The organism is Acinetobacter sp. GG23 (assembly GCF_057766365.1).
This window is the reverse complement of the sequence record NZ_JBYMDJ010000005.1, coordinates 1-226,322: the sequence shown is the minus strand read 5'-3', so window position 1 is coordinate 226,322 and position 226,322 is coordinate 1. Positions and strand designations below refer to the sequence as shown.

184 protein-coding genes and 13 pseudogenes are annotated in these 226,322 nt (G+C 40.6%); 57 read left to right on the top strand and 140 right to left on the bottom strand.

Annotated features, from left to right (window positions below; all coding sequences use genetic code 11):
- Positions 1-403, top strand: a pseudogene (locus AC3CAU_RS10600) (KGG domain-containing protein); the annotation flags it as partial.
- Between the two features lie 311 nt (positions 404-714).
- Positions 715-954 carry a DUF2171 domain-containing protein gene (locus AC3CAU_RS10595; protein WP_425918736.1) on the top strand — a complete coding sequence of 80 codons (240 nt, stop codon included), beginning with the start codon at positions 715-717 and terminating at the stop codon, positions 952-954.
- Positions 955-1,195: 241 nt separating this feature from the next.
- Here the strand turns inward: AC3CAU_RS10595 and AC3CAU_RS10590 are convergent, their stop codons facing one another.
- The 14 genes from AC3CAU_RS10590 to AC3CAU_RS10525 form a co-directional block, all read right to left on the bottom strand.
- Positions 1,196-1,459 carry a hypothetical protein gene (locus AC3CAU_RS10590; RefSeq protein WP_447054402.1) on the bottom strand — a complete coding sequence of 88 codons (264 nt, stop codon included), beginning with the start codon at positions 1,457-1,459 and terminating at the stop codon, positions 1,196-1,198.
- A 570-nt stretch (positions 1,460-2,029) separates the two neighbouring features.
- A complete protein-coding gene (locus AC3CAU_RS10585; protein ID WP_447054401.1) occupies positions 2,030-4,453 on the bottom strand; it encodes a glucose/quinate/shikimate family membrane-bound PQQ-dependent dehydrogenase in 2,424 nt (807 codons plus the stop codon).
- Between the two features lie 179 nt (positions 4,454-4,632).
- Entirely contained in the window at positions 4,633-5,970 is a 1,338-nt protein-coding gene (locus AC3CAU_RS10580) for a carbohydrate porin (protein ID WP_447054400.1), read from the bottom strand.
- Positions 5,971-6,029: 59 nt separating this feature from the next.
- The gene (locus AC3CAU_RS10575) at positions 6,030-7,490 is read right to left on the bottom strand and encodes a NosD domain-containing protein (RefSeq protein WP_447054399.1); all 1,461 of its coding nucleotides are present in this window, start codon (positions 7,488-7,490) and stop codon (positions 6,030-6,032) included.
- A 44-nt stretch (positions 7,491-7,534) separates the two neighbouring features.
- Complete coding sequence (gene aroD, locus AC3CAU_RS10570; protein WP_447054398.1) at positions 7,535-8,392, bottom strand: type I 3-dehydroquinate dehydratase; 858 nt, start codon at positions 8,390-8,392, stop codon at positions 7,535-7,537.
- A gap of 157 nt (positions 8,393-8,549) precedes the next feature.
- Positions 8,550-9,179 carry a protocatechuate 3,4-dioxygenase subunit alpha gene (gene pcaG, locus AC3CAU_RS10565; RefSeq protein ID WP_447054397.1) on the bottom strand — a complete coding sequence of 210 codons (630 nt, stop codon included), beginning with the start codon at positions 9,177-9,179 and terminating at the stop codon, positions 8,550-8,552.
- 15 nt (positions 9,180-9,194) lie between these two features.
- A complete protein-coding gene (pcaH, locus tag AC3CAU_RS10560; protein WP_447054396.1) occupies positions 9,195-9,920 on the bottom strand; it encodes a protocatechuate 3,4-dioxygenase subunit beta in 726 nt (241 codons plus the stop codon).
- Between the two features lie 26 nt (positions 9,921-9,946).
- Positions 9,947-10,381: a 4-carboxymuconolactone decarboxylase gene (gene pcaC, locus AC3CAU_RS10555; RefSeq protein WP_131217875.1), complete on the bottom strand. Its 435-nt coding sequence runs from the start codon at positions 10,379-10,381 to the stop codon at positions 9,947-9,949.
- A 14-nt stretch (positions 10,382-10,395) separates the two neighbouring features.
- A complete protein-coding gene (pcaK, locus tag AC3CAU_RS10550) occupies positions 10,396-11,751 on the bottom strand; it encodes a 4-hydroxybenzoate transporter PcaK (RefSeq protein ID WP_447054395.1) in 1,356 nt (451 codons plus the stop codon).
- Between the two features lie 37 nt (positions 11,752-11,788).
- Positions 11,789-12,580 carry a 3-oxoadipate enol-lactonase gene (gene pcaD / locus AC3CAU_RS10545; protein ID WP_447054394.1) on the bottom strand — a complete coding sequence of 264 codons (792 nt, stop codon included), beginning with the start codon at positions 12,578-12,580 and terminating at the stop codon, positions 11,789-11,791.
- Complete coding sequence (pcaB, locus tag AC3CAU_RS10540) at positions 12,577-13,932, bottom strand: 3-carboxy-cis,cis-muconate cycloisomerase (protein ID WP_447054393.1); 1,356 nt, start codon at positions 13,930-13,932, stop codon at positions 12,577-12,579. The genes pcaD (AC3CAU_RS10545) and pcaB overlap by 4 nt, the downstream gene beginning before the upstream one ends.
- A 22-nt stretch (positions 13,933-13,954) precedes the next feature.
- A complete protein-coding gene (gene pcaF, locus AC3CAU_RS10535; RefSeq protein ID WP_447054392.1) occupies positions 13,955-15,160 on the bottom strand; it encodes a 3-oxoadipyl-CoA thiolase in 1,206 nt (401 codons plus the stop codon).
- Between the two features lie 64 nt (positions 15,161-15,224).
- Positions 15,225-15,878, bottom strand: coding sequence for a 3-oxoacid CoA-transferase subunit B (locus AC3CAU_RS10530; protein ID WP_447054391.1), 654 nt, complete (start codon positions 15,876-15,878; stop codon positions 15,225-15,227).
- Positions 15,879-15,891: 13 nt separating this feature from the next.
- Entirely contained in the window at positions 15,892-16,572 is a 681-nt protein-coding gene (locus AC3CAU_RS10525; protein WP_447054390.1) for a 3-oxoacid CoA-transferase subunit A, read from the bottom strand.
- 276 nt (positions 16,573-16,848) lie between these two features.
- On the opposite strand from AC3CAU_RS10525, the gene pcaU reads away from it, so the two are divergent.
- On the top strand, positions 16,849-17,673 hold the full coding sequence (pcaU, locus tag AC3CAU_RS10520; RefSeq protein ID WP_131217882.1) for an IclR family transcriptional regulator PcaU: 825 nt from the start codon (positions 16,849-16,851) through the stop codon (positions 17,671-17,673).
- A 32-nt stretch (positions 17,674-17,705) separates the two neighbouring features.
- Here the strand turns inward: pcaU and AC3CAU_RS10515 are convergent, their stop codons facing one another.
- Positions 17,706-18,638, bottom strand: a complete 933-nt coding sequence (locus AC3CAU_RS10515) for a LysR family transcriptional regulator (protein WP_447054389.1) — start codon at positions 18,636-18,638, stop codon at positions 17,706-17,708.
- 134 nt (positions 18,639-18,772) lie between these two features.
- On the opposite strand from AC3CAU_RS10515, the gene AC3CAU_RS10510 reads away from it, so the two are divergent.
- The 4 genes from AC3CAU_RS10510 to AC3CAU_RS10495 all read left to right on the top strand — a co-directional run bounded on the left by AC3CAU_RS10510 (position 18,773) and on the right by AC3CAU_RS10495 (position 20,431).
- Positions 18,773-19,201, top strand: a complete 429-nt coding sequence (locus tag AC3CAU_RS10510) for a DMT family transporter (RefSeq protein WP_131217884.1) — start codon at positions 18,773-18,775, stop codon at positions 19,199-19,201.
- A gap of 24 nt (positions 19,202-19,225) precedes the next feature.
- Positions 19,226-19,681: a DMT family transporter gene (locus AC3CAU_RS10505; protein WP_447054388.1), complete on the top strand. Its 456-nt coding sequence runs from the start codon at positions 19,226-19,228 to the stop codon at positions 19,679-19,681.
- Positions 19,682-19,842: 161 nt separating this feature from the next.
- Positions 19,843-20,139: a type II toxin-antitoxin system RelE/ParE family toxin gene (locus AC3CAU_RS10500; RefSeq protein WP_447054387.1), complete on the top strand. Its 297-nt coding sequence runs from the start codon at positions 19,843-19,845 to the stop codon at positions 20,137-20,139.
- Position 20,140: 1 nt separating this feature from the next.
- Positions 20,141-20,431, top strand: a complete 291-nt coding sequence (locus AC3CAU_RS10495; protein WP_131217887.1) for an addiction module antidote protein — start codon at positions 20,141-20,143, stop codon at positions 20,429-20,431.
- A gap of 94 nt (positions 20,432-20,525) precedes the next feature.
- Here AC3CAU_RS10495 and AC3CAU_RS10490 read toward each other — a convergent pair whose 3' ends face one another.
- Together AC3CAU_RS10490 and AC3CAU_RS10485 are read right to left on the bottom strand one after the other, a co-directional pair.
- Entirely contained in the window at positions 20,526-20,903 is a 378-nt protein-coding gene (locus AC3CAU_RS10490; RefSeq protein WP_447054480.1) for a tetratricopeptide repeat protein, read from the bottom strand.
- A gap of 137 nt (positions 20,904-21,040) precedes the next feature.
- Positions 21,041-22,191, bottom strand: a protein-coding gene (locus AC3CAU_RS10485) for an IS3 family transposase (protein WP_447052843.1) whose coding sequence is annotated in 2 segments (ribosomal slippage) — positions 21,041-21,951 and positions 21,951-22,191 — 1,152 coding nt in all. Because the reading frame shifts where the segments join, the coding sequence is not laid out codon by codon here.
- Positions 22,192-22,819: 628 nt separating this feature from the next.
- Between AC3CAU_RS10485 and AC3CAU_RS10480 the strand changes: the two genes are divergently transcribed.
- The gene (locus AC3CAU_RS10480) at positions 22,820-25,372 is read left to right on the top strand and encodes a bifunctional diguanylate cyclase/phosphodiesterase (RefSeq protein WP_447054386.1); all 2,553 of its coding nucleotides are present in this window, start codon (positions 22,820-22,822) and stop codon (positions 25,370-25,372) included.
- 36 nt (positions 25,373-25,408) lie between these two features.
- Here AC3CAU_RS10480 and AC3CAU_RS10475 read toward each other — a convergent pair whose 3' ends face one another.
- From AC3CAU_RS10475 to AC3CAU_RS10460, 4 genes are all read right to left on the bottom strand, one after another.
- Positions 25,409-26,974 (bottom strand): sensor domain-containing diguanylate cyclase, encoded by a 1,566-nt coding sequence (locus AC3CAU_RS10475; protein WP_131218358.1) that lies wholly within the window; start codon positions 26,972-26,974, stop codon positions 25,409-25,411.
- Positions 26,975-27,327: 353 nt separating this feature from the next.
- Positions 27,328-29,028, bottom strand: coding sequence for an NAD-dependent malic enzyme (locus AC3CAU_RS10470; protein ID WP_447054385.1), 1,701 nt, complete (start codon positions 29,026-29,028; stop codon positions 27,328-27,330).
- Positions 29,029-29,352: 324 nt separating this feature from the next.
- Complete coding sequence (locus AC3CAU_RS10465) at positions 29,353-29,853, bottom strand: Dps family protein (RefSeq protein WP_131218354.1); 501 nt, start codon at positions 29,851-29,853, stop codon at positions 29,353-29,355.
- A gap of 1,278 nt (positions 29,854-31,131) precedes the next feature.
- Positions 31,132-32,301, bottom strand: coding sequence for a replication initiation protein (locus tag AC3CAU_RS10460; RefSeq protein ID WP_131218352.1), 1,170 nt, complete (start codon positions 32,299-32,301; stop codon positions 31,132-31,134).
- Between the two features lie 903 nt (positions 32,302-33,204).
- Between AC3CAU_RS10460 and AC3CAU_RS10455 the strand changes: the two genes are divergently transcribed.
- From AC3CAU_RS10455 to AC3CAU_RS10445, 3 genes are all read left to right on the top strand, one after another.
- On the top strand, positions 33,205-33,990 hold the full coding sequence (locus AC3CAU_RS10455; protein WP_131218350.1) for a ParA family protein: 786 nt from the start codon (positions 33,205-33,207) through the stop codon (positions 33,988-33,990).
- 18 nt (positions 33,991-34,008) lie between these two features.
- Positions 34,009-34,923: a ParB/RepB/Spo0J family partition protein gene (locus tag AC3CAU_RS10450; RefSeq protein WP_447054384.1), complete on the top strand. Its 915-nt coding sequence runs from the start codon at positions 34,009-34,011 to the stop codon at positions 34,921-34,923.
- A gap of 1,741 nt (positions 34,924-36,664) precedes the next feature.
- On the top strand, positions 36,665-36,928 hold the full coding sequence (locus AC3CAU_RS10445) for a hypothetical protein (protein WP_447054383.1): 264 nt from the start codon (positions 36,665-36,667) through the stop codon (positions 36,926-36,928).
- Positions 36,929-37,277: 349 nt separating this feature from the next.
- On the opposite strand, the gene AC3CAU_RS10440 is transcribed toward AC3CAU_RS10445, so the two are convergent.
- Together AC3CAU_RS10440 and pdxR are read right to left on the bottom strand one after the other, a co-directional pair.
- Positions 37,278-38,732: an amino acid permease gene (locus tag AC3CAU_RS10440; RefSeq protein WP_131218347.1), complete on the bottom strand. Its 1,455-nt coding sequence runs from the start codon at positions 38,730-38,732 to the stop codon at positions 37,278-37,280.
- Positions 38,733-39,149: 417 nt separating this feature from the next.
- Positions 39,150-40,652, bottom strand: a complete 1,503-nt coding sequence (gene pdxR / locus AC3CAU_RS10435) for a MocR-like pyridoxine biosynthesis transcription factor PdxR (protein ID WP_131218345.1) — start codon at positions 40,650-40,652, stop codon at positions 39,150-39,152.
- 641 nt (positions 40,653-41,293) lie between these two features.
- Between pdxR and gabT the strand changes: the two genes are divergently transcribed.
- Positions 41,294-42,556: a 4-aminobutyrate--2-oxoglutarate transaminase gene (gene gabT, locus AC3CAU_RS10430; protein ID WP_131218344.1), complete on the top strand. Its 1,263-nt coding sequence runs from the start codon at positions 41,294-41,296 to the stop codon at positions 42,554-42,556.
- 16 nt (positions 42,557-42,572) lie between these two features.
- Positions 42,573-44,021 (top strand): NAD-dependent succinate-semialdehyde dehydrogenase, encoded by a 1,449-nt coding sequence (locus AC3CAU_RS10425; RefSeq protein ID WP_131218342.1) that lies wholly within the window; start codon positions 42,573-42,575, stop codon positions 44,019-44,021.
- Positions 44,022-44,076: 55 nt separating this feature from the next.
- Here AC3CAU_RS10425 and AC3CAU_RS10420 read toward each other — a convergent pair.
- The 3 genes and pseudogenes from AC3CAU_RS10420 to ribA form a co-directional block, all read right to left on the bottom strand.
- Positions 44,077-44,493 (bottom strand): annotated as a pseudogene (locus AC3CAU_RS10420) (transposase); the annotation flags it as partial.
- Positions 44,494-44,669: 176 nt separating this feature from the next.
- Complete coding sequence (locus AC3CAU_RS10415; protein WP_131218340.1) at positions 44,670-45,455, bottom strand: MipA/OmpV family protein; 786 nt, start codon at positions 45,453-45,455, stop codon at positions 44,670-44,672.
- A gap of 44 nt (positions 45,456-45,499) precedes the next feature.
- Positions 45,500-46,101: pseudogene (ribA, locus tag AC3CAU_RS10410) on the bottom strand (GTP cyclohydrolase II).
- 599 nt (positions 46,102-46,700) lie between these two features.
- On the opposite strand from ribA, the gene AC3CAU_RS10405 reads away from it, so the two are divergent.
- The 4 genes from AC3CAU_RS10405 (at position 46,701) to AC3CAU_RS10390 (ending at position 48,813) form a co-directional block, all read left to right on the top strand.
- Complete coding sequence (locus tag AC3CAU_RS10405; protein WP_447054382.1) at positions 46,701-46,970, top strand: hypothetical protein; 270 nt, start codon at positions 46,701-46,703, stop codon at positions 46,968-46,970.
- 360 nt (positions 46,971-47,330) lie between these two features.
- Positions 47,331-47,639, top strand: coding sequence for a monooxygenase (locus tag AC3CAU_RS10400; protein ID WP_131218336.1), 309 nt, complete (start codon positions 47,331-47,333; stop codon positions 47,637-47,639).
- 224 nt (positions 47,640-47,863) lie between these two features.
- The gene (locus tag AC3CAU_RS10395; protein WP_165494068.1) at positions 47,864-48,013 is read left to right on the top strand and encodes a hypothetical protein; all 150 of its coding nucleotides are present in this window, start codon (positions 47,864-47,866) and stop codon (positions 48,011-48,013) included.
- A gap of 536 nt (positions 48,014-48,549) precedes the next feature.
- On the top strand, positions 48,550-48,813 hold the full coding sequence (locus tag AC3CAU_RS10390) for a TIGR03643 family protein (RefSeq protein WP_131218335.1): 264 nt from the start codon (positions 48,550-48,552) through the stop codon (positions 48,811-48,813).
- A 10-nt stretch (positions 48,814-48,823) separates the two neighbouring features.
- Here the strand turns inward: AC3CAU_RS10390 and AC3CAU_RS10385 are convergent, their stop codons facing one another.
- Together AC3CAU_RS10385 and AC3CAU_RS10380 are read right to left on the bottom strand one after the other, a co-directional pair.
- Positions 48,824-48,967: a DUF2256 domain-containing protein gene (locus AC3CAU_RS10385; RefSeq protein ID WP_131218362.1), complete on the bottom strand. Its 144-nt coding sequence runs from the start codon at positions 48,965-48,967 to the stop codon at positions 48,824-48,826.
- 34 nt (positions 48,968-49,001) lie between these two features.
- A pseudogene (locus AC3CAU_RS10380) lies at positions 49,002-50,491 on the bottom strand (cryptochrome/photolyase family protein).
- Positions 50,492-50,821: 330 nt separating this feature from the next.
- On the opposite strand from AC3CAU_RS10380, the pseudogene nudC reads away from it, so the two are divergent.
- Positions 50,822-51,594 (top strand): annotated as a pseudogene (gene nudC / locus AC3CAU_RS10375) (NAD(+) diphosphatase).
- 271 nt (positions 51,595-51,865) lie between these two features.
- On the opposite strand, the gene AC3CAU_RS10370 reads toward nudC, so the two are convergent.
- The 7 genes from AC3CAU_RS10370 to AC3CAU_RS10340 form a co-directional block, all read right to left on the bottom strand.
- Positions 51,866-52,063 carry a hypothetical protein gene (locus AC3CAU_RS10370; protein WP_131218334.1) on the bottom strand — a complete coding sequence of 66 codons (198 nt, stop codon included), beginning with the start codon at positions 52,061-52,063 and terminating at the stop codon, positions 51,866-51,868.
- Between the two features lie 180 nt (positions 52,064-52,243).
- Positions 52,244-52,459 carry a cold-shock protein gene (locus AC3CAU_RS10365; RefSeq protein WP_004637138.1) on the bottom strand — a complete coding sequence of 72 codons (216 nt, stop codon included), beginning with the start codon at positions 52,457-52,459 and terminating at the stop codon, positions 52,244-52,246.
- A 1,563-nt stretch (positions 52,460-54,022) separates the two neighbouring features.
- Positions 54,023-55,342 (bottom strand): DcaP family trimeric outer membrane transporter, encoded by a 1,320-nt coding sequence (locus tag AC3CAU_RS10360; protein ID WP_447054381.1) that lies wholly within the window; start codon positions 55,340-55,342, stop codon positions 54,023-54,025.
- A 144-nt stretch (positions 55,343-55,486) separates the two neighbouring features.
- Positions 55,487-57,136, bottom strand: coding sequence for a cyclohexanecarboxylate-CoA ligase (aliA, locus tag AC3CAU_RS10355; RefSeq protein WP_424619740.1), 1,650 nt, complete (start codon positions 57,134-57,136; stop codon positions 55,487-55,489).
- Between the two features lie 147 nt (positions 57,137-57,283).
- Positions 57,284-58,441 (bottom strand): cyclohexanecarboxyl-CoA dehydrogenase, encoded by a 1,158-nt coding sequence (gene aliB / locus AC3CAU_RS10350; protein WP_447054380.1) that lies wholly within the window; start codon positions 58,439-58,441, stop codon positions 57,284-57,286.
- Between the two features lie 11 nt (positions 58,442-58,452).
- A complete protein-coding gene (gene badI / locus AC3CAU_RS10345) occupies positions 58,453-59,235 on the bottom strand; it encodes a 2-ketocyclohexanecarboxyl-CoA hydrolase (protein ID WP_447054379.1) in 783 nt (260 codons plus the stop codon).
- Positions 59,236-59,296: 61 nt separating this feature from the next.
- Complete coding sequence (locus AC3CAU_RS10340) at positions 59,297-60,064, bottom strand: glucose 1-dehydrogenase (protein WP_424621859.1); 768 nt, start codon at positions 60,062-60,064, stop codon at positions 59,297-59,299.
- A 391-nt stretch (positions 60,065-60,455) separates the two neighbouring features.
- On the opposite strand from AC3CAU_RS10340, the gene AC3CAU_RS10335 reads away from it, so the two are divergent.
- A complete protein-coding gene (locus AC3CAU_RS10335; protein ID WP_131218484.1) occupies positions 60,456-60,947 on the top strand; it encodes a MarR family winged helix-turn-helix transcriptional regulator in 492 nt (163 codons plus the stop codon).
- A 172-nt stretch (positions 60,948-61,119) separates the two neighbouring features.
- Here AC3CAU_RS10335 and AC3CAU_RS10330 read toward each other — a convergent pair whose 3' ends face one another.
- From AC3CAU_RS10330 to AC3CAU_RS10300, 7 genes are all read right to left on the bottom strand, one after another.
- Positions 61,120-61,440, bottom strand: a complete 321-nt coding sequence (locus AC3CAU_RS10330) for a hypothetical protein (RefSeq protein ID WP_424621856.1) — start codon at positions 61,438-61,440, stop codon at positions 61,120-61,122.
- On the bottom strand, positions 61,440-61,721 hold the full coding sequence (locus AC3CAU_RS10325; RefSeq protein WP_180181714.1) for a type II toxin-antitoxin system RelB/DinJ family antitoxin: 282 nt from the start codon (positions 61,719-61,721) through the stop codon (positions 61,440-61,442). Before AC3CAU_RS10325 ends, AC3CAU_RS10330 begins: the two co-directional genes overlap by 1 nt.
- A gap of 554 nt (positions 61,722-62,275) precedes the next feature.
- Entirely contained in the window at positions 62,276-63,475 is a 1,200-nt protein-coding gene (locus tag AC3CAU_RS10320; RefSeq protein ID WP_447054378.1) for an acyl-CoA dehydrogenase, read from the bottom strand.
- 31 nt (positions 63,476-63,506) lie between these two features.
- Positions 63,507-64,661: an acyl-CoA dehydrogenase family protein gene (locus AC3CAU_RS10315; protein ID WP_447053068.1), complete on the bottom strand. Its 1,155-nt coding sequence runs from the start codon at positions 64,659-64,661 to the stop codon at positions 63,507-63,509.
- Between the two features lie 124 nt (positions 64,662-64,785).
- Positions 64,786-65,718 carry an FAD-binding protein gene (locus AC3CAU_RS10310; protein WP_447054377.1) on the bottom strand — a complete coding sequence of 311 codons (933 nt, stop codon included), beginning with the start codon at positions 65,716-65,718 and terminating at the stop codon, positions 64,786-64,788.
- 17 nt (positions 65,719-65,735) lie between these two features.
- Positions 65,736-66,485, bottom strand: coding sequence for an electron transfer flavoprotein subunit beta/FixA family protein (locus tag AC3CAU_RS10305; RefSeq protein WP_488368482.1), 750 nt, complete (start codon positions 66,483-66,485; stop codon positions 65,736-65,738).
- Position 66,486: 1 nt separating this feature from the next.
- On the bottom strand, positions 66,487-67,842 hold the full coding sequence (locus AC3CAU_RS10300; protein WP_131218364.1) for an MFS transporter: 1,356 nt from the start codon (positions 67,840-67,842) through the stop codon (positions 66,487-66,489).
- Positions 67,843-68,156: 314 nt separating this feature from the next.
- On the opposite strand from AC3CAU_RS10300, the gene AC3CAU_RS10295 reads away from it, so the two are divergent.
- From AC3CAU_RS10295 to AC3CAU_RS10275, 5 genes are all read left to right on the top strand, one after another.
- Positions 68,157-68,927: an enoyl-CoA hydratase/isomerase family protein gene (locus AC3CAU_RS10295; protein ID WP_447054479.1), complete on the top strand. Its 771-nt coding sequence runs from the start codon at positions 68,157-68,159 to the stop codon at positions 68,925-68,927.
- 115 nt (positions 68,928-69,042) lie between these two features.
- Positions 69,043-69,747: a nitroreductase gene (locus tag AC3CAU_RS10290; RefSeq protein WP_447054478.1), complete on the top strand. Its 705-nt coding sequence runs from the start codon at positions 69,043-69,045 to the stop codon at positions 69,745-69,747.
- Between the two features lie 242 nt (positions 69,748-69,989).
- On the top strand, positions 69,990-70,568 hold the full coding sequence (locus AC3CAU_RS10285; protein WP_424619435.1) for a nuclear transport factor 2 family protein: 579 nt from the start codon (positions 69,990-69,992) through the stop codon (positions 70,566-70,568).
- On the top strand, positions 70,538-71,038 hold the full coding sequence (locus AC3CAU_RS10280; RefSeq protein ID WP_447054477.1) for a chalcone isomerase family protein: 501 nt from the start codon (positions 70,538-70,540) through the stop codon (positions 71,036-71,038). Before AC3CAU_RS10285 ends, AC3CAU_RS10280 begins: the two co-directional genes overlap by 31 nt.
- A gap of 17 nt (positions 71,039-71,055) precedes the next feature.
- Positions 71,056-71,742, top strand: coding sequence for a response regulator transcription factor (locus AC3CAU_RS10275; protein ID WP_425919359.1), 687 nt, complete (start codon positions 71,056-71,058; stop codon positions 71,740-71,742).
- 5 nt (positions 71,743-71,747) lie between these two features.
- Here the strand turns inward: AC3CAU_RS10275 and AC3CAU_RS10270 are convergent, their stop codons facing one another.
- From AC3CAU_RS10270 to AC3CAU_RS10220, 11 genes and pseudogenes are all read right to left on the bottom strand, one after another.
- Positions 71,748-73,070 carry a sensor histidine kinase gene (locus AC3CAU_RS10270; RefSeq protein ID WP_447054476.1) on the bottom strand — a complete coding sequence of 441 codons (1,323 nt, stop codon included), beginning with the start codon at positions 73,068-73,070 and terminating at the stop codon, positions 71,748-71,750.
- 45 nt (positions 73,071-73,115) lie between these two features.
- The gene (locus AC3CAU_RS10265) at positions 73,116-74,165 is read right to left on the bottom strand and encodes an SAM-dependent methyltransferase (protein ID WP_447054484.1); all 1,050 of its coding nucleotides are present in this window, start codon (positions 74,163-74,165) and stop codon (positions 73,116-73,118) included.
- Positions 74,166-74,173: 8 nt separating this feature from the next.
- Positions 74,174-74,953, bottom strand: coding sequence for a DUF1295 domain-containing protein (locus AC3CAU_RS10260; RefSeq protein ID WP_447054475.1), 780 nt, complete (start codon positions 74,951-74,953; stop codon positions 74,174-74,176).
- A gap of 27 nt (positions 74,954-74,980) precedes the next feature.
- Positions 74,981-76,177, bottom strand: coding sequence for an SAM-dependent methyltransferase (locus tag AC3CAU_RS10255; protein WP_131218380.1), 1,197 nt, complete (start codon positions 76,175-76,177; stop codon positions 74,981-74,983).
- A complete protein-coding gene (locus tag AC3CAU_RS10250; RefSeq protein WP_447054474.1) occupies positions 76,174-76,968 on the bottom strand; it encodes a DUF1365 domain-containing protein in 795 nt (264 codons plus the stop codon). Before AC3CAU_RS10250 ends, AC3CAU_RS10255 begins: the two co-directional genes overlap by 4 nt.
- Positions 76,969-76,977: 9 nt before the next feature.
- Complete coding sequence (locus AC3CAU_RS10245) at positions 76,978-78,264, bottom strand: NAD(P)/FAD-dependent oxidoreductase (RefSeq protein ID WP_447054473.1); 1,287 nt, start codon at positions 78,262-78,264, stop codon at positions 76,978-76,980.
- A complete protein-coding gene (locus AC3CAU_RS10240) occupies positions 78,264-79,247 on the bottom strand; it encodes an acyl-CoA desaturase (protein ID WP_131218386.1) in 984 nt (327 codons plus the stop codon). Before AC3CAU_RS10240 ends, AC3CAU_RS10245 begins: the two co-directional genes overlap by 1 nt.
- A 136-nt stretch (positions 79,248-79,383) precedes the next feature.
- Positions 79,384-79,935 carry a lipocalin family protein gene (locus AC3CAU_RS10235; RefSeq protein ID WP_447054471.1) on the bottom strand — a complete coding sequence of 184 codons (552 nt, stop codon included), beginning with the start codon at positions 79,933-79,935 and terminating at the stop codon, positions 79,384-79,386.
- 102 nt (positions 79,936-80,037) lie between these two features.
- Positions 80,038-80,357 (bottom strand): annotated as a pseudogene (locus tag AC3CAU_RS10230) (NUDIX domain-containing protein); the annotation flags it as partial.
- A gap of 129 nt (positions 80,358-80,486) precedes the next feature.
- On the bottom strand, positions 80,487-80,885 hold the full coding sequence (gene uraH, locus AC3CAU_RS10225) for a hydroxyisourate hydrolase (protein ID WP_131218390.1): 399 nt from the start codon (positions 80,883-80,885) through the stop codon (positions 80,487-80,489).
- A gap of 33 nt (positions 80,886-80,918) precedes the next feature.
- Entirely contained in the window at positions 80,919-81,320 is a 402-nt protein-coding gene (locus tag AC3CAU_RS10220; protein WP_447054482.1) for a GlcG/HbpS family heme-binding protein, read from the bottom strand.
- 217 nt (positions 81,321-81,537) lie between these two features.
- On the opposite strand from AC3CAU_RS10220, the gene AC3CAU_RS10215 reads away from it, so the two are divergent.
- Entirely contained in the window at positions 81,538-82,209 is a 672-nt protein-coding gene (locus AC3CAU_RS10215; protein WP_447054470.1) for a heavy metal response regulator transcription factor, read from the top strand.
- Positions 82,206-83,603 carry a heavy metal sensor histidine kinase gene (locus AC3CAU_RS10210; protein WP_447054469.1) on the top strand — a complete coding sequence of 466 codons (1,398 nt, stop codon included), beginning with the start codon at positions 82,206-82,208 and terminating at the stop codon, positions 83,601-83,603. The genes AC3CAU_RS10215 and AC3CAU_RS10210 overlap by 4 nt, the downstream gene beginning before the upstream one ends.
- A 349-nt stretch (positions 83,604-83,952) precedes the next feature.
- Here the strand turns inward: AC3CAU_RS10210 and AC3CAU_RS10205 are convergent, their stop codons facing one another.
- The 5 genes from AC3CAU_RS10205 to moaCB are packed head-to-tail and all read right to left on the bottom strand — an operon-like array spanning position 83,953 to position 88,244.
- Positions 83,953-84,588, bottom strand: a complete 636-nt coding sequence (locus AC3CAU_RS10205; protein ID WP_131218398.1) for an ATP-binding cassette domain-containing protein — start codon at positions 84,586-84,588, stop codon at positions 83,953-83,955.
- Position 84,589: 1 nt separating this feature from the next.
- The gene (gene modB / locus AC3CAU_RS10200) at positions 84,590-85,273 is read right to left on the bottom strand and encodes a molybdate ABC transporter permease subunit (RefSeq protein WP_131218400.1); all 684 of its coding nucleotides are present in this window, start codon (positions 85,271-85,273) and stop codon (positions 84,590-84,592) included.
- Positions 85,274-85,300: 27 nt separating this feature from the next.
- Complete coding sequence (modA, locus tag AC3CAU_RS10195; RefSeq protein WP_447054468.1) at positions 85,301-86,062, bottom strand: molybdate ABC transporter substrate-binding protein; 762 nt, start codon at positions 86,060-86,062, stop codon at positions 85,301-85,303.
- Positions 86,063-86,091: 29 nt separating this feature from the next.
- Positions 86,092-87,321: a molybdopterin molybdotransferase MoeA gene (locus AC3CAU_RS10190; protein ID WP_447052830.1), complete on the bottom strand. Its 1,230-nt coding sequence runs from the start codon at positions 87,319-87,321 to the stop codon at positions 86,092-86,094.
- Entirely contained in the window at positions 87,321-88,244 is a 924-nt protein-coding gene (gene moaCB / locus AC3CAU_RS10185; protein WP_424621221.1) for a bifunctional molybdenum cofactor biosynthesis protein MoaC/MoaB, read from the bottom strand. Before moaCB ends, AC3CAU_RS10190 begins: the two co-directional genes overlap by 1 nt.
- Positions 88,245-89,096: 852 nt before the next feature.
- Here moaCB and AC3CAU_RS10180 point away from each other — a divergent pair.
- Both AC3CAU_RS10180 and AC3CAU_RS10175 read left to right on the top strand, forming a co-directional pair.
- Positions 89,097-90,146, top strand: a complete 1,050-nt coding sequence (locus AC3CAU_RS10180) for an aromatic ring-hydroxylating dioxygenase subunit alpha (RefSeq protein WP_131218410.1) — start codon at positions 89,097-89,099, stop codon at positions 90,144-90,146.
- A gap of 27 nt (positions 90,147-90,173) precedes the next feature.
- Positions 90,174-91,220 (top strand): xylose isomerase, encoded by a 1,047-nt coding sequence (locus AC3CAU_RS10175; protein WP_131218412.1) that lies wholly within the window; start codon positions 90,174-90,176, stop codon positions 91,218-91,220.
- 32 nt (positions 91,221-91,252) lie between these two features.
- Here AC3CAU_RS10175 and AC3CAU_RS10170 read toward each other — a convergent pair whose 3' ends face one another.
- The 19 genes and pseudogenes from AC3CAU_RS10170 to AC3CAU_RS10080 form a co-directional block, all read right to left on the bottom strand.
- The gene (locus AC3CAU_RS10170) at positions 91,253-91,834 is read right to left on the bottom strand and encodes a TetR/AcrR family transcriptional regulator (protein WP_131218414.1); all 582 of its coding nucleotides are present in this window, start codon (positions 91,832-91,834) and stop codon (positions 91,253-91,255) included.
- Positions 91,835-92,045: 211 nt separating this feature from the next.
- Entirely contained in the window at positions 92,046-92,489 is a 444-nt protein-coding gene (locus tag AC3CAU_RS10165; RefSeq protein WP_131218415.1) for a molybdenum cofactor biosynthesis protein MoaE, read from the bottom strand.
- Positions 92,490-92,491: 2 nt separating this feature from the next.
- Complete coding sequence (locus AC3CAU_RS10160) at positions 92,492-92,746, bottom strand: MoaD/ThiS family protein (protein ID WP_131218417.1); 255 nt, start codon at positions 92,744-92,746, stop codon at positions 92,492-92,494.
- Position 92,747: 1 nt separating this feature from the next.
- Entirely contained in the window at positions 92,748-93,764 is a 1,017-nt protein-coding gene (moaA, locus tag AC3CAU_RS10155; RefSeq protein ID WP_250697892.1) for a GTP 3',8-cyclase MoaA, read from the bottom strand.
- A gap of 76 nt (positions 93,765-93,840) precedes the next feature.
- A complete protein-coding gene (mobA, locus tag AC3CAU_RS10150; protein WP_131218444.1) occupies positions 93,841-94,440 on the bottom strand; it encodes a molybdenum cofactor guanylyltransferase in 600 nt (199 codons plus the stop codon).
- A gap of 10 nt (positions 94,441-94,450) precedes the next feature.
- Positions 94,451-95,254: a formate dehydrogenase accessory sulfurtransferase FdhD gene (gene fdhD / locus AC3CAU_RS10145; protein WP_447054481.1), complete on the bottom strand. Its 804-nt coding sequence runs from the start codon at positions 95,252-95,254 to the stop codon at positions 94,451-94,453.
- 117 nt (positions 95,255-95,371) lie between these two features.
- A pseudogene (locus AC3CAU_RS10140) lies at positions 95,372-97,717 on the bottom strand (FdhF/YdeP family oxidoreductase); the annotation flags it as partial.
- Between the two features lie 161 nt (positions 97,718-97,878).
- Positions 97,879-99,072 carry a formaldehyde dehydrogenase, glutathione-independent gene (fdhA, locus tag AC3CAU_RS10135; RefSeq protein WP_131218421.1) on the bottom strand — a complete coding sequence of 398 codons (1,194 nt, stop codon included), beginning with the start codon at positions 99,070-99,072 and terminating at the stop codon, positions 97,879-97,881.
- Positions 99,073-99,206: 134 nt separating this feature from the next.
- Positions 99,207-100,151, bottom strand: a complete 945-nt coding sequence (locus AC3CAU_RS10130; RefSeq protein WP_131218423.1) for a PDR/VanB family oxidoreductase — start codon at positions 100,149-100,151, stop codon at positions 99,207-99,209.
- Between the two features lie 135 nt (positions 100,152-100,286).
- Complete coding sequence (locus AC3CAU_RS10125) at positions 100,287-101,330, bottom strand: 2,5-dihydroxypyridine 5,6-dioxygenase (protein ID WP_131218425.1); 1,044 nt, start codon at positions 101,328-101,330, stop codon at positions 100,287-100,289.
- Between the two features lie 464 nt (positions 101,331-101,794).
- A complete protein-coding gene (locus AC3CAU_RS10120; RefSeq protein WP_205755869.1) occupies positions 101,795-102,493 on the bottom strand; it encodes a nitroreductase in 699 nt (232 codons plus the stop codon).
- An 83-nt stretch (positions 102,494-102,576) separates the two neighbouring features.
- Positions 102,577-103,212 carry an N-carbamoylsarcosine amidohydrolase gene (locus AC3CAU_RS10115; RefSeq protein ID WP_131218428.1) on the bottom strand — a complete coding sequence of 212 codons (636 nt, stop codon included), beginning with the start codon at positions 103,210-103,212 and terminating at the stop codon, positions 102,577-102,579.
- A 22-nt stretch (positions 103,213-103,234) separates the two neighbouring features.
- Positions 103,235-103,987 carry a maleate cis-trans isomerase family protein gene (locus tag AC3CAU_RS10110; protein ID WP_131218430.1) on the bottom strand — a complete coding sequence of 251 codons (753 nt, stop codon included), beginning with the start codon at positions 103,985-103,987 and terminating at the stop codon, positions 103,235-103,237.
- A gap of 11 nt (positions 103,988-103,998) precedes the next feature.
- Positions 103,999-104,808: an alpha/beta fold hydrolase gene (locus tag AC3CAU_RS10105; protein WP_131218432.1), complete on the bottom strand. Its 810-nt coding sequence runs from the start codon at positions 104,806-104,808 to the stop codon at positions 103,999-104,001.
- Positions 104,805-105,953: an FAD-dependent oxidoreductase gene (locus AC3CAU_RS10100; protein ID WP_131218434.1), complete on the bottom strand. Its 1,149-nt coding sequence runs from the start codon at positions 105,951-105,953 to the stop codon at positions 104,805-104,807. Before AC3CAU_RS10100 ends, AC3CAU_RS10105 begins: the two co-directional genes overlap by 4 nt.
- A gap of 635 nt (positions 105,954-106,588) precedes the next feature.
- The gene (locus AC3CAU_RS10095; RefSeq protein WP_131218436.1) at positions 106,589-107,278 is read right to left on the bottom strand and encodes a cysteine hydrolase family protein; all 690 of its coding nucleotides are present in this window, start codon (positions 107,276-107,278) and stop codon (positions 106,589-106,591) included.
- Between the two features lie 16 nt (positions 107,279-107,294).
- Positions 107,295-108,755, bottom strand: coding sequence for a purine-cytosine permease family protein (locus tag AC3CAU_RS10090; RefSeq protein ID WP_131218438.1), 1,461 nt, complete (start codon positions 108,753-108,755; stop codon positions 107,295-107,297).
- 17 nt (positions 108,756-108,772) lie between these two features.
- Complete coding sequence (locus AC3CAU_RS10085; protein ID WP_131218440.1) at positions 108,773-109,585, bottom strand: hypothetical protein; 813 nt, start codon at positions 109,583-109,585, stop codon at positions 108,773-108,775.
- A 1,113-nt stretch (positions 109,586-110,698) separates the two neighbouring features.
- Complete coding sequence (locus tag AC3CAU_RS10080) at positions 110,699-111,121, bottom strand: MarR family winged helix-turn-helix transcriptional regulator (RefSeq protein ID WP_131218594.1); 423 nt, start codon at positions 111,119-111,121, stop codon at positions 110,699-110,701.
- A 167-nt stretch (positions 111,122-111,288) separates the two neighbouring features.
- Here AC3CAU_RS10080 and AC3CAU_RS10075 point away from each other — a divergent pair.
- Positions 111,289-111,993 (top strand): annotated as a pseudogene (locus tag AC3CAU_RS10075) (IS6 family transposase).
- A 397-nt stretch (positions 111,994-112,390) separates the two neighbouring features.
- On the opposite strand, the gene AC3CAU_RS10070 reads toward AC3CAU_RS10075, so the two are convergent.
- The 3 genes from AC3CAU_RS10070 to AC3CAU_RS10060 all read right to left on the bottom strand — a co-directional run bounded on the left by AC3CAU_RS10070 (position 112,391) and on the right by AC3CAU_RS10060 (position 114,233).
- Entirely contained in the window at positions 112,391-112,648 is a 258-nt protein-coding gene (locus AC3CAU_RS10070) for a hypothetical protein (protein ID WP_424621583.1), read from the bottom strand.
- A gap of 376 nt (positions 112,649-113,024) precedes the next feature.
- The gene (locus AC3CAU_RS10065) at positions 113,025-113,624 is read right to left on the bottom strand and encodes a hypothetical protein (RefSeq protein ID WP_447054467.1); all 600 of its coding nucleotides are present in this window, start codon (positions 113,622-113,624) and stop codon (positions 113,025-113,027) included.
- 144 nt (positions 113,625-113,768) lie between these two features.
- Positions 113,769-114,233 carry a MarR family winged helix-turn-helix transcriptional regulator gene (locus AC3CAU_RS10060; protein ID WP_447054466.1) on the bottom strand — a complete coding sequence of 155 codons (465 nt, stop codon included), beginning with the start codon at positions 114,231-114,233 and terminating at the stop codon, positions 113,769-113,771.
- A gap of 739 nt (positions 114,234-114,972) precedes the next feature.
- Here AC3CAU_RS10060 and AC3CAU_RS10055 point away from each other — a divergent pair.
- A pseudogene (locus AC3CAU_RS10055) lies at positions 114,973-115,427 on the top strand (type 2 periplasmic-binding domain-containing protein); the annotation flags it as partial.
- Between the two features lie 207 nt (positions 115,428-115,634).
- Here the strand turns inward: AC3CAU_RS10055 and AC3CAU_RS10050 are convergent.
- The 7 genes from AC3CAU_RS10050 to AC3CAU_RS10020 form a co-directional block, all read right to left on the bottom strand.
- A complete protein-coding gene (locus AC3CAU_RS10050; RefSeq protein ID WP_131217978.1) occupies positions 115,635-116,987 on the bottom strand; it encodes an MFS transporter in 1,353 nt (450 codons plus the stop codon).
- A 66-nt stretch (positions 116,988-117,053) separates the two neighbouring features.
- Complete coding sequence (locus AC3CAU_RS10045) at positions 117,054-118,121, bottom strand: enoyl-CoA hydratase/isomerase family protein (protein WP_447054465.1); 1,068 nt, start codon at positions 118,119-118,121, stop codon at positions 117,054-117,056.
- 28 nt (positions 118,122-118,149) lie between these two features.
- On the bottom strand, positions 118,150-118,920 hold the full coding sequence (locus tag AC3CAU_RS10040) for an enoyl-CoA hydratase (RefSeq protein ID WP_131217976.1): 771 nt from the start codon (positions 118,918-118,920) through the stop codon (positions 118,150-118,152).
- 19 nt (positions 118,921-118,939) lie between these two features.
- Complete coding sequence (locus AC3CAU_RS10035) at positions 118,940-120,067, bottom strand: acyl-CoA dehydrogenase family protein (RefSeq protein ID WP_131217975.1); 1,128 nt, start codon at positions 120,065-120,067, stop codon at positions 118,940-118,942.
- A 59-nt stretch (positions 120,068-120,126) separates the two neighbouring features.
- Positions 120,127-121,776 (bottom strand): AMP-binding protein, encoded by a 1,650-nt coding sequence (locus AC3CAU_RS10030; protein ID WP_447054464.1) that lies wholly within the window; start codon positions 121,774-121,776, stop codon positions 120,127-120,129.
- Between the two features lie 86 nt (positions 121,777-121,862).
- Entirely contained in the window at positions 121,863-122,753 is an 891-nt protein-coding gene (gene mmsB, locus AC3CAU_RS10025) for a 3-hydroxyisobutyrate dehydrogenase (RefSeq protein WP_131217973.1), read from the bottom strand.
- Between the two features lie 11 nt (positions 122,754-122,764).
- Positions 122,765-124,294 (bottom strand): CoA-acylating methylmalonate-semialdehyde dehydrogenase, encoded by a 1,530-nt coding sequence (locus tag AC3CAU_RS10020; protein ID WP_131217972.1) that lies wholly within the window; start codon positions 124,292-124,294, stop codon positions 122,765-122,767.
- A 176-nt stretch (positions 124,295-124,470) separates the two neighbouring features.
- Here AC3CAU_RS10020 and AC3CAU_RS10015 point away from each other — a divergent pair, with 176 nt between their 5' ends.
- The gene (locus tag AC3CAU_RS10015) at positions 124,471-125,355 is read left to right on the top strand and encodes a LysR family transcriptional regulator (RefSeq protein WP_131217971.1); all 885 of its coding nucleotides are present in this window, start codon (positions 124,471-124,473) and stop codon (positions 125,353-125,355) included.
- A 187-nt stretch (positions 125,356-125,542) separates the two neighbouring features.
- Positions 125,543-126,220 carry a type 1 glutamine amidotransferase domain-containing protein gene (locus tag AC3CAU_RS10010; protein WP_131217970.1) on the top strand — a complete coding sequence of 226 codons (678 nt, stop codon included), beginning with the start codon at positions 125,543-125,545 and terminating at the stop codon, positions 126,218-126,220.
- A 760-nt stretch (positions 126,221-126,980) separates the two neighbouring features.
- Here the strand turns inward: AC3CAU_RS10010 and AC3CAU_RS10005 are convergent.
- Both AC3CAU_RS10005 and AC3CAU_RS10000 read right to left on the bottom strand, forming a co-directional pair.
- Positions 126,981-128,246 carry an OprD family outer membrane porin gene (locus AC3CAU_RS10005; RefSeq protein WP_131217969.1) on the bottom strand — a complete coding sequence of 422 codons (1,266 nt, stop codon included), beginning with the start codon at positions 128,244-128,246 and terminating at the stop codon, positions 126,981-126,983.
- A 287-nt stretch (positions 128,247-128,533) separates the two neighbouring features.
- A complete protein-coding gene (locus AC3CAU_RS10000; RefSeq protein ID WP_131217968.1) occupies positions 128,534-129,451 on the bottom strand; it encodes a LysR family transcriptional regulator in 918 nt (305 codons plus the stop codon).
- Between the two features lie 106 nt (positions 129,452-129,557).
- Here AC3CAU_RS10000 and AC3CAU_RS09995 point away from each other — a divergent pair, with 106 nt between their 5' ends.
- From AC3CAU_RS09995 to pcaD (AC3CAU_RS09965), 7 genes and pseudogenes are all read left to right on the top strand, one after another.
- Entirely contained in the window at positions 129,558-130,667 is a 1,110-nt protein-coding gene (locus AC3CAU_RS09995) for a muconate/chloromuconate family cycloisomerase (protein ID WP_131217967.1), read from the top strand.
- Positions 130,668-130,682: 15 nt separating this feature from the next.
- On the top strand, positions 130,683-130,973 hold the full coding sequence (catC, locus tag AC3CAU_RS09990) for a muconolactone Delta-isomerase (RefSeq protein WP_131217966.1): 291 nt from the start codon (positions 130,683-130,685) through the stop codon (positions 130,971-130,973).
- A 124-nt stretch (positions 130,974-131,097) separates the two neighbouring features.
- On the top strand, positions 131,098-132,018 hold the full coding sequence (catA, locus tag AC3CAU_RS09985) for a catechol 1,2-dioxygenase (protein WP_447054461.1): 921 nt from the start codon (positions 131,098-131,100) through the stop codon (positions 132,016-132,018).
- 119 nt (positions 132,019-132,137) lie between these two features.
- Positions 132,138-132,824, top strand: a complete 687-nt coding sequence (locus tag AC3CAU_RS09980; RefSeq protein WP_488368480.1) for a 3-oxoacid CoA-transferase subunit A — start codon at positions 132,138-132,140, stop codon at positions 132,822-132,824.
- A gap of 18 nt (positions 132,825-132,842) precedes the next feature.
- The gene (locus AC3CAU_RS09975) at positions 132,843-133,496 is read left to right on the top strand and encodes a 3-oxoacid CoA-transferase subunit B (RefSeq protein WP_447054459.1); all 654 of its coding nucleotides are present in this window, start codon (positions 132,843-132,845) and stop codon (positions 133,494-133,496) included.
- A gap of 170 nt (positions 133,497-133,666) precedes the next feature.
- Positions 133,667-134,871: pseudogene (pcaF, locus tag AC3CAU_RS09970) on the top strand (3-oxoadipyl-CoA thiolase).
- 100 nt (positions 134,872-134,971) lie between these two features.
- Positions 134,972-135,748: a 3-oxoadipate enol-lactonase gene (pcaD, locus tag AC3CAU_RS09965; protein ID WP_131217961.1), complete on the top strand. Its 777-nt coding sequence runs from the start codon at positions 134,972-134,974 to the stop codon at positions 135,746-135,748.
- A 284-nt stretch (positions 135,749-136,032) separates the two neighbouring features.
- Here the strand turns inward: pcaD (AC3CAU_RS09965) and AC3CAU_RS09960 are convergent, their stop codons facing one another.
- From AC3CAU_RS09960 to AC3CAU_RS09935, 6 genes are all read right to left on the bottom strand, one after another.
- Positions 136,033-136,779, bottom strand: a complete 747-nt coding sequence (locus AC3CAU_RS09960; RefSeq protein WP_131217960.1) for a class II aldolase/adducin family protein — start codon at positions 136,777-136,779, stop codon at positions 136,033-136,035.
- Positions 136,780-136,791: 12 nt separating this feature from the next.
- Positions 136,792-137,784 (bottom strand): ketopantoate reductase family protein, encoded by a 993-nt coding sequence (locus AC3CAU_RS09955; protein ID WP_447054457.1) that lies wholly within the window; start codon positions 137,782-137,784, stop codon positions 136,792-136,794.
- A 25-nt stretch (positions 137,785-137,809) separates the two neighbouring features.
- Positions 137,810-138,583 (bottom strand): ABC transporter ATP-binding protein, encoded by a 774-nt coding sequence (locus AC3CAU_RS09950; RefSeq protein WP_131217958.1) that lies wholly within the window; start codon positions 138,581-138,583, stop codon positions 137,810-137,812.
- Positions 138,580-140,382, bottom strand: coding sequence for a branched-chain amino acid ABC transporter ATP-binding protein/permease (locus tag AC3CAU_RS09945; RefSeq protein ID WP_447054456.1), 1,803 nt, complete (start codon positions 140,380-140,382; stop codon positions 138,580-138,582). The genes AC3CAU_RS09950 and AC3CAU_RS09945 overlap by 4 nt, the downstream gene beginning before the upstream one ends.
- Positions 140,379-141,416 carry a branched-chain amino acid ABC transporter permease gene (locus tag AC3CAU_RS09940; protein ID WP_131217956.1) on the bottom strand — a complete coding sequence of 346 codons (1,038 nt, stop codon included), beginning with the start codon at positions 141,414-141,416 and terminating at the stop codon, positions 140,379-140,381. Before AC3CAU_RS09940 ends, AC3CAU_RS09945 begins: the two co-directional genes overlap by 4 nt.
- A 94-nt stretch (positions 141,417-141,510) precedes the next feature.
- Positions 141,511-142,653, bottom strand: a complete 1,143-nt coding sequence (locus AC3CAU_RS09935; RefSeq protein ID WP_447054454.1) for an ABC transporter substrate-binding protein — start codon at positions 142,651-142,653, stop codon at positions 141,511-141,513.
- 484 nt (positions 142,654-143,137) lie between these two features.
- Between AC3CAU_RS09935 and AC3CAU_RS09930 the strand changes: the two genes are divergently transcribed.
- Positions 143,138-145,603, top strand: a complete 2,466-nt coding sequence (locus AC3CAU_RS09930; RefSeq protein WP_447054453.1) for a penicillin acylase family protein — start codon at positions 143,138-143,140, stop codon at positions 145,601-145,603.
- Positions 145,604-146,081: 478 nt separating this feature from the next.
- Here the strand turns inward: AC3CAU_RS09930 and AC3CAU_RS09925 are convergent, their stop codons facing one another.
- The 8 genes from AC3CAU_RS09925 to AC3CAU_RS09890 all read right to left on the bottom strand — a co-directional run bounded on the left by AC3CAU_RS09925 (position 146,082) and on the right by AC3CAU_RS09890 (position 153,506).
- The gene (locus AC3CAU_RS09925) at positions 146,082-147,038 is read right to left on the bottom strand and encodes a p-hydroxyphenylacetate 3-hydroxylase reductase component (protein WP_131217953.1); all 957 of its coding nucleotides are present in this window, start codon (positions 147,036-147,038) and stop codon (positions 146,082-146,084) included.
- Positions 147,039-147,111: 73 nt separating this feature from the next.
- Positions 147,112-148,065 (bottom strand): PDR/VanB family oxidoreductase, encoded by a 954-nt coding sequence (locus tag AC3CAU_RS09920; RefSeq protein ID WP_447054452.1) that lies wholly within the window; start codon positions 148,063-148,065, stop codon positions 147,112-147,114.
- Between the two features lie 34 nt (positions 148,066-148,099).
- Complete coding sequence (locus AC3CAU_RS09915; RefSeq protein ID WP_131217951.1) at positions 148,100-148,837, bottom strand: SDR family NAD(P)-dependent oxidoreductase; 738 nt, start codon at positions 148,835-148,837, stop codon at positions 148,100-148,102.
- 9 nt (positions 148,838-148,846) lie between these two features.
- The gene (locus AC3CAU_RS09910; protein ID WP_131217950.1) at positions 148,847-149,332 is read right to left on the bottom strand and encodes an aromatic-ring-hydroxylating dioxygenase subunit beta; all 486 of its coding nucleotides are present in this window, start codon (positions 149,330-149,332) and stop codon (positions 148,847-148,849) included.
- Positions 149,333-149,342: 10 nt separating this feature from the next.
- Positions 149,343-150,620: an aromatic ring-hydroxylating oxygenase subunit alpha gene (locus AC3CAU_RS09905; RefSeq protein WP_131217949.1), complete on the bottom strand. Its 1,278-nt coding sequence runs from the start codon at positions 150,618-150,620 to the stop codon at positions 149,343-149,345.
- Positions 150,621-150,650: 30 nt separating this feature from the next.
- Positions 150,651-151,178 carry a nuclear transport factor 2 family protein gene (locus tag AC3CAU_RS09900; RefSeq protein ID WP_131217948.1) on the bottom strand — a complete coding sequence of 176 codons (528 nt, stop codon included), beginning with the start codon at positions 151,176-151,178 and terminating at the stop codon, positions 150,651-150,653.
- Positions 151,179-151,208: 30 nt separating this feature from the next.
- Positions 151,209-152,375, bottom strand: coding sequence for an acyl-CoA dehydrogenase family protein (locus tag AC3CAU_RS09895; protein WP_131217947.1), 1,167 nt, complete (start codon positions 152,373-152,375; stop codon positions 151,209-151,211).
- An 18-nt stretch (positions 152,376-152,393) separates the two neighbouring features.
- Positions 152,394-153,506: an amidase gene (locus AC3CAU_RS09890; protein ID WP_447054450.1), complete on the bottom strand. Its 1,113-nt coding sequence runs from the start codon at positions 153,504-153,506 to the stop codon at positions 152,394-152,396.
- A 145-nt stretch (positions 153,507-153,651) separates the two neighbouring features.
- Between AC3CAU_RS09890 and AC3CAU_RS09885 the strand changes: the two genes are divergently transcribed.
- Entirely contained in the window at positions 153,652-154,119 is a 468-nt protein-coding gene (locus AC3CAU_RS09885; protein ID WP_067665639.1) for a MarR family winged helix-turn-helix transcriptional regulator, read from the top strand.
- A 65-nt stretch (positions 154,120-154,184) separates the two neighbouring features.
- Here the strand turns inward: AC3CAU_RS09885 and AC3CAU_RS09880 are convergent, their stop codons facing one another.
- The 11 genes from AC3CAU_RS09880 to AC3CAU_RS09830 form a co-directional block, all read right to left on the bottom strand.
- Positions 154,185-155,180, bottom strand: a complete 996-nt coding sequence (locus AC3CAU_RS09880; protein ID WP_131217945.1) for a 3-hydroxybutyryl-CoA dehydrogenase — start codon at positions 155,178-155,180, stop codon at positions 154,185-154,187.
- Between the two features lies 1 nt (position 155,181).
- Complete coding sequence (locus AC3CAU_RS09875) at positions 155,182-156,288, bottom strand: NAD/NADP octopine/nopaline dehydrogenase family protein (protein ID WP_447054449.1); 1,107 nt, start codon at positions 156,286-156,288, stop codon at positions 155,182-155,184.
- A 101-nt stretch (positions 156,289-156,389) separates the two neighbouring features.
- Positions 156,390-157,379, bottom strand: a complete 990-nt coding sequence (locus AC3CAU_RS09870) for an AraC family transcriptional regulator (RefSeq protein ID WP_447054448.1) — start codon at positions 157,377-157,379, stop codon at positions 156,390-156,392.
- A gap of 101 nt (positions 157,380-157,480) precedes the next feature.
- On the bottom strand, positions 157,481-158,833 hold the full coding sequence (locus AC3CAU_RS09865; RefSeq protein ID WP_447054447.1) for a spinster family MFS transporter: 1,353 nt from the start codon (positions 158,831-158,833) through the stop codon (positions 157,481-157,483).
- A gap of 505 nt (positions 158,834-159,338) precedes the next feature.
- Positions 159,339-159,731 carry a DUF4440 domain-containing protein gene (locus tag AC3CAU_RS09860; RefSeq protein ID WP_447054446.1) on the bottom strand — a complete coding sequence of 131 codons (393 nt, stop codon included), beginning with the start codon at positions 159,729-159,731 and terminating at the stop codon, positions 159,339-159,341.
- A gap of 887 nt (positions 159,732-160,618) precedes the next feature.
- Entirely contained in the window at positions 160,619-161,839 is a 1,221-nt protein-coding gene (locus AC3CAU_RS09855) for a tyrosine-type recombinase/integrase (RefSeq protein ID WP_447054445.1), read from the bottom strand.
- Between the two features lie 532 nt (positions 161,840-162,371).
- A complete protein-coding gene (locus AC3CAU_RS09850) occupies positions 162,372-165,287 on the bottom strand; it encodes a hypothetical protein (protein ID WP_447054444.1) in 2,916 nt (971 codons plus the stop codon).
- A gap of 4 nt (positions 165,288-165,291) precedes the next feature.
- Complete coding sequence (locus tag AC3CAU_RS09845) at positions 165,292-166,365, bottom strand: OmpA family protein (protein WP_447054443.1); 1,074 nt, start codon at positions 166,363-166,365, stop codon at positions 165,292-165,294.
- A gap of 3 nt (positions 166,366-166,368) precedes the next feature.
- Entirely contained in the window at positions 166,369-172,371 is a 6,003-nt protein-coding gene (locus AC3CAU_RS09840) for an SdrD B-like domain-containing protein (protein WP_447054442.1), read from the bottom strand.
- A 112-nt stretch (positions 172,372-172,483) separates the two neighbouring features.
- Positions 172,484-175,195, bottom strand: a complete 2,712-nt coding sequence (locus AC3CAU_RS09835; RefSeq protein ID WP_447054441.1) for a DUF7619 domain-containing protein — start codon at positions 175,193-175,195, stop codon at positions 172,484-172,486.
- 42 nt (positions 175,196-175,237) lie between these two features.
- Positions 175,238-175,747: a hypothetical protein gene (locus AC3CAU_RS09830; protein WP_447054440.1), complete on the bottom strand. Its 510-nt coding sequence runs from the start codon at positions 175,745-175,747 to the stop codon at positions 175,238-175,240.
- 251 nt (positions 175,748-175,998) lie between these two features.
- On the opposite strand from AC3CAU_RS09830, the pseudogene AC3CAU_RS09825 reads away from it, so the two are divergent.
- The 7 genes and pseudogenes from AC3CAU_RS09825 to AC3CAU_RS09795 form a co-directional block, all read left to right on the top strand.
- A pseudogene (locus AC3CAU_RS09825) lies at positions 175,999-176,559 on the top strand (IclR family transcriptional regulator domain-containing protein); the annotation flags it as partial.
- Between the two features lie 1,275 nt (positions 176,560-177,834).
- Positions 177,835-179,250, top strand: a complete 1,416-nt coding sequence (antA, locus tag AC3CAU_RS09820; RefSeq protein WP_447054439.1) for an anthranilate 1,2-dioxygenase large subunit — start codon at positions 177,835-177,837, stop codon at positions 179,248-179,250.
- A gap of 2 nt (positions 179,251-179,252) precedes the next feature.
- Positions 179,253-179,744 (top strand): anthranilate 1,2-dioxygenase small subunit, encoded by a 492-nt coding sequence (antB, locus tag AC3CAU_RS09815; RefSeq protein ID WP_447054438.1) that lies wholly within the window; start codon positions 179,253-179,255, stop codon positions 179,742-179,744.
- A gap of 11 nt (positions 179,745-179,755) precedes the next feature.
- Entirely contained in the window at positions 179,756-180,787 is a 1,032-nt protein-coding gene (gene antC, locus AC3CAU_RS09810; protein ID WP_447054437.1) for an anthranilate 1,2-dioxygenase electron transfer component AntC, read from the top strand.
- Between the two features lie 106 nt (positions 180,788-180,893).
- Positions 180,894-181,814, top strand: a complete 921-nt coding sequence (catA, locus tag AC3CAU_RS09805) for a catechol 1,2-dioxygenase (RefSeq protein WP_447054436.1) — start codon at positions 180,894-180,896, stop codon at positions 181,812-181,814.
- Positions 181,815-182,288: 474 nt separating this feature from the next.
- Positions 182,289-183,545 (top strand): OprD family outer membrane porin, encoded by a 1,257-nt coding sequence (locus AC3CAU_RS09800; protein ID WP_447054434.1) that lies wholly within the window; start codon positions 182,289-182,291, stop codon positions 183,543-183,545.
- A 19-nt stretch (positions 183,546-183,564) separates the two neighbouring features.
- Entirely contained in the window at positions 183,565-184,908 is a 1,344-nt protein-coding gene (locus AC3CAU_RS09795; protein WP_447054433.1) for an MFS transporter, read from the top strand.
- A gap of 60 nt (positions 184,909-184,968) precedes the next feature.
- Here AC3CAU_RS09795 and AC3CAU_RS09790 read toward each other — a convergent pair whose 3' ends face one another.
- A complete protein-coding gene (locus tag AC3CAU_RS09790; RefSeq protein ID WP_447054432.1) occupies positions 184,969-185,967 on the bottom strand; it encodes an AraC family transcriptional regulator in 999 nt (332 codons plus the stop codon).
- Positions 185,968-186,464: 497 nt separating this feature from the next.
- Here AC3CAU_RS09790 and AC3CAU_RS09785 point away from each other — a divergent pair, with 497 nt between their 5' ends.
- Positions 186,465-187,448: an AraC family transcriptional regulator gene (locus tag AC3CAU_RS09785; protein ID WP_447054431.1), complete on the top strand. Its 984-nt coding sequence runs from the start codon at positions 186,465-186,467 to the stop codon at positions 187,446-187,448.
- Positions 187,449-187,689: 241 nt separating this feature from the next.
- Here AC3CAU_RS09785 and AC3CAU_RS09780 read toward each other — a convergent pair whose 3' ends face one another.
- From AC3CAU_RS09780 to AC3CAU_RS09770, 3 genes are all read right to left on the bottom strand, one after another.
- On the bottom strand, positions 187,690-189,126 hold the full coding sequence (locus tag AC3CAU_RS09780; protein ID WP_447054430.1) for an MFS transporter: 1,437 nt from the start codon (positions 189,124-189,126) through the stop codon (positions 187,690-187,692).
- The gene (locus tag AC3CAU_RS09775) at positions 189,123-190,199 is read right to left on the bottom strand and encodes an MBL fold metallo-hydrolase (RefSeq protein ID WP_131218579.1); all 1,077 of its coding nucleotides are present in this window, start codon (positions 190,197-190,199) and stop codon (positions 189,123-189,125) included. The genes AC3CAU_RS09780 and AC3CAU_RS09775 overlap by 4 nt, the downstream gene beginning before the upstream one ends.
- Positions 190,200-190,448: 249 nt before the next feature.
- Positions 190,449-190,940: a cupin domain-containing protein gene (locus AC3CAU_RS09770; protein WP_447054429.1), complete on the bottom strand. Its 492-nt coding sequence runs from the start codon at positions 190,938-190,940 to the stop codon at positions 190,449-190,451.
- A 171-nt stretch (positions 190,941-191,111) separates the two neighbouring features.
- Between AC3CAU_RS09770 and AC3CAU_RS09765 the strand changes: the two genes are divergently transcribed.
- A complete protein-coding gene (locus tag AC3CAU_RS09765; RefSeq protein ID WP_447054428.1) occupies positions 191,112-191,468 on the top strand; it encodes a YidH family protein in 357 nt (118 codons plus the stop codon).
- Between the two features lie 5 nt (positions 191,469-191,473).
- The gene (locus tag AC3CAU_RS09760; protein ID WP_447054427.1) at positions 191,474-191,785 is read left to right on the top strand and encodes a DUF202 domain-containing protein; all 312 of its coding nucleotides are present in this window, start codon (positions 191,474-191,476) and stop codon (positions 191,783-191,785) included.
- A 41-nt stretch (positions 191,786-191,826) separates the two neighbouring features.
- On the opposite strand, the gene AC3CAU_RS09755 is transcribed toward AC3CAU_RS09760, so the two are convergent.
- Positions 191,827-192,669 (bottom strand): alpha/beta hydrolase, encoded by an 843-nt coding sequence (locus tag AC3CAU_RS09755; protein ID WP_447054426.1) that lies wholly within the window; start codon positions 192,667-192,669, stop codon positions 191,827-191,829.
- 537 nt (positions 192,670-193,206) lie between these two features.
- Here AC3CAU_RS09755 and AC3CAU_RS09750 point away from each other — a divergent pair.
- Positions 193,207-193,538, top strand: a pseudogene (locus tag AC3CAU_RS09750) (epoxyqueuosine reductase QueH); the annotation flags it as partial.
- Positions 193,539-194,002: 464 nt separating this feature from the next.
- Positions 194,003-195,301, top strand: a complete 1,299-nt coding sequence (locus AC3CAU_RS09745; RefSeq protein WP_131218587.1) for a dicarboxylate/amino acid:cation symporter — start codon at positions 194,003-194,005, stop codon at positions 195,299-195,301.
- A gap of 299 nt (positions 195,302-195,600) precedes the next feature.
- On the opposite strand, the gene AC3CAU_RS09740 is transcribed toward AC3CAU_RS09745, so the two are convergent.
- Positions 195,601-196,497 carry a LysR substrate-binding domain-containing protein gene (locus AC3CAU_RS09740; protein WP_447054424.1) on the bottom strand — a complete coding sequence of 299 codons (897 nt, stop codon included), beginning with the start codon at positions 196,495-196,497 and terminating at the stop codon, positions 195,601-195,603.
- A gap of 134 nt (positions 196,498-196,631) precedes the next feature.
- Here AC3CAU_RS09740 and AC3CAU_RS09735 point away from each other — a divergent pair, with 134 nt between their 5' ends.
- On the top strand, positions 196,632-198,047 hold the full coding sequence (locus AC3CAU_RS09735; RefSeq protein WP_447054422.1) for an aspartate ammonia-lyase: 1,416 nt from the start codon (positions 196,632-196,634) through the stop codon (positions 198,045-198,047).
- 585 nt (positions 198,048-198,632) lie between these two features.
- On the opposite strand, the gene AC3CAU_RS09730 is transcribed toward AC3CAU_RS09735, so the two are convergent.
- The 19 genes and pseudogenes from AC3CAU_RS09730 to paaA form a co-directional block, all read right to left on the bottom strand.
- Positions 198,633-199,340, bottom strand: coding sequence for an ABC transporter ATP-binding protein (locus tag AC3CAU_RS09730; protein WP_447054421.1), 708 nt, complete (start codon positions 199,338-199,340; stop codon positions 198,633-198,635).
- A complete protein-coding gene (locus AC3CAU_RS09725) occupies positions 199,333-200,556 on the bottom strand; it encodes an ABC transporter permease (RefSeq protein ID WP_447054420.1) in 1,224 nt (407 codons plus the stop codon). Before AC3CAU_RS09725 ends, AC3CAU_RS09730 begins: the two co-directional genes overlap by 8 nt.
- Positions 200,553-201,776, bottom strand: a complete 1,224-nt coding sequence (locus AC3CAU_RS09720) for an efflux RND transporter periplasmic adaptor subunit (protein WP_447054419.1) — start codon at positions 201,774-201,776, stop codon at positions 200,553-200,555. The genes AC3CAU_RS09725 and AC3CAU_RS09720 overlap by 4 nt, the downstream gene beginning before the upstream one ends.
- A gap of 655 nt (positions 201,777-202,431) precedes the next feature.
- Positions 202,432-202,714, bottom strand: a pseudogene (locus tag AC3CAU_RS09715) (sulfite exporter TauE/SafE family protein); the annotation flags it as partial.
- A 195-nt stretch (positions 202,715-202,909) separates the two neighbouring features.
- Positions 202,910-203,401, bottom strand: coding sequence for a flavin reductase (locus AC3CAU_RS09710; protein ID WP_447054417.1), 492 nt, complete (start codon positions 203,399-203,401; stop codon positions 202,910-202,912).
- Positions 203,402-203,526: 125 nt separating this feature from the next.
- Complete coding sequence (locus AC3CAU_RS09705; protein ID WP_447054416.1) at positions 203,527-204,555, bottom strand: methionine synthase; 1,029 nt, start codon at positions 204,553-204,555, stop codon at positions 203,527-203,529.
- A 60-nt stretch (positions 204,556-204,615) separates the two neighbouring features.
- Entirely contained in the window at positions 204,616-205,629 is a 1,014-nt protein-coding gene (locus tag AC3CAU_RS09700; protein WP_447054415.1) for a DUF1852 domain-containing protein, read from the bottom strand.
- A gap of 736 nt (positions 205,630-206,365) precedes the next feature.
- Complete coding sequence (locus AC3CAU_RS09695; RefSeq protein ID WP_447054414.1) at positions 206,366-206,965, bottom strand: gamma carbonic anhydrase family protein; 600 nt, start codon at positions 206,963-206,965, stop codon at positions 206,366-206,368.
- A 44-nt stretch (positions 206,966-207,009) separates the two neighbouring features.
- Complete coding sequence (paaX, locus tag AC3CAU_RS09690; protein WP_447054413.1) at positions 207,010-207,951, bottom strand: phenylacetic acid degradation operon negative regulatory protein PaaX; 942 nt, start codon at positions 207,949-207,951, stop codon at positions 207,010-207,012.
- A 63-nt stretch (positions 207,952-208,014) separates the two neighbouring features.
- The gene (gene paaK, locus AC3CAU_RS09685) at positions 208,015-209,304 is read right to left on the bottom strand and encodes a phenylacetate--CoA ligase PaaK (protein WP_447054412.1); all 1,290 of its coding nucleotides are present in this window, start codon (positions 209,302-209,304) and stop codon (positions 208,015-208,017) included.
- A 60-nt stretch (positions 209,305-209,364) separates the two neighbouring features.
- Entirely contained in the window at positions 209,365-210,576 is a 1,212-nt protein-coding gene (gene pcaF / locus AC3CAU_RS09680) for a 3-oxoadipyl-CoA thiolase (protein WP_447054411.1), read from the bottom strand.
- An 11-nt stretch (positions 210,577-210,587) separates the two neighbouring features.
- Positions 210,588-212,141 carry a 3-hydroxyacyl-CoA dehydrogenase gene (locus tag AC3CAU_RS09675; protein WP_447054410.1) on the bottom strand — a complete coding sequence of 518 codons (1,554 nt, stop codon included), beginning with the start codon at positions 212,139-212,141 and terminating at the stop codon, positions 210,588-210,590.
- Between the two features lie 3 nt (positions 212,142-212,144).
- Positions 212,145-212,936: a 2-(1,2-epoxy-1,2-dihydrophenyl)acetyl-CoA isomerase PaaG gene (paaG, locus tag AC3CAU_RS09670; protein ID WP_447054409.1), complete on the bottom strand. Its 792-nt coding sequence runs from the start codon at positions 212,934-212,936 to the stop codon at positions 212,145-212,147.
- The gene (locus AC3CAU_RS09665; protein ID WP_447054408.1) at positions 212,936-213,706 is read right to left on the bottom strand and encodes an enoyl-CoA hydratase-related protein; all 771 of its coding nucleotides are present in this window, start codon (positions 213,704-213,706) and stop codon (positions 212,936-212,938) included. The genes paaG and AC3CAU_RS09665 overlap by 1 nt, the downstream gene beginning before the upstream one ends.
- 38 nt (positions 213,707-213,744) lie before the next feature.
- Positions 213,745-214,803 (bottom strand): 1,2-phenylacetyl-CoA epoxidase subunit PaaE, encoded by a 1,059-nt coding sequence (gene paaE, locus AC3CAU_RS09660; protein WP_447054407.1) that lies wholly within the window; start codon positions 214,801-214,803, stop codon positions 213,745-213,747.
- A 75-nt stretch (positions 214,804-214,878) separates the two neighbouring features.
- Positions 214,879-215,379, bottom strand: a complete 501-nt coding sequence (gene paaD, locus AC3CAU_RS09655; RefSeq protein WP_131269247.1) for a 1,2-phenylacetyl-CoA epoxidase subunit PaaD — start codon at positions 215,377-215,379, stop codon at positions 214,879-214,881.
- Between the two features lie 28 nt (positions 215,380-215,407).
- Entirely contained in the window at positions 215,408-216,163 is a 756-nt protein-coding gene (gene paaC, locus AC3CAU_RS09650; RefSeq protein WP_131217837.1) for a 1,2-phenylacetyl-CoA epoxidase subunit PaaC, read from the bottom strand.
- A 17-nt stretch (positions 216,164-216,180) separates the two neighbouring features.
- A complete protein-coding gene (gene paaB, locus AC3CAU_RS09645) occupies positions 216,181-216,471 on the bottom strand; it encodes a 1,2-phenylacetyl-CoA epoxidase subunit PaaB (protein ID WP_131217838.1) in 291 nt (96 codons plus the stop codon).
- A gap of 31 nt (positions 216,472-216,502) precedes the next feature.
- The gene (gene paaA / locus AC3CAU_RS09640; protein ID WP_447054406.1) at positions 216,503-217,447 is read right to left on the bottom strand and encodes a 1,2-phenylacetyl-CoA epoxidase subunit PaaA; all 945 of its coding nucleotides are present in this window, start codon (positions 217,445-217,447) and stop codon (positions 216,503-216,505) included.
- A 261-nt stretch (positions 217,448-217,708) separates the two neighbouring features.
- On the opposite strand from paaA, the gene paaZ reads away from it, so the two are divergent.
- Both paaZ and AC3CAU_RS09630 read left to right on the top strand, forming a co-directional pair.
- Entirely contained in the window at positions 217,709-219,823 is a 2,115-nt protein-coding gene (gene paaZ, locus AC3CAU_RS09635; RefSeq protein WP_447054405.1) for a phenylacetic acid degradation bifunctional protein PaaZ, read from the top strand.
- 187 nt (positions 219,824-220,010) lie between these two features.
- Positions 220,011-221,450, top strand: a complete 1,440-nt coding sequence (locus AC3CAU_RS09630; RefSeq protein WP_447054404.1) for a spinster family MFS transporter — start codon at positions 220,011-220,013, stop codon at positions 221,448-221,450.
- An 849-nt stretch (positions 221,451-222,299) separates the two neighbouring features.
- On the opposite strand, the gene AC3CAU_RS09625 is transcribed toward AC3CAU_RS09630, so the two are convergent.
- Entirely contained in the window at positions 222,300-222,764 is a 465-nt protein-coding gene (locus AC3CAU_RS09625) for a MarR family winged helix-turn-helix transcriptional regulator (RefSeq protein WP_131217842.1), read from the bottom strand.
- 2,856 nt (positions 222,765-225,620) lie between these two features.
- On the opposite strand from AC3CAU_RS09625, the gene AC3CAU_RS09620 reads away from it, so the two are divergent.
- A partial coding sequence (locus tag AC3CAU_RS09620; protein WP_488368479.1) for a KGG domain-containing protein occupies positions 225,621-226,322 on the top strand: 702 nt, incomplete at its 3' end.

Sequence of the window (226,322 nt, the reverse complement as noted above, 5' to 3'; positions counted from 1 at the left end):
TCGTGGCAGCCGTTCCGGTGGCCGGGGTCGCAGCCGTGATGACGATGATGATGATCGTGGCAGCCGTTCCGGCGGTCGAGGTCGTAGCCGTGATGACGATGATGATGATCGTGGCAGCCGTTCCGGTGGCCGGGGTCGCAGCCGTGATGACGACAATGATGATCGCGGCAGCCGTTCCGGTGGTCGAGGTCGCAGCCGTGATGACGACAATGATGATCGCGGCAGCCGTTCCGGTGGTCGAGGTCGCAGCCGTGATGACGATGATGATGATCGTGGCAGCCGTTCCGGTGGCCGGGGTCGTAGCCGTGATGATGACGATGATGATCGTGGCAGCCGTTCCGGTGGCCGGGGATCAGGTAGAACTCCAGCACGTGATGAACAGGGACGATTTACGTCTCGATAATTAGAAAATTTTTTATAATTTTTTGAATGATTAGAAAAGCGTAGATTTAATATCTGCGCTTTTTTTATTCTTCCTAACTAGAAGTATTCTATTTTAATTTCTGTAAATTATCTAAAATTTTAAATACTCGATTACTCAGAAATTTAGGTCTCTGGCCTCCCAAAGAAATTTTCAATTTTTATTGATTCTACATGTCTTTTTCACACTTACATTATTAACTTAGAAAAACTCAAACTCTGATAACCCTTACACATAGCCGATTTTTTATTGCGTAGACTGTATATCTCGGCTCCTATAGACAGGTAATTATAATGAATAATTTTAATCCAAATGAGATCAAAGAACATGCTTCAGTCATCGCTTCATGTGGTACTCAAATAGGCAAAGTAGATCATTTAGAAGGTCAAGACTCGATTAAATTGACAAGAAGTGATGATGAAAATAACGAGCACCATATTATTCCCTTAAGCTGGGTAAGTGAAATCAAGGATGAAAATGTGATTTTGAACAGAAATGCAGAAGATGCAAGAAGAGAATGGAAGACCTTATAATAAGGTAATGTTTTTAAGTAAATAGATTCTATTCTTTGAATTTTAGAATGCCAGTCCAATCGACTGGCATTTTATTGTCACCTATAAATTTAAAACCGTCACTAAAATAATGTTTTACAGCTTCTAAAAAGATTTATTGTAAGTTCAGATTTTGGCTGCCATAACCTTATTTTAGGCTGTACTCCAAGTTTACATAATGTCTCTTATGCGAAATTCGATCGAATGGGAGTAAAAGCCTGCCTCAATTCGAATTAATTTTACGTTTTTTAATTTTAAAAGTTCGGCGGGCCGCCAAGCGTTGAGCAAGGTCAGGATTCCGGCCTTCCAAACGTTTAATCACGATTGATACGCCATTTGGCGTTTTACTCACTAGGTTATCATTTTCTACATACAGTACTGTTCCACTTTGCGCTGCGGCAATAAAGCAATCTCGAAGTACACTTGCAGCTCTGGCAGCAATATCTGATTCATTGTCATCTTCATCAATTAGATCTACTGTTGACATAGTGCCTCACTCCCAACTAAAGCTGATATATGAATCATATTCCAAGTCAGATATACAGGATAGAAAACTAGAGGTTTTTGCATATAAAGCCCTGCTCAACACACACAATAGTTTCTTTTGTGCCTCAAGGGAGCTATGATATGTTTTCTAAATTTTATATTTAATTTCAATAGCTTACTAATTTTATATCTTAAACTTCAGTCATGCTAAATAAATAAAATAATATTTAAAATCAAATATTTATCATGTTTAAAAAAATCAAATATTAGCATCACACATAATACCTACCTAATTTAGCTTCAGCAGGTAGGTATTATGTGTGATCATATTAACTTTATTGTTTAATTTCAGTATTTTACTAAAATTTAACTTTATATAATTTCAATAAATTTTAATGGCTATTCAAACCATACCCTTATCAATTAAAGATAGGATATCTTTAATTAAAAAATTTACTAGATAACCTTTAGTATAATTTCCTCTGACTACCGTATTTTTACATATGTATGATCCTAGCCAAAAAAATGGGAAACCTATCCTCTCGACAGGTTCCCCATACGATAAAATGTTTTAATCGGCTAAACTATATGCAATCACATAATCTCCATGATCAGGCGACTGACGTGCCCCACCTGCGGAAACAACCACATATTGCTTGCCTGTTTTTGGAGAAATATAGCTGATTGGCGTACCTTGGCTACCAACAGGTAAACGGGCTTTCCATAATTCTTCACCATTTGAAGAGTTAAATGCACGTAAGTAATAATCCTGCGTTGCTGCAAAGAACACTAAACCACCCTGTGTTGCCATTGGGCCACCAATAGTTGGCATACCAATCGGTGCTTTTAAGCCCATCTTAATGCCCATTGGACCCGTATCTTCGACTGTACCCAACGGAACCTGCCATGCAATTTGACGAGTTTTCATATCAATTGCGGTCATGGTGCCAAAAGGTGGTTTTTGACAAGGAATACTTAACGCTGACCAGAACCGGTTTTTGTTTACTTTGTATGGTGTATCTTTCATTGGCACAGCACCCATACCTGTATTCACTTTCTCACCGCCATTGGCTTGAATGGCCAAATCTTCAGGCGTTTGCTTAATTAACTGAATCCAAAGTCCTAGACGCATGTCATTCACAAACATATAACGATGAGTTGGGTCAAATGCAATTGAACCCCAGTTCATACCGCCCAGTGAACCTGGGAAGCTCAATGAAACATCAGTCCCTGGTGCAGTAAAGATGCCTTCATAACGCATCGATTTAAAATTAATACGACACATCAACTGATCAAATGGTGTTGCGCCCCACATGTCCGATTCGGTCAAAGTTTGATTACCAATCTGCGGCATTTCAACTGAACGTGGCTGAGTTGCACTGTATTGCTCATCAGGAATATCAGCAGCTTTTACAGGTTGCTCAATCACTTTAGTTAAAGGTTTACCAGTAAGACGGTCTAATACAAAGAACTGACCTGACTTGGTGCCAATTACAACGGCGGGCTTAGTCGAACCATCTTTCAGTGGGAAATCCACCAAACTTGGTTGCATTGGCAAGTCAAAGTCCCATAAATCATTATGTACTGTTTGATAGACCCACTTTTCTTTACCTGTAGTCGCATCTAGTGCCAATACCGAAGTATTGTATTTATGATCCAATGGCTGACGGTTTGCTCCCCAAAGGTCGACCGAAGAACTTCCCATCGGTAAGAACACGGTATTCATTTGTGGTTCATAAGACATTGCAGCCCATGAATTGGCTGAACTACGCTTATAGGTTTCACCCGGTTTAAGTACATAGTTCGGATCTGGATTACGTGGATCGAAGGCCCAACGCAACTGACCTGTAATAACATCATATGCACGAATTACACCACCCGGCATGTCTGCACCAACATTATCGGCAATACGGCTGCCAATGACGATTGACGTACCTGCAATAGTCGGTGCTGAAGTGACTTCAAAACGCGGTGCTTTGGTGCCGTCACCTAAGCCTTCAAGCAAATTCACCGTCCCATCGACACCGAAGTCTTTACAACGCTCCCCTGTATCGGCATTCACTGCAATTAAACGACCATCAGGTGTGTTGGTATAAACACGACGTGGACATGCGGTATTGGTTGCCACAGCAGTGACTGCGTTTGCACCGGCCAATGTTGGCTGTACCAAGGCTTGCGTCGAATCGAAATAAGCAACGCCACGGCATCGCTCCCAAGCATCGGCTTTAGAGTTGACTTCGGCTTTCCATATTTGTTTACCTGAGTCTGCATCCAGAGCAATCATGTTGTTATGCGGGGTACATAAAAATACTTTATTGCCGACCTGCAATGGCGTCATTTGATCTTCTGCACCATTACCCGAACCTGTGGTCATATCTCCCGTCCGGAAACGCCAAGCTTCCTTGAGTTTAGATACGTTATTACGGTTAATTTGATCAAGTGCGGCAAAACGGCTACCACCTGTATCACCACCATAGTGATCCCAATTGACCTGTTGTTTATTTGGCGCCACTGGTACAAGCGGTAATTCCTGACCAGAAGCTTCCACTGTTGGATGTGGAATAAACATACCGTACATACCACCCAACATGCCTAGAACAGTCAGTCCACCTACAACATAAGCAGGTGCAGACATTGCAATTTGTTGCTGATATTTACGAATAGATGGCAAGCTGAATAACATGGCAGCAAATAAACCTGCTGGAAACATTAAACGTGAATGCAGTGGCCAAAATTCCAGGCCAGTATCAATCAATGCCCAAATGACGGTGCCTACAAAGACTAAACTGAATAATCCAACCCCAAGGGCTTTTTTTCTAAAAATGAAAATCGATGAAACGATGATCACTAAGCCTGCAATAAAGAAGTACCAAGAGCCGCCTAAACTGATGAGCTTCACGCCACCAATTAAATAAAATAGGCCGGTTAGTAATAAAGCCAAACCTAATATAAAACACCATATTTTAAATATGGGTTGAGATTGCGCTTCGGACATATTTTTTACTCCAAATGCTGTGTTTTAAATGATCACTTCTGCTTCATTCTGAGGATCATTCACATCACATCTAAACTTTTGAGCCTTCACAATTGAATTGTTTCAGCAACGAAAAAGAGTGTTTAAATCTGGCGACCGTATTGCCTAAAATTTAAACACTCTTTTCACTTTATATACGATTAAAAATTCACCTTTACGCTAAGTCCAGCCACCCAAGCATCATCAACCTCCTTCACGCCAGAAGGTTGGTAGATATATTGCAGGTTAGGTCTGAGCATCACCGCAGGCGACCATTGGTAGGTGTAATTGAGTTCTACATTGAGTTCATCACGTTGAATCGGGACATAGTCACTCGCAACAGCATCGTAACTGTAATAACCACGCCCTTCGTTGGTGGCGATTTGCTTGTCTGTCGCACGATCATTCACCACATAGTTAGCTAAACCCAAGCCAATCGAATCATTGGGGCGACTGTCAAAAGGGCCTTTATACCAAAGTGCCAGCTGTTGTGTACTTTCTACAGCGGTCGTGTCTCGGTCATTGATGACCCCATTAAAACTAATATATAGGCCGCGTTTAGGATCAGACCCGCGTTGGGTCAGTTGTTGTTGAGCATTCAACCAGAAACTATATTTGCCATCATGGATTTCTCCTGATGTACCCACATCATTAGCTTCTGCTGTGGAATACAATGCACCTACTTTATATTCGCCCGGTAAAGCGTTAAATGTGGCAAGTTTAGGCTTCCATGCCAGTTCAACCGGAATCGTGGCTCCTTCAACATTGTCCATATCGAGGTTAAAACCATCACGATCCGAGTCTGTTTTGACATTGTCTGGATTGACTTCATAGACCCCTACACCTAGCGACCAATCCGGTGCAAATTGATATTTGAGGTTTGTTCCCCATAAGCCGACAGGCCAGTTATACCAAATCGAACCGATGGATTTTCCAAGCTGTCCACCACACAAAAGTAAATTCTGAAATTCACATTGTGAGCTGTTAAAGTCATCGGACATGCCCATCCGACCAATCTTGAACTGGACACGGTTGTCATCAAATCCTGTTTTGATCCATGCTTGGGTTAAGCGCCAGATTTTGCCACGACCATAAATTTCCTGGCTGTTACCCAAAGTGCTGGCACGTGGATCTTTAATGCGTTCAAGCGTTAAGGCGTTACCATCTCGCTTGGTAATCATTAAGCCTGCTGTGGTATTTTCCCAACCTGCAATTTTGTTTAAATCAAAATTGGCACCTAAGGTCAACTGTGCAGCATTGTCAAAACTTTTGTCTTCGTTATAACCGCCAGCCAGATTAGTGGCTGACTGGCTCATAATCGAAGCAGTAAATTTATAACCTTGATCTTCCAGTTGCTTCCGTTCACCGTTCCAATCACCGAATAACCATTGACGATCTGCCGAATAAAATTCATTGGCTGAAGCCAATTGGCAACCTAATAATGCCAATGACAATGTGACAAGTTTTAAAATAGGTGGTTTTAATAACTGTTCTTGCATAACCAAACATCCTTTTTTGTGAGGAAAGCTCTAAATGTGAGCTTCCCATGCAGTTTTTATCACTTCACTCGAACGGCTGAACTCAATTCAGAGGTCGCGCCCAAATGGTCTGTGACAGTGGCAGTCACATTGGCAATACCACTGGCTGCCTTCAGAATCGCCTGAGCTTTACCTTGTGCATTGGTCGTTACAACTTGCGTACCTAAATACTGCTCAGCTTCTTGACCATTCGCCTGATGGTTGGCAAAGAACTCAACCTGATAACGCTGGTTTGGTTGTGCCTGGACTTGAGCCATGACTTGGCCTTTGCTATAGCTTAAACGTGGCGCTTGGATGTTTTGGTTTGGCATGGCATTACAGCCTTGCTGGTTTGGTTGAGTGCAGGTTTTTTGCAATTTGGCATTTTCAATCACTACACCACCACCACGAGAACCGACAAAATCTGCATGTTCTAAAGCTGGCACAGCAAAAACAATGGCACCTAAACGCTGATTGGGTATACATGAACCGCCCGCTTCACAGCGTTTAATATCTTTAGCGTTATTCCAAATTAAATTTTTAGTCAAAGTCGTACGTGCATTGGCATCTTTTTCTGAACGAATGGCTATTCCTAAACGGTTACCATGAACTTTGTTGCTGTCAAAAATGTTGCCATCACCCGTAAGGTTAAAACCAATCGAGTTATTGGTCAGTTCGTTATAGGCGATGTAATTGCGCTTGCCCCAATTGATTTGTAAACCATCAGAGTAGTTTTCAAATTTGTTTCCTACTACAGCATTGTCATTGCCCCACAAGATTTCGATACCCTGCGACGGTTCTGGATTGGCTTTAGTTGAAGTAAACAGGTTGTTGGCCACAAGGTTAAATGCTGCACCACGGGTGAGCTCAAGACCATCACCGTTATCCACAAACAGATTGTTCAGAACTTTATTATTATTGGTGGTGGTTGAGGTCGGATTGCCCTTGCCATCATCACCGGTCAGCATTACGCCCGAACCACCATAGTTATTACTAATACGGTTATGTTGAATCAAGTTATTGCTTGAACGGTTCACCAAAACGCCAATACAGAAACGACGAATATCGAGTCCTTTTAAAGTCACACCATTCACATCTTGCAAAACGAGACCAGGCAAAGTCATGGTACGGACATTGGTGCCATACTGTTCAGGGTTTGCCCCCGGACATGCTTTAGCCCCCTCGCCTTTAATATAGTTTGAACCATCAATCGCAATAAACTCGCCCGTTTTGTCCCATTGCGCCCCAATGATCTTCACTGAGGATTTAATCGGCGGTAAAGGTTGATTCAGTTTAATCGCATAGGGTGCTTTACCCACAGCTTGGATTTGAATTTCATTTTCTTGCATCGCATTGCTATTCGATTGTTCAATCGCCCAACGCAGTGAACCCTTTGCACTATCGTCTTGATAGCGATCCACAATATATGTTTCTGCACTGGCAAAACCTGATGTCGCTAAACTCAAAACCAATGTGGTTAAACGTAAGGTTGATGGTTTCATATTTAAAATCCTTTTCTATACTTGAAGATCAATAACACAGTGCATTAAGGGGTCGGTTGTACTGTTTTCAGCAACTGTTTGAGTTGAGTCACATCAATTTGACCCGGCGCAGATGCTTCACCAATCATGCCGAAACTCAAACTGCCGCCCATATTGGCAGTCGCGACACGCGAAATTGTACCCAACTGTCCCATCGACATAGTCAGCAGTGGTTTTTGACTTTTTTGACTGACGGCCAGCGTGGCATTCATGAGGGTAAAGACATCTTGTTTTGACTTGGGCATCACCGCAATTTTAAGAATATCTGCGCCCATCTTATCTTGTTTCAGTAGGCGGTTTTCTATGTCCTGTTGCTCAGGTGTTTTGGCAAAATCATGATTCGACATGATCACCAACACTTTCTTGTCATGCGCCAACTTGGTTAATTTCGCTACACTTCCAGCATTGCGGAACATTTCGATATCCAGCAATTGCATAAATGGCTTTTTCAAATATTCATGATAAATCTTTTCATAGTCTTGGTCGGACACCGTCATTTTTCCACCTTCGTTATGGGTACGAATGGTGGCAATCAACGGTTTGTCTTTTAAAATTTGATTCAGCTGCTGACCCAGTGCAATCACTTTTTTACTGTCGGCAGAAAACTCCAGTAAGTCGATGCGAAACTCAGCCACATCTGCATTTGGATTACTGGCAATCACTTGCGCTTGGGCAATCGCCTGCTCTGCTGTTTTTGCGGTAATCGGTACAATGGTTTTGACAGGTAAGTCACCAATATTGAGATTTTTCACCACATAATGTCGCGCACTTGATTGAACCGCTTCTGCTGCAAATGCTGGCATTGCCGCTAAAACAGCACTGCTTAAGCAAAGTTGCATCGCAATTTTTTTAATCTTCATCATTACATTTCCTTGTATTTATAAACTTATTGTCTGACTTCTATCGTCAGCAGCAAATATACGTAGGATGGATGAAATGGGTCATGCCATCACCACGCCTAAACTTGAATCATTTCAACAAGAGCAATAATGAACTAGCTGCTCTTGCCAATTCCGACAATTAGATGTCTAAGAAAACTGTTTCGTCTTCGCCTTGCACACGAATATCAAAGCGATACACCACTTCACCATCACGCACTTCACGTTTTGCAATGAGCGTCTGACGACGAGGTGCCCATTCAATGCCTTTGAGTACAGGATCTTGTGTATTGGCTTCAGCTTCATCTTCAAAATACACCCGGGTATTCAAGCCAATGTTAATCCCGCGAGCAAAGATGATCAGTGCAATATGTGGGGCTTGAGTTGTCCCTTTACGTCCCGGAACAGCACCCGGTTTAATGGTATTGAAACTCCAAAAACCAGTTTCAAAGTCAGCCCCTGTACGTCCCCAGCCGAGGAAATTGGGATCGACTGCTTTGCCCTGAATATCGGCCGCACTTGGATAAACACCATTGGCATCGGCCTGCCAGATTTCAATTAACACATCACGTAGCGGTAAACCCAGACCGTCAAACACTTGACCTTCTAAGCGAATACGTTCGCCTAAAGTTGTTTCTTGAACTAACTGATTATTAAAATTGTTTTCAAACACTTCGATGTTGGCTTGTTGTGGCAACAAACCAATGTGTACATAAGGTCCACCTGTTTGAGATGGCGTTTCATGCAATTCCTGAAAATTCCAATGGTTCATGTTGTTCTCCCTAAATTAAGTCAAATCATTTTCGAAATAAGTCGCACGACGACCACGTAAAGTGATGTCAAAGCGGTAACAACGGCTGTCTGCTTCAATGAAGTTGCTCTTGTCTTCAAGGGCAATCAGCGCGCGACGTTGTTGTTCCGAAGGAATGGTTTTAATAATCGGACACGAATCAATCAGCGTATCGCCTTCAAAATAGAACTGTGAAATAAGACGCTGCGCCCAACCATCGGCAAGTAAAGAAAAATGGATATGCGCAGGACGCCATTCATTAATGCGGTTACGCCAAGGGTATGGACCCGGCTTAATGGTACGGAACACAAAATAGCCGTTGGCATCGGTCATCATGCGGCCACAGCCACCAAAGTTCGGGTCCATTGCACCAATAAACTGGTCATTTGGATGGCGGTAACGACCTGAAGCATTGGCTTGCCACACTTCGAGCAAGGCATTTTTGACTGGATGACCAAACTGGTCACGCACATAACCATGCACAATAATGCGCTCGCCGACCGGTAAACCTTCTTTGGCATAGTTCAAAATCAAATCATTATCTTTAGGCCCCAACTGCTCCGCACTAAACTGCGGTGAAGTCACTTCTGTTAAAGTTTCTGCAATTGAGATCAAGGCATTTTTTGGCGAGCGTAATACACTGGTTTTATAGCCGGGTGCATATGCTGGCGGATGATCTTCGGTATTGCGTTGTGCATAAGCACCTAAAATAAGTTGTGACATGTGATGTCCCTCTTAATCTTGTTCCATTACTCTTGATTCGTTTGTTCTTGGCTGAGCTGCTGTTCACTCAGTTTTTGCGGGACAATGCCCAAATCTGCAAAAACCTCTTCTGCCATGTGCATAGCTGCATTAGCTGCAGGCAAACCGGCATACAGCGAACAATGCAAAATCAATTCTTTTAAATCGTCTTTGGTCACGCCATTATTAAAGCAAGCACGTAAATGCATCCGCAGTTCGTCTTCACGGCCCAATGCCAATAACACGGCAATGGTGACTAAGCTACGGGTGTGGCGTGGCATGCCTGGTCTAGACCAGACTTCGCCCCACGCAAAACGGCTAATAAAGTTTTGAAAGTCGGCATTAAAATCATTCAAGTTCTCAATTGAACGACCGACATGCTTTTCACCCAGTACTTCGGTGCGTACGGCGATTCCTTGTTTATAACGTTGTTCATCATTCATGGGAGAAATCTCAATTAAGTCGCATCGGTATGGGCAACCAGTGATTTAACAAAAATAGCGACTGCTGCTGCCGTTGCAGGAATTAACAGTAGGCTTAAAATGGCAGTAAATGACCAGTCATTCCCCAGTAAAACTGCGCCAATCCAAGCCCCAAATACCGCACCAAAACGGCCAATCCCGGACATCCACGCCACGCCTGTAGCACGACATTGGGTTGGATAAAAACGAGCACTCAACGCTGGCATAGCCGACTGTGCACCATTTATGGCAACACCTGCGCAAAGCACTAAAATGGCAAGTAATGTCGGGTTAGCTAGGCTCTGCCCTACGGCAAAAGCAAAGATCCCAGCGACAAAGTAGAAGCCTGCAATAATGCGGTTCGGGTTGAAACGGTCCATTACCCAGCCAATAAATAAAGCACTGAGTACACCACCAAACTGGAACAAACCACCGATAAATGCAGCACGTTCCATGCTTGCGCCAGTTTCACGCATTAAGGTTGGTAACCAACTGGTGAGCAGATAAATCATCACCAAACCCATGAAATAGGTCAGCCACAATAAAACCGTACCTTTGACATATTTCTGAGAGAACAGCATGCCAAACACGCCTTTCTTCTCTGCACCTTCCGTTTTTTCTTCGGGTACATGAAACTCAGTGACACCTTGTATTTTTTCAGGTGCAATACGAGTCAGAATTTTGCGGACTTTTTCGCTGTCACGACCTTTCACAATCAAGAAACGATATGATTCTGGCAGGAAGAAAATAACCAAAATCATCAAGATCAGTGGTAACCAACCGCCCAATAAAAACAAGCTGTGCCAACCAAAAGTTGGGATCAACCAACTGCTGATGAAACCGCCTGTTGCCATACCCAAGTTGTATCCACAGAACATACAAGTCACGAGTAACGAGCGAGAGCGCTGTGGGCAATATTCAGAAAATAGCGTAGTCGCATTTGGCATCGCTGCACCCAAACCAATACCGGTTAAAAAGCGCAGTACCACCAGGGTATTCAGGTCAGTTGCATAGGCGGATGCAAGAGTAAAACCACCGAATATCAGCATCGAAATACTTAAAACAATCTTTCGTCCAAAGCGGTCAGCCGTTGGGCCAGATACCAAGGCACCAATAATCATACCGCCTAGGGCTGCACTCATGACTGGACCCAATTGTGAGCGGTCTATGCCCCAGTCTTGTGCCAAGGCTGGAGCAATAAAACCCATTGCTGCAGTATCAATACCGTCAACAAAAACAATGAGAAAACATACAATTGCAATCAACCACTGATATTTGCTAATCGGTGCATCATTAATCAGTGCTTGTGCGTCTATACTCGTTTTTTGAGTAGCGTATTCCTGAGACGCCATACCTGCCTCCTTGGGCTGAAAGTCCTTTTAAAAATCTCTAAACTATTGAATTGATCCAAAACTGACTGAGAGTTTGAGTAAAATGCTCGGGTTGCTCAATACTGGAAAGATGCGATGCATCTATCACCGCCAATTCACTGTTTTGAATCTGCTGTTGCATATAGATGCCATCTGCCACTGTGGTGACAGGGTCAAACGTGCCTGCAATCACTAACGTTGGAATCTTAATCTTCTGAATATCTGCGCTCAAATCTGCCTTAGCCAAGGCTCGACAAGATTCTGCATAGCCCAGTGTTGGTGTGGTTGCTAAAGACTGAATGGTACGCTGTGCCAAAGTATCATGTTGATAGTCAAACTGTTCACTAAACCAGCGTGCATGTGTAGTCGCGACCAAATCTGCTAAGCCATTGGCAGTTACGGCATCGGCACGGGCATTCCACCCTTCCACAGTCCAAATTTTGGCTGCTGAATTGGCCACAGTTATGCTATGAAAACGATCTGCATGGTGAATACCGAGCCATAAAGCGGTCATGCCACCCATTGAAATCCCACAGAAATGCGCTTTTTCAATGTTTAAACCGTTCAGAATATCGATCACATCTTCTGCGAGATTTTGTACAGTGGTCTGCTCAATGACATCGCTTTGACCATGACCACGCGTGTCATAAGTCACCACTTTGAACTGCTGTTCAAAAGCGATAATTTGTGGCTGCCACATGCCTCTATCTGTACCCAATGAGTTTGAAAATACAATCACAGGTGCATTGTCTTGCCCATTGATTGCAACAGATAAAGACTTGCCTTGACGATTGGTCATCGTGATATTCACTTTGCCTCTCCTTTTGCTTCCTGCAAAACCGCATCAATCTGGTCCTGAATATTGCCGAGATATGATGCTGGTTTAAAAATTTCTGAAATCTGAGCTGCACTAAAATAGGCTTTGACTTGATCGAGTTCACACATAACCACTTTTAAGTGAACGCCTTTTTCCACGGCTGTTTTGCATGCGTCCTCTACCAGATGATGGGCTTGTAAACGCCCCACATGCGGTGCCAAAGCCATCATGACGGCTTCCGCCATGATCAAGCCTTGGGTACATTCCAAGTTGCGTTGCATATTTTCCGCATTAACTTGCATGCCTTGTAAAACGTCCAAAGTTCGCTCCAAAGCGCCTGCGCAAAGCTGGAAAATTTCAGGCAATGCCAGCCATTCTGCATGCCATCCACCTAGACTACGTTCATGTTCCTGAACCATGCTTTGGTACAAACTCGACATCAATACAGGCATACGGTTGGCTGCTGCCAAAACGGATGCCGCAGCAACTGGATTACGCTTATGTGGCATGGTCGATGACCCCCCACGCCCTTGTGCGGCTGGCTCAAACACTTCTGCAATTTCAGTTTGCATCATCAGAGACCAGTCACGCGCCATTTTGCCCAAACTGCCCGTCACCATCGCTAAGACACTCGCGATTTCAACAATACGGTCGCGCTCACCATGCCAAGTACAATTTGGGACTGAAAGCTGTAACTGTCCTGAAAATGCTTGCACAACTGCTGTGCCTTGATTCTGCAAAGATGCCAATGAACCAACCGCACCGCCTAATTGCGCAGTGAAAACACGTGCTTTCATGGCTTCAATACGGGTCAAATCACGATGAAATGCCGAAGCCCAACGCGCGAATTTATGTCCCAAAGTAATCGGTAAACCTTGCTGCAACCACGTGCGTCCAATCATCACTTGCGAGCGATACTGTTCAGCTTGGGTCAATGCAGTTCGGTAACATTGATGAATTAAAGATTCAACCTGTTGCAGCGCAGCACGACATTGCAAAATACAAGCAGTATCTAAAATGTCTTGACTGGTTGAACCCCAATGCACATAACGTGCAGCATCTTCATCGCTTTGTTTCACAATCGCAGTTAATTGCTTCACAAAAGGAATCGCAATATTGCCCGCCAAGCTTGTTGCAACGGCTAAAGTATCAAAATCAATCTGATCAATCGCAGTCTGCGCAATTTGAGAAATTGCGATTGCTGCAGATGCTGGAATGACACCAACCTGAGCCTGCGCTTGTGCCAAGGCTACTTCAGCCTCAATCATGTAAGACACCAACGCGCGATCACTGAAAATTTCAGTTACCTCGTTTTGGTAAAATAAGCTGGCATATAACTGGCTCATGATCGCTATCCTTAAATCTGCTTTAAACGCGCTGAATAATCATTGCAATGCCTTGACCGACACCAATACACATCGAACACAGAGCATACTTACCACTGGTTTGTTCTAATTGGTTTAAAGCCGTTGTCACCAATCGTGCCCCCGATGCGCCTAGTGGATGACCGATCGCAATCGCACCGCCATTTGGATTCACTTGGGTTGTGTCATCCGCTAGTCCAAGGTCACGCGTTACCGCCAGTGCTTGTGCCGCAAAAGCTTCATTCAGTTCAATCACATCCATCTGCTCGATGCTGAGATTGGCTTGTTTGAGTAGCTTTTTGATAGCAGGTGCAGGCGCAAAACCCATGATGCGCGGTTCTACACCCACTGCTGTTGAAGCAATGATTTTGGCACGTGGTTTGAGTTGATACTGTTCAACGGCTTGTTCTGAGGCAATCAGCACAGCAGCAGCACCGTCATTGATACCTGATGCATTCCCCGCAGTAACGGTGCCTCCTGCTGTCACCACGGGCTTGAGTTTTGCCAAACCTTGTAATGTTGTAGAGGCACGCGGATGTTCATCAGTATCCACCACAATTGGATCACCTTTACGCTGTGGAATATTCACGGAGATGATTTCATGTTTAAAGAAGCCTTTTGCCTGAGCGACTGCTGTACGCTGTTGACTTGTCAAGGCAAAATGGTCTTGATCTGCACGATCAATATTAAATTGTTGTGCCACGTTTTCAGCAGTTTGCGGCATAGTGTCCACACCATACATCGCTTTCAGCTTTGGATTAATAAAACGCCAGCCCATGGTGGTGTCTTCAATCTTTTGGTTACGTGCATAAGCAGTTTCTGATTTGCCCATCACAAAAGGTGCACGGGACATACTCTCCACACCACCGGCAATGATCAGATTGGCCTCACCCGCTTTAATTGCACGGGCTGCCGTGGCAATTGCATCTAGGGATGAACCACATAAACGGTTCACAGTCGTGGCAGGAACTTCAACCGGTAAACCTGCAAGCAATGCTGACATACGGCCAACATTACGGTTATCCTCACCCGCTTGGTTGGCGCAGCCATAGATCACATCATCGACTTGCGTCCAATCCAAGCTTGGATTGCGTTGCATCAGGGCTTGAATCGGCACTGCACCCAAGTCATCTGCACGTACTGGTGCGAGTCCACCTGCATAACGACCAAATGGAGTACGAATGGCATCGACGATATAAGCGTTTTTCATATTTCATTTCCCTTTGAATCTCCCTAACCCTTTCCTTTTAGGAGAGGGTTAGGGAGAGGTTCATTTATCCCTGCGTCGCATCCACCAGAGTGGCACCCGTCATCGCCTGCAATTCTGCAAAGCTCAAACCATCTACTTTCTCGATGACTTTAAGACCGTCTGCGGTCACATCAATCACACACAGGTCGGTGTAGATGCGGTCTACACATTTCAAACCTGTCGCTGGGTAGCTCAATTCAGCTACGATCTTCGGTTCACCTTGTTTGGTGACATGGTCGGTGGTGATAAAGACTTTCTTAGCACCAACGGCTAAGTCCATCGCACCGCCCACTGCAGGAATCGCAGCTGGTGCACCGGTATGCCAATTGGCTAAGTTACCATTCGCTGCCACTTGAAAGGCACCAAGGACTGCAATATCTAAGTGACCACCACGCATCATGGCAAAAGAGTCACCGTGATGGAAAAAGCTGCCACCTCGCAGCATGGTCACATATTCTTTACCTGCGTTGATCAGTTCAGGATCTTCTTGACCTTTTTCAGGTGGTGGACCAAAAGCCAACAATCCATTTTCAGAATGTAAGAACACATCTTTGTCTGAAGGGAGATAGCTGGCAATCTTGGTCGGCAAGCCAATGCCTAGATTGACATAAGCCCCATCAGGAATATCTTGTGCCACACGTTCAGCGATTTGGTTACGGCTGAGTTTTTGATAGCTCATGATGTTCTCCCGATTACACAGCAACAGGTTCAGGCTGAACCTGCACCACGTGTTGCACAAAAATCCCAGGGGTAATAATATGCTCTGAGTTTAAAGCCCCTAGCTCCACCACTTCAGTAACTTGAGCAATGGTCACGTCTGCTGCCATCGCCATAATCGGGCCGAAGTTCCGTGCAGATTTACGGTAAATCAAATTACCCCAACGATCGCCTTGCTGTGCTTTAATCAAAGCAAAGTCTGCTTTAATTGGATATTCCAAAACATAATCTTTACCGTCGATGTGACGGGTTTCTTTGCCTTCAGCCAATAAAGTGCCATAGCCGGTTGGAGTGAACACTGCACCTAGGCCCATACCAGCCGCTTGAATACGACAAGCCAAGTTGCCTTGTGGGACCAGTTCTAACTCAATTTTGCCTGCACGATAGAGTTCATCGAAAACCCAAGAGTCTGACTGACGCGGGAACGAACAGATAACTTTTTTAACAGCACCAGCTTTGAGTAATTTTGCCAGACCATAGTCACCATTGCCTGCATTGTTGCTGACAATCGTCAGATCTTTAATACCGAGTTGAATTAAGCCATCGATCAGTTCAACGGGCTGGCCTGCTGTTCCAAAACCACCGATCATGATGGTTGAGCCGTCGGTGATTTGGGAGAGCGCTTCCGTTAAGGTCGCTGCACTTTTATCTATCATTAGATAACTCCATTGTGCATCATGCAAATTTAAAAAGGCGACAAAACCTAACTTATACTTGAGAATGATTCAGCTAAAACAACATTCCCTAGCTTTTTAGTTCGATTTCCTTATCTGTACATTTTTTATAATTTCTCTGCTTTGAGCTAGATAGTAATTACACATTTTGTTCGTTCATCGAACAATCTATCTGAATATCGAACAAAACTTGATTAAAATAGTCTGATTTCACGCTATAGTAAAAATATGCAGGTATAAAATGGAGAAAGAGGCGATATGAGTAAAGCAATACAGCACACCGAAAAGCAGCTGTACAATAAGGATAATAAAAAACTCATTCGGCACGAAGACTTTGTCGCTGGCATCAGTAAGGGCATGGCCATTCTGGACAGCTTTGGTACTGACCGACATCGTTTAAATATTTCTATGGCTGCAGAACGCACCGGCATGACACGGGCTGCTGCACGACGCCATTTACTCACCCTTGAATATTTAGGTTATTTAGAATCCGATGGTCACTATTTTTATTTAACCCCTAAAATTTTAAAGTTTTCAGGTGCTTATTTGGGTGGTGCACAGCTTCCCAAAGTTTCACAGTCTTTGCTGAATCTTCTGACCAATCAGACGTCCCTGATTTTTTCCGTCATGGTTTTGGATGGTTATGAGGCGATTACGATCGCTCGCAGTGCCGCACACCAACAAACGGATCGTGTTAATCCTTATGGCCTGCATCTAGGTAATCGCTTACCCGCGCATGCAACATCGGCAGGAAAAATTTTACTGGCTTATATAGATGACCAGGAGCAATATGAATGGCTAAATCAATATCCTTTACAGCGTCTAACCAAATATACACATACTAATAATGAATTTTTTCTAGAATTATTGCATGACATTAGAGAACAAGGTTGGTGCTATTCCTGTGAAGAACATGAACTTGGCGTACATGCACTCGCTGTGCCTATTTATGATCACAAGTCTAAAATAATTGCAGCATTAAATATTGTTTCACCAACTATACGAACAACAAAAGAATACTTAATCCAGAATATTCTACCCTTACTTCAGGAAACAGCTCGAGAACTGCGTAATATTTTATAATTTAGTGGGATTTCAAATGCTAATCTAAGATTTCAAAAAGTAAGAATATTATCCCAATAAGGAGGGCTTCCAATTTCCTTTAATATAAAATCTAAAACGGTTCTCACCTTTTTTGAACGAATTCTGTTTTCAGGAGAAACTAAATGGATCCCAACAGCATAAGGTTCTACTGTGCAAAGCCATTGAGGGAGTAATTTAACCAATTTCTTGTTTTTAAAATAGTCTTCTTCAAAGATCCATGTAGGGAATAATATAATCCCCCTACTTTCCAATGCAGCTGAAACCAAAACTTCAGCATTGTTACTCTTTAAAGAACCTTGGGGTTCTATTTCAATAGGCTTGTCGAGTTCATCTTGGCGAAAGTACCATCTTTGACTCCCCGAAACGCCTTTATAAACAAGGCATTGATGTTTCTGAATATCTTGAGGTGTTTCAGGTGTCCCGTAGCGCTCAAGGTACTCAGGACTCGCACACAATACGTAAGTCTGATCACATACTTTTCTTGCGATCAGTGCTGAATCTTGCAGTGATCCAATCCGAATCGCAATATCGACACCTTCTTGCACAGGATCAATAAATATATCTGTCAGGATTAGTTCCACTGAAAGGTCGGGATATACATCATGTAATTTATTAACGATACGAGATATATGTAATCTTCCTAGTGCCACTGCTGTATTAATACGGACTAAACCCCTTACATTTGAATTTTTCCCTGTGGCTTCTTCATTAGCAAAGTCTAGAGTATCAAGTACATCCTTTATTTGAATGAAGTATTTTTCCCCTATTTCAGTAAGCCGAACAGATCGTGTATTACGATAAAAAAGCTGCTGTCCAATTTCTTGTTCAAGTTTAGATATAAATCTGGATACAGAAGAAGAGGGAACTTGAAAATGTTGTGCTGTCGCAGAAAAGCTACCTGTAGTCGCTACCATCACAAAGTAACGGAGTGCTTTTAACTGCATTTTTACTGTTCCTAGAAATAGATTTAAGAATTTAATTATTGTGATTATAGCAATTATGTTTTGAAAATATGATCCATTGTAGCTTTTTTATAACTAAATATAATTCACTTTTTCTCTTCCTTTGGAAGTAATGTATGAAACAGTTATGGATTTTCCCATTAGTCTTTCTTGCTGGCATGGGGCTATCTATTGAAGCTGGTTTGCTAGGTCCACTTGGCGAAAAAATTGGTCATATCTGGGCCACATTAGGAATTTTTGCGTTAGGTTCCATTCTATTAACATTTGGTCTTATTTTTAGTCGCCCACAGCTTAGTCTTATGTTCAAAAAACCACGCTGGTTACTTGCAGGGGGAGTGTTAGGTCCAATATATGTAGTCTCTTTAACTGTAGCGACACCTCACATTGGCGTTGGTTTGACTATGGTAGGTATTTTATTTGGTCAAGTGGCGACTAGTCTTGTTATTGATCATTGGGGCTTATTAGGCAGTAATAAGCGAGCTGTAGACAAGTATCGTATCGGGGCACTCTTTGCCATTTTAGCTGCGTTGTGGCTTATTCAATAAGGAAGCTTCACCATGATTTATATAATGTTATTAGTTGTTATTTTTGGTGGAGCAGTATTATGTGCCCAATCATCAATTAATGGTCGTCTTGGCTCAGAAGTGGGGGTGTTAGAGAGTTCTTGGTTAACATTTGTGATGGGCACACTTGTTAGCTTCTTAATAGCATTCTTCTTTGAACCACATTATTCTTTGAATTTATTTACCGCTCCAAGATGGCAGCTAACAGGCGCATTTTTTGGTGTTGCCTATATGCTAATAGTTGTGTTTGCCATGCCTAGACTTGGTGCAGCTGCAACAACTGTTGCTGTAATAAGTGGACAGTTAGTAATGAGTTTATTAATTGATAATTTTGGCTGGTTTAATAATGCTGTTATCACTATGGATAGATCAAGAGTTGCGGCTCTTTTACTATTAACTATTGCACTATTTTGTATTTATAAAAGCAGTGCTATTGCTTTAGTTCAATCCAAGACAAATTAAAACTAAGAAAGGATTTTATTTTCACATCCATTTAACTTATGTTCACCTAAAGTCTACTTCATACTTTTTTTGAATAAATTTTGAAGAAAAATCGAGGCATAAAAATATTTACTTTATTGTATTCGATCGAATACAATAAAGTAAGAATAAAAGGAATCCTCATGATTGAAATTAAACGTCTACCTGAATTTGATGAATGGTTAGATGGCATTAAAGACAATATGACCCGTATTCGCTTGAATCGCAGATTAGATAAGGTTCAACGTGGAAATTGGGGAGACATTAAATCTCTCCAAGAAGGTGTTTGGGAGATGAGAGAGTTCTTTGGTTCTGGTTGGCGGATGTACTATATCCAACATGGTGACGTTGTGATTGTAATGCTTGGCGGTGGAGATAAATCTACACAGCAGCAAGATATTGATCGAGCACTCAAACTTTCAAAAACATTGGAGGATTAAAATGGTTAAAGTCGCTGATTTACCAAGTTTTGATATGGCGGAGTCACTCAAAACTGAAGAAGATATTGTGATGTATCTCAATATGGTTATTGAGGAAAATGATCCTGCCGAGTTAGCCCATGCACTTGGTGTAATTGCTAAAGCAAGAGGGATGACCCAAATTGCCAAAGAGGCAGGTATTGGACGTGAAGCTCTTTATAAAGCACTTCGCCAAGACTCTACACCTCGTTTCGATACTATTAATCGTGTAGTGAATGCTTTAGGTTTAAAACTTACAGTGCAACATGCTTAGAATTTAAAAAATTAGCAAAAATGGGAGTTTTAAGCCCCCATTTTTGACTTCGCATAACGTGTATTATGTTAATTTCAAAAATACTTAATAATCACTAAAATCCAGCAAGCATTAACTTAGCTTCGATATGTCCATTATCTGATGCCTTTTTTAGCCAATTCAGTGCCTGTCCTCGCTTCTTTTGTAATCCATTATCACTATTTAAATATTTTTTCCCAATATTGAATTGTGCCATTGCATTGCCATTATTAGCCGCCTTTAAATACCATGTATTTGATAATGCTGTACTTTGTGCTATTCCGTGACCATTGGTATACATTGATCCAAGATCATATTGCGCGCCTGCATGCCCTTGAACCGCCGCTTTGCTATACCATTCAAAAGCCTTCACATAACTTTGGGCTACTTTTTCACCGTAATAATATGCATCTCCTAGCTTATCTTGAGCAGGGACATCCCCTTGCTGGGCTATTTTTGAAGCTTTCGAAAATTATCTGTATTAGCAAATGCAGGATTCATAAATAGAGATAAAGTGAGGGGTAATAATATTTTTTTAGTGAATTCCATTATCAAATTTCTATTTTATTAAAGTGAATAGCCACTAAAATTCTAGACACACGTAACCATCTTTTGATGGGCCTTTTTATAATCTAATGGAGAACGCTGACCATTGGAACCATGTCGTCGTTTCGAGTTGTAAAACATTTCAATATATTCAAATATGTCTGCTCTAGCATCTGATCTCGATACGTAAATTTTCTTCTTAATACGCTCTCGCTTTAGCAACTGAAAGAAACTCTCAGCAACAGCATTGTCATGGCAATTTCCTCTCCTGCTCATACTACTTTCCAGATTATGATGTTTGAGGAAATCTTGCCATTCATGACTTGTATATTGGCTACCTTGATCTGAGTGGATGAGTACTTTGTTCTTCGGTTTCCTTCGCCATAGAGCCATCAATAAGGCATCTAAAACCAGATCTGTCGTCATTCTCGATTTCATAGACCAACCAACAACAAGACGTGAAAATAAGTCAATCACCACAGCAAGGTATAGCCATCCTTCATGTGTACGAATATAAGTAATGTCAGTCACCCACAGTTGTTTGGGATGAGTTGGATTAAACTGCCGATCTAAAGTATTTTCAGCCACAACCGCTGAAGTCCCAGTATGTACTCTAGGTTTACGATAGCCACGTTGTGATTTAAGACCACCCACTTTCATCAACCGATGGACTCGATTGATTCCACAACTTTCACCTATGTCTTTTAAGTCACAGTAAATCTTACGATAGCCGTAAACTCCACCAGATTCGAGCCAGAGTTGTTTAATCAATCCTGAAAGCTCTTGCTGTTTCTGAGCAGTCTTACTGATGGGTTGCTTTAACCATGCGTAATAGCCACTGTGATGAACATCTAAAGTTGAACACAAACGACGGATCGGCCAGATACGCTGGTTGTCCTGAATAAAGGCATACCTCACCTGGACTGGCTTGCGAAGTACACCGCGGCTTTTTTTAATATGTCTCTTTCTTCTGTGACTCTTTGAAGTTCTTTTTTTAGCTTTGCCAATTCCGCAAGTGGATCACCAGATTCTGTGATTTTAGGCTGTTGAGGATCATAACGTTTAATCCAGGCATAAAGACTATGCGTGGTTATACCTAAACGTGCGGCAACTTCAGCCACGCTATGACCTTTTTCAGTCACTTGCTTTACTGCTTCAATTTTGAATTCTTCAGGATATCGTTTGCTACTGCTCATAAACACCTCGTTAATTAGCCATTTTATCTAACTAAAGAGTGTCTACAAAATCGGTGGCTATTCAAAGTGACAAAATTTTAGTATAGCTTTAAATCTTTTCTAGAATGACATTACTAAATTAATCAAATCTCTATTCATTTAACATAATGGCGCTTATACGAGTTGAAAAAACTAGTCCAATATAACTGGCATTTTAGTGTCACATATAAATTTAAAACCGTTCCTAAAATAATGTTTTACAGCTTCTAAAATATTCATTGTAGGTTCAGATTGTGGCTGCCATAACCTGATTTTGGGCTGTAGTCTATTTTGACAAATTGTTATTAAATTTCTTGAATCTAGAAAAGAAGAAACTAAGTTGTCAAAATCTCTTAATTGATTTCATTTAATATAATTAACAAATGCCTAAAAAATTGTCGCTATTCACCAAGGTATATGTCTGGCCTATGATGGTTTGTATCACTTGTATTAGTCTCTATATAAACATACAGATATTGTATATGAGGTTCATCACAATTTTGTTATATTATTTAAGTGAGATTGGTACTCAATATTTGGATCTAATTTAAAGAATTTCAGTTGAGAATCTATCAAATATGAGTCATACCACTCAAGGATGGGATACTAGATGAGTCAGACAGCGAATTATTTGGATACTCAATCTATTTTTAATTTAATCGGGCAGCATGCCGACTTAACAGTCATCTTTGATACGGTCAGTCAATGGTTAGAAGCACGGATACCAGAGTCAATGGTATCCATTATGTTGTACTCAGAAGCTGAACAAACTTTAAATCTGATCAGTGGTAAACAACATTTTTCTGATCGTTATAAAGAAGCGATGAAGGATTTAAAAATAGGACCCGATGTGGGTGCATGTGGTGCCGCAGCTTTTTATCGAAAATTAATTATTTGTGAAAATTTAGCTACCCACCCAAACTGGTCTTCTTTTTTGCAGTTTATGCAGCAAGATCAACTCAATGCCTGTTGGTCGACACCTATTATTAATGCAAACGGAAAACTATATGGTACTTTTGGAACTTATTATCCCTCCTCTAAAATTCCGACCAAGATTGAAATTAAATTACTTCGTCATGCTGCATCACTCATTGCCTTAAGCATAGATTTAAATCAAGAACGTCAACATACTCTCGCATTAAATGATAAATATCGTTCTTTCTTTACTTATCATCCGGATACCATTTTTGAACATGATTTAAATGGGATTATTGTTGATAGCAATTTAGCCTCTAAAGAGTTGACCAAATTTAGTCTAGAACAAAGTAAAGGTTTACATTTTTCCCAGTTGGTTTGTCCTGAATATCTGGCGATAACACAAAGTGCTTTTCGGCAAGCTGTACAAGGTGCAGGACAACATCTTGAAATACAGGCGGTGAATAGTTTAGGAGAGAACTACTGGGTAGATCTGACTTATTTACCGATTAAACAGGCTCAACAGGTGGTTGGCATATTTAGTATCGCACGTAATATTACCGATCGGCGGGTAAGCGAAGAGTTGCTACATCTTCTTAAGCGCAGCGTGGATGCTAATCCTCATGGAATAATATTAACCGGAGCATCCGATGATCAGGCTATTGAGTATGTTAATCCTGCTTTCGAAAGTCTAACGGGTTATACAAAAGAAGAAATTTTGGGGAAAAATTGTCGTTTTTTACAAGGCGCCGATACCGATCCTGAAACGCTAAATAAAATCCGGGATGCGATTCAGCATCAGCAAGAAATTCAGGTCACCATCAAAAATTACCGCAAAAATGGCAGTTGGTTCTGGAATCAGCTGGTACTGGCTCCTGTGTTTGATGAGCAACAACGCTGTAAGCATTTTATTGGAATTCAGCAAGATATTACCCAGCAACGAGCAAATATAGAATATATAGCGCATCAACAAAATCACGATAGTTTAACCGGCTTAATGAATCATCATGCTTTTGAAAAAGTACTTGATGTGGCTTTTTCCATACAACATGATCGTCCTCAATCTTTAATTATTATGTATGTCGACCTAGATGATTTCCAACCTTTAAATCAAAGCTTGGGACATGTAGTAGGTGATGAACTGCTTATTGCTGTAGCCAATCGTTTACGGCATATTATTCCAGAGGAAGATTTAGTCGCTCATTTTTCAGGAGATGAATTTGCTATCCTGCTGAATAGATGTAAGGACCTAAAACAAGTTATCATGATGGCCGAAAAAATATTAAAAGGCTTATCTGTGCCTTTTGATATTCAAGGCAACAAAGTCCATATTAGTGCCAGTATTGGCATTGCAGACGATGATCCTCAGGTAGAAAAATCTAAACAATTGCTCCATCATGCTATTCATGCCATGAGCGAAGCAAAAAAAGAAGGGGGAAATACTTGGCATTGGTATGCTTTTAACTCTACCCTTACCCCTAAAATTGATTATGTGCTAATGCGCCATGAATTAATGGTCGCGTTAGAGGAAAAACAGTTCAGACTGGTTTATCAGCCGATTGTTAATGCCAGTACCGGACAGCTTAAAAGTGTAGAAGCACTCATCCGTTGGCAGCATCCTGAGAAAGGGATTATTTCTCCCGCAGACTTTATTCCTTTTGCCGAAAGAACTGGCCAAATTGTAGTGATTGGTCAATGGGTTTTACAACAAGCATGCCTGGATATGGTCGATTGGAATAACAAGCATGGGACTCATCTCAGTGTAGCAGTCAATCTTTCTCCCTTGCAATTTAGACGTAGTGGTTTTTTGCAAGAACTCCAGCAAACACTAGCAGAAACCCAGCTACCGCCTCGGTTGTTAAAAGTTGAGGTCACTGAAAGCATGTTAATTGCGGGTGCGGACCGCTCATTGGAAATTTTAAAAACAGTCCGAAAACTGGGTGTAAGAGTTTCAGTGGATGATTTTGGAACTGGATATTCCAGTCTGAGTTATCTACGAACTTTACCTATTGACGAGATAAAACTTGATCGTAGTTTTATTGAATATTTACCTGAAAATGAAAAAGATGGCGCTATTGTTGCGGCAATTATTGTTATGGCGCATAAACTGGGATTACAAGTGATTGCTGAAGGCATAGAAACTCAAGCTCAAGCTCAGTTTCTAAGAGAACATGAATGTGACCATTTTCAAGGCTACTATTTTGCTAAACCTGCTCCCCTTACCGAGCTCAAGCTGAGTTATGAGTAACTTAAATTATTATAAAAATGCATACCGTTCTATTCTCTAATAACAAATACAGTTACGGCCACTATTTTTAGCTTGGTAAAGCTTATTATCTGCCATTTTAAAAACTTCGGTTACATCGTGTGAGTGTTTAGGCCAAAATGCGATTCCAATCGAGATTGTAATCGGACCGATAGAATTAATGTTGCTTGATTCGATTGTTTTTCTTAAACGTTCCGCAGCATTGTAAGCTACCTTAGGATCTGAAGTGGTCATTAACACAATAAACTCCTCTCCTCCTACCCGACAACAAATGTCTTCGTCCCTAAAATTATTTTTCATAAAACTGGCCAGGGTTTTTAAAACAACATCCCCCTGATTATGACCATAGCTATCATTAATATTCTTAAAAAAATCAATATCAATTGCAAGAACAGCAAAATCTCTTCTTAAACTCACCACTTCTTTTAAGAAGAGTTGCATACCGCGTCGATTATACAAACCCGTCAACGGATCAGTATTTACATGTTGACGCAATTCGGTAATCTTTTCACTGAACACTTGTGAACTGAGGAGCAAAGACGTTCTAAATTTTAATACTTCAAAATACCAGGGATCCACTTGTCTGATTTTGTCTTGAATGTCTGGCTGATTAAGCATGCTGGCCATTTTAGCCAAACTATTTAAAGGTGAAGAAATAAAGCGTGACAAGCGCCAGACAATAAAAAATATAAAAAAATAAAAAATAAAAATGCCGACTGAAACTTTCAAAAGAATAGTATTGGCCTGTTTTAACAACTCTTCGGTCGGCTGCTGGGAAACTACAATCCAGTTCACACTCGGAATATATGCAAAACCTGCCAGATTTTCGACCCCACGACTATTGATTAAGCGGATATTCCCCATCCGGGTACGCACCATATAGTCTAGACCATTATTATTAATAATTTTTTCCCCAATTCTTGTCCGATCAGGGTGAAAAATAATTCGATTATCCTGATCAATCACATACATATAACTTTTTTTAAAGTCATACTCAGTGGAAAGCATGTGCTGAATCAGATTATTCTTTTGTAAATAAATCGTACCGCCAATCATGCCCTGGTAATTTTTATTTTGGTCATAAATAGGTTGAGAGAGGAGTACCACGAGATTATGTTTAACTGACCAATAAGGCGGAGAAATATAAGTTGTTTTATGCTTTAAGGATTCAGTAATTCCCACTGTCTTATATAAAATCTGGGTACTTAGATTCAAACTTTGTGGTGCAAAAGAGACGATTCTTCTTTGCTTATCAACAATTAATAGACTATTAAATTTGTGGGATTGATTTTTAAGCCGCTTTGCTTCTTCTTGGGTTAATTGGCGATTAGAAAAACTCTGTCCTAACAGGTCAGCACTATACTTTAACTCTTGGAGCATATCATCGAAATGCTGATCTGCGCTGGTGGCAACCTTTGAGGCATACTTTTCATTGACTGAAAGCGAGTTCTGAATGAGTTGATCTTTAATCACATAATTGAGAATACATATAGAAACAATAAACAAGCACGAAACACTGACAATAGTCGAAATCAGGATCAGCTTACGCAGATTTAATTTAAGGGCCAGGAGAATCTGTTTCAAAAACGCAGTCTCGTATTATTGTGTCCATGTTTACACTTTATAACATATTTGCAAAATGAGTTAATAAATTCATTTGTAATAAACTTAATTATTTATGTTTTTAATCACAAAAATATGAAAGTATTCATTACAATACTTAAAGAGAGGCTGATTCATCTGCTTTAGATTTTTAAACCTTAACCCTTTATTTCAATGCAATTTATATAACGATTCTAGACCACCATCTTATTTCATGTTCACTCAGCAGCTAAAATGAATGATGCTTTATTAAAAAAACCGAGCTATTTGTATAACTCGGTTTAATCTTAAAAAACAATCTATCTATAGTAACTTAAAGCGGTATTTACATCGAATCAGAATGTCACCCGCTTATAAGCACGGTAGGTTGGCTTCCAGAAATTTGCCTCGATTGCTTGAGTTAACAACTCATCAGAAATTACCGGTGCAACACCAGCCTCCATCGCTGCTTTAGCCACTTTGAAGGCAATAATTTTAGAAACCTGTTGTATTTCATTCAAATCAGGCAATAAATCCGCTTCTGGATTTTGTAACATGGGTGAACATGCGGCCAAGGTATTACTCGATGCTATTAGCATACTGTCGGTTACTCGAGTTGCACCTGAAGCAATTACCCCCAAACCAATACCAGGAAAAATATAAGAGTTATTACATTGCGAAATGTTGTAAATCTTGCCCTGATAATTTACAGGCGCAAATGGACTGCCGGTCGCAATGAGGGCTCTGCCTTCGGTCCATTGCAAAATATCTGCTGGCACAGCTTCAACTTGTGAAGTCGGATTGGATAGTGGCAAGACAATCGGACGTTCACAATTGGCAGCGAGCGTCTTAATGATCTCTTCAGTGAATAAACCGGATTGACCAGATACACCGATCAACACCGTTGGTTTGGCATTGTGTACCACATCCAATAAAGAGATGATTTCCTCTGCATTGCCCCAATGTGCCACATTTTCAGGTTTTTGCGCAAGCCTGCGTTGGAAGTCAAGCAAATTTGGCTGATTTTCAGTGATCAATCCAAAACGGTCAACCATATAAACCCGAGCACGCGCTTGGGCATCGGTTAGACCTTCAGTCACCATTTGCGCCACGATTTGTTCCGCGATTCCACAACCCGCTGACCCTGCCCCCAAGAAAGCAATCGTCTGATCTTTTAGTTGTTTCCCTGCGGCATGCGAGGCTGCAATCAAACTGCCTACAGACACAGCAGCCGTACCTTGAATATCATCATTAAAACAACAGATTTGATCACGATATTTACTTAACAAAGGCATCGCATTTTTTTGGGCAAAATCTTCAAACTGAATCAGGGCTTTTGGCCAGCGGCGCTGAATGGCTGCAATCACATGGTCAACAAATTCATAATATTCATCGCCACTGATACGCGGTTGATTCCAACCCATATAAATAGGATCATTCAGTAACTGCTGATTATTGGTTCCGACATCTAAAGTAATCGGCAAGGTATAAGCCGGGCTTATTCCTCCACAGGCGGTATATAAAGACAGTTTTCCTATCGGAATGCCCATCCCGCCAATTCCTTGATCCCCCAAACCTAAAATACGTTCACCGTCAGTAATCACAATGACTTTGACATTCTTTTTATTCACGTTCTGTAAAATGTCATCAATATGTGCTCGGTCGGGATAAGAAATAAAAATCCCGCGATGCCGACGATAAATATCGGAAAAACGCTGACACGCTTCTCCTACTGTAGGTGTATAAATAATCGGCATCATTTCACTTAAATGATGTTCAATTAAATGATAAAACAGGGTTTCATTGGTGTCTTGAATATTACGCAGATAAATGTGCTTATTAATATCATCATTAAAAGCACAATACTGTTGATAGGAACGCTGGCTCTGCTCCTCAATGCTTTCAATTACATGAGGAATGAGGCCATATAAATTAAATTGACTACGTTCTTGTTCAGTAAATGCAGAGCCTTTGTTTAACAAGGGCAGTTCTAAAAGGGTATTACCCGCATAAGGAATATATAAAGGGTGCTTTTGAGCCAAATTCTCAGTTGTCATTTCCAATCTCATTTTCACGTATTGTCGATGGGATGCAAATAACAAATCCCATCTGACTAAAGTCTAGCTTAGCTCTATTTGCTAATGATTTGATATTTATAAGCGTGATAGCAATTTACAATTGATTTTATCAGTGAATAAAAAATAGGGCGTGAATAGACTTAAGTTGATAAACCCACTCACTTTATCCTATGCCTGATCCTAAACTGCGCTCTTCCTGTCAATCTCGGCGATGAGATATCAACAAAAGTTAAACATTCTCTTAAAGTAAACATAAGCTGTCTGCTCATGTTTATAAATAATGGGCAGCCTAACGCTAATTTTCTACTCTTCTAAAAGACTTCTTAACATCCAAGCTGTCTTTTCATGCACATCAAGTCGCTGTGTTAACATATCTGCAGTGGGTTGATCATTTGCTTTTTCCACAATTGAAAAAATCCCTCTGGCGGTGCGTGCGACAGTTTCATGCGCATTGACTAGAAGCTTGACCATTTCTTGGGCTTTGGGTACACCCTCGACCTCTTTAATTGCGGTTAAAGACGCAAATTCTTTATAGGTTCCTGGAGCAGGAAATCCTAATGCACGAATTCTCTCTGCAATAACATCTAATGCATTCCATTGTTCAGTATATTGCGTCATAAACATAATGTGTAGACTGTTAAACTGAGGACCTGTCACATTCCAATGAAAATTATGTGTCATTAGATATAAGGTATAACTATCTGCGAGTAAGCGTGAAAGATCTTTGACAATTTGAGCACGATTCTCTTTAGAAATTCCAATATCTATCTCGCTTAGATTCACTTCTTGCTTAATCTTTCCCATTTTATAACTCCTGATAAATTTTTAATTTACATTTTTCCAGACCTGGGACAGCGATTCTTACTACTTGACGCGTCTGCCCTAGCAACAGCATGCACCTAAAAAAATTTAATTCCTTCGATAAAGTCTAGCCACTGCCTCTATATCCATCCTCTTATAGATAAATCGACTCTACTTTTAAAATCCGTAAAAAATTTGGTTGGTATCCCTACCATACCCTGTGCGTTCTCGCTTTTATAGGTGAGCATTGTTTTTAATACTGACCAATCATCCCTCATATGGCTTTGGTTGTTTTGCTTTTAAATAATGTTTTAGGAATTTAATTTATTAAGGTTCAATATTTTCTCCAGTCGGTTAACTATAAAAAAGCTGCTCTTTTCACTTAGTCTATAAATTTTTTTAGAAAAAATATGCTTCTTTATTTGGAGATTTAGCAAAAGATAAAGATTGAATTGTTTTGATTAAACCAGGTAGTAAATAATGATAAGTTTTTTAGTCACGGGTTTAGTAATACCTAGGACACCACAGTGAACGTGAATGAAATAATGGTTTTTCTGGTTGAAAATATTCTTAAGGGAAATGGGATAACTCTTCCAAAGAGGATTATTGGCAAATGCACGTTGAAAGGGATAGATTGCCCGCGACTGAGCAAAATCCACTTTTTTTTGAAGAAATAGTCCTATTACTTTAAGTTATTTATAATAATGATTCTCTATGGCTTTACCTACCATTCCGCATATGCCCCGTCCTTGGGATTAATAAATTTATAGCTTACTTAAAAAATAATGCCATTTTCGAACTCTTTTTATTCTCCACCATATTTTTAAGCCGAGCTGATAAAGTAAAAATTAAAATATACTTAGGCTATTTAATAACTAAAAACAGCATGCCTTTTAATTTATTCACTATAAGGCATAGGCCCATTATCTTTCACTCAACTCACGAAAAATGACTTCTTCCCGCACTCTCAATTCTTTGGAAAAATTAACAAATTTTCACAGCACCTAAACTCCGAATATAATCTCAAAATTCACGTTCTTCTCATTATATGGTTTAAAGTATGGACAATAGTCTAAAGTGATTTATGTAGCTGTGGTAATGCTCTCTTGGTCGTTTAAACCACCTACACTTATTTTATAATACTGAAGTAATTTAGTTTAGCTCTTAATAGCCTCTTTCAGCAGCTGGTCTAATGGGTCGTTTCAATTCCGGTGATTGGATATCTAGCCTAACTTGAGTGGGATCGATTGCTAAAAAATGTGTAGTAAGTTGCTACACATTTTAAATAATCTCTTTTCCAAAAATTTCATTCAGACGTCCGCGATTTCCTTGAACAAAGTGAGGATCATTTTTTAGCTTATATTTCATCTCTTTTTTAAAATCATTCATGGATACGCCGGCCACAGCAAAATCCATTTGGAATATAATATCGTTCACAATGACGTTAGCTTGAGAATCGGTTAAACAGCCTTCAGTTTTGAACCACTTGCTGAACTGTTTATAATTCGGATCATTGGCATGAATATACCAAGATCTAACCGTCATATCGAATTTTGCCCCCAACTCTTTCACGATGGCATTATCGTCAAAATCTACATCCAGATAGATTTGAGTCTTTTCATTGCTCTGAGAACTAATAACCTCAGTATGTCTACTGGTAATTTTAAATCGGACCCCTACAATAGGTCGTCCTTTCTTGATGGTGTCATATTCTAGCTTTAGACTGGTTCTTTCATTAATTTCTTCAACAATTTTATCTAATACATAACGTCTGAAATCCACCCAACGATCATATTTCTTCTCCCCAATATCGGTTAATGCTTTGATATTTTCCAGTGACAGCTCAACTTCATATGAGTCCTGATGAGCGTACTTAAACTCATTTTTAATAAAATAGGAATATAGACTCATACTGGTCACTGAGTCTAAAGCAAATAAATCCTTCAGTTGATAGGTGGTGAAGTTACCGCTCGCCAAGCGGGTAAAATAAGGCAGCACTTCACTGGTAAAGCGAATTTGTAAGGCATTTTTGGCGTCATCTTCCCAACGCAACTCTCGGATAATCGGGACGACAGAGTGAACTTTTTTTACTTTTCGTTTGCTATCATCCAAAGGCTCTTCAATGACAAAATGGGCAACACGCGATGACAACTCTTTATAGATCCGGTCAATTGCAACATTAATCGAATTTTTTTTATCTAAACCCAGCAATTCGCCTAGGTCATCTTTATGCAAATAGATATAAGTTTGCTCGGTAATTTCTCGATCTTGATTATTTTTCTCACCGTAATTTGCAACCGCCATTGCATAAAGCAGTGCCTTATACTCATTGGATGAAAGTTCAATCGGTCGAATTAAGCGATTGCTGGTACTGACCACGCCATTATGTCGAATATTCCCAATACAATAAGGTAAATATTCTGTTTCTTGTTTTTCATTCAGCTTGTTCATAAGTGGAAAATAAAAGTACTTTTCTACATGTTATACACAAAAGTGGAATCCGATGCAAATTATCCACCCTTTTAACTAGATGCTATACAGAAATGAATAACAAACAATCAAAGCGAAAGCTAAGAGTGGAAGGCATGTCACTTTGTTTTGCTATTTGAAACACTTTTTAAACTTAAAGTGGAAAGATAAATAAATATTACACTTTTTAGTGACAAAGCTTCCACTTTTAGTATTTGTTAATCATTTTTAATGCGTTTGAAAAGCAAAAGAATACGCCGAATAAGCATTTAAAGTGGAAAGGATAAATTAAAATGCACCTTAAACGTGACAAACCTTCCACTTTTAGCTGATCTATAAATAAAAAAAGACAATATCCTTGATGAAATTACGAACAAACAAGTTATCCACAGTTTAAAAATATTAAAATGACAAGTCTTCCACCTTTAAAGCGAAATTAACTCACTTATCAACAGATTAACAGACTGTTTTTAAATAATTTTATAGTTTAAATTCAAACTTTATTTAAACTCGATGACAAGTCTTCCACTCTAGTGACAAGCCTTCCACCTTTCAGTGACATACCTTCCACCTTTCAGTGACAGACCTTCCACCTTTCAGTGACAGACCTTCCACCTTTCAGTGACAGACCTTCCACTTTTCAGTGACAAACCTTCCACTTTTAAAAATATAAGATATTGATTTTAAATAATAAAAAAGTGTTCTAATTATAATTAACTAATTATATAAATTAATACTAATTATAATTAGCTAGCTATATTGAATAAAAAAAGAATGTGTTTGTTTTTTATTCAAGTTCAGACTATAACTTCAACGTAGCATAAAGAAGCTGTAGCAAGTTGCTACAAAGTTCTTTATATTACAATAACTCAAATGAGGTTTATTATGACAAGTAAGTCGACTAAAATCATTGCTGTGGCAAATCATAAAGGTGGTTGCGGAAAGACAACTACCGTAGTTCATCTGGCATCAGAATTGGCAGACTTGGGCAACAAAGTACTGGTGATTGATTTAGATCCCCAAGCTAATGCAAGTCTACATATCGGCTCCAGACATCCAAGTGAAGTTGAAACCACTTCAGCTGAATTGCTGGTAGGTGATTTAAGTTTGTTATCTGAAGCTTTAGAAGAAGAAACCAATTTCAAAAATGTTTCTTTAATTTATGGTTCACTCACTTTAGGTAAAACTGAAGACCAACTCAAAGATGATTCTCCAAGACCATCTGAAGAACTGGCTACTAAATTGGAACTGTTAAAAGGATTATATGATTTCATCCTAATTGACTGTCCTCCTAGCTTAAAACTTCTTACCAGTAATGCTTTAGCGGCATCAACACATGTCATGGTACCCATTGAATCAGGTTCACAATATGGCTTATACGGTGTGACTGACTTAATTAACCATTTAAGTAAAATAAGACGTGTTAATCCTGAATTAAAACTTTTAGGTGCTTTATTGATTAAACATGATGAACGTCAAAATGTATGTAAACTGATTAGAGAGGAAGCCTTAAGTCAGGTCGGTGAATTACTAAAAACCACAATTCCGATGAGTACCAAAGTGAATCAAGCCGCAATTTTGCAACAACCCTTATTGGCAGTAGATAAAAATGCTAAGGTTCGTAAAGCTTTTCAAGAATTAGCGAAAGAAATTATCAATCGTGTTGAATAAAAGCACTCTGAGAATATTATGGTAAGTACAAAAGAACTGTTAGCACAACGTCTTCAACAAAATACTCAAAAACATCAGCAAGCTCAGAAAGAGCATGTCAATGATGTGAAAGAATTACGTCGTAATGTACAAATTACAGATATTCAGCCTAGTCCCAATCAACCACGAAAGTTTTTTAATCAACAAGATATTGAAGACTTGGCAGCATCAATCGACGAAATTGGATTACTACAACCGATAGCAGTTCGACGTGTGCAAGATAAATATGAATTAATCGCCGGTGAACGACGGTTGAAAGCTCATCAAGTTCTGAATAAAAATACCATCGAAGTGATCGTCATAGATGCATCGGATGAAGAAGTGGCACTGTTAACTTTAGCGGAAAACTTAAAACGAGAAGACTTAACCGACTATGAAATCTATGTCGGCTTGAGTTCTCTGAATGAGAAACTAAAAAAGAACAAGCAAAAACTCGCAAAGTCCTTAGGTATGAACCGTGAAGATATGTATAAATATCTATCTTTCGAAAAATTACCTCAAGAACTGATTGCAGATTTAGAGCAACAACCGACTTTATTGGCACGTACGGCAGCTACCGCAGTAAAAAAGTTTCTCTCGGATTATGAAGCCAATTACAACAATGCTAAAAAAGCACTCTTAGAAGCTTGGGCGAAACTACTGAAAAAAGAAGTAGAACAAACCAAACTTGCATTATTGGCTGAAAGGATACTCAAGTCGACGGAAACAAAAGAGCCGATCAAAACCTCAATCGTGCACAAAATTGAATATGATGGAAAGGTCGCAGGAAATATCAAATTTGATCATAACACCTTAAAAGTGTCATTAAAGATGAGTGAATTTAATAATTACAACTTAAAAGAACTGGAAAGTTTGCTGAAAAAAATGCTGATCCAATCAAAAAAACAAGTGTAGCAACTTGCTACACTTGTTTTGAGCTAAAACCAACAGAGTAAGGTCGGGGATAGGGATTGAGATATACAAAATTCAAAAAATATCATCTCTAGAAAAAATCACTGGTTTCATAATTTTTAATCTACTTTGATCATATAGGTATGCCACCAAATTTAAATTTTTCTTATTATTCAAGAAAGATAGGAAGTTGAGTAAAAATAAAAAGTTGTGTAGAACTGTGCTGCATATGCTTCTGTTATCTCCTGAGAGGCTGATTTTAATAACTTACCCAGAGAACTCGAAATATAAAATAGTACGTTCTAAGCGTAAATAAAGGGAAAGTACTGGGCTGGTAAATATCAGGTTATTCTTGTGCAGAGGAATAAATAAACAGACGCTAAAATATCTGCAAATAAAAAAGTAAGAATGAAAAACAAAAGTTGATTACTTAGAAGAGTTTTTAAGTGTTTTCTAGTTTAGGTTCAAGTTTAATACTGCATTCCCTAAAGCTATTTCAGTTTAAGAGTGCCCTTTTAAACAAATAGCATTATAAAATGGAAAATTGACTGGTTTAGCTTTGAGGCATTTTAAAACTCTTAAGTTATCTAACTACAATCATCGAGACACATTTATTTCATCCTAAAGTTTTAGCTTTTGCACTTTATTCATTAAATTCATTAGCTTCTTAAACCACCTCGTAATTTAAGATTGAAACCCAACCTTGTACATCCTATGAGTTTCCTCTGGAGTAGATAGGTTGAAAGTGTAAGGAGGGGGGAATTGATTTTAAAAATATCTTTAGCGGTTCATCCCTTGGATACATTTAGAGATGTCTAGATCAGTAAAAGCTTTATACAGCTCTCCTCAATGATCATAGGGAAAAAATAATCCACAAATTTTGATTGGTTTATTTCTGTCAAATGTTTCAATTTTAATATTATAAAAAAGAATAGAAATGAACTAGAAGTTCCAATAAATAATGCCAAAAAAATCAGCAATAATAAATCCATTTATATCATCTGCATTTACTAAATCTGTTAATACTCAATGTAGAAGCTTTAGCAAGGAATGGGTTAAACTTCCAAGCCAGATTTAATCGTGCTTAAAATAATGTCATAACAGCTTCAGCTCTTCAGTTCATATTAAATAGCCTAAGTATTAATCAATTTTATTTAAACGAACTACAAATTGCGTTTCATAGATAAAATTAAGCCAAAAACATGGAAAAACTTTAGACAGAGAGCAGGATAGGGTGTCTATCTTACTGTTCTGATTTCTGTAAAATTTAAGTAGAGCTTGGTAATCTTTACCATCGATTACAAACTTAGACCTAATTCGCTACGCAAAAACTTGGCTATCTGATAGATTTTTCACTCAGAATTTCGCTCAATAACCTCCAATACCTGTTGGCATGTTTGGCTTGATTCAACTGAGCTTAAAGCCTTAAATCGTTTATTTAGCTTAGAGCTTGTTTAATTGCTGAAAAAATTTACTAATGCTTACCGTACTATTTCTAATTTCTGAAGCCATAAAAAGGGAGAACATATACAAAGCAAGATTTACTCCAGGAGGATTTGTTGCTTGAGTACTTGACGTAAAATCAAATACTGGAGTCAATTGCACAGAACCCATTTCCGTTCTTCAAATAGTCTTATCGCGTGTAGGCTTATTTTTATTGCCTAAAACAACATTAACGCTTTGTCTCAATATCACAGAAACACTTAAAACCGCATCTGGCTTAATCGATGATGTTTTTTAAAGCATGGCGTATATCTCAGATGCTCCTAGTATGGTTCAAGAATTAGAAAGTAGGGACTGTGGTTCGATTATATTTTTGGGTAGTTTAATTGGCGCGGAGTTAGGGATTTTGAACTCTCAGATGCTTTCAATTATTAAAGAAAGTGCCAAAGTTCAGCTATTGGTTGATAAGGGAGGAGATAATCCCAGAGATGCTGCTATCGCCATGGAGCGCGGTTGTGATGGGGTACGGATAATTAACCCGAGTGCATCAGCAAAAAATCCTTAACCCCCTATATGAATGACCTCTGCGCTGAAAAAACACTTCAAGCTGGAAAAGGTTTTTCTGGCTGAATATATGCCAAGAGCGAGTTCAGCTGAGACCGGCTATTTTTCTTTAATAAAATTTGAACAAATTTTAGGGGACAAATTTTTAGCCCTTTATTACTTAATTTTTAAGCATTAATTTATTATAAGTTAAATCTATTCTTAAGCATAAAATGGAATAGTTGAATAAATATAGAACTGACTATTTGACTTGTATGGAGGGGGGGAATATACGGAGGGTTGATTAGCTCTCCATATATTACCTCAAAAGCTATCCTTATTTTTAAAGAATTATCCTCTTAGTACACCTATTAAATATTGTCACTTAGATTTATCCTGTTTTCCGTGGTACTTTCCTTTTTGGCCGAGATTTTGCCCCAATTAAACTTTTGTGCACAAATTCCTAAGCCCACAATTAATAAAGCAAGAATACTGGTGTATACCACTTCCTTAAAGTAAGTTCCTTCAATCACCATCGTAATTAAAGCCCCAATAATAAAAAGGATAACCAGATAAGTCAGCCAAGGAAATAACCACATTTTAAATGGAATATCCTGTCCTTCTGCTTCCAGTTTTTTACGCAGCTTAAGCTGGGAAATCGCGATGGCAAGATAGACGTATAAAGATACGGTACCTGTAGCTAACATCAATACATCATAAATATTCATACTTTCGGTGGCGGTTAGATAAATCGCCACAAAAGAAAACAGGCTTGAAAAGATTACTCCCACCCATGGGCTGTTATTGCGGTTGGTTAAACCAAAACTCTTTGGTGCATCGCCACGTTTCGAGAGAGAATAGACCATGCGTGAACAGGTATAAAGTGCGGAGTTAAAGCAGCTACATACCGAGGTGAGGACTACAAAATTAACAATATGGCGCGCTTCCGGAATACCGAGTGCGCTAAGTGCCACGCTATAAGTTCCCCAAGTAGGATCTTTCAATAAAGGATTATTGTGCGGAATCAAGCAAACGGTAATCAGCATTGAGCCGACATAGAACAAAATGATCCGCCAGACAATAGAATTAGCGGCCTTACGGATTTCTTTGGCGGGATCTTTGGTTTCAGCTGCTGCAACGGTTACAATTTCTGCACCCATATAAGCAAACATTACTCCCAATAATGCTGTAATCACGGATGAAAAACCATTTGGCATAAATCCTTCAGCTGTTAGATGCGTCACACCGCCTAGCATAGATGCAGTACCCCAAGGCCAAAGGTGCATAATGGCCAAGCTACCAAACACTAGAAAGAGTACGATTGCAATGACTTTGATCAAGGCGAACCAGAATTCAAATTCACCAAAGTTTTTTACATCACGAAGGTTGACCCATACTAAAGCTACCGTAACCAAGAGCATATAGCCCCAGATCGGTATAAATGGGAACCAGCTATTTAAAATTTTACCTGCAACAAAGGCTTCCCAGCCCATGAGTAAGGTCCAGAAAGACCAGTATAGCCATCCGATTGAAAACCCAGCCCAACGACCAATACCACGATCTGCATAAGTTGAAAATGAACCGCTGTCGGGATTCAGTACCGCCATTTCCCCGAGCATGCGCATAATTAATAGAACCAGTAACCCGCCTAATGTATATGCAATCAGTGCAGCTGGCCCTGCAGAATAGATGACATTTCCAGAGCCGACAAAGAGTGCACCACCAATTACACCAGCAATTGAAATCATGGTGAGATGGCGTGACTTAAGTCCATTTTTTAAGCCGTTTGATGATTCGGACTTGGAGAAATGTTGATGTTCTGCCATATTATTTCCCTTAATATCAATAGCGTAGCGGCAATAAAATTCCTTATTTAGCGTACGCTATTCTATCCTTTGAAACTGTAACCGAATTCATAGCGACTTTACCGATATTAAGCTAATCTTAATAAAAAGATCCTCCTTAAAAACACAGGCAAGATCATGCTTTGATAAAAAAACGGTTACATGCTGTTCATGTATGCAGTTAATTTCTCTTTTTTGTTGTTGAGTGACGAGAGCCATTTTTGAGCTATTCAAAGGAGCCAATTGTCTTGAGAGAATAAAAAATTAGGGAAGAAATATTTACAGAAAAATAAAGAATACTTAAAATAGATGGATTAGAGAGGTATTTAATTTCATGCTGAAGTGAGCATAAAAACTTATAATTTTAAAAATAAAATTTTAATTAATCACCCATTTTTATTAAGTTAAGGTACAGATACCATGCTCACGCAAGCATTTTAACAATATGCCAAAAGCCACCAGAATTTCCTGTTCACGCACACAGGCAAAACCAAGTAATAATCCTTTCTGCCGCGTAGAGTAGTGCTTGGTATAGTACTGGGATAAAGCTCTGACTTTGATTCCCTGATCCAACGCTTTTGAGGCAATCAATACATCATCACTGCTGCTGGGTAATTTTAAGATCAGATGTAAACCTGCTGCTGTATTATATGCATGCAGGAAATCTTCACCTAAATGACGGCGGATCAAGTCAATTAAAAAAGCATGACGTTTGCCATACAGTAAACGCATACGTCGAATATGCGCCTCATAATGGCCTTGTCGAATAAATTCAGCCAAGGTCTGTTGATCGATTAAGTGACCACCACGATACAATTCTGATGCCACAATCCGTAGTGAAGAAAATAATTGTTTTGGTACCACTAAATAGCCAATACGCAAGGCAGGATAAATTGTCTTGCTGAAGGTGCCCATATAAATGACTGGAGAATCTGGCTCTAAACCTTGTAAAGAGGGATAGGGCTGGCCAGAAAATCTGAATTCGCTGTCATAATCATCTTCAACAATCCAACTGTTATGTTGGCGTGCGAGTGCAATTAATTGTTGGCGACGTTCAAGACTCAAATGCGAGCCTAAAGGATACTGATGAGACGGAGTAACAAAAATCAGTTTAGGGGGTTTTTGGGGATGAAGATCCGGAATGATGCCTTCCTGATCAACCGGTAATGAACGCAGATTGACCCCATTAATCCGTAAAATATTACGGGCGCCCCAATAGGCCGGGTCCTCGATCCAGACCTCATCGCCTATGTCGCTTAAAGTCCGGGAGACCAAGTCAATCGCTTGATGGGTCCCTTCGGTAATAATGATCTGATCAGCATCACACTGGACCGAACGTGCAATTTTAAGATATTCAGCCAGCTCCTGACGCAGTTCCAAGCATCCACCCGCATTGCTGTAAATCAGGTGATTGACTTGAGGTTCACGACTCAAACGCATCTGAATTTTGCTGAAAATCTGATGAGGGAATTCTGTAACATCCGGTGCACCGGGTACAAAGGCTCCCCATTGATAAGGTGAGGCCGCTGAATAGCCAAGCAGATAAGAACCGCGTTGCGACAGATTGTAATTTTGTTGAGCCTTTTTTTCCTGAAGTTGAGTAGAGGTATTTTCTGCTTTAACCAAAAAGGATTCGGGTAATTTCTCCACGACCCAGGTGCCTTGTCCTGTACGGGCATTGACATAGCCTTGGGCTTGTAATTGTTCATAGGCATTTAAGACCGTATTGCGGGACACCTTAATCTCTTTAGCCAGATCACGGGATGCAGGCAAACGGGTTTTGGGAGCCAATACGCTATCAATAATGGCGTTACGCAGGCAGCGGAATAATCGTGTTTGCAATGTTCCAGCCGCGTCTTGCTGTAATCGCTGCAGTAAATAATCTCCAAGCAAGCTACGCAATTGGCTCTCTCCTACAAATTTAAATGGCTCTCATGAGAGTTACACCGCTAGCTGCAAAATAATCTGATTAAGCCGTCATTGTAAAGTATCTTACTTCGTTCTTACTCTTACATCACTGGCTTAGATGCGAGCAGGTAAGTGGCAGGCAATATACACATTTACAGATTAAAACTAAAGTGAAAAATCTAGGCATTGATTTTGTTGAGGTAAAGCTGCACCAAGACTTGGATCAAGCCATGATAAATGAATAGAGATGTTTTGCAGCCGTGAGGAAATGTGACGGTATATAAAAAAGGATGATGCAATCAACACGATGATGAAAGGGTGGAGCTATACCGAGCAAGGGATAACTACCTGAAAAGATTATCTTAAACAGTTGGCTAAAGTGGAACTTCTATTAAAAAGGAGCCAATTTTTTATGAAAATTAATTATTTGATTTTTAATAAAATAGTATAAATTTTCCGATGTTGTATTCATTTGAGCAAGCCAAATTGGCTCTCTCTGTCTACTTCAAAGTGGCTCTCGTCTCATACCAATAAAAGCGCAAAATGAGGATGATCAGCCAATCATGTGCAAATCTCCATTGCATGGTCGGGATAGCAAAATTCTACAATGTATGAATCAAGAATGAGGATATAAAATGGACAGTAAACACTCTGCATTGAATGCACGTAAACAGCAAGCGACGCCTCGTGGTGTTGGGGTCATGTGTCAATGGTACGCGGAGAAAGCAGAGAACTCGACAATTTGGGATGCAGAAGGCAATCAATATATCGATTTCTCAGGCGGAATTGCGGTACTGAATACTGGTCATCGCCATCCTAAAATTATTGCTGCCGTTACTGAACAATTAACCAAATTTACTCATACAGCGTACCAGGTTGTACCTTATGAGAGTTATGTTTCTCTTGCCGAACGTATTAATGAACGTGCACCCATTGATGGTGCTGCAAAAACTTCATTCTTTTCTACGGGTGCTGAAGCAGTCGAAAATGCAGTAAAAATTGCCCGTGCCTATACTGGCCGTCACGGTATTGTAACTTTTGGTAACGGTTTTCATGGCCGCTCGTTTATGACGATGGCAATGACAGGTAAAACTGCGCCTTATAAACGTGATTTTGGTGTGATGCCGAGCGGTGTCTTCCATGCACGTTATCCGGTAGAAGCTAAAGGGATTAGCGTAGATGATGCCATTCAGAGCATCGAAGATATTTTTGCAGAAGATATTGCAGCACACGATGTTGCAGCGATCGTACTTGAACCTGTACAAGGTGAAGGCGGTTTTAATGTGGTACCTGCAGAGTTTTTAAAACGTTTGCGTGTGCTCTGTGACCAAAATGGGATTTTACTGGTTGCAGATGAAGTACAGTCCGGCTTTGCCCGTACAGGCAAGCTGTTTGCCATGGATTATTATGATACCAAAGCAGATTTGATCACCATGGCCAAAAGCTTGGGCGGTGGTTTCCCGATTTCAGGTGTGGTTGGCCGCGCTGAAGTGATGGATGCACCAAATCCAGGTGGTTTGGGCGGAACTTATGCCGGTAATCCGGTTGCTGTTGCTGCTGCTCACGCAGTATTGGATGTAATTGAAGAAGAAGGTCTTTGTGAACGGGCCAATAAATTAGGGGCAGAGCTGGTAGATGTATTACATGAACTGAAAATGTCTTCTGCGATGGTCAAAGATATTCGTGCATTAGGCTCGATGGTTGCAGTTGAACTAGAAACTGCCGAACAGGCAAAAGCTGTACAAAACCATGCCATGCAAAATGGCCTGTTAATTTTAACTTGTGGTCGTTATGGTAATGTAATTCGTTTCTTATATCCGTTAACAATTCCTGCAGAACAATTCCGTGCCGGCTTGACCATTTTGAAACAAGGTTTTGCACTGTCTGTCGCAGCATAATTAAAGAGTAACAATCATGCTTCAAGCGCAATACAGAAATTTATTACAGCATCCTGACATCAGTTTTGATCAGCCTGCAACTGGTGCTTATATTGAAGTCAGAGATGCAGCTACACACGATACTTTGGCATGGGTAAAATCCTATGACCGAGCTGCTGTAGAACAGATGATTGCTCGTTCTCAGCAAGCCCAGACTTCATGGAAAGCAAAGACCGCGCTGGAACGTGCAGATGTACTTTGGGCCTGGTTTAATCTGATACAGGAAAATAAAGAGTCATTGGCTCAGATTTTAACTGCTGAACAAGGTAAGCCTTTGGTTGAAGCCCGGGGTGAAATTGGTTATGCAGCTTCATTCATTCGTTGGTTTGCCGAGCAGGCTCGCCGCACTGATGGTGAGATTTTGACTCCAACTGTTGCCAATCAACGTTTATTGGTGATTAAGCAAGCCATTGGCGTAACTGCTGCAATTACGCCTTGGAATTTTCCTGCGGCAATGATTACACGTAAAGCAGCTCCTGCCATTGCTGCGGGTTGTACAATGCTGGTTAAACCAGCTGAACAAACCCCTTTAACAGCGTATGCTCTGGAAGTGTTGGCATTGCGTGCAGGTCTGCCGCAAGATGTCCTGCTGCATATCAGTGGTAATGCGATTGAAGTGGGTAAAGCCCTGTGTGAAAGTGATACCGTAAAAAAGTTAAGCTTTACAGGTTCTACTCAAGTCGGTCGTATCTTGATGCAGCAATGTGCGCCAAGCATTAAAAAACTGTCTTTGGAACTCGGGGGCAATGCACCTGTTCTAGTGTTTGATGATGCAAACCTTGAACAAGCGGTACAGGGCATCATGGCAAGTAAATTCCGCAATAGTGGACAGACCTGTGTTTGTGCCAATCGAATTTATGTACAAGATGGCATTTATGATGCACTGGTTGAAAAGCTGGCGACAGCGGTTGCCAACTTGAAAGTAGGGGATGGGCGTAATGAATCCTCTACCCAGGGTCCGCTGATTGATGAAGCTGCGATTGAAAAAGTGCAGTCACATATTGCTGATGCTGTCAGCAAAGGTGCACAAGTGAAAATTGGTGGGCAGCGTTCCAGTCTTGGCGGTACATTCTTCGAACCCACACTTTTAACTGAAGTCACCCAACAGATGCGGATAGCGAAAGAAGAAACATTTGGTCCGCTTGCGCCACTTTTCCGCTTTGAAACGGAGCAAGAGGCAATTCAAATGGCGAACGATACAGAGTTCGGCTTGGCAACTTATGTATTCACCCAAAGTACAGCACGTCAGTGGCGAGTAGGTGAAGCATTGGAATATGGAATGGTCGGGATTAATACCGGTGCTATTTCAAATGAAGTTGCTCCATTTGGGGGAGTAAAGCAATCTGGATTAGGTCGTGAAGGTTCTAAATTTGGTATGGATGAGTATCTTGAAATGAAGTATCTATGTATGGATGTATCCTCATAATTATTTCTATCCCATTGAGTGGAAAATTAGCAAAAAATCGGGATCTGTTGACATTTCACAATGGGAACCAGACCAATATGCAGGCTAGGCAACTGAATTTTCGTAGTTTCGCTTTAGCTTGTCATATTGGCTGGTAATACCTCTAAACTGTTTGAATCTTGCAAATGTGTTTTCAACTCAGTGGCTGATTTTATATAAATACCCGTCCATAGGTTTATTGTTGTTTTTTGAGTGGCTTCTTCTAGGAATATTTGCTTGAGTTTCAGTACTATTGATCTTTGCTCTGGGGGATTCTGAATCATGGCCTTTGTCAACGCACAGGATTTCTGTATCTTTTAAATCTAAACGATCAATTAAATCTGGGGGCAATTTTAACATCCGGTGTTGTGCCCTCATCAAGAATAAACTCAATGGGATTGCCATTTGCATATACAGCTAAATGAATTGTAGAACTGTTGCCGCTGATACTTTTGCAAGACTGATAATCGTTTAAGTTTTTTATTCGAAATAGAGCTCAACATATTAAACCGCCCGCTAATAAAATCTCTAATTGAGTATTCTAAAAGCGGACATTTTTTCTTTCGAGAAACCGGACATTTCTATTTTGGGCTTACATTTTGACTTGGTATCAGCTGTATTACGTTAAGCTTAGAATTTATAGGTAATTCCCATAAAGAAGTTGGTCATTGAATCTTTATCAATTAAGGGACTATCTACTATTTTATCGGGTAAAAATTTATGGGTTACGGCCGAAGTTACTCTTATTTTTGGATTCAATGAGTAACTTGCCGCTAAGGAAAGATATGGAATAATGAGGTTATTAGGTCTATATTTTTCTACCCCCTTAGCAACTTCGCTATCTAGTGTGCCGTAATAATAATTGGCTCGGCTATCCGACAACCATTCCACTCCCACATTTGGCATAAGAGTCCATTGATTATTTAAGCGCCAAAAATACTGATAATTAGCTTTTACTTCTGCCGCATCACTGGCGTTGCCAATATCATTGACTGCTTGCATAGAAATAATGCCATAGGGTACTTTCACTATTGCTTCTAAACCAACATCAGCACTGATATTACGATCTTCTAATTGCCCTTTACTTAAATTTTTTTGAGCCAACTTCGATTCATTTAAATCATCAACATCAAGTTTATTCATATTGACGTTCACGATGCCATTCAAGGTGATTAACTCATTTTTATAGAGTTTCATGCCTCCATAGAGCCCACGTAAAAAGAAGCGATTTCCTTCATAAGATAATAAGGGGACTGGGATAAGGTTTGTATCTTCACCAATATATAGCCCCGTGCTTCCGACAATCCCTAAGCCTGTGCTAAAGCCTGTTGATCTTTTGCTGGCAGGTTGATTTTCATCTGCAATTGCGTTTAATGGAATAAGACAAAATGATATTAATAAAATTTTATTGAGCATTTTCAATCCAGCATATTAATTTAAGAAATTTAAATCCGCGTCTACTAAAAATCACATTTATCATACATATGTGACATGCGCTCTTGTTTTGTTTGCAAATAATTCTCATTAAATTTATTTAAACCTACCGTTATAGGCACACGCTCTACTACATTTATACCTAAATCTTTTAAAGCATTAATTTTAAGAGGGTTATTAGTAATTAAACTAACTTCTTTAAGTTTAAATAACCTAGCATAACAGTACACATATCATAGTGACGTGCATCTGCGGGTAAGTTTAAAATCAGATTTGCATCAACGGTATCATGTCCTTGATCTTGAAGTGCATAGGCCCGAATTTTATTCGTCAACCCTATACCTCGACCTTCTTGGCGTAAATATAAAATAACCCCCTGACCGTCATCACTGATCATTTTCATTGTGGAATGTAATTGTGGACCACAATCACATTTTAATGAGCCAAAAGCATCTCCGGTTAGACATTCAGAATGAATTCTGACTAAGACGGGTTGCGCTGAAATGGCATCCAATCCCTGAGAAAGAGCAATGTGTTCTTCGCCTGTATCCGGGTCTTGTAATACAATAATGTCAAAATCACCAAAAGCGGTCGGTAATTTAGATTTAGCCACAAATCTTATAGCCACGGATTCATCCATTTATATTTAAAAAGTCAGTAAAATCATAATATTTTCTATTTATTAAAATATAATAAATAGAAAATAGTTAAGTACCAAATCTACAGAGAATAAAAAATTCAGAAATCAAAATACTTATTTTTTAATCTAAAAAATAAAAAATTAATCTGACCTATATTTACCTTACAATTATTAAAAATAGATCAAATAAAATGCTTACTACATGTAAATATAGTAAGCATTGCCGTAATTAATCCGGCTAAGTGTGACTTGAAAATATCTTTGATCACTTAAATTTCAATTATAATAATAAGTATGTCAGGGTGAATTTTTTGTGAAGCTCTATAACCCTAATAAAAATACTTAAAGATATTTACAGCAGTAGGACAATAGATCTATTTCCGATGCTGTAGAAGACTTGTCCAATGCTCTCGAAAAACAGTTAAATCTAAATATGCCGTTTTACCTTGCTCGGCGAACTACATCAAAAAATTTCTAGCAAATGGGTAAAGGCTTTATCACCGTGGTCATGCTAGATAGCTAAGCTGAAGCAAGTTATGAGACTTTTAATTACCCATAACGAGCTTTTGGGGAGCAAAGGGCAGATCATGCCTAAAGTTGTAATCAATAGAAAAACGCCGAAAATCGCATGTCCGGGGGATTTATTGCTGATTTATCGCGTTGAATCTATTTCTAAGTTTGATTGGGTTGTTTTTGATCGGGTAGAAGATTGTCTAAGTGAAAAGTACACATCGCACCCCAGCATTCTTATATTAAGATTCAAAACAGCAAATAGCACACATACTTTAGCTAATCCAGATCGAATCTTTATGGGTCACTGGAGCAGCCAAAACCTACTCTCGTTTAGGATGTTGTAATAATAATCAAAGAATAGATACCCGCCCTAAAAAATCACAAAAAAATTATCTAAGCTATAAACGTTTGTTAAGTCTAGACTATACAATTGAAGTTAATAGCTATCCTTTTTCCTTTAGCAATTTATTAGTAATAGGGGTGTGTAGAGATTGATAACAATTTAGTTTTTAGTATTCAGATATAGTCCCAGATTTGTGAAAACATAAAAATCTCAAGCACTGAAATTTTCTGCTGGCCTAAAAACTGGAATATTTCATTTTTATAAGAGTAAAGCCTACCTCAAAGATTTTTTTATTACTTGCACAAAAATTTATAAAATGTTCAAGTATTAATATCGGTATTTGATTATAAAGGATAAAACAATGGCCGTTATTCTTCAGGTAGATTTCCCATCTCAAGGTCCATTTGGTGAAGCGATGAGCCAAGCCTATCAAACTCTTGCTGAAAGTATTAATCTAGAAACAGGCATGATCTGGAAAATCTGGACAGAAAATAGTGATACTCAGGAAGCAGGTGGTATATACCTGTTTGATTATCAAGAAAATGCGGAAAATTATTTAAAAATGCACACTGCGCGTCTGACGAGTTTTGGGGTAAAAAGTATTCGTGGAAAAATATTTCAGATCAATTCAGTATTATCTGATATTAATCAAGCAAACTTCTTAAAATAACTGAATTGCACATGTGAATTAAAAAATACCTGATCTTGAGTAAAAAAATCAGGTGTTTTTAAAGCTCTCTTGCTCCAGCTTTACTCCTGATTGGGTTGCCACTATGAATCTTAAGTGAATCCTATATTTTATAAAATTCAATAATTATATTTATATGAATTAGATGTTTATAAAATAAAATACTGTCATTAAATTTGGTTTAAGAACTTGAGGGAAATAGGAAAATGATGAGTTTATTAAAAAAATTACAAGGTTTATTGGCATATGAACAGTCACACTTAACTACACAAGCGATTTCTAAGATGGATTTGACCATTCGTCGCCAATGCCACGCCCAACAGATCCCTCTATTACGTACAGATTATCTAGAATAAATGTTAAACAGCATATATTTTTTGAATAGGAGCTATAAATAGCTTCTTTTTTTATAAAAAATTAATGAGTATTTTTGAAGATAATAGATCTTTCATAAATCACTTTTGCTCAGTTCTATATTATAAATCTCCGCAATTAAATTGAATCTCATCCCCAAATTTTACTTTTGTTTCGAAAACATTTTGCAAGTATCTTTGAATATCCACTAATTTTGTAGATACCTGTTAGTTCGATAAAATAGATAATTAATCAGGTGCTTATAAACCATAAATGTAACTCAAAGTATTTAAAATTGATGATCCGCTTATAGAAAACACTTAAAAGGATCTGCAAAGTGTTATGTTGGCTACACGTGAATAGTATTGAATAATAAAAATACAGAGCAGCCTAAAAAATCACGAATTCTTCATGTTCCTTTTCATAAAATGACATCCGTCAGTTTGACCTGATCAGGAGCTATAGATAGATATTCGTTTGAACTTAATCAATCAACTTTCTATATTTTTAAACAAATTAAAGGAATAAGGGGGATGTTGTGCATCATGTAACTGAATATGTAGGAGCAGATCTATCACGGATTATTGAAATGGCTTGGGAGGATAGAATACCTTTTGAAGCCATTCAGCGTGAGTTCGGTTTGAATGAGTCTGCAGTGATTCGCTTAATGCGTCAAAATATGAAACCAGGTAGTTTTAAACTCTGGCGTGAACGAGTGACAGGACGTAAAACTAAACATTTGCAACTGCGTTCACCGGATGTGATTCGGGCCTATTGTTCGCGGCAGTACAAACGTTTCTAGCAGCGCGATTTCATGATAGGCGCTGTTTAGACTGGCGTTTGCATCTTTCAGAACAATATCTGACCTCATCCCAGCAGCGTTGCCATTTTTTGCGCCAGGTAAAGGGATGTAGGCAGTGAGCACAGGTTTTTTCCGGTAAATGCTGCTTTTTCATGCTGTTATAACTCATTAACCTGACTTAGTAACTGTTAGGCATATGCAATGATTTCATCTTTGTCCTGCAGTTTATCCAGCTGTCGATAAATCATGCCCATCCGAGGATTGGAGCGGAAGAGTCCCTCATACCTGATCATAAAATACCAATACAGGCTGTTAAAAGAACAACTATCGGCTTCCGTCCTTGTTTTAATATTGTAAGGACAGTGCTTACAGTAATTGGACATTTTTTGAATGTAATTTCCGGAAGCCGCATAGGGCTTGCTTGCCAGTAAACCGCCATCAGCATGCATCACCATACCCAAGGTGTTCGGAAGTTCTACCCATTCATAAGTATCGGCATAGACCGCCAGGTACCATTCACTGATCTGCTGAGGATCCACACCGCTTAACAGAGCAAAGTTACCGGTAATCATCAGACGCTGAATATGATGGGCATAGGCATGTTCAAAGGTATTGCGAAAGCATTCTGCCATGCAGGTCATTTTGGTTCGACCCGTCCAGTAAAATTGTGGCAGGGCAGCAGAATAATTCAATACATTACTGCTGGCGTATTCGGGCATCCGCAGCCAGTAAATGCCACGGACATATTCCCGCCAGCCGAGAATTTGCCGAATAAAGCCTTCCACCGCATTCAGTGGAGCATGACCGCTGTACTAGGCAGCTTCTGCTGCATCACAGACCTCTTTTGCCACAAGCAAACCGCAATTCAAGTACGGCGACAGCAGGCTGTGAAACAGGGTATCTTCGCCATACACCATGGCATCTTGGTAATCACCAAAATGAGGCAAATTGTTGGCAATAAAATGCTGCAGCGCCAGCAGGGCATTGCTGCGAGTAGTTGCCCAGTGGAAATTTGCAATATGCCCGATGTGTTGGGGAAACTCGCGTCTGACCAGTTCAATCACATCCAAATCAATCTGATCAAGCTCAAATCGTAGCGGAGCAGGCAAGGCTGGCCTGACCAAGTCTTGCGGTTGGCACTATCATAATTCCACTGTTTCCCCAGCGGCTGCTGTTGCTGCATTAAATAACCTGTTTGCTTGCGCATTTCACGGTAGAAATATTCCATGCGCAAGCTGTGGTACTGGCTGGCCCATTGCCGGAACTGGGCAGGACTGCAAAAAAAGCGATCGTCATTCAGGCAGTGCAGCGGCAGTTGCAGCTGGCTGCTCCAGTGATTTTCAATTTCATGCTGCAGACGGTATTCACCACAATGGGTAATGACCAGTGCGGTTGCTGGCAACACTTGCTGCTGTGCATCAACAAAATCAATCAGTTTACGGAGCCTGCTGTCACGTTGAAAGGGATGGTAGCGGACACGCCACCCCTGAGCTTTGAGTTCCTTGGCAAAGTGGCACATAGCGCTGAAAATCAGGGCTATTTTTTGTGGATGATGCGAGACATACGTACTTTCCTCCATTACTTCCGCCATCAAGATGACGTCCTGTGTACGGTTCAGGAATTTGAGTGTCGACAGCTGATGATGAAGTTGATCACCGAGGATTAAACCAAAACGCATAAAAGGGATTCAGCAGGTGGAGGAAACAGCAGTGTAAATGCCATGAGTTCAATTTTTTGTGAAAATACTCTGCGCAGCAAGCCGGGTCAACAGGGACATGGCTTTTAACAATGAATGGCTCAAGCATACTTGCTGTCTGGAATTTTCCCAGGTCACTTGTGGCATAACAAGCGTGAAAATTATGTGATTTTAATCAAAAGGATACAAATTATTGTGATTGTAATTCAATCAGGTTGCGCCTAGTATTTGCCATGAAGTTACTTCATGGAAGCTTCCTTAGTTTTGTCCCATACGCCCCCTGTATGGGATTTTTTTAATCCAGGGATCTGAATCAGCATGCACTCAAAAGCTTATATTTTTAGACAGCAGCAACTGCTGGTTGACGAGTATTTTCAATTACCTCAGGTGGAAAGACTGCAGCATGACTTGAACTTGTCTGGAGATGGTGAAGTCATTTCACGAGATCTGGAGGAGAATGAGGCTGTACCCGAAGGCTATCAGCTTATTCCGATCCGGCAGCTAGTACAGGTATGGAGTAGACAGCAGTTCGAACAGGCAAGCCGTGCGGTTCAGTTACTAGAATGGCGTCGTAATCATCAGTTTTGCAGTCATTGTGGCCATCAGACGCAGCAGCATGTTAGTCAGTATGCAATGGTCTGTCCTGCCTGTGGCTATAATCAGTACCCAAGAGTCAATCCATGTGTCATTACCATCATTACCCGCGGGACAAATGAAATTTTACTGGCGAAAAATGCCCGCAATAAAACCCAGATGTACAGTTTAATTGCCGGGTTTGTGGAGGTCGGGGAAACGCTTGAGGAAGCTGTGCGTCGTGAAACTCTGAAAGAAGTGGGGCTTCAGGTCACAAAATTCAATATCTGGCAAGTCAGCCATGGCCTTTTCCAAGCAACTTGATGATGGCTTTTAAGGCAGAATATCATGCCGGCGACATTCAAATACAGGAGAATGAACTGAGTGATGCGCAGTTTTTCAAGTTTGATCAGTTACCAGAAATTCCATTTCAGGGCAGCATCGCTCACGCCATGATCATGCATATGACGAATGGAGCGCCTGTGGCAGATGATACCAAAGAATGGCTTTAAAGTAGAGGTAGTCACATTCCTCTTGCTTTATAAAGAAGAAAGATATGGAATTTATGTCGCCTAGAAAGGTAAATTTTTATTTTTAAAATTTGCCTAAGAATTAGCCCGTTTCCGCCATCTATCGTGAAATAAGAACTTGATAACTATCGGGCTAAACAGGTTTGACAGCTTTCAGATGGGAGCAATTGAATAACAATTTATATAAAATCCTCAAAGATCTGCACGTCATATCAGCCATATGAAGATAGATAGCCCTGAGCCGGATTCAAATCTATATAATCTTGAAAATTTTTCCACTTAAGGTACTTTGGAAAAACATTTCAAAACTAGGACGAATATCCTCACCATCTACCGTAATATGTTTTATATTCGAAAATGATTGGGTATTTGCAAAATGATTGTCAACTGTTGCCTGAATAAAGTGTTTAACACCAAATTGATCTTTTACACTGATACTTTGTTTAAACATTAATATACCTTGATAAAATTATGGGAGATAAATGACTAAATCAGCTATTCGATATTTATAATTTTCTTCTACGACTTTATGATTTAATTTAAATAATTAAGGTAAAGAAATATAAAAATTACGACCATTTAAATTAAAAAAAGCACTAATGAGTGCTTTTTTATTACTGTTTATTATTGCTTAGATAGCAACAATATTTACAGCATTCGGTCCTTTTTGACCTTGAGCTACGCTGAATTCAACTTGCTGGCCTTCCATTAAGGTTTTGAAACCTGAACTAGCAATTTCGCTGAAATGAGCAAAAACATCTGGACCTGATTCTTGTTGAATGAAACCGAAACCTTTAGTTTCGTTGAACCACTTAACAGTACCTTTAACAACATTCGAGTTTGACATAATAAATCCTACTGATTTTTAATAATTTTTAGCCATTTTATTGGCTGAGTATAACTATGAAATAATAAAGAATGAGACTTAAAATCTGAAAAACGAAGGATTATGACTAAAACTGCGATACTTAAAGAAGATTTACCGAAACAAGACTTTTTTCTAGTTAAGTTAACTATACACTAATAATAAAAATAATCAAGTTTTCTTATATATATATTTATATTATTTATAAAAAAGATAGGTTTAATAAAAAAGTGAATTATTTCAACGAGATTAATCTTTTACTATGATTGTAAAAAAATAAAATTCATCTGCTAGCCTAGTAGGTGGGACCAATTAAATAAATGCGCTTATATAGTTCTGCAATAATAATTGACATTCCTAATTTCGGAAATGACAGTTTTCCCCCTATGCAAAGCATATATCACTCATTAAATTTGAAAGTATTATTTACTAAATAATGCAATATAAGAACAACCGCCAGTTAGGCAGTTGTTATATCTCCTATACTGACGAAATAAAAACAATATATCTCGAATCTGAAAAAGAGCGGAGCTAGTGCCACGCTTCATGTGATTTATACAATGGAAAGTGTAATGAATTGGATAAAATAAGTGTAATGCTCTAATCCTTTATTCTAAGCAGCCAGTTTTTATGCCCAAAGCAATGATTTAAATACGTGGTTAAATTCTGGCTACTTTAAGTGAAAAACTGCCGAATAGATTTTATATCAAACTGATTAAACCTTGATAATAATGATTATCTGTATGATTTATAAGCAATATAAGATTGTTTTTTTGGTGAGAGTATAGGGGCTGTAAAGTCGACCGCCATTAAAGCGCTCTCCGACATTGCGGTCATAGAAACGGAAGCCATGAATACTGACATAAATAGGCTTAGCAAATATTCCATGGAGTTATGCGTTGATCGCAGATTTCCTGCAAGACTGGCAATCGTTTAAGTTCTTTATCCGACATAGACACCAACATATCAAACCGTCCCCTAATGAAATTGCAAAAGTGCATATTCTAAAAGTGGACATTTTTACTTTGGAGAAACCGGACATTTCTATTTTGGGCTTACAAACTGATTTCGTATAATATAGATTATGTTAAATCAGATATACCTAACCATAACTTCATATCCTTCTTTCTTAAACTAAAATTCAATAACTTAAGGGGTTTCTATTTTACTTATAAAATATGATATGTTGACCTTAAGAATAGTTTTTTTGGATTTTCTGGACAGTAAATAGTTTGATGTACATCATTAGCATATTGACATATATCAGCAGTTGGATTATCAGCATTATAATTTTTCCAAGCTGTATTTTTACATAGAATTTGATTTTTCACTGAATTCATATAATTTTCTCTGATAATTTTTTTAAAATTAGAGTTATCTTAGTCCAATAGATCCTATCTGATTTAGATAAAAGGGTAGCTAATTAGAAGACCTATCCGCGTTCCGAATACGACCAAAACAGCTTCCCTCCTTACTTTGTAACCCGATCATCTAAAGAGACTTAATTTTATAAAAATATAAAATCCCTACTAAATTAAATCTTTTTTAAAAATCATAAATTGCTGTGAAATTCACACGGTTATCTATGCCCTTTTGATCGTCAAAAGTTTTTCGTTCACCATACATATATTCAACACCCAAATTAATAGGTTTAACCGGGTTATAGAACATATTAATCCAACCTTCTTTTAACTCTTTATTTTGAGTTAAATCATTACGCACTAAATCGGCAAAATGATTATCCGTATTTGCTCGCATATAACCAAACCCTAAAGTAGAACGGATTTTAGGGGTGATTTTCTGTGTTAAACCCAAAGTGACCACATCAAATTCATTAGGTTTCATCTCACCATTAACATCAAAAACATAGGCATAATTAGACCAAAGTACATTCTTGGTGTCGCCTTTAATGTGATTATAATCAAATCGAAGTAGCGTATTTTCTGCCACTTGATATTTGCCGCCCAATGCTGCGCCCCATGCCAAGAAATCATCATTTCCTTCATGATTGGTTGATTTTTGGGTTAAAAACAGACGCCCTGAAAGTGCAGAACCATTATCAAACTTATAGTTCAGCCGGCCGACCGCAGAAGGAAGTTTCAGTTTCGCCCGAGCATCCGTGGTAAACCCTTGGGTACCTGTAGTGGTTACCGTTTCAGCTTTAGAATCCTCTAAGCTAAAGGCAAGATTCATATTTTTATCTACTGGATAGCTGAATTTCACTTGTGGAACACGGGTTAAAGAACCACCCACAGAAAGCGAGGCATCGACCGTTTCAGGGAAATATTCAATTGCGTTGAAGTTTGACCAGGTTTGACCAATGAGCCACTGATCATAAGTTAAATAGGCATGACGGATACGGAAGGAATCCCGTCCAGCTCCTCCAAAAAAATCCATTTCCACTTTACCGCCAACGCTGTGCTCACCTATTTTAGGGGTTTTAAAATTGAAGCCGAATCGCGTTGCATTTAAGGTACTTTGAAATTTATCCGAATTATTGCCCTCATTGACACTGCCTTCCAAGGGAACAGCGCTAATATAGTTATACATGGTGCTTGGTCCTTTGGCCTGATAACTCGCATCCGCACGAACGTTCCCATACAATTCAAATTCAGCACCGCCTTTTGTCACCATCTGCTTGAGATCAGTTTTTAGAGCTGATTTTTCTTGCAATATTGGCAGCTCGGCAGAAATTTTTTCACTGGCCTGTTTTTGCTGCTGCATTAAAGTCTGCAATTCCTGAACTTGCTTTTGCAAATGGGCCACCTGTTGTTCCAGTGTCATTGCCGCATGGTTTGAAGTCGTAATCATTAAAATTGCTAGACCAAGCGCAGGTTGAGCCATATTACCTAAATATTTTTTCATTCTTAAATTCCATTTTTATTCTAGATTTATCAAATTTTCCTTATTGAAAATCTATTTTTGAAGATGCAGTACTTCCTTGATAAATATCAGCAGAGATATTTATCAAGGATAAGTTTTTTATTTTTTTCTTAAATCAAACGCTTTTTATACTTTTGCACTTTGCTGCAACAAGTCACGGAGTTTAAATTTTTGAATCTTGCCTGAAGGCGTCATGGGGATGTCTTCCCATACTTCTAAACGCTCTGGTAAATATTGATTGGCCAGATTATGCATTTTCAAGAAATCGACTAGATCTTTTAATACAATTTGCTCAGCCCCTTCTTTTAGCTTCACAATTGCACAGGCTTTTTCACCCATTCTGTCGTCTGGATAAGGGACTAAAGCGACTGTAGCAATATCGGGATGTAAATAAATTAATGATTCCACTTCGGCAACTGGAATATTTTCACCGCCCCGAATAATGACATCCTTTTTACGACCCGCAATACGGATATAGCCCTGCTCGTCCTGATAGGCAATATCGCCTGTATCAAACCAACCGTCTTCACTGGTTTCATTTAAATGCGGCCGTTTCATATATCCACCAAAATTCGAACAACTACGAATCATCAGCGTACCCGATTGATGCGGTGGTAATATCTCACCGTGATCATCCACAATTTTAACTTCAACACCAGGAAGTGGTAGTCCATCGGTATTAAATGAACGCTCATCATCATCTTCAGGGCGAGTGGTCGTTACAGCGCCACACTCAGTCATGCCCCAAGCTGAAATGACTTTAACACCCAAATTTTGACGTGCTTTTTGAACCAGCGTGCTTGGAATTGGCGCACCCGCACATAAGAATAACTTCAAGCTATCTAACGATTGGTGGGTATCCAATACCGCTTCAGATAAATCATTTAAAAATGGAGTAGAGGCCATGGTAAAGGTAACTTGATGCTTATGAATCAAATCAATCGCAGTATTTACATCCCACACATCCTGTAACACCGCTTTAGCTTTTAACAAGACCGGCATAATTAAGCCGTACATAAAGCCTGTTTGGTGGGCCATTGGCGAACCCATAAAAATCACGTCGTCTTTGCTTAAATGTAAACGCTTGGCATACGGTACAATATTGGAAAATAAGGTATTTGCTGAATGCATCACACCTTTAGGTTCGCCTGTAGTACCTGAGGTAAATACCAGCTGAGCAATATCGTCAGCTGTAATCGTGACATCATTGAGGGTATTTAAGATTTGCGGGTCATTATCCAGACCGTGATTTAATAATAATTTTTCGAAACTATTCTCGCCCTCTCCGCCTACTACTACGACGTGCTCTAGGGTTTCAGTATTTCTCTGTAATTGATAGGCCAGTTTTTCATGATCAAACTTACGAAAGACTTTAGGTACAATGAACACTTTACTTTCAGTATGTTTCAACATAAATGAAAGTTCGCGCTCTCTGAAAATTGGCATCAGCGGATTAAGGATTGCGCCTATACGACGACAAGCGATATACAATAAAGTGAACTCCCACCAGTTGGGTAACTGGCAAGAGACAATATCTTGCTTTTGAACACCTAAACGCTTCAGTCCCAAGGAAATCTTATTGGCAGTATGCAGCATTTCCCGATAGGTAAAGCTTTTTTCAGATTGATCTTCAGTTTTATAACTGACCAATGCCACTTTGTCAGGATATTGCTGTACCGCTTCATTCAATGACTGAAGAATGGTTTTATTTAACCAATAGCCTTGTTGCAACATTTCTTCCCGACGTGGGGGTAAAAGAACCGCATCGAAATCCATTCCATAACTCCAATTTTATAATTATCCAATTGTTCTCTTTGTTAAATCACACAATAGACGTCAGCCATCAAATTGCAGATCCAAATTCTCCAGATTGCTCAAATCGCTATTTGAACAATCTGAAATAATGATTACGATGCGTTCATCTTAGGCCGGTACCGCTTTGCGTCCTGCTTTTTTACGCGCAATAATGGTTTTCATGATTTGTGCTGTACCATCCCCAATCTGGAAGCCCAGTACATCACGCATACGTTGTTCCATCACACCACGGTCATAACCGGCATGACCAAAGGTGAGCAAACATTGATGAATCACGTCATAAGCCAGTTTCGGTCCCCACCACTTACACATCCCGGCTTCTGAAGTGTGTGGTAAGTCATGATCTTTTAGCCATAAGGTTTGCAAGCAGAGTAAACGTGCCGCTTCTACCTGAGTTTCATACTCGGCCAATGGATGCGATACCCCTTGGAAAGCCGTGAGGGGCTGGCCAAACGCTTCACGTTGAGAAGCATATTCCCACGCTTCATCCAGGCTGACGCGGGCAACGGCCAACACCTGTAAACCAATCAAGGCACGTGAAAAGTCAAAACCTTGCATGACTTGGACAAAACCTTTGTTTTCATCACCTAAACGATGATTGACTGGTACACGCACATTATCAAAGAAGATTGAACCGCGACCAATGGCACGCTGGCCATGACAATCAAAACGTGTGGTGCTAATTCCCGGCAAATCCATCGGAACCAGTAATGCTGTTACGCCATGTGCGCCATCTTCATTGGCACCAGTACGGCCAAACACCACTGATGCATCGGCCTGATCGGCAGCAGAAATCGAGGTTTTTTCACCATTAATCACATAATCATCGCCATCACGTTCGATTCTTAAACGCAGGTTAGCAGCATCTGAACCACCACGCGGTTCGGTCAGGGCAATTGAAAAAATCGCTTCACCCGCGGTAAGTTTTTTCAGCCAAGGCTCTACCACTTCAGGTTGTCCGTGTTCAGCCAGAATCTGGCCATTTAGCGAAGCGAGCAGATTAATATAGGAAAAACTTAAATCTGCCTTGGCCACTGCCTCATGGATAATCCCTGCAGCCAGACGGCCCATTCCTTGACCGCCATACTGTTCAGGCAATTCTGGTGCAATAAAACCCATTTCACCCATTTTTTTGACCAGCTCACGATCAAAAATTCGACTTTGATCGCGCTCTAAAAAACCCGGTGCAATAAATTTTTGTGCAAACTTTTCAGCCGTTTCTGCTAAAAATTCTAATTCTTCTGTAATATAAGGATTTTTAGTCATGCTTTTTTTCCTTATTTATAGAACTTACGAAATTCAGGCTGGCGTTTTTCCTTAAGTGCATTAACACCTTCACGTGACTCTTCTGTGTCGTAATACAATTTCAGTGCGTACATGCCCATCCCGGCAATTCCCGCCTGATGTGCGGTATCCATATTGAAGCTACGTTTGGCAATTGCAATCGCGGTCGGACTACGCTGACAGATTTCTTCTGCCCATGCCTGGACTTCGGCATCCAATTGATCTGCTGGAACACACTTGTTGGCTAAGCCAATTTCAACAGCTTCCTGACCTGAATAACGACGGCACATATACCAAATTTCACGCGCTTTTTTCTCACCCACGACTCGAGCAAGGAAAGCTGTACCATAGCCTGGATCCACTGATCCCATTTTCGGGCCAACCTGACCAAAAATCGCTTTCTCGGAACAAATGGTTAAATCGCAAATGGTTGCCAATACATTACCGCCCCCAATCGCATAACCTTGTACCCGTGCAATCACCGGTTTAGGCACATCACGAATTGCGGTATGCATTTCTTCCATCGGTAAGCCAATGGTGCCACGACCGTCATAATTGCCATTATGTGCGGATTGATCTCCACCCGTACAGAATGCCTTTTCACCTGCACCTGTGAGGACAATTGCCCCCACGTCACGGTCATAACCCGCCTTATTAAGTGCGCGGATAATTTCATCGCAGGTTTGACCACGGAAGGCATTCATTTTTTCAGGGCGGTTTATCGTAATCCAAGCAACGCCATTTTTTACTTCGTATAAAATATCTTCAAAATTCATTTTATTGCTTCCTGTATTGCTTATCTGACTTTTATTCTTAATCACGAGTTACGCGCTCTGCTTAGCCATTCATGGTTAAACCGCCAGAAACACTGAGTACTTGTCCGGTAATAAAACTGGCATCATCACTTAAGAAGAAGGCGATCGAAGACGCCAAATCTTCGGGCTGACCCAGACGGCCGAGTGGAATTGCACGAACAAAAGCTTCACGGAGTTTTTCCGGATTAGACGCACCTTCAGTGACACCTGCAAGTAAAGCGGTATCGGTCGGTCCCGGACAAATCACATTGATTTTGATGTTGTTACGAGAATGTTCACGGGCCAGTGTTTTAGAAAATGAAAGCAGTCCCCCTTTACATGCAGCATACACAGCCTCACCCGAAGAACCGACACGTGCGGCATCAGAAGCAATATTGACAATGCTTCCAGAGTTGCGTTCAACCATACCTTTGAGTACTGCAAAGTGCATGTTCAGCATACCGACCAGATTGATCTGAATCAGTTTGTCCCATTCTTGCGGATTGCTTTTGACAAAGGGTTTGAAAATATCCCAGCCTGCGTTATTGACCAACCCATCAATTGGTCCAAGTTTTGCTTCTATATGCTGAACTGCCTGTTCAACGACATCGCTTTGGGTAATATCACACTGAACTGCTAGAGCTTGACCATGCTGGTTGTTAATTTCATTAGCCAGTTTTTCTGCCGCTTCAAGATTCATATCAAAGATCGCCACTTTGGCACCTTCTTCAGCCAAACGTCGGCAGGTTGCTGAACCAATTCCACCTGCACCACCGGTCACGACTACAACCTTATTCTTCAATCCTTTCATATGTCTCTTCCTGCTGTATTTTTATCAAATTTGCCTGGCTATTTTTTAATTTAGCGTCTGTTTTAAATACAATAGAATCAGAATGGTTTTATGTCAATATATTTACATAAATTAAGTTTAGATATTTATTTTATTCCTTATTATTAGTGATTTAATTGCATTATCAATTAAATACATTGACATATAGCATGATTTACTTTTAGATTTCACTCTAGTGACACAGGTATCACAGGAAAAAGAAGGTTGTATGACAGCACGCTTTTAAAGACGAATGACCTACTAATCCTATAACGCCTTTAATGCTTCTCAGCATCAGGAATTTTATTTATGCAAGATACCTATAAGGTATACTCTTTTTTATTTAAACGCTTTGATGTGGGTGGTCTTTAGAATGAGTGATGCTTTACAGAAAAATTATGATCAATCTTTATATGCTGCCCACAATAGACTTTTTTTTAGATTGTTTCAGGTGGGTAATACGCTAGACCGAAAGTGCTCGAATGAACTGGGTATTTCTCCTGTGCATTGGGCAGTGCTGGGTGCACTGTCCCGGCCGCACGTGACCTCAGGCATGTCCTTTTCAGACTTGACTGAGTATCTGGGGGTTAGTCGTCAAAATCTGGATGCTGTTTTAAAGCGACTGGAACGTGATGGCTTGGTACAGCGTATTATTGATGAACATGACAGACGTGCAAAAAATGTCGCCATGACCAGTGACGGTTTTCAAGCCTGGGATAAATTACAGGATAATTTTTTTAATTTTTATGGTCAGGCTTTAAACAAAATTTCTTTTGATGATGTGGTGACTTTGATTCATCTTTTAAATAAAGTTAATGACGGGCTAAAAAACATTCAACTTGAGAATGCATCATCAGATCATTAAGGTAATGAAATTTTAGCTATAAATAAACTTAAGCCAAATTATACAATAAGCCCCTAATAGTTATTTTTAGTGACTAAAAGTATATAGAAACAAAAAATCCTCCCAGCAATAGGAGGATTTTTTTATTGTGTGTGTCGATTAATTCTAGTTGAAATTATACAAATTCAGTTTATTACTTAACTTCAAGATGTTTGATTAAGCGTTCCAGATCATCAGCAGAAAGTTGTCCAATGTACGTTAGTTGGGTTTTATGGATAGGTAACTGATATGTTTGTACTGTATCAATCCAGGATAGCTTTTTTAAGCCTGCCTGTTGCCAGTTTTTAATTTCCACATATTTACTCTTGATAAAAGCAGACTTATTTTCATACTGACTGCTTAAACGGAATACTACATAGTCGGTATCCGTTTGGCGAATATACAAAACAGGTCTGGTCTTGCCATCGGTAATATCTGTAAAGCCAACATAAGCCCAATATAGTTGTTGGACCATTAGTAACCGCCATCATCTTCTAAAAAAGCAGCAGCATCAGCATCGTTAGATACTTTTACGCTTGGAATATTATGGCTGACGGCAATTAATCTTGCTGTATTAAAATCCTCGTCACCCACCTGAGTAGTGACTGGTATTTTGCCAGTACGTGCAATTTCTGCGTAAACCATGCTAAGTACGGTGGCAGGGGTCAGACCAACTTTCGCCATAATATATTCTGCTGATTCCATAATTGCCTGATCAACCGTGTATTGAACTCGTTTTTTTACAAGTGTAGTCATAATATACTCCGTACCCACCACTAAATGCCATTTTATGCCTTAAAATGGCATGGGTCAAACTTGTTCTTACTGTGCATTTTCATTTAAAACAGAAAAAGCCGATTTAATTTAATCAGCTTTTTGTATACAAATTTATACCTGTATAAAAACCATCCTATCAAGGAAAGCTCTTATACAACTGGTTAGATAGATGTTCGGATAGTTTTTATATGAAACTCACTAGAAAGAGTCGATATGGGTTTATTTATACATGTTTATAACTTTTGCAGTTATAAGCAACACTGATCCTAAAAATTCTCCGATCAAAAAATTTTTACAAAATATTCAGCATTTATAATCAAAAAATCTAAACTTAGAACATAGGGAATACTTTAAAAAATCACAGAAAATCTTATTTAATCGAATACTTAAAAAATAATCTATCAATCTTGAAAAACAAAATATCCCAACTTCAAAGAAAAGCTGGGTTAGCATAGCTAAACCAGCCTAGATAGCTGCTAGAAACTTTAAGCCCATGAAGAATACCAATCCAAACATGGCCTATTTTGAGCGAATTAATTACCGAACGCAGCAATACCGGTTTGTGCACGACCCAGAATCAGGGCATGCACGTCATGGGTGCCTTCATAGGTATTGACTACTTCCAGATTGACCAGATGACGGGCCACCCCAAACTCATCACTGATGCCGTTGCCCCCGAGCATGTCACGCGCCAGTCGGGCAATATCCAGCGCCTTGCCGCAGTTGTTGCGTTTGATCAGTGAAGTCCCTTCAACCGATGCAATGCCTTCATCTTTCATCCGGCCAAAACGTAAGGCAACCTGTAAACCCAGTGCAATTTCAGTTTGCATATCCGCCAGTTTCTTCTGGATCAGCTGGTTGGCCGCCAGTGGACGGCCAAACTGTTTACGGTCCATGGTGTATTGATGGGCAGTATGCCAGCAGAATTCAGCCGCCCCCATCGCGCCCCAGGCAATGCCGTATCGGGCACTGTTCAGGCAGGTAAACGGACCACGCAGGCCGCGAATTTCCGGGAAGGCATTTTCTTCAGGTACAAACACGTTATCCATCACGATTTCACCAGTAATCGAGGCACGCAAGCCGACCTTGCCGTGAATCGCCGGTGCAGACAGCCCTTCCCAGCCTTTTTCCAGAATAAAGCCGCGGATCTCGCCGACATTACCTTCTTTTGAAACCTCTTTGGCCCAGACCACAAACACATCGGCAATCGGACTGTTGGTGATCCACATTTTTGCACCAGTTAAACGGTAACCGCCCTCGACCTTTTTGGCCCGGCTAATCATGCTGCCCGGGTCAGAACCATGATCCGGCTCGGTCAAGCCGAAACAGCCGATATATTCCCCAGTGGCCAGTTTGGGTAAATACTTCTGTTTCTGTTCTTCCGAGCCAAATTCATTAATTGGCACCATCACCAGCGAGCTTTGTACACTGGCCATGGAACGGTAACCCGAATCGACATATTCAATTTCACGTGCCACCAGGCCATAACTGACATAGTTCAGCCCTGCACCGCCATACTGTTCCGGAATGGTGGGACCCAACAGGCCCAGCTCACCCATCTCACGGAAAATGGAAGCATCGGTTTGTTCATGGCGGAACTGTTCCAGGACACGCGGCAACAATTTACCCTGGCAATAGGCCTGGGCAGAATCACGAATCATGCGCTCCTCTTCTGTGAGTTGCTGCTCGATTAAAAATGGATCTTGCCAGTTGAATCTGGTTTTTGAAGTCATGTTGTCTAGTCCAAAAATATAGTTGTTCTATTTAAGCGGTGGCTTGTTTAATCATTTCACGGGCAATAATAATCTGCTGAATTTGAGTGGTGCCTTCATATAAGCGGAACAGACGTACATCGCGGTAAAAACGTTCAATTGAATATTCACTGATATAGCCCGCACCGCCATGAATTTGTAAGCAGCGATCTGCGACACGGCCACACATTTCCGTTGCAAACATTTTCGCGCACGAGGCTTCGACAGTCACATTCTGGCCGGCATCGCGCAGTCGAGCCGCATCCAGCACCATACATTTTGCCGCGTAGATTTCAGCCTTGGAATCGGCCAGCATGCCCTGGATCAGCTGGAAGTTGGCAATCGGCTGACCAAACTGTTTCCGTTCTACCGCATAATGCAGCGCATCTTCCAGCATGCGTTCTGCCATGCCAACACTGTAGCCGGCAATATGCAAACGGCCTTTATCCAGTACGCGCATCGCAGTTTTAAAGCCAATGCCTTCCTGCCCGCCAATCAGCTGATCCTGATGCACGCGGCAATGATCAAAAATCACGTCACAGGTATACGAGCCATGCTGGCCCATTTTTTTGTCAATCTTGCCCAAAGACAGCCCCGGGGTGCCGGCTTCAACCAGAAATGCAGAAATGCCGCCCGCGCCTTTAATCTCGGGATTGGTACGTGCCATCACGGTAAAGGTGGTCGCACGCGGGGCATTGGTAATAAAGCGCTTGGTGCCGTTTAAAATATAATAGTCACCGTCTTTAACCGCTGAGGTTTTTAACGCGGCCGCATCTGAACCTGAATCCGGTTCAGTTAAACAGAAGGACCCGATATATTCCCCGCTGGCATAACGCGGCAGATATTTCTGCTTTTGCGCGTCTGTGCCATCGATCAGGATCCCGCTGGAGCCAATGCCGTTATTGGTACCAATCAGGGAACGGAAAGCGGCCGAGGTCTGGCCCAGTTCCAGCGCCACCAGAATTTCTTCTTCCATGGTGATGCCGAGGCCGCCATATTCCTCCGGAATGGTCAGGCCAAACAGACCCAGCGCTTTCATCTGGCTGACGATATGTTCAGGAATGGCGTTGCTTTCCTCCACCTCGTGTTCTAAAGGCACCAGTTCATTTTTAACAAAATTTCGGATGGTGTCTAAAAGCTGTTCCAGCATTTCCGGATCACGGATCATGGTCCACTCCCTTTGTTGATTTTTAAGGTAAATTCCTTTACCGGTTATTTATTTCGTAGCACGGAATAAATGCTTTTATGAAAAAGTATTTATTCCATTTAATTATTTAATACAGTTACTTAGCTTATATGTTTGAAACCAATTCAGGAATTACCGCGTTCAAGTCACCGACTAACCAGTAATCCGCAACAGCATTAATTGGCGCTTCTTCATCTTTGTTGATCGCAACGATCACTTTAGAGTCTTTCATCCCTGCCAAATGCTGGATTGCACCCGAGATACCAACCGCGATGTACAGGTCAGGTGCAACGATTTTACCGGTTTGACCGACTTGCATGTCGTTAGGTACAAAACCTGCATCCACTGCGGCACGTGATGCCCCTTGAGCAGCACCGAGCTTGTCCGCCAGTGGATCAAGGATCTTGTGATAGTTTTCACCTGAACCCACACCACGACCACCCGACACCACAATACGCGCAGCGGTGAGTTCTGGGCGTTCAGATTTGACAATCTCTTCAGAAATAAACGTAGAGATGCCCGCATCCTGAACGTCAGCAACCGCTTCGACTGCTGCAGAACCGCCTGTGGTCGCAACAGGATCAAATGCAGTCCCACGAACCGTGGCAACCACAACAGATTCCGAAGATTCAACCGTTGCAATGGCGTTACCGGCATAGATTGGACGTTTGAAAGTCGTTGGGCTTTCAACAGCAATGATATCCGTGATCATGCTGACATCAAGAAGTGCAGCCGCACGTGGCAGTACGTTTTTACCATTTGAGGTAGATGCAGCCAGGATATGGGAATAACCTTTGCCTAACTCGGCAACAAGTTTCGCTACGTTTTCAGCCAACTGGTGTGCATAAGCCGCGTTGTCAGCAAGCAATACCTTGCTTACGCCTGCAACTTGAGCCGCCTGATCCGCAACGGCCTGAGCGCCAGAACCCGCAACCAATACAGTGATATCACCACCGATTTTTTGAGCTGCAGCAACAACGTTTAAAGTTGCACCGTTTAGTGCTTTATTGTCGTGCTCAGCGATAACTAAAATACTCATGATATTATCCTTCTGTATTAGATCACTTTCGCTTCGTTTTTAAGTTTTTCAACAAGCTCGTCCACAGATTTCACTTGTACGCCAGCTTTACGTTCTGCTGGTGGTTCAACTTTTACTGTTTTAAGTTTGGTGGTCGCTGAAACGCCATAATCCGCAGGAGACTTCACATCAAGCGGTTTTTTACGCGCTTTCATGATGTTTGGAAGTGCCGCATAACGTGGCTCGTTCAAACGCAAGTCCGTGGTAATAATGGCAGGCAGGTTCAGTTCAACCGTTTGTAAACCACCGTCCACTTCACGGGTAACCTGAACTTTATCGCCAGCAACATTCACGACAGAAGCAAATGTACCTTGACCCGCGCCCAGTAAAGCACCCAGCATCTGACCGACCTGATTCGAGTCGTCATCAATGGCTTGTTTACCCAGAAGGATCAGTTCCGGTTTTTCTTGTTCTACAATGCCTTTCAGGATTTTAGCCACTTCAAGTGCACCAATCTCATCAGCAGTTTCTACCAGGATACCGCGATCCGCACCCAGCGCCATGGCAGAACGGATTTGTTCTTGCGCTTCTTTAGGACCAATAGAAACCACAACGATTTCTGAAACTGTTCCTTTTTCTTTTAAACGAACCGCTTCTTCCACTGCGATTTCACAGAATGGGTTGATCGACATTTTAACGTTAGTCAGGTCTACCCCACTATTGTCCGGTTTAACGCGAACTTTAACGTTGGCATCAACCACACGTTTTACAGCAACCACTGCTTTCATTTTATGCTTCCTCAACTTTTAAATTAATATTGGTTTCACTCTGTACGTGTGCCATATCTGCACGTCTATGATTAATCAGAGATAAAGCCACAGCACCAATTAAACCTGCTAAAGCAATTACCATAAAATTTTGTTGAATAGGTAAATTTAGCGACACAATCAAACCAATTAATAACGGTGCTCCGATTGCTCCCAAACGTCCCACACCCGAGGCCATGCCAATTCCTGTTGAACGAATAATGCTTGGATAAAATTGTCCACAATAGGAATAGGCAACAATTTGTGCACCTGTGGTACATGCCCCTACAATAGCAATGGTGAAATACAGCATATTGACCGACATTGGCAACGTCATTAAATACAGAAATACGCTTCCTAAGCTATACATGATGACCAGAACCCACTTAATGTGAAAACGGTCTGCCAGCCACCCGCCACCTATCGCTCCAACAATTGCACCCACATTCAAAGCGATCACAAAAGTAAGAGCTGAACCAAGGGAGTAACCGGACATTGCCATCAATTTGGTTAACCAGGTACTTAAGGCGTAGACCATGAATAAACAGGTAAAAAATGCGACCCAAAACATCAGCGTACTAAAGGCACGTCCATCACTAAATAACAGTCCAATAGAGGGCTTAGCACTGTTTATATTGGCCTCATTCACAAATTTTGCGTCACTATCGATTTGAAGATCAGGCGCGATCTGTGTTACCACACGTCTCAATTCGCTTTCTTTATTCTTTTTAGTTAGATAGCTGAGTGACTCTGGCATTGACTTCCAGATAAAGGGAATTAAAACGACTGGAATAGCCGCAGCATAAAAGACAATTTGCCAACCAAACTCGACAATAAACTGTTTACCTAAAACTGCTGCTAAAATACCCCCGACCGCATAACCTGAAAACATTAATGAAGTCATTACGGTGCGTATTTTTTTAGGGGAATACTCGGTCATTTGTGCAACGACATTTGGCATTACCCCGCCAATTCCTAAACCTGCAATAAAACGGATAATACTAAAAGTCACAGGGTCTTCAGCTAAACCCGCGACCGCAGTGAAAACACTAAATAAAAAAACACAGATTACAATGGTTAAGCGACGACCAATTTTATCCGCCAAACCACCAAAAAACATTGCACCGAACATCATTCCAAATAGTGCAGAACTCATCATAAACCCAGCAGTTGAAGCACTTACTCCCATTTGTTCCATAATTGAAGGTAAGGCTGCGCCAGAAACTGCAATGTCATAACCATCTAAAATAATAATCACTAAACACCAGATCAGTACTTTGGCATGGAAACGGTTAAACTTTGCTTCACTTGCTATTTTTTGCATATCAATATGCTGCATAACTCTACTCCTTGTCCATTTTAATTCTTCTGATTCAACAAATTTCAAATTCGCTTTTCATTGTTTTAAATCGCGATATGATCTTTCGTTTGATGAGCTAAATCTAAAGTTCTTAGCACTCTTTTTTTTGCTTTTCACAAGCTTTTAACAGATTAATTTAATGCTCATTTTATGTCAATATATTTACATATATATTTATTTAAATAATATAACCACATGTGTTTAAGTGTATTTTTTTTTAAAATAAATATATGTATTGACATAATTTAAATAGAATTTATTCTTTAAAATCCATTGAAGCAAGGAAGTGGCGCATGAGTGCAGAATTAAAATACCAAGACAATATCGCGATCATTACATTAAAGCGGCAGGAAGCAAGAAATGCATTGAATGCAGACATGATTGCCAAACTGCAAGAATTTATCGCCGAAATTTCTTCTCTTAACTTACGCGCTGCGATTTTTACAGGTGATGGTCATAAAGCATTTTGCGCAGGTGCCGATATTACCGAACTGCAAAATAAAACTCCGGCAGCGCATTTAAAGACCATACAAATCGGCCAAAACTTATTTGAGCAAATTAATCAATTAAAATTTCCTACGCTTGCCTGTATCAATGGTGCGGTTTTAGGCGGAGGGTTAGAATTGGCTATGGCATGTACCTTCCGAATTTGCAGCCCAAATGCACGCCTGGGATTACCTGAAATTAAGCTTGGCCTGATTCCCGGATATGGCGGTACCCAGCGCTTGCCTCGCCTAGTGGGGCAGACCAAGGCACTGGAGTTAATTATCAGTGGAAAAATTATTACGGCAGAAGAAGCCCTTCATATTGGACTGATTAACCGCATTCTAGACTTAAGTGACCCCATTCAAACCGGTCGTCAATATTTGGATGAATTCGGGTTGCAATTTCCTGCTGCGATTCAACATGCAATGCAAGCTGTTCAAGCAGCATCTGAACTGGATATTCAGGCGGGTTTGGCTTTAGAAGCCGAATTATTTGTCAATGTCAGCCAGACACTCGATGCAGCAGAAGGCATACAGGCTTTTCTAGAAAAACGTCCTGCACACTTTATTCAAAAATAATGCCGATGGTTGGAAGCGAGAATGGAATCTGTCATTGATTAAATCCAATACTTTTGTTCCAGAATGATCTATGAATTTAAACATACTCAATCTCAACCCTAAAAAGGAATTCAAAATGCATCAAGAACAAAAAAACCTAGTTGATCAAGCTATTACCTCAAGGCATTCTGTACGTGCTTTTAAAAATACCCCACTTGATACACAGACTATCAAAGATATTTTAAACGTCGCCTGCCGTGCACCGTCAGGTAACAATATTCAACCTTGGAAAGTTTATGTGGTGATGGGGAAAAAACGTGATGAACTGATTGAGCAGGTCTGTACAGCGCAAAGTCAGATTTTTGAGAAGCCGGAAATTGCGCTTCTTCATCAAGAAACGTTTAAATATTATCCTGAACAATGGACATCGCCATTTATTGAACGTCGCCGTGAAAATGGGTGGGGGCTCTACGGTTTGCTGAATATTAAAAAAGGTGAACAGCAGAAAATGCAGCAGCAGCATTTACGTAATTATCAGTTATTTGATGCACCGGTAGGAATATTTTTTACCTTAAGTACAACCTTGGAAACTGGCTCAAAAATGGATATTGCGATGATGATCCAAAATGTCATGATAGCGGCCAAGGCACGTGGAATTGATAGCTGTCCACAAGCAGCATGGAACCCATTTCATCAAACTGTTGCCAATGTGCTTGGTATTCCTGAAAATGAAGAATTGGTTTGCGCTATTGCACTGGGTTATGCGGACCAAACTCAAGTGGTTAATCAATTACATACACCACGTGTTACTGTTGAAGAGTTTGCTACTTTTTATGATTAAGCCCAAAGAGTGGAAAGACGCCGAATGTGCCTTTAATTTCAGCCTTACAGATATATACAAGGCAGCTTCTGCCGCCTTGTACAGACCTAGTCTCTATCTTCTCATCCCTATCAGGTTGCAAAAATGACTGGAATCTAACAATATTTACTGTATTCATTTTCTATCAATAGCGTTTCATCTTCACATTCTATTCACGACATCCTGTCTAAAGTAGCAAAATAAGATTGAAGATGGACAGAATGATGAAACACGCTAAAAAAATGATAGCAGCAGCCCTTACGCTGCCATTGCTGTATATATCAGGCTGCAAAAGTATTCCCAGCTACTCCTCAGACTACAGTCAGGCTCGCACCAGCATCCAAGGTGTAAAACTTGATGATGCCAAAGCCCTGGAGATTGGAACGCGATTTACCTCGACCTTTAATACTCTGGGTACGCCAGAATTTGTAGAAAAAGCCAGTTCTCTGTATGCAGACCAGCTGTTTATTAATGATACTTTGTCACAATTTTCATCGCGTAGTGACTTGGTTGAGCACTTCAAAGGTATGAATAAACGCGTTAGCAATGTTACCGTAAAGCTATTAAATACGTCTCATTATAATGATTCTGCTTATGTGCATTGGCATATGGCTTATGATTTTAAAATGTTTGGTAGCACACGTTCTATGGCCTCTTATGGCATTAGTGAAATAAAGGTTAATGACAACAATAAAATTATTTTCCAGCAAGACTTCTGGGATCCGGCAAATGGTCTATACCGTGCATTACCTTATGTAGGAGGTGCCTATTCATGGGTACTGCCATTCAAAAAATCACCTTAAGTTTGAGCGTGTTAATGATATGTACCATCAGTCCACTGGCTTCTGCCAATAAACTGCTGAAATGTAGTACAGGCGAATTACTGGTCGGACAAAAGCAGGTCGGCACAGCCAACTATTATGCAGAAAACTGTGCCCAATTCTGGCAAGGCCAAAGCATGCAAATGGATTTCGCCTATAGTCAAAATATTCCGGAATGGGCGTTTAAACGTGCAGCAACACATTTTTTAAAAAAGAACATCAATGGCTATAATGAAAGCTCGGCTTTGCATCAAGTGACGGCGTTATATCGACCAGTCAAACAAGGTGATCTTTATCGCCTCAGTTATGTGCATTCGAGCAAAACATTAATACTTTCCCTGAATCAGCGAGTGCTCGGGCGTATTCAAGATGCTCAAGCCCAGCAATATTTTAATATTTGGCTCGGTAACGTTCCATTTAGTGCTAAGTTGAAGCAACAACTGTTAAATTAATTTAAGAAGCCATGGTTATGTCTAAACATTTTGTGCTTATGGTTGAAGATCACTATGAACTTGCCTCAACCTTGTGCGAGTTCCTAGAAGAGCATGACTTCGTGGTCGATCATGCCCGGAATTTAGATGCCGCACGTCATTTACTTAAGCAGCGTCCCTATCATGTGCTACTTCTGGACATTAATCTGCCGGATGGCTCGGGTTATGAGCTGTGCGAGTGGCTACGTAACCAGCAAGGTATGGACATTCCCGTACTGATGTTGACCGCACGTGATACTTTGGATGATAAGCTTAAAGGCTTTAAATCAGGCACAGATGATTATTTAGTGAAGCCTTTTGACTTTAATGAACTGGTGATGCGCGTCCAGGCCTTGATTAAGCGCTCACTCGGCGAAGTCTCAAATAGTCAGATCAAAATTCATGATTTGATTTTAGATCCTGCGCGTCAGCATTTAAGCCGTTCCGGTCAAACCATTGAACTGCCCCCGATTCAGTTTAAACTACTCAAACTTCTGATGCGTAATTCCCCCAAGGTCATGACTAAACAGGAAATCATGATGGAGCTTTGGGGCGATGAAGAGCCTGAAAGTGATGCGCTGCGCAGTCATATTTATAACTTACGCAAAACAGTCGACAAACCGTTTGAACAAAAACTCATTCATACGGTTTCCGGTGTGGGCCTCAAAGTCTCATTAGAACCTTAGCAGTCCTAATTCAAATAGACGACCACAATTAAACCTGTGGTCGGACTTAAATTCACATCCTGATGGGTGCTGATATAATACTGACGGTCAAATAATTCCACACGCCAGCCCAATTGCGTACAGAGCTTTTGCACCAATTGCAGGCCAATACCATGCCCTTTCACCTGCAGTTGTAACTGACGATTTGAGAGCTCTTGTACTTTGGCATCGTTGGGTAAATGAATCCCGATGCCATTATCCGCAATGAGTACCTTATTTTTTTGTAAAACTATATCAATTTCGGAACCTTGAGAATAGTTCAATGCATTACGTAAAATATTACTAAATACCATTTTGGTCATCGATGGATAAATTTTACGGACCTGCTCATCTAGATCTTTTTGCAAATCAATTTGTATACCTTTAGCATGACTGACAGTGTTTAAATCTTGCACCAGTTCATCCAACAGATTCGACAACATAGTATTTTCAGCAGTTAAGGTATTGGTGGTGTTACGTGCAATGGCCAATAAGGTATCGACCAAAAGCTGCATGTCTTCGATGGTATTTTGCAAGCGGGTAAAGGATTTATTGTCACCATAACGGGTCTGACACAGCTGTACATTGCCTTTTAAGATGGTTAATGGCGTTCTGAGCTCATGACTGACATCACCGGTAAACTCACGTTCACGGTTAATAAATTCACTCAACACCTGATGATATTTTTCCAGCGCCTGTTTAAGATACTCTGCTTCCATATTGGCATCGGTGCTAATGTCCTGAAACGGCGAAGCTTCTTTGCTCTGATGTTCCCAGTCAATATTTTCCAGTGCATTGGCCAGACGGGTAATCGGAGAAAAATAGCGCCGCGCACGACGGTTCCACCACCACAGCAGGCTGTACAAGACAAATAGACTCACCATTAAGGGGGCAAGTCCAAACAGCCAGATCAGTTTATTGACATTACTCTCACCAAAAACCAGAAACACATGCTGTCCATTGCGCTCGCCATAGACTGTCATACGCTCCTTACCATCGATAAAATGACGACTTACGCCTTCATGCAGTTGCATATTTTGCAATTTCGCGGGTGCTTTACTATCCCAGCGATAGCCATACAGATTCTTGGTATCGGGAAGCTCTGCATTTGGATCACGTTCCAAACGCTCCCAATAATGTGACATTTCCTGTTCGAGTGCGGTTTTCAGTAAAGTGCCCTTAATGACCCAGGCACTACAGCCAATGCCAATGACAACTGACATGGCGATTAGACCGATTTGCAACCAATAATAACGATTAAATACCTCACCTAAGGGATGAGCACGTTTGTCTCGAAACAGCTTAAACATAAACTCATCTCTTACTTGATCTTTAATTTAAATGCTATGAAAGTATTATAGGACTTTCTTGTTAAACAAGAAGTGTCCAATGACCCACTCCTGGCCTTTTTCATAGCCAAATAATTCAGCACAAGCCATAAAGAAAATCCGCCAGCGTTGCCACCAGGCAGCCGCGTCTTTACCATAGGTTTTTTCAAATACAGGTTTTAGCGTATTTACGTTGCGGTCCATATTTTCAAGCCAGGCAGTTGCAGTACGCTCATAAGCCGTACCTGACCATTGCCAATGCTGTTCTAATTGTAAATGATCCTGGAAATGCAAGAATGTCGATGCCGCCGGCATTAACCCGCCACTGAAGAAATACTTCGACATCCAGTCAAACTCATTCTTGACTTCGAATGGATAATGCAGGAAACGATGACAGAAAATATGACACCACAGTAAGCCTTCTGGTTTTAGCCATGTGCTAATTTTCTCAAACAGCTTCTGATAGTTACGCACATGCTCGAACATTTCAACAGAAACCACCCGGTCAAAAGATTCAGCGACCAACTCAAGTACATTTACATCACAGGTGATCACACTCAGATTATCAAATTGTTTTAACCGTGCCTGTTCCTGAATATATACGCGTTGTGTGGCCGAGTTAGACACGACAATAATATTTGCGTTTGGATAGTGCTCTGCCATCCATAGACTTAAGGAGCCCCAGCCACAGCCAATTTCAAGAATATCCTGCCCATCTTTTAATTGAGCCCGCTCACAATAGCTTGCCAGAGCCAATTCTTCAGCTTGATCAAGCGTGGTTTTATTGCTGTTAAATAAACTTGCGCTATATTTTAAACGCTTCCCGAGTACCGCCTGAAAAAATTCAGTCGGTAGCTCATAATGCTGCTCATTGGCTTTCTCCGTTTCAATCGCAATGTCACTATGTTGAAGTATCTGCAACACATCCATGTAGCGCTGTGCCGCCAGAGCCGGATCAAAACGCCCTTCTTGTGCCAAGCGTTTTTTACTTAAATGGCGGATGGCTGTGCGAATCGCCTGATCGGGCACTTTGCCACTTTCAATCAGTTTTAGGGTGGGCTGAATCATAAAATCCATCTGTGTACCTACTTTTTGGGTTGCCACGGAATAAACATTGAGGTTCGTCTTTGATAATCTTTGTAGTTGTCGCCACGGTGCGCTAGGGCTTGCTGTTCACTAAATGGGATACCGGTGATGTAGTACAAAAACAGCCACATCAAAATCGGATAAACCCAAAGTCCGTACAGTCCTGCTGCCAAGCCTAAGATTGGATAGGCAAACCAGTGCAGCCATTCAAAAAAATAATTGGGATGGCGTGAATATTTCCATAAACCCCGATCCATTGTTTTACCTTGATTATGTGGATCAAGCTTAAAACGATACAGTTGCTGGTCGGCAGTCGTCTCACCGATCAATGCCACCAGCATGATTGTCGCAGCCAGTGCAATGGCCGGGACAGTCCATCCATTCCACTGCTGTGCTGGAATACTCAGCAGTTCCAGCATGGGATAGGAAAACAGCAGCACTAGACCTGCCTGGAAGATGAAAAATGCCAAAAATCCCAAATGCTGATACTCTCCCAGAGTTCGGCGCATATTGGCGTAACGGGTATCTTCTCTGGTTTCATTGGCATAACGACGCAGCAGATGCCAGCTCAGTCTTAAAAACCAGATACTACTTGCCAGTCCCAGAAACACCCGTACTAGCACAGGAGCATCTTCCACTACCCAAGCCGCTACAATCACATTCAGTGCAATACTAAAGCTCCAGCTAACGTCGACCAGTCCCGCACGCTTGTTATAGGTGACCAGTATCCAGCTGCATAGCATAATAAAAATATTGACTAAAAATAAATTAAGCAGCATCTCAGTATCCCCCTATTTTATTGGTACTCAGTAAGCACTGGCTTCAAACAGCAGGTGTACATCACTGATGACACCTTCTCTAAAGCCACCTTCGCAATAACACAGGTAAAAATCCCACATGCGTATAAATTTTTCATCGAAGCCAAGTTGCAATACTTCATCCCGCTGTGCTAGAAAACGCTGACGCCAGCAGCTCAAGGTGTCTGCATAGCTTTGCCCAATATCATCAAGCTGCTTTAGACGCAGTTTTTGTGCTGATGCCACCTGAGTCATCACACTGATACACGGAATAAAACTTCCCGGGAAAATATAACGCTTAATATAGTCGATGGTATTTAGGGATTTTTCATAACGTGCATCTTCAATGGTAATCGCTTGAATTAGTGCCAAACCATTCGGTTTCAACAGCTGACGGCATTTATTAAAATAGGTCGGTAAATACTGTTCGCCCACGGCTTCAATCATTTCAATCGAGACCAGTTTGTCGTATTTACCTTCTAGCAGCCGATAATCTTTGAGCTGTACATCGACCCGATGCGACAGTCCCGATGCTATCACCCGGGCCACAGCTTCTTCATACTGGGCCTTGGATATGGTGATGGTGGTGACTTTACAGCCATAATGCTGGGCGGCATAAATGGCAAAACCACCCCAGCCACTGCCGATTTCAACCAGATGATCCATCGGCTGAAGCTGCAGTTTCTGGCAGATCAACTCTTTTTTATAGTCTGATGCTTGTTCCAGACTCATGCTTGGCTCTTTAAACACGGCACTTGAATACATCATGCTTGAATCAAGGAACAGCTTAAAAAACTCATTGCTCAAGTCATAATGCTCGGCAATGTTTTTACGGCTGCCATCAATTGAGTTTTTACGTGATTTATACCAAGTCTTTAAAAAGAACTGGCTGGCCTTAACCACAGCATTCTGATTCATTCGGTCCAGCACATCGCGGTTGCGCGCCAAAATCTGGATCACCTTTACCAGATCATCACTGCTCCAGTAACCCAGAATAAAGCCTTCCGCTGCACCCAGAACCCCATTTCTGAACAGTAAATCCATGAGACGTGTGTCATGTACCTGGATCACTGCATGCAAGTCACTGCTTTCCCCAACTATTCCGTTCCAGACCCCTTTAAAGATCAGCTGACCATGCTGCAATTTCAGTAAATGCCGCAGTACCACAGGTAATGTGCTCAGCTCTCCCATTAACAATGTTTTCATAGCAATGTATTTCCTTTATCTTTTTTAGGATTTGGGTAAAACGGAATTTTTTTCTTCCATAAACGAAAGGCGTTAAGGTAGATTCCCATGATCATCTTGAAGGGTTCGAAGACCTTAAATACAGCATAACGATGCTGCTGTGAAGGAACTGTGATCTTCTGCAGGCTAAAACTCATGGTTGCATCAAATTGCAGTACATTTTGCTCAAATAACTGCATATGAATTACATTTTGCTGATCAGAAAAGCTGAAGCGCCAGCGGTAATACAACGCCATTGGCATAAACGGCGATACATGAAAATCTTTTTGAAAGTCGAACTGATAAGTTCGATACGGTGCATGTACCACTGCATTTTTTCTGCAATCATGGATATAGATTTTACGTTCATTCCACGGTGTATTGGTAATTTCACTGAGCACAAACACGGGCTGCTCGGTCGCATCAAAGACCAGGTAAAACACTACCGAATTAAAGCGAAAACCGAGTGTGCGCGGTAAAGCTAAGACCCTTACGGCATCGGCATGGGTTAATCGATAGTTTTCTTGTTTGATCAGCAGACGGGAAATTTTCTGCCGAATCGAGCCACATTCCATGTCCAGAAAATCCCGCTCATCCAGAGTCAGAAAATTCCAGCGGCTAGAGGACCAAAGCCAGGATTTTTGGGTAAAGGTTTTAATTTGATCAGGATCAAACCATAAGTAAGTCAGTTGTGCGCTAAACTCATGCGCTTTGGGTAAATAACGGCGATGCCGAATCTGTGCAGAAGCAACAGCCAGTGGATACATACGCATCTGACTCTCCTAAGCGGCTTGGCCAGCCTTTTTCAGCAAATGATCCACAACCCATGAGGCACTGCGAGCCCCATCTTCATGGAAGCCCCACCCCCAGTAAGCTCCGCAGTAGGAGGTGCGATTTTGACCATTTACCTCGGCCCAATGGCTTTGCGCCTCAATGGCTTTAGCATCAAATACCGGATGACGGTAATGTCGTTCTACCCATATCTTTTTCGGATCAATGGCAAAATTTGGATTGAGTGTGGCCAAGATTTGAGTGTTGCAGTTGAGGTTTTGCAGCTTATTCATCCAGTAACTAAAGCCATAATGAATACCACTGTTCTGGAACGGCGTGTGCTCGGATGCCTGACTCGGGGTGACGTGTACATGCCAGCTTGCCCACTGATGCATGGATTTTGGCATAATGCTGATATCCGAGTGCACCACCATACGGTTAGCCTGATAACGAAAATTACCTAATACCTCCTGTTCCCGTGTGGAAGGGTCTTTGAGTAACTTCAGGCTATCATCGGCATGGCTGGCAAAGACCACCCAGTCAAAGCGTTCGGTGCCCTGCTTGGTTTCAATCAAGATATCATTTGCGGTACGTGCTACAGATTCAACCCCGGTCTTTCGGAAGCTAATGTTGTTAGCCTGCTTCTGGATCGCACGAACATAGCATGCTGAACCGCCTTTCACGGTTTGCCATAATGGACGGTCCTTGAGTTGCAACATGCGATGATGCTGAAAAAAACTCACCACAAATTTATACGGAATCTGCCCAGCCTGCTCGACCGGACAAGACCACAGCGCACCGCACATCGGGTAGAGATGCTCCTGACGAAAGGCCTCGGAATAAGCATGTTGATTTAAATATTCATCAATACTGAGCCCTACATCGATTTGTTCAACATTCAGATCTTTATTGGCTGCATAGAACCTGAACAGATCGGACAGCATCGTGCGAAAGTCAGATTTCAGGAAGTTTTGTGGTCGTCGCAGTAAAGAGAATTTTTTGGAAGGATTGTATTGCAGCCCTGTGACCTGATTGTTGACGGAAAAGCCCATATCACTACTTTGTGAGGGTATGCCGAGCTCTTTCAGCATTGCACAAAACAATGGATAGTTATGTTCATTAAAGACAATAAAACCACTATCAACTGCGACTTGCTCTCCATCTATATTGAGCTGATGGGTATCGGTATGCCCACCAAAATAATTGTTCTTTTCAAATATGGTAACTTCATGCACTTTACCTAGTTTCCACGCGGCATACAGCCCAGAAATGCCTGAGCCAATAATTGCAATTTTCATCATGATTCCCCAGATTGAATATTTTGAGCGCCTTTCTTTGCTGCTTTTTTCTGTTTTCTGGCTTGCGCAATTTTGCTGATCTCATACACACGTGATGGAATCGGTTTCAAACCCCAGACCAGTCCGAACCAAGACATGATTTTTAAAATGTAATAGGTCATATCAATTTGCCACCAGTAGAAACCCTGACGGGTACTGCCGGCATAATAATGATGATTGTTGTGCCAACCTTCACCTAAGGTAATAATAGACAAAAATAAATTATTTCGGCTTTGATCCTCTGTCTCGAAGTCACGGCTGCCATAGTGATGGGCCAGTGAATTAATACATAAGGTGGCATGCGTCAGTAAAACGGTGGATATCACAAACCCCCATACCAGCAGCTGTAGACCCGACGTGCCCAGTTGAGGATAGCTCAGAGCAAGCCATTCTCCCAGCGTATAAATGCCACTCGCAGTGAGCAGCACCACAAGCAGACTAAAACGGTCCAGCCAGATCAGTTCAGGATATTTGAGCCAATCTTTAATCACTTCTTTACGTGTAGCAAAGTTATATTCATTCAGAAACCAGCCCACATGACTGTACCAAAACCCATGTGTGGATGAATGTGGGTCTTGGATGGTGTCAGTATAACGGTGATGGTAACGGTGATGTGCTGCCCACCATAGCGGTCCACGCTGTGCACTCATTGTGCCAAGTAATACAAAAATAAATTGCATCACACGTGAAGTCTGAAAGGTCTTATGCGACAAATATCGATGAAAAAATGCAGTAATTGAAAACATGCGAATCAGGTAAAAGACCAGCATAAAACCAATTGCAAACCAGGATACCCCGACCCAAAACCCCGCTAAGCAAGCAAGGTGCAACAGAATAAACGGCAAGATGCGAAACCACTGGATTTGAGTACTTTCAGCCGTAATCGTTTCTGCCTGCACAGACATAGACCAACTATCAACCCATCGCATCAGACTGTTCAACATGGATTTATCCTAATAGTAAAATATTCTATTTTCTTTCAAGGAGTTTAATCGCATTGATATCAATTTTATGTGAAGCAGAATAAAAAAAGCCGAACTGTGAAAGGAGAGATTAGCAGTTCGGCAAAGGGCTTTTCGATTAATGCGGCATTTTGACTAACTTGCTGATGTCATAGCCATACTGTTGTGCTGTTTGCAGATAAGATTGATAAGTTGCCTCCTCTATCTGAGGCTCACGAGACAAGATCCATAAGTATTTGTCGCTTGGCCCACCCACCAGTGCAACCTTATAGTCAGGGTCAATGCGTAATACCCAATAATGACCTTTAGTAAATGGCAACCATCTTAGACCTTTAGGTAAAAAGCTCACCTTAAGTTTGCTATTGCCTTCATTCTGCGGATAGGCAATACCTTCGGAACGGATCATTTCACCATCTGCAGTACGGCAGCTATTTAATACACCCATCGTTTTATCAGCGTTTACACTGTATTGAGCTGTAATATCGGCAACACACTTACGTTGAAAATACATCGGTAAATGGGCAATTTCATACCACTTACCTGCATACTGTTGAATATCGACTTTATCTACCGCTTGGGGTGCAGTTGTTTCTGCCTGAGCAGTGACAGATAAGCTTAAGCTGATGACTGCCAGTGTCGTACCCGCAATTGACTTTAATAGAGTATTCATTTTTGAGCCTTAATTGATTCTATTATTAAGATAGTGCAACTGAAGTGAAAAAAGTGTGAAGAGCAGAGCATAAAATTCAGGATGCCGGATTAACGCAGCTTACCGAGCATCACTCAGTTCATTCTCCTGTATTTGACATTTCGCCTGTCACCAGCATGATATTCAGCTTTAACTGCCCTCATCAGGTTGCTCAGAATAGGTCATGGCTGGATGCCCGATATTGAATGTTTTTGACCTGAAGCCCCTTTCTCGAGAGTTTCACGATGCATAGCTTCCCCAAGCGTTTCGCCCACCTCCACAAACCCTACAATTAAACTGTACATCTGGGTTGGACTGCGGGGAATTTTTTGTCAGTGAACTTCCTCTGCCCCGCGGGTAATGATGGTAATGACCTAGGGATTAACTCTTGAATGACGATTGTAAACACCGCGTTAATTAGCCGTTTTATCGAACTAAAGAGTGTCTACAAAATCGGTGGTATTCACAGCGCTTAAAATATTAAAGTGCTCAGAGCTCGAACTTTATAAGATTAGCACTGCGCTATAATTGATTTAATTTCCACGATAGGTTGAGTAACCATAAGGACTCAACAGGAGTGGAATATGGTAATGTTTGACTGAACCATCAACCTGAAAAATGACAGGCACTTCAGGAAAGAAAGTCTTTTGGTTATTTTGCTTAAACCAGTCGCCTGTTTTAAAGGTGACTTTATATAGAGCTGTATTGAACGGCTTATTTTCTGGAAATAATGCGCTGATACGCCCCTGTTGATTGGTTTTAGCTTCTGAAATCTGAACCCATTGACCATTTTTCTGTTCTTCCAAAGTGACTTTCACATCGGAGGACGGCAAACCGTTTTCCAAGTTCAGGACATGTACACTCAAAGGGTTTTGAGCCATTACCCAACTCGAGATCAACAAACCACCCAGAAATATAAGTGACTTTTTCATAAAAATTGACTCCAATAGATAGTGTTAAGTGATTTAAAGTGTTTTTAAAGTGGTTTCTACGCCTTTTTGCGCACATTGATGGTCTTGAACTGAGCCACCGGCACCTGCGACACCAACTGCACCTAAAAACTGATTTTTATAAACCACCGGTATGCCCCCGCCGAGCAAGAGCAATTCGGGTAGACTATTCAAGTTCTGCGCATCCGGGTTTTTCTGTGCATTACGCATAAAATCCAAGCTATTGGTTTTGGTCGAATACGCCGTAAATGCCTTACGTTCTGCCGCAATCAAGTTATGAATGCCAACAGACTCATGACGTTGACTAATCAGTACATTACCACCCTGATCGAGCACAACCACAGCAGCAGGTTTTGCCTCTAATTGACAAGCATGCATGACATTTTTAGCCATCAATTCTGCGGTTTCGAGTGGCATGATGTAGCCTGTTCTTAAGTCAGCATGTGCAAAAGCGTTCACTAAAAATGAGGCACCCAGTGCTACGAGAGATTTTTTTATAAAGAAAGCGTTCATTGTGGCAATATGTTTCAATTGATCGTGGACATATCTTAGAAAAAAATGATGCAATTCGGCATGACAATCAGATTACCGATTTGTAATCTAAAATCTGTTTAAAAGAAGATAAACTACTGAGATGCATATCTTAATTATTGAAGATGAAGTCAAAATTGCTGACTATCTGGCAAAAGGGCTGAATGAGTCGGGTTACAGTACCGCTATCGCAAGAAATGGTATTGAAGCCCTATCGTCTCTACAACAACAAAAGTTTGACCTTGCCTTACTTGATGTGATGTTGCCAGACCTGGATGGATGGCAGGTATTACAAACCCTCAGAACCTTTAGTCAAATTCCTGTACTCATGCTCACGGCTCGTGATCATGTACTGGACCGCGTCAAAGGGCTTGAGCTTGGCGCAGATGACTATCTCAGCAAGCCCTTTTCTTATATTGAATTACTGGCAAGGATCAAAAGTCTACTGCGGCGTGCCCCACGAATGGAACAAGAGGCTTACCAAGTGTCTAATTTGATCTTGAACCGCTTAAAACACGAAGTACAGCGGGGTGGGCAAAAAATTGAGCTGAGTCAGAAAGAATTTGCGCTATTGCAACTGTTGATGGAGCATCAAGGTCAAGTCATGACCCGCAGTCAAATTGCATCCATGGTATGGAATATTAATTTTAATACAGATACCAATGTCGTAGACGTTGCTATTCGCAGACTACGCAGCAAAATTGATGATCATTTCAGTCCCAGACTGATTCATACGGTACGTGGTATGGGATATAAACTTGATGAGCTGCCATGAAAAAAACCATCCGATTAAACCTAACCACCCTATTAAGTATCGCTTTTTGTCTGGTCTCCTGCGTGGTATTTTGCAGCGTTGCCCTATTGTCCTATCACAATATGAAAAACATGATCCAAACTCAGCAGGATCAGGCATTAGCAGCACGGATTGAACGGATTGAAATTTTTCTGGAAGATGCTCAAAGTTTTGCGCTATTGGTCCAACATCCTAAGCTCTACGAAAACATGCTTGGGCAAGAAGACAACTTACTTCTTTTACGAAATCAAAATGGTAAACTCATTCAAATCAATCCATTAAAAGTGCATATTCCCGCCTTAGCATTTTCATCTTCACTCCAGTTTCAAGATAATCAAGCAAATAATCCTTCGACACGACTAGCCTTCAAGCAATTAGAATTCAATGCTGATCGTTATCAACTGATTGCTGGTAAACAACTGGCTGAAGGGCAAAATGCCCTTGCTGAATATCGATCAAAACTGACTTTATACAGCATTCTGGGGATTTTATGCTCGACGCTGATGGCCTGGTTTGCCGGTCGCTATATTCTAAATTCGATGCAACAACTGATACATGCCACGACAAAAATCGGTATAACGCAGTCTAATCAACGTATTGAAATTCAAAGTAACACCCTTGAAGTGCATGAACTCAGTCAAGCCATGAATGCGATGCTGGCAAGAATTCAATCTGCTTATCAGCAACTGGCACGTTTTTCTGAAGACATTTCCCATGAACTGAGAACGCCATTAAACAATTTGATGGGACAAACACAAATTTTACTTTCACGGCCACGAGAGCTGCATGAATTAGAAAATGTGCTGTACTCAAATTTAGAAGAGTATGAGCGTCTGAACCAAATGATCGAAAGTATGTTGTTTATTGCTCGCGTCGAACATGGTGATTATTTGGTTGAAAAACAATGCTTCAATGTATATTGCATGCTGCAAGGCTTAGTTGAATACTTCAGTTTTCTCGCTGATGAAAGAAACATCCATTTTAAACTTGAAGTTGCACTAGAATTAGAACTGATTGCAAATCAATTATTAATAGAACGTGCACTGGCAAATCTACTCAGTAATTCAATTGCACATGGTGAAACGAATAGTGAAATTATGCTACGAGCCAAAGAATTAAACCATATGATTCAAATTGAGGTTCTGACGCCAAAGGTATGGATTGCAGAACAACATCTGTCCCATTTATTTGAACGCTTTTATCAAGTCGATGATAGCCGGCATGAAAAAGCACACACGGGGGGATTAGGATTGGCTATAGTCAACTCTATTATGCAATTGCATGGTGGACAAGCAAGCGCTGAAAATACTGAAGATGGGATCGTATTTAGTCTGTCATTACCCAAAAATAAAAGACCAAATAAATCCTTACCGTAGTCTTTAAACAATTTATCCGTATTTTTAACTCTAAACTTATTTCAAATTTCTTTTACTCTCGATCCTATTTTTTCTATTCGATTTAAGTCTGGACTATATTTAGGAAGCTACATAATCTAATAGTCTGTACTAAAAACCGGTTCCTGAAGTCTTTTCCTTTTGTGAAAAAAGACATTCTGCATAAAATCTGCAATAATTTCACAGATACCCGTATCTATTTGCAAACTTCCCATCATATAACCTGCGGCAACATGAATAATTTAAGCAAATTAAATTTATTTCACCAACTGATTTAAATAACATATTATTTTTAATAAACAATTCCTTCTTAAAATTTATTTATTTTTTACTAAGTCATTTGCCCTTGGTTTAACTGCAGAATATTTGCCCCTAAATATTCCAGTTCTTCAGGATGATGAGTGACATAAATCATCGGCAAATCCAGCTCATCTTTCATCCGCTTAAAAAACGGTAAAATCTGCTGTTTCAGTTTACTGTCCAGTCCGGTTAAAGGCTCATCCAGCAACAGCAAATTCGGTGAAGATAATAAGGCACGGCCAATCGAAACCCGCTGTGCTTCCCCGCCTGACAGCTGGTTCGCTTTACGCTGAATCAGGGGTCTTAATTCCAGTAATTCCAGCACTTCTTCAAACTGGAATTTTCGTTCCGGTTTAGCTACTAATTTTTCTGCATAACGTAGATTCTGCTGTACATTCAGGTGTGGGAACAGCAAGGCATTCTGGAAAATTAAAGCAATTTTACGTTGATGCATCGGTACATGAATGTTTTGCTTTGTATCCAGCAAGATACGCTGATTAAACTGGATGTAACCCTGCTGTGGCTTGAGCAAACCCACAATATTTTTTAGCAAGGTGCTTTTACCACTCCCCGATGCCCCGACGATGCCTAATAACGGTTGCTGCATCTCCAGTTCAACATTCAAGCTAAAATCGGCATGCCGATATTGAAAATCACATTTCAACATTTCAAGCTCCCAATTTACGTTGATACTTTTGCAGAATAAAATAATTGGCGATTAAGGCTGAAAAGGCCAAAACCAAGGATAAGGCAACCAGCCGCATTGCCATGTTTTCACCATCGGGCTGTTGCAGAAATGAATAAATCGCAATCGGAATGGTGCGGGTTTCATCGGGAATATTCCCGACAAAGGTAATGGTTGCACCAAATTCCCCCAGACTTCGGCTAAAACATAAAATGCTTCCTATCAAGATACCGGGAATTGCCAGAGGTAAATTGATACTCCAGAACACCTTCCATGGTGCGGCACCCAGTGAACCGGCGATCTGGTTTAACTGTCGGTTCATTAACTGAAAAGACAAACGAATCGGGTGCACCATCAATGGAAACGCCACAATCATCGAGGCCAGCACGGCCCCTTTCCAGTTAAAAGCCAGTTGAATGCCCAGGGTATTTAAATATTTTCCAATCCATCCCTGATTGCCGAACAGGACCAAAAGCAGATAACCCAGAACAACCGGCGGCAACACCATCGGAAGCTGTAATAATGCTTCGACCAGAAACTTCAGCCGGAATTCATAACGCGCCAAATACCAGCCCATGGCTATAGCAAGAGGCAGACTCGTGAGCGTAGCAAACAAAGCCACTTTGGCCGACAGATACAATGCACTCAGTTCTTCAGGACTTAACATGGGTTCGCTGTCTCCTGCTGCATCTGCCTAGGATTTCAGCTTAAAGCCATATTTCTGGAAAATATTTTTGGCGGGATGGCTGTTTTTTACAAACTGTTCAAATTGTAGGGCTTCTTTATTTTTTGCACCCTGTTTGGTCAACGCCAGTGGATAAACAATCGGGCTGTGGGAATTGTCCGGCAAAACTCCAATTATTTTGACTTTCTGGCTGATGAGTGCATCTGTTTTATAGACTATGCCTACCTCACATTCACCACGTTCCACAAAAGCCAAGGTTGAACGGACATCTTCTGTCCCGACAATGCGACCCTTCAGACTGTTTAACCAGTTCAGTTTTATCAGACTTTGTTTGGCATATTTACCCGCAGGAACAGATTGCATTTGCCCGGTACATAAATGTCCTTTAAATGCCTGGGCAAAATTAAAATTGGACTGTGGCTTAAATGCAATATTGAGATTTTTCGGACTGATCACCACCAGTTGATTAAACAGCAGAGGTTTGACCGAGTTTGAACTGATGATATTTTTTTGCACTAAATAATTCATCCAGTCCTGATCGGCCGAAAAAAACACATCACTGCTCGCACCTGCTTCCAGCTGTTTTGCCAAAGCGGATGAAGCACCAAATACAGATACAATTTTAGTTTCCGGATGTTTGGCCTGGTAAATCTTGGCGAGATCGGTCATGGCATTGCTGAGACTTGCGGCCGCATAGACTTTGACTACCCCGGCATGGGCTGAGGAAAATGTCGTAGCGAGGCACATTGATAAAAACAGGAATTTTTTCATCTGTATTTTCCGTCTCAGTTAATAAAGTCTCAGCTAATAAATAAGCCTTGGACAATATGTCCTTCAGATAACGCAACGCCCGCAGGAATTCTGACCAGACAATTGGCCTGCATTAAATTGCTCAGCATATGCGACTGTTGTCTAGACAAACTTTTAACCTGTAACATTCCCTGATCAAAGCTGGCCGACATTCTTAAAAAGCGTTCTCTTGCATCCATTTTCAGATCATGAGTCAGTACTGCACTGAACCAATTCGGCGGCTGTTTTTGTCCTTGCAAGGCCTTTAACAAAGTTGCCGTATAAATTTGCATACCCACATAAACTGCTGCGGGATTTCCCGGCAGTCCCAATAAATAGCAAATTGTTTGGTCATCTCGGATTAATTCTGCAAAGAACATCGGCTTGCCCGGCTTCTGTTTGACTTTCCAAAAAATTTGTTCAAAACCTAAACTCAAAGTCACGGGTCGAATAAAGTCATAATCCCCGACTGACACACCACCGGTAGTTAAAACCAGATCATAACTTTGCGATAGATGTTGCAGTAAGGTTTTTACCGCTGCTTCGGTATCTGCCACATGGAAAATTTCCACCTGCTGTCCTTGATTCTGAAACCAAGCGTGGATCAAGGGTGCGTTGGCATCGAAGATTTTACCTGTTGCAAAATCCTCTAGTGTTTTCGCTACCTCATCCCCCGTGATCACTACTGCAACTTTGGGATATTGAAACACTTCAACCGTTTGAATGCCCGCCATACTTAGAGAAGCCACTGCACCCACAGAGAGTTGTTGTTCTTTCTTCGCCAGTATTTGCCCGACTGAAATTTCTTCTCCTACATCGCGAATGTCGGCATTGGCATTTAAGTGTTCAGTTATGGCAATTCGGGTTGAATCAACAACATGAACAATTTCCTGACGGGCCACCGTGGTGGTTGCAAATGGAATTTTAGCGCCAGTAAAAATTCGAACCGCTTGGCCTGCCTTAAGCTGCAATTCAGACAGATGCCCGGCCTGAATCTCACCGATCAGTTCAAATTCGGTATGCGGTTCAATCGCAGATTCTGCACATATGGCATAACCGTCCACCGCACTTTGAGAAAATAAGGGCAGATTGATAGCGGAATAAATATCTTCTGCCAAATAGCAGTTTAAAGCCTGATTTAATTCAACAGTCTCAGGCATTAAGGATTTGGTCTGATTTAAAATGAGTTTCAAAGCCTGATCTACCGTAATCAATCCCTGTTCAGCACCGCATCCCGACATTATTCATATCCTCCTGCATGGGGAATGTTTTTTTGTACATCGAATAAATGTACCAAGGCAGGCAGTACTGCAATTAAGGATTCTTTGGCACCTTGACGGCTGCCCGGTAAGGTCATCACCAGACTGTTGTCGATGTAACCGGCTACGCCACGACTTAAGGCGGCATACGGAGTACGCTTTTGTCCAAAACTGCGCGAGGCTTCCATCAGTCCGGGAATTTCCCGTTTTAATAAAGGCTGAAGGGTTTCGACGGTCAAATCTTTTGGCCCCAGCCCGGTACCACCCACCGTTAAAATCAGTGGATAGTGATTTTTTTGCTGTGCGATCAGTTCGAGTAACTGTTCCGGACTGTCTGGAATCACTTGATATGAAATATTATTGAAATTGGCTTCCTGCAAAATTTCCAGCACATTCTGTCCCGCAGTATCCGGTTTCTTGCCCGCAGCCACGGTATCGGACAGCACGATGACCGAAGCCGGCAAGGCTTCTTTTAAGGCACGGGTAAAATGGGACTTGCCGCCTTTTTTCTTTTGCAACTTAACCTGATCTAGGCATAAATCTTCCGGTTCACAATGCGGTTTCAGCATGTCATACAGCGTTAACCCGGCCAGGCTGACTGCGGTCAAGGCTTCCATTTCCACCCCGGTCGGCCCAATGGTTTCGACAACTGCGCTAATCTCGACATGGGCATCAAACAGTTCATATTCCACATCGGCACGGTAAATCGGCAATGGATGACACAGCGGAATCAGCTCATCAGTACGTTTCGCCGCTAAAATTCCCGCAATGCGTGCCGTCTTTAAAGCATCACCTTTTTCAGTATTACCGTTACGGAGCAACTCAATGCAATGTGGCGGTGCGTGCAGAATTCCTGTCGCCACTGCAGTCCGGTAACTCTCTGCCTTCATCCCGACATTTTTCATTACGTATTCCTATTGTTCAAGCCATTCAAACTAACATGTATTTACTGCTTTTTTAGCTGATCTGAGCAAAGAGAGAAAAAAATTGGATCAATTTCCAGGTAATTTTTCTTATAAATATTAGTTTCATATTCGAATATAATGTAAGGACTACTTTCTAAAACAATATTTATAGCTTGTACTCCTAAACCCAAGCTTTAAATTCTATTTAATTATTTAAGCCCTACTTTATTCGATTCATAGAACGAGAGAAAAAGCTAAATTAAAGTGCAATAACTTTAATTTAAATTATCTCATAAAAAACACAGTTTAAAAAATACATTTTAATATATTATTATAATTTAAATTCAACAACTTATAATTTTATTTTTTCACAAAAATTAAATCAAATCCATTTTGGTTATAAATTTAAAAGTTTGTAAGCTATATTATTATAAAATAACAAGAAAATTTTATCGGTTTTAAATTGATAAAATTATTTAAGTATTTTCTTCAAAAAGTGGTTGCGCTTTGTTCAATAACGTTTTAAGTTAGGGTTATGTTAAGTGTTCACTTCAATAATTTTTTTATTTAAACGTAAAGAAATAAGCATGAACTTATCAGGGATGTGATTTTAGAATCACGTGCAAATCTATAGTCATTCAGGTTTGCCATACAGGATGAAAAAAACAAAAAGTTAATTTTTCACTTTACTCAAAGTCCATCAAAATTTTGGCATGTAGCGCGCTAGTCAAAATAGCCATACCGAAACAAGCCAAGGATTAATTCTGTCTCTGAGTAAAACGATTTCATGATTGAAACGTGAGAAATTAAATAGTTTGATCACAACGATCAGAATACAAATGGAGATTGATAATGAGCAGATACTTAAGAAATACTTGGTATCCATTAACTTGGTCAAGCAATGTTGAACGTAGCCTAAAACGTCATACTGTTATTGAAGAAGATATTGTTGTATACCGTAAAGTAAATGGTGACATTGCTGCACTTTCAGATGCATGCCCACATCGCCTTGCCCCCCTTTCAATTGGACGTTTAATTGGTGATTCAATCGAATGCGGTTACCATGGTATGACTTTTGATTGTTCTGGACAATGTGAAAAAATTCCGGGGCAACGCCGCATTCCTTCTAATCTTCAAGTTCGTAGCTATCCTGTCACCGAAAATATGGGCATGGTTTGGATCTGGATGGGGGATGAGGAAAAAGCCGATAAATCTAAAGTCTTTGACCTCAAAGAATTCCATGATCCTCAATACAGTTATGTACTAGGCGATGCATTGCATGTCGATGCAAATTATTTAAATTTAGCTGACAATTTATGTGATCCTTCTCACGTTGCTTTTGTTCACCAATCCACCTTATCCAATAAAGAACATGGCGAAGTGCCTGTTCATCATGAGCGTCTCGAAGATCGAGTGGTCACTTGGCGCTGGATTAATAATTCACCGCTTATTCCTGTTTTTAAGGGTCTCGTTGACTTTGGTGGAAATGTAGACCGCTGGCACTATTATCATTATTTTGCACCTTCGGTTGCCATGATTGACTTCGGTTCTGCACCGACCGGAACTGGTGCCGAACAAGGAAATCGTGATCACTGCATCCAAATGTTTGCGTGCCATTTTATCACTCCGATTGATGAACGCACCTGCATCCAGCATTGGCTTTGTGTCAAAAACATTCCTTCAGACCCAGAAAAAGATGCCAAACTTTTGGCAGGTTTACGGATGGCATTTGATGAAGATAAAGCGGTTTTGCAGGCGATTCAAAAAAATGAAGACAAACTTGTAGATTTCAAAAGAGTCCGTATTGCAATTGATGTTTCCACAGTCAAAATGCGACAAATGTTGCAAGAAATGATTGAGGAAGAACAACTTGAAAATATTCCTTTTACAGAAGTTGTTTAAAAACCAGAGTCAAAAAGTAGGTCTAAAATGAACGAGCTTTTAATTGGTTGTAATGGTCGCGGTGTTCAAGATTCAAATTTTGAACATCCGGTTTCCTTAAATGAACCGAGTATTAACGAACAATTTCGTTTGGTGAAAGAGGCACAATTTTTTAACTTTTTTGATCGTATGCCATTACCAGATCAAATGGATTTGTTCAAATCACTCATTGAGAAATATGATCTTCCTGTACATACCACCAGTTGGTTATATGAAGTGGGTACAGATGATGAACGCTTAAAACAAAATTTTGCCCTTTCAAATGAAATTGGTGCAACGACGCATAATATGATGGTGTATTCACATGATCAGCAGGGGAATAAAATTTCCAACCAGCAGGTCATCGATTATTATCTATTTGCCTATGATGAAGGCATGAAACAAGATGTCGAACCCAGCTTTGAATTGCATGTCAATATGTGGAGTGAAGATCCTCGTCGAATTACACCGGTCGCTCAAGCCGTAAAAGCTCGCGGTATCCCCTTCAATTTCACCCTAGATTATAGCCATGTGATTTTCAAAATCGGCAATCAGCAAGAACTTGCGGCTTCAGGTATTTTGGAGGATGTACAGCAAAGAAGAATCGTTTTAGATCCATTCGAACCAAACAATTTGGTAGATGAATGGATTGAACAAGATATTATTCGTTGGTTACAAGTTCGTTCCGTTGCCCCCAATGGTCCACGTAACATTTGGGCACCCCATGACCCATTTGAAACCAAAGCATTATTACCTAAGCGCCCTTCTTTTAAGGTACAACAAGGCGATCCTGGACGAGGGATCTTATACCCATTTACCAAACCGGAACCGGGTGAATGGCATTCTGAATGGTTTGCCCACTTAGTTGAACCGTGTAAAGAAGTAGTTCGAAAAGTCCTTAAAAACCATAAAGACAATGCAAACTCAAGACTGCGTTATATCACCACTGAAATGATCACCCTTCCAGATTATGGCTTAAATGCGAAGTTTTCATTAATTGGACAAAATGCAGAAATTGCCAAGTTCACACGCACGACATGGCAAAATCTACATTAAATAGAGATAAATAAAAGGAGCATAAGCTCTTTTTATTTTAACAATTGATTAATTACAGATTCTTGAATGTGTTGCAACCATTGACTACAGGCCTCTGATTGCATCATGTCAGTATCTAACCATTGCTTACAGGTATATTGATGCCCCACATAAAAGAACCCCATCGACATGATGGTTAACAATACAAATTCCGCTTTTACCTGTGGTTTAAAAATATTCTGATCTTTCCCCAATTGTAAAATCGTCTCTGTTTTTTCTAATAATTCCAAAGGAGCTTGTTTAATTTTATCTGATTTTGCAAAAAACTCGCCACACAGTAAATTTTCTGACATCACCAGTCGAATAAAATTAGGATGAGTTAAATAATAATTCCATAATTGCGCCACCATTTCTTTAATGGCCTGAAGTGGATTATCTTCGGTAAATTGAAAGTCTTTTTGTGCCAAGACAATTTCCTTATACATTTCTTCTAGAACAATTTGATAAAGCTCTTCTTTATTCCCAAAATGGTAGTACAACATCCGATCTGTCGTTTCAGCATTACTACTGATGCGGTCGATACGCGCACCTGTATAGCTATATCTACAAAACTCCTCTTTTGCAGAATCAAGAATCCGCTTTTTTAACTCTTCAGGATTTTTTTTTTAGCCTGCATTTTCTTTAAAGGCACATTAACCACTCTGTTATTCATTTCCTTTGACCTTAACATAAATACGTATTTCATCCTATCAACAAATCTACAGCAAAAAATGCAGTATAGATGGCCTTACAGGATAGGATGATGAATCAATAATTCACAACAATATATTGATTAGGCTTAAAATTTCAGACTGTGGCATGATCATAACGGATACAGCAACCTGACACAAACTGACTCGTTCCATCTAGATAAAACTCTTCTTTCCAAACTGGAACTTCGTGTTTTACCCGCTCAACTGCTTCTTCACACGCTGCAAAAGCTTCGCGACGGTGTTCCGCATAGGCAATTGCAATAATGGCTTTTTCACCGATATCCAAATAGCCTACCCGATGGATCACCCGCACATAATGTACTTGATATTTTTGCTGGATGTCTTGTTCAATTTGCCGAATCATTTTTTCAGCTACAGGTGCATAAGCTGTATATTTCAAAGCTTGAACTACCTTACCTTCATGATGATTACGCACGGTGCCAATAAAAATACCGATTCCACCACACTGGGGAAATTGTTGAATAGAAGCAAAACTCTCTACCGTCAGTGCAGTATCTTGAATTCTGGAAAATGTCATCTTTAGCCTCCAGCCACAGGTGACAGCAGAACCAAGGTACAATCCCAATCAAGCGTGTTCTGACGTGAAATAATATCCTCTCCTATAGCACAGGCACAAAGTGAAATGGCCGATTCTGCCTGGGGGTAATTTTTGATAATTTGAGTTAACACCTGTTCAATTTGAATTGGACTTTCCATTTTCAGATGAATCGCTTCGGCAGGTAAAAAACGTGTGACCCCGCCATAAGCCTCTACTTGAATATTAATTTCACTCATTTTAACCTCCTAACATATGCATACTAATTTTTCGAGGCTGTTTTTTTGCATAAATTGCTTCAAACCCAGATTCTTTATGCCAAATATACTGTTGAATTTTCTGTTGCAGCTGCTGTTTAAACTCAAGATTAAAGCTGGTCAATAAAACATCCAATTGAGGTTTTAAAGCCAAACCTTGAGTCGCAAATAAACAGTTATATAACTCACCTTGAGCGGTCATGCGAATACGATCGCAACTGCCACAAAATGCGTGACTAATGGTTGAAATAATCCCGATTTCATACTGTTCATCTAGCAAATATCGTCTTGCAGGTTCGCTTCCTTGAGTTTGTAAATGAAGTTGATATTGGGTCGCTAGAACGGTCAGTATGTCTTGCTCTGTGACCACATCCTGCTTTTGCCAATGTGCATCGCCATCTAAAGGCATAAATTCGATAAAGCGTAAGCTCATATTTTTGGCTTTTGCCCATGCCACAAGCGGTAAAATTTGGTCTTCATTTTGTCCTCGAATGAGAACCGTATTAATTTTAACAGCCAATCCGACCTGTCGTGCCTGTTCGATTCCGCTCAGGACTGGCGCTAAATCATTTTTGGTCAGTTGCTGAAACTGTCCAGCATCTAGCGTATCTAAACTAATATTGAGATCATCTAAACCCGCTTGCTTTAAGGCCAAGGCATATTTTTTTAAATAATGTCCATTACTGGTCATGGAAATTCGTTTTAAGCCTAAAGGCTTGAGCTGTTGTAATTGTTTAATAAAATGCATCACACCTTTGCGCATGAGAGGTTCGCCCCCGGTAATCCGGATGCTCTCAATACCGCTTTGCACCATTAATTCACAGAATTGATAAAGTGCTTCAAAACCGACCAAATTTTTCTTATTGATCCACTCTGGATGCTCTGGCATACAGTAGCTACATTTAAAGTTACAACGATCTGTCACAGAAATTCTTAACTTACGTTTTTCTCGGCCAAATTGATCAACCCAGAGCGAGGCTGTATTTTGCATTTTCATCATTCTCTATCTGCAAATTGAATAAATAGCGTAGGGCTATCTTTTCAATTCATTACTTTTACTTTACTGACTTTCCATGTCATATGGACAACGCGTTTTGATACTGGGTTAATTCGAGTTCCGAGTTGATACTGTGAAAATAAACTGTAGGTTGATTGACCTTGACGACGGTTGCATTCAGGGCATCAAAACATCTTTTTAAGCTCAGCTTTTTTTGACTGACATGCTCCTCGATCACCTTCACAGCCGTACGCTTGATTAAACAAAATGGATATAACCCGTGGTTATTGATTTCGACATAAGCCACCAGACTAGCAGAATTTTGTATCAATGCCTGATGTAAAGATTGATATATTAAAGTTGGAATAACCGTAATATCACATGGTACGAACAAAATATAATCTGCACTCACATACTTCCATGCTGTTTGCATTCCTATCAATGGCCCTTCAAAACCTGAATTCTCATCAGAGAAGCACTTTATATTGGGCTGAATTTTTTGATAGATTGCATGATCACGATGACTGTTTACCCAAACTTGTGTCACCTCAGCGTTAAAGGCTTGATAAATCTTAACCAGTTGTATCTGTGTATCAAATTGCTGTAATAATTTATTTTTTCCTTGCATCCGAAGGGCTTGACCACCAGCCAAAATCACCAATTCCGTTTCGGGTAACATAGTTTTCACCTCAACTTTCCTGCTGAATTTGAGTATATAAAGCAAAACGTTTTTCTCTGCAAAAACTTGCTAAGGTGAGTCCTGCCTGTTCAGCCAAATCAATCGCCAAGGTACTCGGTGCAGAAATAGTCGCCAACATTGCAATATTGAATTGAGCACATTTACGAATCAACTCATAGCTGGCACGACTGGTCATAAAAACAAAGCCTTCAGCCACCTGAATGTTCTGTATTGCAAGATAACCTAGTAATTTATCTAAAGCATTATGACGACCTACATCTTCAAAAATGGCCTTAATTTCCCCCTGCTCCACCCAAGCAGCCGCATGCGCAGCACCTGTTAAAGCGGTAAGCGGTTGATGACGATTTAAATTTTTAACGGCTGGTTCTATTTGATTCAACCAGTGTGGATTAAAGGCTGTAGCCACCTGAGGAAGTTGCTGTTCAAATTGTTGTAAACTTTCTATTCCACACAAGCCACAGCCACTTCTTCCCACCAATTGACGCCGTTGCAGCTTTAATTGCACAAAAGCACTAGAAGCAATCTTCATCTCAATAACAACGCCCAGTTCACTGTGCTGAACGTCAATCGCATATAAAGCATGCAGATTTGGAATAATCCCTTCGGATAAACTAAAGCCTTTGGCAAACTCCACCAAATCTGTCGGTGTTGCCATCATCACCACATGGGAAATACCGTTATACACCAAAGCGACTGGACACTCTTGGACCACAAAATCTTCAAGTGTTTTTTTAGATTCTTGTTGGATACGCGTGACTGTTCTTGGCTCATAACCCATTAAGCGCTCTTCAATAGCTTTTTTTGTCACCACATCCTCATTTAAACCAGTGGACGACAGGCCGCTTTGCAACATGGCTTAACTTTCCTCACACTGAACGGGCAAAGTTTCAGCCATATCTACCTGCTTTACAGGAATCAGAATCACCGGAACATTTTTAGATGCCGGAATTTTTGCCCTTTTGTCATGACTGCTCAAAGCCACCAATGGATTGGTTTCAGGATAATATGCGCCTAAACAGCCACGTGGAATGTCATACGGTACAATTCTAAATTGGTGAACCACCCGCTTTACACCATCCGAATAAATACTTTCAATATCGACATATTGTTCAGCAGCAAAACCGGCCTCGCAAATATCGGTCTCATTCATAAATAAAACCCGGCGTAACCCAAACACGCCACGATATCGATCATCCAAACCATATAAGGTGGTATTGTATTGGTCATGCGAGCGCATGGTCATGAGGGTATAAACTTTTTGGCTTTTATATTGTGCTGTAAAACGATGTTCATCGTCTGCATATACATCCTCTAATGAGCTCATCATAAATTCAGCTTTTTGACTTGGTGTGCGCCACTCATGCCGATTTGCTGGATGGGCCAAGTTAAAACCACCTGGCTGATAAACTTTCAAATTAAAATCATGAAAATCTTCAAAAACATCTGCAATTGCATTACGAATACGATCATAACTTTCAATATACCAGCGCCATTGAATCGTGCTGTTTGTCAAGACTTGCTCTGCTAGGCGCGCAACAATATCAGGCTCAGATAAGAGATGCTCGGAAGCAGGCTCATTTCTACCAGCCGATAAATGTACATTACTCATCGAGTCTTCTACGGAAATAGATTGTGGTCCGTGTTTCTGCAGGTCGACTTCTGTTCTCCCCAGACAAGGTAAAATTAAGGCATCTTGCCCACACACCAAATGACTGCGATTTAATTTAGTCGCGACATGCGCCGTTAGCTCGCATTGTCTTAAGGCAAAATGTGTATATAAAGTATCGGGGGTTGCTTCCGAAAAATTCCCCCCCATCGCAAAAAATACCCGAATCTGCTTTTCAGCCATTGCCTTGATCGTGTCTACCACACCTAAACCATGCTTTCTTGGCGTTTGCATTGAAAATACGCGATCTAAATTATCAAGTAACTTTTCAGAAGGATGCTCATTGATGCCCATGGTACGGTCACCTTGCACATTGCTGTGCCCTCGAACAGGACAAGCACCCGCACCTGGGCGACCAATATGCCCACGGCATAACAGCAAATTACTCAACATATGAATATTGGCAACGCCATGACGATGTTGCGTCATACCCATGCCCCAACAGAAAATAACCCGTTCCGCCTCACTAAACATGGTCGCCAGTTGCTTCAATTCTTGAGCTGACAATCCTGTTTGCTGATGAATATCAGCCCATGAAGTGCGCGCAACTTCTGCTAAGACTGTTTCGAAACCTATACTCTGTTTTTGAATAAAGTTCTGGTCAAAAAGAGAAGCTTGACCCTTTAATTTACGCTCACTCTCCCATTCGTATAAATGCTTCATCATGCCGACCAGAAGGGCATAATCTCCACCAATTTTTGGCTGAAAATAATTGCGACTAATTGGAGTACTACCATTGGTCAGCATTTCCAATTTATCCTGTGGATCTTGAAAACGCTGCAACCCTCGTTCTTTTAACGGATTGATCGAAATAATATTGGCGCCACGGCGTGATGCTGCTCGTAACGTGCTCAACATGCGTGGATGGTTGGTTCCCGGATTTTGACCAAAAATAAAAATTGCATCCGCCAATTCAAAATCGTCGAGTGAAACTGTACCTTTGCCTACTCCAATGGTATCCGTCAGACCATAACTGGTGGCTTCATGACACATGTTGGAACAGTCAGGAAAATTGTTGGTGCCAAAACTGCGAATAAACAGCTGATATAAAAACGCAGCTTCATTACTGGTACGACCAGAGGTATAAAAAGCTGCTTCATCTGGATGGTTCAAAGCATGTAATTTTTCTGCGATTAATTTAAATGCATTATCCCAACTGATTGGAACATAATGATCTGTCGCTGCGTCATAACGCATCGGCTCGGTCAAACGACCTTGTAACTCAAGAAAATAATCACTCTGTTGCGATAACCAAGTAACGCTGTGCTGAGCAAAAAAATCAGCATTGACCCGTTTACTGGTGGCTTCAAAAGCAATGGCTTTTGCACCATTTTCACAAAAATTAAAAGCGTGGCTGTTTTTCTGTTCAGGCCAAGCACAACCGGGACAATCAAAACCAGTTGGCTGATTGGCATTGAGTAAAGTAATCGCGCCTTTTTTAACAATTTCCTGCTTTTTTAAATTACGTGCAACACTTAATAATGCTCCCCAGCCTCCTGCAGCATGATGATACGGTTCAATTTTTCCAAAAGTTTTATTCTGAACCAGATTATCTATTTTGGTCGTATCTTGTTCCATATCAACATCCATTTAATATTTCAATACACTCGGTGTAGTAATCCTTAAATTACTATACAATCGATTCAGTTCACTATGCATATTTTAGTTTTACATGATTCAATCTATACATGATGTTCCCCTTATAAGCGATTCCGCTTTATTCAAGGAAAATCTGTATCTTTTCAGCCATGCTAACTAAAACTTTTATGCGGATCTATCACAAACTTCTTCGGTACGCCCAAATCAAACTCACTATAGCCACGCGGTGCATCCTTTAAACCAATGACCTCCACACCTACAATTCTGGCGATGTCTAAACGTCCCCACATAATGGCTTGCATTAATTGGCGATTATATTTCATTACAGGTGCTTGACCCGTATGGAAAGAGTGCGATTTAGCCCAACCCAAACCAAAACGGATACTTAAACTGCCATTTTTGGCAGCCTGATCCACCGCACCCGGATCTTCGGTCACATAAAGACCAGGAATACCAATTTGTCCCGCCACACGTGTCACTTGCATTAAAGAATTTAGAACAATTGCAGGTGCTTCTTCTTGCACACCGGCATGGCCATGTCCACGTGCTTCAAAACCCACGGCATCAATTGCACAATCCACTTCTGGCTCTTTTAAAATATCTGCAATCTGTTCATGCAAAGGCGTTTCTTTCGATAAGTCTACCACTTCAAAACCTTGAGCTTTGGCATGCGCAATACGTGCGGGATTAATATCCCCAACAATAACCACGGCTGCACCTAAAAGGCGTGCTGAGGCAGCGGCAGCCAGCCCGACTGGCCCTGCACCCGCAACATATACGGTACTACCCGGTTTTACGCCAGCGGTGACTGCACCGTGATATCCTGTGGGTAAAATATCTGACAAACAGGTTAAATCTCGAATTTTTTCCATCGCTCTGTCGCGTTCTGGTAATTTCAATAAATTGAAATCGGCATAAGGCACCATGACAAATTCAGATTGTCCACCGACCCAGTCGCCCATATCGACATAACCGTATGCCCCACCGGCACGAGCAGGATTAACAGTTAAACAGACGCCTGTATTTTGTTCTTTACAGGATCGGCAACGCCCACAAGCCACATTAAAAGGAACCGAAACCAAGTCACCGATTGCTAAATTTTGGACATCGCGACCTTTTTCAATCACTTCACCCGTAATTTCATGCCCTAAAACCAAACCCACTTGTGCCGTTGTACGACCACGTACCATATGCTGATCGGAACCACAAATATTGGTTGAAATGACCTTTAAGATCACCGCATGTTCTATTTTTTTACCTCGTGGATCATGCATTTTAGGATAGCCAATTTTCTGGATATCCACCTTCCCTGCACCGACATAAACCACACCTCTATTATCAAACATAACTACTCCTTAGTTTTTCGATTCAATCGATCCAGCAGGATCTTTTTTACATGCACTCTAATGATGACGCTCAGATCCTGTCTTTCATCACCCATTTAGATTTAAATTTCTAAACCAAAAAAATGGATGACAACTTAAACTTCAATAATTAATTTTTTAGTTTTTGCACGCGAACAACAGGGTAAAAATTGTGTATTTAAGGCTTTTTCTGCCTCTGATAAATACATATCCCGATGGTCTGGTTCACCCTGCACCACTTTGGTGACACAGGTTCCACAAATGCCCTGCTCACATGAAACGGGAATAAAAATATTATGGTCTTCCAAAACTTGAATGACCGTTAAGCCTTTAGGAACCACAAACTGCTGTCCTGTAGCATTAATTTCCACAATAAATTCTTCATCATTCCCCGTTTCAACATTCACCCCGACAAAATGTTCTTTGTGTATTTGCGTATCACTCCATTCGTATTTTTTTGCTGACTGAATAACGAAATCCATGAAACCATTTGGACCACATACATATAAATGTTTATTTTCATCGGGTTGATCCAACAAAAGGTTCATTTGTACTTTAGTGTCCGGATCATCATCCAAATGAAAATAAACATGGTTTTGAAATTTAGTTTCAAGCTCTTTTGCAAAAGCTAAAGCTTCATAATTTCTGGAAAAATAATGCAATTCAAAGTCAATATTTTTTGCTTTTAATTCATGCGCCATCGCATAAATGGGAGTAATCCCGATTCCACCTGCAAATAAAATTGCTTTTTGGGTTGCAGGTAAAATAGGAAATAAATTACGTGGTTCACTAATGGTAATGGTTTTTCCCACATGAAAACTTTCATGAATAAATTTTGAACCACCCCGTGAATTGCTATCATTTAATACGCCAATCACATAACGATCTGACTCAGTACTACAATTTGCGAGTGAATATTGACGAATTAAACCGTTGTCCAAATACAAATCAATATGTGAACCGGCTGTAAATTCAGGCAAGTTTGAACCATTTTTTGCAACCAACTCAAAACCCAAAATTTGTGCAGTTAATGGGATGACTTCTTTAATTAAAACTTCCATTTTTATCACTCCAAATAGTGCTCTTTACTATTTATTCCTCGATGCAGTTCAATTTTCCTTAATCAAGACTGCCATCGTATTACTGAGTTTTGACCGAAAAAACCAAGGTGTTTTTATCACCTGAGTTTGAGTCAGTTACATGCCTTCTAATTGCAAAGATTTGCCGTTTTCGACCACCATGATGTCATCCAATTTCACTGTGCAATTACGCAAAGGAATATCCATATGACACGGAGTTTTACGGCTACCACCGACTTCAGTATTTGGACCTGTTGAAAATAAAAAGTTTCCATCAAATGCACGTGCATCCATACACATACCATCATTTTTGTCATGCAAACCCATCGCTGTCCACTGCGCACGTGGCTGTAAGCCCCAACCGATATGTGAAATACCGTATGCTTCAGGGTCTTTAAAATACTTCATATAATCACGAAGATATTCAGCTTCAAAACCACCATGAATTTTAGTAATAAAGCCTTTGTTAATCTCCAACGTGACTTTTTCACGCACATACATTTTGAACGGTAAAAGAATATCGCCCACATCTAAAACCAGTGTTCCTTCTGCACTGTTTTCATTTGGCCATGTAAATAAGAAGCCACTTGGCCAATGGTCCCAACGGCCCGGTTCATCGGCAAAGCCATATTCTGTCACGGCTGGATATTGTCCTAATGGTGCATAAAAATCTGTACCTGCTGTCGAAGTCACATGCATCGATTTGGCTTTTTTCAGGAACTTTTCTGCGGCCATAACGCGCTGTTTATCTTCAAGCGTTGGCAACATACGTGCTAATACTTCTGGTGGTTCAACAGCCAAAATAATTCTTGTGCCAGTTTTTAAAATTTGTTCTTGTTCTGGCGAATGAAGCAACATCATCGTATCGATGATCAAATCGGCTGCTTCTAAAGCACGTTGTGCAGCCAAATTTCCAGTGAGTGCAGTATCTCCACAATAGGCTGTCATATCATTTCCCATCGCAATCGGATGATTAAATGAAGGCAACTCAAGAATAAAAACTTTTGCTTTTAAACGTAATGCAGCATCCATTGCCGCTTTCACTGTACGCTCATCTGAATAATGACTTTTTAGAATCGCGACCGTTTGTGTTTCATCTACTTTTGACAGTTTTAAAACTTGTTCGAAATTTTGAGTGAATTCACTGTTATTAATTGGCATTTCTCTTCCCTCTTGCCCGATCCAGCACCTATCTAACGCTTAGAATAATACTTAATTAAAAGTGTATACACTATAAATAAACCTATTTTACCTATTTATCAACTGTTTTTATTTATTTTATATATTCGATTATTTCATTTAATTTCATTATATTATTCAAATTTAAAAATCATAAATACAAAAACCAATAAAAGCGTATAAACTTAAATTGATGAAATTAAAACCATTCTTATTGCATATTAGGGAAGGATAAAATAAAAGATTTTTTGATTGCAATAGCGATGACGCTGTTGATGACACAGTTTTTAGATATAGCAAAACAATAATTTATTTCTGCAAAGTGATTCTTTTTATTTAAATATCTCAATGAAAATCAAAACTGATCTATTTCAGAGTAGCTTTCAAGTAGCAAATATCCTATTTGCTCCGCGGCCACGTGTCTAACCTAGTCTTAAAAATTTCTTTTAATCTAGAAACACGGCAAAATCTTGTACAGGAATACGCGGCGTATAATATTCATTAATAATATGCTGAGGATCAGCATAACCGAGTGCCATACCACAAATTAATTGTTCATCTGGTTCCGCCCCCAAAAGCGGTAAAATCACTTTATGATAATCATTCCAAGCCGCTTGTGGACAACTGTCAAAACCATAACCTTTTGCCACAAGCATAAAAGTTTGCATAAACATAGCAATTGCCATTTTTGCACTGGCATGCAAGTTTTCATGAGCCGTAAAAAAAATCCCCACAGGGGCGCCAAAAAATTCAAAATTTCTCAACAAATGCGCCTGCATTTTTTGTTTTTCATGTTTTTGAATATCAAGTAAATTATACAATCCCCAGCCATTGGCACGGCGCCGCGATAAATAGGGTTCGAACCATTGTTTAGGATAATATTGAAAAGCAGCTTCGTACCAGCCTTTCTGTTCAGGATTTTCACTAACTGCTATCACTGCCTGTTTAACAGCGTTCTGGATTTCAATTTTTTTATTCCCCTGTACCACATAAACTTTCCAAGGTTGAATATTTGTTCCAGAGGGTGAGCGTGAGGCAAGCTGCAACATCTCTTGAAGTTCATGTTGCGAAATAGCCTGATTGGTAAAAGCACGTATAGATTGGCGCGACTTAACAAGTGCTGAAATCATTTGTTTTGTAGCCATCATACAACCTCCCCCATCATCATAAATAGATCTATCTCGAGTCAGTCACACGCTCAATGTCATGTGACGAACTCAAAATAAGCTTAGTTATTTAATATATAGTCAATAAATTCTTGCTTCAACACCACATCACCATATTTACTATCAATATCAAATAAATTGGCTTCGTGAGGTGCCTGATGACGATCGCCTACACATTCACGAATCACAATTGTTCTAAAACCATGTTGTACAGCATCCACCGCCGATGCCCGAATACAACCACTGGTTGAACAACCCACCAACACCACGGTATCCACTTGTTCAGCCGCTAAAATAGACGCTAAAGTTGTACCAAAAAATGCACTGGCATAGTTCTTGGTTAGCACTAGCTCTGTGGCTAAGGGCTTCACTTCATCACAAAACTCAGCAGCAGGATTGCCCTCCACCATGGCACGCATCACTGGAGATTTTCGTACCCACATTCCACCATCTTTTTGATCGGCTAAATGATAGCGAATGTTGGTATGAATCACCAAAACATCATGTTGACGTGCTAGCTCCAAAATTTCAGTGGTGTTATTCACAGCATCAATAACATCTGGTGCATATAAAGGCTGCCCTTCGGTGATATAGCCTTTCATAAAATCAATCAGAATTAATGCAGGCTTTTTTCCAAAGCCAATGCGATTACCCCACACCCCTTTATAATTATCTACAGCAGATGATTCCTGTGACATTCGTTCCACCTTCTCAATCAGCTTAATACGCGCCAGACAGTAATGCACCTGCGCCCGGCACAATTGGCTCTAAGTCAAGTGCTTTTAACATGCTATAAGTAGTTGCAATCGAAGCTGAAATCACAGGCTTTCCTGTCAAGGCTTCTACTTTAGGAACAGCAGGCAACGATCGCATTTGTACACAAGCCGACAACACCACCACATCTGCATCTTGATAATTTAACTTACTGACAATGTCAGGCAAATTCGCTGGATCGTGTGCTGCAACTTGAATATTATCGGCAATTTCTAAAGCAATATAATCAATCACTTCAAAACCTTCGTTACGAATATAATCCACGACAAGCTCAGTCAGTGGTTTCATATAAGGTGTCACCACAGTGACTTTTTTTGCACCCATGACTTTTAACGCATCAACAAGCGCGCCAGCACTGGTCACGACTTGTGCCGCAGCATCATTATCTACAGTGACTTGCGTTAAACGTTTTTCGGACTCACGGTGATACCCCAAGCCCATTGACATAATCGCCACCAAACAGGCATAACCCAATACATCCACACGCGCATCTGACAACTCTAAAGCACAGCGATCAGACTGCGTATCCATTGCAGCCAGTTCTTCTTTTTTGACATGTTTCATTCTCATACGACTAGAGTGAAACGTAAATCGTTCAGGGCGAATTAATTGACGTGCCTGAAGCATCGCTGGAATTTCGGTTTCCATGGTTGTATTTGAACTTGGAACAATCTGACCAATTTTATAAACTTTATCCATAATCCTTTTCCTTAATTGAATTTTTGACCTAAATACTCGCCCAAAACAGTAAAGAAGCCTTCAAAGTCATCCCACGGGATCATATGGCCTGCCTGAGGTACATGTTTAACGTCAATATTTTGATTTAACTGCTGAATTTCCTGTTCATCTTCAAGCAAAATTACTCCACCTTTGCCTGCCACCATTAAAAGTGTGGGCACTTGAATGTGCGGAATATACTGATGAATGTCATAACTATGAAACTCATCAAATGCTTGTGTAATTGCAGGTAAATAACAGGTATGCAACCATTCAGCACGAAGTTGTAATTGTTCTTCTGACCAAGTCGGACAAAACACTTTCATGTCTTCACTGCTCATTCCCTGAATAGCTTGTTGAATTGAATCAACATACCAAGGTAATTTGCTTGGATAAGCACGTCTCTTGGGTCCAGATACTGGAGGGTCTATCAGGAATAATTGCTTAAGACCTTGACTCGAAAGCGCATTGGCGCGAATTGCAAAACGCGCGCCCATAGAGTGTCCCATCACTGAGTATTCTGTAAGACCAAGTTGCTGTACAAAGCTCACAATATCCTGCGCGCATACATCTGTTCCGTAATCGTGTTCAGGTCCTGACGATGAAAGACCGCGACCACGCACATCCAAGACATAGGTATCAAAATGCTGAGCCAAACGTTCAGCTACAAATTCCCATGTAATGGCTGGACTGGTAATACCTGGGATTAAGATAAGCGGATGCCCCTTACCGCCATAACGTAAATAATGAATTCGAACTCCATTCACATTTACGTTTTGCCCATACAGGAAAGCTGCATTCATGCGACTTCTCCAGCCAATTGAACAATTGGTGTCGTTAAAGCATCATAGGCATATACCCAAGATGGATCTTCAGGTTGTTTCAAGAAGGTATTGGCATTCGAAACTGCCTGCACTTGAGTGGCACGGTCTTTACGATTTAATTCATACAATTTAAAAGCTGTCGTATAATCATCCAAACCGGTCTGCAACAGGCAACGTGTCAACATTGCAGCATCTTCAATCGCCATGCCTGCACCTTGCGCCATATGCGGTTTCATCGGATGACATGCATCACCCAGTAGAACAAAACGACCTTCACTCCATACCGGTAATGGATTACGGTTATTCAGCGGCCAAATAGTAATATTTTCACTGGCTTCAATCATCGCTTGAATACAAGGATGGAATCCTTGAAAAGCTTCATACATCGCTTCATGACTACTTTCTAAAAAAGAACGTCCTTGTGTATCTAATGGGGGATGCGGCACACCCGTTACATAATAATATTCATCCCGTTCTTTAGTAGTGTAATACGCCATCATGTGACGATCTTGATGCCACCATTTCACACAATCATCTAAATCATATTCAGCTTGTAGTTTCTTAAGCTTGTCACCTTTAATGAGCGCGCGATGCCCTACCCAACCACTATATAAAGGTGCTTCTTCACCTAACAATAACTCACGAATTTTTGAGTTAATGCCATCAGCCCCAATGACAATGTCAACCGTTGCAGCTGTTCCATCAGCGAATGTTAATTCAACTCGGTCGTTATGTTGAACAGCACTCTCTAATTTTTTCCCATAATGCAGCTTGCTTTGGTCCAGGCTTGAAACTTGCAGTGCATGCATATCCCCACGATGCACAGTAATGTAAGTTGCGCCATAACCCCGGACATTGGCTTGCGCAATAATTTCACCGGTACTGCCATCACGACTGGTCCAGGCATCTGGATCACAACCGAGATCTTCCAATGCTTGTTCCAAGCCCATTTCTCTGAAAATTTTAACAATATTTGGCCCTACATGGATCCCTGCTCCAATACGTGAAAACTCTGGAGCTTGCTCATAAACATCAACATCGAAGCCTGCACGTTGCAATAGTCGGCCTGCTGCTGCACCGCCTAAACCTGCACCAATAATCGCAATTTTTTTTGATTCATTCATTTTCCATTCCTTGTTTTATAGCGCCTCACTTAGCTGTATATAGATATACGATATTTTAAAATTAAAGTCTATACACTTTAATTATTTTTATTCAAAATGCCTTATTTAATTCTCAAAATATTGATTTAAATAAAATTTTAATTATTATAAGAAATATAAAAAATATAATAAAAGTGTAGACACTTATAAATAATTTTATTTGGGTGTCGAAGCACTCGATTTTCCATTTATATTAAACGCTGTTAAACAGGCTAAAGCGGTGCCAACCTTAGCAACAACCTATTTTTTGAATAGATCCTCACTTTCCGATTGTGATGCAAGCCTAAATAAGCAATCACTCTTCAATTCGAGAATTTAAACTGGAAAGAGAGAACTCCTCAAAAGCAAATTTGATGAAGATATTTTGTAAGATTCCAGCGTGAAAAACGGTTTCTTGCAGATAAATTTAAGTTGAAGCGGAATAGTGGTTTGATTCATCTGGATTGCTCATAAACAAGGATGAAATCAGGATTTATCTATAGAGTCTTATTTAAAGTAAAAATATGGATCAAAACAGGCAGCTAAACAATCAAAAAAAGACTCAATATTTTTATACTGAGTCTTTTTTTACACTAGGCTATAAAGATTAAAATCAACTAAGCGGCTTTTTCTCCAAAAATCAAGCCTACTGTTTGCTGAGTGGTTCTTATATCCGCAAATAATGCTGCAAGTGAATTAATAGAAGTATTATGTTCATAATCACTCAGCGCCGCATTTGCATCGCAGATAAAAATAACTCGAAAACCCAACTGTTGTGCATCACGTGCAGTGGCCTCACAACAACAATTCGTTAAAGTTCCAGATATTAAAACAGTATCTATACCTTTTTCTTTAAGAATCTCTAATGCATTCGAAGACCCTTGGGTAAAAGGACTAAATCTTGTTTTATCAACGATTAGATCGTGCGCTTGAATATCCAGTTCTGCGTACAAGTTATGCAGGTGACTGTCTTTAGAAAATGCTTCAACTTGTGCTTTAGAAAAATTTTCAGCTTGAAAATTTTCAAAGTAAACCGACCATTCACTTGCAGTGGTGGTGGTAAATCTTAAAAAAATATTTAGCCCGCCATTTTCTCTTAGTGCATGAGTAATGGCATTAATATTTTTAACCACACTTCGTGCTGTTGGCACTTCCAGCAAAGTTCCTTCCAACATAAAACCATTTTGCATATCCACAATCAAATGTGCTGTTTTGCTCGGATTAATTTCATTAAAAGCAAACTCCCGACCACCTTTCAACTTGGTGTATCTAGCACGTATTTCAGGGGCAATCATTGTATTATGCATATTTAACTCTCCATATTTATGCTTTTACTTTATTGATGAGCAATCGTTTGTCATCTTGATCAATAAAATAAGTCCGTCCCTTTGTAATATAGGCCAGAGTAACATGAACTACAAATGCTACAACAAAGCCAACATAAGCGGACATCCCACTGATTACAGGATTATCATTGAGAACCCAGATCAAGGAAGCCGTTACTGTTCCAGTGAGCAACGCACACACGCCTACCGGATTAATACGACGGATTTTATCTGTACGAAACTCTAACGGCCCAGTCACAATTTTGAGTAATCCACGCACAATCACAATATCAGCAACTACGCAGGCCAACCATGAAAGTAAGAAAATACCGGTCCATTCTAAGAATGTGTAAAGATTTCCTAGAACATCAAGCCACATTAAAGTAATGGTCATCATTGTAACGGCAACAATCCAAAATCTACGGCCTAAAATCTTGGCTCCTAAGGCCTCCGAACCTGAAGCATAGGCCACCGAGCTGACATGAATATTGGTCAAGTTGACGCGAATTTGAGAAACCCATGCCAATGCAACCCCCGGAATTAACCCAATTAAGCCGATGAAATAAATAGATGGATCGATACTTTTGGTAATTAAAGAAAAATAAATACCTAACGGAATTGCACCAAAAAACAATAAAGCATAGGGTAAAACGACACTGATAAATGCTTTGCGCTTAAACTCACTGGAACGGACAAAACGATTATAGTCAGAGGCTTCAAATGGGTTAATTCCAATGGTTCCAGCCAAAGCCGAGAGTACAACAATGACCCCTATTACACCACCCACTGCACCTTCAGGCATCGCAGAGAACATTCCTGCTGGCATCCCACCATTGTGTTGATAACCTGAAATAATGGCCCAAATCAGTAAAATGACATAAACCGGCACGGTCCAAGTCAAAATTTTAGTCATTGAGCTAATCCCATTCCAAGCCATCGGCACAAACATAGTCGCTACAACGATATACCAAACCTGATTGGGTAAGTCCCAAATTTGATCAATAGAACGAGCCAGGATCTGTCCTTCTGCACCGGCATAAATAACAAATGTGCCTGCATAAATTAAAGTGGTAAATACAGAACCGACAGAGCCAAAACCGCAACTACGGGTAATTAATTCAGCGGTTAAGCCTTCTCTTGATGCTACCCGTGCAACAATTAAATTTAAAACAGTCAGTAAAGTAAAAGAAATCGCCAAAGCAATCCAAGTCGATAAAGCCCCACTTTTATTTAAAAACAGCCCTCCGACTAAAACAAAGAAGAAAGCCGTTACAAAACCCACTAACACACTTAGAATAGCGCCCGCTCCACGCTTGGCGTGATCAGGCACTCGAGATCGTGCATAATCATCATGCTCCATTTCGGGAGTCTCATCCAATGCAATGCGATTTTTTAGGTCCGTCCCTTCATCGGACTCGACATCATACTTTAATTTTAAATTATTTCTATTAATAGTCATATGCTTACCTTAATTTATTAGAATTTAAATTGCGAAATCAGCATTGGTACATTTCCTTTTGACCCATGAGTTGCATCTAGCTGTTCATCATTTCCGTACATATTTCGCCAATATTCATAAGCAGGCCCTATTTTGATATTGGTATCCCCAATATCAAATAAGTAGCTCACCCGGAATAGCGTTTCAGTTTTTGTTTTATTACCAAATCCATCATTTCCTTTTGGACCGATCATATTAATAAATCCGCCAAAACTCCCAGGGCCATACGGTACATTCCATGCACTCAAAACTGCCCAAGTGGTATCAAATTCAACTTTTTTCCCTATAATACCGTTATGATTATTCTCTTTATAAGCTGCAATACCTACATTCCAGAACCCAGTTTTTATAGGTACGGGCATAGTCAAACCTAGATAATATTTTCTAGGTCTAGAGGCAAAAGTGGTATTTTTTGAACCATAATCGACACGACCAAAAACAGCCAACGAATTTAAGGTATTATCCTCAGATTTCAGCTGAGGGATTGATGAAAGTAGGAACGTTCTTTGATAAAAGCCATAAATTTCTTGAGCAGCATCATCACTATTTGCCGCTAAATCTTTTTTATCTGAAATCAAATTATCAACTGTAAAAAAGTTCGTTCCATATTTATCTCCACTGGCATGCGTGAAATTAAAAATGGTTTTGGTAATATCCTTACCAACACCGGCTTCAGAAAACTTTGTTCCATAACGAACCGAGATTGAATTGTCATTCCAAGTGCTTGCAATACCAGAAGCAGGTATCATCAGCGTGCTTCCAAGCAAAATAAAAATTCCACTTAATTTCATAAATTTCTCACTTTTAAATGTTAAAAAACATAGTTCCTTGTGAAATAAATTTAAATTGAATTAATAACTTATTTTTAAAAAATAAGAATCCATCCAATTTTTCTAAAAATATTTTCCCCACTAAAATAACCATTTGATTCAAGCAACAAGGCCGCCCCTCATTCAATTCAGGACTGGGTTAAGCCCAAATTTCTTGCCTGATCTATATTTGCAAATGCCAATTTCAGCTTTACCTCACTGAGCAATTAAAACTGGAAATTTTGAACTAGGATTTTCTTCTTAATTACCCCAGCTTTCCTATGCAGTTCTTTACTCTTCTTTGTTCTAAGCCTCACGGCTACGTTGCAGTTTTGAATCAATATTAACCACTCAAACTATAAGGTACACACTTAATTATAAAAAAACAAATGTTATATTAAAAATATTTAATAAATTTATTAATTAATATTTTTCAATATCTTAATTTAAAAAAATCGTTCATTTTCAAGTATAGAAAATACTTTGAATTTATATTTTTTTAAGTTTATACACTTATATAGTTCATTTTCTTAAAAAGAAGAAATTGTTTTATCAGAAAATATAATATTTTTATCTTATTGAAAATCGATTGCTTTTTATTCAATTTGTTTTTGCTGTACCTATAAAACAATTTAAAAAGTGCATCACTTTTCTTTTACACATAAAGTGAAGATAGGATTATAAAAGAGCGAATTTTTGATGAGAAAAAATTCCAGGTTATAGTTCCTACACTACAACCTAAAAAATCAACACAGAATAAAATGATTGAGAGGCTTACATAAATTGGATTAAAAATAGAGGATCATTCAAATAAATATAAATTAAATTACTGATCATTTTTTACACAAACAAAATTTAAGCAATACGGCAGGCTTAAAACCACGATTGTTTAAATTGGCATAAGAGATGATATTTTGAAAATTTAATTTTAAAGTTAGAAAAAATTGATTTTTATCATTAATTTAAATAACAAATTCAAACCAACAAAATAACTTAAGTCATTTACGTAAATTGATTGTTTCATTCATCTTAAAAATTAGACGATAAAAACCAAAAAAATGGTTTAGAAAATAAATTAAAAAGAGTTCTTTTTCATTAAGTAATTTTTTTCAAAGTATGTAATAAAGCTAAGGCTTCTGCTGGATTTAAAGGCTCAAGCGTTTTTTCGGAAATACTTCTGGCATTCTCCAACCTATCTGCTAAAACTTTTCGCCCTTCATCAGTCATGCTAATCTTGACCTTACGCTTATCTTGTTGATCTTGATATTGACTCAATAAATTTCTTTTAATCAGCCTTTCCACAATACCTCGAATGGTAGCCTGATCAATTGCAGTATGTTCTACCAATTCTTTTTGTGAACATTTTTCAAATAGATTAACCGTATACAATACGGAAAACTGAACCGCAGTAAGCTGAGAATCTCCTATATGATGTTGAAATATAGACAAATGTCTTTGATAGGCTTTCCGAAGTAAGTAACCAATTTGGTCTTCCAAATTATAATTTTTTGAATCCACTACATTTACCCACTAAATTTGCTCTATAGCATATTACATTGTATACCTTATAAATTTCTACAAGATTATTAATTCTTCATTTTGCAACTTTCAATGAACTTGCAGGGCCCTGTTGCAAATAACGACTAATGTTAAGCTAGATTATCTTTTAGCTAAAGGATCAGCAGATAAATGCTTTCCATGGTCGTCATTTTCAGGGTGAAATCATTCTTTGGGCCGTCCGTTGGTATTGTAAATATGACATAAGTTATCGTGAACTTCAGGAAATGCTCGCTGAACGTGGAGTGAATGTTGATCACACTATAATTTATCGCTGGGTTCAGCGTTATGCTCCTGAAATGGAAAAATGTTTACGCTGTTATTGGCGTAACCCTACAGATCTGAGCGCATGGCATATTGATGAAACTTATGTAAAAGTAAATGGGCGATGGGCTTCTCTGTATCGCGCAGTTGACCAACGTGGCCACACTCTTGATTTCTATCTTTCTGCTAAACGAAATACCTATTAAGCTTATTGTTTTCTTGGTAAGAGTTTGAATCATTTCAAAAAATGGAAGATTCCAAGAGTCATAAACACTGACAAGGCTCCTACCTATGGCCGTGCTTTGTCGCGCTTAAAACAGCAAGGAAAGTGTCCTGAAGACCTTGAGCATCGACAGATTAAATACAAGAATAACATGATTGAATGTGATCATGGCAAGCTCAAACGGATCATCAAGGCTACGTTGGGATTCAAGTCTATGAAAACGGCTTATGCCACAATTAAAGGTATTGAGGTCATGCGTGCCTTGCGTAAAGGACAAGCTTCATTATTTTATAACGGTAATTTTCTAGAAGAAGTGTGGCTAGTAAATAGAGTTTTTGGAATTTAAACCTGATTAACCAAGCAAACTACAATTCAATTTCCTATTTGCAACAGTGCCAAAAAAAACCAGTCAGCGGATATTCATACCAAGGAGTGACATCATGTCGAAGCAAGTTAAAATCTTGAAAAAGAAGATCAAAGCACGTCTTGAAAAGATTTCAAAACACAAAAACAAGTTAAATAAGCTTACAAAGCAGCTTAAAAAACAGAAGTAATAGCGAGGATGAGCCTCACTAGCAAGTAAAAAAACTGAATTTTCTCACAGGAAATTCAGTTTTTTTCATTAATTATTGTCTAACTTTTGAGGGGCAGATCAGGCTGGGTATTTCTTATTGCCTCTAGTTTTAAATCAGACAGGGAGGTGCGTCAAAAATACGAATTAAAGTCCCTGCAAGGCCCTAAATCTATACCAGTTCGGAAATGATCTCTATCAACACTGCATCTGCTTGCGAGGTATTTCTGACAGCAGAAATTTCATTTTTAACTTTAGTAAGAGATTTCCCTGTTTCTTTAAAAGAAAAAACGGTTTTATTTCCTGTAAGAATTAGAGGGGTAAGATTCGAAACTTCGCCTATTTTTAAGAATAGCTCTGCCACTCTGACTTGATGGGCATAAATGGATCGTAACTTTTGGGTAATTTCTAGAGCAAGATGTTTATTCATAAATATAACCATTAAATTTATTAGACTTTTGAACATTTTAATTCTTGTAAATCTAATCTTAACAGAACTAGTCTAAATGAGTAAAATTTGTGCGATAATGCACTTAAAAAACTGCTTATTGCTCATAGCGCAAGGATTTCAGCTTTAAACAGGATAGAGTTCATAAATTTAGAGATATTACAGAAATATGAAAGTTCAATTCTGTTCACTTTAGAAGAAGTTCCAAAAATAATAGATCGTACCAAAGCTGCAAGGCATGACAGGAGCTATACCAAGCGAACCAATACGAAAAACCCGGGCGGAATACCGGGTTTTTTTATTACCAAAATTAATTTTGTATAATCCAGATTATATTAATTTTAAATAATATATAAAATTAAATACTTTCCAAAATTTTTACAATTGCTTCACGTAAATTAGGCTGTTTTTTACGGCTATTTAAATTAGCTTTAAACGTTTCTAAGTTAATTTGGCTTAAATCCAGTTTCATTATTGATTCTTCTAGCTTACTTTTTATTATATGAGATTTCTTTAAAGAATCCTCAAGTTCGTTGACTGATTTATTATTAACTTCTATACCTAGTTTGGCTGTATGAATGGCACTCTGTAGAGCCACATCTTTAAAAGATAGTTCAATACAATGATCTTGAATTCGAACTAGGTTATGGCCCACCAAAAAAGAAATTTTAGTGTCTGAGGTACTTATTGGAGACAATTTAATAAAGTTATTACTTTTTTTGTAAGTCTTATTTTTTTCAGTGTCAATTTTAGAATTCCAACCTTTGATGGCCAAAAAATTATCAAGATCAATAAAAACTAAACTATGTATCGATTTTTCAATATTACTAGCTAAACTATTTAGATTGGCATTAATATTAAATAACTCATTTTTCAATTGATTTCTACGTGCTTCATTACTATTAAGCGGATGTGATTTAGTCATAAATGGTAGTAAATGTTCTTCTAAAGCATTCATTTAAAATAGCCTCATTAGTTAATATAAAGTTTGATTAGTAATAATTGTATATTTTCTATACTTCAACAAAGTTTTCCTAAATTAAAGAAGTATTCATAGCTTTCTAACATTAAATCAAGAAGAAAACTTTTAATTAAATTTTTATTAACCGGCTAAATTTCTGAAAATATGTTTCAGGCTTTCTAACATTTTTTCAATTTTTAGCGGTGTCAATCCTGCAAAAGATTTTTCTAGAATGATAAGACTGATATCGTTAATTTTTTGCGTCATTTGTTGTCCTTTATCGGTTAATACAACTCGTGTAATTCGACCATCATTTTCACAACAATAAGTATCAACCAACCCTTCCTTTTTTAAACGGTAAATAATTTTTGTGGTAGTGGACATCTTACAAATAGTTATGTCAGATAAATCAGATATACTGGCGTGAGGTTTGGATTTTAAAGCCAGTAAAAGACGACGACTAGAATTATTTAAACCATATTTTTTTAAAGCGTGATCAAAATTCTGCCTATATTGAGAATGTACTTGAGTGATCCAATGATATGGAGAGTTTTCTAAGTTAAAATCTGCTGCTGCAGACAAAAACTTATTATATTTTCTTGACACAACCGCTACTCCATAACCAATCGCTTTTTAAAAAATTATGTAATTTATTCAGTAATCTATTAAATTCCTAAGAGGACTTATTGTGCCCCCAAATCCTGTATAAAGTTAATTTTCTAATTTCTCATTCGCTTCTATAAGCCTGTTTTATAATGAAAAATTAGAAAGCTAAATTTTCACTGGAGTTAAAATTTGTGTTTATTTATTGTTTTTATGTAAGTGAATTAAACACTTTAAAGGGTAAATGATCTATTACCAAAAATGCCAATTTACTCAATAATTTTTTTTAAAATACCTTCCATTTACCATTATTTAATGCTTTAAAAAAAACTCTGAAATTTAGTTTTACTTTATTAAAATGAGATTCAGTTAAAAAATAAATTTTATTTATAATATATAATTATATATAAGTTATTGTATATTATAAATATTAATTAAAGATTAAAATTCATATTATAAAAATCTAATCCTTAAAAATAGATGATAAATCATATATTTTTAAGGTAAAAGAGTAGACATTTTATATAGACCAGCCCGATATAATTACTTTTAACTGAGCTTTTCTTACTGAGCCTTAATCTTGCTGTCCAAATTTTCAGTTAGGCTCATCAATCCAATACCATAACCTTGGGAAATCATGCCTAAAATATTGAAGGCTTCAAAACCCGATATAATTACGTTTACTGACCACGTAAATTATCCTGATGTAGCAACAGATTCTTGATAAGTTTAGATTCAAATTATGACAGATATCAGTCATCTGGTTTTATTGCCAAAACTCGTCGGTTATCTACGTTAAAATGCACCCTATATTCGTCTCAGCATCGTGCCAATTGAGATCAGTACACCTGCATTAATGGCAGAAGGGGGAAATCATCTTAATATTGGTTTTCTGCTTCAATTAGAAGCAGGTTTTTATCAGCCAACCCTTTTTCGACAGGAATATACCGTGATTGCCAGTCCCCCATCCACGGCTATTAGGGACTACTCTTATACACCGATGCAATTGCAACGATTCCAGTTTATTTGAGTAAATTCCTGGAAGCTCGAGGTGAGATTAAAGTTTTGGCTTCTCCCTATTCTTTTCCCGGATATAGCGTGAAGCAACATTGGCATGCTCGCTGCCCTAATAATCCAAATAATCAATGGCTCCGGAAAATCTGTTTGGAATTATTTTCAGAATTTTGCGAAAAATAGCTCAGTTTAATAAGGGGTGCTGAAAAAATGCTGGCGCTATAAATTTTTTAAAATCTAATCCCAAAAGATGCAATATAAACACCTGATCTTAAATTAGGCCTCATCCAGATATTCTGATCTTGGAAATATCTCCTGTTCCCAAGACCAGAAAATAATGCTTTATTTCACTGTTCGTTTATTTAACTGATTAAATTCTATTTATGGATATTAAGGACGGGATAAATCTGTTTCTGTTGGATTTTTTACCATTACTTGAGATGCTTGAAGATTCAATTTGTCACTCTTCATAAAAAATGTACAAAAGATCGCAAAGATCGCCATACCCATAATGTAATTGATAATCAAATGAGGACTGCCCTCACCTACACTTAAAAGCTTAGTTGCAATTAGGGGAGCTAACCCTCCACCAATGACTCCAGCAAATTGCACAGAAATTGAAATGCCGCTATATCGAATTTCGGTCGGGAATTGTCGGGCGAATAACTGGGATTGTGGTGCATACATCAGCGGGAAAACCACACCAATGCCTAATACGATTGCAGTCCAGACCAATAGTGGATCTTTGGTATCCAACATACTGAAAAATGGATAGCAATAAAGTGAAAGTATCACCAGACCAAACATAAACATGTTTCTTTGACCCACCTTATCGGACAGGTGCCCAAATAAAGGCGTCATAATCATGATCAAGCCACCACCGCAAATAGTTGCAAATAAAATGTCCTGACGGGGAATCCCCAGTTTTGTAGTGGTATAGGCGAGTGCAAAGGTGGAAGCAATATAGAACCATGCATTCTCAGCAGCACGTGCAAAAATAATGGTTAAAAGCTCTCGAGGATGATTTTTGAAAACTTGCAAAGCCGGAACTTTAATTTCTTGTGCCTGGTCTTTAACTTTTTCAAAATCTGGGGATTCAGGTACTTTGACCCGTATATACCAGCCCACCCCTAAAAGTACAATGCTTGCAAGGAATGGAATTCGCCACCCCCAACTAAATAGGCTGGCTTCTGGCAACATAGACACTAGCCCCAGAGCGATCGATGCCAGCATCAGCCCGCCACCCGCACTTGCCTGAGGTAAACTGCCCCAAAATCCTTTGCCTCCTTCGGGTGCATGTTCAACTGCCATTAAAACAGCACCACCCCATTCTCCTCCCATGGCCATACCCTGTATAAAGCGCAGTATGACCAGACAGACCGTAGCCCAATAGCCAATACTTTCATAAGTCGGCAATAAACCAATGAGAACGGTGGGGATACCCATCATAATTAGAGTCGTCAATAACATGGCTTTACGGCCAATTTTGTCTCCAAAATGACCAAACACAATTCCGCCCAAAGGCCGGCCAATAAATCCCACTGCATAAGTCGCAAATGCAGCCATTACACCCATCAAGGGATCGAGGTTAGGAAAGAAGAGTTTATTGAAAATTAGTGCGGCAGCTGCACCATAAATAAAAAAATCGTACCATTCAATGGTGGTGCCCACCATACTGGATATACCAGCCAAACGGTGGGAAGACTTTTTGGCTTGAGACTGTGATTGTTGTACGGGTTGCATATATCCCTCTTGTATTTTTGAGCAGTGTCATCCGTGACCCACTTCGTTATTTAAAATAAATTCCGATTATTTATAACAAAGCGAATCTATCCGTTGCTTAGTCCAGACCGGCCAGAGCTTTTCCAGCGTTTTTTCAAATTCTGCATTCTCGGTTCGCCACTGTGGGTTCTTGTCTTTATCAATAATCAGCGCACGAACCCCCTCAATAAAATCGCCCTGCTCTAACCAGACGTCCTGTAAGTCGCGTTCAAGCTGCATGCATTTTTCCAGCGATAGGTTTTGCCCCACCTGCTGTAACTTCAAACTGGTTTGTTTCGCCATGACCGGACGTTGTTGCAAGGTGGCCAAGGTTGTGTCTGCCCAAGCTTGATTGGCAACCTCCTTTTCATGCGCCAGACTGTGTTCAATTTCATCCAGATTTTGATAAGCAAAATGCTGGTTAATCAAGTCTGCACGTTTTTGTAATTCGCTTTCTGCCGGATCGGTGATAAAAGTGCTGATAATATTTCTGATTTCAATATTGGTTAAAATAGGTGCATCAGCTAAGCTAGCCTGTAATTCAGCAAAACGTTCACTTGGGACATGATAATCGACCAGATCCAAATGAAGCGCATCACTGCTGCTGATCTGCTCACCGGTCAATGCCATATAGACACCGACTTCATCCAGTCGGGACAAAAAATAGGTCGCTCCAACATCCGGGAAAAATCCAATCGCAGTTTCGGGCATGGCAAAACGTGATTTTTCACTGGCAACCTTGATATGACAGGCCTGAGCCAATCCAAAGCCTCCACCCAGTACATAGCCATCCATCATCACGATCACGGCCTTTGGAAAATTACGCAAGGTGCTCAGCATCTTATATTCAGTGGCAAAAAAATCCTGATATTGGGTATTGCCGGCCTGATAGCTGTCATACAGATAGCGGATATCTCCTCCAGCACAGAACGCCTTGGGACTGTTGGAATTAATCAAGATGGCTTGCACTTCTGGCTCATGGCGCCACTGATCGAGTTGCGCCTGAATGCCTTGGATCATCGGCAGGGTTAAGGCATTTAAATGGCTGGTGCGGTCCAGGCTGATGATGCCCAGACCTCCTGTGACCCGAATCGCTAAATTATTTTCATCACTCATTCTTTTTGTTCCTATCATGAATTTCTTATTAATGGGTAAATTTGGCTGGGCGTTTTTCCACAAAGGCCAGCATGCCTTCCTTTTGATCGGAACCTGCAAAAATGGAATGGAACACCCGGCGTTCAAAGCGCAGGCCTTCAGCCAGGCTCACTTCAAAGGCCCGATTAATTGATTCTTTAATCATCATCACGGCAGTAAGCGACTTTTCAGCAATTTTTTCGGCAGCTTGCAGGGTTTGCTCCAGTAATTCTTCCTTAGCAAATACCCGAGCCACCAAACCATTTTGTTCCGCTTCCTGCGCCCCCATCTGCCGTGCAGTCAGGCACATTTCCATGGCTTTGGCCTTACCAATCGCCAAGGTTAAACGCTGGGTACCACCAATGCCGGGTAACACGCCTAAGGTCACTTCAGGTAGACCAAATTTTGCATTATCAGCGCAGTAAATAAAGTCGCACATCAATGCCAGCTCACAACCACCACCCAAGGCATAGCCACTCACTGCGGCAATTAAAGGTTTACGGCGCTGAGCAATTCGATCGGCCAGACTGAAAAAATCATCCAGATAGATTTGTGGAAAATTCAGATCGGCCATTTCTTTAATATCGGCACCGGCAGCAAAAGCTTTTTCCGAACCGGTAATCACAATACAGCCAATTGCCGGATCTTTTTCCAGCTGATCCAGTGCCTGATTCATTTCAACAATCAGCTGGTTATTCAGTGCATTTAATGCTTGCGGACGGTTTAAAGTAATCACCCCGACGCCGTTACGTTGTTCTAATAAAATCATTTGCCACTGCATGAAATAAGTCCTTTTAAAATTAGAGGCTGCGTGCAATCACCAGGCGCTGAATATCACTGGTGCCTTCATAAATCTGACAAATACGCGCATCGCGATAAATCCGTTCAATCGGGAAATCTTTGAGATAACCGTAGCCGCCAAAAATCTGCAGTGCTTTGGAACAGACGCGTTCCGCCATTTCCGAAGCAAAGAGCTTGGCCATAGAGGCTTCGGTTAAACAGGCTTCACCGGCTTCTTTTTTGCGTGCTGCAAAATGCACCAGTTGTCGTGCCGCTTCAATTTCAGTCGCCATACTGGCCAGCCTGAAGGAAATTGCCTGCTGTTCAAAAATCGGTTTACCAAAGGCCACACGATCATGCGCATATTTGGTGGCTTCTTCTAAAGCAGCCCGTGCCAGCCCCACCGCTTGTGCGGCAATGCCGATCCGCCCACCTTCCAGATTGGCTAGGGCAATTTTTAAACCTTCGCCTTCTGCACCAAGTCTTAAACTTTCATGAATGCGGACATCGGTTAAGGCAATCTGACAGGTATCCGAAGCATGCAGGCCCAGTTTTTCTTCCACCCGGATCACTTCATAACCGAGCGTATCGCGCGGCACTAAAAATGCACTCATACCTTTTTTGCCCGCGCCTGGATCAGTCACGGCAAACACAATAATCATCCCGGCATTATGTCCAGAGGTAATGAACTGTTTGGCGCCATTCAGAATGTAGTGATCGCCGTCCTTGACCGCCCGAGTTTTAATCGCGGCAGCATCCGATCCGGTATGCGGTTCGGTTAAAGCAAAGGCACCAATCATTTCACCTTGCGCTAAAGGCTTTAAAAATTGCTGCTTTTGTTGTTCAGTGCCGAACTTGAAAATCGGCACACAACCCACCGAGTTATGTACGCTCATAATCGCGGATGTTGCACCATCGGCCGCGGCGACTTCTTCTAAGGCCAGAACATAAGCCAGCGTGCCTGTGCCCGAGCCGCCCCATTCCTCGGGAATCAGCATGCCGAGAAAACCCAGCTCTCCCATTTGGGCCAAGGCCTGTTTAGGAAAGATACCTTTTTGATCCCACTCGCCGGCAAAGGGTTTAATCTGTTCCTGGGCGAAGCTTTTGGCCATATCCTGAATTAGTTTTTGCTCTTCCGTTAATTGCATCGATGCTTCCTTCAATCTCTTTATTTAATCTTCTTATTCAATCTGTTGAATTTATTGAGTTATGCAGTTTTGGATTGCTGCTTGTTGATTTCCTGATTCCGGAGTAAAAAACGTTGAATTTTACCGCTTGGGGTTTTCGGCAATTCGGTCACGAATTCAATCAGGCGCGGATAGGCATGTGCAGACAAACGCTTTTTCACAAATTGACCCAGCTCTTCTTCCAGATGGGTCGAAGCTGCAAAATTATTCGCCAGAATCACAAAGGCTTTAATCACTTCAGTACGCTCGGGGTCAGGTACACCAATCACCGCAGCTTCAATCACGGCATCATGTTCCAGCAAGGCACTTTCTACATCAAATGGGCCGACCCGATAGCCTGACGTTGTAATGACATCGTCACTGCGTCCGACAAAACTCATACTGCCATCAGTATGAATTTCCGCGGTATCACCGGTTAAATAGTAGTGGCCGACAAAGGGAGATTTACGGCTTTCTTCATAGCCAGAGAACCACATCATCGGTGACTGACTGATATCGACCGCCAGGATGCCCGGGACGTCAGCCGTTAATTCATGCCCCTGTTCATCGACAACGGCAATCCGGTAACCCGGGCTGGCAAAGCCTGCCGAACCTGAACGGACCGGATGTTCCAGAGCATGATGATTGCACACCACCATCCCGACTTCAGTTTGGCCATAGTGGTCATAAATAGGTGCATCAAGGACGTCTTTAAACCAGCGGATCACTTCCGGATTTAATGGTTCTCCGGCACTACTAACCACGCGTAATTTACCGCGCAGTTTTGCCATTTGAGCAGGGTCAGCTGCCATCATCATGCGGTAAGCGGTCGGTGCACCAGCCAGATTGGTAATGCCATATTCCTTAACAATTTCGCAGACACTTTCCGCATTAAAACCACCTTCATAAAATAAGGTCGAGTGTCCAAGCATTAAGGGGCCAGTAATCGCGTAATACAAACCGTAGGCCCAGCCGGGATCGGCAATATTCCAGAAAGCATCTTCAGGAGTCAGACCAATGGCATTTTGCATATAGCTTGCAAAAGCAATCAGCGCTTTTAACGGGACTTTAAGTGGTTTCGCTGGTCCAGTGGTGCCCGAGGTAAACATCAATAAAAATGGATCATCAACATTCAGGATCTCCAGCTCACAAGCTTCAGCCTGACGGTTTAATACCGTCCAGAAGCTGAGGTCGTGCGGATAGTGTTCTGCCTGGGTTTCGGCATGTACCGTCACAATCGTCGGGCAGTTGCTAATCTCGGATAATTTGTCCCGATTCGCCAGATCAGTCACCACCAGCTTGCTTTGCGCCAGCTGAATGCGATGCTCGATGGCTTTGGGACCAAAGGCCGTAAATAAAGGTTGATAGACTGCACCAATGCGCCAAGTTGCCAAAATGGTAATGATCAGCTCTGGGGTACGCGGTAATAATCCGGAAACACGATCACCTTTACCAATGCCTTGAGACTTAAGAAAATTGGCAAACTGGCTAGAATATTTTTTGAGCTCGGCAAAGCTATATTGTTCTTTACGGCCATCTTTACCATGCCAGTACAAGGCAATGGCATCGGAATTGGCATGACGGTCACAACATTCATAACAGGCATTCACTGCCTGTATGGAACCGGAGAGATACTGGCTTGCAATCGTATTTAAATCAAAGTCTTGAACCGTTGTTTGATAATCTAACATGTTAAACCTCAGCCTGAATTTATCGTTATTACTGACAAGGTGTAATTATTGAAGCGAATCCTTGCTCCATCTGAATATTTTAGGTTTTAAGCAGGTGGTGTGGTGTATTGATGCATGATGCTGGAGAAGTCCAGATGGGCATCTCCTTCCTGACAGAGCTGTTGATAGAGTTTTTGTACCATGCTGCCGAGTACCACCGGTTGATCCACCTGTTGCGCAGCATCGACAGCCAGGCCCAAATCCTTGAGCATCAGTTGTGCGGCAAAACCGTCGGTATAACCCCGCGATGACGGCGCATTGGCACAAATATCGGGCCAGGGATTATAAATTTCAGAACTCCAGCAACGTCCGGTGGAACTATTGATCACCCCAGCCAAGGCCTGCGGATCGATTCCCAGTTTGGCACCGAGTGCCATCCCTTCTGCAACGGCAGTCATGGAAATGCCCAGAATCAGGTTATTACAGATTTTTGCCACCTGTCCTGTTCCCACCGCACCACAATGCACCAGATTTTTACCCATACAGCTGAGGACCGGTTTGACTGCATCAAAGGTCGCTGCATCTGCGCCGACCATAAAGGTTAAAGTGCCATCTTTGGCGCCCAAAGTTCCGCCTGATACCGGTGCATCACAGACCCGAATCTGTTTAGCCTGCGCTGCTGTGGCAATGTCCTGAATGCTTTGCGGGTCAATGGTACTGCTATCAATACACAAACTGCCCGCCTGAAGTACCTCCAGAATACCGTGTTCACCGAGATAAACTTCACGTACATGCTTGGCTGCAGGCAACATGCTGACCACGACCTCTGCCTGCTTGGCGGCAGCTTGTGGACTGTCGCAGACGATACCGCCTGCTTCTGCAAAATGCTCTAAAGCCACTGCACTCAAGTCATAACCAAAAACCTGATGGCCCGACTTGAGCAGGTTCTGTGCCATGGAGCCGCCCATGTTGCCTAAACCAATAAATGCAATCTTCATGCGGATGCTCCTTAACGCAGACTGATCGTGGTATTCACACCTGTGGTTTCCTGATCATCCTCAAACCAGCGACTGGTAATGGTTTTGGTCTGGGTATAGAACTGCACCGCCTGTTTGCCATAAGGTCCTAGATCACCGAGCTTTGAACCACGCGAACCGGTAAAGCTGAAGAAAGGCACAGGTACAGGAATTGGAATGTTAATACCGACCTGCCCAATATCAATCTGGTGCTGGAAGGTGCGTGCCGTATTGCCATTTTGGGTAAAGAGTCCAACGCCGTTACCAAATGGATTGGCATTAATCAGTGCAATGGCTTGTTCTAAAGTGTCGACATGCATAATGGCCAGTACTGGACCAAATACTTCTTCTTGATAAATGCGCATATCGGTCGTGACCTGATTAAAAATCGTTGGTCCGACAAAATTGCCTTTTTCATAGTCCGGGACTTGTACATCACGGCCATCTAGCAGTAATTCAGCACCCTGTTCAACACCACTATTAATCAGATCAATCACGCGGGCTTTGGCACGGGTTGAAATCACTGGTCCGACATCGGTATTCGGTTCATGGCCTGCATTGACCTTTAAGGTTTTGGTTTTATTGACCAGTTCATCGACCCAGTGCTTGGTCTCACCAACCATCACGGCCACTGAAAGTGCCATACAACGCTGACCGGCTGCGCCAAAGGCTGCACCGACTAAAGCATTTAAAGTCTGTTCTTTATTGGCATCCGGCATCACCACGACATGGTTTTTGGCGCCCATCATCGACTGTACACGCTTACCATGTTGGCCAGCCAGGTTATAGACATGCGTACCGACCGCGGTCGAGCCGACAAAAGAAATCGCTTTGATATCACGATGGGTACATAGCAGATCAACCACTTCTTTACCGCCATGCACCACATTCAGTACACCTGCAGGTACGCCTGCCTGAATCGCCAGTTCAACCAGCATCATGGTCGATAGCGGATCTTGTTCCGAAGGTTTTAAGACAAAAGTATTGCCGCAGACAATCGCCATCGGGAACATCCACAGTGGAATCATCGCAGGGAAGTTAAACGGGGTAATTCCGGCACAGACACCTAGCGGCTGCTGCAAGGTATAGGTATCGACACCGCGTGCCACACCTTCAATATACTCACCCATTTGTAGTGAACCGATCGAACAGGCATGCTCCACCACTTCTAAACCACGCTGGATATCACCTTCGGCATCGGCCAGGGTTTTGCCCTGTTCCGCCGTTAATACTTGGGCAATACTTTTTAAGTTAGTACGAATCAGATCCTGCAGTTTCAGCATAATCCGCATACGTGCCTGAATCGGAGTCTGGCACCAGCTGGCAAAGGCATTTTGTGCGGCAGCAATCGCGGCATTGACTTCTTCTGCGGTAGCAAAGGGTACCTGACCCAAGACTTCCTGAGTGGCAGGATTGATAATATCTTGCCAATGGCTGGTTTTTGATTCGACAAATTCACCATTAATGAGAAGTTTTGCGGTGGTGAATCCGGTACTTTGCTGTGGATGAGAAATGGCGTTCATGGTCGCTCCGTGCTGGTTTGTTATTGTCGTTGTATCTGCCTTTACTGGCTTTATTCGGCGTATTATTTTTACGCTGTTTCTGCAGACTAACAAAGAACACTTTGACCACCAATAGAAATTGGTGCACGATGATTGTGCAAATTTGCACAGGCATTTAACAGGATGTTAAATAAAAAATGAAAGTAGATTGGGATCATTTACGCTTTTTTTTAGTTTTGGCGCGTGCTAAAACGCTCACCAACGCAGCCCGCTTGATTGGTGTTGAACACAGTACTGTGGCACGGCGGATTCAAGCTCTAGAAAATACTCTCGGTACGCAACTGTTTAAACGCGAAGCGACAGGTTATGAGCTGACATCGGAAGGCTTGGCATTAGTACCGCGTGTAGAGCAAATGGAACAGTCGTTTATCCAGATTGACAAACGTCATGATCCCTTACACGGTCGGGTAAGGATTGGTGCGCCGGAAGGCTTTGGAACTGCATTTTTAGCGCGGTTATTGGCCGAGTTTTCTCAGCATTATCCCTCCTTAACCATTGATTTAATTCCTGTTCCGAAAACCATTAAATTGTCACATCGTGAAGCCGATATTGTGATCGCGATTGACCGGCCCAAATCTGGACCCTATATCATTACCCGTCTCTCGAATTACTGTTTAAAGCTGTATGGCAGTAAAAAGTATTTACAACAAAATCCCCCAATTAAACGGGTAGAAGATTTAACTCAGCACCGTTTTGTCGATTATATTGATGATCTGGTTTATAGCTCAGCGCTGTATTCGCTGGAACGCTTACCCCTGCAATTGACTGCCTGTTTTCGCAGTAACAGTATTCTGGCCCAGCAAATTGCGGTCAGTGCGGGTGCCGGACTGGCGATTTTGCCGCGATTTATTACCCAGGATAAACCTGAACTTGAAGAGGTACTCAGTGAGCAGGTAAATTTTGCACACACTTTCTGGATGCTAACCTTGGTTGATTTACAACATGAACCCCGGATTAAACTGGTCTGGGATTTTTTGCGTAAACAGGCAGATATTCAGCAAGCGGTGTTAATGGGCAGATAAATCATTTCTTGATCTTTAGATGACTTTTTTCTTTGTAACTTGATTTAATCTGTATTGAGTTGAATCAACTTAAGCCATAACGTATCGATACAGCAAATAAACCTATAAGAACATTTTTCAAGCTGTGTACTTGCTAAATTAACAGCCGATGACTTCAATAATTTTTAGGAAAATACAGGAAAATAATATGAAAGTACTGATTGTTCTGACTTCACATGACACGCTTGGTAATACCGGTAAGAAAACCGGCTTCTGGCTGGAAGAGCTGGCTGCGCCTTATTATGCGTTTATCGATGCCGGTGCAGAAGTTACATTAGTCTCTCCTAAAGGGGGGCAGCCGCCGTTAGACCCGAAAAGTAATGAAAAAGATGCCCAAACTGAAACCACTCATCGTTTCAAAGCGGATGCATCTGCCATGCAAGCGTTGGCGAATACCCAGAAACTAAGTGAAATTTCTATTGCCGATTTTGATGCAGTATTTTATCCGGGCGGTCATGGCCCGTTATGGGATCTAGCCGAAGACCAGAACTCGATTTCCTTAATCGAACAGGCTTTGCAGGCAGATAAACCTGTGGCATTGGTCTGTCATGCGCCTGGCGTACTACGTCATGTGAAAGGCAGTGATGAGCAACCAATTGTAAGAGGCAAATCAGTCACAGGCTTTAGCAATACGGAAGAAAGTGCTGTAGGCCTGACCGAAATTGTTCCCTTTTTGGTCGAAGACATGCTCAAAGAAAATGGTGGACAATATTCCAAGGGCGAGGATTGGCAGGTTTATGTACAGCAAGATGGTTTACTGATTACGGGACAAAACCCGGCGTCTTCTGCTGCTACAGCAGAAGCCCTGTTAAAATCACTAAAATAAGCAGATATGAGTATAGAAAGATTAACGTACAAGTATTGATTCACTACATAAACTCAGTGAATCCTGAGTTTATGTAGCTGTTATGCGGGCATTTCAGTTATGCAAACGAAATTTGAGCCTAAAACATTAAGATGCCTTTATGATCATAGATACAGGCTTAGGAAGATGATGCATGGTGTCTATTGCCGTTAAAAAAGTGAAAGCCGTTCTACGCTGAAATCTGAACTTAAAATATGTAATCAAAATCTCAATAAAAGAAGAATCTACATCAAGCACGTAGTTGGCAATCTGAAAATCTTCAACATCCTTGCATTCATTAGAATAGAGAAGAAAGAATCGGTTTGAGATTTAATTTATGGCTAGAATTTAGAATCTCGAATTGAGTAAAATTGATCTTTTATCGAGATTATTTTTTACATCCTATTTCATTTTTTAGCTATCGTTTTACTTAAAACCTAAATTAGATATCAGGTTTTAAAGAAAAAAATTAACTATTAAAGTTAATGGTTTGATTAAAGCAATGAGAAATTAAAAAGCAAGAAATTACCCCCCGCAAATGATAGATTAAATTTAGCTATAAGAAGACCTCTGCAAAAATTTGATAGAACTATCAAAATATTAGTAGAGGTCTAAATGCCGAAGATAATTTAATCTCTCATTAAGCATAGGTATAAGCACTTGGCTAAAGCTTTAAGATGATGATCATCTCTTAACTTTTTACAGCAAAACTTCCTTATATTTTTCTTTCGTTTGAATAAAATCAAAATTTAAAGGTATAGCTCGTAATGATACGGTCTTCTACAAAATCTGTTCCAGGAGTATCTCCTGCGCCATATTTAATATCCGCACGAATGTGTCTCCATTCCAGACCTAAACCTTTTAGTTTTCCTTCAGGAATGGTGTAATTTACAATCACGTTCTTTTCAGTTTCCTTGTTGTCTTTAAAGCCTGGGCGGTATATTTCACTGCCGTTTAAATAGCGCAGGCCTAATTTCAGACCTGGCACACCCGCATTTTTAAAGTCATAGCTGTATAGCGCATGCCATGTCAACTCTTTCGGTTTATAAAATGCCAAGGTTGACCAAGTTTGCAAATAAGCTTGCGGTACATAACCCGCCAATAAAGGAATCGCATCGTCTCCCATATTTTTTTGTATACCGGCAGTTAATGAGTTGCCCCCATTTTGAACTGTCGCCTGCAATCCTGCGGACTGCGCATCAATACTGCCGAAATAAGCATCGCCATCTTCTGTATAGTTAAAATAGCGGGCATCCACTTTTAGTTTGGTCGTATTGATCTGCTCTGAATAAGCGGCATTCACATAGTGCTGCTTGTAAATATCTTCCAGCTGGCCAAACCAATACGATCCTGACACTTTTGGCGTGAAATTATAATCTAGCCCAATAAAATTCATTCCGTCACTTTCTTTATTCGGATCTTTATTACCGCCCAGACTCATTTTTCTAAATTCATCGTCGTCACGAGCATTAATATGCGTAAAGCGTCCTGCAGAGACTTTTAAATTTTTAATTTCTTTACTTTCCAGCATTGCACCTGCAAAGGTGGTGACCAACTGACGGGAATCATCAATAAATAGCACAGGCGTTTTAGGCAATAATTCACCGACTTTGAGTTCAGTATTCTGGTATTTCAACTTTAAGGTCGCGCCCAGTTTTAAATAATCCCGTTCCTGACGATTTTCGGCCTGATCATACTTAAAGACTGTATCTAAACGCTCTTCATTATGATCATTCAATCTCACCGCATATTGAAACCCTAGGTCTAAACCAAACTGAAGTGGCGTATCGCTATAGCCGGATTCAAAGCGGCCACTGATACCTTGAGACCAGCTGCCTAAATCCTGATTTGTTCCTTCAAAGTCACGTTCAACATAAAAATTTCTGAGGTAAACAGACTTTTGACTGTCCTCGAAAAAATTGGCATGCGCTGCATTCAACCCTGCAATACTAAAAAATGAAAATAGCACTGCTTTTTGAGCAGTACGTTTTGAAGATAAGTTATACATGGAAATCCTTTCCTACATCCGTATTGTTTTCTCATCCACTATGCAAACATCATTATCTGCCTGTTTGATCTGAATGCTGATTTACCCCGATAGAAACTTTTTAATATTAAAATTTAAGATAATTTCAGAACTAAAAAGGAAAATTAGGATACCTTATATTATTGAATTGTTAATGTAATTTTCCATATCTAATTAAGTATATAATCATACCTTTTTTATCATTTTAAAATAGTTTGAGAGGATTAAAGAAAAAATGGCATTGAATTTCCATAGATTATTCAATCGACTTATATATTGTCCATATCAAGATCAATATTTTCATTTTTAAACACCTCTTGAATACAATCTAAAATTTTTGGAATGTAACTACTTTGATCCATATTACGCACAGATAAAGAGATTGGGCTGTGGGCTTCCAAATCCAGAATCGGAATATAAGCTAAATTTTTCATACCAATATCACTGGCGGTTTCTGGAATCACGCAAATACCTTCTCCTGAAGAAACCAAGCCAAGTGCCATATGAATTTCACGTACTTCTATCAGTTTTTTGGGTACTAAACCTAATTCTGTGAATATGCTTTGTACTGCCGTAGCAAAATTGGGTTTTGGGGTTTTGGGATAGGAAAAAATAGCTTCATCCAAAATTTGTGACAGATAAATACCAGATTCAATAAATTCGGCTAGATGATGATTCTTATGAATGGCAAGCAATAAACGTTCTTTTCTGAGCAGTAGGCGCTTAATAGACGGATCTATGAGTCGAAGCCGGCCAAAACCTAGATCTATTTTTCCAGCTTTGAGTGCTTCAATTTGATCACATGTACCGTATTCAATTAATTCAACAGACATATCCGGATTACGCTGTCTAAACAAATAAATAATTTGTGGCAGCAACGCATAAAGCAAAGAACTGACATAACCAATGCGGACGGTCTGATCCACTGCATTGATCCGTTGCGCCATAGAAGTTGCTTGTGCGGTATGGGCTAAAATTTGAACAGCATGTTCATAAAAAAACTGTCCTGCTTCAGTCATTTTAATGGGCCGAGAACCACGTTCAAATAAAGTAATGCCTAATTTTTCTTCTAACTTTTGAATTTGTCGGCTTAACGGTGGCTGTGCGATGCATAATTTATCTGCAGCTTTGGTAATGCTCTGCTCTTCTACCACCGTAACAAAATAACGTAAATGTTTTAGTTCCATATTTTAATATTCCTTTTTTGGTATTTAAAAATACCTTTCTAGTCATAGTATAAACAAAAAAAATAATATAGTTTAAAATTATATGTATTTTTCCATTAATATAATTATGTACCAGTCAATAGAAACGATACTCGTCGAAATCCCCACCATCCGCCCGCATAAAATGGCGGTGGCGACAATGCAGACACAAACCTTAGTTTTGGTCAAAATTAGCACCAGTGATGGTTTCATCGGATGGGGCGAAGCGACCACTATTGGTGGTTTAGGTTATGGAGAGGAAAGTCCTGAAAGCATTAAAACCAATATTGAGACATATTTCCGTCCCTTATTGAAATCAATGTACGGGCTAAATATGGCCAAAACCATGCAAACGATAAATAGAAATATTAACGGCAATCGTTTTGCCAAGTGCGCCATACAAACTGCCTTATTAGATATTCAGGCTCAGCGTTCAGGTCTACCGCTGAGTGAAATTTTAGGCGGGCGCTTGCGTGACAGTATTCCGGTACTTTGGGTACTGGCATCCGGCAATACAGACAAAGATATTGCTGAGGCACAGAAAATGATTGAAGTGAAGCGGCATAATATTTTCAAACTGAAAATTGGCTCTCATGCAGTTGAAGCAGATGTTGAACATGTACTCGCCATTAAAGAAGCATTAGGACCCGGTATTTCAATTCGTGTAGACGTCAACCGTGCATGGTCTGAACTGCAAGCAATTAAAGGAATCCAAATGCTGCAAGATGGCGGCGTTGACCTGATTGAACAGCCTTGTGCTATTGATAATATTGATGCCATGCAGCGCCTTACCCGCAGATTTGATATTGCAATCATGGCAGATGAATCCTTAATGGGTCCAAACACTGCTTACCAACTGGCTAAATGCAACGCAGCTTCTGTTTTTGCCGTTAAGGTGGCGCAATCCGGCGGGCTGCTTGAAGGCTGTGAAGTTGGAAAAATTGCCAAACTTGCAGGTATTGATTTATATGGTGGCACCATGCTGGAAGGTCCAGTAGGCACAATAGCTTCCGCACATGTATTTTCAACATTTGACAATTTGGCGTACGGAACTGAGCTGTTCGGCCCACTGCTGCTGACTGAAGAAATTTTAAAAACCCCGCTTCAATACCAAAACTTTAAATTACAAATCCCCCAAAGTGCTGGACTTGGTATTGAGGTGGATGAAAACAAGATTGATCACTTACGTCGTTTGTAATTAAAGGAGCTGTGAATGCTTTTCCAAGTCCGCATGGATGTGCATATCCCTTTGGATCTGCCAAGCGAGCAAGCCAATGAAATCAAAACTGTTGAAAAAGCCTATTCACAGGACTTACAGCGTCAAGGCAAATGGCGCCATATTTGGCGTGTAACAGGACAGTATTCAAACATCAGCATTTTTGATGTAGAAAGTAATGAAGAACTGCACAATATTTTGCAAGGTCTGCCGCTTTATCCCTATATGAATATTGAAGTAATGGCACTTAACCGCCACCCTTCTTCTATTCGTGAAGACGATAGCTGACCTTTAATCATACCCGCAGCCCAAAAAGGTTAGGCTGCGTAAACAAAAAATGTGGTCAATAAATGCCAGCTGAACCTAAGCCTTAAAAATCACAAATAAAACTGCATACTCAAGGAGAAAAAGTATGAACCGTCAAGAGATTGATCAATTAGTAAAACAAATGAATGTAGATACAGCTACAGGGCCAGTTGATGCACGCGTACAGCAAATTGTTGTCCGTTTACTGGGAGATCTATTCCAGGCCATTGAGGATTTGGATATCTCTCAAACTGAACTCTGGAAAGGTTTAGAATATTTTACCGACGCAGGCCAAGCCAATGAACTAGGCCTTTTAGCAGCAGGGCTTGGACTGGAGCACTATTTAGATCTCCGTGCCGATGAAGCGGATGCCAAAGCAGGCATTACTGGCGGTACACCGCGTACCATCGAAGGTCCGCTCTATGTCGCAGGCGCGCCAGAATCTGTTGGTTTTGCGCGAATGGATGACGGGACTGAATCAGACAAAATCGATACTTTATTCATTGAAGGTACAGTTACTGATACTGACGGTAATGTAATTCAAGGCGCTAAAGTTGAAGTCTGGCATGCCAATAGTTTAGGTAATTACTCATTCTTTGATAAATCTCAGTCTGATTTTAATTTACGCCGCACCATTATTGCCGATAATGCCGGCCATTATGTTGCTCAAACCACAATGCCAGTCGGTTATGGCTGTCCTCCAGAAGGCACAACCCAAGCTGTATTAAACAAACTTGGCCGTCATGGCAACCGTCCGTCTCACGTGCATTATTTTGTTTCAGCGCCAGGTTACCGCAAACTGACGACTCAATTTAATATTGAAGGCGATCAATATCTTTGGGATGACTTTGCTTTTGCGACACGCGAAGGTCTGGTCGCCACTGCAACATATGTCAATGATGTAGAAGCAATGGCTAAACGCAATGTAGATAAACCCTTCAAACACATTACCTTTAATGTTGAACTGGTCAAAGAGTCTGCACAGGCACCAACAACAGAAATTGACCGTCGCCGCGTCAGCGCTTAACGCACTTATCTGTGCTGCATAGCATTACTAGTGCCTTGCAGCACTTCAGATTTTTACCGTTAAATTTTCAATTAATTTAACGGTAAAAATTTGCTTATTGCTTATTAAAGGTTTGCAGCATGATTGATAAAAGTACAGCGTCTCTCACCAAAGCGCTCTCCCAGATTAAAGATGGTGCCACCATCATGATTGGTGGTTTTGGTACAGCGGGACAACCGGCTGAACTGATTGACGGTTTAATCGAACTGGGTGTAAAAGACCTGGTCATTGTGAATAACAATGCCGGCAATGGCGATTACGGTTTGGCCAAGCTGCTTAAAACCGGTGCAGTGCGCAAGATCATCTGTTCTTTCCCGCGCCAGTCCGACTCTTATGTATTCGATGAAATCTACCGTGCCGGAAAAATTGAACTGGAACTGGTGCCGCAAGGCAATCTGGCCTGCCGGATTCAGGCTGCAGGCATGGGACTTGGTCCCATCTATACGCCAACCGGTTTTGGAACTTTGCTGGCGGAAGGCAAACCGACCCTGAACTATGAAGGCAAAGACTTTGTACTGGAAAACCCGATCAAGGCCGATTTTGCCTTGATTAAAGCGTATAAAGGCGACCGCTGGGGCAACCTGGTCTACAACAAGTCGGCACGTAACTTTGGCCCGATCATGGCCATGGCCGCCGATGTCACCATTGCGCAGGTTGCAGAAGTGGTGGAACTGGGTGCGCTTGACCCTGAACACATTATTACCCCGGGCATTTTTGTACAGCACGTGGTTGCTGTTGGCACCAAACCCCTTGAGCAATCTGCCTAATTACGTGAGGATTAAAAAATGAGCTATAGCAAACTATCCCGCGATCAAATTGCAGAGCGTGTGGCACAAGACATTCCCGATGGTGCTTATGTCAACCTCGGCATTGGTTTGCCGACCAAGATTTCCAATTACCTGCCAAAAGACAAAGATGTGTTTCTACACTCTGAAAATGGCTTGCTGGCGTTTGGTCCACCCCCGGCTGCTGGCGAAGAGGATCCGGAACTGATCAATGCCGGTAAAGAGTTTGTGACTTTATTACAGGGCGGCGCGTATTTCCATCATGGCGACTCGTTCGCGATGATGCGTGGCGGTCACCTGGATATCGCGGTACTGGGTGCGTTCCAGATTGCTGAAAATGGTGATCTGGCCAACTGGCATACCGGTGCACCGAATGCGATTCCTGCTGTCGGCGGCGCCATGGACCTGGCGGTGGGTGCGAAAAAAGTCTTTATCACCACCGATCATGTGACCAAAAAAGGCGAACCGAAAATTGTCGCGGAACTTAGCTACCCGGCCACCGGCCTGAAATGTGTCGACCGCATTTATACCGACCTGTGCGTGATTGACGTGACCAGTGACGGCATGAAAGTGATTGAAAAAGTCGAAGGTCTGTCATTTGAAGAGTTGCAGGCTTTGACCGGTGCAAAGCTGATTGATGCGACTCAGGGTTAATACGCTTTAAAGAAATTTTAAATCCCCCTGATTTCCCTGAGCCAGGCTTAAGCACTGCTTTAAGCCCAAGTGCAAGAAGGGAGACTTTATGCCCAAGCTCACATCATGTTGAAGCCCGCTCAGTCTCCCTCCTTTTCAGGAGCGATTAAGGGAGCTAAAAGGATTACATAATGAAAAACGCCTATATTATCGATGCCATCCGTACCCCATTCGGCCGTTATGCCGGTGGTCTGGCACCCGTCCGTGCCGATGACCTCGGTGCACTGCCGATTAAAGCCCTGATGCAGCGTAATCCATCGGTTGACTTTGAAAAAGTAGATGATGTGATTTATGGCTGTGCCAACCAGGCCGGTGAAGACAACCGCAATGTCGGCCGTATGTCGGCACTGCTTGCCGGTGTGCCGTATCAGGTGCCTGCAACGACCGTGAACCGTTTATGTGGTTCATCACTGGATGCCATTGCGATGGCAGCGCGTGCCATTAAAGCCGGTGAAGCAGAGCTGATTATTGCCGGCGGTGTAGAATCCATGTCACGCGCACCGCTGGTGATGGGTAAGTCTGAAGGCGCTTATGGCCGCAGCCAGAAACTTGAAGACACCACCATGGGCTGGCGTTTTATCAATCCGAAGCTGAAAGAGATGTATGGCGTAGAAACCATGCCGCAAACCGCGGAAAACGTGGCAGAACAGTTCAACATCAACCGTGCCGATCAGGACCAGTTTGCGCTGGAAAGCCAGAAGCGTACCGCAGCAGCACAGGCGCGCGGTTTCTTCGACCAGGAATGATTCCGGTCAGCATTCCACAACGTAAAGGCGAACCGGTCGTGGTCGCGACCGATGAACATCCGCGTGCCTCGACCACCCTGGAAGCCCTGACTAAACTAAAACCGGTGGTGAAAGCCGACGGTACGGTTACGGCGGGTAATGCATCCGGGATTAACGATGGTGCAGCAGCCCTGCTGATTGCTTCGGATGAGGAGGTAGAAAAATATGGCTTAAAACCGCGGGCCAAGATTATTGGCGCAACGGTGGTGGGTGTAGAACCCCGTATCATGGGCTTTGGCCCTGCGCCTGCAATTAAAAAGCTGCTCAAGCAAACCGGTTTAACGCTGGAGCAAATGGATGTGATTGAACTGAACGAAGCCTTTGCCGCACAAGCCTTGGCGGTGACGCGTGACCTGGGTATTGAAGATGGCTCAACCCAGGTCAATCCGAATGGTGGCGCGATTGCATTGGGTCATCCACTTGGCGCATCCGGTGCACGTCTGGTGACGACTGCGCTGAACCAGCTGGAACAGACGGGTGGCCACTACGCGCTGTGTTCAATGTGTATTGGTGTCGGTCAAGGTATCGCACTCATTATTCAACGGACTTAAACACAATTTATTTTAGACAATAATTAGATCAATCTTTTTCCTGATTGGTCCTGTGACTGCCAAATACGGTAGCCAATACCAGAAGGTTGAGAGGAAATCCATGCCAACATTTATTTCAAGTGATGTAACCCTTAATTACGCAACTTTTGGTGATGTGAGTAAACCCGCGATTATTTTTTCCAATTCTTTGGGAACGAATTATCGAATGTGGCAGCCGCAAATTGATGCACTGCAAAATGATTTCTTTATAATTTGCTACGATACACGCGGTCATGGGACTTCATCTTCTCCTCAAGGCCCATATTCAATTGAACAGCTGGGACTGGATGTGATCTATTTGTTAGATCACTTAAATATGCAAAAAGTTCATTTTTGCGGTATTTCCATGGGCGGTTTAACTGGTCAATGGCTCGCGACTCATCAACCTGAACGGTTTATTCATATCACTGTGTGTAATACCGCAGCGAGAATTGGTCAGGAACAATCTTGGAATGAGCGTGCAGCACTGGTACGTAAACAAGGTTTACAACCGATCGCTTCAACTGCAGCCGGGCGCTGGTTTACAGATAAATTTATTCAAGACAATGCAGCAGCAGTTGAAAAGCTGCAAATTAGCCTGGCAGCTGGCAGTGCCGAAGGTTATGCAAGTTGTTGCGAAGCGTTGGCAAAAGCAGATTTAAGTGAAGCTTTGAAAACCATTACTTTACCTGTAACGGTCATTGCAGGTCAGCAAGATTCTGTCACAACAGTTACAGATGCGTTGTATATGACAGCAAGAATTCCCGCTAGCCAGTTGATTGAAATTAATGCAGCACATATTTCAAATATTGAATCGCCAGAAGCATTTACACAGGCTTTACGTACAGCTTTTAATTAATTGAGTGTTCCTCTTTGGATGCAATACGCGCGTATTGCATCTTTTTTTTAACCCTTAATTCTATATTTTGGTCAAATACGGAGAAAATTAATGTTAATCATGACCCTCAATAAAATCTCTGCCCACCGCCTTAAGTTGAATCAGCAGATACAAAGATCAACATGATCGCGTAAATCATGACCGTCAATTTACTCGGACTGTTCAAAAGACTGCCAGTTTAACTGGCTTACACTACACTGCCATTCCTGCTGGAAACTCAAAAAACCCATGGGAATGGTATATTTTTAACCCGCTTCATGCATTTTACGTACCATCGCATTAAAGAATTTATCTGCAAATCCGCTGTCACGAATCAGCATTGCGGTTAAATCTGTGCATTTTTGCTTTACCTCTTCACTCAGCGGAAAATCTTCTCCCCCTAAAGCACCCGCTTGGCATTGAATTTCAGCCGCGCGCTGCACAGTCCACAGTAAAAAAAATGCTTTTTCAATACTGCTCTCTCCTACTGCAATGCCATGATTTCGCAATACTAAAATATGCTTATCTGCAAGATGTTGAATCATCCGCTGCTTTTCTTCTTGAAAAAGCGTAATGCCTTCAAAAGCATGATAAGCCACTCGCCCATATAGTTGGGCACCATAGAAGCTGTCATAAGAGAAAGCATTTTTTTTCTGTACTACAGCACTGATTGGTGTGGTATGGGTATGAATCAGACATCTGATATCATGCCTTGCGCCATGAACTGCACTGTGCAAAGCAAAGCCCGCAGGATTTGCATCATATTCGGAAGGTTCTACCTTATTTCCGGCTAAATCAACTTTCAATAAATTTTCTGGCGTGACTTCAGTATAATTTAATCCAAAAGGATTGACCAAATAGTGATGTTCATCACCCGGCAACCGTGCCGAAATATGATTAAAAATTGTTTCAGTCCAACCAAAATAGTCCACTAAATGATAACAATTCGCCAGCTTTACACGCAGTTCCCATTCCTGCTGACTGAAATTCAAAGGTTGAATGCTTGTATTCATAAAAATCCTTTTTTAAATCTTCCGTGATTGCTCACTCAAATAGGCGGTTAAATTGCAAATATGCTTCGTGACTGGCATAGGACAATTAAATTGCTCGGCTAGCTCAAAAACAGCTTCCGCTATGCCTGCCATTTCTAAAGGTTGTTTCTTTTGATAGTCATGCCACATAGAGGTGTACACGTTTCCCATATTTGTGCCTAACTGTAAAAAAGTTAAGGGATCAATGGAAATGCGCGCACCATAACTGGCAGCCACCTGCCTGACTTCTTGGGTAATTTGCAGAGCCATTTCATTTAAGCGTGGGTGTGCGTAGATGTCCTTTAAAGGAGCACCCGTTACTACAGAAAGCGGGTTCGAACTTAAGTTTGCAATTACTTTGGTCCAAATCTGATCTCGAATTTGGTCAGTCACTCTTAATTCAATACCGCTATCTGCGAAAAGAGCTTGAACTACCTTTATACGCTCTGTGATTTGATTCTTAGGCTCACCTAAAATTAGCAAATATGGATTATCCGACTCCACTTTCCCATAAGCCTCCAATTTTGCTGTGATAAACACCACAGAACCAATTAAATGCGCTAAAGGAAAATGCTCAATCAATTGCCTATCTTTATCTAGGCAGTTAATTGCCTGTATATCACCGTCACTTTGACCTTGATAAAAATACCAAAATGGAATGCCGTTCATGAGCGGAATAATCACGGTTTCAGCATGCACTGCATGTTGAACAGAAGCAGTAACCTGATGCAGGGCATTCGATTTGGTGGTAATAAAAATAATATCTTGCGGATCAAGTTCTGTGATGTCTTGCACAACACGATAGGGGGTCAACTGATATTTGCCCGTTAAATCGGTTAGATAAATGCCTTGAGTGGACAGCACCTGAAAATTCTCACCACGTGCAATTAAACTGACTCGTTCACAGCCTGCTAAAATCAGACGAGCTGCCAAGGTACAGCCAATTGCACCGGCGCCTAAAATAGAAATTTTGGTCTCTTTTTTCATAAGGCGCTCCCGCTTAAAAGGAAAGTTAAATAGAAAGAATGTCCTGATGTTTACTGTTAATCCCTAAATAGCTTTCAATAATCCGAGGATCCTCAACTAAATCTTGACCAGTGCCTTGCATCGAGAGTTCGCCCATTTCTAAAACATAGGCATAGTCTGCCAACTTCAAAGCTGCACGCGCATTTTGTTCTACCAATAGAATAGACACGCCCTGACCACGTAACTGATCAATAATTTTAAAAATCTCACGAGTAATTAAAGGTGCTAAACCGAGACTCGGCTCATCCAGCATCAACAGTTTAGGCTTGGCCATAAGTGCACGGCCAACAGCAAGCATTTGACGTTCACCACCCGATAAGGTACCGGCTTCCTGAATCCGGCGTTCTTTTAAACGCGGAAAAATATTATAAACCTCATCTAATGTTTCATTTAAACTGCGGTCGCCATGCCGATAACGCTGAAATCCACCCAGCATGAGATTATCTTCAATACTCATGCTGCTGAATAATTCCCTTTTTTCAGGCACTAAACCTAGTCCGCGTACGACCATTCGCTCTATGGGCGGGCATTGCTCTACACTGCCATCAAATTCAACATCACCTTTTGAAGCAAGAACTCCCATGATTGCAGAAAGCAAGGTGGTCTTGCCTGCACCATTGGGGCCCACGACGGACACGATCTGTCCTTCATTTACCCGCATATTGAAGTTCATCAGTGCATCAACTTTGCCATAAGCCACGCTTAAATTACTGACCTCTAATAAGCATTTGCCCTGCGTATTTTCTGTGATCGTACTCATGCTGCGCCTCCTAAATAGGCTTCTAGAACAGCTTCGTTTTTTTGGATATCTTCTGGCAAGCCTTCTGCTATTTTTTCACCAAACTCCATCACTACAACGTGATCGACCAAATTCATCACAAAGTCCATATCATGCTCTACTAATAAAGTCGCCATACCCTCTGCCTTCAGCTTCATTAAAAGCTCAGCCAAAGCCTGTTTTTCTTTTAAACGTAAGCCTGCAGCAGGTTCATCCAATAGCAATAAGCTTGGATGGGCACATAAAGCACGCGCAATTTCCAATATTCGCTGCTGTCCCAATGCCAGATTTCCAGCTTCGGTATAAAGATAATCCCCTAGGCCGACCCGCTCTAACTGAAATTTAGCTTCATTCAATAAATTGTTTTCTTCTTCACGATCCAACCTGAACAGCGAGGCCCAAACGCCTTTTTTACCGCGTAAATGCGCGCCAATCACCACATTTTCCAACACCGTCATTTCTGGCAAAATTTTGACGTGCTGAAACGTTCGGCTCAGTCCCTTTTTCGCAATTTCACGCGATAACATGCCATTGATTTTTTCACCTAAAAATATGACTTCACCGCTGGTTGGAACATCGACACCGGACAGCTGATTAAACATGGTGCTTTTTCCTGCACCATTTGGGCCAATCAGTGCCAGAATTTCACCTGCATGAATTTTTAAATTCATGTTGTTATTGGCAACCAAACCGCCAAATTTTTTCGTCACATTTTTTGCTTCTAAAATCAGAGTCCCTTTTGGGGGCAAATCCACGGCAGGAAGTACCTGTGTGGGTGCGGTTAGCTCCGTATGCAAATCATTAGCTCTAAAACGCGGCGGTATCAGCTTGACCAGCATTGGCCATAAGCCAGATGGGGCTTTTTGCATCAACAATACAATCATTAAACCAAAAACAATAGTTTCATACTGTCCATTATTGCCGAAAATAACCGGCATTAAGTCTTGCAGCCATTGGCGCAGCATGGTGAATATGCCTGCTCCAAATATGGCGCCCCAAATACTGCCTACACCGCCAAGCAAGGCCATAAACAGATAATCAATCCCCATTTGTAAACCAAAAGGTGTCGGGTTAATAAACGATTGATTATGGGCATATAACCAGCCTGAAATAGAGGCAAAAACCGAGGAAATAACAAACACCACCATTTTGGATCTAAAAGTATTTACTCCCATAGACTCCGCCATCACTTGCCCGCCTTTGAGCGCCCGTATCGCACGGCCTTCTCTGGAGTTCAAAATATTTTTGGTCAAAATAATGGCCACAAATAAAATCAGCCAAATGAGATAAAACATTTTATTGCTGGTGTCTAAGGCATAGCTCGCAATGGAAATGCTCGGAATATTAGAAATACCTGAATGACCGCCTAAACTTTCAATGGTTGAGAAAAAATAATAAAGGGATATACCCCAGGCGATGGTGCCTAAAGGCAAATAATGTCCAGACAGTTTTAAGGTTAAGCCACCCACAAGAAATGCAGAAATAACAGTTAAAACTATGCCCAAAAGCAGTCCTGCCCATGGGCTGCCACCGGTCCACATCAAGAACTGCGGCAGCTGTTCTGTCACTGTTAAATAAGCGGTTGAGTAAGCCCCAATGCCTACCAATGCGGCTTGACCAAAACTGGTCATGCCGCCAACACCTGTCAATAACACTAAACCTAAAACGACTAAAGCATTCAGCCCAATATAATTAAGAAGCGTAACTTGGTAAGCAGGTAAAATTAACGGGCTAAGGGCCATAAGCGCAGCAAAGCCCACAAATAAATATTTAGACTTCATTCATGGTCCTCCTCAATGTGACGAGACGTTAAAGATTTCCAAAGCAAAAATGGAATAATCAGGGTAAAGACAATAATTTCTTTATAATCGCTGGCCCAAAACATAGAAAATGCTTCAATAATGCCAACTGCCACAGAACCTGCGGCCGCCACCGGAAAACTTGCTAAACCACCAATAATTGCGCCAACAAAGCCTTTAAGGCTGATAATAAAACCAGAGTCATAATACAGTGTGGTAATGGGTGCAATTAAAATGCCCGCAAATGCTCCCATAAACGCTGCCATTGCAAAGGTGATTTTGCCTGCAAAAATGGGGGAGATTCCCATCAGCTGTGCGCCGACTCTATTCACCGCAGTGGCTCTTAATGCTTTGCCATAGAGTGTCTTTCCAAAGAAATACCACAGCACAAGAATCATGCTGAAAAACGCAGCAATAATATAAAGAGTTTGGCTATTAACAGCTAAATTACCCCATTGATATACCGCATCACTGAAGGGTTGAGTTTGCGCGCCATCTGGGCCAAAAACTAATAATCCAATACCCACCAAAGCCACATGCACTGCAATAGAAACAATCAGTAGCACTAATGATTTAGCAGCCACCAAAGGCTGAAAGAATAAACGGTAGATTTGTGGACCAAGCGGTGTAATAACAGCCAAAGCAAGTAAAACTTGAATAAGCATCGGCAAGCTTGCTAATGGTAGAAAATACATGGCACCTACTACTAAACCAATGTAAATCGCCCACAGAATATGGCTTCTTAAATGCAATGGGGTTTTATTTCTGAAGCCCGCATAAAGATCAAGCATGAGTTGAAAAGCAAAGAATACTACCAACAACCATACAATACGGCTTGGTGTTCCAGCTTGAATAGAGGCAAGTGTCAATGCGCCAAAAACACTAAATTCACCTAAAGGAATGAGTAAAATTCGGGTGACAGTAAAAACCAATAAAATACATAAGGCGAGCAATGCATAGATTGCTCCACTGGTAATTCCATCCTGCCCAAGAATTAATGCGATGTCTAAATCCATGACCGCCAGATCCTCGCTATTTTTCAGGGACGAAAGCTCCTGAAGTGCCCCTGCACCCTGAATTGAACAGCAGATTAATTAATTAAAAATTTTATTACTTCAGCAATTTCCATTGCCCATTTTTCACAGTCACCATGACCCGCCCGCGCTTGTCAAAACCGCTATGATCCATCGGGGTCATGTTATAAACACCTTGTGTGCCAGCTAGCTCTTTGGTTTGTTCCAAGGCTGTCCGTAATGCTTGGCGGAATTGAATGCTTCCTGGTTTTGCCTGCTTTAACGCCACTGGAATCGCCTTTTCTAAAAGCAGTCCAGCATCATAGACATTCGCACCGAATGTCGCCGGGTATTCACCATACATCTTTTTGTAATTGTTCATGTATTTCAAAGCAATTGCTTTGGAAGGATGCTTGTTGTCAATTTCGTTAATGACCAGCATCAGACTGGCCGCTAAAATCGTATTATCTACTTTTTTGCCACCTAACTTTAAAAACTGATCTAAAGCAGCCCCATGGGTTTGATAAATTTGTCCACGATAACCCCGATCATATAAAGCGACTTGCGGTGTTACTGCGGCACTACCTGGAGCTGCAATTAAGATGGCTTGTGGCTTGCCCGCAATCAGTTTCAGTGCCTGTCCAGTCAATGAGGTGTCCTGACGCTGAAAAGACTCTTTTTGTGTAATTTTAATGCCCTTGCTGGCTGCTAATTGAGCAACAACTTTACTCCAGTTTTCGCCATAAGGGTCTGCTGTACCAATAAAACCCAACGTTTTAATCTTGCGCTTAACCATGTCCTCAACTAAGGCTTGTGCGATTAAATCATCATTTTGCGTGGTTTTGAATACCCATTTTTTTTGCGGATTCATTGGTAAAACAACAGTTGATGTTCCAACAGGCGCGAGCAAAGTAACCTGAGCCTTGGCAATAATACCAATAACTGCACTGGCATTTGGCGATCCAGAAGGCCCAATAATGGCATCTACGTTGCTTTCACTAATCAGCTTGTTAATTGCTTTTACGCTTGCCGTTGGATCACTGGCATCATCCAAAGAAATATAAGTCACTTTTTCACCACCAATGGTTTTAGGTAGTAATGCAACTGTATTCTTCTGCGGAATTCCCACCATCGCGACGGGGCCTGTAGATGAGCTAACCACACCAATGCGTACATCGGCGTGAGTGGTGATTGAACCTGCTGCTAGAGCAGAAACAAGCAGTATTTTATTGATTTCCATATGACAAACTCCATTTATCATTCATTGATGAGTCTCACGACTTTATTTTTTATACCATAAATACATGTAATTTTCTTGTTAATTTTAAAAAATATCATTTATTTTGAAACTTAATCTTGCGAGCATATTTTTTTAAAAATAGTGAAGCTAAAACAGGTAGTTTTAGCAAGAACTTTTGAGCCAATCAGATTTTATCTCTTTTAATTTTATAATTATATTTAAATACAAAGGTTTAATTTGTTTTAAAATACCTTTTTTGCCTAAATTTATTATAACATCTGTATTTTTTAGCTCTTTTTATTGAATAAAGTATAACTATATACCTTCCTAGAAATGGAAAATTACATGGATAAATAGTAATAATTTAAAATAATGAACAAGGCATGTTCATAAGTGAAGTTAGCTGCATTGAATACGTGGTTGCAGTTAATGAATTCACTTCTAAATCATAATGAAAGCAAGGATATCTAAATTGAAAAGCCATATGCTCAATAATCAGCCTCATTATAAAAATGTATTGATTCGATACAGCGTTTTGAGTTTAAGCTGCATGTTTCTCGCAGGTTGCAATTCATCCTCAACTTTAGAACCCACCTCCATTCAAAAACAAGTCACCATTAAACGCGATAATTTTGGGACACCACATGTTTATGCAGACAATACATTTGGACTTTTCTACGGCTATGGTTATGCTGTCGCAACAGATCGTTTATTCCAAATGGAAATGTCAAAGCGAACGGGTCAAGGTACTGTAGCGGAAGTTCTAGGGTCAGACTATCTGCAATATGATATTGCAACCCATAACCGCTTCAATCCTGAAAATATTAAACAGCAACTTGCGCAATTGTCTCCCGAAGACCGGGCAATTTTTGAGGGTTATGCCGCTGGTTTCAATAAAAGAATCAAAGAAATTCTAGAAAACCCTGAACTGATGCCAAAAGAATTCATCGATTATGATTTCAAGCCGTCCACTTGGCAGTCTGAAGATATTGCAATGATTTGGGTTGGCTTGATTTTGAACCGTTTTTTTGCTGCGAGTTCAGAAATTTCCAATTTAGACCTGCTGACCCAATTACAAAAAGAAAAGGGGCTAGACGAAGGTTTAAAAGTTTATCAACAATTGCGTTGGCTAGACGATCCTAGCGCTCCAACCATTATCCAGTCAGAACAAAAGTCTCAGTTTTCAGCACGCCAAAAGCAAGCCTTCACGAAAGCTCGACCTATTTCAAAACAAGCAGCAGAAAACTATTTAACCCAAGCCCGTATTGCCTTAGGCAAAGGCGTCATTGATGGTGTACCGACTGCAAGCAACGCTTGGGTTTTAAAGGGGGATAAAACCGTTGAAGGACAAGCTGTTTTATATAATGGTCCTCAGCAAGGATGGTATACCCCTGCCATTACCTACAGTATTGGCTTACATGGCGCTGGCTATAATTTAACAGGTATTACTCCTGTCGGCCTGCCTGCTATTTTATTTGGTACTAATGGCAAGATTGCATGGGGTTCAACTGTAGGTTCACTAGATACCAATGATTTTTATCAGCTAAAAATAAACCCCAGTAATCCTAAAGAATATTTCTACCAAGGTGCATATATTCCTTTCGAACATCGGCAAGTCAAAATTAAGGTGCGTAAACAAGCAGAATACATTTTAGATGTTTATAAAAGTAAACAAGGCTTTGTCACTGCATGGGATGAGAAAAACCAAATGGCTTATGCGCAAAGACGCAGCTGGGAAGGTGGTGAAGTCGAAACCTTGTTAGGCTGGGCGAATGCTGCAAAAGCGTCCAATTGGGATGAGTTTCTGCAACAAGCCAAACGTGTAGCAGCATCCATCACTTGGTTCTATGCAGATACCGACAATAATATTGGTGTTGCAGCATTAGGCCGTTTACCTATCCGCCCAGAAAACCAGCATCCGCAGCTTCCTGCCCAAGGTGATGGTTCGATGGAATGGGAAGGCTTTTATGACTTCTCTCATAATCCAAAAGAATACAATCCAGAAAAAGGTTATATCGCAAGCTGGAACAATAAAGCATATGCAGGTTTGCGTTCAGACTCATCTAATTTTTCTCATGTTGACCGCGTCAATGAATTAATTGAACCGCTTGAAAGCAAACAGAAGCTGAGCCAGCAAGAAATTTGGGACATTAACAAAACTGGTGCATGGGCTGATCTCAACGCACGCTATTTCATTCCCTCTATGATTAAAGCAGCCCAAAGTCCGAAAGCTTCTGAAGCTGCAAAAAAAATAGCACCTTTACTGGCCTCATGGGATTATAAGCTTCGACCAGATCATCAAGCCAAATACTATGAAGGTGCAGCGCCTGCCATCATGCGTGCATGGCTCAATCAAATGATTGAACTGGTCTTAAAACCCAACCTATCAGACAGTATTTACACCCGTTATACCGATACGCTTTACCCGGTCAATTTGGATCCGCGTAGCACTCAGCCAGCAAGTGCATCAAAGTTAATCTGGAATGCACTTCAAGGAAAACAATCAGCTGTTGCCCAACAGGTCGACTTCTTAAAGGGACAATCTCCTGATGATGTGGTTTTAACTGCCCTTGAAAATGCTTTAGCAACACTTTCTAAGCAATACAACTCTACGGAGCCGAATGACTGGAAGCTTCCTGTTGCAACAATGGGATTTTCGGGCAAAAATTCCGTGGGTATCCCTTGGGCGGATCTGGCGCATCAGCAAAAGTTGAGTACTTATGGCAATACAGGAAGTGCCTCTTTTAGAGTTGTTTTAAACCCGAGTCAAGTCACCATGTGTTCAATTTTGGCGCCAGGCCAAAGTGGCTTTATTGATAAAAATGGCAAACCCGATGCCCATTTTTCCGATCAACTCCCCTTGTTTGAAAACTATGAATGTAAAGAGGATGCAGTTGATCAAAAGAAAATTGACCAAACCAGTAAACAGAGTATTACTTTGAATTATTAATCTTTAGAGCATTGTAATCTTTCTTTTTTAATAGAAACCTGTCATGAATTATCCAGGACAGGTCGATTTCCCACATTGCTAACCTCATCAACATCTTTTTTTCTAAATCATCTATTAATTTTTTTCAATCATCAGCAAGGTCCATAAAATGTGACATCTTTAGAAAGTCTCAATTCCAAATTCAGGACCAGTCTTGAGTTTCTTGAGGAATTCACAATAGAGCGGGTTTTACTAAATGAGGCAGTTTAATTGAAGAAAATAAACCTTAGACATATATTTAAAAATTCTATCGAAACGTATTCAAGCACAAAAATCCACTGGAATGAGACTTTAAAGATAAATCATTTTTCTTATTTTTTTGTTTATTTATTAAGAAAATGTTACTGGTCAGTGACTAGTGCCGGTCACATATCACGATGAAAAACAAAAATATGAGGCAACTATTGCTTATTCTGCATTAGTTGCCTCTCCATTTCATTTAGTTAATACCCGCAATATCCCGTAAAATTTTAATGAAACTGTCTTTTTCACTGTCTGAATATTTTTCTAATACTTCATTCTGGTGGCTGTCTGCAATATCAAACAAATAATGCGCGGTTTTCTTGCCTTTATCTGTCAATTTATAAAAGCCGTCACTCTCCACAAGTAGACCGTCTTTTGCCAGAATTGCAGCAGACTGCTCCACTTCGCGCATTGGCATAGCAATATCACGCGGTAAATCCGCTTTGCTTGAGGCTGTCCCGCTGCCTAAAACCAGTAAAAGTCGCGCTTCACTGGTACGAAAACCCGTCACCAGTTGCTTAGGAATATAATCATTTTGATAGAATTTAAAGGCGCGACTCATTAAATAGCACACATTGCCATGCAAATGCCCTTGATGCATCTGACCTACCTCCTCAAGGTCGGCAGACTCCTTGACCTGTAACAAAGGATGCGGTGTCACACCTGAATAAGCACCTTGATGATAAACCAATGGACTACGGCCTTCATCATGAAAATTTACCACTTTGCCGATAATAATCCAGTGATCTCCACCTTCAATGATCTGATGGCGCTCACATTCAAAAACAGCCGAGCAGTGGTCTAAAACTGGTGCTAGTCCTATGCCTTCATGAAAGCTAGTACCTTCATATTTATCAATATTACGACGTGAAAATTTATTGGAAAGTTCAATCTGCGAACCCGATAAAATATTGACTGCAAAATGCGTTGCTTGCTCGAACACCTGAAAGCTTGAAGAATTTTTATCGATACTCCACAGAATTAAAGCTGGATCTAAAGAAACTGAGTTAAAGCTATTTGCTGTCACCCCTACCTTTTCTCCAGATTCATTCTGTGCAGTCATAATGGTTACGCCTGTAGCAAAATTGCCTAATGCGCGTCTAAATTTGATTGGATCAATTTTTATGGTATCCATCGTATGTAATGCGTTCATGCTTCTCTCCTGAATTTTAAAGTCCTATCCTGTGCGGACCCAATAATGTGCAATTTCAATGTCTGGTGTTTATTTAAATATCTAACACTAAGCGTGCCGATTTAGCGCGAGAACAGCACACCAATATTTGTTCATTGCTGGCTTTCTCTTCATCGGTAAAATACACATCGCGGTGATCTGGCTCACCTTCAAGCACATCGCACATACATGTCCCACAAACCCCTTGCTCACACGACATTTCTATCTCAATGCCTTCGCGTGCCAAAGCCTGTAAAATGGTTTCCTCGGCATCTACCATAATGATTTTGCCGCTGCGTTCAGCCACCACTTCAAAAGCATCGCCACCCGTTTCCACATCTATCTGAAAATATTCTTTGTGAATTTGAGGTTCAGGAAATTCCTGGGTAAGTGCTAGATTAATGACCCAGTCCATAAATCCATTTGGACCACAGGTATAAATATGGCTTTCGGCATCAATATTCTGTATCGCAGATTGAAAAAATTCACGGTGGCTCGCGCCTTCCGATTTAAAATGAAAGGTGGTGAATTGAGCCAGTTCACCATTTTTAATTTCATCTACAAAGGCGCAACGTTCTGGACTTGCCCCACAGTAATGCAACTCGAAAGACTCACCTTGATGAGCCAACTGATAAGCCATGGTAATAAGGGGCGTAATACCAATACCGCCACCGATCAATACCGAATGCTTGGCTTTCACCAAAGAAAAAAGATTTTTTGGCTCGCTGACTTGAATCTGCATACCATCTTTTAATTCATTAAAGGCGGATATAGAGCCACCTCTGGATTCAGGATCACGTAAAATCCCTAAACGGAAAATCCCCGTTTGATTTGGATTTTGGCAAAGTGAATACTGACGCACCATGCCGTTTGGCAAATGTACATCTATATGTGCACCTGCTTCAATTTTAGGCAAGGCTGTAGATGTTGCAGATTCAAATTCCATGACTGCAATATTTTCGCCTTCTACATGGCGGTTTTTGACAACAACATTATAAAGTGCAGTCATAATTCATCTCCCTGTTATGCATAAAGCCCAAGACTTAACGCATAAATAATCCGCCGTTGATATCCCACGTTGCACCGGTCACAAAACTGGCATTTGGACTTGCCAGTAACGCACATGTTTCAGCAATAAACTCCATACTCCCCAAAGCTTTAACAGGAATATTCTGAATAAACTGTGCCATCTTTTCGTCAGATACCACGCTATGCACAATCGGTGATTCCATGGGTCCTGGTGCAACCGCATTGACCGTGACACCTTTCGCTGCAAATTCCTTGGCAAAAATTTTGGTCAGTGTCACAATTGCACCTTTGGTCGCTGCATAGTGCGCCCCTGTTGCTGTGCCGCCATTTTGCCCTGCCAAAGAGGCCATATTGACAATACGGCCAAAACCTTTGTCTGCCATATACTTGCCAATAATCTGACACGACTGAAATGTACCGCGCTGATTAACTTGAGTAATCCAATCAAAATCAGCGGCGGTAATCTCTAAAACAGGTGTTGCTTTGGTGACCGTCGCGTTATTTATCAGTACATCCAGTTTTGAAAACTTCTCTTCAATCCAGTGCACAGCGGCATGAAAATCTGCTTCAACAGAAATATCCAGCTTCAGAGGAAACATATTATTCGCATTTACGCTGCGCACTTTAGCAGCCTCAGCTTTTTCCAGTGTGCTTGCAGATAAAATAACTTGATGACCTTGGCTGGCAAAGTATTCAGCAACAACATTGCCTAAACCCGATGCGGCACCAGTCACTAAAACAACTTGTTTCATATTCCTCTCCTAAAGAATGTAACTGATACCTGCCAAGGTATCGGTAGAATTGACTAAATTAATAATTTTTCGATTAATTTTAAAACCTTGTTCAGTATCGCGGATCAAGTGAAATGTGACATCGGCGGTATAGTGCTTCAGATTTTGTTTACGGAATTCACGTAAATTTTGCGCGCAACGTAAAATAATTTCATCCCCGTCATCTTTGACAATACGGACACGAGATACGCTGCGCACTGTATTGGCTTTTGGAGAAGTTGAGATGGCCTCGCCATTGTCTAAACGGTTCACACGCAATTGACGCATATGATGATTGTCATAGGCATAGTTCAAATTATTTTCATAATCCGTTAAAGCAGGGTCAATCGGAATGATATATACGCCTGTTTCATTCCACAGCTTTAACCATTCTTCATGTTCATAATGATCCAGCATGTCCGCTTCAGCCCAAATAAAAGCAGTCACTTCATTCAATAAATTTAAATCGATTTTCATTGCTCTCTCCTTAAGCCGTCATCAACTTTTTCCACTGCTGATACGCAGCCCGCATGCCAGTTTCAGCACTTACATCACTTTTTAAGCCATCTTCAGTTTGTACTTCGCCCGGTAAACCGCGGTTCAGCATGATCCATAAATCATTGCCTGCATCTGCACCTTTTTGTACACGCTCCCATGCTTCTGCATCATCCGGTGTACCAAAACCAAATGGGCCTTGGAAATGCTCATGCAAACGCAAGCGGTACTGATTGGCAATTTGCGGGCCACCATCCATGGTAATAACCGAGTGATGAATTTCTGTTTTATCTACAGAGATCGGCTGCATGACACGGAAGAATGCCATTGAACAGGCAATATTGGGGAATAAGTTCAAGTTAAAGCCAGAACCGCCTACCGCGCGGACAATCCGGCGCACCTGTAATTCTTCATGGCCTTCATCACGTAATGCCTGAGCCAAATCTTCAAAACGTTCCTGAATTGGACGTTCCATCAATTCTTCTTCTAAATCGACCAGTTCAGGAATCATCACCATGACACTATGGCCATTGCCTAAATCTTCAACATAGCCCGGCTGGTTATCAAAATTAAATAGTTCTTCGGTTTTTTCATCGACTGAACTTAAGAATGATTTATGCACCAATGGGAAGTGATAGGCATCGGTGGTATTTTCCAGTTGAATTTTCCAGTTGCCCGGAAATGTAAAACGATGCTCGCCCAGAACTTTCACTGGATAGCCCGCACCTTGTTTCATGAACAGGTCAATCCATTTTTTTGCCGCACCGAGGAAATCTTCTAGCGGTTCAACATCATGATTAAAAGAGGCGAAAATCATACCGTTGTATTCTTCAACGCGCAGGCTGACCAAAGGGAGTTCAGATTTATCCAAGCATTCCCCATAGCTTTCAGGAGATGGTACACCGCGTAAACTGCCATCCAAAGCATAGCTCCAGCCGTGGTAAGGACATACAAAGCTGTTGGTCTTGCCCTTTTTATGTTCACATACAGTTGCAGCGCGGTGACGACAACGGTTAAGCAGCACATGGACTTTCTTTTTACGGTCACGTACTACAACCACAGGCTGCCTGCCAATGTTCATGGTTTTATAACTACCACTCTCAGGAATTTCGCTCGCATGCGCGACCCAGACCCAAGAGTTGTAATAAATTTTTTCCATCTCATCGTCAAAGATTTTTTCATCTTTATACAGAGAAGTATGTGCACGGTCTGATTGCACTAGCTCATTGTAGTCAATATCAATATTTTGAAGTGGAATGATACTGTTCATGTCAACTATCCTTTTAAATTTATCCTTGGGTTATGTCTGAGACGGGACTGGCAATTCTGCTGTACTGTTCCAATGAGAGACTGGACGGCTAAAAATGTTTTCTGTTTGAAAATGCTTGATTTTCCAGTGTCCGCTCTGTTGTTGCTTAAATGTCACCGTGAGTTTGGCTGTATTTAAATGGCTACGACCATCTCTAAATGTTGAGGTTTGCAACATTAACCACGTCGCTTTTGCATGTGTATCTTCAACATAAATCTGTTCTGAATTGACAAAATGTGCATTCATCACGAAATGCGATTCTTTTTGGGTATACCCCTTGAACATGTCGTGAATCGCCTGCCGTGAGCTGAATTGACCAAAAGACTGCGCATATTTTTCGCCTATGCCTTCCCAAATACTGTCTTCATCAAATAAATCCATTAATTCATTCAGGTCAGTATCAGCATCCAAAGCATCACAAATTTCCATGTAGCGGTTAATGCAGTTCCGAATAGCAACTTGCGCTTCCAATTGCGTTAAACGCTGTAAAATTGCAGTCAAATCCACTTTGTCATTCATTCTGAATACTCGCGTATGAAGTCAAGTTGCTTATAAATAACCCGGTGCCGGTTTTAAGCCAAAGCTGATTAAACCTGCGTTCTGCAACGTGGCATCCCCCATAAAGGCATGCTGTGTCACCACATTGGTATCGTTCACAAAGCGGCTGAACACATTGTTGGTATAAATAGCTGTCATCCCTGCCAGCATTTGCATTTTGCGGGCAACTCGGGCAGCAACTCGGGCAGCATGCGTACAAGACAGACGCATATCACTGATTTGTTCTGCTGTCGGTGTACGGCCTGCAGCAACTTCACTCCAAACGGCATCCATCGTTTCATAAAACCAGATACGCGCCGCTTTAAACTCTGCTTCAGCTTGCGCAAATTCATATTGAGTTACGGGACGGTTTGCAATTTCTGAACCACCAGTTATTGATGCTTTTCCTGGAGCAAGTTTTTTGAACTCATCTAAAGCGGCTGCTGCAACCCCTATTCCCACCACCGTCAATACTTGAGTTGCAAGTGATAAAGATGGATATTTAAAAAATGGCTCTGGAAGCTTAGACGGCTCTCCGCGTACAAATGTCCACTCTTTAGCAACCAAAACATTTTCAACAACTAAATCATGACTTCCCGTTCCTTTTAAGCCCACGGTATCCCAAGTCATTTCAATTTTTACTTGTTTTGCAGGCATTACTGCCATACGCGGCAAACCTTGCGCTTCATTACCCTTTTGCGGCGCAATACCGACACCCACAACATCTGCACCCATGCAGCCGCTGGAAAATTTCCAGCGACCTGTTACAACAACCCCGTCATCGGTAATTTCTGCGGGCTGTGGCGGAAAAATACCGCCTGCAAAAACAATGTCCGGTGAATTTTTATAGAGCTCTTTCAGGGTTTCTTCTGGCAAGCTACCTAAATAAGCTGGACTCATGCCAAAGCTGGCCACCCATCCCACAGAGCCATCCGCCATCGATAATTTTTCAATCAGCTCGCAAAATTCACGTGGCGAAACTTCCGATCCACCAAAACGCTTTGGAACAAATGCCCGATATACACCCAGTTTTTTTAATTTTTCAATGATGTCTTGACTGACATACGCCTGATTATCAAATTCACCAGTACATGCGCGTTCACGGATTTCCTGACATAGAGCCGTCAAATCCACTGCGGTATTATCCATGACAAAATCCTTTGCAGATAAATCATTCATTCGTTAACTCCTTGTAACTTATTGCGCCGCCTTCACGACATATTTTGCAATTGCACAGAGCTGTTCATCTGCATTTTTTTTGGCAACAATCTGCAATCCAACAGGTAAGCCATCTTTTGTCTCTAATGGCACTGATATTGCCGGATGCCCCGACAAATTAAATGGACGGACCAGCCCTGTTAAATTTAAAAATGCGGCTGTATTTTCTGCATCCGCAACTTGTGGCGGAATCTGCGGCAGGGTCGGCAACAGCAATGCATCATATTGATTCAGTAAAACATCTACTTCTCGGGTAAACCTTTCTTTTACACATTCTGCTTCTGCAACCTGTTGGCGTGTAGTTTCTGAGGCTTTCAGCAAACGCGTATTGACATCGGCACCCAAAAGTCCTGTTTCAGTTAAAGCGCCATACGCCTGCCAGTTTTCGAAATTAATAATTTGCATACCGGCATGAAATGCATCCTCAAAAGATGCGACCTCTACGTAGGTCAAAATCAACCCAGCTTTTGCAAGGTATTCAGCAATACATTCATGCACTTCATCACTCGCCTGTACATTTAGCACCGCAAGCTTAGGGGGTTGCTCTAGGGCTTTTGCAGGATGAAAACTCGGATCAATAATCTGCATAGCGGTTTCAATCATGCTGACGGAATTGGCGAACGGACCAACGCAATCCAATGAACTGTTTTCAGGATGTACCCCTTCGCGGCTCACACGGCCAAAAGTGGGCTTTAAACCAAAAATGCCGCAACAGGCTGCCGGCATTCGGATTGAGCCACCGGTATCTGTTCCTAAAGTAAAATCGGCCAGTTTGGCTGAAATAGCCGCAGCCGAGCCGCTCGATGATCCGCCAGGAATCAGCGCAGGGTATTTGGGATTGAGTGCCGTACCGAATGCACGGTTAATGCCAGTAATGCCAAAAGCCAATTCATGCAAATTTGTTTTTGCGATAATTTGACAGTCAGCAGCCAAAATACGCTCAACCACCACGGCATTTTGCTCTGCTGCAGGACTCTCTTCGAGTGCCTTACTTCCCGCGACGGTTCGAAAACCTTGAATATCGATAGAGTCTTTCACCATGACGGTGAGTTTTCCTGTTCCTAGATGAACATCCTTGGCCACAATATTCATTCACTTTTCCATGTATTTTTATTACTAAGACTAATATCTGAAAAAGCCATGTAATTGTCAAGTGTTTTTACTAACAGAGAACGAAGAAAATATTTTTAATTTTTGTATAATGGGCTATCCATTTTCACAAAGTTATCACTTTGCCATGCTTACTCATTTAGAAAATTTTCTGCCTAACAATGAACCTAGCAGTCTACAAAGCTACCCTTTTTTCTGGGTCTCCCAAGTCAACGGGAAATATACGCAGCTGATTGAGAAGTCTATAAAAAAACTAGGAATAGATAACACCCGCCGCAAAATTATCTTAAGTACTAATGCATTGGGACAAGCCAGCATTACCGAAATTGCCAATTTATCTACACTCAAATTGACCACTGCAACCAAAGCCATTTATCGCTTGGTTGAAGATGATATTGTTCAGGTTTTTTCTTCTGAATTCGACGAACGTATTTCTATGGTCAAGCTGACAGACAAAGGGAAGAAACTAGTTGAGCAGATTAATCAAATCAGCCAAGTCACTCTTTCAGGGATTTTAAATGCTTTTAATGATGAGGAATTGATTCAGTTGAATGCCCAGATGAAAAAACTATTCGATCTTATGCCCTCTAGCTAAAAACTAAAAAGTGGTAATTAAACCCAAAGCCCATCCATTAGAATGGGCTTGTTACTGTATATATTTTACATTGTAGAAGAAATAATATTAAATTTAGGCTTTAAACCAGATGCTTCTATTCTGTTCAAAAAAGTTTGTAGCACTTGTTGTTTATAGGCCGAAATATCTACCCCTTCATATTGATAGAAACCTTGCTGCTCTCTTAAGCCATTTCGGCCATTGCGCATATTTTCTACAACAATCTCTGCTGTACTGTACCTTTCGCCCAACTCCCGCTCCAAATACTGCGACGCATAATACAGAATATCACCACCGCCCCAGTCAATAAACTCAAGCAGACCCAAGACCGAGAACCGCAGCCCAAAACCGGTGCGAATGGCAATATCAATATCCTCTGCAGATGCAACCCCTTCTTCTACCATTCGTGCAGCTTCATTCATTGCCAAAGCTTGAATTCTGGGTACGATATAGCCCGCTTTGGCATTGCATACCACCGCTACTTTGCCAATCGAGGTTAAAAAAGATTTAAGCGCCAGTACTGTTTGATCTGAGGTTTGCTCTGATCGGCTTAATTCAACCAATGGAATTAAATAAGCCGGATTGAGCCAATGTGCATTGATTACACGTTCAGGAGAGGACAGCATCTTGGCGATCTCTGTCACTAAAAAGGTTGAGGTCGTTGAAGCAACTATACAGTCTGGTGCAATATGTTGATCCAGCCAAGCAAAAATATCCTGCTTCACCGGTAGTTTCTCAGGCACACCTTCCAAAACCAAATCACATTGTTTTAAATATTGAATGGAAGCAGATCTTTCGATGACCTGTATATTGGCTTGAATCGCTGAAGTTTGCTCGGGTTGTATGAATTGAATTTGGCTTAACAGCATCAGTTCTTGCGCAATATCCTGCTCTATTTGCCGCTGATATTGTACAAAATCATCAATTGAACGCTCTTTAGCATCAATCAGTTTGACTTGCAGTCCAGCATAGGCAAAAGCAATCGCAATCGCTTTACCCATTCGTCCGGCCCCTACCACCGCAGTGTGCTGAATTTTGGGCATCTTAGACTCCCTGCTGCAAGATCATTTGTAATTCATGTTTTGACTTGTCCGCCAAACCTAAACTTTCAAATGTCCGACCTTCAGCATATAAATCTTTACCTGCAACAGCAGAGGCAATACTCAGCAAACCTTCAGCCACAGGGGTTTTGACACCAGCCCAACGGCCCGCAGAAACAATTAATGATAAACCTAAACGGGTATCTTCAAGCATATAGCGATGTGACTGCAAATCAATCTCTTCGCGCCAGTCACCGCTATCGGTGAGTTTGCCATGAGCACCTCGGCCATACATCCACTCATCGCCTTCATCTGCTTTATTATAATGATCAGCCAGCGGAAAATGTGGTGCAGCGTAACCCAAGGCTTCACGCAGTTGCATCCGTTCGGCGTCCAGTTGAGACGTGACACGGCGAATGGATGGCTGGGTGCCTTCATTGTGAATATCCCATGTATCGAAATGTTCTAGCGGGCCGGCATTCATCATAATTAACGGGGGATGAATAATGGGACCTGCATTCATCAGTGCCCCGCTTAAACTGTCCTCTATCGGCTCTACACTCGGATAGGCTTGCTGTAAAACCTGGAATGCATGTTCAGATAAATTGCTAGGGAAAACACCGGTAGGTAAGCGGGTCGCATACCCGCTCACTACAATACGGTTTAACCCATGTTTGCGCACTAAATAAGGCAATGTGCCGGTTTCAGCGAAGGCGACCTGTGCATGATTGCCTGCTTCTTTCATTGCTTGAGCAAAGACCAAGCTGCCGAAAGTGCCTGGCGGTAAATAGATCACTTGCCCATCTTTGAAATAAGGTGCTGTTTGCTGCGCTAAATTCAGGTGCGTGGTCGCCGGCAAGGGAATAATAACCAGCTCAGCACCTGCAATTGCCTGCTCTAAAGATTCCTGTAAATTGATCTGGCTGTTATTCCAGCCAACGGTCACAGAACGCTCACCTTGATAATCCAAAATGAAAAGTTCACCCATTTCTGCTAATTTTTTTAATGCATCGGCATCTCGGCGCCATAGCACTACATCATGGCCCTTTTCTGCCATTTCCACGGCTGCTGCATAACATCCATGCCCCCCGCCCAGTACTGTAATTTTCATTTTGAATCCTCCTGATTAACTGAGTTAACTTTAGAAGATTAAAATGAAGCTCACGTCTCCATATGCGAATAGGCTGTTCGATATACGAATACTTTTAGAATTTAAGCCACTTTCATTTTCAAGGTTTGGGAAGGCAGGCAACCATAACGTTTTTTATACCGACTGGAAAAATGCCCCAAACTTTGAATGCCGTTTTGAAAAAGAATATTCGTCACTGTATCGCTGGATTGGCTATTCAATAAGGCTTGATGCACCCCTTGCATACGCTGATCTTGAATATATTCAAGCGGTGTTTGTTGACAGTACTGATTAAAGCTTTTTTGCAAAGTTCGGCTGCTAACTCCGCAAAAAATACTCAGTTCAGCAAGTGAAATCTGCGATTGAAGACGTTGCTGTATATATTGCTGTGCTTTTCGCATATAGCTGGGCATGACTTCCTGTCTGCGTTCATTGAGTTGAAGACTGTAATTATTGGGAACTTTCAGTAAAATTAATTCAATCAAATACTGGGTAAAACTGGCTGAAATAAAGCCCCAGTTTTGAATATTATAATAGGCGTAACATAGGTAATTCAGTGTTTCAACAATTGAGTTCAACGCTTCTGTTGTGCATGATACCCCGCTATCAAATACTAAGGATTCTGCACTGGTATAGCCCAACATTTTACACAGCTGGGTGTCCACATCCTGCTGTGTCAGTTTGAGAATAATATTGCGACAGCGATGATTGGTCATGATGCGGTTTTGGGTATGCGGATGTGTCACCGTCATAATGCCATATGATTGCAGCACCTGATTTTGTGCATGTTCAACTTGACATTGTCCTTCAAGATTGATGCGAAACAAATAATGAGGAGATGTTTCATCTATTGTGATTGCCACAGCCGCGCTGTATTTCAAATCATATAAAGCCGAATTTCCAAAGCTAAATCCATTCAGGCGGGTATTCAAACTCGAAGCAGCATCTACATCAAATTGATGCGGGCACAAATAATGACTGATTTTATCCTTAATGATGTGATAGTCATTTGAATTAAATAGTAAAAACTCATCCAGATAATGCAAATGGCTCAAATTTAAACGCTGATTCATCTCTGCACTCCATTGATTCCATTCTTCATAATTAAAATGACGGCAAGAGCTCATTAGACCTAATCAGCTCTTGCCTGACTCTTAACTTCTGAGGGTTAGGCTTAAACAGGGTGTTCCTGCTGCATACTTGCACTAAAGGCTTTACAGCCTTTTTTCAATAAAATAAAGGCCAATATACATGCGCAAGCACCAACAATCGACAATGACATACCCACCATCAATGGGTTTCCAAAGATTTTATCTGTAATTAATGCCACCAAAGTCGTACCGATTCCGACAGCCACTAAATTACTGATCAGTAGAAATACCGCCGAAATCTGCGCACGCAGCTGGTTAGGTGCCAGCATTTGCATTGCTGTGGTGGAAACTGGCATTGGAAAAGATGCAAAGAACATCGCTGGAACCAATAACGTCACAGACAGCCAAAGTTCAGACACTTGGGTAAAGGCAATCATCGGGATAATCAAACCTACAATGCCGATAACACCGGTGATCATTGGCGAATCTTTTCGACCTTTTTGAATAAACCAGTCATTTAACCAACCTGCACAAAATACGCCCAAGGTATTTGCCACCAGCATGACCGTGCCTAGCATATAGCCAGCTTCTGTTGGAGTTAACCCATATTTGCGCATATAAAATGCGGGTGTCCAACTGATGAGACAGTACAGCGCCATGGCATAGAAGGTAAAACCAAAATAATGACAGCCAAAAGTAGTGCGATGTTTTTTAATAAATTTAAACGCTTTTTTCATGCTGGTTTTTTCAACTTGGCCTTGCGCATTTAAACGCTGACCTCTACGTTGCGGATCCCGTACCGTTAAAATGAACAGCAAGCCAATGAAAACCCCTGGCAAACCCACAAGAATAAATGCCATTTGCCAGGCTTTGATTGCCCCTAAAAGTGGTACTTCGATCAAGCTCATATTTTTCAATAAGCCAATCACATAACCGCCGACCAAAAAGGCAATCCCCCCGCCAACGAATGATCCGCTGGAATAAACAGCGACAGCACGTCCTAGTTTATCCTTGCTGAACATATCACTGAACATCGAATAGGCGGCTGGTGATAATGCTGCTTCTCCCACCCCTACACCCATCCGACTGAAGAAAAGTTGAATGAAGCTCTTACTTAACCCGCAAATTGCAGTAGCAATGCTCCAAAATACAATTCCAACAGCGATAATTTTAGGACGTGAAAAACGGTCTGCCAGATAAGCTAAAGGCAATCCCATAAATGCATAAAATAATGAAAATGCTAAACCATGCAATAAGCTGAATTGGGTATCTGATAAATTTAAATCGGCTTTAATCGGCTCAATCATCAAGGCCAAAATTTGACGGTCTATAAATGAAAAGATATAAGCCAGCATACAGAGCAGTACTACATACCATGCATATACATTTGATTTTTTACTGACCGCGGCAGCCTGATCATTGATAGAACTATTCATGTCACTTAATCCTTGTACGACGGCTTATATTCCTTATAAGCCCATGTTTCCTATACCCTTGACAGGGAAAATATTTTTTGATCCCTATTATCAGAAATCTTTTACTTCTATCCAAATTTTGCTTCTATTCAAGCTTGTTTTGTGGTTAGAATCCTGCAATTTTTTACATTTTCAATTCAATTGTATTTAATTTTACGTGTAATATTCCATATCTTTTTAAGTATAAACTCATACCTTTACAGGACTCCATATCGATTTTTGCGGAAAAATTTAATATAAATCAGTTAAAAACTATTGTTTAATCAAATTAGAAAAATTGAATAATTTATCACTTAAATTACCGCACTGTAGCCTTAATTCAGCTAAAGTAAACATTAGGCCTACTGCTTTATTGGGGTTTGACTCTATTTGATGCCTTATTTCAAGAGCTTCAAACTTAGACTTATGTAGTTTAAAAAAGATGAAACAACATAAGCCTACGCTTTTTAAGCAATTAAAATAAATTTTACGCTGTAAAGGTTTCCTGTAGAAAGCGCCAAAGCATTTGGTCCTGAATTTCCTCAATCACTGCACAAGAACGGCGAATTAATATACCTGATTCTTTGGTATGCTTCTCTGTATAGGTCAAAACGACTGTATGTTGATTATGTGAAATAATTTCTTCATCATAGATTTCAATTTTAATATCAGGCATTTTTCCTTGATTGTTTGCGAACAACTGCTTCACTTCTTCAAATTTAAATTTTTTACCAGCCGCACCCACCATTTCAAAATCTTCAGAAAAATGTTGAATTAATAAAGGTAAATCTTCATCGCTATTTACCCCGCTGAAAATTTTTTCAATAAGTACATGCATGGTATGAATGCTTTCAATTGCTTTCTCTGCAGAAAGTGTCATATCAATTTCCTTATATTTAATGTTGACCCCATAATAAAACAAAATTACATGTAAAATTCAATATGTTTATTGGGCATATTTTATAAATCTAAAAATAAGCATCCTTCTAAATATGCTCTATAGCAAAAAATTTACTCTGTTCATGCATAATTGGCGTATGAAATACATCGATCAAACACGCTTTTTGATCCTTAGCTCAAGCAATACCCCGGTGTCTCATTCACAATCTGCTATTTAAAATGCATGTCCCTGCCAAAGGTAGACCGCCCAAGTTAAACCTGGAAGAGCAAGCTCTGCTTTGTAGGAGCTAGTGGCGGGAATAAATAACTTTATTTCTATGAAGATGAATCAGGCTGTTTTTAGAGCCAACCGCCTTAAAGAGTGTTCATCATTTTGAAGATAGTCTGATCCAGTTTAATATGTTTAATTTATCGAAGAGTTTGTCTGACCGTGAAGGGATTAACTGGAATGTTATGGTTATAGAGGCCACAGAAATTCCAATTCACAGGCTTAGAAACGCATAATAAGCTATGGCGACCAGAAAAAGCCTTATACCTTCAAAATACAGAGCATAATTCATTATAAAACTCAGCAAGTACTGAGTTTATGTATAGGTCGTAGAGCTATACATGATTTTGAGTTACTTCAACGAAATTTAAACCTGAAACATTAAGATGCCTTTATTTTGGCTAATAAAGGCGATCAGAAAGTCAATAAAACAAGAGTGGGGCTGAATAGATATTTGGCAATCTGAAAAAATTGAAAATTTTTGGAAGACTATTATCGAAATAGAGATAAAAAATTAGTTTAAGATGTAATTGAATAGCTAGAATTAATAACATTTAACTAATAAAAAATAATTTATAAAATAGTTTTAATATAATCTATCAGAAATTTAAATCTTGTCTTTCCGCATATTCATATATATAACTTCCCCACCACTGCATCATTTCCATACGTTGGTTAATATAATCAGCGTGATTATAACTCGCCCGAGTTTTATTTTTATCTGTGTGCGATAACTGTGCTTCAATCCAATTTTGTTGAAATAAACCTGATTCATTTAATATGGTACTAAATGTAGATCTTAAACCATGAGATGACAGCTCATTCTTACTATATCCCATTTTACGTATTACTGTATTTAGGGTATTAAAATGAATCGGTTTGTCTTTATAGCGTGGACTGGAAAATACATACTTTTCACCATAAGACCACTCAAGTGCTGATTTTATAATACAAATTGCCTGATCCGACAAAGGGACCAGAAAATCAGGAATCTCATGACCTAAAATAACTTTACGTCTAAACTGCTTAATATGTAATGCCGGTATTTTCCACATTTTATTTTCTATATCAAAGTGATGGGGTTCACTAAGAAGCAATTCAGCGCCCCGAACACCTGTATATAATTTAAGCCATAAGGCTTTTTTAATAAGGGTATGAGTATTTACTTGATTTAATTTATTTATGAATTCTGGAATATCATGTGATTTTAAATAAGGATAGTTTTTCTTAATCTTATTATTAACCAGTATTTTATTTAAACCATTTGCAATATTGTATTCACAATAACCCATCGCTACAGCATAATCGTAAATTTGATTTAAATAACTATAAGCTTTCTTAACCGGTTCTTTTACTTCTCTAAATTCAATTTTTTTTATGACTGTTACTAAATCATATCGCTTCACTTCTTCAAATGCCATATCACTTAATTCTGGATATATATCATTGGATAAACATTTTCTTGCCAATTGAATAACACCACAACGTGGCTCATCACTAAAAGAATTTCTTGTTTTAAATTCTAACCATTCCTCACAAATATCTTGGAAGGATTTTATTTTTTTATTACTTATACTTTTAAGAGTGTAATTATTTAATTTATATTCATCTCGTGCAAATCTTGCATCTTTTAATAACATTGAAGGATACATACCCAGTTTTATTCTTGGTCGCTTGCTTGATCCTTCTACAGAATATCGATAGCTCCATGACTTGCGTCCATTCGGTTCAATTTTCAGGCTCAGGCCTTCATCATCTGCTAAAAAGTAGATTTTATCCTTCGGTTTGGCTTGGCGAACCTTGAATTCTGTAAGACTCATAAAATTGCATGGAACCATTAATGACACTGGATAGTTTGATTATAGCAAAATAAACATAGTTTTATATGATGCGTATGATACGCATCATATAAAATCATAATTTATTGTTATTTAATAATTTTATTAAAAATTAAATAGTTTTAGTCACCAAGTTAGTAACCTTTAAAATAATATATTGAAAGGCGAAAGACTGACTTAACAGATTTTTTAGTTGGAAATAGACTTTCCTCGTTAAGTTTGAACAGGACAAAATTAATTACCAAGGTTGAATTTTTTGGATTTCTTGATTAAGAGAGTCAGGAGTTATTCGATATTTAAGTCTTGAATATTCAATTAAATATTATTTACTTAAGTGACTATTTGAAAAATCAGGCCAGTTCATTTTGAATATTAAGTAATTTTTATACAAAGCTGATGAAGTAATAATTTAATAAGCAGGAGAACTAACGATTTTAAATGGGGGTGGAGGCAGCTTAAGAACACAGCTGCCTCAAATTTAGTATAGCCGGGAATCGACTAATGACTTAACCCATCATTGCATTTTAATTCCAAAGTACAGGGATTTTTCCTGTTGTGATAACAGTTCCTTTAAAATCGTCTTAATTTTGGCTCTGCCATCATCTTCAATTTTATTGTTGCTGCTATCGGTAATGTCTTGACCATTACTTCCTACGATTGGCAATATCCTAGGAAGTGCCCATTGTTGGGTATAAGCGGGATACATATCGTTAATCACTACATTGCTTAATGCTGCACTTCCGGTATTTTTCACCATAATCCGATAAATTAGACATTGATTCGGTTTTAAGTTTTCATTTTGTACCGTATAAGTTGCATTTATCACTGCTGAAACATTTGTCATACTGCAATTTTCAACTTTGAATTGCGATTTCAGAATTTTTAACTGATTCGGACTGACCGTAATTAGATCGGTATTGCTCAAATCCGCTAATAATATTTCTTTCGCTAGATTATCCGGTTTAACTGTTAATTTAACCTGACCATTCATGCCGTTAGTTGCTGTTGCAGATGCTTCAGCTTTTATCAATAAAGTGACTGATTTGTTGGGCTCGATAATATTGCTTAATTCTGTCTCTACCCCAGAGAGCAAGGTATCTCCCGCATCTAGCGCATCATTACTATTTTTATCTAGAAATAATGAATATAAGAAGCCATCATTGCCATTGACAGGATTGATGCTGATTTTTGCTTTAGTTTCATTTTCTGCACCATAGTTGGTTAAACGGTGTAAAAACACATAGCTTCCCCCGACCCCCACCTGTGCACTTTGATCATTGCTTAATTCCAGTAAGCGTTTTTTAGGCTGGGGAATCACAGCATCCAGAATAATATCAGCCAAGCCCGACTGAAGTGACTCGATTGCAAACCAGATATTGGTGGTTGCTGTCGCAGAAGAGTAAATGGTCACAACTGCGCAGAGTTGTGCGGTGCTATTGGCTGAAACATTTAGTTGAGTAATCTGCTGACTACTTACACCCGTTTTACACTGCGCAAGATCCGCTTTATAAAATTCAATTTTTAAACCAGCAGTAAAAGGCGTAACACTATTTTTAACCAAGCTTGAATATTCACCCGTCCCTAAGGTTGGTTCAATTTTGCTACTAGATGCATACAGCTGATAATCCTGTGCCAAACCGCCGTAATTCTGAATATTGAGCGGAAAATAAACTTTGCTGTTACTGTCAGCTTTTTGGGTCCAAAGTGGTGTAGAACCTGTTCTACCTTCTTTTGCAATAATAAATATACCAGTACCGGTGGCAGCGGCATCTGCTGCAGGGGCATTACTGATGTTGTTGGATAAATCACTTTTGGCCGCAATCAATGTTTTTAAGGTGGATGTATTATTTCCAGGAATGAGATCCTGCATCTTGGTGGTTTCAATAATGGCTGTATTTTCTACAAAACCCACACTTATAGTATCTGTGTCGGTGACTTTTAAATTTTTAACCGTAAAGATGTATTTTGCATTGGCAGGAATATCGCCTAAACTTAAACCACTACCTGCAGTGGTACTGCTCAACAGTGCAGTCAATGCATTGGCATCTGTCCAAGTCGAAGGACAAGCCTTGCTGGTACCATCGGTCAAATCTTCACAGATCAGACTGGTTTGATTTGCAGCATTACCGCTCGTCACCTGAAGTAAGTTTTTGAAATTATCTCGCAGGAGTACTCCATCTGCCTGCACGGCAGTCTTATTGATGACATCCAGCTGATAAGAAATCAGGTTATCTTTTTGAACCACCGACTCTGGTGTTAGGCTTTTGACGACCGCTAAATCAATATCATCTTCTTGGATCTTGAGATCAAATTTGACATCTGCACTGACATTACCACAGGTACTCAAATTGGTGGAAACAGCTTTACTGTTCGCATCCAGCGCGAATTCAAACGGTAGATTGATATCAGTATTGGTTTGAGTATTGCCAAGAATTTTAATTACCAAATCATTGACCTGAACCCCTTTGGTATAATCCAGGGTAGCGTTATAGACTGGGGTGTAATTAAAAGTTACTTTGTCTGGATTTGCGGTCACCAAACTATCTGCTGAACCCAATTCAACCAAGCCTGATGCAGTTTGCTTATATAATCTGTAATTTTTGCCATATACCGCTTTAGTCTGAGCATAGCCCGTCAGATATTCAATTTTAAATTGCAGGGTAGGCATATCACTCTGACTTAAAATTTGTCCAACAACATTAAAAGGTACAGAATGGGTCTTCCCTGTTGCATCCTCACCTTCGTAAAAACGCCCTGAAGCCGCACTAAATTCAACTGCAGGTTTTAATTTTAATGAAATATCATCAATAAAATTACCTAAGGTTACACTGCTATATTTTGTTGCAGCAAAGATAAAGTCATAGATACCGCTATTAACTGAAACAACGGCTTTAGCTCCGATAGGATTGGCATCCACCCATGTCCATAGTTTAGTAGATTGCTGTGCGCCAATTTTCTGTAACTGAGTAAAACCTAGGCGATCTGCGTTTACTTTCCCGATATAAAAAGTAGCCTCTTCCGTACTGCTTGATCGAGCGGCATGCCTGAAATTCCACTCAAACTCTTCACCTTTTATCAAACATACTGGCTGATACAGTGCAGATGCATCCTCAGCATTAAGTTCAGCATATTGATTATTGATATTTGCTGTCCCCCAGTCCGCAGTTGCATTGCCATCTGGGCCTTTACCGCGCCAAATTTCAATTAACTTAGGGGTTTTATGGGTGGTTTTCCAACCTTCCACTGCCGTTTCAGCAAATTGCTGATAACTGCCGCTCAACGTGGGTTTGTTAAAACTTAAATTAATAAAACTCCGCTGAATTTTAACTTTACTGGTATCTGCTGCAGCATCTGCTGCATTGACCTCAGCCACACCGCCCACCATTAAAACTAAAGATGCCAAAACATGAGGTAAATATCGCTTGATCATAATGTTATTTCACCTGCACTTTTTGCAGTTTTGACTCTATTTGTAAATCTTGCCACTGCGGCAAATATTTAATTTCAATCCCAGGTACATCTGTAACCTGCAGAACCATCCGGCGGCTTTTGGCTTCAGCTATTTTCATCTCTGTATCGGTTTGAAAATCAACTGCACCCTTGGCTTCAGTCGTAATATTTGCAATATCCATACCCTGTAATACCAGATAATCTTGCACTGCCTGAACACGGCGCTGTGCAAGCTGAATGTTATAGGCCGAGCTTGCATGATGATCGGTATAACCCGTTAAAATAGCAGACAATTGCGGATATTGATTCTCCAGAATCTCCCATTGTTGCAGCACCATTTTGCTTGCCGGGCTTAGGTCTGCACTGTCACGGGCAAAATGTACAATATTATGGATCTTTAAACTATTAGACTGTTGATTTAATTGTACTTTGGCTAGAGGCCAAAATTCAGGGTTGACGCCATGACAGCCCTTTCCATTCAGCTGCTGCAATGAAGGCAACTGCTCTGGCTGCCAGCTGATATCCGTGCGCTGTATACCTGTTGATTCAACCACCTGATATAAAGCCTGTTGCACCGCATTAAAAGGTTCTTGGGCATGTCTCCAGCCCAACTCGCAATATTCTGCTGCCGCCCACACCAGCATCACTTCTGCATGTGCCAGACTTTCTGGCGCTTTATCAATGGCACCCTGCTGTTTTAAATATTCAATCTGCCACCACAAATCACGGCGCATGACTTGTGACACACTTAAGACTGGTGTGGTTAAACTCAAATTTTGCCTGGCCTGCAATCCACTGACAATATGCTGGGCCTGTTGCAAAGCTTCCTGCCCGGCAAGGGTTAAACTGCGCTCGGATTGTTGATTGACCGCATAACTTAACCATATTTTTGCTTTGTAAGCATGATAGCGAGTTAGTGCATCAGCATTTGAATATGATTGCAAAGTATTGGATAAGGTCTTTATTTGACGCTGAGCATCAGCAGCTGAAAAGGGTTCAGCATAAACCATGCTATTCGCTAAAAATAAAGCTGCAAGTAGTCCAATCAATGGTTTCATGTTCTATCGTCCCTGTTCTGGCTCTAAAGCAAAGTTTGTGTTTGCCGAACGGCGACCAAACAGATCTTCATCAAACTTGAATCTGAATCTTAAATACGCACCTTCACCGGTTGAACTGGTATTTGCCAGTTCCTCATCTCGATAACCCATAAAGTTATAACCTGCCGAAACCCAAAGATTGGTTGCAAGCAAATACCCCAATTCGGCTCCAACCAAATAACGCGTTCCTGCACCGCGGTTGGCCCATAAACTGCCAGCCTGTATGCTCATATCCCAGCGTTCATTCATGTCATAAATTACACGACCACTAACTAACTGGGTTAAAGCACTACTCGAAATACCGTATTCATCCAGTACAGACCATTTTGCTGCATATTGACCCGATAAAGTCAGACGGCGCTGTGGATGATAGTTACTATGAATAGACGTCACATAGGCTTCACGTTTAAATTCCGCTTCTAAATCAGTGGCATTATTTTCATAGTAATATTCGATTTTCGACAACACATCGAGTTTATTTTGATCATAATCGCGCCATGCATAACCGATCTGGAAACGGTTGCGTAAATGATCCCCTTGAGCTGCTTCTTTATTATCGACAAAGTTCAGCGTGTTTTTAGTCAGCACGGTTGCATCATCAGAAAGCTTATAGGCATAGCCAAGGGTATTAATCAGGGTATCCGAAGTATCAGAACGGCGACCTTCCAAACGGGTGGTCGCTTTCCAATTCTCATGAACTAAATACTCAAGCCCAAGACTCAGTGCAGTGGCATCGTTCCGAGTATTGTCTTCATTTTTAGATAAAGACTGGATACGCTCAAAACTGCTACTGACATAGACACGCGGTTTTAATTGCCAGCGGTTACGCAGGCCCAATGCAGCTTCAGCTTCACGGTTACTGATGCCATCCGCAACACGATATTCACTAAATACTGAACCATCTTTCATATAATTACTGGAAATACCAAACACCGTGCTGTTGGTTTCTTCCGTGCTATTCATGGAATATAAACCATCAATTGCTGAAATCACTTCATGGCGGGCATAGACTTCTGTATTTGGCAGGACTTTAGCTGTTCCCCCTACAGACAAGACTTGTTTATCGGAATTAGATAAATCCTGTTCGTATTCAATAAAAGCTGATGCGCCTTTCCAAGGCAGATTACCGGTAAATTTGATACGACCCGTAGTTCCCTGATATGGACCCAGATTTTCAGTGGCTAAAGTTGCCGCCGCAGTGGTTTCATCATAGTGACGAAAACCTAATTCTACTGCCAAAATTTTAAAGAAGTTACGTTCCAGACTGGCAGATAATCCGGTACGAATCCCGTGATTATCTTGATCTTCGGTACGAATGGCTTCTATACGAGCCAAGCCCAGTTTTGCAATCGGTGCTGACGCCTTGATGCCACTTTCCTTACGCCCTGCACTAATAGTGGCTGCATCATTCTGGAAACCTTCTTCAGCTTGCTGGTGATAGGCACGAACATGGGCAAAGCTCGGCGCATATTCAAATTCGACTCGGGCAGCGCCGCCTTGGTTTTTGTCACGGGTTGAATCACTATTGATCTGAGTAATCTGATCTGCCGTTGAGTCGGTATTTCTAGACTGTGCCACTTCAGCAATTAATTTACCGTATTGCCCCACTTTCACCACGGCATTTAAACTGGCAATCTGTTCCTGATTTAATGGATCATTGCTTTGCACAAATGAACCACCCATTTTTAGATGGCTCTTCATGGCATAACTAAAACTCATCCCGCCGACTTGATATTCTTCACCAATTTCATCCGCTTCCACCGTAATACGGATAAAGTTTGGATTCAGGTCTTGATCGACACTGGCGACAGCCTGTTTTAAGTAAATGCTGTTGCTGTAGGTGTCGACTTCATAATCGCTAAAACGGGTAAGGCTTTGTTTGGCAATAATCAAACCCGGATTATTACGATCGCGGGTCAGAATCTCGACTTTTTCACTATTGTCTAAAATAAGTTCATTTGAAATTGAACCCAGACTGTAGGGACCAGAAATACCGAGTGCACGATTTTCTGTCACCACTTGACGCGATTTGGTTTCAGCCACAAATGCTGATGCTTGAAACTTATCTCCTTCATGTCCCACTTTCAGACCAGTCAATGAACGGTTATATTGCCCCAAAGCCAGACCTTCATCTTTTTCTGTACGGGTCACATAGTCGCCATACATCGCATATGAACGGCCTTTGTCTAAGCGTACATACAATTTGCTGGTCGATTGAGCTTCAAAGCCTTTTGCCGCTGCATCACCATAAACGGGATAATATTCATCAGGTTGAATATCGCGGAACAGGCGCTGCTTGGAACTTTTATTCGAATCATAAGCCAAGGTTAACAGATAGTTGCCTCTGACTTTTCCTTTCAGGAACATTGCAGTGCGACCGGTCAATGAGGTGTCATTACCCCACTCGGCAATTTCATTTAGCTCATCTTCAAAACCATCATTACGATTCACGCTGTGCAACTGTGTGTTATCAAAATTATTAAAGTTAATGGAACCTTCAATTAAACCCACGGCAATCAGCGGACGTAAATCTGCCTGAAACTGAATGTCGATTTCTTGTTTGAGCAAACCACTGCTGACACGTAGTTTTCCACGTGCAGGCGCATTCGGTGCAAGAACCGGAATAATCATCTCGCCGCCATCAATGAAGCTTTGAATGCCCGGTTCATTTGGATTTAAATCTGGAAGATCAATAATCCCGATATCACTTTCTAGAGTGATCGAGGTACGGGTAGCAACCCTGACACCTTGTTTATCTTGTAACTGAACTCGCAGCTGCATCACATCACGGCCATTGGCCATCACCGAAGCTTGCGGTTGTTGTAACTTCAGCTGATGAATTTCATCCGGAACAATGACCTGAATGTGTTGGCTTTCACGGACATTGCCAGCAAAATCCAGTTGTTCAGCACGAATGCTGTTTTTACCGGGTTTTAATGCCACTCCGACATATTCAACACCTTGTTTACGTTGCTCATCCAGGATGGCTAATTTACCCCGTTGTTTATCTGCCACCACCACGTCATTGACTAAAACACGCTGTGTTGCGCCCGCTGCACCTTGAACTTGAATTGTCGTTTGTGCATGAGGTAGAACCTGTCCCTCTGTTAAGTTTAAAATTTCTAAAGCGTTGTTGTCGCTACGCTTTAAATATTCTTCAAGATTCACTAAAACAGGCGGTTTTACCGGATCAATCAACAACTGCGGTTGTTTTTGTACAGCAAAATCACCCCGATTCAATAGACAGTTCTGATCATTGTCATTTGCCAAACAGCCTTGGGTGTTTTCTGAACGGGTGCTGCTTTCCAGATAGCTCGGTGCATCAATAGAAAGTTGCTTGTTAATCGCTTTTTCAAGATTTAAATTGCTGCTGTTAATTTTTTCCTGACGCTGTTTGATTGCATCGGTTAAGGGTGCGGAACATGCATCTGCCTGATCCGCCATGGCAAAATCGGCACGATGCAATTCGCCACGTTTGACATCGACAAAGCGGCTGGATGGATCGCCTGCATTTCGGTTGGACTGAGTCAGTAACTCTACCCCGGCCGGTAAAGTCGTGCGGTCAATTTTAAGTACATGGGTTTTTGCCGAAATGCCGTAAAAGTCATATTTACCTTCGCGGTCCGTGATCACATAGCTGCCATCTTCCATGTAGATACGGACACCCGGCACACCCAACTCGCCTTTATCCTGTATGCCATTACGGTTACAGTCGCTATAAACTTTACCCACCACAAATGCATCGGCACTAAACGCACCCGGACGAACTTTAACTTTAGCTTGTGCTTCATTTGAACTGAGACCAGAACCATCCACTGCACGAGCCCGGTTAACCCCATCCCCATTTAAAGCATTGGGTCCGACCAGAACACGGTATTCAATTTTGGCACTGGCATTAACTGCAAGATTACCGAGACCCAGCGTTAAATAAGGGCCTTTGCCACCTTCCGGGTCTGCCACTGGTTTGCCATCAATACGCATGGTATTTGGCACATAGCTAAAACCACGCGGTAAACTGTCTTGCAATTTGACATCACGTGCAAGTACATCACCTTTATTACTCACGGTAATGCTGTAATTGGTGAAATCACCCAATTCGATACTGCTATCACGTGCCGTTTTTTGTACCATCAACCCCGATTGGCTTAATAGCGGGTCAATCGGAATATCGATATTCAATGCCGGACTGCTGGATGCCAGGGTAAATAAGCCGCCATAAGAATATTGCGAATGTACCGCCATGCCATTAAATGAACTGAGCGGATACACTACCTGATCGCTGACAAAACTATATTGATGAGTAGCAATTGTTGAGGTATCGACTAATAATTTGTAGTTACCCGGAATCACCTGAGGGTAAACAAACTCACCTGTCGCAGATGTGACCTGTTTTGCAGGAATTGAACGTAAAGCCCCTGTGGTACGGTCAACTTCAAAAGCTACATTATTGCCTACAGGTTGATCATTTTCGTCCACCAATATCACTGTTGCCCCAGCGACAGGTTTTTTGGTTTTTGCATCGAAAATAATGCCGTATGGATCAATCAATATCTGCGTTGAAATATCATTAATCGGTGTAGTGACCTGTCCTTGCTCGTCGACACATTCAACCAGACTTGCTGTAACCTCATCACGTTTAAGCGTTTGTAAAACAGCATCATTCAGGTTTTTTTCTGCATTTTCTTCAGTCTCTAAACTAAATTGGAACAGACCTGTATTTTCACCACTTTCCATGGCAGAAATAATAACAATATCACCCGTCAATTTAGACTGAATACGAATGCGGACCTGCTCTTTGCTGAAACGGTTGGCATTACAAACGGCGGCATTGGTTTTTAAATAAATCGGTTCATTAACCTTGCCGGTATAAAAGCTGATTTTAAAATCATTTGTGGTGCTCTCCAAAGTTGGCTGACCCACCACCTTGGTTTCAACTTTATTGGACAAGGTTTTTTGATCCACTTGCCCTTTTTGATGCAGAACATAAGCTCCATTCACCAATGTGGTATAGCTAATGGTTGGTTGAGTTTTGACCTTTAACTTAATCTCGCTTTTTTGACCGGCTGCAAACGGCAGTTTATAGGCCACCACAGCATGGCCAATTTGATTTTTATCCTGAGGTAAATGGCTTGAATATTGTCCTTCTGCTAATTTATGCAAAACCAGTGTATTAGAAGCCGAATCTGAAACCTGAATATCTTCAAAAATAGTATTTGCAGGCAAAAGATCTTCAACAATCACCCATGATTGTTTCTGTCCATCCACCGTGACTGTTGCAGGAGATACAGCTAATGATGCTGAGTTGGTTACCGTCAAAGTGTAATTCAGAGTTTGTGCCTGCTGATTTATGGTCAGCAGTGATTGGTCTACGGCTTTTTCTATTTTTAACTTTGCTTCAAAGACCTGTATAGGGTCTTGCACTGTTTTTTGTTGTTGCGGTTCTTCACGAATCTGTGCGGTTAAAGGAAGCTCTAACTTGGCCTGATCGGGAGTTTGTAATGAAGTATCTGCCACGACCCATAAGTGTACAGTTTGATTGGATTGTAATTCCAATCCATCTTTAATCAGGGTATCTGAAATATCCAGGACACCATCTTGATTGGCATCTAAATAGATTTTTAAATTGGATAAATGGTTAACAGGCGCGGTTTGAAAATCAAACCATGCCTGAGTATTACTGGTATTGGTCACCTGATTTAACCAGATGACTTTTGAACCTGCTTCTACTTGCTGGAGCTGATCTGGAAATAGTTCAAGACCATAAAACTTTGCAATTTCGACATTGACTGCATTGGATTGAGTGGTTCGCAGTAATTGCCCACCGTTGGAATCAGTGACTTCATAACTTGCATAAGCAATATTCTGAATCATTTGTCCAGCCATAGGCATCGCAGCATGACCATGCTGTGCAAAGAACAAAGCAGATGCAAGTGCGGACAAAGATAATGTCTCCACTTTTTTATTCATTGCTTTTTTCATTGCCACGCCCCGGAACAGAAAATACGAAAATAAAAATAATTAAAACAAACGAATCAAGTCCCCTTTTCTTAAAAAAGGGGGGGGTAGAGATTTAAAAGGATTATGGGGTGGTTACGCTGTTGTCAATTTTTACCGCAAACTCTAAAGTTTCCGATGTTGCTGGAGTCAAGGTATTCACGCTATAACTCACCTGACCATTGGTTTGAGTTGCAGACGCTGGCTTTAATGACCCTGTGAATAGCTTGGTATAACTTGGCACCATGTCGGAAATCACAATATTGGTGGCATTCGCATTACCATCATTGGTGGCTACAATTTTGTAGTACACACATTGACCTGGTTTTGCCTTTAAATCAGTTGTTCCATAAACTGTTGGGGGCGTTGTACAGTCTGCTACAGCCTGAGTTTTAACTAAACGAATCTGGCCTAAGTTAATCACCGTGCGATCCGTTACAATCACATCAGCAGGCTTGTTACTGCCTGTAGGTTTGAATGATACAATCGTGGTATCTGATTCCCCTGCCGTTGCAGTTGCAGGTGCCTCTACTTTGACCAAAATTGTAACTGATTCATTTTGTGATAAACCAGCACCATTGGTTTGTCCCAATAAAGCAGTCAAAGATACATTACGCTCTGCGGCGGTCGCACCTATTACCAACTCATTGGCATCAACCATGCCATTCTTGTTGAGGTCAACATAAACTGAGGTATTCATACCTGACAAGGTAGAAGACCAGTTAATTTCGACTGGATATTTGCTTTCACCTTCCAGTACATTTCCCGTATTGGTTAAGGTGTGGCTGTATACTGTTGTACCACCGGGTGCAATTTGACCTTGTCGGTCTGGAGTAAAGGTCAATTGACGTTGTTCTGCAACTTTGACATTAAAGCTAATGTCATCTTTCGTACCTGTAGCAGATGAAGAAATCTCGACTTTAATATCTTTACCCGTACTTGTATCGGCAGGAGTTCCGGCAGGAGGGGTCACGATTAAACAGAAACTTTTTGCAGCGCCATTGGCAATGTTGCCAGAATTGGTCACTTTCGTGGCAGTACAGTTACCTGAGCTGTCTTTTTCAAAAACTTCAGCAGTCCAGCCAGTAGGGATATTCGGAACATTAATAATGTAATTATCCGGAATGTTGCCGGTATTTTTGATCGTAAGATCAAAAATTACTGGTATTGCCGGTGGTGTCGTTGCAGTAGCTACAGGCGTTGAATTACCGGGACCTGCACCAAGTTCCGCAGTTGGGCCAGATTTGCTAACCAAATCCACTGCATTTGCCAGTAAGCTGGAAACAACTAGAGTTAACTTATCTATGCCTTTGTTGGCATCAGAAGTGCTGGTCAAAATAATTTGATTATTATTGACTACTGCACCGTTCTGGAAAGTGACGCGAACGATATATTTCTCATAACCACCCGCTGCAATCGGACCGGTATTATTCGATGTTACAGGCGTTTTACCATCCGCTTTCAGAATTTCAACAATACTGCCTGCCGGTAAACTTATTTTATTTACAGTGAGCGTATAAGAATCTGCCGTGTTGCCGCGGTTATGGACAACAATCATGTCACCTTCTGTGGTACTGTCACCGAATACAACCGGAACCCCTTGTTTGCCTGCTAAAGTAATAAGGTCATCCACGGGAGCACCTGGAATAGGGCCATCTTTAAAGCTGTTTAATACAGAGTCATTAATCGAACCATCAAATTTCCCTGTTACAGTCACAATTGATGGATTAGATGGAACAGTTGTAGGATCAGTAGGTGCGGTGTCCGGCACATCTGTGATCACTAATGGAATATTCGGACCACCAGCAGTACCGGGTTTACCATCCGGATCGACATAGGCAGTATTTTTAATATCGCCTGCACTGGTGCTATCTAAAACTTTAACTTTAAAAGTCAGCTTGCCGGAGGTATTTGCTGCAACACTGTCAATATTGAAAAGGAATTTATTTCCGCTGACTTCAAAATTGTCTAAATTATCTTCTGCATCGGTAAGAGCGGTTGAACTGCCATTATAACGTGCAGATCCAGCAACAAACTGAACAGTAGCGGGCAATACGTCAAAGAGTGCAACATTGGTTGCAGCTGCATTACCTGTATTTTTAAAAGTTAAGGTATATTCAACTTCCTGCCCCGCTTGAGTCACACTTACACTGGCAGCTTTGGTAATTTGCATTACTGCACCAGTAGTAATGGTGGTAGTGTCGATATTGTTTTTTGTTATCGCACTTGAATCATATAAAGCAACTGACTGTGCTGTTGCCGATACCTGTAACTTATCAAGCTGGTTAGCAAGTGCCGTGCTTGGTGTGGTTGCTACCACAACTAAACCCACAGATTCCCCTGCCGCAAGTTCAATTTGGTCAGCAGTTGTTAAAGCAACTTTACTGTCAGCAACCCCATCTTTATTGCGGTCAATATATATTGCAAACTTGCCATTTTCGAAATCAAATGTTGTGGTTGCATTATCTATATCAGTAAGTGAAATCGTAAATTTATCCGATCCGTTCCCGGTATTGGTTAAGATGTGTGAGAAAGTAACCTGACCATTTGCTGTGGTCTGCGCAGCGCGGTTAGCTTCAAGTGTAAAGCTGCCGACTTGAGCGACTAGCGTTTTCACTTCATTAGACGTTACTACACGTTCTGTACCGGTATTATCAGTATAAGATGCAGTTGCAACGTTACTAATATTCGTACCGGCTAAAGGTGCAGCAGCCATAGCTTGGCTACCCAGCAACGATACCCCACCAATTACTGCCAGTGATGCAGCAATTTTACTTAATTGAAAATTATTTTTCATAAAGAACCCAACAATAAAGTCGATATTGACCAATTAAAAATTTTATTTAGATGTATTAACTTGGACTTGAGCAGAAATAATAATTTTCTGTTTTGGCTTTAACTCACTCACATTCCATTGCAAAACGCGATATTCAGCCAGTGGGACATTTACTTTTTTGCCATTTTCCATACGGGTGAGTGGTGCTTTAGCAAAACTTTTGCCATCTACGGACGCATAGGCATCTTTGGGTAAGCTTTGGCCTGTGTAAGTTACATCGGTAGGAAGTGGAAGATTCAACTTTAAATTTTTCAGACTCTGACTAGAGATATTGGAGTATTCAACTTTGTACTCAAGCAATGCTTTTGGCTTTACTTGATCTGTTGTTTTTAATTCTTTTTTTACTTTTTGGTTTCCCTCTAGCTGAAACACTTTCATATCAGCAACTAAAGCTTGGTTATTCGCGGAAGTATGAGTTGTAAACGCTGCTGTTAATAGCAGGGATAATGGTATCAAAATCGGTTTTTTTTCGGATTTAATCATCATTGGATACAATTTTAAACATAATGTCATTGCATTCTTACATTAAAAAATTAAAAAATAAATAAAAAATATGACATATTTCACACTTTCCAGATAAATATCAAAATTATAGACTTTTTATTAAAAAAATTTGTATTTATTGACATTTTTTGTCATGAAATAAAGGCAAAAAAAGTAATGCCAATCACCGCAAGATTAAAAAAATTATTAAATGTGTCATTTTTGGCCTTGCCAAAGGCTTAAGTTTGCTCGAAGTTTTGGAGTAAAGCTTTAAAAACTCAACTCAAATTGCAGTGCGCTTATCGAATTCTTATCTAAGCTCAGCGGATTTGCCTAAAGTGGTACCGCCTATTTTAAACTTACTCTGTGCACAAACGTCGCTTACTTTTTACTGGATGAGCATAAAGTGATTCCTATCGTTCGAAGCTATTTACCGCAACAAGACAGTTTTGCTTAAGTCCTTATGGAATGCATTTAGGAACACTGTTGCCCGCTGATGCAGACTTAACCGGTAAATTTTTATTGGCAGCTTTGAACTTGGAGAAACAAAAAAATGGGTCGCCAAATGTGGTTTAAAAGGTCTTGCTCCATATACAGTTCAAGACGGAACCCAGTTCTATAAACTGCTAACAGGAATTCAAATACAAGATGACTGTTTATCTAGAGAAAAACACGGACTACGAACTATTGCGTGTGCGGTACCAGTGTTAAATGCGCAAGTTAAGGCAATTGCCGCATTAAATTGCATGGCACAGACTCAGCGTATAACAGAGGAGTAGCTTATTCAGCAAATTTTACCTTTACTTAGAAATACGGTTTATGAATTAAGAAGTACACTTTAGACTATTAAAACTTATCTAAAGTTTTCAACTATGAGTCATTTTATCTCTAATAATAATGAATATAATTACTCCTTGCTCTACTCCTAGATTTATTTTTGAGCTAACTCTGCTCATGCTTTTTAGATTCTTTAGATTTTTGATTCCCGTCGCATATTGATGAGCTAGAACAGGTAGAGTATCGATAAAAACTCATTCTAGATCTGCATAATTAAAAATAATGAATCAATTTTACATTAATTAAAATAAATTCTATTAAATTAATTATTCTATTTTCATAAATTAATATTCATAAAATCATATTTAATTTTCTTATAATTTTTATCATTTTGTAATAGATTATTTAATTATATATTTATATGGTGATTCAGATACCTACACCCAAAACTATACCTACAAGGTATTATAAAATAAAAAATACAGCTTTTGATGTGGTAACAGATTACCATCCATACAGCTTTTGATGTGGTAACACATCTCCATAAATACAAGTTTTGATGTGTTAACAGAAAATAAATGATGTAGTAACATAGTCAGTGTATAAAAAACCATCAAAAGTACAGACATGGCAAAAGATTGAAGCTGAATAATTATCCATACCTTATAAATATAAAAATAAATTTATAAGTATAATAACCATTATAAATCCTGGCTTTAGATATTAATATTTAATACAGCCCTTATTAAATATTTTAAATTTAATTTTTATATATTCAAAATAATTTAAATAGAAGGATTTTATAAATCAAAATATAGGGATCTTTTTTAAAATTGTTTGGATTGTATATTGATAATATTTCTGCATAATTCTGATATAAACTGCATCGATTTAAACAAACTTACCCATCCTTAGTTTAGCCACTATATGGACATCTGATGATTTAAGGGTTGAGCCCCTGAAAGAAGTGTATTCTCTCTAAAAGCAGATCGCTTAAATTAGGTTTACAAGATCAGATTCTTCACTGTCTAAGTCATTGGTAGAAATACTGAACCCTATTTCATATTGCTAGAAGTTATGGCCTTTCAGAGCTTATAACTTCTAAAACTGTGCATTCTTTTGAAGACTTTCGATGATTAAAAGTGCTCCACTAGGCAGTTTGTTAATGAGTCCTTTTATCTATCTAAGAAGTGTCGATAAAACCAATGGCTATTCACTATATAAAAGATAAGTATGTAGAACACTAAAAAATGGATAAAGATCTGGAGAATTCGGATAGCTGCGAAGGAAAAATTTCGCTTCAATGAGGGAAAGACCCTAATGGAATAGAGGATACAACAATGACCTCACGCAGCATTACTGAATGGCAAGACTTCGTTAAGAACTGTATTGATTTTCGCCCACATGATGGTGTTTACCGGATTGCTCGAGAAATGTTCACCGAAACTGAACTGTTCGACTTGGAGATGGAACAGATCTTTGAAAAAGTCTGGATTTATGCCTGTCATGAAAGTGAAATTCCAAATAATAACGATTTTGTAACGGTTCAAATTGGCCGCCAACCCCTGATTATCAGCCGTGATAGTAATGGTGAACTTCATGCCATGGTTAATGCATGTGAGCACCGTGGTGCAACCTTGACACGTGTTAGCAAAGGAAACCAAGCCACATTTACTTGTCCTTTCCACGCTTGGACCTATAAGTCAGATGGTCGCTTGATTAAAGTCAAAGCGCCAGGTGAATATTGCGAACACTTTGATAAAACCACGCGTGGTCTTAAACAAGGTCGTATTGCCAGTTATCGCGGTTTCGTATTTGTCAGTTTAGACAGTCAGGCGACAGATTCTTTAGAAGATTTCTTGGGTGACGCCAAAGTCTTCCTTGATTTAATGGTTGAGCAGTCACCTACAGGCGAGCTTGAAGTCTTACAAGGTAAATCTGCCTATACTTTTGCAGGTAACTGGAAACTCCAAAATGAAAATGGTTTAGATGGTTATCACGTCAGTACGGTGCACTATAACTATGTATCGACTGTTCAGCATCGCCAGCAAGTGAATATTGAAAAAGGTGCTGATTTAGATACGTTGGATTACAGCAAATTAGGCGCCGGTGATTCTGCAACTGATGATGGCTGGTTCAGCTTTAAAAATGGTCATAGTGTATTGTTCAGTGATATGCCCAATCCAACAGTCCGTCCAGGTTATAGCACTGTAATGCCATACCTTTTAGAAAAATACGGGGAAAAACGTGCGGAATGGGCTATGCATCGTTTAAGAAACCTGAATTTGTACCCTAGCCTGTTTTTTATGGATCAAATCAGTTCGCAATTACGCATTATCCGTCCTGTGGCTTGGAATAAAACAGAAGTTATTAGTCAATGTATTGGTGTTAAGGGTGAGTCTGCCGAAGCACGCCGTAACCGTATTCGCCAGTTTGAAGACTTTTTTAACGTGTCAGGTTTAGGCACGCCAGATGACCTGGTTGAATTCCGTGAACAACAAAAAGGCTTCCAAGCACGACTTGAACGCTGGAGCGATATTTCTCGAGGTCACCATACCTGGGAATATGGCACCACCCAAAATGCTCAGGATTTAAATATTAAGCCGGTCATTACAGGACGTGAATTTACCCATGAAGGCCTATATGTCAACCAACACGGTCAATGGCAACGCTTAATGCTCAATGGCTTAAATAAAAAAGCCTTAAAAATGCAAGATGTGACTTTTGAGCAAGATATTGCCAAGGAAGAGGTGTAATCATGACTGCTGAACTTAACTTCGCTGTTTCTCAGTTTCTCATTAAAAAAGCTGAACTCTGTGACACCTATGATTGGGACGCTTATCTGGATCTGTATGATGAAGATAGTGAATACCATATTCCGCAGTGGATCGATGATCATAACTATATCCAAGACCCCAATCAGGGCCTGTCTTATATCTATTATGAAGACCGTACTGGATTGGAAGACCGAATTTTTCGTATTCGTACCGGCAAGGCGGCTTCTGCCACCCCTTTACCGCGCACTTTGCACATGATTAAAAATGTTCGGGTGAAAGAACTGGATGATGGCTTAATTGAAGCAAAAGTAGCATGGCATACCCTGTATAACCGTCAAGGATTGGAGGGTAGTTTCTATGGCCATGCCACTTATACCTTACGCAAAGCTGAAGAGAGCTTCCGCATCCGTCGTCAACATACAGTATTACTGAATGACAAAATTGACTCGGTCTTAGACTTTTATCACGTTTAAGGATCAATCGTATGACTCATTCAGTGGCGCTCAATTTCGCTGATGGTAAAACTTTTTTCATTTCTGTACATGATGACGAATTGCTGCTCAATGCAGCCATTCGTCAAGGGATTACACTACCTCTAGATTGTCGTGAAGGGGTATGTGGAACATGTCAGGGCCAGTGCGAAAGTGGGGCTTATGAACAGGAATATGTCGATGAAGAGGCACTCAGTGAACGTGATTTGGCAGAGCGTAAAATATTGGCTTGCCAAACCCGAGTGAAATCTAATGCTGCATTTTATTTCGATCATAATTCAGATATTTGTAATGCCGGCGAGTCTTTAAAAATTGCCACCACCGTGACTGCGGTAGAACTGGTTTCTGAAACCACAGCCATTTTGCATGTGGATGCCAGCAGTTATAAGCAACCTTTGCACTTTTTACCCGGTCAATATGCACGTCTGCAAATTCCAAATTCTGAGGACTGGCGTTCGTATTCTTTTGCCAACCGGCCTAATGCAACCAACCAGCTGCAATTCTTAATTCGCCTACTGCCAAACGGTGTAATGAGTAATTACTTGCGTGAACGCTGTGAAGTCGGACAGACCATTTACATGGAAGCCCCGTTGGGTAGTTTCTACTTGCGCGAAGTCGAGCGTCCCTTGGTGTTTATTGCCGGTGGTACAGGATTATCTGCCTTTTTAGGGATGCTGGATAATATCGCTGAACAGCCCAATGCCCCAGCAGTGCATCTGTATTATGGCGTAAGCCAAGAAGCCGATTTGTGTGAACAACAACGTTTACATGCCTATACCGAACGGATGCCTAATTTTAATTATCAACCGATTATTAGCCAAGCTTCGGACAACTGGACAGGTAAAACAGGTTTCATTCAGGATCATTTAAATAAAGATCAACTGGCAGAACAAGCTTTCGATATGTACTTGTGTGGCCCGCCTCCAATGATTGAAGCAGTGAAAAGCTGGTTAGGTGATCAGGCTTTGCAAAACTATCGTATTTATAGTGAAAAATTCTTGCAAAGCAATACCAGTCGTCTTTAACAACAAGCCTTGTCATTCAAGGCTTAAATTTTGTAGTACTGAAACTATTCAGCATGATATGCGCAGTTTTAAATAACTCTAAAACAATATACTTAAGGAACCTAGTATGAACCGCGAACAAATAAGTGCCTTAGTCAAACAAATGAATGTAGACACAGCAACCGGCCCGGTAGACCCACGAGTACAAGAAATTGTTGTACGTTTAGTGACTGATTTATTTCAAGCCATTGATGAACTCGATATTCAGCCTTCTGAAGTGTGGAAAGGATTAGAGTATTTTACCGATGCAGGTCAAGCCAATGAACTGGGTTTACTCGCGGCAGGATTGGGGCTGGAACATTTTCTGGATTTGCGTGCCGATGAAACTGATCTTAAAGCAGGCATCACTGGAGGCACGCCACGTACCATTGAAGGCCCTCTGTATGTAGCGGGTGCACCTGAATCTGTAGGTTTTGCACGTATGGATGATGGCTCTGAATCTGATCAAATTGATACCCTCATCATCGAAGGTACAGTAACCGATACAGAAGGCAACCTGATTGAAAATGCCAAAGTCGAAATATGGCATGCAAACAGTTTAGGAAACTATTCTTTCTTTGATAAAGCTCAATCCGAATTCAATTTGCGCCGTACAATTTTTGCCGATAAAGATGGTAAATATACGGCTTTAACCACGATGCCGGTTGGTTATGGTTGTCCTCCGGAGGGTACTACTCAAGCCTTGCTGAACAAGTTAGGTCGCCATGGTAATCGCCCATCGCATGTCCATTACTTTGCCTCTGCCCCCGATTTCCGTAAGCTCACCACCCAGTTTAATATTGAAGGTGATCAATATTTATGGGATGACTTTGCTTTCGCAACACGTGATGGTTTGGTTGCAACAGCAGTAGACGTTACCGATCCAAGCGAAATTGAACGTTATGGTTTAGATAAACCGTTTAAACACATTACATTTAATATTGTACTGGTCAAAGACAGTGTTGCGGCACCTTCAGCAGAAGTTGAACGTCGTCGCTTATGTGCATAAGCTTCTTTTGTTAAAACTATCCTTGAACTACTGATTTATCTGGGTTCAAGGATATTTTCATTCGAAAAGCTGCATTTTAACTCCCTCTCTACTCATCATTATTTCTCTAAAAATCGTCAAAAATGAGTGATTTTCGCACCATTTGTTGTTCTATTATTCATAAATCAAGGCTATGCCCAAGCATATTTTTATTACAGCAGATTGATGTATGAATGAAAGCTAACAGTCTTCTCATTTGATTATTTGACCAAAGATCCCGAATAAAATCTTTAAATAAATCATCCAAATTCAAATCTTTATTTCAGCCGTCTAGATCGAACGACTATTCATCCAATTTGGAAAAAATGGATGATTTTCAGGAATTTCTGGATAGTTTAAAGCGGCTAAAAAGAGTTCAATCAAAACTATGGAATAGTTTTTAACCTTAATGAATGACAAACAGAAAATAAGCAATTTCTCAAAGGAAGGCATGAGATGACAGATCGGACATGGTCAAAAATAGAATCAAAAAAATCATTTTTGTTATTGAGTATTTTAAGCGGAATTAGCTTATCTGTTCAGGCGCAGGCAGTAGAGCAAGAATGGAAATTTACCCTCAAAAATGCCTATATTGAACGAGATTTTGACTCTTCGGCCGTAAAAGATATCGGCAGTTGGTCTCAGGCAGCATCACTGTTTTATACCTCTAAAATGAAAGACACTCCGCTTAGCATTGCAGGAAGTCCAATTACAATAGGAGCCAATGCTTCAACCCAATATGCAGTTCGTCTCAGTTCGGATAAACATGTACCCGACGCTATTCTGCCTTTTGATTCGGCAACTCAATCACAAGCTGCCGACTATTTAAAATATGGCGCCACACTTAAATTAGGCTACCAAAATACTTTGCTGAGCTTAGGGGAGCTTTGGCTGGATCTTCCTTTGACTACAGTCGATGGCAGCCGCCAATTGCTGACCTCTTATTGGGGGGGGAATTTGCGTTCACAACTCAGTGATCAATTGCAACTTGAGCTCGGACATGTCACTAAATTGTCTCCGAGAAATGAAGAAGATTTTCGTAAGTTCTCTTATACCGCCAAAGGAATCACCACCTATTCTGATGGTCTGAATTATATTGATTTGCGCTATCAAATTTTACCCAGTTTAAAAACGGAATATTATTTTGGTAATTTGGACAATCTTTATAACAAACATTACTTAGGCATTGAGCATAACTGGAAAGCCGATGATTTCTCTTTAAATTCAAGACTAAAATACTTTAATGCGCAAGAGGACAACGACCAATTAAATATTGATGCGCAAAATATTGGTTTGCTTGAAACTGTAAAAATCAGCAATCACAGTATCGGTCTGGGGTATCAGCAGATTATTGGTGAATCTGCCTATCCTTTACCTGATGGTTTTTTGCCAGAACCTTATTTTATTAACTGGAATGCGACAGGTTTCTTTAAACAAGATGAGAAGTCTTATCACTTCATCTACAGTTATGATTTTAAAGATTATATTCCAGGGCTAAATACCACGGTTAAATATGTGTATGGGGATAATTTCAAGGCCGCGGATGGTCGCGAAAATAAAGAAAGTGAAGCCAATTTCATTGGCAACTATGCATTTCAACAGCCCTATCTTAAAGGACTGGCTTTGCAATACCTGTTAATCGACTACAACGTTAAGCATGGTACTGATTTTACTGAAAATCGCTTTTTCGTAAATTACAGTAAAAAATTCTAAAATTTTTAAAGGATTAAAGATGAAAACAATTGAGATTAATACGGTGATAGACCGCGAAAAACTATCACCGTTACAATGGCTGGTGTTTGCACTTGGCTTCTTAGTATTTTTTTGTGATGGATTAGATACCGGTATTATCGGTTTTATTGCGCCTGCGTTGCTGGATGATTGGGGCATAAGCAAACCTCAACTTGCACCCGTACTCAGTGCTGCTTTAGTAGGTATGTCAATTGGCGCAATTCTGTCTGGCCCACTTGCCGATAAATTTGGGCGCAAAAAAGTCATTACATTCACTACCCTGCTTTTCGCTACATTTACCGTACTTTGTGGCTTTGCCACTTCTACACAAGAATTGATGATTTATCGATTCATTACGGGTATTGGCTTAGGGGCTGCCATGCCGAATATCAGTACCATTGTTTCAGAGTATATGCCTGCGAAACGTAAAGCATTTTTAACCGGACTAGCAGGTTGTGGCTTTATGCTTGGGATTTCATGTGGCGGGCTGTTATCTGCTTATCTATTGGAAAATCTGGGTTGGGCTAAAGTAATTATTATTGGGGGCGTTATTCCACTTATTCTGGTCATCATACTGGTTCTTAAATTACCCGAATCTACCCAATATTTAATTAAAAATAATCAATCTCTAAAAGCACAGCGTATTTTAGAAACCATTCAAGGGAAACCTTTTACCGAAGCAGTCACCCTCAAACTTGCTCAAACTGAAGTTGAATCTACCCAGAGCCCGGTTAAACAAGTGCTGGGTAAATATTTAGTCAGCTCAAGTATGTTGTGGCTTTGCTGTTTCATGAGCTTATTGGTTTTTTACCTTTTAACCAGTTGGATGCCAACCATTTTAAAGACCGCAGGTTTCACCACTCAGCAATTTAGCTTAATTGCCGCTATATTCCCTTTTGGTGGCGTAATCGGTGCCACAATTATGGGCTGGTATATGGATAAAACCAACCCAACCAAAGTGATTCGTTATTCTTATTTGATTGCTTTCGGCTTGTTTATTGTAGCGGGCTTTCTAAGTTCCGATCTGTTGTTTTTTGGCATTACCATCTTCTTAATTGGTGCTTTGCTGGCAGGGGCCCAATCTTCATTACTGCCTTTAGCCGCTATTTCCTATCCTTCAACCTGTCGAGCGGTAGGTGTGTCATGGATGCATGGAATTGGCCGAATTGGCGCAATTTTAGGGGCTTTCTTTGGATCCCTAATTTTCACATTTGACCTAAGTTTAAGTGGGTTATTCTATATTCTTGCGATCCCTACTTTTGTTTCATTTATTGCCCTAAGTTTAAAAGTGCTGAGCGAAAAATCTAAACAACAGAATCAATCTAAAATTGAAGAATTAGCTTAGGCTAATTTGAAAATAAAGAACCTAATTTAAATTAGGTTCTTTATTTTTGTTTTTAAGATATCAATTGATATCGATAAATTTGTTTTTAGTTTCACTTGGCTTTTCACCAAATTCCTCACGATACTCTTGAGAAAATCGGCTTAAATGATTGAATCCCCATTGAGAAGCCAATTGTGAAATCGATATTTTTCGATTGAGTCCAGATGCACTCAACACTTTATAAATTTGCTGTAACCGATATTTTTTTAAATACGCCATCGGACTAGTTCCATAATAATACTGAAACTCTTCATATAATTTTGATTTTGAAACTCCTGCCAAGTCTTGTAAATGATCGGCACAAATCTCTTCTTGAGCATGGGTAAGAATAAATTTATGTATTCTTTGGATATAGGCAGGCTGGGATTGAGTAGATAATTGTTTAAGCTGTTCTGAGTAATTATTTTCTTGAGACAACAACAAAGCTTTAATTATAAAATTTTCATAATCTTCAGCCAGTAAAGGTAATCCATAAAACCCGGTATATTGTGATTTAAAGTGCAAGAAATTCTGAATATTCTTCCACCAGGCGGTAATTAAATGTTCTGAGTCAAAATGCATTTCCGGATTAAAAATGACCGGTTTTTCCATGGGTTGATGAAGTAAATCAGCTAAAACGATTTGTAAGCTTTGTTCAGGAACTACCACTTGTAGCTTCTTGCAATCTTTATCAATAGTTAAATCTTGTAAATCTGCATTGGAGAGGATCAGACCATTTTTTTCATCTGATAAATAGCGTTCCCCGCGCATATTCAAAATTTGTTTTCCCTTCAAGGGGAGACTAATGCTATAGGCTTTAAGATTGGAGGTATTAATTGCAACATTAGCCCCATAAGAAATAGTACCAATCGTCATTCGTTTATTGGGTAAGCGCATGCCATCATAATGAAAATTCAAAGTATCCCGACAACTGGTATCCAAACGATGTTCACCACAAATGCTTGACATCAAGTTTTGAGCAAAATCGGCTTTACTAGAATAGTGATTTAATTCAATATCTCGTTGGCTTAGTGATTGCATTCCATTTTCACCTAGCTAAAATTTATTATCTGTCCCAATATATCAGCTAAACACTCATATTGAATAGATTTATCTCATTTTTTAGATTTTTTGAAATCAATTTATCCCTGTAACTTATTATTAAATTTATTATTTGGTAAAACCACCTATTCTATAACCATTAAAATCAGGGGGATAATCTAAATTTATTATAAAAATTATTTTTCATCGTTTTTAAATTAAAACTATCTGATAATACTTAACAACCTATTTATACTCAAAAAGTATTATAACTATATTAATAAAGTATATTTAATCTGGATTCTATTTTTTGAATCATATTTATCAATTAGATATATTGTTTATAGATTTTTTCTTACATCCTACTTATTGCATAAAACAATTTTTTTGTTATATATACTCATTGCTCTTATATTTTTTTTAATATAACTTAAAAAACAGATTATTTAAGTTACTAAAATAACAGTTTTCTCTGATCAAGATATAAGGATATAGAAATGATTGAGTTAGGAAAAAGTGAAAATTGGCTGCCTAAAAAATTTTTTGCTCATTTTCATCAATCTCAAGAAGTTTTAGACTGGACAATCAAGGCAAATGGTCCTCACCATTTACATATTCCTAATCCGAAACAAATTAATTTTTTGCATGAAGGTATACAAATCGGTGAAACTACTTTTGGTAAAATTCAGTATTCAACCCTTGTAAATATTAATATTGATAATTTGCAGCACTGTTATATTTTTAATGTGCCAATTGAGGGCATACAAGAAATTAAAATTAAGTCTTCAACGATATATTCTAGTAATAATGTAGCGGCAATATTTTCACCTGATCAACCCTTTTCTATGGTTTTAGAACCTAACTGCCAAAAGCAAATGATTCGTATTTCTAAAAAAAATATGGAAAACCATCTCATGCGGATGTTAGGCTATAAAATTACTCGACCGTTAATTTTTGATATTCAAGCCCCGATGCAAGGTTCAATTAAGCAATGGTTTAATTTAGCCATGAGTTTGCAAGAATTTTTATTAGAATATGATTCTGTTGTGGATTTACAAGGGATTTGGAATAATTTTGAAATTAATCTGATTTCTCTTTTACTCAATTCTCAACCCCACAATTACAGTTTAGAACTTGAACGCCGCTTACAGGGAAAACCGTCTTATTTAAATTATATTGAAGGCTTATTTAAAGAAAATTTATCGCAACCTTTGAAATTAAGCGAACTTGAGAAAATTCTTGGAATTTCTCGTGAAAGGTTATATCGCGATTTTCATACCTATTTTGGTCAATCCCCGGTGGCCTATTTGCGTAATTTACGCTTTGAAGAAACCTATAAGCGTTTAAAAGAGATCAAGCCCTGGGAAAATGTTTCAAGTATTGCCATGGACTGCGGTTTCCAGCAATTGGGACGATTTTCCCAAGAATATAAAACCCGTTTTGGCGAGTTTCCTTCTGAAACACTGAAAAACAATAAGTAGTAAATAAGATAATGCGTTTTAAACCAGCTGTTTTAAGAACACAGTTGGTTTGTAGATCAAAAATAATCATTTTAATTAAAATTAATATAATTTTCTTATTTTAAATATTTATGCTTTAGCGAGCTTCATATTTCTTACAAACATACTTGAAAATTAATTCAAATAAAAAGAGCACTTTATAAATCAAGTACTCTTTTTATCGGTTTATATCAGATTTTAAAAACCAACTTACCCATATTATTTAATCATTATTGACTTCAATATTTTTTTGCAATTTTTTCGCAGTTTTATCTGGATTAAGGAACAGAATTGCCGCTAATCCTACAATTAATAAATAGATCCCAATATATGAAAAACTTAGATTCATGCCTGTAACCAGTTTGCCTAACATTGCAGCATCCGGAAGAATTCCTTTCATCGGCTGAATATAGCCTGCCGATTCCATAAACATTCCCACCATGGTCGGTGAAATCATTCCGCCTAACGATGCCAATGCGGTGACTGTCGCCATAACGGCTGCTCGCTGTTTAGAGCAGATACTATAGGCTAAAGTAATAGGGGCCAGTGGGAATGTCATTGCCAAACCTGCTGCAATAGTCAGAACGCAAACGGCTGCGATCCCAGTGGTATAAGGTAATAATAGAAAGAAAATACCTGACATTAAAATTAAGGATCCGAATACACAGCCCATTGATTTGTGTACTGAACTTCCCTTTTTCATTAAAATTTTCGACAGATAACCTGCTACAAGTAAGGTTAAAGCACCAAATATCCAAGGAAATGTGGAGATCATTCCGATCATCTGTGGAGAAGTGTTGAGTACTGCCGACAAATAACGAGGTGCCCAAGTTGTTAAAAAGCCCATGGCCCAGAAGCATCCAGCACCGGCTAAAAAAGCAGAGATAAACATCGGTGAGAAAAAGACCTTAAATAAAGGGACTACTTTTAACAAGTCTGAAAATTCGGCAATACTTTTATTATTAATATAACTTGTATTTGGATGAACCAATGGCTTAGGTTGAGTCAGTTGTTGTTTCGCTTTGATATGGCTATATGGTCCTTCTTTTGCAATTACAAACCATAATAGGCTCCAGCCCAGACCGAATATGCCTAAAAAACCAAATGCCCATCTCCATCCATAAGAAGGATGAGCAATAATAGCCGCTAGAATTGGAGCAGCAATAATGGGGCCTAAGGTCGATCCTATGGCAACCAAACTACTTGGCAATCCACGTTCCTTGGGTTCGTACCATCCATGAATATGTTGCAAAGTGATAGGTGTAGCAGGTCCTTCTGCAGCACCTAAAATAATTCGTGTTACCAATAAGAGCGTTATTCCCCCTCCTAAGAGCATGGGAAATTGTAAAACTGCCCATGCAATTCCCATGGTAAAAAGGATCCAGCGGGTTTGTATTTTTGCCGCCAGTAATCCTACTAGAATAGAGGAAATGGCAAACAAGAAGAAAAAAGAACTTCCAATAAAACCAAATTGGCTACTCGACATCCCCAATTCGCGCATTGCCGGTTCAGCCACAAGTCCTAACACCGCTTTATCGGCAAAGTTAATCATCTGGAATATGATCAGCATTCCCGTAATTAACCACGCCCGATTAGTGATTTTTCCCGTTTCAAGCGACTCCACAAGTGAAGTCGGGAAATTTTTGGTTTGGCTCTTCATATATTCGCCTCCCGAATTAACTCACGAGCTTTGCCCTCTTCCAGACGAGATTTAACAATATCGATGACATTGAAAGTGTCATTGTCTTCTGCTGCCAATACCAGGCCATCAAAATCATTTTGAGCGACATTCACCATTTTTTGGACATCAGCTGAGTCAGGCGTATTCGGTACAATATGATGCAAAATAAGTGCCTTAACATTGGCCTCTTGAGCAACCAGACCTACTTTTTCATAAGAAGTATGAGATTCTTCAAGATGAACAGCAATCCCATTTCGAGTAGGTCCTTCAGGGAAAGTAGCTAAAATTGCGTCCAGATCGATGACCTCATGCATTAACACATCTGCATCTTTGGCCAATAAAATACAGTTTTTTGAATAAGTCGTATCACCAGAAATGACGACAGAACCATATTTAGAATCGAATCTGAAACCGAAAGCAGGAAAACATAAACGATGATCCACCAAGATGGTGCTGACTTTGACCAGTTCATCTTCATAAATGACAAAAGGTTCCATTTCCGGATGTCGGTTATGCACTGGATCGGCTTTGGCCTTTTCTGGAATTTGAATATCAAATGCTTTAATCCATTCTGTTGGACTTGAACGTCCCTCATCTGCCATTCGAATTGCAATATCCGAAGCAAATACATTATGTATTAAGGCATCGACCATAGCGGCGGTACCAACCATCGGATGATCACCACCACAACAGCCTTTAATTTTAGGGTGTGAGTGAGCAGGCATAGCTGGATTTTGTAGAGGCTTACCAGGACCATAAATTTGAATAGGTTGACTGAAAGATTCGCCAGGAACTTGCCAGCCCGTGAACAAGTAAGAACCTAGATCATAAATATGATCAGAATGATGATGGGTGATGAAAATACCACGTAACTCACCCCAAGTGGCATGACTTCTATAATTGCGAATACTACCCATACCGCAGTCCACAATATAGGTCGCATTGTCGACACAAATAGCCGTCGAAATACCTGCTCTAGAACTGGATACGATTGGACCACCGCCGGTACCTAAAGCAATAATTTTCATTCCCTGTTGATTATTAATTGTCATTGAATAGTCCTTTTTAATTTATGCTAATAACACACTGTTAATATAATCGAGTAGATTAACGGGCCAATATGCAGTTTTTAAAAATTCACTATGCGTAATTTAAGTCATTTTTTATAATAAAATAAAAATTATTCGGAATTAGATCATATTCTTGAAATATAAAAGTAAAGTTAAAATATCCCTTCTGGAAAACAAAAAAAGCTTTCAAAATATTGAAAGCTTTTGATAAGAATATATTATTTTTAGGGCTTAAAAATCACAATTCGGAAGGCGTGCAGGATCGATAAAACGAATATTACGAGCCGCCGATACCTGAACCACCTTTTCTGGGTCGGTTAAATTATGCAATTCTGAGAATAGACTGGCCAAATCATTACCCGGACTTACCCAAAAAATACCTTTAGCAGGTCCAGCCGAAGTAACTTTATAACCATGGGTAGTTCCCCGTGGCCAGTAAAGGTAATCACCCGCTTTGGCGGTTGTCCATTCACCATCCAAATAAAGTGAATACTCTCCCTCAAGAATAAAAGCATGTTCATCCTGTACGGGGTGCATATGAGGCGGAACAAAGGTTCCAGAAGGGTCATTCGAAATCCAGGCAAAACTTGACTGTTGATCTCCCCCTATAATAGGTTCATATACATGACCCAATACATTCCATTTAATATTTTTAAGTTCTTTATTTAAACGTGATTCACTGAACACTAAAGACGATAAATTTTTTTGATTTAACATTTCCATTTTGATACTCCCTTTTTTATCATTCAAACAATTTTTGGATATTTTCACTATGCATTTTTTCATGACAATTTGTTCAAAAAAATGGATAAAACACATACATAAAAATAAAAAATGCATATTCCTCATTATTAATCTCTATATAGTTAAAATTTTGACTGATCACAAAATTTTATGAAAAATTTATTTAAAATTATAAAATTAACGGATGGTGAAGATCCAGATCCTCGTTTTACGCTTGCCAATGAAAGAACATTTTTGGCATGGAATAGAACAGCACTGGCAATATTAGTGGGTGCAGTCGCATTTATTACTCTGAGTCAGGGAAAGATTGAAAAAGTCATCGCAGATCAGATTTTTATCGCTTTAATTTTACTTTCTATTATTCTTAGCGTAAGTGCGATTTTTCGTTGGTTTAGAATTGAATACGCGCTTAGAACCAAGCAGTCACTTCCTTATCCCTGTATGGCTCCCCTCTTATCGGTTTTTAGCTTAATTCTGATTGTATTCATTTTTATTCATATGAAATAGGAATAATGATGCAAGATAATGGACTTCAACCCGAAAGAACTTTTTTATCTCTAGAAAGAAGTTTATTTTCTTATATTATAATCAATTTTACTTTCTTTAAAATTTTGATGAGCAAACCTTCTGCCCTACTTTATATTTCTATTTTCATTGCATTAATCATTAATTTTTATTATTTTACTCTGCTGATTAATTTTAAAAAAATAACCACACTGGGTACAAAGAGTAAAAATTCATTTATCCATCGTCTCCTATTCTTATCTTCTGGTATTTTTACCATTATTTTAGCTATCTTCGCTATCTGTATTATTTATTTATAAAAAACCACTTTAAAAAAAGTGGTTTTTTATAGTATTTAAAATCATGCAGTTGTAGAACCATACAATCGTTCAATCGACTCTACGATTTCTCCATCTTCAAGGAAGTGAAAAAGTAAGCTGAAATGATCGCTATTCTTAAGAATAGTAAAATTTGCAGTATTCCCCTTAAGTTCCCATTGATCTTTCATTTGTTGTGATTGTTGAATAAAAGCATCAGTTTCATTATTTCCAACAAAAAATTCAGCAGGCACTAAGTCTTTAGCTACTCTTAATATCGGCGAATTATTTCTTGCCTGAATGTGATTTAATTTAATATTCATGTTCAGGCTGGTAGATATTAAAGGCTCTAAATCATATATTCCACTAATAGGAATAATTCCCTTAATATTTAACTGATCTTTAACTTTCTCTTTGGCATTTAATACCAGCTCTGTTGTTAAGTGAGCACCTGCTGAATGGCCACAAATATACATAGGCAAGTTGTTAGAAGAACCATTTAAGTAGGTTTTAACAGTTAACAGTCCATAACTTAATGAGGTTCTTATTTTTTCAATACTGACTTCTGGGCAAAGAGGATAATTCATGATGGCAATATGATATCCCAGTTCAGCGAGGTGATCGGCAATAAAATAAAATTGATTCTTGTCTCTTGATTGCCAATATCCAGCATGTAAATAAACCAAAATTGCTTTTGCTTTACCTACTGCATAACAAACATCAAAGCATTCGCGGGCATGAAAGCCGTAATGGAAATCTTTTTTCCATTCTTTACTGATCAGTGCCAAGCGATTTAATTCCTCAATTCTGGCCATTACTTCATTATAATTTTTATTTTTCTGTCCTGTTACGTAATCATTTTCAAATTTGGTTGCATCCATCGCCATTACTCTCGTGTTTTCCTAAACTCCTATTGAATATGTTTATTTAGGGCTTAAATATTCATAAATTTATTTTTTTTATGCAATTTTCCCTCTATCTTTAAATTGAGCAAGTCTAGTGATCTAATAAAGTTGCACATATCACTTTAATGCGATTAAAGATAATAACCAACCTTACTTGAAACCAGAGTTGTCCTTGAAGGATCCGTCTGGGTGCTAAAGTCTTTTGAGAACATTTTTAAGCTATAAACCATTGTAATTCGATTTATGAATAGCTATTAGAACTCTAGACACACAACCCTCCTTTAATGAGTTCTTTCATACTTTAATCGAGAACGTTGCTCATTAGAACCAGATCTGCTTTTAGAATTCTTATTTGGAGTATTTATAGCAAATAATAAAAAGCTCTCTGCTTAACCTAAGAAAATATTAGCCTATCAACAGCTTTTGTTTTGCTATAAACGATAGAATATAGGGTTTAGATTTAAACCTTATTGTTATGTCAACCAAACGACCGTCAAAAACTTATTCTCCAAGAAAGTCATGAGACACTCCTGCTGTGCGCTGTATTCAGGCGAAGTTATGCACACCATGATTGAGTCAGGCATCGACTTTTCAATCTTCTTCTGCACTCCAAACATTTATCCTGTGAAAGAATATTTAATTCACAAGCAAGAAAACATTCGCTTTGCCCAAAAGCATAATATCGCTTTTATCGCCTGGGAATTCGATACAGACAACTGATTTGAAGGTACCAAAGATATGAAAAATAAACCTAAAAAGGGATTCGTTGTACGAGGTGTTTTGACATGCAATGCGACCGTATAGCACTTTTTATGAGGGTTCATTGTTCTACGCTTATTATTGAATCTTTACCGTTGCGGGGAATAATCTTAAATTAACATTTGTTGCTGACCTCTTAACTTTTGAATTAGCTGCATATGTATTATTTACAATAGTAACTGATCGATTGGGTAAGCTTGCTGTGCTAACTGCTTCAGTAAGCGTTTAATGATGACTTAGAATGAAAATCCTTAAATATTGAAAATTATAAGGGAATAATTCAAAAATGGCTTTTGGTTCAAAAATAATATTCGTCCTTATACATTAAAATTAAATAATAATTTCATGCATTTTTTGCATAGCATAATTAAATTTTGCATTATCGTTTCCCCCGAAAAAAAGTGACACTTGCTGCAGTTAATGGGTTAGTCAATGATTTTGCACCCAGCTTCTTAAAACAAAGCCTATATAAATTGATCAACATGGAAAGTCATCAATGCCTTGCTATTAAGGCAATAAAATTGATGCAAAGAAGATTAAAGAAGGAACTATTTTTATGAACCAGAAAAAATTGCTCAAATATATCCTGCTTGCAATGATCTCAGGAATACTCGTTGGTTGGGCCTTTCATACTATTTTAACCACTGCTCAAGTAACGGAAATTGCAGCCTACTTCAAGATCGTTACAGATGTATTTTTAAGATTGATTAAAATGATTATTGCACCGTTAGTCTTTGCAACAATTGTTTCTGGTTTAATCTCAATGGGAAAATCCTCTTCTTTGGGGTCAATTACACTAAAAGCGATGAGTTGGTTTATTGGTGCATCGTTTATCTCACTTTTGCTTGGAATGGGCTTAGCAAATTTGTTTCAGCCGGGATCGGGCATGAACCTGAGCATCCCGAAAGAGGTAGTAGATGTAGGGGTGAGTGCTACCAGTCTAAGCTTAGAAACATTTATTACGCATATTTTCCCGCGCAGTTTTGCTGAAGCGATGGCAAATAATGAAATATTACAAATTTTAGTTTTTTCAATTTTCTTTGGTTCAGCACTGGCTTATGTTCAGCACCATAGTGAAGCTACAGTGATTGGCCGAATTATTGATGAACTTTGTAAAGTCATGTTCCGTATCACCGATTATGTGATGGCTTTTGCCCCTATTGCAGTTTTTGCAGCAATTGCCTCAGCCATTACTGTTCAAGGACCGAAGTTAATTCTTGATTACAGTATTTTCATTGGACAGTTCTATCTGGGATTGCTGATCCTGTGGACAATTTTAATTGCTTTCGGTTATATCTTCTTGAAAAAAGATGTTTTCAGATTAATGCGAGTGGTACGAGAACCAACCATGTTGGCATTTGCAACCGCTAGCAGTGAATCGGCTTACCCAAAGACCATGGAAGCTTTAGATAAGTTTGGTGTGCCAAAACGTATTACCAGCTTTGTTCTTCCATTGGGTTATTCATTTAATCTTGATGGTTCAATGATGTATATGGCGTTTGCGGTACTGTTTATCGCGCAAGCCTATAATATTGATTTAAGTTTTGCCCAACAGGCTTTGATATTACTCACATTGATGATCACCAGTAAAGGGATTGCTGGCGTTTCTCGTGCATCTATCGTGGTAATTGCTTCAACTCTTGCCATGTTCAAACTTCCTGAAGCGGGTATTTTATTAATTTTGGCTGTTGATCAATTTTTAGATATGGGGCGCACTGCCACCAATGTTATTGGAAATAGTATCGCTACAGCAGTAATTGCCCGTACTGAAGGCAATAAGCATGATCTTCCTGAAGAAGAAGGCGTTGTTGTAGATACATTGATCCCTGTAAATCGATTGGCTGATAATAATTAAGGGATTTCAGTAAAGGGTATATAAAATTAATAAAATATCCCATTCAGCAATTAATTTTAAAAGGTGATTTTTAAAACAATTAGCATAGATTTATAGTGCTATATGTTTTAAAGATCACCTTTTATTATGAGGGGAGAGGTTATTTGAAAAACCAGCTTGATATATTTAAAATCAAATATTTATAAATAGAAAACATCTAAAATAATTGAGATCATTCAAATTAAATATCAGAAAAAATTCTTTAAAAATTTAAAATATATCTAAATCTCTTATATAGTTTCAACTATCAAGCCAATAATTTAACTTTCCTTAGACTGAATTGTTAATGTATTCCAAATATAATTAATTTTATTTGAGAACGCCATTTCACGCCGAATAACATATACATCTTGAAATAAGTTATATTGATTACAATCAATTACTTTTAATTTTTTCTCAGCAATCTCTCTTTCAACCAATAATTTAGGTAACCATGCAATGCCTAAACCTTGTAAAACCAACTCTTTTAAATCACTTGCATTATCTGTTTCATATAAAGTCCGATAATCTAATTTATTTTCAATCGCCTCATCAACACAGTTTCTTAGGTATGCTTGTTTACTATAAGCCAACAAGGGAAATGTCTGCTCAAATGAGTATTTAGGAGTACCATTATCATTTAATGCAGTTATAGGCAGTATTTCCATTTCAAAAATTTTATGGAATACGAAAAAAGATAAATCAAGTTGTTGTAAAGTTTTTTGATCACAATACCCAATTAAAAAATCACACGACCCATCTTTAAGTAAGCGCATTCCTTGTTTGAGATTAGCAGCAATAATTTCTAATTTTAAATCTTCCATGTTGATTGATAATTCATGAATAAAGCGAGGGAAAAACTGTGTAATTAAGGAATGAGACACTGCAAACTTAACCGTTAACTCATTGTTTTTAATATTTTTCTCTAGATACTTAATCGTTGCATCTAGTTGATTTTTTATGTTTTTTGAAGATGCCAATAAGACTTGACCTGCTTCTGTGAAATCAATGTTCTTACTATATCGTTTTAAAATTTGGAAACCCAACGCGTTTTCAATATTTTGAATCCGGCGTGTAAATGCAGATTGTGTGACGTGTCGTAGTTCTGCCGCTTGGGAAATAGATTGTTCTTGCTCAAGTGCAAGTAAATCTTCAATCCATCGAATTTCCAAGGTCATAATAAATCCTTAATACATACTTTTATAAATTATAATCTATTATGCAAAAAATGCATGCAGTAATATTTTTTTACATTAGAAAAAAAATACGCTGCACTCTAATATGGATCTATTGAAAATTAGAGTCTATTTAAATGAACGTTAAGATTAATACACGTACTGAAAAAGATTTACTGGGTTATAAAGAAATTCCTGCTCATTGTTATTATGGTATTCAGACTTTAAGAGCATTAGAAAATTTTAATTTAAGTCCAAACAAGTTAAGTCAGTTTCCTGTTTTTATTAATGCACTCGCAATGGTTAAATCAGCATGTGCACATGCTAACTTTAAGCTTAATAAGCTTGATGAAAATAAAAATAATGCCATTCAATATGCTTGCCAACAAATTATTGATTATAAATACCATGATCAATTTCCAATAGATATGATTCAAGGGGGGGCAGGCACCTCAACCAATATGAATATTAATGAAGTTCTTGCTAATATTGGTTTAGAGTATTTAGACTACTTAAAAGGTGACTATCAATATTTACATCCAAATAATGATGTTAATATGTCCCAGTCTACCAATGATGTTTACCCTACAGCTATTAAAATCGGTTTAATTGCTGCAATAGATCAGTTAAATACCCCATTTTTAAACTTAATTCAAAGTTTTAAATATAAGTCAGATGAGTTTTCTCATATTTTAAAAATGGGTCGTACTCAGTTGCAAGATGCTGTGCCGATGACTTTAGGTCAAGAATTTGGCGCTTTTGCAACCACGCTACAAAATGATTTGAACAAACTTAATCAAATCATGCCAGACGCCTTAAGTGTCGTGAATTTAGGGGGGACTGCAATTGGAACAGGTATTAATACCGAAGCGAAGTACCGTGAGTATGCGATTGCCTCATTATCGGAAATTATGCAACGAAAAATTAGTAGCGCCCCTGATTTAATTGAAGCGACTTCAGATATGGGCGATTTCGTTTTATTATCTAGCTTATTAAAACGTACAGCCACTAAACTCTCAAAAATTGCCAATGACTTGCGTTTACTCTCTAGTGGCCCACGCACAGGTATAAATGAAATTCATTTAGAACCACGCCAGCCTGGTAGCTCAATTATGCCAGGTAAGGTTAATCCAGTGATTCCAGAAGCAATGAACTTAGTATGTTATCAAGTCATTGCTAATGATTTAGCCATTACTTTGGCTGCAGAAGCAGGCCAGTTACAGTTAAATGCTATGGAGCCTTTAATTGCTTTCAAACTGTTTGAATCTATTGATCTGCTAAGCAAAGCGATGCAAATGTTCCAACATAAATGTATTGAAAATATACGTGCAAATGCTAAACATTGTCAGGCAAATGTTGAAAATTCAATTGGTATTATTACTGCACTGAATCCCTATTTAGGTTATGAAACAACGACACGTATTGCGAAACAAGCCAATGAATCAGGCCAGAGCGTTTTGACTTTGATTAAAGCCGAAAATCTACTGTCAGATCAAATTTTGGCTGATGTTCTAGCGATCAACAATATGGTACAGCCTAAACAATGTGCTTAATCATCAGTTCGTATTAGTATTAATAGTTATCTAAGCTAAAAGGAATCTATTATCAGGTTCCTTTTAGCCTAAAACCCTTGTGCAGGAGGGGAAGATAAACAGCATGATCCATATCATAAAAATCAGATCTTGTTTCTCTCGTACTTTTTGATCAACGCCCGGACTTAGACATACGCTTCTTTATGTTGGCGCTGCTTCAAATACTTCTGCACTCATCCTATCGAGATGCGAATGGTGCATGATTCGATTGCAGAATATTTCGACATACTGATCTTTTCCAAATATGGCTGTAGGTTATGTCAGTTTAGACAATTCCCTATTATGCCTAGAAGATTAGAGATACCTCACTTGTCATTAATTTCATAAAATGAATAATCTATTCCCTAACTCTTTTTAATAAATCAAAAAGCTGTTTATTTTTTAATTTATTAAAAAGTTCTCAATAAGTTTGCTACTCTTCCCGTATGCCCTCAATCTTCTCACCTTGATTGAATGCCCACTGGTTAACAACAGTTGATATTTACCTGTCTGATCATATATTTCCCGTCGCTCTTATCGTTTGGCGTTTAAAATAAATGAGCTGGTTCAACGATTGGGTGCATCACTTTCGATACGACCATCAACCAAATTAATGGTGCGATCACAAGTGGCTGAAAGACGCGGGTCATGCGTGACCAGCAGCACTGCACAATCACGTTCACGATGTACTTTACGAAACAGTTCAAACATTTCAGCAGCGGTTTGGGTATCCAGGTTGCCTGTGGGCTCATCGGCCAATAATAACGCCGGTTCAGTAATCAAGGCGCGCGCTATCGCCACCCGCTGTTGCTGACCACCTGAAAGCTCATTCGGCTTCCGGTCAGCGAACTTTTCCAAACCCACAGCAGCGAGCAAATCACGCGCCCGTTGCAAGCCCTGCTGATTCGGTTTGCCACGAGTCATCATTAGCGGCATTAAGATATTATCCAATGCCGTAAACGCCTGAATCAGATGATGAAACTGAAACACAAACCCGATGCTGTTACCGCGCAGCGCAGTACGTCCGCTGTCATCCATCGCACTGGTCGGTTGTCCCAGTAGATAAAGTTCACCGCTGCTAGGCTTATCCAGCAGACCCAAGATATTCAATAAGGTACTTTTGCCAGATCCGGAAGGACCAATCAGCGCAGCAAAGTCGTTGCGACCAATACACAGATCGATGCCATGCAGAACTTCAACTTCATTGAGCTGACCAATATTATAAGATTTGCGCAATCCTTCTAGGCGCAGTACTTCCTGAAACTGATCAGACATGACGAATTGCCTCCACCGGGTCGAGCGCTGCTGCCCGGCGTGATGGTACAGCCGCAGCCAGAACGCCAGTCACTGTGGCCAGTAATAACGCCAGTAGTACCAGCTCGATTGAAATCGGGATATAGAATAATCCTGGACCAAAATTATTAAAGACCCAGACCAGACCATAACTGACCACACTGCCCAGCACCGAACCGAGCAGACCAAAGATTGCGCCCTGAAATAAGAAAATTCGTAAGATTTGCGCTTGGGTCGCGCCTGTAGCACGCAAAATACCAATTTCCCGGGTGCGCTGTACCACACTGACCGACATGACGCTGGCAATCCCGAAAGCCACGGAAATCGCCACAAATACAATAATCATATTGGTCGACAGGCTCTGTGCGGTAATCGCATTCATCAGCTGGGCATTGGTTTTAATCCAGCTTTCAGCTTTCAAGGAGGTCAAACGTCCTATCTGTGCAGCAATGTTATCTGCCTCAAAAATATCTTCGATGGTCAGATCAATGACCGTCACTCCGCCTGGCAAACCGAGTAAGGACTGTGCCTGTTTTAAGTCCAGATAGACATAACGCGCATCCAGTTCGCGTACTCCCAGTTCAAAGATTCCGGCAATATTTACCAATGCACTATTCTGCTGACCGGTATCCAGTCGCAACTTGCTACCCACTTGTACCCCCAGATCTTTGGCTAACTGGCTGCCAATCAGTACATCATCGGCGCCCACTCGTAACTGACCACTTAGCAGATATTTTTTCAGCGGAATGATCTGTTGATAACGCTCTAGATTGATACCGACTAAAGCGACCGATTCGACTGCATCACCCCGCTGGACAAATGCAGGTCCAGACACTACCGGAGATACCGCCGTCAGTACAGGCAACTGATCCAAGGTTTCGGTAATTTGCTGCCAGTTATTGATCGAGCGCAGCCGCTGTGCTCGCTTGTCTTCCTGCACTAATTGCACAGTCCCTGCAGGAAGCGGCACAATCTGGTTCACTTGATCCGGTGACAGCAAACGGATATGTGCCTGAGTGCCCAAAGTGCGTTCGACAATATTCGACTGCAACCCATGAATTAAAGCACTAATAAACACGATTACAGCCACACCCACTGCGACACCCACAGTAATCATAATGGACTGCGCACGGCCCTCTCGCAAGAAACTGACCGCGATTTTCCATTCGATCCAGAGCCGCCCGAGAAAGTTTTTCAATCGAATTTCACCGGTAATTCATTTTTGCTGTCGGTATCATTAGCAGGATTCACCAATGGATTGTCTTCGGGCTTTAAACGGACTCTTGCCCCATCTTTTAAGGAAGATTCTGCATTAGCCAGTACTTGATCACCAGCCCTTAAACCAGAAATCACTTCTGACATGGCAAGACCACGTAAGCCTAAACTCACTTGCTGACGCTGTATTTTTCCATCACGCACCATTAATACCACTGCCTTGTTTCCCTTGATACCGCTTAAAGCATCATTCGGAATTGTGAGTGCCCGCGCTCGTCTAGCTGTCTCGACATTAACCGATACGGTCATGTCCTGACGTAGAAAATCAGGCACTGGATTCACGGTTAATCTGACCTCGACCGTACCACGCTGAGGATCAATGCTCGGTGCAATAAAATTGATACGGGCCGGAAAAGATTGATCTGGATAAGCATCGGTAATGACAGTTGCATTTTGCTGCAAGGCCAGTTGTGGTAAATTCCGCTCATCCAGCGGTACCCGGATTTCTGTATTGCCCTTCAATGCAATCGTAAATAAAGTTTGCCCTGGCTGGACTAAATCACCCGGCTCCACATTACGTGTGAGTACAGTACCTGCGACCGCAGCCCGAATTTTTGTTTTGGCCAATTGCGCCTGCGCCACTGCAAGCTGCTGACGAAGTGAAGCTTCTTCGACTTGCCCCGGAGCCAAGGCTGTCGCTTTTAAGCGTGCCGTTTCAAAATTGTTACGCGCGATTCTTTCTGCTTCTACCGCCTGTTCTATTTCTTCAGCCGACAGGATCCCCGTTTCTGCATTGCGTCTACGGACTGCCTCACGACTCGCCTGTTCCAGTTGTGCTTTGGCACTGGCCAACTCTGCCATTGCCTGTGGCCGTGTGCTGGTTGCCAATTCGGTGAGTGTAAGCTCGGCCTGCCGCACTTGGGCCAGCAGCTCATCCGATTTCAGAACCACCAACAGGTCACCCGGTGAAACCTGGTCTCCTTCCTGTACCAGCCGCTGAAGAACCACACCGCTAATTTCGCTGCCTACCTGAGCACGCGAAACCGTCGCCACTCGTCCGGTCGCGACGACATTTTGCACCAGAGGCATAGAGCTCAAAGTAAAGCTAGGCATGACTGGTCCTTGCCACCAGCGAAATAGAGCAAAGCCTACTGTAAGCACAAGCAATATAATGATCAAATATTTATAGCGGGTAGCACGCAAGGAGCATCTCCAGTTCAAATTAAAAGCTTGGGGGCTCTAAAGGGCAAAGTATCGTTAGCCTATAAATTTGTATCTTTTCATTTTAGTTAATTATCAAGCTCTATTGAAAGGTCTCATAAATCTAAACATTTAAACGGGAGGAAGAAACCCGGTAGAGATTGACGATTATCTGAATTCTAGTCTGCATATGCCCATCTAAAGATAAACGAAAATAGTCTCTTATACATCTCTATTCGCACTTTTTGTTTGAAGACGATTACATATCAACTTATTTCATAAGTCACTTTTAACGGATTATATATTATAAATCCGGTAATGAAGTTGAGTCTAAGCTTCCATCTTTTCCATCGGTTTTAATAAGGCGTTGCAAGTATTTTGAAAGTTTTTCAGCCTGTCGAATAGATACTCAATCCTTCTTCTTATTTACTGATCTCTCCATTATGAACTTTTAATTCAGAATTTAATTCGCAGTATTTTTTTATTTTCATCATAAGAGAGTAGGGTAATAAAATGCATCTATATCCTCATAACCTTTAGCTGCAAGGATAAAAAATCCTGTAGAAATCACTTTTAAATTTCTTTTAGATAGCTTGAACTGATGTACCGCAGCACGACTGTTACATCAACTTAGAATTCTTCTAGATATCGTTTACTGCTACACAGCATTTTTTAGGATGATCGGCAATAATGCAGACGCGGCTTTAGCAGCAAACTTGACTGTAAAAAATCATGATGCTAATACTTAACAAAACATGAAGATGTACCAAAACAATGGTATTCGGCACTTTAACTTGCGTATTCATACAAATATAAAATCCCCAAACACCCGGCAAACCACCAGCAGCGGATGTGCCAGCCGCTTTTTGCATGACTACGCCATAATGATGCAAGTAAGGTACTGTTAGGCCCTCGCCCCCAATTCTAAATATTGCAGAAGCCCCGTCTATCCCATACCTGAAAAATTTGTTTAGTCGTTAGTAGAAGCAACCCAGAACACAAAAACACCCTTGCTCCTTTATAAATTTGTTCCAGAAAACAGCCCAGCAACGAATCCGGCTAATCCACCAACAACTAAAAAGTGATCAACTCCACGGCATACTCCTTCAAAGTTTGATGATCATTAGACCATTGACTTAAGCGACTTCCACCTCACCCACATGATGATAAGCACGATTAAAATAAACCAAACTTTCATTCTGTTGACTTTGCTTGATTGCAACAACACGACATATAAAAATACTATGCGTTCCGACGTCTTGAATTTGCTCAATCTCACAATCAAAACTCACCAAAGCATCTGCTAAAACAGGTGCACCGGTTTCCAATGTTGTCCAAGAACCATGTTTAAAGCGCTCTTCTGAACTCAATTTAGATGCAAATGCATTGGATATCGGTTTATGCTGTGCACCTAAAACATTTACACTTAAAATTTTATTTTCAATAAAATGTGCATGTGACCGAGACACCTGATTCATACAGACCAGCAATGTCGGCGGTGTATCTGTAACACTACATACCGCGGATGCAGTAAACCCATGAACCCCAGATGCACCTGCTGTGGTGATGACATTGACCGCAGTCGTTAACTGAGACATTGCATTTCTAAAGTCAGTTGCTTCAATCATCACTTAAATCCTGAATTTGATATAGCTAGTCTCTCGATGGAATTAAGGCTACTGACTGGTTTAGCCAGATTTATCTGATCAAACCAGCAGAAGTAACCCTTCATAGATCTTGATATCAATAAATATTAGGCAGTAAGTTCTTTACGGACGATTTCCGCACCCGCACTTAAAGCATTCAGCTTACCGCGTGCCACTTCACGAGATAAAGGCGCCATCCCGCAGTTGGTTGATGGATAAAGCTTGTCGGCATCGACAAATTGCAGTGCTTTACGTAACGTATTTGCAACCTCTTCCGGTGTTTCAATGCTATTGCTTGCCACATCAATGGCACCGACCATCACTTTTTTACCGCGAATCAATTCAATCAGATCCATCGGAACATGGGAGTTATGACATTCCAGTGAGATAATATCAATTTTGGATTGTTGCAGCTTAGGAAACGCCTCTTCGTATTGACGCCACTCAGAGCCCAAAGTCTTTTTCCAATCAGTATTGGCTTTAATGCCGTAACCATAGCAAATATGTACCGCAGTTTCACATTTCAGACCTTCAAGGGCACGCTCTAAAGTGGCAACACCCCAGTCATTCACTTCATCAAAGAACACGTTGAATGCTGGCTCATCAAATTGAATAATATCCACGCCCGCAGCTTCGAGTTCACGGGCTTCCTGATTCAGAATTTTGGCAAACTCCCAGGCCAGTTTTTCACGGCTTTTATAATGACCATCATATAAGGTATCAATCATGGTCATTGGACCAGGCAACGCCCACTTAATCGGTTGATCGGTTTGGCTGCGTAAAAACTTGGCATCTTCCACAAATACAGGTTTTTGGCGAGATACCGCACCCACCACTGACGGCACACTGGCATCATAACGGTCACGAATTTTAACTATTTCGCGTTTCTCGAAATCAACCCCATCAAGGTGTTCAATAAATGTGGTCACAAAATGCTGACGGGTTTGTTCGCCATCACTGACAATATCAATCCCTGCATGCACTTGTTCCTGCAATGACAAACGTAAAGCATCTTGTTTGGCTTCTAGCAATTCTTCGCCTTGCAATTTCCATGGTGACCAAAGCTTTTCTGGTTCTGCAAGCCAAGACGGTTTTGGTAAGCTGCCTGCTGTTGAGGTCGGTAATAATAATTTCATGATCAGTATCTTCTATATTTCGTTTAACTTATCTATTTCGCTGAATTAGGTCGCTCGTTTCTAAGCAGCGATGTTGTTCTTTAAAGCAGCATGGTTTTCAACGGTGTAACTTGCAGCCCATTGCTCAAGGATGTCTTGATAGGGTTTGATAAAGTTTTCTTCAGTCCACTTCCCTTGTTTTACCGCCAACTGGCCACGCTCTACTCGGTCATAATCAATCAGCGTGAGTGAATAATCCTGATAGTTCAAACTGGGTTGATAGACTTGCCCTGCAGCAGCATTGGCATTGTAAATTTCAGGCCGATAAATCTTTTGGAAGGTTTCCATAGTGCTAATGGCACTGATCAGTTCAAGATCGGTGTAATCGCGAGTCAGATCACCACTAAAGTAAAATGCCAAAGGCGCAACAGCATTTTCAGGCATGAAATAGCGCACCTGTAAACCCATTTTGTGGAAGTATTCATCGGTTAACGAATATTCATCCTGTTTGTACTCAGCACCCAATACAGGATGCACATTGACCGTACAATGATAGGTTTTCGTGGTTGAAACACTCAGGCAAATCACAGGTGCCTTATTAAAGTTGGCAGTGTATGCCTCTGTGTTCAATACATATTGGAACAACTTGCCATGCAAATCACCAAACTGCTCTGGCGTCGCTGATGCCAATTTCTTATTAAGATGTTCTGGCAGTACCACGCTAAAATCATAATCACGTACATAAGATGAGAAGCTGTTGCCGATCATGCCATCAATACGCTGATTAGTTTTGTGATCCACAATGGTGCTTTTCAACATTTCAATTACCGGAAAGGTATTGCCATCACCTGCAACATCCAGATCAAAAGAAATGATGTCGACTTCAATTGAATAACGATCTGCTGTCGGGTTATCCCAATGCGCCAAAGCGTTAAAACGGTTATTCATCATGTTTAAGGTTTTACGCAGGTTGTCTTGGCGCTGCTCGCCACGAGCCAAATTCGCAAAGTTAGTGGTCAGACGTGTACTGTCTGCAGGATGATAATTTTCATCAAAACGAATACGTTTAATAGAACATGCAATCTCTTTACTCATGATGATCCGCTACCCTAATTTCTGAGAGAAAATATAAATTTCTGAATGAGGAGATTTATACCCGAACGAACACATGAATAAAAATGATTTTATCTAACGCAAAGATGAGTAAAATTCATGTTAAGAATTTGTATTCTAATAGGGAGGAATGCAAGGCAGAAAAGCGGGTTACCCAACATCTGATTATATAAAGCAGTTAGGCCCGTATGAAATGGTTAAGAATAAAGAGTAGTTTTTGTTTTAAAAAAATATAAAAGTTATAAAAAACAATTATTAATAAAATATTGATCTTGAAATTCAATTAAAAGATGCTTTTATAAAAGTGATTTTAAGAGCATAAACTGAATTGAGTATTGGACTTGAAAATTTCTTTATAGGCTTTTTTATTTTGGTAGTTGAGCATGAGAGTCATGATTTTATAAAGCGGCTAAAATCATCAATGATGAATTTACCTCATCTCAGACTTAGAAAATATCAGCATATTCACCTTGTTTAATTTTATCCAAATCGCTTGATAGAAGGTTTAAATACAAATCCTAGAGTGATGTTGAATACATTTTAATCAATAAAACACTTTTCAAGTTAGAGCAAGCATAAGTATACAGTTTCGTTCTAATGAAGCTGGGTTCCAAATAAATCGATCCAATTAGGCAGGTCTTCTACCCAAGTTTTCAGTTAACTCGGGCAGCCTGAAAAAATATATCTGTTGAAATGTTGTTTTCGCTGTTCTTAAAAATCAACTGTTAGGCTTGATGACATGTTCCGCATCGAAATGTTGATAGGTGAGCCGATCTGCTGAATCTTCCGACAAGGGCAAAACCTCGTGCATGGAAGACAAACAGCGCTGTGTCAAGTGAATATATTGCTCGGTACCCTTGGTTTTCCAAGCAATTTCTTTAGCTTCCAAGCTACGGATCACCTTGGCTGGGCTACCGAAAGCCAGTGAGTTTTCAGGAATCCGGGCTTTGGCTTTGACCGTACTATTGGCACCAATAATGCTATTCTCCCCAATTTCAGCCTCATCCAGAATCACGCTGTTCATGCCCACCAGCACATTTTTGCGAATAATACAGCCATGTAAAATTGCGCCATGTCCAATATGACCATATTCTTCCACTAAGGTCACGCTGTCTGGGAAACCATGAATCGTACACGAATCTTGAACATTGGCATTTTTCTGAATACGAATCCCGCCAAAATCGGCTCTTAAGGCCGCGAAAGGACCGATATAAACCCCGGCCTCAATCACGACATCACCAATCAGCACCGCAGTCGGATGAACATAAGCTTGAGGACTGACAACAGGGATCACTCCATCTATGGCATAGCAAGGCATCGTTTTATTCCTTTAAAATCTAATTGCTGTAGTAACTGATTGCTTTAATAACTGATTTCTTGCTGACGCAAACCACCAAAGCGTTTATAGAACTGTGGATGTACAGGCGGCATGGAACCTTCTGAAGTCCGTGCAGTCTCCATGAAAAATTCTTCACCCGCAGCGACCACGGTTTGATACAAGTTACTGCTTAAGTTCCGGGCATTGATGGACAACCAGCTTGAAGGTAACAATTCAAATGGCAGGTTTGGATCTTTCAATAAAATGCGACGATATTGATGAATCAATAAAATCCGCAGTTGAAAGGCCTGTACCGGATCAAGTTCCTCTTCATTTTCGACTAAATGAAATAACTCTCTAAACACACCGATGAATTTTTCATAACGCTGATGCAACTCCTGAACCGGCCAATTCGTCTCTACCATGCGTTTCACGGTTGGATAAGATTCCTGCCATAACAGTAAGGTTTCTGCCTTAAACACCACCACCTGCTCTGTCATTTTTAAATTTAACAGCAGGTTTTGCAGTTTGTGGTGATCACAACCCGGATAGGCCATGACATTGGTGGCAATATTGGCAAAACCCAACCATTCCAATTCTTTTTTCAGGCTTACTTTATTTTCCAGTTCAACAGAACTCAATAAAACCAGATCCCATTTCTGATCCCATTCCTGATGGCTAAAACTGTAAATCTTTTGATCTGCCATAATAAAACGCTGGCGGCTGCTTTCAGTGACACGGTAGTAACTGGTTCGGCCAATTTTTTCCGAGACTAACCAGCCATTTTGCACCAGACGAAATACGGCGGTACGAACAGATCTCTCGTTAAAACCAAATACGTCCATTAACTGGATTAAACTGGCCAAACTGATGATGCCGCCGCGGTGAAAAATACAGTCACCAAAGATAGTCATGATCAATGAGGTGCCACTTAGGGCTTCATTGCGAATAAAGTCATCGATGATTTGTTTTAATTTCGGATTCATTTCGTTTAACTTTACCTTGTAGAAACTGGATGATAGACCATTTGGCTATCATCCAATAGTACTTCATGCAGACTTGCGGATATCAAAAACGCGCTGTGCCTTACCTTCAGAACGTGGCAGACTGCCTTCTGGCAGCACTTCCACACTCACCGTGATCCCAACCATGGTTTTAATCTGGCTCTTCAGCTGAGTTGCCAGCTGGTGCGCCATAATATCACTACTATCTTTACGCATTTCGGTACGGATATGCAATGTATCCAGATGCCCTTGTTTACAAATCTGGATTTGGTAGTTAGGGATCAATTGCTGGATTTGTAAAATCTGCTCTTCAATCTGTGATGGGAAGACGTTGACCCCACGGATGATCATCATGTCATCGCTGCGGCCGACAATCTTGTCCATACGGCGCATGGTACGAGCCGTGCCTGGTAATAAACGGGTCAGATCGCGGGTACGGTAACGGATCACTGGCATGCCTTCTTTGGTAATGGTGGTAAAGACCAGCTCGCCCAACTCACCGTCTGCCAGCACTTCACCGGTTTCAGGATTGATAATTTCCGGATAGAAATGATCTTCCCAGATAGTCGGGCCATCTTTGGATTCCAGACATTCCATGGCTACGCCGGGCCCCATGACTTCTGACAGACCATAAATATCCAAGGCATTAATGCCGAGGCGATCTTCAATTTCCTTGCGCATCTCATTGGTCCAAGGCTCTGCACCAAATACACCGGTTTTAATCGAACTTTTGGCCGTACCAAATTTTTTCTCGAGTGCCTCAATAATATTCAGGCAGTAAGATGGGGTTACCATCAGTGCAGTCGGTTTGAAGTCATGAATTAACTGCGCCTGACGTTCAGTCTGTCCACCAGACATTGGAATCACAGTTGCGCCTAGACGTTCAACACCATAATGGGCACCTAAGCCGCCAGTAAACAATCCATAACCATAAGACACCTGAATAATATCTTTACTGCTTAAGCCGGCTGCTCGCAGAGAACGCGCCACCACATCTGACCAGGTGTTGATATCATTTTGGGTATAACCGACCACGGTCGGCTGACCAGTGGTACCAGAAGAGGCGTGCACACGTACGATCTGTTCTTGTGGAACTGCGAACATGCCAAACGGATAGTTATCGCGTAAATCCTGTTTGGTGGTAAATGGGAATTTAGCCAGGTCTTCCAGTGATTTGAAATCATCCGGATGCACACCAGCATCATCAAATTTCTTTTTATAAACCGGACTGTTCTGATATGCATGCTGTAGGGTCTTTTTGATACGCTGAAGCTGAACACTGCGTAACTCATCTACCGATACCGTTTCAATTTTTTCCATTGCATTGTTATTCATATTCTTACTCCTGACGTAGTCGTCCTGACCACGATTTATTTCATTAATTGAATGATGTTGTTAATCCATATTTTCTAGAATCAGTGCAACTCCCTGTCCTACACCCACACACATGGTACAGAGGGCATATTTTCCATTACGGCGTTTCAGTTCATGCATCGCCGTGATCACCAGACGGGTACCACTCATACCTAAAGGATGACCCAAAGCGATTGCACCGCCATTCGGGTTGATTCTCGAATCATCATCTTGTAGGCCAAGTTCACGAATCACTGCTAATGATTGCGCTGCGAATGCTTCATTCAGCTCAATCACATCCATCTGTTCCAGGCTGAGTCCAGTCTGCTTCAAGACTTTCTGTACCGCTGGCACCGGCCCAATACCCATATATTTGGCTTCAACCCCTGCGCTGGCCATCCCGATCACTTTGGCTTTCGGACGTAAACCATACTGCTCGGCAAATTGCTGATTCCCGAGTAATACGCAAGCCGCACCGTCATTGACACCGGAAGCATTGCCGGCGGTAACTGAACCGCCTTCTTTACGAAATGGGGTTTTTAAGGCGGTCAGATTGTCCAGCGTCGTCTCTGCACGCGGGTGCTCGTCTTGGGAAATGATCAGGGTGGTTTTCTTTGGACCTTTAACCTCTACCGGCAGAATTTCTTCGGCGAAAACTCCGTTCTGCTGTGCTACTGCAGTTTTCTGCTGACTGTGATAAGCAAACAGGTCCTGATCTTCACGGCTGATCTGATATTTTTCAGCGACGTTTTCAGCCGTTTCCGGCATGCTGTCGACGCCAAATTGTGCTTTAAATTTTGGGTTGATAAAACGCCAACCAATGGTGGTGTCATAAATTTCGGGAGTACGGCTAAATGCTGTGGTCGGTTTGGATTGTACAAAAGGCGCACGGCTCATGGATTCGACCCCACCCGCCAAAATAAATTGTGCTTCACCCGATTTGATGGCACGTGCTCCGAGTCCAATCGCATCCAGACCTGAGGCACATAAGCGGTTCACGGTGAGCGCTGGCACAGATTCAGGCAGTCCTGCGAGCAAAGCCGCCATACGCGCAACGTTACGGTTATCTTCACCGGCCTGATTGGCACAGCCTAGGATCACTTCATCCAGTTCAGCCCATGGCAATTCAGGATGCTGATCTTTCAGATACTGAATTGGGAGCGCTGCAAGATCATCGCTACGGACACTGCTGAGTCCACCGGCATAGCGTCCGATCGGAGTACGAATTCCATCAAAAATATAAACCTGTTCCATGATTCTTCCTTTTAGCCAGCGACGCGTAATGGTTGCTGCTGAGTTTTCTGTGCATGTCCCTGCACTGCTTTCTTTGCTAAATATATACTAGTTCTATAGCGATCTTCACCATAAACATGATACATATTTTCTAAAATTTGTAAAATTGTGTAATATCCAATTCTATCTGCCCATTCAAATGGGCCACAAGGATAATTCACCCCATATTTCATAGCAGAATCAATATCTTGTTCTGACGCAATATCATGCAATACGGCTTCACACGCTTCATTCACCAGCATGGCGATACTACGTATAACATAAAGACCCGGATGATCCTTAGACCAAATTGGTATCACATTCATACCTATGAGGAATAGCTCAGCCGCTTGGCGCTGTTCTGCACTACAAGCCGGGGAAGCCACCACCGGAATCGCTTGGGCATTGGCCCAATCTGCATGCCAGTCCATCAACACCACGGGGTCATGCGGATAAGCCAGTTCAACCGACTCACCGAGCGATAATCGCAGGGAAAGATCACCAATCAGGATTTCATTCTGTTCTGCCGCCTGAAAACTCAGTTCCACATGAGATGCCTGTTTTAAACGTTCAATCAGTGCTGCTGAATGCAGCCATTCACCTTTTACCGTGACTTTGAGCTTATTCAGCGACTTGGCATAACTGACAGGCAATTCATACGCGGGTGCAGGCTTGGACTGCGTATAATCATAAAAACCCTGACCGGACTTGCGACCATAACAGCCAGCATCAACCAGTTCTTTTTGAATTAAAAACGGGCGGTAGCGCGGCTCATAGAAAAACTCCTGATAGACACTTTGCGTGACCGAAAAATTCACATCCTGTCCAATCAAGTCGGTGAGTTCACACGGTCCCATGGCAAAACGGCCACATTCGCGCATGATGTAATCGAGCTGTTCCGGGGTGGTGGCATTTTCCTGCAAGGCACGAAAGGCTTCGGCATAATAAGGTCGCGCGACACGATTGACGATAAAACCGGGCGTCGATTTGGCCCGTACCGGCACCTTGTTCCAGTCCTTCATCAGATCAAATACTGCATCGGCAAGGACTGCTGAGGTTTTCAGTCCGCGGATAATTTCGACCAGCTTCATCACTGGTGCCGGATTAAAAAAATGCAGCCCAATCACCCGTTCCGGATGCGGAATAGCCGAGGCAATTGCGGTAATGGAAATCGAGGAAGTATTGGACGCAAAAATCGTCTGTTCCGGGCAAATGGCAGCAAGCTGTTGAAACAGGTTTTGCTTCACTTCTTTCTTTTCGACAATGGCTTCAATAATTAGGCCTGCATCGGCAAGCTGCTGAATATCCTCTGCCACGATCAGATTAGCGAAGGTACTCTCCAGCAATTGCTGGGTCATTTTGCCATTCTGTACACGCTTGCTGAGCTGTGCCTCTAAGTCAGTTAAGGCAGACTGAACTTTGCTGCGATCGAGATCAAACACATAGGTCGGATGTCCATACATGGCGGCCAGTTGTGCAATGCCAATCCCCATAGTCCCCGCACCGACCACAGCAACTTTGACGTGTTCCAAATTGATCTGTTGCATGATTTAGCATCCTTTATATTCAGGGGTACGCTTCTGCATAAAGGCTTGTACACCTTCTTTATAATCGCTTGAACGTCCAGCCAGACGTTGCAGGTCACGCTCCAGAGTGAGCTGCTGATCCAGATTATTGTCGGCTGCGGCATGAATAGCTTTTTTGATTAGTGACAGGCCATAAGTCGGTTGCTTGGCCAAATGCTCGGCCAGTTTTTCCGCTTCCACTTGCAGTTGCTCATCTTCAACCACTTGCCAGATCATGCCGAGTTGTGCTGCGCGCTCAGCCGGAATTTTATCGCCGAGCATCGCTAGGCCCATCGCCTGAGCACGCCCGACCAGACGCGGCAGGAACCAAGTACCGCCTGAATCTGGCACCAAGCCAAGACGGCAAAAGGCTTGAATAAATGAGGCTGATTTTGCTGCAATCACAATGTCACAGGCCAAGGCAATGTTGGCGCCTGCCCCTGCTGCCACACCATTCACCGCACAAATCACTGGTTTTGGTATTTCGGTAATCAGCTTGATCAAGGGATTGTAGTATTTTTCAATCGACAGGCCTAAGTCCGGTGCATCGGCATTCGGATCGACCACACGGTCATTCAGATCCTGACCGGCACAGAAACCACGGCCTTCAGCTGAAATCACCACGGCACGAATCTGGCTGTCTTTGGCCCACGCCTTGATGACCTTGGAGACTTCCTGATGCATGGTTTCATTAAAGCTGTTGAGCTGTTTTGGACGGTTAAAGGTCAGGTAGCCCACTGCATTTTTTTCTTCGACAATAATTGTTTGATAGTCCATTACACACCTCTAAATTCTGGTTTTCTTTTTTGTAAAAATGCATTGATGCCTTCCTGGCGATCTTGGGTCGCAGCCAGCCAGACAAAATGTTGACGCTCCAATTTCAGTCCCTGACTTAAAGTCACTTCATGAATCGACTTTAAAGATTGCTTGATGGCAAGAATGGCCAACGGTGCCTGCTTGGCAATTTTTTCTGCCAGTTCCAGTGCATATTGCACGGTCAGTCCTGCCGGACAGATCTGGCTGCTAATGCCATGTTGCAATGCGGTCTGGGCTGAAATCATTTCACCGGTCATGGCCCAGCGCATCGTCAATTGCTGACCAACCAGACGTGCCAGACGCTGGGTTCCACCGGCACCCGGCAGCATGCCTAAACCAATTTCAGGCAAGGCAAACTGGGCATTGTCGCCAGTTAAAATCATGTCACCATGTAGAGCCAGTTCAAACCCTGCACCAAAGGCATAACCATTCACGGCCATGATTACAGGCTTGGAAAATTCATCAATTTTTTTCCACAGCAGTGGCCGCTGATCCTGCTGGATGCTAACCACGTCTAACTGTGCCAGCTCATTTAAATCAGCACCGGCAGCAAAGCATTGCGTATTTCCGGTGATGACCACGGCTTTCACGGCAGCATCAGTTTCGAATTCCTGTAAACAGTCTGCAATACCTTGCAAGGTCGCATTGTTTAAGGCATTACGCTTTTCCGGGCGATTCAGTTCAATCAGAACTACGCTGGGTTTTGGTGAGCTGGTTTTAATATAGGTCATCCTTGAACTCCTGCTATGCTCAGCAACTGATTCCGTACTTATTCATCAAAACTCAGACGTACATTGGCTGTGGTTGGACGTGCCTGACAACTGAGCACATAGCCTTTCTGAATTTCATCTTCTTCCAGACTGTAGTTGACTGCCATTTCGACCTCGCCTTCCAGCACCTTACATTTACAGGTGGCACAGACGCCGCCCTTACAGGCATATGGCAGGTCGGCTCCGGCACGAAGTGCAGCATCTAAAATGCTGTCATCCTGTTTGGAGACTTCCACAATCAACTCGCGGCCATCAAGAATGATATTGACGCGTTCCTCACTGCGGCTTTCCATCTGCCGTGTGGTTGCTTTCGGTGCAGTCCCGGTATTGAAACGTTCAGTGTGAATTTTGCTGCGCTGAATGCCCCAAGTCGGTAATACCGTTTCGACCGCCGTCATCATTTCTTCAGGACCACAAGCAAAACAATGATCGGTGTCTGCTGAGATCAGATTGGCCTGAAACAACTGCTGCAATTTGTCCGCGTCAATCCGACCATTAAAGATCTCGCTGTCATTCAGTTCACGTGAAAAAATATTCACCAGTTGCAGACGTTCCTTAAAACGGTCTTTCAGGTCCATGATCTGTTCAGAAAACATGGTCTGTTTCCAGGAACGGTTACCATACACCAGGGTAAATGTGGCTTCTGCTTGACGGTTCAGCACCGACTTTACAATCGATAAAATTGGGGTAATGCCACTGCCTGCTGCAAACCCTAGATAATTCTGGCCACCGGCCTTGGCTGCTTTCTGAAAGAACACGCCTTGCGGTGGCATCACTTCTAAAACATCGCCTGCTTTCAAATGATCATTGGCCCAAGTCGAGAACTGACCCTGATCAATTTTTTTAATCGCAATACTCATATCTTCCTGAGTATCACTGCAGATTGAGTAACAGCGGCGCAGCTCGCCGTCATCGCTTAAATGGCGGATGGTGAGATGCTGACCTGGCTGATATTGGAAAGCATCCAACTGCTCAGGTGCGAGATCAAAGGCAATGCAGATCGCCTGCTCGGTTTGTGGCTGAATCGATTTAATGGTTAATGGTATAAATTGGCTCATGGCAAAATCCTTCTTTTAGGTGGCGGTGTTCAGGCTTGTTATTGGTTTACCCTGCCCACCGCGCAATCGTTACAATTAAATACATTTGAAATAGTCAAAAGTTTCTAAGCAGTCCCGACATTGATATAAAGCTTTACAGGCGGTCGAACCAAATTCACTTAATAATTTGCTGTTATTACTTAAGCACTGTGGACAGGTAATGCCATCTGTTAAAGCGACATGCGTGCCGCAGCTATGTGACTGGCCTTGCGGCGGGGCAATACCATACTGCTGTAATTTGTGTTTGCCCGATTCACTCATCCAGTCCGTGGTCCAAGCTTCAGACAGATCGACAATCACTTTGACTGGCGTCAAACCGTTCGCCTCGAAAGCCTGGGTAATTTCTGCTTTTAATAAATCCGTGGCCGGACAGCCGCTATAGGTCGGCGTGAGTCGCACCACAATTTCATCCTGCTGATTCAGCTCGACGCCACGAATCATGCCCAGATCAATCACTGACAATACCGGAATCTCTGGATCAGAAACCTGCTGCAAAACGTCCCAACATTGATCTTCTACGTGTCGAATCAGATTCATGCGACTCACTCCCTGTGATTGTGCCAAATTACCAGTTCATGTTTGGATATGAGCGCTGCATGTATTGCAGTTCAGCCAAAACAAAACCGAGATGTTCTGTATGTAAGCCCTGTTTAGCCCCACTACGATAAGCGCCGAGCTCTGGCAGGCTTAATTTAAATCGAGCTAACTCGGCTGTAATCTTCTCCAGCCACTGAGTTTTTAAATTTTCAATATCTGGAATCACACCGCTATCGACCAGCTGTTTTTCATCAGCCGTCAATACAAAAAGCTCTTCTGTAAAACGCCATAACTGGTTTAAACCTTGCTGGGTTTTTTCATGCGCTTCTGCTGTACCTAGACTTAGGCGTTCCATCCAAGTGGTGGAAAAACGCTGGTGATATTTCACTTCTTTGAGTGACTTCACTGCAAAAGCCGCCAACTCAGCATGCTGACTTTCAGTTAAAGCACTAAACAATAAAGCGTGATAATGATCCATCAACCACTGGCGTACCAAGGTCTGGGCAAAATCACCATTTGGTTGTTCGCACAGCAGCAAATTACGGTATTCACGCTCAGTACGGAAATAAGCCAGCTTGTCTTCATCACGGCCCAACCCTTCCACTTCACCGGCCAGACTGAGTGCAGTACGTGCCTGACCGAGCAAATCCAGTCCGATATTGGCTAAGGCAATATCCAGCTCCAGTTCAGGTGCATGACCACACCACTCTGCCAAACGATGTGACAGGATCAGTTGACTGTCACCCACATGTAAAAGAAATTCTGCCAATACTTGATTTGTCATAATTTTCACCTTTCCCTTTACATGTGCTCGATGCCAGACGGAATGTTATAAAAGGTCGGATGGCGATAAACCTTGTCCAAAGCCGGTTCAAAAAATTCTGCTTTTTCATCTGGCTGGGAAGAGGTAATCAATTCAGATTTCACCACCCAGATACTGATGCCTTCATTGCGGCGGGTATACACATCGCGGGCATTTTGCAGTGCGACTTCCTCATCCGGTGCACGCAGGCTGCCAACATGACGGTGACTCAGGCCCTGTTTACTACGCACAAACACTTCATAAAGTGACCAGTTGTTTTTGTTATTCATGAGCAAAATTCCCTATATTGATCAAACTGTTTTAAGCAACTTTTTGTGCTGCTGACTGTTGCTGCCGTTTTTGCGCATAGACTGCTGCTGAATCACGTACCCACTTGCCGCCTTCCCAAGCTTTGCGGCGTGCTTCAATACGCTCATGGTTACACGGTCCCTTGCCTGCAAGAATCGCGAAGAACTCATCCCAATTGATTTCACCAAATTCATAATGTCCGGTTGCTTCATTGAGTTTGAGGTCTGGATCCGGAACGGTTAAACCCAGCTGCAACACTTGCGACACAGTGTTATCGACAAATTTCTGACGTAGCTCATCGTTGCTGAATAATTTAACTTTCCACTGCATACTTTGTGCACTGTTCGGTGAATTATCATCACTTGGACCAAACATCATCAGTGCTGGCCACCAGAAACGGTTCACGGCATCCTGTGCCAATTGCTTTTGTTCCGGCGTACCATTGGCCAATTCCATCATGGCTTCAAAGCCCTGACGCTGATGGAAGCTCTCTTCCTTACAGACGCGCACCATGGCGCGGGCATAAGGACCGTAAGACGTACGGCAAAGCGCGACCTGGTTGACAATCGCTGCACCATCCACCAGCCAGCCAATCGCGGCAACATCGGCCCAGCTCAGGGTGGGATAGTTAAAAATGGATGAATATTTCATGCGACCGGCAATCAGTTTATCCATCATGTCGTCACGATCTGCCCCTAAGGTTTCTGCAGCACTGTACAGATACAAAGCATGACCGGCTTCATCCTGGACTTTTGCCATCAGCACGGCTTTACGTTTCAAGGTCGGAGCACGGGTAATCCAGTTGCCTTCTGGCAACATGCCCACCACTTCAGAGTGTGCATGCTGACCAATCTGACGAATTAAAGTTTTACGATAAGCCTCCGGCATCCAGTCCTTTGGCTCGATGGAAATATCCTTTTCAATCTTTTGATCAAAGATTTGTTGTTGATTATTCATTGTTCCCTCACTTATCCCAAGTGTTGATACATTCAAATTAAAACGATACACAATTAAAATCAATATATATTTATTAGTATCATTTATTTTTTTAAGCATATTTTTAATAAGATTATGTTTTTTATATAAATATATTTTTTATTTTATTTTTAATCATTTTTAAATACACATTTATGATTGACATTTCAGCTTTTTAATCACAAATTATGAAACATCAAAATTAAAATACTTTTTGAAACGTATCATAAATGGAGTTTTATAATGTTAGAGTTAGATAGCAGCTCAAGCGCAATGGATTATCAAGATACTGAGTCACAGAATAATCCTATTTCCATCAAAAGCTTAAGCTCACTGATTTATGGTCAGGAATACACAGCTCCAGCCGATTTACGTACGGTGTATCATGCCATTAGCGGTGATGCGGTTTATCAGGTGGGCAGTCAGGGCATCGATACCCAAGCCGTAGTGAAGTATGCCAAACAAAAAGGCTCCACTATTGCCACATGGACTTTCCATCAACGTGCCAATGCACTGAAGCAAGTGGCACAGTATTTGATGGAGCGCAAAGAAGAGTTTTACCAGCTTGCTAAGGCGACCGGCTGCACCCGTAAAGATGCCTGGATTGATATTGAAGGCGGGATTGGGACTTTATATGCCTATTCGAGTTTAGTACGCCGCGAACTCAGTGATGAAACCGCATGGGTTGAAGATGCGTGGATTCCACTGTCCAAGCAAGGAAGCTTTGGCGCCAAACATATTCTGAGCCCTAAAGCTGGTGTCGCAGTCCATATCAATGCCTTTAACTTTCCAATCTGGGGCATGCTGGAAAAAATCGCACCTACGCTACTGGCCGGTGTACCTTGTATTGTCAAACCGGCAACGGAAGGTGCTGAACTGACCCACGCCGTGGTCAAAGCGATTCATGAAAGCGGTTTCTTGCCAGAAGGTACACTGCAGCTTATTTGCGGTCAGATTTATGATCTATTTGATCATTTAACCCCCCAAGATACGGTGACCTTTACCGGTTCTGCTTCAACCGGGCAAAAGCTGCGTTCGCATCCACACTTAAATGCCTACTCGATTCCATTCACCATGGAAGCGGATTCAGTTAACAGCGCGATTTTGACAGCGCAAGCCAATGATGAAACGATTGATTTGTTTGTCCGTGAAGTTTTCCGTGAAATGACCACCAAAGCCGGACAGAAATGTACTGCCATTCGTCGTGCCTTTGTTCCAGCCGAGCTGCTGGATACAGTGCAAAGTCGTCTGATTGAAAAACTGAAAAAAGTTGTCGTGGGTGATCCTGCTCAAGAAGGCGTGAGTATGGGGGCTTTGGCCAGCGTAAAGCAGAAACACGATGTCGCGGCAAAAGTTGAACAGCTGAGCCAAGATGCAGAAATTGTGTTCGGTAGCCATTTACGTCAGGATTTCACGATCGACGTGGAAAATCCTAAAAAGTCAGCCTGCTATCCGCCTACGGTTTTAGTTTGCACAGCGCCAGAAAAAGCACAGCATATTCACAAGGTAGAAGCCTTTGGTCCGGTGGTAACTTTAATGCCGTATCATGATCTGGCCCAGCTTGCCGATTTGGTGGCACGTGGCGAAGGCAGCTTGGTGGCATCCATCGTACGCAATACCGATGAAAATATTGAACAACTGCTCAGCAAAATTGCGCCATGGCATGGCCGTGTACATATTCTGGATGCGGAAAGTGCCAAAGAAAGTACCGGACATGGTTCTCCATTACCATTACTGGTACATGGCGGGCCAGGCCGTGCCGGTGGCGGTGAGGAGCTGGGCGGTTTGCGTGCAGTCAAACATTATATGCAACGTACTGCGATTCAAAGCTCGCCAAATGCCATGACCCAAGTTGGCCATAGCTGGACTGCCGGTGCTCAAGTCTTTGAAGACCGCGTGCATCCTTTTAAAAAATCATTTGATGAATTGCGTATTGGTGAACGTTTGCTGACTGCGCGACGTACCGTGACGGAAGCTGATCTGGTCAACTTTGGCTGCCTGAGTGGCGACTTCTTCTATGCGCATATGGACAAGATTGCTGCTGCGGATTCCCTGTTTGGCGAGCGTGTGGCACATGGTTATTTTGTCGTGTCTGCCGCAGCAGGTTTATTCGTTGATGCCGCTCCAGGCCCGGTCATTGCCAACTATGGCATGGACAACTTGCGCTTTGTAGAGCCAGTGAAAATTGGCGATACTCTTCAGGTCGAACTCACCTGCAAGCAAAAAACCCCTAAATTGCTACGCGATCCTGCACAAAAGCCACATGGAGTGGTGGTCTGGGATATTAAAGTCAAAAATCAGCGCAATGAACTGGTCGCAACTTATGATATTTTGACCCTAGTTGAACGTGAAGTCTAAACTTTAAATTAGCTAAAAAGGAATCATTATGATTCCTTTTTTTTATTATAAAAATTTATTTGTATCCTTTTATGGAAATTGATTGACGCAAATAAAATTAAACTCTAGATTAGATAATACGATACATAATAAAAATAATATCTAAACTAAAAGTATCAAAAATTTAACAATCAGAACAGGATGTTGCATGATGAATGAAAAATCGCTGGAAATAGACATGGTTGAACGGACGCTTCAACCCGAAAATCAAAGTTTTGAGCCTAGCTCTGTAGAAACAGGATCGCCTGTTTCTGAACAGACTCCGCCGTCCAAAGAAAGCACGACCTATCAGTGGTATGTGGTGGTCATTTGTATGGTGGCTTACATACTGTCATTTGTAGACCGTCAAATTTTATCTTTAATGATTGAGCCGATTAAAGCCGATTTAATGATCAGCGACACTCAGTTTAGCTTGTTGCAAGGACTCGCTTTCTCGTTGTTCTATGCCATTATGGGCCTTCCGATTGCCGCGCTAGCTGATCGAAAGTCGCGAATTAAAATTATTGCAACAGGTATTGCTTTCTGGAGTCTGGCAACTGCAGCCTGTGGTCTAAGTAAAAACTTCATTCAAATGTTTTTGGCACGTTTGAGTGTGGGGGCAGGCGAAGCTGCACTCTCACCGGCATTTTATTCGATTGTCGCCGATTTATTTCCTAAAGAAAAATTAGGCCGTGCACTCGGTGTATATGCGATTGGTGCCTTTATTGGTTCAGGTTTGGCTTTCCTGATTGGCGGCTATGTGATTGGGCTGTTAAAAGACATCAGTTTCGTAGCTTTACCAGTGATTGGTGAAGTAAAGACCTGGCAACTCACCTTTATGATTGTGGGCTTACCCGGTGTATTGCTTGCGCTCCTCATGGTTCTGACGGTGCGTGAACCGGCACGTAAAGGAATGAAAGTCGGTCAAGATGGTAAAGTCATGAAAGCCTCTTTCAAGAACTCGATTGGCTTTATTAAGACGCATAAGAAGACTTTCTTCTGTCATTTTATTGGTTTTTCTTTTTATACCATGATGTTGTATTCACTTCTGGGTTGGGCACCTGCTTATTACATGCGTAACTTCGGCCTTGATGCAAGCCAGACCGGTTATATATTAGGGAGCATCATTTTAGTGGCCAATACCTCTGGTGCCTTATTCTGTGGCTGGCTGATCGACTTCTTCTCTAAACGTGGATACAGTGATGCTGCTATCCGTGCCGGTGCAATCGGCTGTGCAGCCTTAATTGTTCCAAGTGTATTGTTTACTCAGGTCGACAACATGTATTTGTCATTTGCACTGATATCTGTGGCTATGTTCTTCTCAACCTTCCCGATTCCTGCATCTGCAGCCGCAACTCAAATGCTGACCCCAAACCAACTACGTGCACAAGTTTCTGCCAAATTCCTGCTTATCTCAAATATGATTGCCCTTGGGGTAGGAACCACTGCTGTTGCTTTAATCACCGATAAATACTTCCAAAACACCGTAATGGTAGGAAATTCCATTTCAATTGTGAATACAGTTGCCGGAATCATCGGCTCCTTTTTATTGTATAAGGGTTGTCAATATTACCGTGAGAGCATGAAAGTGGAGAAACTGGCTGAATAAGATGACCAATGATTGTCACTAAAACTTTCTTAGCTCTAATTTTAATGCTTTAAATATTAAAATTTTAGAATCTGTTGAGAATCAACAAGCGTTACTTCTCAACAGACCTGGAATCTGAGCTTGTTCAGAGGCGTGTAATCACTAAAAACCCCTATAACTCATCTAAATGCAGCAAATCTAACCGTACAATTCCAAACGCCTCTTCAGTATTCAGCTCTTATGCTATGCACATCAGACGTGGCACTTCAGTTTCCATGTCATACCACCCTTTACCCCCTTCTCTAACACCTTGACAGCTTTTTCCTGAGAAGTGTGGGCACCTACAGCAATCATTACATATCGAACTGCCACCACTCTCCTAGAAAAATATTGTTTATTCTTTTGCACAGAAGTGAACATTATGAGTGAATCATCTACCCTAAAATTTAAAGATGACGCTGTTAAATTGCTTCATGAACGTGGATAAATGGTATTCTGATGAGCTCAAGAGTGAAGCAGTAAAGTGAGTGTCTGAAAAAGGCATAGGATGACTGAAGCTGTTAAACAATGAGGTAAAACCATGCCTAATTTTAGGCTTGGATTGAGTATAATGATCCGACAATAGCCTACATTCATTGAATCTAATAATTCCATTGCAGAATTAGGGAAAGTTAAGAATATAAAGATACGAAGCGTGAATACTAGCTCCACGCTTTCTTAATGTGTATCTTTAAGATTAATTCTACGTCCCCCTAAAAATTCATTCGTTATGAATATGAGTACCTATTAAGATGCTTCCTTAAAGGGAATCTTGAATGGGAGCAAAATAAAAAATTAGCTTTCATAGGTGCTTTTTTAATTAGCCCTAAATTAATGAGCTAAATTTCTGAAAATAAGTTTAAGACTTTCTAACATTTTTTCCACCTGTAGGGGAGTTAAACCTTCAAAAGATTGATCTAAAACAATATAGCTGAGATCGTTAATTTTTTGCGCCATCTGTTGTCCTTTATCGGTTAAGACAACCCGTGTAATGCGAGCGTCATCTTCACAACAATAAGTATTGACTAATCCTTCATCTTTTAAACGGTAAACAATTTTTGTGGTAGTCGACATTTTACAAATCATCATTTCGGATAGCTCTGATACACTTGCCTGAGGTTTGACTTTTAAAGCTTGTAAAATACGCCGACGAGAATTATCTAAACCATATTTTTTTAATGCATGATCAATGTTCTGTACATATTGAGCATGGACTTGTGTAACCCAGTAATATGGGGAATGATCCAGATTAAAATCGGCTGCTGTAGAAAAAAACTTATTGAATTTTTTTGTCATGATTGAAAACCTTTAATTTATTGTTGTAATTGAAATTATTTTTTAGACTTCAAATTCTATTTGAAAAATACTGGTTTTAGCAATACATATTAAATTACTTTTATTGCTTATACTGATATTCAGTTTCTTGTACAATTGTTAGAAAAGCTACACATACTTTAAATCCTGTGTAACAAAATTTTAGTAAATAAAAAACCTGCCCTCTTGCCAGATTTTTTCGTATTGATTACCTTCGTATCCCCCTGTCTTACCTTATTGTCTTTGTGCATATCTATATTCTTATTATTAAGGACTTCCTGTTCTTCCAATCGTTATGATAGGAAATTACACTCGAAACATATAACCAGAAAGGGACGGGGTTTTGCTCAGTACATGCGCATAATACCGTCTAACTATCCACACTTTATCCACAGAAATTGGGGATAATTTTGATGCTGAAAGTATGATAAACATTAGGAAAAGCTTATTTTTGATTAATTATTGATCAATTTGATGAGAGTTTTATATTTTCGAACTTAAAAAAGTGAACGTAGTGCTAAGCTCATATTTTTCTTATTGTTTAAATTTTTTATTCTGTATTAACCTTATAATATTAAATAACTATTATAAGATTCTGCAAGAGAAATTATTTAACTTACATCTCAACATAAGCTTAAATCTTTATGAGTTCTACTACTGAAAGCTGTACCTTAAAATGACAAGGCATTCGCTAAGCAATACTTAAAGCAAATCTTCGATTTACACATGACATAAAAGCTTTATTCTAAAAACAATAATGTATTGATGGTGATTCGTCTTCATTTTGATGATTTATCAATTCAGAAAATATGTGATTATAGTCACACTAACTTACATTTTAGTGAAAAAATATCGAGTTTGAGTGGTGAGTATTTAATCAATAGGTGATTTAATCAGTCTAACAATAACAATAAATAAATATAAAGAAACAAGGGCAGCAGAAATTTAACTCTCTAATTTTTTGTTATAAAAACAAGTAAAAGAAAGAATTAGAGAGTTATTGTTTTCTTATCCAATTCATTAATCTTTACATCGTATAAATCATCAAGCATGAGCATAGAATCCAAATATTATTGAGCTCTTGTAGGCGGTATTAGAATAATTTTAGAAAATTTTAACACTGGAATTTTCTTGGCAATCTTCAATGAATAGTACCGTGTTTGTTAAATGCGTTTTTACTTGAGAGAATGTCCCGATGACAAAATCAAATTATACTCCAGAAATTAATAATAGCCGTGCACTTACTCGTTAAATCCGAAAAAGCCTACCTTTCAACTTGCGCAGTAACCACAGCTATAACTGCTAAAATTGGTTGTACTCCTGAAGTACTTCGTGCCTGATATATAAGCAATACATTACTCTAGATAGAGATTATCAAAATCCAGTCAAAGTACAGCTCATATCAAATCAGCAACGCATCAAGCAAATTGGGCATGAAATCAAAGAACTGCAACAGACGTATGAAATTCTTCTTAAGGCAGCTGCTTTCTTCGCCTAAGTGAGGCTCGACCACCCAAGTAATGGTAGATTTTATTCAAAACAACAAAGCGCTCTAGGATATTGAAGCCATCTTTAAAATCCTGCCGATTCCACCATCGACTTACTATCTTGGTATTAGAGCTTACAGATGAAGCATCGTTTCACAAGGCAACATCGATCAAAACGAGATTTAAATAATCAGTATTATGCTGAACCCATTAAACGGATTTAGCAGCAAGGTGCTGGTCGATACGATATTTGTAAAGTATGACAAGATATTGGCTAAGACAGGGCATGGCTTATACACAATGAGAATGATTGAGTATTTGAAATCAGAGTGGAGAGGTTTAGCTGATATTGAGCTTACTAGATTAAATCGTAAGGAGAGTGATTTAATAAAAACGGCTGCATAGTCTAAGTGAGGCAGGTATCACCCTTTCAGTTTGAAGCAACAGACCCCTTTCATAAATCAAAAAAAATAAATTTTGGTGATTATCTGTACCGCAAATATCGAAATAGAGGCAAAAGAATCACTTTAAGATTCAATGTAATTGCTGGAATCTACAACTTGGAGCTGAGCAAAAAATGATTTATGAAAGAGCTCGAATGTACTTAATAAGATAAATATATTAGGTCAGGCAGTGTAACTTCCATAAATTGTGTCCGACAAACCGGGTACGGCTCCCCCAGTATCACGCCCCCTTCTCTACAGAGTCTTGTGCAGTAGTTTCTTTTTTATTTTCTAGAACTACTGAATTCTCTATGTTTTCATTGGAGAAAATTGTAATGAGAGGGTAAAGAGCAAAAATTCTTACATGTAATACTGACAGGATGAAATAAATTTTGTCCCACAGTTATCCGCAGAAATTGGGGATAATTTTTGCTCTGTAAATAGCGAAAATACTGTAAAATGCGCTATTTTGGTTAAAAATTGATCAATCTAGTTGGTAAAATATTTCAGTTCTGGTTAACAAGCGACTTGTTTCAGAGAAAACTTTTTAAAATATTTTTGATCCTCTATAAAATTACTCAGCATTTAATATTGAAATGAATATAAAACTGTACTTCGTATATAAAACATACTGTCAAATGAAGAAGAAATTGGTAAAGATTTCACTAGAATATTTATAATTTTTTGCTTTAATTATACTTGAGTAAGTATACGGGACTTTAATGTTGCTTATAGTAAACAAAAATAACTTACAATTTATTAACTCACCGTTTTTCATATAAAAAATAAATCTTATTTTTACATTAATAAATTTCGATACACCTACCTGATTCCTTATTCAATTTATTTCTCTTAACTTGAACTGGCTATTTACCTTTTGCGAATAAAAATGAAAGGACGGTATAGATATGGCTACCCGAAATAATGAGAATGACACAGATACTTCAAATCGTGGATTTGCGAGTATGGATCCAGAAAGACAACGAGAAATAGCAAGTCAAGGTGGTAAAGCTGCGCATGAAAGTGGACATGCTCACGAGTTCACTTCAGAGGAAGCACGTGAAGCAGGTAGAGCTGCTCATCGAAGTGGCAACGCTCATGAGTTTACTTCAGAAGAAGCACGTGAAGCAGGTTCCCGCAGCCATATAAACGATAACAACTCCGGTGGCAGAGGCCGCAGCCGTGATGACGACGATGATGATCGCGGCGGCCGCTCCGGTGGCCGAGGTCGTAGCCGTGATGACGATGATGATGATCGTGGCAGCCGCTCCGGTGGCCGAGGTCGTAGCCGCGATGACGACGATGATGATCGTGGCAGCCGTTCCGGTGGCCGGGGTCGCAGCCGTGATGACGACGATGATGATCGTGGCAGCCGTTCCGGCGGCCGGGGTCGCAGCCGTGATGACGACGATGATGATCGCGGCAGCCGTTCCGGTGGCCGAGGTCGCAGCCGTGATGACGATGATGATGATCGTGGTAGCCGTTCCGGCGGTCGAAGTCGTAGCCGTGATGACGATGATGATGATCGTGGCAGCCGTTCCGGCGGTCGAGGTCATAGCCGTGATGACGATGATGATGATCGTGGCAGCCGTTCCGGTGGCCGGGGTCGC

What these genes read in the sequence shown, in the direction of transcription:
- AC3CAU_RS10595 (WP_425918736.1), top strand. Translation starts at nt 715, where the DNA reads ATGAATAATTTTAATCCAAATGAGATCAAAGAACATGCTTCAGTCATC.
- AC3CAU_RS10590 (WP_447054402.1), bottom strand. Translation starts at nt 1,459, where the DNA reads ATGTCAACAGTAGATCTAATTGATGAAGATGACAATGAATCAGATATT.
- AC3CAU_RS10585 (WP_447054401.1), bottom strand. Translation starts at nt 4,453, where the DNA reads ATGTCCGAAGCGCAATCTCAACCCATATTTAAAATATGGTGTTTTATA.
- AC3CAU_RS10580 (WP_447054400.1), bottom strand. Translation starts at nt 5,970, where the DNA reads ATGCAAGAACAGTTATTAAAACCACCTATTTTAAAACTTGTCACATTG.
- AC3CAU_RS10575 (WP_447054399.1), bottom strand. Translation starts at nt 7,490, where the DNA reads ATGAAACCATCAACCTTACGTTTAACCACATTGGTTTTGAGTTTAGCG.
- aroD (WP_447054398.1), bottom strand. Translation starts at nt 8,392, where the DNA reads ATGATGAAGATTAAAAAAATTGCGATGCAACTTTGCTTAAGCAGTGCT.
- pcaG (WP_447054397.1), bottom strand. Translation starts at nt 9,179, where the DNA reads ATGAACCATTGGAATTTTCAGGAATTGCATGAAACGCCATCTCAAACA.
- pcaH (WP_447054396.1), bottom strand. Translation starts at nt 9,920, where the DNA reads ATGTCACAACTTATTTTAGGTGCTTATGCACAACGCAATACCGAAGAT.
- pcaC (WP_131217875.1), bottom strand. Translation starts at nt 10,381, where the DNA reads ATGAATGATGAACAACGTTATAAACAAGGAATCGCCGTACGCACCGAA.
- pcaK (WP_447054395.1), bottom strand. Translation starts at nt 11,751, where the DNA reads ATGGCGTCTCAGGAATACGCTACTCAAAAAACGAGTATAGACGCACAA.
- pcaB (WP_447054393.1), bottom strand. Translation starts at nt 13,932, where the DNA reads ATGAGCCAGTTATATGCCAGCTTATTTTACCAAAACGAGGTAACTGAA.
- pcaF (WP_447054392.1), bottom strand. Translation starts at nt 15,160, where the DNA reads ATGAAAAACGCTTATATCGTCGATGCCATTCGTACTCCATTTGGTCGT.
- AC3CAU_RS10530 (WP_447054391.1), bottom strand. Translation starts at nt 15,878, where the DNA reads ATGAGCTATCAAAAACTCAGCCGTAACCAAATCGCTGAACGTGTGGCA.
- AC3CAU_RS10525 (WP_447054390.1), bottom strand. Translation starts at nt 16,572, where the DNA reads ATGATAGATAAAAGTGCAGCGACCTTAACGGAAGCGCTCTCCCAAATC.
- pcaU (WP_131217882.1), top strand. Translation starts at nt 16,849, where the DNA reads ATGAGTAAAGCAATACAGCACACCGAAAAGCAGCTGTACAATAAGGAT.
- AC3CAU_RS10515 (WP_447054389.1), bottom strand. Translation starts at nt 18,638, where the DNA reads ATGCAGTTAAAAGCACTCCGTTACTTTGTGATGGTAGCGACTACAGGT.
- AC3CAU_RS10510 (WP_131217884.1), top strand. Translation starts at nt 18,773, where the DNA reads ATGAAACAGTTATGGATTTTCCCATTAGTCTTTCTTGCTGGCATGGGG.
- AC3CAU_RS10505 (WP_447054388.1), top strand. Translation starts at nt 19,226, where the DNA reads ATGTTATTAGTTGTTATTTTTGGTGGAGCAGTATTATGTGCCCAATCA.
- AC3CAU_RS10500 (WP_447054387.1), top strand. Translation starts at nt 19,843, where the DNA reads ATGATTGAAATTAAACGTCTACCTGAATTTGATGAATGGTTAGATGGC.
- AC3CAU_RS10495 (WP_131217887.1), top strand. Translation starts at nt 20,141, where the DNA reads ATGGTTAAAGTCGCTGATTTACCAAGTTTTGATATGGCGGAGTCACTC.
- AC3CAU_RS10480 (WP_447054386.1), top strand. Translation starts at nt 22,820, where the DNA reads ATGAGTCAGACAGCGAATTATTTGGATACTCAATCTATTTTTAATTTA.
- AC3CAU_RS10470 (WP_447054385.1), bottom strand. Translation starts at nt 29,028, where the DNA reads ATGACAACTGAGAATTTGGCTCAAAAGCACCCTTTATATATTCCTTAT.
- AC3CAU_RS10465 (WP_131218354.1), bottom strand. Translation starts at nt 29,853, where the DNA reads ATGGGAAAGATTAAGCAAGAAGTGAATCTAAGCGAGATAGATATTGGA.
- AC3CAU_RS10460 (WP_131218352.1), bottom strand. Translation starts at nt 32,301, where the DNA reads ATGAACAAGCTGAATGAAAAACAAGAAACAGAATATTTACCTTATTGT.
- AC3CAU_RS10455 (WP_131218350.1), top strand. Translation starts at nt 33,205, where the DNA reads ATGACAAGTAAGTCGACTAAAATCATTGCTGTGGCAAATCATAAAGGT.
- AC3CAU_RS10450 (WP_447054384.1), top strand. Translation starts at nt 34,009, where the DNA reads ATGGTAAGTACAAAAGAACTGTTAGCACAACGTCTTCAACAAAATACT.
- AC3CAU_RS10445 (WP_447054383.1), top strand. Translation starts at nt 36,665, where the DNA reads ATGGCGTATATCTCAGATGCTCCTAGTATGGTTCAAGAATTAGAAAGT.
- AC3CAU_RS10440 (WP_131218347.1), bottom strand. Translation starts at nt 38,732, where the DNA reads ATGGCAGAACATCAACATTTCTCCAAGTCCGAATCATCAAACGGCTTA.
- gabT (WP_131218344.1), top strand. Translation starts at nt 41,294, where the DNA reads ATGGACAGTAAACACTCTGCATTGAATGCACGTAAACAGCAAGCGACG.
- AC3CAU_RS10425 (WP_131218342.1), top strand. Translation starts at nt 42,573, where the DNA reads ATGCTTCAAGCGCAATACAGAAATTTATTACAGCATCCTGACATCAGT.
- AC3CAU_RS10415 (WP_131218340.1), bottom strand. Translation starts at nt 45,455, where the DNA reads ATGCTCAATAAAATTTTATTAATATCATTTTGTCTTATTCCATTAAAC.
- AC3CAU_RS10405 (WP_447054382.1), top strand. Translation starts at nt 46,701, where the DNA reads ATGCCTAAAGTTGTAATCAATAGAAAAACGCCGAAAATCGCATGTCCG.
- AC3CAU_RS10400 (WP_131218336.1), top strand. Translation starts at nt 47,331, where the DNA reads ATGGCCGTTATTCTTCAGGTAGATTTCCCATCTCAAGGTCCATTTGGT.
- AC3CAU_RS10395 (WP_165494068.1), top strand. Translation starts at nt 47,864, where the DNA reads ATGATGAGTTTATTAAAAAAATTACAAGGTTTATTGGCATATGAACAG.
- AC3CAU_RS10385 (WP_131218362.1), bottom strand. Translation starts at nt 48,967, where the DNA reads ATGAAAAAGCAGCATTTACCGGAAAAAACCTGTGCTCACTGCCTACAT.
- AC3CAU_RS10370 (WP_131218334.1), bottom strand. Translation starts at nt 52,063, where the DNA reads ATGTTTAAACAAAGTATCAGTGTAAAAGATCAATTTGGTGTTAAACAC.
- AC3CAU_RS10365 (WP_004637138.1), bottom strand. Translation starts at nt 52,459, where the DNA reads ATGTCAAACTCGAATGTTGTTAAAGGTACTGTTAAGTGGTTCAACGAA.
- AC3CAU_RS10360 (WP_447054381.1), bottom strand. Translation starts at nt 55,342, where the DNA reads ATGAAAAAATATTTAGGTAATATGGCTCAACCTGCGCTTGGTCTAGCA.
- aliA (WP_424619740.1), bottom strand. Translation starts at nt 57,136, where the DNA reads ATGGATTTCGATGCGGTTCTTTTACCCCCACGTCGGGAAGAAATGTTG.
- aliB (WP_447054380.1), bottom strand. Translation starts at nt 58,441, where the DNA reads ATGACTAAAAATCCTTATATTACAGAAGAATTAGAATTTTTAGCAGAA.
- badI (WP_447054379.1), bottom strand. Translation starts at nt 59,235, where the DNA reads ATGAATTTTGAAGATATTTTATACGAAGTAAAAAATGGCGTTGCTTGG.
- AC3CAU_RS10340 (WP_424621859.1), bottom strand. Translation starts at nt 60,064, where the DNA reads ATGAAAGGATTGAAGAATAAGGTTGTAGTCGTGACCGGTGGTGCAGGT.
- AC3CAU_RS10335 (WP_131218484.1), top strand. Translation starts at nt 60,456, where the DNA reads ATGAGTGATGCTTTACAGAAAAATTATGATCAATCTTTATATGCTGCC.
- AC3CAU_RS10330 (WP_424621856.1), bottom strand. Translation starts at nt 61,440, where the DNA reads ATGGTCCAACAACTATATTGGGCTTATGTTGGCTTTACAGATATTACC.
- AC3CAU_RS10325 (WP_180181714.1), bottom strand. Translation starts at nt 61,721, where the DNA reads ATGACTACACTTGTAAAAAAACGAGTTCAATACACGGTTGATCAGGCA.
- AC3CAU_RS10320 (WP_447054378.1), bottom strand. Translation starts at nt 63,475, where the DNA reads ATGACTTCAAAAACCAGATTCAACTGGCAAGATCCATTTTTAATCGAG.
- AC3CAU_RS10315 (WP_447053068.1), bottom strand. Translation starts at nt 64,661, where the DNA reads ATGATCCGTGATCCGGAAATGCTGGAACAGCTTTTAGACACCATCCGA.
- AC3CAU_RS10310 (WP_447054377.1), bottom strand. Translation starts at nt 65,718, where the DNA reads ATGAGTATTTTAGTTATCGCTGAGCACGACAATAAAGCACTAAACGGT.
- AC3CAU_RS10305 (WP_488368482.1), bottom strand. Translation starts at nt 66,485, where the DNA reads ATGAAAGCAGTGGTTGCTGTAAAACGTGTGGTTGATGCCAACGTTAAA.
- AC3CAU_RS10300 (WP_131218364.1), bottom strand. Translation starts at nt 67,842, where the DNA reads ATGCAGCATATTGATATGCAAAAAATAGCAAGTGAAGCAAAGTTTAAC.
- AC3CAU_RS10295 (WP_447054479.1), top strand. Translation starts at nt 68,157, where the DNA reads ATGAGTGCAGAATTAAAATACCAAGACAATATCGCGATCATTACATTA.
- AC3CAU_RS10290 (WP_447054478.1), top strand. Translation starts at nt 69,043, where the DNA reads ATGCATCAAGAACAAAAAAACCTAGTTGATCAAGCTATTACCTCAAGG.
- AC3CAU_RS10285 (WP_424619435.1), top strand. Translation starts at nt 69,990, where the DNA reads ATGAAACACGCTAAAAAAATGATAGCAGCAGCCCTTACGCTGCCATTG.
- AC3CAU_RS10280 (WP_447054477.1), top strand. Translation starts at nt 70,538, where the DNA reads ATGGGTACTGCCATTCAAAAAATCACCTTAAGTTTGAGCGTGTTAATG.
- AC3CAU_RS10275 (WP_425919359.1), top strand. Translation starts at nt 71,056, where the DNA reads ATGTCTAAACATTTTGTGCTTATGGTTGAAGATCACTATGAACTTGCC.
- AC3CAU_RS10270 (WP_447054476.1), bottom strand. Translation starts at nt 73,070, where the DNA reads ATGTTTAAGCTGTTTCGAGACAAACGTGCTCATCCCTTAGGTGAGGTA.
- AC3CAU_RS10265 (WP_447054484.1), bottom strand. Translation starts at nt 74,165, where the DNA reads ATGGATTTTATGATTCAGCCCACCCTAAAACTGATTGAAAGTGGCAAA.
- AC3CAU_RS10260 (WP_447054475.1), bottom strand. Translation starts at nt 74,953, where the DNA reads ATGCTGCTTAATTTATTTTTAGTCAATATTTTTATTATGCTATGCAGC.
- AC3CAU_RS10255 (WP_131218380.1), bottom strand. Translation starts at nt 76,177, where the DNA reads ATGAAAACATTGTTAATGGGAGAGCTGAGCACATTACCTGTGGTACTG.
- AC3CAU_RS10250 (WP_447054474.1), bottom strand. Translation starts at nt 76,968, where the DNA reads ATGCGTATGTATCCACTGGCTGTTGCTTCTGCACAGATTCGGCATCGC.
- AC3CAU_RS10245 (WP_447054473.1), bottom strand. Translation starts at nt 78,264, where the DNA reads ATGAAAATTGCAATTATTGGCTCAGGCATTTCTGGGCTGTATGCCGCG.
- AC3CAU_RS10240 (WP_131218386.1), bottom strand. Translation starts at nt 79,247, where the DNA reads ATGTTGAACAGTCTGATGCGATGGGTTGATAGTTGGTCTATGTCTGTG.
- AC3CAU_RS10235 (WP_447054471.1), bottom strand. Translation starts at nt 79,935, where the DNA reads ATGAATACTCTATTAAAGTCAATTGCGGGTACGACACTGGCAGTCATC.
- uraH (WP_131218390.1), bottom strand. Translation starts at nt 80,885, where the DNA reads ATGAAAAAGTCACTTATATTTCTGGGTGGTTTGTTGATCTCGAGTTGG.
- AC3CAU_RS10220 (WP_447054482.1), bottom strand. Translation starts at nt 81,320, where the DNA reads ATGCCACTCGAAACCGCAGAATTGATGGCTAAAAATGTCATGCATGCT.
- AC3CAU_RS10215 (WP_447054470.1), top strand. Translation starts at nt 81,538, where the DNA reads ATGCATATCTTAATTATTGAAGATGAAGTCAAAATTGCTGACTATCTG.
- AC3CAU_RS10210 (WP_447054469.1), top strand. Translation starts at nt 82,206, where the DNA reads ATGAAAAAAACCATCCGATTAAACCTAACCACCCTATTAAGTATCGCT.
- AC3CAU_RS10205 (WP_131218398.1), bottom strand. Translation starts at nt 84,588, where the DNA reads ATGTTGAAATGTGATTTTCAATATCGGCATGCCGATTTTAGCTTGAAT.
- modB (WP_131218400.1), bottom strand. Translation starts at nt 85,273, where the DNA reads ATGTTAAGTCCTGAAGAACTGAGTGCATTGTATCTGTCGGCCAAAGTG.
- modA (WP_447054468.1), bottom strand. Translation starts at nt 86,062, where the DNA reads ATGAAAAAATTCCTGTTTTTATCAATGTGCCTCGCTACGACATTTTCC.
- AC3CAU_RS10190 (WP_447052830.1), bottom strand. Translation starts at nt 87,321, where the DNA reads ATGTCGGGATGCGGTGCTGAACAGGGATTGATTACGGTAGATCAGGCT.
- moaCB (WP_424621221.1), bottom strand. Translation starts at nt 88,244, where the DNA reads ATGAAAAATGTCGGGATGAAGGCAGAGAGTTACCGGACTGCAGTGGCG.
- AC3CAU_RS10180 (WP_131218410.1), top strand. Translation starts at nt 89,097, where the DNA reads ATGAGCAGATACTTAAGAAATACTTGGTATCCATTAACTTGGTCAAGC.
- AC3CAU_RS10175 (WP_131218412.1), top strand. Translation starts at nt 90,174, where the DNA reads ATGAACGAGCTTTTAATTGGTTGTAATGGTCGCGGTGTTCAAGATTCA.
- AC3CAU_RS10165 (WP_131218415.1), bottom strand. Translation starts at nt 92,489, where the DNA reads ATGACATTTTCCAGAATTCAAGATACTGCACTGACGGTAGAGAGTTTT.
- AC3CAU_RS10160 (WP_131218417.1), bottom strand. Translation starts at nt 92,746, where the DNA reads ATGAGTGAAATTAATATTCAAGTAGAGGCTTATGGCGGGGTCACACGT.
- moaA (WP_250697892.1), bottom strand. Translation starts at nt 93,764, where the DNA reads ATGATGAAAATGCAAAATACAGCCTCGCTCTGGGTTGATCAATTTGGC.
- mobA (WP_131218444.1), bottom strand. Translation starts at nt 94,440, where the DNA reads ATGTTACCCGAAACGGAATTGGTGATTTTGGCTGGTGGTCAAGCCCTT.
- fdhA (WP_131218421.1), bottom strand. Translation starts at nt 99,072, where the DNA reads ATGTTTGATAATAGAGGTGTGGTTTATGTCGGTGCAGGGAAGGTGGAT.
- AC3CAU_RS10130 (WP_131218423.1), bottom strand. Translation starts at nt 100,151, where the DNA reads ATGGAAGTTTTAATTAAAGAAGTCATCCCATTAACTGCACAAATTTTG.
- AC3CAU_RS10125 (WP_131218425.1), bottom strand. Translation starts at nt 101,330, where the DNA reads ATGCCAATTAATAACAGTGAATTCACTCAAAATTTCGAACAAGTTTTA.
- AC3CAU_RS10120 (WP_205755869.1), bottom strand. Translation starts at nt 102,493, where the DNA reads ATGGCTACAAAACAAATGATTTCAGCACTTGTTAAGTCGCGCCAATCT.
- AC3CAU_RS10115 (WP_131218428.1), bottom strand. Translation starts at nt 103,212, where the DNA reads ATGTCACAGGAATCATCTGCTGTAGATAATTATAAAGGGGTGTGGGGT.
- AC3CAU_RS10110 (WP_131218430.1), bottom strand. Translation starts at nt 103,987, where the DNA reads ATGGATAAAGTTTATAAAATTGGTCAGATTGTTCCAAGTTCAAATACA.
- AC3CAU_RS10105 (WP_131218432.1), bottom strand. Translation starts at nt 104,808, where the DNA reads ATGAATGCAGCTTTCCTGTATGGGCAAAACGTAAATGTGAATGGAGTT.
- AC3CAU_RS10100 (WP_131218434.1), bottom strand. Translation starts at nt 105,953, where the DNA reads ATGAATGAATCAAAAAAAATTGCGATTATTGGTGCAGGTTTAGGCGGT.
- AC3CAU_RS10095 (WP_131218436.1), bottom strand. Translation starts at nt 107,278, where the DNA reads ATGCATAATACAATGATTGCCCCTGAAATACGTGCTAGATACACCAAG.
- AC3CAU_RS10090 (WP_131218438.1), bottom strand. Translation starts at nt 108,755, where the DNA reads ATGACTATTAATAGAAATAATTTAAAATTAAAGTATGATGTCGAGTCC.
- AC3CAU_RS10085 (WP_131218440.1), bottom strand. Translation starts at nt 109,585, where the DNA reads ATGAAATTAAGTGGAATTTTTATTTTGCTTGGAAGCACGCTGATGATA.
- AC3CAU_RS10070 (WP_424621583.1), bottom strand. Translation starts at nt 112,648, where the DNA reads ATGAATAAACATCTTGCTCTAGAAATTACCCAAAAGTTACGATCCATT.
- AC3CAU_RS10065 (WP_447054467.1), bottom strand. Translation starts at nt 113,624, where the DNA reads ATGAATGCTTTAGAAGAACATTTACTACCATTTATGACTAAATCACAT.
- AC3CAU_RS10050 (WP_131217978.1), bottom strand. Translation starts at nt 116,987, where the DNA reads ATGCAACCCGTACAACAATCACAGTCTCAAGCCAAAAAGTCTTCCCAC.
- AC3CAU_RS10045 (WP_447054465.1), bottom strand. Translation starts at nt 118,121, where the DNA reads ATGAGTGATGAAAATAATTTAGCGATTCGGGTCACAGGAGGTCTGGGC.
- AC3CAU_RS10040 (WP_131217976.1), bottom strand. Translation starts at nt 118,920, where the DNA reads ATGCAGTGGCAAATGATTTTATTAGAACAACGTAACGGCGTCGGGGTG.
- AC3CAU_RS10035 (WP_131217975.1), bottom strand. Translation starts at nt 120,067, where the DNA reads ATGCAATTAACGGAAGAGCAAAAACTAATTCAGGATATGGCCAAAAGC.
- AC3CAU_RS10030 (WP_447054464.1), bottom strand. Translation starts at nt 121,776, where the DNA reads ATGTTAGATTATCAAACAACGGTTCAAGACTTTGATTTAAATACGATT.
- mmsB (WP_131217973.1), bottom strand. Translation starts at nt 122,753, where the DNA reads ATGAAGATTGCATTTATTGGTTTAGGCAACATGGGCGGCTCCATGGCA.
- AC3CAU_RS10020 (WP_131217972.1), bottom strand. Translation starts at nt 124,294, where the DNA reads ATGAACGCCATTTCTCATCCACAGCAAAGTACCGGATTCACCACCGCA.
- AC3CAU_RS10015 (WP_131217971.1), top strand. Translation starts at nt 124,471, where the DNA reads ATGAAAGTAGATTGGGATCATTTACGCTTTTTTTTAGTTTTGGCGCGT.
- AC3CAU_RS10010 (WP_131217970.1), top strand. Translation starts at nt 125,543, where the DNA reads ATGAAAGTACTGATTGTTCTGACTTCACATGACACGCTTGGTAATACC.
- AC3CAU_RS10005 (WP_131217969.1), bottom strand. Translation starts at nt 128,246, where the DNA reads ATGTATAACTTATCTTCAAAACGTACTGCTCAAAAAGCAGTGCTATTT.
- AC3CAU_RS10000 (WP_131217968.1), bottom strand. Translation starts at nt 129,451, where the DNA reads ATGGAACTAAAACATTTACGTTATTTTGTTACGGTGGTAGAAGAGCAG.
- AC3CAU_RS09995 (WP_131217967.1), top strand. Translation starts at nt 129,558, where the DNA reads ATGTACCAGTCAATAGAAACGATACTCGTCGAAATCCCCACCATCCGC.
- catC (WP_131217966.1), top strand. Translation starts at nt 130,683, where the DNA reads ATGCTTTTCCAAGTCCGCATGGATGTGCATATCCCTTTGGATCTGCCA.
- catA (WP_447054461.1), top strand. Translation starts at nt 131,098, where the DNA reads ATGAACCGTCAAGAGATTGATCAATTAGTAAAACAAATGAATGTAGAT.
- AC3CAU_RS09980 (WP_488368480.1), top strand. Translation starts at nt 132,138, where the DNA reads ATGATTGATAAAAGTACAGCGTCTCTCACCAAAGCGCTCTCCCAGATT.
- AC3CAU_RS09975 (WP_447054459.1), top strand. Translation starts at nt 132,843, where the DNA reads ATGAGCTATAGCAAACTATCCCGCGATCAAATTGCAGAGCGTGTGGCA.
- pcaD (WP_131217961.1), top strand. Translation starts at nt 134,972, where the DNA reads ATGCCAACATTTATTTCAAGTGATGTAACCCTTAATTACGCAACTTTT.
- AC3CAU_RS09960 (WP_131217960.1), bottom strand. Translation starts at nt 136,779, where the DNA reads ATGAATACAAGCATTCAACCTTTGAATTTCAGTCAGCAGGAATGGGAA.
- AC3CAU_RS09955 (WP_447054457.1), bottom strand. Translation starts at nt 137,784, where the DNA reads ATGAAAAAAGAGACCAAAATTTCTATTTTAGGCGCCGGTGCAATTGGC.
- AC3CAU_RS09950 (WP_131217958.1), bottom strand. Translation starts at nt 138,583, where the DNA reads ATGAGTACGATCACAGAAAATACGCAGGGCAAATGCTTATTAGAGGTC.
- AC3CAU_RS09945 (WP_447054456.1), bottom strand. Translation starts at nt 140,382, where the DNA reads ATGAAGTCTAAATATTTATTTGTGGGCTTTGCTGCGCTTATGGCCCTT.
- AC3CAU_RS09940 (WP_131217956.1), bottom strand. Translation starts at nt 141,416, where the DNA reads ATGGATTTAGACATCGCATTAATTCTTGGGCAGGATGGAATTACCAGT.
- AC3CAU_RS09935 (WP_447054454.1), bottom strand. Translation starts at nt 142,653, where the DNA reads ATGGAAATCAATAAAATACTGCTTGTTTCTGCTCTAGCAGCAGGTTCA.
- AC3CAU_RS09930 (WP_447054453.1), top strand. Translation starts at nt 143,138, where the DNA reads ATGCTCAATAATCAGCCTCATTATAAAAATGTATTGATTCGATACAGC.
- AC3CAU_RS09925 (WP_131217953.1), bottom strand. Translation starts at nt 147,038, where the DNA reads ATGAACGCATTACATACGATGGATACCATAAAAATTGATCCAATCAAA.
- AC3CAU_RS09920 (WP_447054452.1), bottom strand. Translation starts at nt 148,065, where the DNA reads ATGACTGCACTTTATAATGTTGTTGTCAAAAACCGCCATGTAGAAGGC.
- AC3CAU_RS09915 (WP_131217951.1), bottom strand. Translation starts at nt 148,837, where the DNA reads ATGAAACAAGTTGTTTTAGTGACTGGTGCCGCATCGGGTTTAGGCAAT.
- AC3CAU_RS09910 (WP_131217950.1), bottom strand. Translation starts at nt 149,332, where the DNA reads ATGAAAATCGATTTAAATTTATTGAATGAAGTGACTGCTTTTATTTGG.
- AC3CAU_RS09905 (WP_131217949.1), bottom strand. Translation starts at nt 150,620, where the DNA reads ATGAACAGTATCATTCCACTTCAAAATATTGATATTGACTACAATGAG.
- AC3CAU_RS09900 (WP_131217948.1), bottom strand. Translation starts at nt 151,178, where the DNA reads ATGAATGACAAAGTGGATTTGACTGCAATTTTACAGCGTTTAACGCAA.
- AC3CAU_RS09895 (WP_131217947.1), bottom strand. Translation starts at nt 152,375, where the DNA reads ATGAATGATTTATCTGCAAAGGATTTTGTCATGGATAATACCGCAGTG.
- AC3CAU_RS09890 (WP_447054450.1), bottom strand. Translation starts at nt 153,506, where the DNA reads ATGAATATTGTGGCCAAGGATGTTCATCTAGGAACAGGAAAACTCACC.
- AC3CAU_RS09885 (WP_067665639.1), top strand. Translation starts at nt 153,652, where the DNA reads ATGCTTACTCATTTAGAAAATTTTCTGCCTAACAATGAACCTAGCAGT.
- AC3CAU_RS09880 (WP_131217945.1), bottom strand. Translation starts at nt 155,180, where the DNA reads ATGCCCAAAATTCAGCACACTGCGGTGGTAGGGGCCGGACGAATGGGT.
- AC3CAU_RS09875 (WP_447054449.1), bottom strand. Translation starts at nt 156,288, where the DNA reads ATGAAAATTACAGTACTGGGCGGGGGGCATGGATGTTATGCAGCAGCC.
- AC3CAU_RS09870 (WP_447054448.1), bottom strand. Translation starts at nt 157,379, where the DNA reads ATGAATCAGCGTTTAAATTTGAGCCATTTGCATTATCTGGATGAGTTT.
- AC3CAU_RS09865 (WP_447054447.1), bottom strand. Translation starts at nt 158,833, where the DNA reads ATGAATAGTTCTATCAATGATCAGGCTGCCGCGGTCAGTAAAAAATCA.
- AC3CAU_RS09860 (WP_447054446.1), bottom strand. Translation starts at nt 159,731, where the DNA reads ATGACACTTTCTGCAGAGAAAGCAATTGAAAGCATTCATACCATGCAT.
- AC3CAU_RS09855 (WP_447054445.1), bottom strand. Translation starts at nt 161,839, where the DNA reads ATGAGTCTTACAGAATTCAAGGTTCGCCAAGCCAAACCGAAGGATAAA.
- AC3CAU_RS09850 (WP_447054444.1), bottom strand. Translation starts at nt 165,287, where the DNA reads ATGATCAAGCGATATTTACCTCATGTTTTGGCATCTTTAGTTTTAATG.
- AC3CAU_RS09845 (WP_447054443.1), bottom strand. Translation starts at nt 166,365, where the DNA reads ATGAAACCATTGATTGGACTACTTGCAGCTTTATTTTTAGCGAATAGC.
- AC3CAU_RS09840 (WP_447054442.1), bottom strand. Translation starts at nt 172,371, where the DNA reads ATGAATAAAAAAGTGGAGACATTATCTTTGTCCGCACTTGCATCTGCT.
- AC3CAU_RS09835 (WP_447054441.1), bottom strand. Translation starts at nt 175,195, where the DNA reads ATGAAAAATAATTTTCAATTAAGTAAAATTGCTGCATCACTGGCAGTA.
- AC3CAU_RS09830 (WP_447054440.1), bottom strand. Translation starts at nt 175,747, where the DNA reads ATGACATTATGTTTAAAATTGTATCCAATGATGATTAAATCCGAAAAA.
- antA (WP_447054439.1), top strand. Translation starts at nt 177,835, where the DNA reads ATGACCTCACGCAGCATTACTGAATGGCAAGACTTCGTTAAGAACTGT.
- antB (WP_447054438.1), top strand. Translation starts at nt 179,253, where the DNA reads ATGACTGCTGAACTTAACTTCGCTGTTTCTCAGTTTCTCATTAAAAAA.
- antC (WP_447054437.1), top strand. Translation starts at nt 179,756, where the DNA reads ATGACTCATTCAGTGGCGCTCAATTTCGCTGATGGTAAAACTTTTTTC.
- catA (WP_447054436.1), top strand. Translation starts at nt 180,894, where the DNA reads ATGAACCGCGAACAAATAAGTGCCTTAGTCAAACAAATGAATGTAGAC.
- AC3CAU_RS09800 (WP_447054434.1), top strand. Translation starts at nt 182,289, where the DNA reads ATGACAGATCGGACATGGTCAAAAATAGAATCAAAAAAATCATTTTTG.
- AC3CAU_RS09795 (WP_447054433.1), top strand. Translation starts at nt 183,565, where the DNA reads ATGAAAACAATTGAGATTAATACGGTGATAGACCGCGAAAAACTATCA.
- AC3CAU_RS09790 (WP_447054432.1), bottom strand. Translation starts at nt 185,967, where the DNA reads ATGCAATCACTAAGCCAACGAGATATTGAATTAAATCACTATTCTAGT.
- AC3CAU_RS09785 (WP_447054431.1), top strand. Translation starts at nt 186,465, where the DNA reads ATGATTGAGTTAGGAAAAAGTGAAAATTGGCTGCCTAAAAAATTTTTT.
- AC3CAU_RS09780 (WP_447054430.1), bottom strand. Translation starts at nt 189,126, where the DNA reads ATGAAGAGCCAAACCAAAAATTTCCCGACTTCACTTGTGGAGTCGCTT.
- AC3CAU_RS09775 (WP_131218579.1), bottom strand. Translation starts at nt 190,199, where the DNA reads ATGACAATTAATAATCAACAGGGAATGAAAATTATTGCTTTAGGTACC.
- AC3CAU_RS09770 (WP_447054429.1), bottom strand. Translation starts at nt 190,940, where the DNA reads ATGGAAATGTTAAATCAAAAAAATTTATCGTCTTTAGTGTTCAGTGAA.
- AC3CAU_RS09765 (WP_447054428.1), top strand. Translation starts at nt 191,112, where the DNA reads ATGAAAAATTTATTTAAAATTATAAAATTAACGGATGGTGAAGATCCA.
- AC3CAU_RS09760 (WP_447054427.1), top strand. Translation starts at nt 191,474, where the DNA reads ATGATGCAAGATAATGGACTTCAACCCGAAAGAACTTTTTTATCTCTA.
- AC3CAU_RS09755 (WP_447054426.1), bottom strand. Translation starts at nt 192,669, where the DNA reads ATGGCGATGGATGCAACCAAATTTGAAAATGATTACGTAACAGGACAG.
- AC3CAU_RS09745 (WP_131218587.1), top strand. Translation starts at nt 194,003, where the DNA reads ATGAACCAGAAAAAATTGCTCAAATATATCCTGCTTGCAATGATCTCA.
- AC3CAU_RS09740 (WP_447054424.1), bottom strand. Translation starts at nt 196,497, where the DNA reads ATGACCTTGGAAATTCGATGGATTGAAGATTTACTTGCACTTGAGCAA.
- AC3CAU_RS09735 (WP_447054422.1), top strand. Translation starts at nt 196,632, where the DNA reads ATGAACGTTAAGATTAATACACGTACTGAAAAAGATTTACTGGGTTAT.
- AC3CAU_RS09730 (WP_447054421.1), bottom strand. Translation starts at nt 199,340, where the DNA reads ATGTCTGATCAGTTTCAGGAAGTACTGCGCCTAGAAGGATTGCGCAAA.
- AC3CAU_RS09710 (WP_447054417.1), bottom strand. Translation starts at nt 203,401, where the DNA reads ATGATTGAAGCAACTGACTTTAGAAATGCAATGTCTCAGTTAACGACT.
- AC3CAU_RS09705 (WP_447054416.1), bottom strand. Translation starts at nt 204,555, where the DNA reads ATGAAATTATTATTACCGACCTCAACAGCAGGCAGCTTACCAAAACCG.
- AC3CAU_RS09700 (WP_447054415.1), bottom strand. Translation starts at nt 205,629, where the DNA reads ATGAGTAAAGAGATTGCATGTTCTATTAAACGTATTCGTTTTGATGAA.
- AC3CAU_RS09695 (WP_447054414.1), bottom strand. Translation starts at nt 206,965, where the DNA reads ATGCCTTGCTATGCCATAGATGGAGTGATCCCTGTTGTCAGTCCTCAA.
- paaX (WP_447054413.1), bottom strand. Translation starts at nt 207,951, where the DNA reads ATGAATCCGAAATTAAAACAAATCATCGATGACTTTATTCGCAATGAA.
- paaK (WP_447054412.1), bottom strand. Translation starts at nt 209,304, where the DNA reads ATGAATAACAATGCAATGGAAAAAATTGAAACGGTATCGGTAGATGAG.
- pcaF (WP_447054411.1), bottom strand. Translation starts at nt 210,576, where the DNA reads ATGGAACAGGTTTATATTTTTGATGGAATTCGTACTCCGATCGGACGC.
- AC3CAU_RS09675 (WP_447054410.1), bottom strand. Translation starts at nt 212,141, where the DNA reads ATGCAACAGATCAATTTGGAACACGTCAAAGTTGCTGTGGTCGGTGCG.
- paaG (WP_447054409.1), bottom strand. Translation starts at nt 212,936, where the DNA reads ATGGACTATCAAACAATTATTGTCGAAGAAAAAAATGCAGTGGGCTAC.
- AC3CAU_RS09665 (WP_447054408.1), bottom strand. Translation starts at nt 213,706, where the DNA reads ATGACCTATATTAAAACCAGCTCACCAAAACCCAGCGTAGTTCTGATT.
- paaE (WP_447054407.1), bottom strand. Translation starts at nt 214,803, where the DNA reads ATGAGCCAATTTATACCATTAACCATTAAATCGATTCAGCCACAAACC.
- paaD (WP_131269247.1), bottom strand. Translation starts at nt 215,379, where the DNA reads ATGAATCTGATTCGACACGTAGAAGATCAATGTTGGGACGTTTTGCAG.
- paaC (WP_131217837.1), bottom strand. Translation starts at nt 216,163, where the DNA reads ATGACAAATCAAGTATTGGCAGAATTTCTTTTACATGTGGGTGACAGT.
- paaB (WP_131217838.1), bottom strand. Translation starts at nt 216,471, where the DNA reads ATGAATAACAAAAACAACTGGTCACTTTATGAAGTGTTTGTGCGTAGT.
- paaA (WP_447054406.1), bottom strand. Translation starts at nt 217,447, where the DNA reads ATGAATAATCAACAACAAATCTTTGATCAAAAGATTGAAAAGGATATT.
- paaZ (WP_447054405.1), top strand. Translation starts at nt 217,709, where the DNA reads ATGTTAGAGTTAGATAGCAGCTCAAGCGCAATGGATTATCAAGATACT.
- AC3CAU_RS09630 (WP_447054404.1), top strand. Translation starts at nt 220,011, where the DNA reads ATGATGAATGAAAAATCGCTGGAAATAGACATGGTTGAACGGACGCTT.
- AC3CAU_RS09625 (WP_131217842.1), bottom strand. Translation starts at nt 222,764, where the DNA reads ATGACAAAAAAATTCAATAAGTTTTTTTCTACAGCAGCCGATTTTAAT.